Here is a 222,005-nt window from a genome sequence, read left to right on the forward strand (position 1 = left end):
GACCCCACGTTTGCGCAATCCCCATCTGCTCGCTCCCGAAGCAGTGCAGGCCATGATGGCGCTGGAGGCGAGCTTCGACTCCTCGACGCTCGAATTGGTGCTGCGGAACCTGGTGAAGCTGCGTGCGTCGCAGATGAACGGCTGCGCTTTCTGCATCCACATGCATTCGACTCACCTGCGCGAAGAGGGCGTGAGCGAGATGAAGCTGTACATGCTGCCTGCATGGCGTGAATCGACCCTGTACAGCGATCGCGAGCGGGCGGCGCTGGGCTGGACCGAGTCACTGACCCGTCTGAGCGAGACAGGTGCCCCCGATGCCGATTACGCGCCGGTCAAGGCTGCCTTCACCGAGGCCGAGCAGGTCCAGCTCACCCTGCTGATCGGCGCGATCAATGTGTGGAACCGGTTGCAGGTCGGTTTCCGCGCACCGCATCCAGTGGAGCGCTCCAGTGTCGCCGCCTGACGCGGCCGCTTCGCTATTCGAGGCGCAGCGGCCGCGGCTGCAGCGCCTCGCCTATCGCATGCTCGGCTCGGTCTCCGAGGCCGAGGATGTGGTGCAGGACGCCTGGCTGCGCTGGTCGAAGGTCGAGGAATCGGTCGATGTGCCGGCGGCCTATCTCACCCGCATCGTCACCCGGCTGTGCCTCGACCAGATGCGATCGGCCCGCGCCCGGCGCGAGACCTATTACGGCGCCTGGCTGCCCGAGCCGCTGGTCGGCTCGACCGAGGACGAGCAGGCCGACGACCTGACTCTTACCCTGATGCTTGCGCTCGAACGGCTCTCGCCGTTGGAGCGTGCGGCCTTTCTGCTGCACGACGTGTTCGGCGTCGCGCTGAGCGAAGTCGCCGGCACGCTCGACCGCGATGCGGCGGCGGTGCGCCAGATGGCGGTGCGCGCCCGCAAGCATGTCCAGACCGCGCGGCCACGCTATCCGGTCGAGCAGGCCGAGGCGGACCGCATTGCGCGGGCCTTCTTCGCCGCGGCGCGCGACGGCGATGTCGCGGCGTTGCAGTCGATGCTGGCGGAGGACGTGGCGGTCTATTCCGACGGCGGCGGGCGCGTGCTCGCTTTCCGCAACCCGATTATCGGCGTGGCCAAGGTGCTGCGCATGTTTGCCGGGCTGGCGCGCAAACATGCCTGGCGGCCGGTCATGCTGAAGCCGGTCTCGATCGACGGGCTGCCCGGCTATGTCAGTATCGACCGCGGACAGTTGCTGCAGACCACGGCGCTGGAGATCCGCGATGGGCGGATCGCGGCGATCTACATCATGCGCAACCCCGACAAGCTGGCCCATGTCGCTGTCGCCTTCAGCCAGGGGCAGGCCGCTATTCCAGGAGGACAATGATGCGGGGCACGGTTCCCATTCTCGCCGCTATTCTCGGCCTCGGCGCGGTCGCCAACGGCCTGATCATGCTCGCCGTGCCGGCCGACTGGTATGTCGCGGTGCCGGGCGTCACCACGACCGGTCCGTTCAACCAGCATTTCATCCGCGATATCGGGCTGATCTTCGTATTGATCGGTGCGGCCTATATCTGGGGCGCCGTACGGCCGGTGATGCGGGTTCCGTTATGGGCCGCGGCGAGCTTCTGGCTCGCCGGGCATGCGCTGTTTCATTGGTGGGAAGTGGCGGTCGGCATCTGCGGAACCTCCGCCCTCGCGCGGGATTTCCCGGCGGTGACCGTGCCGGCGATCCTTGGGATCGGGTTTACGGTGTGGGCGATGCGGGCGCGCAGCCAATCGGCGTAAGCTGCACTTTACTCCCTCTCCCAGCGGGAGAGGGAAGGGCCCATCGCTCTTGCGATGGGAAGGGTGAGGCCGACCGGCAGTTTATTGGTCACCCTCATCCGGCGCTACGCGCCACCTTCTCCCGATGGGAGAAGGGAGAAGAGAAGGGTTTTAGTACTTCGAAATCTCCACCGGCAGCTTGCGATAGCCATGGACGAAGCAGGCAGCGACGCGTTCCGGCTCGCCGAGCACGTTCACCCGCATGCGGCGCTTCGCCATCTCCTCGAACAGCGTCGCGATCTGCAACTCGGCCAGCCGCGCGCCGACGCAGCGGTGGATGCCGTGGCCGAACGCCAGGTGGCGCCGCGCATTGGGGCGGTCGACGATGATCTTGTCGGCATTCTCGAACACGCTCTCGTCGCGATTGGCCGAGAGATACCAGAGCGCGAGCTTGTCGCCGGCCTTGATCTGCTGCCCTTCCAACTCGGTGTCCTCGGTCGCGGTGCGGCGCATATGGGCGAGCGGGGTCTGCCAGCGGATGATCTCCTGCACGGCATTGTGGATCAGCGTCGGATCGCCTTCCAGCTTCGCGCGCTCGTCAGGGAACAGGTCGAGGCCGTAGGCCGCGGCAGTCATCGAATTGCGCGTCGTGTCGTTGCCGCCGACGATCAGCAGGATCAGGTTCCCGAGGAACTCCATCTGGTCCATCTCGGCCATCGCATCCGAATGCATCATCATCGAGATGAGATCGGGCGTGGGTTCCTTGCCGAGCTTCTGGTTCCAGAGGTTCTGGAAATAGCCGCCACACTCATACATGTGCTTGAGGCGTTCGAGGCGAAGCTCCTCGGTCTTCACCAGCTCGATATCGCCGGCCCAGTCGGACCAGAAGGTCAGCTTGCGCCGATCCTCCCAGGGGAAGTCGAACAGGATCGCGAGCATCTGCGTGGTCAGTTCGATCGAGACCGTGTCGACCCAGTCGAATTCCTTGTTCCACTCCAGGCTGTCGAGCACCTCGGCCGTGCGCATGCGGATATTGTCGGAGAGGCGGACCATCTCGCTCGGCGTGAAGGCCGGGGCGACGGTGCGGCGCTGGCCGGTATGCTTGGGCCGGTCCATCGCGATGAACATCGGCATGCGCACATCGGTCGGCGAATGTTCGATGAAGTCGGCCAGCGTGATGCCGCCGGCCTGGGACGAATAAATGTCCGGCAACGATTCGACCTGGACGATCGGCTTGTAGGTCGAGACCGACCAATAGGGGCCGAAGCCGGACCGCTCGACATAATGGACCGGCGATTCGGCGCGGAGCTGCCGAAAGGGTTCCTGCCAGATATCGTCGCGGTAAAGCTCCGGCCGGCTTACGTCGAGCGGGTCGACCCTCGTTTCCACCGCGTGCAGCGCCTGTGTCGCCATTTTCGCCTCTCCTTTGGGTGCAGAAAAGCCTTAGCTGACACTCATGTCAATTGCGATGTGCAACGGGATCGGCGAGATGGTGGTTAGCGGCGATGGCCGGGTGACAGCGACGGAGGGGCGCTGACCGCCCCCCGGAGTGTCAGGTCGTCTGTCCGCCGTCCACGGTCAGGATCGCGCCGGTGATGTGCCGTGCCGAAGGGCTGGCCAAAAAGGCGACGGCGGCGGCGACATCGTCCGGCGTGCCGTAGCGGCCGAGCGGGCTGAGGCTCCGCTGGAAGTCGGAGAACTCGCCATTGGCCGGGTTCATCTCGGTGTCGGTCGATCCCGGCTGGACGAGGTTGACCGTCACGTCGCGCGGGCCAAGCTCGCGTGCCAGGCCGCGCGTGAAGGAATGCAGCGCGGATTTGGTCATGAAATAGATCGTGCCGGTATCGCCGACGATGCGTTCGGCACCCGCGGAACCGATCGTGACGATGCGCCCGCCCGCGGAAAGATGGGGGATGGCGGCCTGAGCCGCGAGGATCGGGCCGCGTATGTTGACCTTGAGCAGAGCGTCGATCGCCTCGACACTGACGTCCGCGATGGATGCATAGAGCGCGATCGCCGCATTGTTGACGAGGATGTCGACGCCCCCAAGTGCCGCCGCCGCCTCGTCGACCGAGCGCTTCACCGCTGACGGATCGGCGCTGTCGGCTCGGATCGCTACTGCCTTGCGGCCTTTCTCCTCGATCGCATGGACCACGTCGGCCGCACGCTCGACCGAGCGCTCATAGGTGATGGCGACATCGGCGCCCTTCTCCGCGAGCGCGACTGCGATCGCCGCGCCGATCCCGCGTGATCCACCCGTCACGAGCGCGCGTTTTCCATCCAGTTCCGTCATCATGGTTACCTTATGTAATGATCGATATATAATTAATATGATCGTTGCCGCGTCACGTCAACGGGATTATATAACGATCGATGCAAAATTCTGACGCTCCGCTCCATACCGCTTCGGCCGCTGCCCGCGGCCGGGGACGGCCGCGCGCCTTCGATCGCGATGCCGCGCTGGAGCGGGCGACCTGGCTTTTCTGGTCGAAGGGATTCGAGGCGACCTCGATCGCCGATCTGACTCAAGCGATGGGCATCGGTGCCCCCAGTCTCTACGCCGCCTTCCGATCCAAGGAGGCGCTCTACGCGGAAGCACTGCGGCATTATGCTGAGACCAACGAGGGCTATGTATGGGCAGGCTTCCGCGTGGCCGAAACCGCGCGCGAGGCCGTCCGGGCCTTGCTCATGGATTCGGCGGCCGCGTTGACGGGTTGCGTCGTGGACATTCCCCGCGGCTGCATGGTCACGCTTTCCTCGGTTGGTAGCGAAGGCCATGCCGAGCTCGGCCAACTCGTCCGGTCGGCCCGTGCGGTCACGCTCGAACGTCTTTTGGCACGTCTCGGTCAGGCCGTGGCCGATGGCGAGATTCCGGCCTCGACGGATATCCACGGGCTCGCCCGCTTTGTGCAGACGCTCCAGAACGGCATGTCGATCCTCGCCCGGGATGGCGCCACGCGCGCGGAGCTGGAAGCGGTCACGGATGTCGCGATGGCCGGCTGGGATGCCAGAACCACTGGCGGCGACGGCGAGGAGCGGGGCTTACTGCGCCGGCCGTTCTCACAATAGGCCTGTTTCGCGCGAGGCGAGTTCCCTGACTTGCTGGTCATCCCGTTCGCACGACGGATGCCAGAGTCGCATCAGGCAGACGCGTCAGCGCCCGATCAGGCCCTTCCAGTTGATCTTGCCGCTGCCTGACTGGAGCACGCCGCGGCGGAAGGCACGGGCGGCGATGGTGATGACGATCGCGACCCACAGCAATTGCCAGGCCAGCGCCGCAAGATGTGGCCAGAGATCGGGCAGGTTCGCTGCGCGCCCGGCCATCGCATAAGGCGAGCTGAACGGGAAAACCTCCACCGCGATCGCCATCCAGCTATTGGGTTTGGATACCGCCTGCACCGACAGGCCGAAGATGATGATCTGCAGGATGGTGATCGGCAACGACAGGAGCTGCAGCTCGCGCGGGGTGCTGGCCTGGGCGCCGACGCCCATGAATACGGCGCCGAGCAGCATATAGGCCATGGCGAAATAGGCGACGAACAGCAGCGAGAAGACCGGCATGCCGATCGCCGGGCCGATGTCGCGGAACGCCGCGCCGAGCCCCCCCGGCACCAGGACGTCGAGCTGGCTGGCCAGCGTGCCCCAGAACCCGATGAACAACAGCGCCGACCCGAACATGCCGATCAGCTTGCCGAAGAACACCGCCTCGAGCGGGACGGCGGCGGCGAGGATCTCGACCACCTTGTTGCTGCGTTCCTCCGCCATGGTGCCGACTGCCTGGCCCGCGAGGAACAGGGTGAGGAAGAAGATGCCGAACACGGCGAAAAAGGCCGATCGCTTGTTGCCGGTCGGGCTGGGTTCGGCGCGGGCGATCGAAGTCAGGGTCGGTGTGCTGAGCGCGGCGGTGCCGCTCTTCTCCATGCGCAGGGTTTCCTCGGCGAGCTGGGCGAGGAAGTTCGCGTCGCGCCGGCCAAAGCCGCCATAAAGGATCGTCGGGCGGCTTAGGTCGCCGAACATCGCCGCTGAGGCATCGCTGCCCTTGTCGCTGAACGCGATATGCGCCTGGCCGGCGGGATTGTCGGTGGGGGTCTGTACCACCAGCGCCGGTGGCCGGTCGTCGCGCGCATAGAGCTGGCGCAGGCGCGTGTCGGCGGCGCGCATCGCCTCGTGCCGGGCCGGATCGACGATCGCGACGATGCTCGCCTTTTCGACCGAGGCGCTGGTGACGGAGGAGGCGCCCATGCCGCCGATCAGCCCGAAGGACAGCATCAGCACTGGCGTGAACAGGAACACCAGGAACATCGGCGTGAACACGGTCGCGACGAAATCGCGGCGCGCGATGGTCAGGGTCTGGCGGACGAGGCGGCGGAGATTGCCGGGAGGGGAAGCGCTCATGCCGCGACCTCCGTGTCTTCCGTCCGGTCCTTGAGGGCCTCGGGGCCGACGATGCGGACAAACGCGTCGTGCAGGCCGGGCCGCTCCATCGCGAGGCCGGAGATGCCGAATCCTCCGTCGATCAATCGTTTCAGGATATCCTCCACCCCGCTGTCGGGCACGATGAAGCGCCAGCCATCGCCGTCGCGTTCTGCATCGGGCGGGAGCAGGGCGGCGATGCCCTCTCCATCGAAATGCGGCACATAATGGGCGCGCATCGGCAGCTTGCCGCGCGCATCCGCGACCGTGCCCTCGAACCGCGCCTTGCCGCCGGCGATGATGGTCAGCCGGTCGCACAGCCGCTCGGCATGCGCCATGACATGAGTCGAGAAGAGAATGGTCGCGCCGCGATCGCGCTGGGCGACGATCAGCGCCTCGAGCCGATCCTGGTTGACCGGATCGAGGCCGGAAAAGGGTTCGTCGAGCACGAGCAGATCGGGTTCGTGCACGACGGACCCGAGCAGCTGGACGAGCTGCGCCATGCCCTTCGAGAGTTTGCGGATCTTGCTGTCGACGGCGTGGCCAAGGCCGGCGCCCTCCATCAGCATGACGGCACGCCTGCGTCCGGTCTTGAGGTCGAGGCCGCGGAGTGCCCCCATGAAGGCGATCGCGTCCTTCGCCCGCATGGCCGGATAGAGGCCACGTTCCTCGGGCAGATAGCCCACCCGGTCGCTCACTGCGCGCGGATATTCATGGCCGAGCAGGGTGCGGGTGCCGCCATCGGGCTCGATGATGCCGAGCAGCATGCGCAAGGTGGTGGTCTTGCCGGCGCCATTGGGGCCGAGCACGCCGTAGATCAGGCCCTTGGGCACCGCGATGTCGATGCCGTCCACGACGCGGCGGCCACCGAATTTCTTGACCAGCCCGGTAGCGCTGATCGCCAGATTGTCGGTTATCAAGTCTCACCTTCCGTTCGTCCCGAACGGGACGTCACAGGCCAGATACCAGCGCTTCGTTAATGTGTCTCGACCTCTCGACACTTATGGCAGGTGGGTCGCATTTTACGGCCGCTATGGTAGCGGGTGCGCGTGCGCGACGAGATCGCCCTGAATGAAACACTGAAGGCGAAGGCGGCCGAGCTGGGCTTCGTGGCGTGCGGGATTGCGCGTGCCGATGCGGCGCCGCTGACCGCGCAGCGGCTTCGCCAATGGCTGGGCGAGGGCATGCACGGCGACATGATCTGGATGGAAGCCCGCGCGCATCACCGCGAGAGCCCCGCCGGGCTGTGGCCGGAGGTGAAGAGCGTGATCTCGCTGGGCATGAGCTACGCGCCCGCCACTGACCCCCTCGCGCTGGCAAGTGAGGCGGAGAAGGCGCGCATCTCGGTCTATGCACAGGGCGCGGATTATCACGACGTGATGAAGCGCGCGCTGAAGGCCTTGGCGCGGTGGCTCGTCGCCGAGGTGAAGGACGTGGACCTGAAGGTGTTCGTCGACACCGCGCCGGTGATGGAGAAGCCGCTGGCCGAGGCGGCCGGGCTTGGCTGGCAGGGCAAGCACACCAACCTGGTCAGCCGGGACCATGGCAGTTGGCTGTTCCTCGGCGCGATCTACACGACGCTCGACCTGGTGCCGGACAGACCGGGCCGCCAGACCTGCGGGTCGTGCGACGCCTGCCAGACGGCATGCCCCACGGACGCGTTTCCGGCGCCGTACCGGCTCGATGCGCGGCGGTGCATTTCCTATCTGACGATCGAGCATGCCGGTCCGATCCCGCACGAATTCCGCGCGGCGATGGGCAACCGTATCTATGGCTGCGACGATTGCCTGGCGGTGTGTCCGTGGAACAAGTTCGCGGCGGCGGCTAGCGCGAACAAGGCCTTTGCGCCGCGCGCGGAACTGGCGGCACCGGCGCTGGCGGATTTGCTGGCCTTGGACGATGCTGGCTTTCGCGAGGTGTTCGCCGGATCGCCGATCAAGCGGATCGGGCGGGACCGGATGGTGCGCAACTGCCTGATCGCCGCGGGCAACAGCGGGGCGGCGGGATTGGCCGAGCCGGCGGCAGGATTGCTCGACGACGCGGCACCGGTGGTGCGCGGCGCGGCGATCTGGGCGCTTGGCCGGCTCGATCCGGAGCGCTGGGAAAACGAACGCGCGCTACGGCGCCCGGGCGAGCCGGACGAGACGGTTCTGGCGGAATGGAGCGCCCGTCCGCCCCTGTAAGACGGGCGCTCCGACTCATGCCGACATCCGGATCACGCCGATATGTTGCGCCACGCGGCGTCAGCCGCTTTCGCCAGATGCCAGCCATCCTCTCTACGGATCATCTGCCTTCTGCACCCGGTGCAGACGCTGCGGAAATCCTCGCCGTCATGCTTCACCAATCGTCGATCGCGTTTGTGACGCCCCAAGGCACATCGCCAAAGCTGCAAAATGTTCATGTCCAACCCCCCGCCAGGCGGATTGCCTACGGTCCCTCCGCTTCTAACTTTCCGCTGGCGCGATTCGGACTATCACAGCCTGGCTGCGATTTTTAGTGAAAAGCCCGACATGATGGCGACTATCTTGCGGGGTTTCGTCCCACGCTCAACGCCCCGACACAGCTGGCGCGGTCGATCGGGCTGCCGTTGGTCTGCCGCGCGTCGACATAGGTGACGACGGCCTCGCCGCGGCCTTTTGGGTAGAGATAGGCATCCAGCACGCAGGTCGCATTGCCGAACTGGAGCTTGCGCGCATTGCCCTCGCGCACATCGGCTGCCGGTTTGCCGAACAGGCCGATCAGCGCGTTACCGGTCTGGCCGATCACCCGGTCCAGGCCGGTAGTGCCGCCAGGGATCGGAATCGGTACCGGCGCCGCGCGCGCCGGACGGGGGGCCACGCCCGTGTCGCCGCACCCGGCGAGGATCAGTGCCGGCAGGATCGCGAGGGCCAGTTTCTTCATGACGCAAACACCTTCATATCCGCCGTTTTCCATGGAACAGATGCGTTGCCATCGCGGCGCCAAGCACCGGGGCGACGAGGTTGAGGATCGGGATCAGGAACAGACCGGTCCCGGCAAGCCCGAGCGTGAAACGCTGAAAGCTGGTCGAGCCGCGCCAGCTCTTCATGTCCTTGCGCGGCATATGGCGCGCCGCGACCATGTCGCCCAGATCCTGGCCGAGCAGCCAGCCGTTCACGACAAAGAACAGCAATGCCGTGCCCACCCCGGTGATCAGCAGCAGCAGATAGAGCGGCGCTACGGCGAGGTTGATCAGGATCAGCCGCCCGGCCGAGCCAAGCCCCATCGCCACCGATCGTTCCAACGGTACATCGCGCGCCTCGGCGAGCGCCTCGGGATAATGTTTCGCCTCGACGGCGGCGACCACCTCGTCGGCGAAAATGCCGATCACCGCGACGGCGATCACGCGGAACAGGAAGAAGCCGGCGAACAGCCATAGCAGCACCGCTGCGGCGCCGGCCCAGCTACCCGCCTCTGGCGTGGCGCCCATCCAGGCGACCAGCCGCACCACTCCGTACCACAGGGCGGCACCGACCAGGAGGAGCAGTATCAGCGTCACCCCGAGCGATTTCAGCAAGACCCTGATGATCTTCGGATCGCCGAGCTGGCCGACAGACAGGAAGAAGGCGCTGAGCATTGGGCCGGTGTAGCCGGGCCTTCTCTCAAGTCCAGACGGTTGCGCTCGTCTGCGTGCCCCTTTACGGCCAGCCGGTATTTCCATTCAGGAGACTGACTTGACCAGCCCAACCTATGACGTGGTTGCGATCGGCAACGCGATCGTCGACGTGCTCTCCCAGGCCGAAGATGCGTTCATCACCGAACAGGGCATGGCCAAGGGCTCGATGCAGCTGATGTTCTCGCCCGAGGACGCCGATGCGCTCTACGCCAAGATGGGTCCGGGGATCGAAGCGAGCGGCGGTTCGGCGGCGAACACCGTCGCGGCGATCGCGGCGCTCGGCGGTCGCGCCGGCTTCATCGGCCAGGTGGCGAACGACCAGCTCGGCGAAGTGTTCGCGCATGATATCCGCGCGACCGGCGTCGCCTTCACCACCGCGGCGCGCGACGGCGAGCCGACCACGGCACGCTGCCTGATCTTCGTCACGCCCGACGGGCAGCGGACGATGAACACCTTTCTCGGCGCGTCGCAGTTCCTGCCCGAGAGTGCGCTCGATCGCGAGCTGATCGCCTCGGGTGCGATCCTGTATCTCGAGGGCTATCTCTGGGATCCCGAGGAACCGCGCAAGGCAATGCGCGCCGCGATCGAGGTTGCGCGCAAGGCCGGCCGCAAGGTCGCCTTCACGCTCAGCGACGTGTTCTGCATCTCGCGCCATGGCGGCGATTTCCGCGACCTGATGGCCAAGGGGCTGGTCGACATCATGTTCGCCAACGAGGCCGAGCTGCTTGCGTTGATGGAGACCGAGGATTTCGAGGCGGCGGTCGAGGCCGCGGCGGCGCAGGTGCCGACCCTGGTGGTGACGCGCAGCGAGAAGGGCGCGATCGCCATCTCCAGCGGCCAGCGCGCGTCGGTGGTGGCGGAGCCGATCGAGAAGGTCGTCGACACCACTGGCGCGGGCGATCTGTTCGCGGCCGGCTTCCTGTCGGGCCAGGCGCAGGGCAAGAGCCTGGAGCAGTCGCTCCGCCTCGGCGCGATCTGCGCGGCGGAGATCATCTCGCACTACGGCGCACGGCCGATGTGCGACATGAAGGCGCTGGTGGCGGAGAAGCTGGGCTAAGCGCTCGCCTTCTTTCGAAACCCACGAAAAAGGGGCCGGGGAGTTGATCCCCGGCCCCTTTTCTTTTTGCCGTGCGGGCCGGTTATTCCGTGATCGGCGGAACCGGCTGCGGCGGCGCATCGGCGTCGGTCTCATGGACCTCGACATGCCCGCGGCCCACATGGCTGCGGCTGTAGCTATAGGAGAAATACACCACCAGCCCGACCGCGGCCCAGCCGAGGAACATCAGCTTGGTCTCCATGCCAAGGCTGAAGAACAGATAGACACAGCCAAGGATGGCGACCGGTGCCGTGAACATGACGCCCGGCGTCCGGAACGGGCGGCGGCGATCCGGGTCGGTCTTGCGCAGCACCATCACCGCGATCGACACCGCCGCAAAGGCGAACAGGGTGCCCGAGTTGGAGATGTCAGCGAGGATGCCGACCGGGAAGAAGGCGGCGAATAGCGCCACGAAGACGCCGGTCAGGATGGTGATGACGTGCGGCGTGTGGAACTTCGGGTGGATCTTCGAGAACATCGCCGGCAGCAGGCCGTCGCGGCTCATCACGAAGAAGATGCGGGTCTGGCCGAACATCATCATCAGGATGACGGACGGCAAGGCGAGACCGGCGGCGAGGCCGATCAAATTGCCGATCTGCGGCCAGCCGATTTCGCGCATCGTCCAGGCCAGGGCTTCCTTGGAACAGACGACGGCGGCATCCTTGATCGCCGCGCACTGGCTGGCAAGTTCGGCGCTGCCTGGTGCCAGCGGCAGCCCGGTCGTGCCCGCAACCGGCTGGGCACCGACACTGCCGATGACGCCGGCGGCGACCAGCAGGTAGAAGACAGTGCAGATCGCAAGCGAGCCGATCAGGCCGATCGGCATGTTGCGTTGCGGGTTCTTGGTTTCCTCGGCTGCGGTCGAGACCGCGTCGAAGCCGACATAGGCGAAGAAGATCGAAGCGGCAGCCGCCGATATGCCGGCAAAGCCGAGCGGCGCAAAGGGCGTGAACTGGTCCATGTTGATGACGGGTACGGCTAGGATGATGAACAAGGTCAGCGCCGACACCTTGATCGCGACGAGCACGGCGTTGACCATGGCGCTTTCCTTGGTGCCGATCACCAGCAGCCAGGTAACCAGCCCCGCGATCAGCATCGCGGGCAGATTGACCAGGCCCCCGTCATAAGGTCCGCGTACCAGCATATTGGGGATATCGATGCCGAACGCATGTTCGATCAGCCCGACGACATAGCCCGACCAGCCGACTGAGACCGCGCCGGCCGCGATGGCATATTCGAGGATCAGCGCCCAGCCGACCATCCACGCGACCAGTTCGCCCATCACCGCATAGCTATAGGTGTAGGCGGAGCCGGAAACCGGCACCATCGCCGCCATTTCCGCGTAGCAGAGCGCAGCGAAGGCGCAGACGAAGCCGGCGATGACGAAGGAGGCCATCATGCCGGGGCCGGCCTTTTGCGCCGCTTCCGCCGTCAGCACGAAGATGCCGGTGCCGATGACCGCGCCGATGCCGAGCATCGTCAGCTGGAAGGCACCTAGCGATCGTGTGAGCGATTTTTTCTCGGCCGTCGCCAATATGGCGTCGAGCGACTTGATGCGTCCGAATATCATGAACGAGGAACCCCCCAGGAGCGACACCGCGGTGCCGCCGGATTTCGCCAATAGCAGCGCTACGGCGCCGCCAAGTTTTTCGATCGCGGGAGCCTAGCCTGAAATCAAGGGGGCGCAATCCCCAAACGCGCGGCGCTCCGGCGGCGCGCCGAAAAGCATCAGCGCGCGAGCATCGGCCCCAGCGGCGCGCCGGCGAAGACATGGACATGGAGGTGCGGCACCTCCTGCCCGGAATGCTGGCCGGTATTGGCGAGCAGCCGGTACCCCGGCGCCACCCCGCCGGCCGCGCGCGCCACCGCACCGACCGCGCGAACGAAGCCGGCGATCTCCGCATCGGACGCCCTGGCGCTGAAATCGTCCCAGGAAACGTAAGGGCCGCGCGGGATCACCAGGATATGCGTCGGCGCCTGCGGATTGATGTCGTGAAAGGCGATGGCGAAATCGTCCTCATAGACGCGCTTCGACGGGATCTCGTCGCGGAGGATCTTCGCGAAGATATTCTGGTCGTCATAGGGCTTGGTGGCGTCGATCGGCATGGCTATTCCCCTCCCGCTTGCGGGAGAGGTCAGGGGAGGGCCTGTCCCCATAGACTCCCGGCGGCATCGATCCTGGACATGCCCTCCCCCGACCCCTCCCGCAAGCGGGAGGGGAGAATTAAGAGGTCCGCCCCGCCTTTTCGTCGATGCCCGACACGCTCTCGCGGCGGCGCAGTTCGGCACGGACATCGTCGAGCGAGACACCGGCATCGGCCAGCAGCACGAGCAGATGGAAGACCAGGTCGGCCGCCTCGCTGGTGATCTCGGTCCGGTGGTCGCGGATCGCGGCGATCACTGTCTCGGTCGCTTCCTCGCCGAGCTTCTGCGCGATCTTGGCGCGCCCGCGCGCGAACAGCTTCGCGACATAGGAGGTGTCGGGATCGCCGCCCTTGCGGGCGCGGATCACGGTTTCGAGCGTGTCGAGGAAATCGTCTGCCATCCACGCGGGCTGCCCCGGACGGGCGCGAAGGTCAATCCCGTTGGGGGTTCAGGCGAAGAGGGGCGTCCGCACCGGCACGCCCGCGGCCGCCAGCGCGGCATGCGCGTCGGCGATGCTTGCCTCGCCGAAATGGAAGATCGACGCCGCCAGCACGGCGCTCGCATGCCCATCCAGCACGCCCGCCACCAGGTCCTGCAGCCCGCCGACTCCGCCCGAGGCGACCACCGGCACCGCGACTTGATCTGCGATGGTGCGGATCAGCGCCAGGTCGTAGCCGTCGCGCGTGCCGTCCCGGTCCATCGAGGTGACGAGCAGCTCGCCCGCGCCGAGCGCGACCAGCTTCAGCGCATGCTCGACCGCGTCGATGCCGGTCTCGCGCCGGCCGCCATGGGTGAACACCTCCCAATGGTCGCCCACCCGCCGCGCGTCGATCGAGGCGACGCAGCACTGGCTGCCGAAGCGGTCAGCGATGTCCGACACCACTTCGGGGCGGGACACGGCGGCCGAATTGACCGCGACCTTGTCCGCGCCGGCGAGCAGCAGCGCGCGCGCATCCTCGGCGCTGCGCACGCCGCCGCCGACCGTGACCGGCATGAAGCACACCTCGGCGGTGCGGCGCACCACGTCGAGGATGGTGCCGCGCGCTTCATGGCTGGCGGTGATGTCGAGGAAGCAGAGCTCGTCCGCCCCAGCCGCATCATAGGCGCGGGCCTGCTCGACCGGATCGCCCGCATCGCGCAGATCGACGAAGTTGACGCCCTTGACGACGCGGCCATTGGCGACGTCGAGGCAGGGGATGACGCGCGCGCGGACGGTCATTCTTCTTGCCCTCCCCCCTTGCGGGGGAGGGTAGGGGAGAGGGGCCGGCCGCGTCTGCGGCCGAAAAGAATCACCCTCTCCCAGCTACGAATAGGGCCGCGTGAAGAACGCGACCCAAGTCTGCGCAACCCTCTCCCGTCAAGGGAGAGGGAAAGGGAAAGGCGTTCTCCCCTCACGCCGCCGCCGCCACGCTCAGCGCAGCCGCCAGATCGAGCCGGCCGTCATACAGCGCCCGCCCGGTAATGACGCCCTCGATCCCGTCCGCCGCGTGCAAGGCGAGCACATGAATCTCGGCAATGCCCTTCACGCCACCCGATGCGATCACCGGGATCCGCACCGCCCGCGCCAGATCGACGGTAGCCTCGACGTTGCACCCCTTGAGCATCCCGTCGCGCCCGACATCGGTGAACAGCAGCGAGGCCACGCCCGCATCCTCGAAGCGCCGCGCAAGATCGATCACTGCGACCGTCGAGACATCGGCCCAGCCGCGCGTCGCGACCATGCCGTCACGCGCATCGACCGCGACGACGATGCCGCCTGGGAAATCGCGCGCGGCCTCGCGCACCAGCTCCGGATTCTCCAGCGCGGCGGTGCCGATCACCACGCGCGACACGCCCAAATCGAACCAGCGCTCGATCGCGGCGCGGTCGCGGATGCCGCCGCCCAGCTGGACATGGCCGGGGAAGCGCTCGACGATCGCCTTCACCGCCTCGCCATTGACAGAAGCGCCGGCAAAAGCGCCGTCGAGATCGACGACATGGAGGTATTCGGCGCCCTGTCCGGCGAAGATCATCGCCTGGGCGGCGGGATCGTCGCCATACACGGTCGCCCGGTCCATATCGCCCTCGGCGAGGCGCACGACCTGGCCGCCCTTCAGATCGATCGCCGGGAAAACGATGAGGCTCATGGCCGCCACTCCAGAAAACGTGCGAGCAGCTCCAGCCCGTAACGCTGGCTCTTCTCGGGATGGAACTGCACGCCAAGCATATTGTCGCGCCCGATCGCCGCGGCGACGGGGCCGGCATGATCGGTGCTGGCGATCACATCCGCGCCTTCGAACGCATAGCTGTGCAGGAAATAAGCCTCGCCCGGCTCGATCAGCGGATGCTGCACGGAAGGGACGACGTCGTTCCACCCCATATGCGGTACCTTGGCCGTGGGATCGGCGGGGGTGAGCAGGCGAACGCTGCCGCTGATCCAGCCCAGGCCCGGATGAATCCCATTCTCCTCGCCGGCATCGGCCATCAGCTGCATGCCGACGCAGACGCCAAGGAACGGCGCGCCTTCCCGCCGCACGCGGCGGTCGATCGCCTCGACCATGCCCGGCACCGCGCGCAGCGCCGAGGCGCAGGCCCCAAACGCACCCACGCCGGGCAGCACGATCCGGTCGGCCCGCGCGACAACATCAGCGGAATCGGTGATCGCGACATTGCCGGCGCCGGCCGCTTTCAGGGCATTGGCGACTGAATGGAGATTGCCCGCGCCGTAATCGATCAGCGCCAGCGTCTCAGCCACCCAGCATCCCCTTGGTCGAGGGAATCGCGTCCGCCTTGCGCGGGTCGATCTCGACCGCGGTGCGCAGCGCCCGGGCCAGGCCCTTGAACGCGCTCTCGATGATATGGTGGTTGTTCCTGCCGTACAGCGTCTCGACATGGAGCGTCAGGCCCGCCGAACCGGCAAAGCTGTGGAACCAGTGCTCGAACATCTCGGTGTCCATCTCGCCGAGGCGCTTCTGCGAGAACTCGCATTTCCACACGAGATAGGGCCGGCCCGAGATGTCGAGCGCGACGCGGGTCAGCGTCTCGTCCATCGGCGACAGCGCGTCGCCATAACGGCGAATGCCCTTCTTGTCGGCAAGCGCCCTGGCGACCGCCTCGCCGATCGCGATGCCGACATCCTCCACCGTGTGGTGCTGGTCGATATGCAGGTCGCCGACCGCCTTCACGTTCAGGTCGATCAGCGAATGGCGCGAGAGCTGCTCCAGCATATGATCGAAGAAACCGATGCCGGTCTCGATCGTGTAGCTGCCGGTGCCGTCAAGGTTGACGGTCACCTCGATCTTTGTCTCCTGGGTGGAGCGCGAGATGGTGGCGGTGCGCATGCGCATCCCCATAGCGTCCACGTGTCATCATGCAATCTTGCTCGGACAATCTTGACGGGCTTTCAAAGGCCGCTAGTCCATGCGCGATGAGCGATGGCCTGCCCGATAGCCTGATTCCCTATGACGAGATCGTCCAGGAGGCGCTGCGCGCCGTGGTCGGCCGTGTTCTCGGCTCCGTCGCCGAGAATGGCGGACTGCCCGGCGACCATCATTTCTACATCACCTTCAAGACCCAGGCGGCCGGCGTCGACATCCCGCAGCGGCTGATCGAGCGTTTCCCGGACGAGATGACGATCGTGATGCAGAACCGCTATTGGGATCTGGTCGTCGACGATACCGGCTTCTCGATCGGGCTGAGCTTCAACCAGGTGCCGTCGAAGCTGGTCATCCCCTACGCCGCAGTCACGGGCTTCCACGACCCCTCCGTCAATTTCGAGCTGCGTTTCCAGGCGCAGGAAGGCCCCGAGGGCCCCGATCCGCACGACGAAGCGGAGAATGACGGCCCGACCGTCACGCCGGTCGAGGACGGATCGAACGTCGTCTCGGTGGATTTCAAGCGGAAGAAGTGACCTTCCGTTCGCGCTGAGCTTGTCGAAGCGCTGTCCTGCCTCCACTTCTGCGGCAAGAAAAGCAGCCCTTCGACAAGCTCAGGGCGAACGGAGGTTTGCGTGACTCAGGAAACCCGCACCGAGACCGATTCGATCGGCGCCATCGAAGTCCCGGCTGACGCCTATTGGGGCGCCCAGACCCAGCGCTCGATCGAGAATTTCCCGTTCGGCGCGACCGAGCGCATGCCGATCGGCATCGTCCACGCCCTCGCGCTGGTGAAGCAGGCCGCCGCGCGGGTGAACCGGGCGCATGGGCTGGACCCGAAGATCGCCGACGCGATCGAAGCCGCCGCTGCGGAAGTCGCGAGCGGCAAGCTCGACGATCAGTTCCCTTTGGTCATCTGGCAGACCGGCTCCGGCACCCAGAGCAACATGAACGTCAACGAAGTGATCGCCGGCCGCGCCAACGAGATGCTGGCGGGCACGCGCGGCGGCAAGGTGCCGGTCCATCCGAACGATCACGTCAATATGAGCCAGTCGTCCAACGACAGCTTCCCGACCGCGCTGCATATCGCCGCGGCGATGGCGGCGACGCAGCGGCTGCTCCCCGCGCTCGACCGGCTGCACGATGCGCTTGAGGCGAAGGCGACTGCCTGGACCGGCATCGTCAAGATCGGCCGCACGCACCTTCAGGACGCGACGCCCGTCACGCTCGGCCAGGAATTCGGCGGCTATGCCAACCAGCTCTATCGCTGCCGCGCGCGCATCACGCCCGGAGTAGTGCACGGCATGTGCCAGCTCGCCCAGGGGGGGACCGCGGTCGGCACCGGCCTCAACGCGCCGAAGGATTTCGGCGAGGCGATCGCGGCGCAGCTTTCGGACCTGACCGGGCTGCCCTTCTTCACTGCCGAGAACAAGTTCGAGGCGCTCGCCTCGAACGACCCCATCGTCCACCTCTCGGGTACGCTCAACACGCTCGCGGTGGCACTGACCAAGATCGCCAACGATATCCGCCTGCTCGGCTCCGGCCCGCGCTCGGGCATCGGCGAGCTCGATCTGCCGGCGAACGAGCCGGGCAGCTCGATCATGCCGGGCAAGGTCAACCCCACTCAGTGCGAGATGCTGACCATGGTTTCGGCCCAGGTGATGGGCAACAATGCCGCGATCACGATTGGCGGGTTGCAGGGGCATCTCGAGCTCAACGTGTTCAAGCCGCTGATCGGGGCGAACCTGCTGCGCTCGATCCATTTGCTGAGCGTCGGCATGGAGGGCTTCGCGGAGCGCTGCGTCGACGGCCTCGAGCCGAATCGCGGGCGCATCGCCGAGCTGGTCGACCGGTCGCTGATGCTGGTGACGGCGCTGGCACCCGAGATCGGTTACGACAATGCCGCGAAGATCGCCAAGCACGCCCATGCCGAAGGGCTGACGCTAAAGGAGGCGGGGCTCGATCTGGGGCTAGTCGACGCCGCGACCTTCGACCGGCTCGTGCGGCCGGAAACGATGGTGTGAAAATTCCTCCCCGAGCTTGCTCGGGGAGGGGGGCCGCCCGCTTCTTCAGCGGGTGGTGGAGGGGCTTGGAGTGCGTGACTGACCTTCCGCACTCCAAGCCCCTCCACCATTCGCCGGAAGAGGCGAATGGTCCCCCTCCCCGTTCCGGGGAGGAACTAAAGGGAACCACCCGCCGCCTCACGCGCTCTCCACCCCGCAACAAGGGAACATCCAATGAAAGCCAGCACCATCATCGGCGGCCTGATCGGCAGCGCGATCGACAAGCGCAGCGGCGACGACAGCAGTGTGGACGGCGCGCTGATCGGCGCCGGCGTGGTGACTGCGGCGCGGGTAATCGTGCCGATCGCGGTGACCTTCGCGGTCGGCTGGCTGGCGCTTCGCGGCCTGAGCAAGCTGACCGATTCAGTGCTCGGCCAGCGTCCCACCGAAAGCTGATCTGCCGCAAGACGGGTTGACGGGAGGAGGGCGCCCGCGCCACTAGCGCGCATGGACGCCCATGATCCCGATCCGCACGGCTTCAAACGCCGCGGTGTACTCTTTGTTCTTTCCTCGCCGTCAGGCGCCGGCAAGTCGACGATCGCGCGCAAGCTGCGCGAGGACCAGCCCGAGCTGGTCGTCTCGGTTTCCTACACCACCCGGCCGATGCGCCCGGGCGAGGTGGACGGCGTCGACTATCATTTCGTCGACCTCGAAACCTTCCGGACGATGGTCGCGAATCACGAATTTCTCGAATGGGCGCATGTCTTCGGCCATCGCTACGGCACGCCAAAGGCGCAGGTCTGGAACGTGCTCGAACAGGGGCGCGACATCCTGTTCGACATCGACTGGCAGGGCGCGCAGCAGCTCCACCAGCTCGCCGGCGGCGATATCGTCCGCGTCTTCATCCTGCCGCCCTCGATGGCCGAACTGCGCACCCGGCTCGAGCGCCGCGCGACCGATACGCCCGAAGTGATCGACGCGCGCATGGACCGCGCGGCGAACGAGGTCAGCCACTGGGACGGCTATGATTATGTGCTGGTCAACGACAATGTCGACCAGTGCTTCGAGTACGTCACGACGATCCTCGCGGCCGAACGCCTGAAGCGCTCGCGCCAGACCGGGATCATCGGTTTCATCCGCAAGCTGATCCGGACCTCTCCAACGGGCGAGTGAGCCTAGCGAATCAGGGTTAGGAACCGAACCCCCGCATCGAAATCCCGACGGCGCGATTCGAGCGCGCCGAGCGACAGCTCGTCCCGGCCCCATTGCTCGGCCTGCCAGTCCTCGTCGAGCTCGACTGCGCGCCACACTTCCTCCGCCGTCGCCGCGCCTTCGGCCAGCGCCAGCGCCGCGACCAGCGATCCGCCGATGGTGACGATGGGGGACAGGCCCGCCAGCTCCCACGCGTTCCGCGCGGCAATCGCTTCGGCCAGCCGCGCGATCGTCGCGGGCGGCTGGGGCTTGTGCATCACGCCCGCGGCGATCTCGAAATGCACATCGTAGCGCGTCCGCGCCCAGTCGAGGATCGGGTCCCACAAGGCAGCCTGCCGCGCGACCAGATCGTCGGGGCTCTCGGCGCGGTAACAGAGCAGGTCGCTCTCCCCGAACGCAGCGAGCGCGGCGGAAAAGGCGGCGGGGTCGATCCGCTCGATCGCTGCATTGGCGAGCCCGGTCAGCGGCATTGCGCGGGGATCGATCTCGGCGCCTTCTGCCACGGCGCGCCATTCCTCGGCGACGGCTTCGGCCAGCGCGGGGGTGGGGAGGACGAGCGGCTGCTTGCCGGGCGTCCGCACCGGCTTGCCGTCGAGCGCGATGCCGCGATCCTCGCCGATCGCCACGCTTTTCCAGAATCTCTTCACATCAGGCCTCGGGCGGGGTCCGCCAGCGCCGGGCGAGCGAGCGCGGCACGGTCGCGATCATCACCAGCGCCGACAGCACGATCGCGACCCCCAGGATCTTCGGGCCCAGCGTCTGCGCGCGGCCGAGCAGCACGACGCCGAAGATCGCGCCGGCCGATCCAGCAACCCGGGTGAGCGTCATCGCCAGCCAGCGGTTGCGGGCGGTTGTATCGGGGTCGGTCATACCGTCTCCATATGGTCGGGCAGGCTCGCCACCGTCGTGGCCACGACATGCGCCCCCGCGGCGAACAATTCTTCGGGCGGATGATAGCCCCAGGCGACGCCCAATGCCCGCGTGCCCGCCGCGCGCGCCATCATCATGTCATAGCTGGTGTCGCCGATCATCACCGTCGTTGCGGGCGAGGCGCCGGCCTCGGCCATCGCCAGCTCGATCATCGAAGGGTGCGGCTTGGACGGGTGGCGATCGGCAGTCTGCAAGGTGACGAAGCGGCCGGCGATGCCGTGATGCGCCAGGATATGGGCAAGGCCGCGATCCGACTTGCCGGTCGCGACGCCGAACAGCCAGCCGGCCTTTGCCAGCGCGTCGAGCGCGTCGATCATGCCCTCGAACAGCGGTTCCTCGTCCATCGCGCCCGACTGGCGCAAGGCGAAGAAGCTGGATTTGTAATCGTCGGCGAGCACCCGGTGCCGCTCTTCGTCGAGGTCGGGGCTGAGCGCCGCGATCGCGTCGACCAGGCTCAGGCCGATGATGCGGCGGATCGCTTCTCGTTCCGGGGCGACGAGCCCGCCGATCCTGAACGCCTCCTCCATCGACTGGCAGATATTGGCCTGGCTATCGACCAGCGTGCCGTCGCAATCGAACAGGGCAAGGCGGTTGGTCATGCGTTCCTCATCGGGCTTTGCCTCATCAGATCGGCGAGCGCGGCGTTGCCGCTGCGGTCGAGCCCGTCGATCGCGCCAAGGCGATCGGCCTCCGGCTTGTTCTGGCCCAGCTTGTTGGTGCCGCGCACCGCCTCGATCGTCACCTCGAAACCGATGATCGCGCGCAGCATCGCGCGGAAACGCGCATCGTCCATCTTGGCGCGGGTCCAGGGGTTTTCGGGGACCACGCGTGGCTCATGGATCGCGGCGAGCGTATCGAGCTGCTCGATCAGGCCCTGCTCGTCGATCGCCCGGGCAACGCCCTCGATCTCGACCGCGACATAATTCCAGGTCGGCACCTGCTGGACCGGATCGGCATACCAGTTGGGCGTGATGTACCCGTCAGGCCCGGCGATGCTCAGGATCACCCGGGCGCCGTCGAGCAGCGGGGCGAGCCGGTTGCCGCGCGCCAGATGGAAGCGGAGGTGCTGGTCGCCCGCCGGCACGATCGGCGCGTGCGCGACCATCGGCCCGTCGCTGGTCGCGGCGAAGAGGTGCGCAAAGCCCCGCACGAACGCCCAGTCGAGCATCGCGGCATCGCTGTCGAAGCGGAAGGCCTTGTTAGGGTGCATGACATTGGCCGTAGCGTCCCGGTCGCGGGAATCAATTGCCTGCTGCGGCGGCAGGTCGATGCCGAGCTCTAGTACGCCGGTTTGCAATGGCCGATATCGAACCCGATGGCGCAAACATGGCTATCCACGATCTGCCGTTTACGCGCGCGATATAGGTCGGCGCTCACCGGATCATGCTCTCCAAAGCGTGCGCCGAGGGCGCGTCGTGTGTTGGCCACCGCCGCCGCGCGCGCATAACCATCACAGTTTCGAGCGAAGCGCGAGGCCTGTGGATAGCTGACCGGACGTAGCGCGGCAGCCGAGTGAGCCCGTTCCACCATGCAACGACGAAAGGCTGTCTCGGGGTTTTCCTCGCCTCCACTACAGCCGGCAAGAGCGGCGAGACACGTTACGGCCGTGAAGAAATGCGTCAGCATATGGCAAGGGTACGGCGCGATTTTGATTTGGACAATGTCGGGCTGACAAGAGTCAGAAGAAGGCCTCAATTAAAGACAATCTCTTGAGTTCTATCAGGTGAATGTCAGCAACCCTGATGATATTTTGAATGTCACGGCTTGGTCCAACCAGATTTCCAAGCGTGGCACACCATCGCCGTGGCATTGCCGTCCCGACCGGCCTTAGGCGCTCCCGCGGCTCCGGCGTTCGCCGCGGCGGGCCTTGCGCACCGTCTTGGCGTGGGCCTTGGCCTGCTGCTTCTTGACCGCCTTGTTCGGCGGGGGCGGGGTGTCGAGCGGCATGTTGTTGCCGAGCATCTCGTCGAAGCCGAGTTGCTTCAGGCTTTCCGCGAAATGCTGGGGCAGCTCAGCCTGGATATCGATCTTGCCGCCATCGGGATGGTCGACCGCGATGCGCCGCGAATGCAGGTGCATCTTGCGGCTGATCCCGCCGGTCAGGAACGCGGCCTGGCCGCCATATTTGCCGTCGCCGACGATCGGATGGCCGATCGCCGCCATGTGCACGCGCAGCTGGTGCGTGCGGCCGGTATGCGGGATCAGCTCGACCCAGGCAGTGGTGTTGCCGGCGCTCTCGATCACGCGGTAGCGCGACCGGGCGAGCTGGCCCTCCTTCTCGTCGACATGCATCTTCTCGCCGCCGCTGCCGGGCTGCTTGGCGATCGGCAGGTCGATCGTGCCGTCCTCGATCGACGGCACCCCGACGATCAGCGCCCAATAGGTCTTCTTGGCGCTGCGCGAGGAAAAGGCCTTGGCGAAGAAGGCGGCCGCGCGGGTGGTCCGCGCGATCAGCAGGGCGCCGCTCGTGTCCTTGTCGAGGCGGTGGACCAGCTTGGGCCGGCTCTCGCCCTCGAACTGCAGGCCGTCGAGCAGGCCGTCGACATGCTCGTGCGTCTTGGTGCCGCCCTGCGTGGCGAGACCCGCTGGCTTGTTGATGACGATCGCCTGCTTGTCGCGGTGGATCACCGTTTCGCGGATGAAGTCGGTTTGCTCCTCGCTGAGCGGCGGGCGCTCGCGTTTCTGTGGCGTATCGGCGCGGACCGGCTCGGCTGGCGGCACGCGGATCGACTGGCCGGCGACGATGCGGTCGCCCGGTGTGGCGCGCGCGCCATCGACGCGGAGCTGTCCGGTCCGCGCCCATTTGGCGACGGTGGTGAAGCTGGTGTCGGGCAGATGCCGCTTGAACCAGCGATCGAGCCGGATGCCGTCATCATCGGCGCCGACGTTGAACTGGCGGACGTTCGTTTCGTCCTTGGTGTTGGGCTTGTCGCTCATGCCGCCACCCGCACCAGCGAGAGGCCGGCGAACAGAGCGACGACCGAGCCGATCACCGAGAGGAGGATGTAGAACAGCGCCATGCCGAGATCGCCGCGCTGGATCATCGTCACCACATCGAGCGAGAAGGCCGAGAAAGTGGTATAGCCACCAAGCACGCCGACGCCGAGCAGCAGGCGCCAGTTTTCGCCTGGAACGGCCATCCGCGCGAGGCTGCCGACCAGCAGGCCCATGGCGAAACCGCCGATCAGGTTCACGGCGAGCGTGCCATAGGGAAAGGCCGGGCCGAACGCGGAGAGCGTCGCCCGCCCGGTAAGATAGCGCGCGCCGGAGCCGACGGCACCGCCGAGCATCACGAGAAGAAGTTGGAACATCGCGCCGCGTTAGCGCGGATTGGAGGAAATGAGAACCTTGCCGGCGAATCGGCGATTTCCGACCCGCCTTTCCCGCATATTTGTTTGCCGCGACATACTTGCGCCGGCGGCCAGGGCCCGCCATCATCGAACCATGGGAATCATCGTCAACATCATCTCGTTCCTGATCGGGCTGGTCGCGTTGCCGATCGCGCTGGTCGGGCTGGTGCCGTTCCTGGGCATCGCGAATTATTTCGCGATCCCCATCGCGGCGTTCGGCACGCTCGTCGGCATATTGTCGGGCTACAAATCGGGCCGGAACTTCAACATCATCGTCATCATCATCGCGATGATCCGCCTGTTCCTGGGTGGCGGCCTCATCTGAAACGCGGGCCCATGGCTCAAACGAAAGGGCCCGGCGATCGCTCGCCGGGCCCTTCGTCGTTTCGGGCCGATCGTCGAGAATCAGGCGTTGAGGCGATGGGTCAGGGTGATTTCCGCGTTCAGCACCTTGGACACCGGGCAATTCGCCTTGGCGTCCGCCGCGATCTCGGCGAACTGGTCAGCGTCGATCCCGTCGATCGTTGCGCTGAGGTCCAGGTCGGAACGGGTGATGGTGAAGCCGTCACCCTGCTTTTCGAGCGTCACCTTCGCGCTCGTCTCCAGCGTGCCGCCCGAGAAGCCGGCGCGGGCGAGGGCGAAGCTCAGTGCCATGGTGAAGCAGCTGGCATGCGCTGCCGCGATCAGCTCCTCGGGGTTGGTGCCCGGGCCTTCCTCGAACCGGCTGCTGAACCCATAGGGCGTGTCGGCAAGCGCGCCTGATTGAGTCGAGACGTGGCCGACGCCGTCCTTGCCGAAGCCCTGGTACCGGGCCGATCCGCTGCGAGTCGTCATATTGGGTCTCCTGCGATGGGGAGGCCCGAATACACGAAGGGCGCGACTTGCGCCGCGCCCTTCACCGTTATTTCCGTAAAAGAAATCGTTTAGCGGCAGCGACGCTTGCTGCCGCCGCGATCGATCTCGCGACCGGCGAGTCCGCCCAGGACCGCGCCGCCAAGCGTGCCGACCGTGCGGTCGCCGCTGGTGTCGATCGTGCGGCCGAGCAGGGCGCCGCCCACCGCGCCGACGAGCAGACCGGTCGTGCCGTCCGACTTGCGGCAATAGGTGCGGCCGTCACGACCGCGCCATTCCTTGTACCTGTACTGCTTGCGGGCTTCGGCGCTGCTGACCGGAACGGCCATGGTTGCCGGGATCACCAGCGAGGCGGCAACAGCCGCCATGATCATCTTACGCATCTTCTACTCCCTTGCCTTGAATCAATATCAGGGGCGTAACGCTTCCGGTTTGGCCGAAGTTGCATGAACCTAAAACAACGTGCCGTTCATCGCCGCGCGGGATCGGAGAGGGAGCGGATTCTTCTCCACGATATCCACGTTATCCACAGCCGCGGCGAATCGTTTGGCTCTTTGCACGACTCGGATTCGATGACAGCATCATGACTGTAAGCGGACGATGAGGAAGCGAGAAATCGCAGAGACATCAGTCACTTGCACCAAGGTTGTGGAAAGGTGCCGCAAGGAAACCGTTCATGATGTTGGGGGAGTGTCGGACCACGCAGGAAGGCCCGCCATCGCGCAAGCGAAGGCCTGGCGGACAGGCGAGGAAAGATGTTCCAAGCGTCCTTTTCGATCCCAGCGATGGGGAAGGGCGTGGCCGTGAAGACCGGATACGCGCCGCCTCGCAACGGGTGGAAGGTGGTTCGGAGATAGTGGCCAAAGCGCGATTGTCGGGTTTCGGCCTGATGATCGAGCTGGCCGCCGGAGGTCGCGGCGCTGAGGCCCGCAAGGGTATCGCGCCCGACCCCGGTGACCAAAATGCGAAGCCTGATGCCGTTCGCGGCATGGGTGGAGCATGCCGCCGAAACCAGAGGGCGCGGGCGTCTCTTCGGAGGAGCCAAGCGGATCGAAGTCCGGCGACAGGGGGTCGGCAGCGATGCCGGCCCCCATTTTGCGTTCGCGCGCTTCCCGGCAGTGCGGATGCGCGAGCCCTGCGCGGGCCAAACTTGCTTCTCCCAGGAACGACGTCGCCCGCGCAGGCTCGCTAGCCGGCCAGCAATTCCTTCGCCCGGGCGCAATCCTTTTCCATCTGGGCAGTCAGGGCTTCGAGGGTGTCGAATTTCGCCTCGGGGCGGAGGAAATCGACCAGCGCGATCTCGATCGTCTGGTTGTACAGGTCGCCGGAGAAATCGAAGAAATAGGGTTCGAGCAGCTCGCGCGGGGGATCGAAGCTGGGGCGGACGCCGAGATTGGCCGCGCCGTCGAGCACGCGTCCGTCGGGCAGCCGCCCGCGCACCGCGTAGATGCCGTAAGCGGGGCGCAGATAATTGCCCATCTCGATATTGGCGGTGGGGTAGCCGATCTGTCGGCCGCGCTTGTCGCCATGCTGGACCACGCCCTCGATCGCGAACGGCCGGGTGAGCAGCCGCGCCGCCCCGCGCGGATCGCCGGCGATGAGCAGGTCGCGGATCCGGCTCGACGATACTTCCTCGCCGTCCAGTTCGACCGGGGCGACGGTATCGACCGAAAAGCCGTTCTTCGCGCCGAGATCGGCGAGGACGTCGACATTGCCGCCGCGCGCCTTGCCGAAGGTGAAATCCTCACCCGTCACCACGCCGCCCACGCCAATCTTGTCGAGCAGGCGATCAGCGACGAACTCCATCGCGGTCAGGCCAGCGAGCGCCGCGTCGAAGCGGAACACGATCATCGCGTCGGCGCCGGCGCCGGCGAACAGCTCTTCGCGCTGGTCGAGCGTGGTCAGGCGAAAGGGCGCGGCATCGGGCTTGAAATGCCGCACGGGATGCGGATCGAAGGTGGCGACCAGCACGGGACGGCCTTCCGCACGGGCGCGCTCGACCGCGCGGCCGACCACTGCCTGATGCCCCATGTGGAACCCGTCGAAATTCCCCAGCGCGACGATCCCGCCCCGAAGTTCGGGAGGCACCACCGAGCCGCCGTCAAGCCGCTCCATGAGTTCGGGCATAGGGATGGGAAGCGAGAGACACAATCCTTCCCGTGCCTGGGCTGGTCAGGAAGGCGCGATCCCCGCTTTCAGTACCCGCAACACATTGCCGCCCATCACCTTGGCGATATCCGCGTCCGAGAAACCCCGGTCGATCAGCGCCTGAGTCACCGCCACGACCTGGCTCGCGTCGAAGCCGGTGGTCACCGCGCCGTCGAAATCGGAGCCAAGACCGACATGGTCGATCCCGACCACATCCCGCACATGCGCGACCGCCGCCGCGACCGCCTCTGGCCTGGTGGAGCAGATCGCCGCGTCCCAATAACCGATGCCGATTACCCCGCCGGTCTTCGCGATGCCGCGGATCTCGTCGTCGGTGAGGTTGCGGTTGACCTTGCAGGTTGCCTGCACGCCGGTGTGGCTGGCGACGATCGGACGCCTGGCCATGGCGATCACCTGCGCCGTCGTCGCATGGCTCGAATGCGCGACGTCGACGACCATGCCGAGCTTCTCCATTCGCCGCACGACCTGCACGCCCAGCGGCGAGAGGCCGCCCTTGGCGACGCCGTGCATCGATCCGGCCACGTCATTGTCGAAGAAGTGCGCCAGCCCCGCCATGCGGAACCCCGCCGCATGGAGCCGGTCGAGATTGGCGAGCTTGCCTTCCAGATCCTGCAGCCCCTCGATCGAGAGCATGCCGCCCACCACCTTGTTCCCCGCGGCACGATCCGCCAGCAGCGTGTCGAGCTGCGCCGGGGTGCGGATCACGCGGAACTGGCCGTTCGACGCGGCGGCATAACGGTCGAGCTTGGTCGCGTGCCACAAGGAGCGTTCGAGCAGCGAAACCCAGGTCCGCGGCGGCTGGAGATCAGCGATGACGAGCGAGGTGATATTGTCACTGTCGGCGGTGTTGGCGTCGTAATTCTGGCCCTTGGGCGTCTTGGTCACCGAGGAGAAGACCTGCAGCGCGTAATTGCCCTGGATCAGCCGGGGCAGATCGACCTGGCTGCGATCGACCCGGTCGAGCAGGCTGCGTTTCCACAACAGCGTGTCGGCATGCATGTCGGCCACTTGCAAGGTCGCGTGGAGCGCGCGGGCGCGCGGCGTGATCTTCAGCGCGACCGGCTCGACCTTGTTCATCGAGCGTTCGATCATCGCCGGGGCCAGGGTGAAGAAGGCGATCGCGGCGATCAGAATCAGGGCGAGGATGCCCCAGAGCCATTTGCGCATGTCACCCCTCCGCGATGTCGGCATCACAGGTGCCGATCTGTCCGATGGGTATGCGGGACGACGGGCCCTGGAACAAGACGGCGATCGCGATGCCCGCTCTGACCAACTGCTCCGGCCTTTGCCGGGGAAAGAGATACCGGCCTATCGTTCCAGCGTCACGAAACCATAGGCCGGTCGCTCACCCTCTGCAGGATGCTCCTCGCGCCCGACCTCGCGCCAGCCGGTGAAGGCAGGGACGGTCGCATCGCCCTCAGGCGCGGCATGGACCTCGGTCAGCTCGACGCGGTCGGCGCGGCCGAGGAACAGCGCGAAGATCTCCGCACCGCCGATCACGGCGATGTCAGGGGCGTCGGCCAGCGCGATGGCGGCTTCGACTGAATGCGCCACTTCGGCGCCCGGCGCCGACCAGCGGCCATCGCGGGTCAGGACGATGTGGCGGCGGCCGGGCAGGGGGGCCGGAAAGCTCTCGAAGGTCTTGCGGCCCATGATCATCGGCTTGCCCATGGTCTGGGCCTTGAAGCGCCTGAGATCGGCGGGCAGGCGCCAGGGCAGCCCTCCATCGCGCCCGATCACGCCATTGTCGGCGCGGGCGAGGTGGAGGGTGATGCGGGGTGGAATCGACATGAGCCGCTTATGCGACGGGCGCGGCGAGGGTGCCACCGCCTTGTGCCGTTCATGACGGGATCGCCCTCGGCGCGCACGTACAGGCAAGTTTCTTCACGGGCTCGGCAGCGGTCTGGCTCGCCAGCAATTGCAGCAGCGCGGCGGCGAGGGTGGCCGTGATGATGGTGTAATGGATTTCCCGCACGCTTTATCTCCCTTTTTCCCTGTCCGACTACACATGTAATCGTTCGACTGAACGGCGGCTGAATCACCGCGGGAGATGGAGCCGGTCGCGGCGATATTGGCCGTTGCGCGAGGCAGGCCGCCTGTTAGGCTCGCCATTCAGGCATCGGGGGGTGGACATGAACGAACTGAAGACGCCGGGCGTCTATGTCGAGGAGCTGCCCGGCTTTCCGCCCTCGATTGCCGGGGTGCCGACCGCCATTCCCGCCTTTATCGGCTATAGCGAGAAGGCGATCGAGCCGGACAGTGGCGCATCGCTCGAGAACCGGCCGACGCAGATCGCCTCGCTGATCGACTATCAGACCTTTTTCGGCATGGGCTGGAGCGGCGACGCGACTGGAATCGCCCCGATTCTCTGGGAGAGCCTCGCCCTGTTCTTCGGCAATGGCGGCGGCAATTGTTATGTGGTGTCGGTCGGCAGCTTCGCCGATTTCACCGCCGATCTGGGCGAGGGCGGGCTGGCGCCGCAGCGTCTCGGCACCGGCCTCGATGTCGTCGCGCGGCAGAATGGGCCCACCCTGCTCGTCGCGCCGGATGCGCTGGCGATGGCCGAGGCGGACTATCATTCCTTTGCCTGCGCGATGGTGAATCAGGGCGCTGCATTGCGGGACCGATTCGCGATCCTCGACGTGCCGGGTGGCCGCGATCCGGCCAACGACACGCCCGCGCTGATCGATGACGCCATCTCCCGCTTCCGCGCCGGCATGGCGCTGGAGGGTGACGCGCACAGCTATGGCGCGAGCTATTTCCCGTTCCTCGACGCGGTGATCGGCGGCAATCGGCGGATCATGCCGGCCTCTCCTGCGATGGCCGGCCTCTATGCGGATACCGATAGCAGCCGCGGCGTGTGGAATGCGCCGGCGAATCTCTCGGTCGCGATGGTCGACGGCGTGACGATCCCGATCAACGATGCCGAGCAGGGCGACATGAATGTGCCGGTGGACGGGCTGGCGGTAAACGCGACCCGGCTGTTCCCCGGCCGGGGCGTCGTGATCTGGGGCGCCCGCACGCTCGACGGCAACAGCAACGATTATCGCTACATCCAGGTGCGGCGGACGCTGATCTATATCGAACAGTCGATCAAGGCGGCGCTCCAGCCCTTCGTCTTCGCGCCCAATACGCAACGGACCTGGGCGAGCGTGACCGCGATGATCTCGAATTTCCTGACCGGGCTCTGGGCGCAGGGCGGCCTGATGGGCGACAAGGCGTCGGACGCGTTTCAGGTCCGGGTGGGACTGGGATCGACGATGACCGGACAGGATATATTGGACGGCATGATGCGCGTCTCCGTCGCCTTGCAGATGATCCATCCGGCCGAGTTCATCGTGCTCGACTTCACGCAGCAGATGGCGGGCTCCGACTAGACCGCGACGGGCGCCTTGATGTGCGCCTGCGCCTCATATCCGACGAGGCGGAAATCCTCATACTCATATTGGTCGATCCCGCCCGGTTTGCGCAGGATCTCGAGCCGCGGCAGCGGACCCGGCTCGCGCGAGAGCTGCTCGCGCGCCTGATCGAGATGGTTGGAATAGAGATGGCAGTCGCCGCCGGTCCAGATGAACTCGCCCGGCTCGAGTCCGCATTGCTGCGCGAGCATATGGGTGAGCAGCGCATAGCTGGCGATGTTGAACGGCACGCCGAGGAAGATGTCGGCCGAGCGCTGGTAGAGCTGCAGCGACAGCCGGCCGTTCGCGACATGAGTCTGGAACAGGCAGTGGCAGGGCGCGAGCGCCATGGCGTGAAGGTCGCCGGGGTTCCAGGCGGTGACGATCTGGCGGCGCGAGGCGGGGCTGGTCTTTATCTGCCCGATCAGGTCCTTGATCTGGTCGATATGGCCGCCATCGGTTGCGTCCCAGTCGCGCCATTGCTTGCCATAGACCGGCCCGAGCTCGCCTTCCTCATCCGCCCATTCGTTCCAGATGCTCACCTTGCGGTCCTGCAGCCACTGGACGTTGGTGTCGCCGCGCAGGAACCATAGCAGCTCGACGATGATCGAGCGGAGGTGGAGCTTCTTGGTGGTGAGGACGGGGAAGCCCTTCGCCAGGTCGAAGCGCATCTGGTGACCGAACACGGAAAGCGTGCCCGTGCCGGTGCGGTCCATCTGTTCCGCGCCGGTGTCGAGCACGCGCTGCATGAGGTCGAGATACTGACGCATGGCCGACCGATAGCGCGGCGCCGGCCCCGCGCCAAGCGATCAGCGCGCGGGCACCGCCAGACCGGCGGCGCCCGCTGACGCCACGACTATTCGGCTGCGACGGTCTCTTCCGGATCATTGGCTGCGGCCGGGCTACCCAGCATCGCCATGCCCTTTTCGGACAGCATCATGCCGATCAGCGCCTGGATCGAACCGCCGTTTTCGCCGCGTTCGCCGCCGGTGTTGATCTGCACCCGCGGGACGATGTCGACGCCCGACTTCTCCAGCGCCTCGGCGAGCCGCTCGATCACCTGGCGCGTCAGCTGATATTGCGCGCCGCCCGAGGCAGCCGCCTGCTTCTCGATCGTCTCGGCCGTCGCCAGACCGGTCTTGGTGATGCGGTCCGCCTCGGCACCTGCCAGCGCCACGACCTTCGCCGCTTCGCCCTCGCCGATGATCCGGATGCGGTCCGACTCGGCTTTGGCCAAGGTGCGCGTCTGCTCCGCATCCTGAGTCGCGCGCTTCACGGCTGCCTTGCCCTGATTCTCCTGCACGGTGATCGAGAGCTCGGACTCGGTGATCGCGGTCTGCTGATGCGCGCGGGCCTGAGCCTCGCGAAGCTCCTTCTCGCCCTGCGCCGCGACGCGCTGCTTCTGATAGGTCGCGACCTGTTCCTCGGCGACCTGGCGTTCGCGCAACTGCTGCAGCACTTTCTCGATCTGGTCGTTGCCGGCGGCGGCACGGGGCGTGCCGATCAGCACCTCCTGCAATTCCAGATTATAGCCGCTGAACTTGGCGCGCATCTGATCGCCGGCCTGCTCCTGGATGTCGGAGCGTTCCTGCAACAGCTCGATCAGCGTGCGCTTCTGCGCGACGTTCTTGAAATAGGCCGAGACCATCGGGTCGAGCGTCTGTTCGACCAGCTTCCTGATGTCGCCGAAGCGCTGAATCACCAGCGGCGCCTTGCGGTAATCGATATGCACCACGACCGAGAGCGGCAGGGTCGGTTCAAACGCGTCGCGGGTGATCAGCGACACTTCGGACAGATTCTCGTCGAGCTTGTGCTGTCCGGTCGTGTCCGCATCCCATTTCAAGATGAAGTTGGTGGTCGGCACGATGACGATCTTGCCGGCATAGGTGTTGAAGGCATATTTGCCCGGCAGCAGCGGATCGCTCCAGACGCCGCGGGTGCCCCGATCGACCAGCTCGCCGTGCCGGTAATCGTCGCCCGAGGTGTCGGCGCCGCTGTCGCCGGTATAGCTGATCACCACGCCGACATGGCCGACCTCGATCACGGTCTTTGCGACCATCTCGACCGTCGCGAACAGGCGGTTGATGAAATAGCTGCCCTCGACCAGCACCTGGAGCTGACGCCCGCGACGTCCGCCCGCAGCGATGAACTTCTCGGGATCCTGAAAGCTGTTGTGGAAGGTGGCGGTGTCCGCCTGATCGACGCCGACCTCGGGCGCGATGATCTGGTCGGCGGTGAGCGCCGGACCGTCATGCACCGTCACCACGCCGATCTGGTCGGACGCGTCCTTGATCACCACCGCGCCGAAGCCGGTGCGGTCCTCGATGACGCTCTGCATCTCCGCGAACAGATCGCGGTCGGCGGCCTCGAGCATCAGGCCATAGATATGCTCGCGCGTGATGATGACGAACTGGGCGAGGTTGATGGCATAGGTGCCTTCACGCAGGATCGTGCGCTGCGGACCCTTTTGCCCGCCCTCGCTCAGGAAGGTGCGGACATCGAGGAAATCGGCGGTGCGCAGGTTGCTCGCCAGCGTCTGGGTCGGGCCGAGCGGTGCGCCATCTCGCGCGAAGACGTAACCGACCTGGCCTTGCGGGATAGTAACCAGCGGCTGCGCGTGAATCCGGTACTGAAACGGGATGAAGAAGTGATAGCCGCCACGCAACACCTCGGGCTGATATCCTGCCTCTCGATTGAGCGCGATCAGCCCGCCGGGCACGGAACCGCGACGACTCCATAGTTTCTCTACGATGGCGACGCGATTGTTCCCGACATATCGCACGCAGCGAGAGATGGTGAAAAGTAAAACGACGACGAGCACCACGACGGCCGATGCGCCGAGCATGTACATATTTGTCATTTTGTGGGGGTGTCCTTGGGACCTTTAGACGAGCGCAAGAGCCGCGCTCCTAGTCTATTTACGCCTGTTCAGGGCTGGTCTCCAGTGAAATCGGAAGGCCCGTATCGAGATTCGACATAGCGTGCGACGGTCAAGGCATCGCCTTCGTCGAGGCGTCCGCGCTCGGCGCGCAGGGCGGCGACTGCGCGGTCGATCCGATCAAGCGCGACGGCCGCCCTCTCCAGGATCGCGTCGCGGCGCTCGGCCGGCGCGGTGGCCAGGGCCGCTGCGGAGGTGCGCACGATCTCGGCGAGGTCCGCCGACAGCGCCTGGCAACGCGGATCGGCATGGTCGCACGGCGTCGCGGCAAGCCTGTCGAGCGCAGGGGGTGCCCGGTCGCCGTACAGGCGCCGGCCTCCGGCAATGGCCCGGGACAGGCGCTCCGCCGATCGCAGCGCCGCGCGTCGAGGGTCGCGCGCGTCGCGCCGGCGCCGCGATCGGCGAAGCGCCGGGTCGAGCAGCGCGGCGCCGAGCGAGAAGAGCGTGCCGAAGGCGGCATAGAGCGCAAGGAACCAGCCGCTGAACGGCAGGGCCAGTTTCAGGACATCCTCGACCGTCGCGGCGGGCGGGGCGGCGAACAGGCAGGCGAGCGGTACCGTGAGGGTATAGGCGGGCACGGCAAAGTGAAGAAAGGCGCCGGCCACGAGGCGCCATGGCAGGATTGCGTGGTCATCGCCGTCAGGGCCTGGGTCGCCGTTGGCCATGATCGCCTGAGTGGTCAGTCCAGAGCGTTTTCGAGCTGGCTGGAACAGTCAGCGGCTCGGAAAACGCGACAACAAAATCTGGAGCGATTCGACCTTGGTCGAACGCGCTCTAGTGGGGAAGCTTGCACGGCTTGATCGCCCTGGGCTCCGGCCTCGGCCCGACCGCGCGGAAGGTGGCGAGATACCCGCCGGCCGAGGGCATGTCGTACATCCCGACCTGGCTATAGCCGACCGCCGCCATCTCGCAGCGCAGCAGGCCCGGCGGGGTCCCGTGATCCTGAGTCGCGCGGTTGGCGTCGACCACCACGACCAGGCCGTCGGGTTTCAGCGAGGGCCGCATGCGCCAGAGGAATTCATAGGGCTGCTCGATCTCATGGTACATGTGCACCATCAGCACCCGGTCGAAGCTCGCATCGGGCAGGCGTGGATTGGCGGGCAGGCCGAGGCGCACGCTGACATTGTCGAGCCGCTCGCGCGCGACGCGCTCGGCCAGCGCGTCGCGGACGCCGGCGACGATATCCTCGGCGAGCACGCGGCCATCCTTGCCGACACGGGCGGCGGCGCGGATCGTGTAATAGCCCTCGCCGGCGCCGATATCGGCGACGGTCATGCCGGCCTTGAGCCCGGCCTTGTCCATCACCTCGGACGCCTCGTTCAGCCGGTCACGGGCTTCCTCGGTCGACCAGCGCGACGAGATGATATGGGCGACCGGGCGATCCGCGGCGGGGAAGGGGCCGGCCTTGTCCTGTTCCTCGGCGACGCGCGCAGGCCCCGGCTCGCAGGCGGCCAGTGCGAGGAGCAGGCCCATCCCCAGGACCGTTCGTTTCGAGCGCAGTCGAGAAACCGCGGCAGGCGCCACGGTCATGTTGCTCGACTGCGCTCGAAACGAACGGCGGGTGAACAGCCTCAATCGACGTCCTCCACCTCGACCGTCTCGCCGGTCACCCGCTGCGACAGGGCAGCCGCCATGAAGGAATCGAGATCGCCGTCCAGCACGTCGGAGGGGCTGGTCGAGGTCACGCCGGTGCGCAGGTCCTTCACCAGCTGATAGGGCTGGAGCACATAGGAGCGGATCTGGTGGCCCCAGCCGATATCGGTCTTGGTCGCGTTCTCCGCATTGGCGGCGGCTTCGCGGATCTGCAGTTCGCGCTCATAGAGCTTGGCGCGGAGCTGGTTGTACGCCTCGGCCTTGTTCTTGTGCTGGCTGCGCTGGTTCTGGCACTGCACCACGATGCCGGTCGGGATGTGGGTGATGCGCACCGCCGAATCGGTCGTGTTGATGTGCTGCCCGCCCGCGCCCGACGCACGATAGGTGTCGATGCGCAGCTCGCTCTCGTTGATCTCGACCTCGATATTCTCGTCGATGACCGGATAGACCCAGACGCTGGCAAAGCTGGTGTGGCGCCGCGCCGCGCTGTCATAGGGGCTGATGCGGACGAGGCGGTGCACGCCGCTTTCGGTCTTGGCATAGCCATAGGCGTTCTCGCCCTTGACCAGCATCGTCGCCGACTTGATGCCGGCCTGCTCGCCCGAATGCTGGTCGACCAGCTCGACCTTCATGCCATGGCGTTCGGCCCAGCGGGTGTACATGCGCTGCAGCATGCCGGCCCAGTCCTGACTCTCGGTGCCGCCGGCGCCCGAATTGACTTCGATATAGGTGTCGTTGCCGTCGGCCTCGCCGGCGAGCAGCGCCTGGATCTTGTCATGCTCCGCGCGCGACGCGAGATCGGCCAGGCTCCTGGTGCCGTCGGCCGCCATTTCCTCGTCGCCCTCGGCCTCGGCCATCTCGATCAGCTCGGCGGTGTCGTCGAGCTCGGTCTGGATGGCGCGCGTGGCGTTGATCGCCTCTTCGAGACGGCGGCGTTCGCGCATCACCGACTGGGCGAGCTTGGGATCGTTCCAGAGCGCCTGGTCCTCGACGCGCGCGTTCAGCTCGTCGAGCCGCCGGAGCGCGCGATCCCAGTCGAGAAAGCGGCGGAGCAGCGCGAGCGCGTCATTGATGGTGTCGACATGAGCCTGCGCTTCGGCGCGCATGGTGGAAACTCCGGAAAATACTCGTCATGCCGGCAGGAGCCGGCTCACAGGGATAGATAGGGCGGGCTAGTAGATTCCGCCCGTCCTTGGCAAGAAGCGGCTGCTACGGGATGCGATTTGGCGCCCGACCGGCGCGGCTGAAGGCGGTTGCCCGATCAATAGATACCGCCTTCGCGCTGGAGGAAGTCGGAATCGCGCGGTGCCGTTTCCTGGCGCTCGACGGGCTTGGCTTCCTTGGGTTTGTCGGCGGCGGCGTCCGTCTCGAGGTCGCGGCGCGCGCGGCGCGGTTCGCTTTCCGGCTTGAACGCTTCCCAGATCACCGCGGCTTTCGGGTCGCTGGTCGGCCAGGCGCCGAATACCGGCTTGCCCGAGGCGCGATCGATCCTGACCATGCGGATGCCGGCGGGCGCGCGGAACGGGATCTTCTCCATGCCTTCATAGGCCTTGAGCGCGAATTCCTTGAAGATCGGGGCCGCGATGGTGCCGCCCTGGGCATAGCCGCCGAGCCCTGTCGGGGAATCATAGCCGATATAGACGCCGCCGATCATCTGCGGGGTGCCGCCGATGAACCACACATCGGTCGGGCCGGAATTGGTGCCGGTCTTGCCGAACATCGGGCGGTCGAGATCGCGCAGCACGGTCGCGGTGCCGCGCTGGATCACGCCTTCGGCGATATGCACCATCTGATAGGCGCTCTGCGCGTCGACGATCTGGCGGCCGCGCGTCACCGGGCGGGGCATCGGCTTGCCGTTCCAGTCGGGCGCGTTGCAGCGATCGCACGCGCGCCAGTTCTCCGGCCAGATCACCTTGCCGTGACGGTCCTGCACGAAATCGATCAGCGTGGCGGGATGGCCGCGGCCCTGGTTGGCGAGGATCGCATAGGCGTTGACCATGCGCATCACCGTCGTCTCGCCGGCGCCGAGCGCGAAGGAGAGATAGGGCGGATATTTGCCGACGCCGATCTGGTCCATCAGCGACACGACATGCTCCATGCCGGTCTGCGAGGCGGCACGCACCGTCATCAGGTTGCGCGACTGCTCGACACCCCAGCGCATGGTGTGCGGGCCGGAGCCGCCGCCGCCGAAGTTGCGGAAGCATTTCTGGCCGAGCCTCGCGCCCTGATAGACGCAGAACGGCCCGTCGACGATGATCGAGGCGGGCGTCATCCCGCCCTGCAACGCCGCGGCATAGACGATCGGCTTGATCGTGGAGCCGGGCTGGCGCATCGCCTGGGTGGCGCGGTTGAACGACTGGAGGCTCGAATCGAAGCCGCCCTGCATCGCCAGCACGCGGCCGGTCGCGGGTTCCTCGACGACGAAGCCGCCCGAGATCTTCGGCACCGAGCGCAACGCGAAGACGCCGCCCTCCGGCGCGACCGCCAGGATGTCGCCGACCTTCAGCGCGGCGAAGGCCGTGCCGCCCTGGCCGCGCACCGGCATCTGCGCGCCCGAGGCGGGCAGGGTGCCGGTCTGGCCGTTGCCGAAGCCGAGCGTGGCGGAACCGCCGCCGATCGCGGTGACGATCGCGGCGCGCCAGTCGAGATAGTCGAGGCGGAGATTGGTGTTGAGCAGCGCGGACTGCCAGTTGTCGCCCGAAATCTCGACATGGCGCAACGGGCCGCTCCAGCCGCGCCCGCGATCGAACCGGACCAGGCCGTTGCGCAGCGCCGTCTGGGCATCGAGCTGAATCTTCGTGTCGAGCGAGGTGCGTACCCACAGGCCGCCCGAATAGACGCTGTACGGCCCGGCCTTCTCGTCCTCGCCATATTTGTCGATCAGCTGGCGGCGGACTTCCTCGACGAAATAGCCGGCACCGGCGACCTCGGTCTTGGGCGTCTGGCGCGGCACCGCGCCAAGCGGCTCGGCCACGGCCTGATCGTGCTGCGCCTGGGTGATGAAGTCGTTCTTCAGCATTTCGCCCAGCACGTAATTGCGCCGGTCGAGCGCGCGCTGGGTGCTGCGGAACGGATCGTAATTGGATGGGCCCTTGGGCAGGATGGCGAGATAGGCCATCTGCGCGAGGTCGAGCTGGCTCAGTTCCTTGTTGAAATAGGCATAGCTCGCCGCCTCGACGCCGAACGCATTCCGGCCGAGCGCGATCTGGTTGAGATACAGTTCGAGGATCTGCTGCTTGGTCAGCGTATCCTCGATCCGGTAGGCGAGGATCGCTTCCTTGATCTTGCGCGTCGGTGAGTAGGTGTTGCCGATCAGCAGATTCTTGGCGACCTGCTGCGTGATGGTCGATCCGCCCTTGGCGCGGCGGCCGGTGCCCATCTTGGTCGCATAGTCGATCACCGCACCGGCCATGCCGGGATAGTCGACGCCGTGATGCTCGAAAAACGTCTTGTCCTCCGCGGCGAGGAAGGCGCGGACGAGCAGCGGCGGATATTCGGCATAGCTCAGCTCGACGCGGCGCTCGCGGGCATAGCTCTGGACCGGCATGCCGTCGACGCCGCGCACATTGGTCGGCAGGGGCGGCTCATAGGCGCGCAGCTTGTCGACCGAGGGCAGGTCGCTGGCGAAGACATACCAGAAGATCGCATAGACGATGGCGATCAGCACCGCGAGAATGGCGAGCGCCTTGACCCACCAGCGCCCCCAGGCCCGCTCGACGAGACCACGAATTCCCTCCACGTCGCGGCGGAGGCGGAACTTCACGCTGGATTCGGTACTGGTCATACAGGGCCGACGCTCTAGCAAGTTTCTCGGGGCTTGCCAGCCTCAGTCCTTCCATCATGCCGCGCGAGAGGCCGGATCGGGCGGGTAGCGGGCGGCGGGCGGGCTAACCAAAGCCCCCGCGCTGAAAGCGGGGCAGGGGCATGAAGACCGGTTTCGGGGCGGCGGCCGCTTGCGGTGGCGACGGGAAGATGGGTGGCGGAGGCGGCTTCGGGCGAGACGTCGGCTTCGGGCCCGGGGGAGACTGAACGGGCGGCCGAGCCGGGTCCAGATAGGAGGCCGGGTCTTCGTCAGGCCGCCATGCGGGCTCCGCGACCGGATCGTCGTCCGGCCAGTCGTCGAGGTCAGCGTCGGGCTCCAGATCGGGATCGGTATCGGGGGCTTCAGGCATCGGCGCCGGCCGTGGTGCCCACTGCTCCCGCTGCGCGGCGGCTTTTGCGGCCTCATATTGTTCGGAGCGGCGGATGGCCTCCGCCAGCGCTTTCCGGCCGGTGTACGGGTCGTCCTCCGGCGCGCCGATGCCCCATTTGTTCGGCTGGCGCACCCGCAGCCAGTGCAGCGCGGCGCTGGTATCGGGCGGGAAGTGATGCCGATAGGTCGCGTAGACGGGTTTGGCATCGCCCGCGCCCATGAAGACCCTGGTGCGCTCGACCGAGCAGCCGACGGCGCGGGAATAGAGCGCGCGTTCGACCCGGGCATCGGCATGCTCCTTGCCGACGACCACGGCCTCGGCGAATTCCTCATGCGTGTTGCGCCAGCGATAGATGGTGCGCACGCACACCCCGAAATGCTCGGCGAGCTCCTCGTCGGTCGCGCCGAGACGGCACATGGCGTCGGCCTCGTCAGCGAATTTCGGCTCGTAGATCATGGCGCCGGGATAGCGGAGTGTGGGGGAGGTTTGAATCGATGGGTGATGGGAGAAATGTCATGCGGGTTGCTGACATTTTCGGGTGGCGGCGATATCCCTTAATATCTGTTGTAAATCAATATGTTATTGGATAAGTCAGAGCCTGACAGCGTCGGAGGTGGGCAAATTGTGTCCGGTAGCGAAGATTGCGGTCTTTGCGCATGGCAGGAAGGCGCCCCAATTGCGGTCGTTTCCACCGTCGATATTTGTCCCTCAAAGCTGCCGTTCTCACGAGCCCTCCGTCGCGCGCCCACGAAGGTCCGCACCTGGGGACAAAGCCGTCGTTCCCGGTTCGCCACTCAAAGGGCCGCTTTTGGCAAGAGCGGACTCTGCATCTTTACGCGGATGCGATAGTCGATTGATTTAATCCGGGCCGGTAGCGGGCGGTCTGCTTTCGCCAGCTGCTGGCGGAATAAGGACGCGCAGTCGGGTCTCTGCCGCGAGGCAAATCCGGCGTCAGATGCCGAAGTCACGCCACCCCATTGCGGCCCTCGCCGATATTGTGTCCTGTGTTGGGATGAACGCCATCATCAACTCCATAAGCGACCGCGAGATAGCATCGGCAATCTGGTTCGCGGTCTTTGTGGCTTTCGTGCTGATCGACAAATCTACGCGCGATAGCTTGGGCGCTGTGATAAGGGCGCTGTTCCAGCCTGCGCTTATCACACCACTTGGGATCGCCGCACTTTACGCTACCGGCGAGATTTTCCTGGTCAGCTATATGGGTTGGTGGTCAGTCGCAAATTTGAAAACCACTATTCTTTGGCTCGTGACGTTCGCTTTCGTCACCATGTTCGAGGTGGCGACGGCCAAGAACCGCAAGGCGGGGCTCGGCAAGATCACAGCGGAAATCCTCAGCGTGGCGGTGTTGGTCACCTTCATCGCGGAACTCTACAGCTTCCCGCTGATCGTGGAGCTGATCGCCCTGCCGTTGGTCACCATCGTCGTCCTGATGGCGGAGATGGCCAAGCATAAACCAGAGCACGCGCCCGTCGCCAAACTTATGGGCTGTCTCTCCGGCCTGATCGGATTTTCCTATATCGGGTTCAGCCTGTGGAAGTCGGTCGAATTGTGGCGCGACACGTTCACATGGACGAACTGGCTTGAACTGGTCATCCCGATCATCTTGTCGGTCGCCTTCCTGCCGTTCCTGTACGCGTGGCGGACCTATGTCGCTTATAATGAGATGTTTACGACCATCTCGATCTTCGGGATCGACAAGGCGCTGGTTCCCTATGCACGGTGGCTGGCGATCACGCGCATTCGAACCGATCTCGATCTGCTGGAACGCTGGCGAAAATCGATCCAATCGGCACGCCCGGCGAACAAGGTTGAGCTGAAGCACACGCTGACGGCGCTGCTGGCATTAAAGGAACGGGAAGCGAGCCCTCCCGCCGTGCCGCCAAAAGAAGGATGGTCGCCCTATCTGGCGACGCAGTTCCTAGCGGACGTGGGCGTGGACACGGGCCATTATAATCACCGGTACGAGGATGAATGGGGCGCTTCGAGCCCGATGCGCGAGCTCGGAAAGGGTGACGGCATCTGGCGCAACAACATCGCCTATTACATTGACGGCACGCAACACGCGGCGACGGTTCTGAAGGTGAAGCTTAACGTCAACGTGACTGCCGACCGCGCCGAGGCCGAAGATGTGTTTATCCTCCACGCCATGCACCTGCTCGAGCAGGCAGTGAGTTTCGACGCCGTGGAACGGCTCAAGATGCAGATCGCGTCGCTGAAGGATTTTCAGGCCGACATCCCGTTCGGATCGGTGTCGCTAGCGCGTGAAAATTTCGACGGCGGCGCCATTAAGAACGGATATTCGTGGATGTTCACAGTGAGACGGGGCATGGCTGCTACGCGGTTGAACGGATGACCGCTATCAGCTGGCTGGGAACTGCTTCGGAACGGCAGCTTTGGGCCATCTATGCCAGGCCGCATTGCGCCGTGCCAATGGCTGGTTCTGGCGGAAGCTGCCGTTCGAAGGCCGATAGGCGAACGACGCATTTTGGTCGTAAGCTGCCGCAGCGAGCCGAAACCGCGAAGAAGGACTTGAACGCGAGAATCTCTGTGGCCAATGACGGCCGTGGAGAAGAACGATGGGACATTCACACTACGACCCCGCCATGCAGAACCGGCCTGCATGGAATGCTGGGAAGATGGTCGGCACTAAGCGGCCACTCACACAGAAACAGATCTGGCGGTGCGATTTTTTCTCGATCGTGAACGGCGGCTCCGTGATCGGGCGCTTTTCGACCTCGCGCTAGACAGCAAGCTGCGTGGCTGCGACCTGGTCAAGATCAAGATCGGCGATGTCGTCTCCGGTGCCGAGATCAGAACCAGGTCGATTATCATCCAGCAGAAGACCGGCCGACCCGTCCAGTTCGAGCTGACGGCCGACGTCCGCGCGAGCCTGCTTGCGTGGTTAGAGCGGCGTGGCGGCACTGTCGACGATTATGCTTTTCCAAGCCGCGTCGATCGCACGGGCCATTTAAGAACCCGACAATATGCCCGCCTTATCGATGAGTGGGTCACCGCGGCCGGCCTGCGACTCGCTGAATATGGGACTCACTCACTTCGGCGCACAAAGGCGGCAATGATCTATCGGGCAACCGGCAACATCAGGGCCATCCAAATCCTGCTCGGACACACCAAGATCGAAAACACCGTCAGGTACCTCGGCGTGGACGTCGAAGACGCGCTCTTACTCGCGGAAAGGACAGAAATCTGATCCCGGCGGCCCGTCGTCGACTCGACGGGCCGTTATAACAGTCGGTCAGAGATGCGCCCCAATGTCGGGCGTTCGAGGGTTCTCGGCCCGGCTTGCAGAGCGGCCGTTCATTGCGCGATGTGCGAAGGACGATAAGGGCGGAGCGCCGACTTTCGCTGCGCACAGAATGAATGACTGCGACACAGGGCAGAGCTGCCAGTCGTCGTTCCCCAGATTATTTTCGATGTTTGCGGAAATTCTCAAAGTGGAAACTGAGGCTCTTCGCGGACACTTCATCAGTGAGCGTCTTACCGCGAAGGCTTTGGTAATCCGACGATGCAATCCGCTCTGAAACCTCGATAATCTTCGTCTCGGGGTCGATCGAAATCAGGTGCGCATCAAAGAGCTTGTGAATGTCGCTCCGCAACAGAAGCCCGTTCTCGGGCTTGTCCCGATCGGCAAACCGTTCGGCGTACGGTATGATATGGGCAGCTTCCAAAACCGAAAGTTCGCTTGTCCCAGTGATCGCGCAGCGGTTCGGGCGTTTGCTCAAGAGGGCCTGCCGGAACGCGCTCTGGTATCGCCGCAGAACCACTTGGCGCAGGGCCGTAGTGTCTTCGATCTTCTCAAGGTTCACGGACTCGTGCGGGTCCGGGTTCTGGTTCTCATACTGCGCGATCTTGTGAACCTTCTCCCGAACGGCGGACAGAAGCGAGTCCACATCGCTATCGGAGATCGGCCAAATCCGGCTGTGGCGGCTCGCTCCCATACTGGCAATGAACGTCCCGTCATCCTTGTGGGCTTCTAAGAGTTCCTTCCCAACGGGGCGCTCGAATAACACCGCATCCAGCACCCGCGCGTGGCGATCCGGCTGCATGGGACCGAACTCTACCAAGGCCGTCAAACCCCGCCCGCGCTCGCCGTCCTTCTCCTGCTCATGCAGCCACACGAAGCCCCGGAAGCCCGTGGTCAAAATCTCGTCTGCATAGCTGTTCTCATTGTGAAGATCGGGCAAGGTTGCATCCCGATCGACCCAGCTTTCGGCCGAGGGGCGAACTCCCGGCTCTCTGAATAGCTCGATTGAGCTGGATTTGACGAAGAACTGAATGTCCTGCCGCCGGAACTCCTGCACCTTGCTCGCCCCGAGCTTTAACCGCTCCTGTGCGGCCGCAATCACGTCCAGGGGGAACCGCTCCGGGTATTTGATGACCAAGGCTTCATAGCTCTGATCCGGGTCAACCTCCTCGAACCCGGCGGAGGCGTTCAAGACCCGGGAGGAAATCACCGAGACCGCGCCCATTAACTTGATGTCCCGGGGTTCATACCCGAGCCCCGCCCGCTGGCCTTGGTTGCGCTTGACCTCCTGCCAATGATCGTAAACCCGGGCGAGATCGTTTTCCAACGGATCGGCGCTGCCTCTCAAGGCTTTCATTACTTCGGACATGCGGTCTCTTGCGCTCGGCTTTTCAAGGGATGATTCTTAGAACTCCGGAGAATAGTCGCAACTCAAATGGTAGTCTCGCTCCCAACGTTGGGTTGCTTGAAATCGCAATTCTTCTTCGAGGAATAACTGCCGCTTCGGGCTGACATCAGTCGTGTCCCGCGCCTCGTTCGAAGGTCCCCAGAGGGCCGAAGCGACTATGCGCCGACTAAGTGCGAATGTCTGCTTCGCCAATCGCCTAGCTCAAAACCTGCGAGTCTTCTGACGGCCCAATACGCGCCCGTCCGCTAATTGCCGCAACCCCGGCAAACGGACCGAGCCAGCGATCAGTTGAGACCCACATGGCAGCACGATCGTGCGCCGGTTCGTTCATGAACGCGCCCAGCGCTGCCAAGCGGCGATCCATCTCCGGTCATTGCCAGTGATGGCGAGCACGCATCCTTGCGCATCGACATTCAGTACAGTGTCCACGAAATTCCCAACCTCGCAGGCATCCAGCCGCTAGCCGAAAACCAAGAGTTTCCCGTCATATTGGGGGCAACGGGATTTGTAGCGATCAACCCGAAAAGATACGTATCGGGCTGACTCGTGCGGATTTTTCGATTCGGGGGGAAGATCATGGGTAGCGCCAAGATATATCTGCAAAACAATACTGATTCCTATGCCGTGCTTTCGCTCTACCATTATAGTACGAACTATGGCTCGACGGGGATCACCCAGGGCAACGTGCCGCCCAAGGGCAAGATCGGACCCGTCACGGTCGACTGGGATACCGCGACGCCGGGCGATTTCTGGTATGCGTCGGTCGCTCCCTCGGGCGGCAGCCGTCCCGGTGTCTATGTCAGCAGCGTGCCCGACGATCCGTTGCTGCCCTATTGGAAGGAATGCATGCTGATCGGCGAGTGGGGGTTCAAGGATGACGGATCGTCACCGACCTTCACCGTCGACTGGGACAATTTCGCGATCAACCTCAATTCGGGAAATTGCGGCGCGAGCATGATTCGCACCGGCAATTACTCGACCATCCAGCATGTCTTCGTGCTGATGCTGGAGAACCATTCCTTCGACAACATGTTCGCCGCGCTCAACGGGACACCGGCGGCGAACAGCAACAGCTACATGGGGCAGACCTACACCGTCAGCGACACCTCGACCCCGACCGGCATGCCGACCGATCCCGGCCACGAGTTCAGCGACGTCCTCGAACAGCTCGGCGGTGAAAAGGCGACCTACACCCCACCCAATTATCCGACACCGCAGATGTCGGGATTTGCGGCGAATTACGCGACCAGCAATTCGGAGAAGACGGGCACGCCGACCGCCGACGAGATCGGTGACATCATGAAGTGCCTTGCCCCGGCGCAGGTTCCCGTCATCGCGCAGCTGGCCAATCGCTATGCGCTGTGCACCAACTGGTACTCGTCGCTGCCCGGTCCGACCTGGCCCAACCGCTTCTACGTCCACGGCGCCTCGTCGGCGTATCAGGACGGCGGCGGCTATACGAGCCTCGACGACAGCCCGTCAGGCACGCAGATTACCGCATGGGAGACGGTCAGCGGCTTCACCTATCGCAGCGGATCGATCTTCGACGCGCTCAACGCCCATGGCATCCCCTGGCGAATCTATCATGACGACACCCTCAACGTCGGGGGCTCGATTCCGCAGGTGACCGCGCTCAAGGGCATCTCGCTTGCTGATCCGCTGGCGGTGAAGAGCATCACCGCGTTCGCCAGCGACGTCGCCAGCGGCTATCCCTATCGTTACACCTTCATCGAGCCCAATTACGGCGACATCACCGGCAACACCTACAAGGGCGGCTCCTCACAGCATCCCGAGGACGACGTGTCGGGCGGCGAGAACCTGATCGCCGAGGTCGTCAATGCGATCGCCTCGTCGCCGCTCTGGCCCTACAGCATGCTGGTCATCACCTATGACGAGCATGGCGGCTTCTATGATTCGGTCGCACCCGGCGGCACTGTCCCACCCGACACGCAGGACAGCCCGGGGACCAACGGCTTCATCTTCAACCAGCTGGGCGTGCGCGTGCCGGCGGTGATCGTGTCGCCGATGGTGACGCGCGGAACAGACCCGACGCCGTACGACCACAGCTCGGTTCCGGCGACGCTCGAGCGATTGCTGGGATTCGGCCCGTTGACCGCGCGCGACGCGGCGGCGAACGATTTCCTGCACCTGCTGGGCGCCGACAGTGCCGAGGCGCGTCCGGCGCCGACGCTTGCCGCCGGACGCACCCCCATGCCGGTGTCGCCATCGGCCGTCGCCGAGCGCGCCGCGCTGATGACGGTGCCGATCCAGGAACAGGGCAATCTGCCCGGATTCCTGCACTGCGCGCGCAAGACCGACAAAGAGTTGTCCGCCGCGGCGCCGGTCACGACGATCGCGCCCGAGGAGCTCATCGCGCCGCTCCCCGCGCCTTCGGTAAGGTCGCCGATGCCTTCCTATGGCGAGGTGGACAGCTATTTCCGCAACGTCATGGCCCGGGTTCAGCAGCGGCGTGCCGGGCATGAGGCGGCTCTTCGCGCGCGTCTGGCGACGCCGGGCGGAAAGAGCCGCGACGCCTAGACTATTCGGGGCCGCGGCGGGCATGAAGCTCGCGGCCCCGCCATCTTGCTATGCGCCTGCGGCGCTACCCGATGGCTAGTTGAGACGAACGGATGAAGCAGGATCGACCTGAAGTCATCTTGCTCTACCGATCAGTTGAGGCCCCACATCGTAGCGCGATTGCGCGCCAGGTCCTTCATGAACGCGTCCAGCGCGGCCAGGCGGCGATCCATCTCCGATGCCGGAACGCCGTTCCACACCGCGTGGTCATAATTCCGGCGCGCCAGTTTCAGGTCGTCGCCCGCCTGAAAGCGCTCGGACATGTACAGGGTTTCGAGCAGCTCGGTGGGGCGTTCGCCCGCGCGCGATTTCACCAGAGCGTATTTGATGAGATATTCGGACATGATGCCGTCGTTGGATGTGCTGACCATGGTCGTCTCCCTCGCGTGAGAGATGGGGAACGGGGTGCGCCCGATCCAGAGGGCGGCAGCTGACAGGAGATGGGTATCGGGGAGGCAGGGGCCTGGCCGGAACGGCGCCTCGCGTCGCGGACGCGCCGGCCAGTGCGGTCGCCGAAGAAAACGGGGCCTGGCTGCAGTAGGAGATTGTACGTCAGGCGGCGTTGTGACAAGCCGGTACCGAAACCGCTGGCAATAGCTGCACAACCTGGAGATCCACATGGAACAGATGCCGGCAAATAGCGAGAAGTCCGCCAAGCGGAAATGGGTGGCGCCGGTATTGATCCGGTCCGAGGAAATTCAGAATGCGACCGCCAAGGACGCTGCGCTTTCTTTCGAGATCACTCTTAACAGCATCCCCTACAGCGCCGGCCCCAGCTAGAGCCAGCCCGTACGGTGCTCAACGCGCGCATCATCCGGTCGAGGTCCGCCGGGGACGCCGGGGCGCCGTCAAAGCGGACGATGCCGCACATTCCGCTCATGATGCTCGGTTCCCCAGGGGTTTGGCGCGTCCGGTCGTTAGCCGATAAATGCCGTATCGGGGACGATCATCGTTGAGCAACGAGTCAATGACACGCCAGCCGTCACAAGCCGCGCCGATGAGCCGGCGCCCCGGGGCCTGCATCATTCTTTCGCCACGAGCCGCCTTGCGAAATGGATCTCGACGGCGCGGCGGACGCTTTCGGCGATGCGGTCGCGGCCTTCGGGCGAATCGATGAAGGCGGCGTCCTTGGGGTTGGAGATATAGCCGGTCTCGAACAGGATCGACGGCATGTCGGGCGCCTTCAGCACCATCAGCGACGCCATGCGGTGGAAGTTGGGCTTCATCGGGATCAAGGGCTGGGCCTCTCGCCCGAGCAGCCGGGCGAAGCTGGCCGAGCTGTTCATCGTCTCGCGCTGGGTGAGGTCGATGAGGATCGAGGAGATATCGGCCGAGGTGGAGGCGAGGTTGACGCCCGCGATGATGTCCGCCTTGTTCTCGCGCGCTGCCAGCCTGGCGGATTCCTTGTCGGACGCGACCTCGGACAAGGTGTAGATGGTCGCGCCGGACGCGTCGCTGCTGTCCACGCTGTCGCAATGGATCGAGATGAACAGGCTCGCCTTCAGCTTGCGGGCGATGCCATAGCGTTCCTTCAGTACGAGGTACCGGTCGTCCTCGCGGGTCAGCGCGACGCGGACCCGGCCCGAGTGGAGCAGTTCGTCGCGGATCGCCCGGGCGATCCTCAGGGTCACGTCCTTTTCGCGGCGGCCGTCGACCGGCGAGATCGCGCCTGGATCGACGCCGCCATGGCCGGCATCGATCACCACCAGCGGGCGGCTGTCGTCATCGCCATAGACGCGCGGCAGCGCCAGGCTGCGGCGGGCCCTGGGGATGGGCACCGATACCTCATATTTGCGCGCCGGCGCGGCCCTCCCCATATCGAAGCTTGGCAGGAAGCGCAGGCGCCGGTCCGCCGTGGCGCGGGCGAAGCGGGCATCGTCGACGGTGCGCAGCGCGAGGGTCAGCTCGCGGCCATCAGCGCCGAAGCTCCCCTCCGTGACGATCGCCGGATGGTTGAGGTCGAACACGATGCGGAGTCCGTCCGCGCCGCGCGGCGACTGGCGCACCGCCGAGACCACGCCCTTTGCCCCGCTTGCCCGGACCGGCGAACCCGGCGTGGCGCCGGTGACGTCGACCGCGATCCGCTGGGGCCGGTTGAGCGTGAAGCTGGAGGCGTCGGCGACGCGCTGGTCAAAACGGATGACGATGCGGTCCCGCCGGATCTCGACCCGCTCGATCGTCGCGGCCCAGGCGGGGGCGCCGCCGAACCAGCAGGCCAGGAAAGCGAGAAGGAACGACACCGGTCGGTAATGCAGTTCCGGCAGGGCAATGGTCCAGCGAAAAGGCACGGGGCGGGATCCCATCGGGTACAAAACAACAACCCGCGGTGCAGGCGGGCACTCCTCCCATCATGGGTAGCAGAAAATGGCGGGTAACGAAATTTGACATGAAATTGCGGCGTACCCGGGGAGAAACGTCCCGGTTGCTGCGCGAGCACAGCGGTGCTAGGCATGAAATTGCACCGGCAAGCGCCTCTTCTGGCGTCTGTTCGGTCCCATGGCCGCACCGGATTTCTCGGTGGCGGCTCTTCAGGTTGACGTTCGCATGATGCATTTTTCCCGCCCCTCGCACCGCCCGGTTCATGCCGGCGGGATCGCGAGCGCGCGGGATGCCCAGGGCCAGATGCCGGGGCGTGGATCGCGAACAGAGGCATTTTTCGAAACCACACGCGGCACGGACAAGGGCGGCAATTCCGCCACCACGTCGCCGCATCACAATCGCGCGCGGCGGATGCCGCCAGGCCCCGGACCGCGCGCCCGGAGAACAATAAATGACCATGCGTATGCTGATCGACGCGCGGCACCGGGAAGAGACCCGGGTTGCCGTCGTCAAGGGGAACCGGATCGAGGAGTTTGATTTCGAGTCCGCCGAGCGCAAGCAGCTCAAGGGCAATATCTATCTAGCCAAGGTTACCCGTGTCGAACCGTCGCTCCAGGCGGCCTTCATCGATTACGGCGGCAACCGCCACGGCTTCCTCGCCTTTTCGGAAATCCACCCCGATTATTATCAGATCCCCAAGGAGGATCGCGACGCGCTGCTGCGCGAAGAGGCCGAGCATGCCGCCGAAGAGGCAGCATTGCGCGCCCAGATGGATGCCGAGGACGATCTTCACGAAGGTGAGGGTGAAGGCGAGGGCGATGACGGCTTCGAGCCCGATCCCGAATCGGTCGAGCGGTTCGAGGACGATGGCGGCGCCGACCCCGAGGTAAGCGCCGAGACCGAGAGCAGGGGCCGCGGCCGCCGCAAGCGCACCGCATCGGACGACGCGGTCGACGATCTGCGCGAGCGCCGCACCAACCTGCGCCATCGCTACAAGATCCAGGACGTGATCCGCCGCCGCCAGGTGCTGCTGGTCCAGGTCGTCAAGGAAGAGCGCGGCAACAAGGGCGCGGCGCTGACCACCTATCTGTCGCTCGCCGGCCGCTATTGCGTGCTGATGCCCAACACGTCGCATGGCGGCGGCATCAGCCGGAAGATCTCTAATGCGGGCGACCGCAAGCGCCTGAAGTCGATCATGGCGGACATGAAGCTGCCTCCGTCGATGGGCTGCATCGTGCGCACCGCGGGCCTCCAGCGCACCAAGGTCGAGATCAAGCGCGACTTCGACTATCTCGCCCGGCTGTGGGACGGCATTCGCGAGACCACATTGTCTTCGTCGGCACCCGCCCTGGTCTATGGCGACAGCGACCTGCTCAAGCGCGCGATCCGCGACATCTACAACCGCGACATCGACGAGGTGATCGTCGAGGGCGAGCAGGGCTATCGGCAGGCCAAGGAGTTCATGAAGCTCCTGATGCCGAGCCATGCCCGCAAGGTGAAGCATTATTCCGACCCGGTGCCGCTGTTCCAGCGCAGCCATGTCGAGGAACAGCTCGCCGCGATGTATCATCCGGTCGTCCAGCTGAAATCGGGCGGCTATCTGGTGATCAACCCGACCGAGGCTTTGGTCTCGATCGACATCAACTCCGGCCGTTCGACCCGCGAGCACAGCATCGAGCAGACTGCGACCGCGACCAACCTCGAGGCCGCGCACGAGATCGCCCGCCAGCTGCGTTTGCGCGACATGGCCGGCCTCGTCGTCATCGACTTCATCGACATGGACAATGGGTCCAACGTCCGGAAGGTCGAGAAGGCGATGAAGGAAGCGCTGAAGAACGATCGCGCCCGCATCCAGGTCGGCCGCATCTCCAGCTTCGGCCTGATGGAAATGAGCCGCCAGCGGCTGCGCACGGGCGTGCTCGAGGCTTCGACCCGCCAGTGCCCGCATTGCGAGGGCACCGGCCTGGTCCGCACCGCCTCGTCGGCCGGCCTGTCCGCGCTGCGCCTGATCGAGGACGAAGCCGCCCAGGGCCGCGGATCGCAGCTGCTGCTGCGCGCCAGCCAGGAAGCGGCCTTCTACCTGCTCAACCGCAAGCGCGCGGAACTGGCCGAGATCGAGGATCGCTATGGCGTGATGATCGAGGTCGCGCCGGACGGCGAGCAGGAGGGCGCGCGCATGTCGGTCGAGGTCTCCGGACCGCCGCCGGCACATGCGCCGCGCTTCGAAGCGCCGATCGAAGAGATCGAGGACGATATCGAAGAGGATATCGAGGACGAGATCGACGAGGTCGAGGACGAGGAAGAAGAGGAAGCGCCCCGCGAGGCACGCGCTCCCCGCGAGCCGCGCGAGCGTGGCGAGCGGTCGGAAAGCGACGAAGGCGGTTCGCGCCGTCGTCGCCGCCGTCGCGGTCGTCGCGGCCGCAATCGTCCCGAGGGCGAGGAGGGCGCTCCGCGCGCCGAAGGCGAACAGGGCGAGCCCGACGGCGATGCCGAGGCAGCCGATGAGGGCGCCGAGGAGAGTGGGGCCGAGGTCGCGGGCGAGCAGCCGGTAGCGGGCGAAGGTGATGGCGGGGCCGAAGGTCGTCGTCGTCGCGGACGCCGGGGCCGTCGCGGCGGTCGTCGCGGCGAGGGCGATCGGGCCGAGGGCGGCGAGTCCGCGCCGGTCGAGGCTGAAGCTGGTGAGGCTGAAGCCGTCGCCGAAGCACCGATAGCCGAAGAGGCACCGGCCGAGGTCGAGGCGCCCAAGAAGGGCCGCCGTCGTCCCAAGGCACGGGAAGCCGTTGAGCCGGTAGCGTCCGAGCCCGTCGTCGAGGCGGCGCCGGTCGTCGAAGCTCCCGCCGCCGAGGCGGAGGCCGCGCCGGCCAAGCCGAAGCGCGCACGCCGCAAGAAGGCGGACGCCGCTGAAGCCGAGGCGGTGGTTGCCGCGCCGGAGCCGGAGCCCGTCGTCGAGGCGGTCGAAGCGCCCGCCGAGGAAGCACCGGCCAAGCCGAAGCGCGCCCGCCGCGCCAAGGCGGCTGCGTCCGAAGCGGCGGCGCCCGAGTCGATCACCGAGGAGGCGCCTGCCGTTGCGCTCGTCGAGGACGGCGCGGCGCCGGCCGATGACGCCGCCGGTGGGATCGATCCCGATCCGGGCGAGGCGGGCTCGCCCCGTCGCGGCTGGTGGCAGCGGACGTTTGGGCAGTAACGACCCGCGCCTCTGACGAGGTATGGAGTGGATCAGCGCCGGCCGGGACTCGATGTCCCGGCCGGCGTTTCCTTTTGGGGAGAGCGTTGTGGAAGCGTGACTTCCCAAACTCCACCCGTCACCCCGGACTTGTTCCGGGGGCCATGGTTCCGCGAACGCAGCATCTGCGGCGCTTGCGGGACGATGGATGCCGGAACAAGTCCGGCATGACGAAGAGGGTCGATGGCGCCTCTGATCGTCGGAGTGCTTCCGTGGCAAGAAACACCACCTTCACCCGCCATTCACCCCTTCCCCCGCAGGGATCGCCCTAGTTCAATTGCCTGTGAGGGATTTCTCGGCGATATGTCGTGCATGAAGCGGCTCATCGCGCTGTTCGCGGTTTCCATCCTCCTCTGGGCGCAACCGGCCTTCGCGCAGTCGATCCTGCGCGATGCCGAGACCGAGGCCATGTTCAACGACATGTCGCGCGGGCTGATCCTCGCCGCGGGGCTGTCGCCCAACAATGTCCGCGTCGTCCTGATCAACGACGATTCGATCAACGCCTTCGTCGTCGGCGGGCAGACCGTCTATGTCCATTCGGGCCTGATCCAGGCGGCCGACAACGCCAATGAAGTGCAGGGCGTGATCGCGCACGAGCTGGGCCATATCGCCGACGGCCATGTCATCCTGCAGGGCGCCGGGACCAAGCCCGCGATCGGCATCACCATTCTCAGCATGGTCATCGGCATCGCGGCGATGGCGGCGGGCGCGGGCGATGCGGGCGCGGGCATCCTCGCCGCCGGGCAGACCGCGGCGATGGGCAAGTTCCTGGCCTTCACCCGGGTGCAGGAGGCGACGGCGGACGCCACCGGGGCGAAGTTCCTGCGCGAGGCCGGGGTCAGCGGGCGCGGCATGCTGAGCTTCTTCAAGAAGCTGCAGAACGAGGAATATTCCTATGGCCTCGCCAATATCGATCCCTTCGCGCAGAGCCACCCGCTGAGCGGCGCGCGCATCGCCAACCTGACCGGCGACGTCATGGCGTCACCCGCCTGGAACAAGCCGAACGACCCGGCGCTGGAAGACCGGTTCCGGCGGGTGAAGGCGAAGCTGCGCGGCTATGTCGCGACCTATCAGCAGACGCTGACTGAATTCCCCGAGAGCGACCAGTCCGCCTATGCGCATTATGCCCGGGCCTATGCGTGGCACAAGGCGGGCTATCCGGACAAGGCCGATGCCGAGGCGGAGGCGCTGGTGAAGGCGGCGCCGCACGACCCCTATTTCCTGGAGATCAAGGGACAGATCCTGCTCGAGGCGGGCAAGCCGACCGAGGCGCTGGCACCGCTGCGCGAGGCGACCGAGCGATCGGACAATTCCCCGCTGATCGCCACGACCTTCGGCCATGCGCTGATCGCCACCGAGAACAAGGCGAACTATCCCGAGGCGATCCGTGTGCTGCGCCAGGCGGTGGCGCGCGACGACGACAATCCCTTTGCCTGGTATCAGCTCGGCACTGCCTATTCCCGGACGGGTGACGAGCCGCGCGCGCTGCTGGCGACCGCCGAACAGGCGAGCCTGACCGGCGATGTCCGCACCGCCGCCTATGCCGCGCGGGGCGCGATGCAGGGCATCCCCCCCAACAGCAGCGACTGGATCCGCGCGCAGGACATCGCGATGACGTCGCAGAACGAAATGGACGACAACCCGAAAAAGTATAAGCGCCGATGATCGAACGCCTGTCGAAGAATCCGCTGGTGCTCGCCGGGCTGGCGCTGGTCGCGGCGTTGGTCGGCGCGGGCGCGTTCTGGCTGTTCCAGCTGGCCGCGCCGTCGTCGCTCGGCAGCGCGGACCAGGCGCGGGTCGAGCGCGTCGTGCGCGACTATGTGCGCGCCCATCCCGAGATCGTCTCCGAGGCGATTCAGCGGCTGCGCGACCGGGCGACGGGCAAGATCATCGACGCCAATGCGGACGCGATCCTGAAGCCGTTCGGCAGCGCCTGGGCCGGCAACCCCGATGGCGACGTCACCATCGTCGAATATTTCGATTATAATTGCGGCTATTGCCGCGCCAGCCTGCCCCATGTCGCGCAGCTCATCGCGTCGGACCCCAAGGTGAAAGTGGTTTATCGCGAGCTGCCGATCCTGGCCGAGACCAGCGCCGACGCCGCCAGGCTGAGCCTTGCCGCGGCCGACCAGGGCAAGTTCACCGCCTTTCACGACGCGCTCTACGCCGCCGGACAGGTGACGCCCGAGAGCATGACGGCGGCGGCGCGCAAGGCTGGCGTCGACCTGAAGCGCGCCGCCGCGTTCGCGCCGCGCGCCGATGCGGAGATCACCACCAACATCCAGGTGATGCGGCAGCTCGGCATGACCGGCACGCCGAGCTTCGTGATCGGCAACCGGGTGGTGTCCTCGGTCCTGTCGTTCGAGGACCTGAAAGAGGCCGTGGCCGCGGTCCGCGCCGACAGCTGAGTTTTCGCGGGCCGGTTGTCCCGCCCGGGGCGCGACCTTATTTGTCGCCCAACGAAAAGGGGCTTCATGGAAACCATCCTGTCCGTAAAGGGCGTCTCCAAGACCTATGCTTCAGGCCAGCGCGCCCTGGAACCGGTCGATCTCGATATCAACAAGGGCGAAATCTTCGCGCTGCTCGGGCCGAACGGCGCGGGCAAGACGACGCTCATCAGCATCATCTGCGGCATCGTCACGCCGTCCTCCGGCACCGTCACGGTGATGGGGCATGACGCGCTGACCGATTACCGCTCGGCACGCCGGCTGATCGGGCTGGTGCCGCAGGAATTGTCGGTCGACATGTTCGAGACGGTGCTGGCGACGGTGCGCTTCAGCCGCCGGTTGTTCGGCCGGCCGGGGCATGACGCCTATGTCGAGCAGGTGCTGCGCGACCTGTCGCTGTGGGACAAGCGCAAGGCCAAGATCATGGAGCTGTCGGGCGGCATGAAGCGCCGCGTGCTGATCGCCAAGGCATTGAGCCACGAGCCCGACATATTGTTCCTCGACGAGCCGACCGCGGGCGTCGACGTGTCGCTGCGCCGCGACATGTGGAAACTGATCCACCGGCTGCGCGAGAAGGGCACCACCATCATCCTCACCACCCACTATATCGACGAGGCGGAGGAGATGGCCGACCGGGTCGGCGTGATCGACAAGGGCAGGATCATCCTGGTCGAGCAGAAGGCCGAGCTGATGAAGCGACTGGGCAAGCGCCAGATGCTGATCTCGCTGCAGGAGAAGCTGGAGGCCGTTCCGCCGGCGCTGGGCGAATGGCAGGTCGAACTGGCCGACGAAGGCTGCAAGCTGCTCTACAATTTCAACGCCGAGGACGAGCATATCCCCGCGCTGCTGGCGAAGCTCGGCGAGCTCGGCATCGGCTACAAGGATCTGGAGACGCACAAGAGCTCGCTCGAGGACATCTTCGTCGACCTTGTCGAACACAAGCCGGTGGAGCAGGCGGCATGAGCGCGGCTGGAATCAACACGCACGGCATCTGGGCGATCTACCGCTTCGAGATGGCCCGGGCGCTGCGCACCCTGTGGCAGAGCCTGGTCACGCCGGTGATCACCACCTCGCTCTATTTCGTCGTGTTCGGCGGCGCGATCGGGTCGCGCATGCAGGAAGTGGGCGGGGTCGGTTATGGCAGCTTCATCGTGCCGGGGCTGATCATGCTGTCGCTGCTGACGCAGAGCATCTCCAATGCGTCGATCGGCATCTATTTCCCAAAATTCACCGGCACGATGTTCGAGCTGCTCTCGGCACCGGTCACCCCGATGGAGATGGTGGTGGGCTATGTCGGCGCGGCGGCGACCAAGTCGATCGTGCTGGGGCTGATCATCCTCGCGACGGCAGCGTTGTTCGTGCCGCTGCACATCGCGCACCCGCTGGCGATGCTGAGCTTCCTGGTGCTGACCAGCGTGACGTTCAGCCTGTTCGGCTTCATCATCGGCATCTGGGCCAAGGGCTTCGAGCAGTTGAGCTTCGTGCCAGCGCTGCTGATCACGCCGCTGACCTTTCTCGGCGGTGCCTTCTACTCGATCGACATGCTGCCCGAGCCGTGGCGGACGGTCAGCCTGTTCAACCCGGTCGTCTATCTGGTCAGCGGCTTCCGCTGGGCCTTTTTCGACAAGGGCGATGTGAGCGTGCTGGTCAGCCTGGGCGTGACGGCGTTGTTCCTGGTGGCGTGCCTCGTGCTGGTCGGGTGGATCTTCAGGACCGGGTGGCGGCTGAAGAACTGACCTTCTTGTTCCTCCCCGAGCTTGCTCGGGGAGGGGGACCGCGCGCTTCTTCAGCGCGTGGTGGAGGGGCTTGGAGCGCGGAAGCTCTGTCCCGCGCTCCAAGCCCCTCCACCATTTGCAGAAGGTGCAAATGGTCCCCCTCCCCGTTCCGGGGAGGAATCAGTCCGGGGAGGAACAAAAATCACATCACCGGCAGGGTCACCTTCGATCCGGCACAGACCTTCTGCGTCGCCTTCACGAAGTCCCCCGCTTTCGCGCGCATGATGTTCGGCACGAACTTTTGCGGGTTGCGGTCGAGCATCGGGAACCAGCTCGACTGGACCTGCACCATGATGCGGTGGCCCTTGAGGAAGACATGGTCGCGCTCGTGCAGCGGCACCTCCCACGCGACCACCTTGCCCGGCACCAGCGCTTCGGGCGCGGTGTCGCTGGTCAGGAAACGCCCGCGGCGGACGTCCATCGCGATCGGCAGCTGATAGCCGTTGAGCGACTTGGCATAGTCGCCCGACTGGAGCTGCTCGGGATTCTTGACATAAGTGTCGGGGAAGACGTCGATCAGCTTGACCACGAAATCGCTGTCGGTGCCGCTGGTCGACGCCATCAGCCTGGCCGCGACGGTGCCCGTGACGGTCAGGTCCTCGGTCAGGGGCGCGGTCATGTAGTTCAGCACGTCGGGCCGGCCGCCCAGGAAACGCTGATCGGCGGCTTCCCACCAGCGCCAGTCGGGGCTGAGATAGGTGCCCGACATCGGCCGCTGGCGGAACGGCACGGGGTTCGCGGGATCGGAGACATAATCGCGGCATGCCTCGTCGGCGGCGGGCGCGGTGAAGGAGAGCGAGCCGTCGGTGTGGAGGAACAGGTCCTTCGCCTTCGCGCCGGCGGCGGGCCACCCCTTGTAATCCTTCCATTTCCAGCTGCCGCTCTGGAAGCTCTTCACCCCGGCCTCGGGGCGCTTGCCCTTGCCATGGAGCCAATAGGCGAAGAACGGCGCCTCGATCTGTTCGAGGAACTGCTGGCCGCTCGGCACGCCGTAGGGGATCGGGCCGAGGGCGTCGTTGGGCGTGCGCCAGGTGCCGTGCGCCCAGGGCCCCGAGACCATCGAGACGAGGCCGTCCGGGTCGTTCTGCTTCTGCTTGAAATAGATCTGCCAGGAGCCCCAGGGATCCTCCTGATCCCAATAGCCCGCGACGTTGAGCGTCGGCACCGTCGCCTTGCCGAGCGAGTCGGTCCAGCGCTGATCGGTGTAGAAACTGTCGTGATTGGGATGGTCGAGCAGCGCGGTGAACATCGGCACCCGGCCCTTAAAATGGAGCTTGTCGATATTCTCGACCGGGCCGATCTTCAGAAACCAGTCGTACGTATCGTACATATCGTACTCGAACGCCTTGTTGTCGTTCTTGTCGATCTGCAGGCCGGACACCCAGTCAGTCGCATAGCTCAGGCGCAGCGCACCGTTGCGGTGGAGATCGTCGCTCATCCAGTAATCGATCCACGCCGCCTGCGGGCTGACCGCCTTCAGCGCCGGATGCGGATGCGCCAGCGCGACGGCGGCGGCGAAGCCGGGATAGGACACGCCGAACATGCCGACCTTGCCGTTATTGTCCGGCACGTTCTTCACCAGCCAGTCGATCGAATCCCAGGCGTCGGTCGCTTCGTCGATCGCCTTGGGATCGTTCGGGTGGACCGCGGTCGACAGAGTGAAGACGCCGTCCGACTTGAAGCGGCCGCGCATCGACTGCGAGACGAAGATATAGCCGTCCTTGTCGAGCGCCGCCCAGTTCTTCGGCACCGAGGCGGGCGCCGAGAGGTTCAGGCCGTACGGGGTGCGCGAGAACAGGATCGGCAGGGGACCGGTCTGGTTGCGCGGGCGCAGGATGACGGTCTGCATCTTCGCGCCGTCGCGCATCGGCACCATCACTTCCTCAAAGAGATAGGGTGATTGCGCGGCGGGGGCGGGGGCCGCCTGGGGGCGGGCGAACAGGGGTGTCGTCGCGCCGAGCAGCAGCGCAGCGCCGAAGGCGAGGGGCGCGCAGGTGGATTTCAAATGATGCACGAAAATCTCCGTCGCTGGATGGCCCGCAATCTGCGGCGAAGGGAAGGGAAGTCAATCACCGCGTGGGGATCGAACCGTCATGCCTGTTTGGCGGCTCGCTTCGCCAGGATGGCGGCGAGCGGGTTGGGTTTCGGCTCCCCGATCCTTTTGAGCGTGTTCTGGTCGCGGTGCGCGAAGGGCTCGGCGCGGCCGTGGACGGTGAGCACGGTATCGGTGACATAGCTGAAGCTGCCGTCCGGGTTGAAGGTGATCTCGATCCGGTAGCTGTCGGTGCGGAAGGCATATTCGAGAAAGGCGGTGGAGCAGATGCCGTTCTCGGTCTGGCCGCGCACCGAGGAGACGACAATGCTGTCCGCGTCCGCGGTCGACTGGCCCGAGGCGAGCGCGACCTGGCCGCGCGGGATCGCGACGGTCTGCAACACCATGCCGGTCGTCGGCTCCCACAGCCAGTAACCGACCTGGTCGTGGAAGGTGATGTCCTCCTCCTCGGTGGTGATGTGGATGTGATAGCGCAGGCCGTAGAGCAGCTGCGGCCCGTTCGCCTGCGGATCGATCGGATCGAAGCTGATCCGCTCGATGAACACGCGACGCTCGGGGCCGTCGGCCTTGGGGTTCAGATCGACGCCCTTGCGCGCCTGCCACCGCCCCGCCAGCCGCCGCAGCGGCCCGAGATTGGCGAGCGTATCGGGATCGACGTCGCTCGGTTCGGTGAAGACGTCTTCGGGGAAGATCATCGGCGTCCTTTCGGGAGCGAGGGCGAGAGAAAGACGTTTCTTCGCGCCGCGGCGACGGCGGCGCAAGGGGCCAGACAGCACGAATATTGAGACCGGAATGGCACTTATTGCCGACTGGGGGGTTTCAGTTCGCAATCGTATCAAACGATTAGAGTCTCAGGAGCGAATTATGAAGATCATCACCCTATGCAGCGCCGCGGCGCTCGCAGCCATTGGTTGCGCCCCGCTCGCGGTACAGGCGCAGGATTGGCGCGGCAGCAGCAACAGCGCATCGAACTGGGACCGCGACAGTTTCTGGCGCGGCGCGCCGGACAGCCCGCGCGAGCGTATCTCCTTCCTGCAGCGCCGGATCGATCGTGGCGTGGCCGATCGCAGCCTCGACCGTCGTGAGGCACGTCGCGCGCAATATCAGCTCAACACGATCCGAGCCGACCTGAACCGTGGCCGTCTGACACCGCAGCGTCGCGAGATGATCCTGACCCGGCTCGACGACCTCAGCCGCTCGCTGCGCTGGGCGCGCAACAACGACTATAACGGCTATGGCGGCGCGGTCGCGGTGCGTGACGACGATCGCCGCTTCGCGACCGATTATGACGCCTCGCGCTATTATCGCGACGATCCCCGTTATACCGAGCGCCGCCTGTCGTCGAACGACGAGGTCTATCGCGGTTCGGACGGTCGCTATTATTGCAAGCGCAACGACGGCACGACCGGCCTGATCGTCGGTGCGATCGGCGGCGGCATCCTGGGCAACGTCATCGATGGCGGACGCAACCGGGCAGCGGGCACGCTGATCGGCGGCGCGCTGGGCGCGCTTGCCGGCAAGTCGATCGACCAGAACAGCAGCGACGTGCGCTGCCGCTAAGGGCGACCGCCGCGACGTGATCGAGAAGGCTCCGCCGGTGTTCCGGCGGGGCCTTTTTCGCGACCTGCTTCAGGCCCGGCAAAAAAAGCCCGTCATGCCGCGCAGGACCGGCATGACGGGGAAGGGGCCGGGGGGACTTAGTTGCGGGCGACCGGGGCCTTGGCCGGCTGCTCGTTGCGCGCGATCTCGGGTGCCTTTGCTTCGCATTTGACGATCGGCGTGACGACGCCCTTGCCATGGGGCGCGCCCTGTTGCGCGAGCACGCACTGCTTCGCTGATTCGGCGCGGGGCGCGTCCGATACGGCGAGGGCGGGGACGGCGGCGCTCAGCAGCGCGGCGCCGAGAAGGGTACGGACAAGCATGGGCTATTCCTCGTAAATGAATGCGAGTATGCCCAATAGCCGGCTGGTCTTTTCTCGCCCGGCACCGGTCCGTGACAAATTGTTTCTGGCCGAGCTACGATCGTCGAAGCGATTGACCCTTACGGAACGGGTACTTACCTCGCACTGCAACATGACAATAATGCACCCCCGCCCAAGCCCCGAAGTCGCCCCCACCATCTTGCTGGTCGAAGACGATCCGGCGCTCCGCACGCTCTCGACCCGGGCGCTGCAGGAACATGGCTATATCGTCCGCCCGGCCTCGGCCGCGCCCGAGATGTGGCTGGCGCTGAAGGCGGGGCCGGTCGATCTGGTGCTGCTCGACATCATGCTGCCCGGCACCAGCGGCATCGATCTGTGCCGCCAACTGCGCAAGACCAGCGACGTGCCGATCATCTTCGTCAGCGCCAAGGGCAGCGAGACCGACCGCGTGATCGGGCTCGAGCTCGGCGCCGACGATTATCTCGCCAAGCCGTTCGGCACGCGCGAGCTCGCCGCCCGAGTCCGCGCCGTGCTGCGTCGTGGCGCGCTCGACCGGCGCAGCGGCGAACGCGAGCAGGGCATGCTCAGCTTCGACGGCTGGACGGTCAACCTGCCGCGCCGCGAATTGCTGTCGCCGGCGGGCTCGGTGGTCGAGCTGACCGGCGCCGAATTCGACCTGCTGACCAGTCTGCTCGACCATGCCGGCCGGGTCATCGCGCGCGAGCGGCTGATCGAATTGTCGCGCACCCGGCTGACCGACAGCTCGGACCGCAGCGTCGACGTGCTGGTCAGCCGGTTGCGGCGCAAGCTGACCCAGGGTGACAAGCCCGCCCCGATCGTGACGGTGCGCGGCGTCGGCTATATGTTGAATACGGGTGTCACGCGCAGTTGAGGCATTTCGTGCGCCCGTCGATCGGCCTGCTCGGGCGGATCGTCGCGATCCTGCTGCTGGTCGTCATCGTCGAGTTCACCGCCAGCACGATCCTTTATGAGCGCGCGAGCCATTTTTCGCTGAGCGGCGACCGGGCGCGGCGGCTGGCAGAGCATCTGGTGATCGCGCGTCGCCTCGTCGCCGAGCTGCCTGCCGTGGAACGTCCGGCGATGGCGGCCGAACTGTCGACCGATCATTACATGATGGCGTGGGAACGCAGCCGCCCGCCGCCCCCGCCGCTCGCCCCGTCGCTGGACAGCATGCGCAAGGAAGTGGTGGCCTGGGAGCCGACGCTCGGCCCGACCGACCTGCGGTTTCGCGTCGTCTCGCTCGGCAGCAGCTCGGTGGTGGTGGGCGGCGTGACTCTGCCCGACGGCAGCTGGCTGCATTTCCAGACGCTCAAACCGGTGCCCAATATCGATTTTGCGCCGAGCCGAATCCTCGTTGCCTCGTTGCTGGCGATCGCCGCGATGTTGCTGGGCGGCCTGCTGATCCGCCGCACCCTGCAGCCAATGCGCCAGCTGGCCGACGCGGCCGACCGGTTCGGCAGCCCCGATCAGGCGCAGGTGCCCGAAGCCGGCCCGGGCGAGGTGCGCCGCGTGATCGGCGCATTCAACCGCATGCAGGCCAGAATTCACCGCCTGATCGTCGATCGCACCCAGGCGCTGGCCGCCGTTGGACATGATCTGCGCACGCCGCTCGCCCGGCTGCGGCTGCGCGCCGACCGAGTCGTCGAGCCGGACCTGCGCGACACGATCCATGCCGACATCGCGGAGATGGAGGCGATGGTCTCCTCGCTGCTCGCTTTTCTCGGCGGCGATCAGGATGCCGAGAAGCCGGCGCTGATCGACCTGGCCGTGCTGTGCGCGACAATCGCCGACAATGCCGGAGATGTCGGCCAGGACGTGCGCTATGTCGGCCCCGATCACCTGGATGCGGTGATCCGGCCGTCGGCGATGCGCCGCGCGATCGGCAACCTCGTCGAGAACGGCCTGCATCACGGCCAGGCGGTGACGATCACGCTTGCCGGGCGGCGCGAGCACATCACGATCTGGGTCGACGACAATGGGCCGGGCATTCCGCAGGAATCGCTCGAGACTGTGCTCGAACCCTTTGTCCGGCTGGACAATGCGCGCCGCCGCGACACGGTCGGCTTCGGGCTGGGCCTGTCGATCGTGGTGAAGGCGATCGAGAATGAAGGCGGGACGCTCCGCCTGTCGAACCGGCGGGAAGGCGGCCTGCGCGCCGAAATCATTCTGCCGCTCGGGAGACATGATTCCTTACAGTGATGCGGCATCGCAGCAAAACTGCCCTCCTAGATACCCTGCCTAAGCCGCGCCCGACCTGTTGGGCCCGGCAGCAGGAGCCAAGCAGTGAACGACCTTATCGGCCGCGTCCTCAGTTTCGAGAAGCAGGTTTTCCCCAACCAGAGCGCCCTGTTCGCCAAGCTGGTCAATGACGGGCAGAGCCCCAAGGCCCTGATGATTTCCTGCGCGGATTCGCGCGTGGTGCCCGAGCAGATCATGCAGGCTGGCCCGGGCGACCTGTTCGTATGCCGCAACGCCGGCAATATCGTCCCGCCCTTTTCCAATCACACCGGCGGCGTCTCCTCGACCGTCGAATATGCCGTGATGGCGCTCGGCGTGCGCGACATCATCGTGTGCGGCCATTCGGACTGCGGCGCGATGAAGGCGCTGATGAACCCCGAAGGGCTCGAGCGCATGCCCAATGTCGCGGCGTGGCTGCGCCACAGCAATGCAGCGGCCAGCGTGGTCAATGAATGCTACCCACATATGGAGGATGCCGAGCGGGTCCGCACGGCCGCGCTGGAAAATGTCGTCGCGCAGATCGCGCATCTGCGCACGCACCCCTCGGTCGCCTCCGCGATCGCCCGGGGCGAAATGACCCTGCACGGCTGGTTCGTCGATATCCGCGAAGGCGCGATCCTGGCGCTTGACGGCACGACCGGCCGCTTCGCCACGGTGCGGGACGATCGTCCGTTGCCGGTCGCGCTGCCGGCGGCGCAGCGCCTCGCCAACGGCATCGAATATCTGGAGGCGGCGGAATGAAGATCGCCGGTTTCGACCTGCCCTCGTTCAGCACCGTCTCGCGTGATTTCACTGCTTCGATCGTCGTTTTCCTGGTCGCGATGCCGCTTTGCATGGGCATCGCGGTCGCCTCCGGCGTGCCGCCCGAAAGAGGCCTGATCACCGGCATCATCGGCGGTGTCGTGGTCGGCTTCCTGGCGGGCTCGCCGCTGCAGGTCAGCGGCCCCGCCGCCGGCCTTGCCGTCATCGTGTTCGAGCTGGTGCGCGACAAGGGATTGTCCGCGCTGGGCCCGATCCTGATCCTCGCCGGCATCATCCAGGTGATCGCCGGCATCGCGAAGCTGGGCGGCTGGTTCCGCGCCATCTCGCCCGCCGTGGTGCATGGCATGCTGGCGGGCATCGGCGTGCTGATCGTGGTCGGCCAGTTCCATGTGCTGTTCGACGCGACCCCGCTGTCGAGCGGCCTCGCCAATATCGCCGCGATGCCGGGACGGGTGCTCGGCCTGTCGATGGACGTGTCGGGCGTCGAGCGCGCCTTTGCGATCGGCCTGCTGACGATCGGTACCATGCTGGGGTGGGAACGCTTCCGTCCCGCCGCGCTGAAGCAGGTGCCGGGCGCGCTGGTCGGCGTCGTGGCCGGCACCCTGGCCGCGTTCACGCTTGGCCTCGACGTGACTCGCGTCAACGTGCCGCAATCGATCGCCTCGGCGATCGCGCTGCCGGGCCCGGATCTGCTGCAGAAGTGGATGGACCCGTCGGTCTTGGTCGCGGCGCTCGCCATCGCCTTTATCGCCAGCGCAGAAACATTGCTGTCGGCCGCCGCGGTCGACAAGATGCATGACGGCGTTCGCACCAACTATAACAAGGAACTGCGTGCCCAAGGCATCGGCAACCTGTTGTGCGGTTTCGCCGGCGCCTTGCCGATGACCGGCGTGATCGTGCGCAGCTCCGCCAACGTCCAGGCAGGCGCCACGACGCGCCTGTCGACGATCCTGCACGGCGCGTGGATCCTCGGCTTCGTAGCGCTGTTGCCCTGGCTGCTGCGCGAGATCCCGATGGCAGCGCTCGGCGCCGTTCTGGTGGTGACCGGCTGGCGCCTGGTCAGCATCGCGCATGTCCGTCATTTGTTCGGCAATTACGGCGTGCTGCCGGCCGCGATCTGGGCGATCACGCTGATCCTGGTCGTGGTCGAGGATCTGCTGACCGGCGTGCTGGTCGGCATCGGGCTCTCGCTGCTCGAGCTGATCCCGCATGTCCGGCGCCTGCGCCTGAAGGTCGCGTCGCACGACGACGATCAGGGCAGGGCGGTCCAGCTTTCGGGCAGCGCGACCTTCGTTACCCTGCCCAAGCTCTCCGATGCGCTGGAGGAGCTGCCGCAGGGCCAGAAGGTACGGCTCGACATGTCGCGGCTGGCGACGATCGACCATACGTGCGCCGAACTGCTCAAGGATTGGCTCAGCCGTCGTCGCGCGTCCGGGCACCCCGTCGAGCTTATCGGCGCGCCGTCCAAGCTGGCGGCTGCCGCGCACTAGAGGCCGACTCTCCCCACCGTCGGCCTTTGGCGGCCCTCTTCCTCCCCTCGGGCGAGGAAGGGGGCCGTTCGCTCGTTGGGGACGGGCGTCGCAAGCAACACTTCGTTACGAAGCGGCAACCTAGGCAAACAAGCGCCTCGCTAGAAACATTCCTGCCCGGGCCGACCCTTTCCTACCCCGTTCCGCCGGGGGGCGAGAGAAGCGGCGGTCCCGGCCGCAGGAGGGACCCTATCCTAACAAAGGGGTGTCCCATGAAAACTCTCTATGTCCTTGGCGCGGCCATGATGACCATCGCCGCACTGCCTGCCGCCGCGCAGGACACCGCGCCGCCACCACCCGTCACGGTTTCCGGCAGCGTCGCGCTCGTTTCCGATTATCGCTTCCGCGGCGTATCCCAGTCCGACAAGGAAATGGCGATCCAGGGCGGCATCACCGTCTCGCACGAGAGCGGCTTCTATGCGGGCGTCTGGGGATCGAACCTGGCCGGCTGGGGCACGTTCGGCGGCTCCAACATGGAGCTCGACCTGATCGGCGGTTACAAGCGCTCGTTCGGCGGCGCGACGGTCGATGTCGGCCTGACCTGGTACATGTATCCGGGCGGCGCCGACCTGACCGATTTCGCCGAGCCTTATGTGAAGGTCAGCGGCACGGCCGGTCCGGTCACCCTGCTGGCGGGCGTGGCCTATGCCCCCAAGCAGAAGGCACTGGGCAACTTTTCCAACACGCCGCAAAGCGCCGGGCAGAGCGAGGACAATTTCTACATCTGGGGCGACGCGAGTGCGGGCATCCCGAGCACGCCGATCACCGTGAAGGCGCATGTCGGCTATTCCGACGGCAATCCCGGCCTGGGCCCAAACGGCACCAGCGTGGCGCCGACCGGCAAATATGTCGACTGGCTGCTGGGCGTCGATTACGTGCTCGGCCCGGTCACGCTCGGCGCGGCCTATGTCGATACCGATATCAGCACTGCCGAGGCGGCTTATCTTCAGCCGAACTTCTCGAGCACGAAGGACGGCTCGTCGATCGCGAGCAGCCGGCTCGTGGTGTCGGTAACGGCGGCGTTCTGAGCAATCAGGTCGGCCCCTTCCCCGAAGGGAAGGGGCCGACCAATTCGACTAATCCCGCAGCTTGCCGAACAGCGGCTTGGGTTGCGCCCCGGCACCCGCATAGCTCGCCTTCTGCTGGAGCAGCCAGGAGAAGTCCGCGGTCAGCTGACCGGATTTCGTGCCGGTGCCGCTCGTGGGATCCCAGCTGGTCCAGATGCCCGCCGAGCTGTGGCAGCCAGTGCAGCTTTCGGTGATGAAGGACAGGGTGTTGACCCCCGGCGTGACGGGCTTGCCGAGATTGTTCAGCGCCGAGTTCCACACCGGCGGTTCCACCGCGCTACCATCCGGGCAGTTGACGCCGTTCGGCAGCTCTTCGCTGTTGCACGCCGCCTGATTGCCCTTCTGGAAATAGGTTTCCATCGTGATGTTGGTGAGGAAGGTCGGGGTCGGATGACCGCCGGGCTTGTTGGTCACCGCGCCGGGCAGGCCGGCGTCCCACGCGGTCGGCGGCGCACTCGGGTCGGTCGGCCACTGCGTGTCGATCAGCTGATAATATTGCCAGACGCTGCCCAGTTTCTTCAGCGCCGCCTGCGCCTGGGCATTCAGTGCCACCTTGTCCCCTGGGATGGGGATGGCGCGCCATGCCTGAGTCGGGATGCGCGGGTAGACGCCGTTCACCTTGACCGGCAGCTGGTTGACCGCGCAGCCGGGGCAGTTGGTGTCGACGAAGGACGGCTTCAGCGTCGGATGCGCGACCGGATCGACATCGAGATTGTCGATCTGCTCGAAGGTCGACCAGATCCATTGCGGCGAGGTCGAGCTCTTGTGGCCGATATGCATGCCGACCAGGCCGACCGTCACCTTGCGCTCGACCTGGGCACCGTCAGGCCCCTGGTCGATCACCACGGCGGGTTGGGTGTGGAAGCGGCTGAAATCGTCGCTGCCCTTTTTCAGGATGCGCCAGGCGAATTTCAGCTCGGTCGATCCGGTCCAGTCCTTGTCGGGGGTGCCGAACGGCATCTGCACCTTGCCGCCGGCCTGGCTGAAGGCGACCTGGCCGTTGATGTTGTAGAGGCTGTTGGCGCAGAGATAGTCGACCTCGTTCGGGTCGATCATGATCTCGTAATAGACGAATTCGCCATTCTGATCGATCAGCGGGCCGGAAAAGGCCTGGTCGATCTCGCTGAGGTTGGACGCGTTGAGTTCGCCCACCGCGGACACCACGCCGAGGAAGCGGGTAAGGCGGGGATCGGCGCCGGAGGTCGCCTGAGCCGAAAAGGCCTTCAGCCCGCGGCTCACCGGCTTGCTCAGGTCGCGGCGCAGCACCAGCGTGCGCGCGGCGGCCTTGGAGGCGCAGGCGGCCGGCTTCGCGCCGTCAGGCTGGAAGATCGCATTGGAAGTCTGCCACAAGGTCCAGTGCGGCGCGCCGAAACTGGTGTCGGTCAGCTTGGGCGCTGCCTTGCCCTCGTTATCGGTGGGCCAGTTCAGCGCCAGGAACATCTGCCAGGAATAAAGGTCGAACTCGCGCTGGACCTGGGCGAACTTCTTCTCGCCTTCGAGTTTCTTCTTGAGTGCGATATCCACGTCGCCCGGGAATTGCGCGGTCACGTCCGGCGCGAAATCCGGGAAAGCGGCAAGATAGGACGGCCCGGCCGGCTTGTCCGGCTTCGTCGTGCAGGCGGCCAGCAGCCCGATGCCCGCGATCGTGGCCACCACGACGGCGGCACCGCGCCGGCCGATACGGCGCCCCTTGATCAAGTCTCTCATCATCGTCCCCTATGCGATTTCTGGTTCGAAATTGGGCGACGATTACGCGGTCGCCGGCGTCGCGCGGCCTGCAGCACAAGGCAGGGGCGCGGTGCCGGGACGATATGCCCGGGGGACGTTTATGCAATCGGAGACGAAATCGTTTCGGTGGCAACCCGAATCGGGGAGGCGGTCAGAGCGCGCCCGGCCGGACGATGCTCATCATCCCGCCGGACCCGAGCACGACCACCCAGTCGAGCGCGCGCAGGTCCTTGCCCGCGGTGCAATGCACGATCCAGGCATGATGCCCCTCGACCGGCGCCTGCACGGCCGACCCGGTCACCGCCGGGCATTCGCCGCCCGCATCCTTGATCGCCTTGAGCAGCACGGCATCGCGCTGCTTGTCGGTCAGCGCGTTGATGCGATCGGCATAATAATCCTTCTCGGCCGCCTTCACCGGTGCGGCCGGGGCGGCGGCGCCATTGTCCGGCGCCGGGGCGGAGGCCTGATCGCACCCGCCGAGCACGAGCAGGGTGAGCGCTGAGGCAAGTGCTGCGGTCTTCATCGATGCGAACTCCGATTGGCGTGACCCGGTTTGCCACAGGCGCTCCACCCGATCCAGAGTGCGGCGCCGGTCAGAAGGTCACCCGCCCTCCCAGCGAGAACACCAGGGCATGCGCATTGCGCAACTCGCCCGAAGTGAGCACCGGAGTCTGCGCCGCCGTGCCGACATAGGCCGCGGTGACGCGATCGATGCTCTGATCCTCGAAGTCGACATAATTGGCGCCGGCATCGATGGTGAAACGCGAGGTGAGCTTGTAGCTGCCGCCCGCGCCGAAGTTCCAGCGGTTCGAATCCGGCACGCGCGCATCGCGCTGGCCATTCTGGGTCGGGGTCTGGCCGCGCTGGACGCCTGCGCGCAGGGTGAGGCGGGAGGTCGCGTCATAATCGACGCCGCCCGCAACGCTCAGGCTGTTGCGATACAGCTCGGGGATCACGGCGTTGACCGGCGCCCCGAGGCGAATCGCGTCGAAATCGGCCCAGGTGAAGCGCGTCGCCTGGGCGTTGAGAGTCAGCTTCGGAGCGACCTTCACCCGGGCGCCGACGATGATCTGCGCAGGGGTGTCGAAGCGCGCTTCGATGCCGGAGAGCGACATGTTCGATCCCGCCAGCGGGCCGACCAGCCCGTCGATCGTCAGATCGCCTTTCAGTCTGTGCTTGATGCCCGACTTGTAGGCGATGCCGACCGTGATGACATCATTGTGGAGCTGTACGCCGGCGCTCCACCCCAGGTCCCAGCCATGGCCCTTGAGTTGCTGGTGCCCGTCCGGCAGCGAGGCGAGCACATTGGGCAGGGCGTTGCTGAGAAAGGCATCGGTATATTCGACGTTGAGCCCGGCACCGACGCGGAGCCAGTCGGTCACCGCCACCGCGACGGACGGCTGGATGTCGATGGTCAGCAGCTTCGTGCGGTCCGCCGAATAGCGCGCCCAGCTGTCGGCATCGTAATCGGTGGTGAAGCTGTAGGGTGACGTGACCGCCAGGCCGAACGCGACGCGGTCGTTGAGTGGAATCGCGATGGCACCCGAGGGCAGGATCCCGTTGGTGATCGGGTTGCGCGAGCGCTGCTGGCCGCCGACCGGCGCGAAGGGCTGGCCGGGGCGCCCGATCAGCGTGCCGGTGTCGACGACCTCGCCGCGCGGCAGGATCGCGGCGACGGCAAGCGCCGCCTCGGCATCGGTCGAGCCGGCAATCGCGGCGGGGTTCCACCATAGCGACTGGGCGCCGGTATCGGCGACTTCGCCCGAGAAGGCGCGGCCCGCGCCGCGCGCCGATTGCTCCTGCAGGTAGAAAGCCTGGGCATGCGCCGTGCCGGCAAAGGCGAAAAGCGAGGCGGCAGTGGAGGCGGCGGCGAGGGAAGTCTTGAGGTACGACATGGCATCAATCCTGTAAGCAATACGCGCCTTGCGGCAGGGTTCGGAAATGGGTGTCAGCGCACCCTGGTCCAGGTCTGGGTCTTGCAGAACGGCTTGAACACGCAGCCGCGCAGCTTGAGCTGGTTCGCGCCGGCCAGGGTGATCTCGGCATTATAGGTCTTGCCGTCCTCGGCATTGTAGATCTTGCCGCCGACCCAGCCGGCGTCCTGCCGCGTGAAGCCGCCGAGGATCTGCAGGCCGCGCAACGGGCGGTTGCGCAGGGCGGGGTTGCCGTTCTTCTCGTCCCTGAAATTGGGATCGGTGCGCAGTTTGTCCGACGTGACCAGGCGGCCGCAGATCGACGCGCCGCAGCGCACGATCTCGACCACGCCGCCGCGGGTCTCGGTCTTCCAGCTGCCGATGACGGAATCGGCGGGCTGCGGCGCGCCCGCAAGGGTGAGGGCGGCCAATAGCAGAGTCATGGGACGATCTTTCCTGTTGCCGGGCCCTCGGGTTGGGGGCGCCTCATCGCGCGGTGCCGGGCTATGCTGCAAAGCGCGCCACGACGCTTGCGGGTCCACCGGAATCCCGATTTCTTTTTCCGAGCAAAGCGCGATCCGGAAGCCATGGCGGTTTATAACGCGCGGGGAGCGCGGCTTGCCCTATACCTTTGGTTTAGGTGGTACCCGGCGCGCTTCGACACCATATTAGGGGCCCATCACCTTCGGACAGGCGGATGACCATGCGCATATTGCCCACTCTGCTTCTCGGCGCGGCCCTGATCGGATCGGCCGCCCCAGCCGTCGCGGCGCAGCGCGACAATGCCAAGGGCGAAGCGAAACTCGCCAGGGCGCTGGCCGGGCGGGTCGCCGGACAGCCGGTGAACTGCATCGCCCAGTACAGCATCACCTCGAGCGAGACGATCGACGGCGTCGCGATCCTCTACCGAGTCGGCAGCACGATCTACGTCAATCGCCCGCGGATCGGGGCCGACTCGCTCGACAGCGACGATATCCTGGTGAGCAAGACCCAGGGCAGCCAGCTTTGCTCGCTCGACTCGATCGACCTGGTCGACCGCAGCTCACGCATCCAGCGCAGCTTCGTCACCCTTGGCGATTTCGTGCCCTATCCCAGGCCGCGGAAATGAGGCTGTGCGGCTGGAGCGCAATCGCTCCAGCTTGTTGAGTGTCGCGTTTTCCGAAGGACGCATCCGCGCCATGACTCGCGCATAGAGCGCGTCGCCCGTGACCCGGTGCTCGTAAAACGGCTCGTTCGGGTCGGGGTCGACACCGTCCCCGGGGAAATAGCCGATGCGATCGGTGACCACGCGGGCGCCGAGCGCGCGATAGCGCGCGGCGAGATGCTCGACCGCCAGCTTGGCCCGGCCATAGGGGCTGTCGGCGCCGATCCAGAGCGAGGAGGGGACAAAGATCGCCTCATAGCGACGCCAGTTCTCGAGATGCCCGACCACGCGGTCGACATGGCCGTCCGGATCGCCATGTTGATAGGCCAGATCGAACAGATACAGCCGCTCGCCGGGCGTCGATGCGCGGTCCTGCGTCTCGCCCACCTCCACGCCGTGGACGTCGAAGCCGTCGGACGAAAGGCGAGAGGCGAACGCCCGGCCGAGGCGCCCCCGGGAGCCGGTAACGATCGCGGATTGTTTCATTCCTCCATCGTATCGATCGACCCGCCCCGGCGATAGCGAAAGCTGCGGCCGGGCTTTGAAAAGCGGCTGCCATGGGAAATGTTGACCGAGCGCGGGGCGGAACTAGGATCGACGGCGTGCCAAACGGCGGGGAGCAGCGGTTGATGGCAGAAACGTTGCAGGAAGCGGGGGATTGCCCTGCCTTCGTCCTCGACACCAGCTTCGTCCACCTCGACGACAAGGGCGGCGCATTCCTGTTGCCGGTCGATGCCGGATTCTGGGAAACACCGGACCCGCGGCTCGACGAGGGGCGCATGGTGTCGATCTTCACCAGCGAGAGCGACTGGCCGAACTGGGAGATGCATCCGGAAGGCGACGAACTCGTCTATCTGCTTTCGGGCCGGATGACGCTGATACTGGAAGGGAAGGATACGCCGCATCGCCGCGTCGACCTGGTCGTCGGCCAGGGGGTGCTGGTGCCATGCGGCACCTGGCATACCGCGGACGTCGCCGAGCCGGGCAAGGCGCTTTTCATCACGCCGGGCAGGGGGACGCAGGGGCGGCCAAGAACATGCTAGGGCATGCTCATTTGCGCCGCTGGGGGTAGATCGTCTCGCCGCGCTCGAGCATCTCGACAAAGGTCTCGATCTTCTTCTTCCGGCCGGCTTCGGTCTTCATATTGTGCATGCGGAAGGCGAGGGCGAAGCGGTTCTGCGCGGTCAGCGTCGCCAGCATCGCCCTGGCCTTGGGCTCGGCATCGATCGCGGCCTGCAGGTCGTCGGGGATCTTCATGTCCTTGCCGCTGCCATAGGCGCGGTCCCAGCGGCCATCGGCCTTGGCCGCCTCGACCTGGTTCAGGCCGTGTCCGGTCATGCGGCCCTCGTCGACCAGCCGGGCGACATTGTCGATGTTGATCTTGCTCCAGATGCTCTTTGCGGTGCGCGGCGTGTAGCGCTGGAGGTAGCTCCGTTCGTCGAAGCTCTTGCGCACGGCATCGATCCATCCCCAGCACAGCACGACGTCGATCGCCTCCTTCGGTGTGATGGACGGGAGGCCGGAGCCGACCTTGTGCAGCTTGATCCACACCTCGTCGGCGCTGTCGTGATGCTTGCCCAGCCAGGCGTGGAAGGCGGCGCTGTCCTTGAACTCGTGGACTTTCGCCGGGTCGACTTTCACCGCTGCCATGATTGCTCCTGATCGCCCTCGGCCGGAGGAGCTGAATAGCAGAGCCGGCGGCCGCGTGGGGCGCGATAGAGCCCGGCTCGTTATTTTTCTTCGGGCTTTTTCCGCTGCGCTGCGTTGGTACAGCGCGCGTCCCTGCGAGGCGCGACCGGATCAACGGCAAAGGAATATGGATGTACACCGACAGGATGATCGCCATGGCCGCTGCGGCAAGCCTTCTCGCGCTTGGCGCCTGCTCCGGCAAAAGCGACAAGGCGGCAGGCGGGGCCACCGACGCCGGTGGCGCGTTAGCGGATGCCCCGAAGATGCCAAAGGCCGGATTGTGGAAGATGACCGTCACTGCGGCCGGCATGCCGCAGCCAGTCAAGATGGAGGTTTGCATGGGCGCGCCAGCCGCCGGCAGCAATCCGTTCGCCCCGCCCGCACAGCCCGGTCAGAGCTGCTCGAAGAATCTGGTGAGCCCCACGGCATCGGGTTATGCAGTCGACATGGAATGCGCCGCGAACGGGATGACGATGGCGATCGCCGGCACCGTCAGCGGCGATTTCTCGTCACACTATCGCACCGAACTGGTCACCAAGATGAGCGGCCCGAACCTGCCGCCCGCGGCCCAGGCGCCGATAAAATCGTCGGTTGAATCGACCTATGCCGGGGCATGCCCGGCCGGCATGAAACCTGGCGAATCGCGGCAGGGTGTCTGATCGGCCACCGCCCGGCCCAGACAATGTGGCCGGGCGGTACCCCATAGAGTTGGATGCGCTGACGCGTCGAGGAATTGCATGAAAAAGAACCCGTTGATCCTGATCATGCTGGGAGTGCTGATGCTTGTCGGCGGCGCCGTCATGAAATTTACCGGCGGCCCGCCGGGTGCCGATGCGGCCACTATCGCGCGTTGCGAGGAACGGCTGAAGGACCAGGGCGCCGAGATGCTGCGACGGTGCGAGGAAAGAGCGTTCGCTACGGCGATGACCGCCACGGATGCCAATGCGGCAGCCCGGGCGATCAGCGGCGCCAACAGCGACGAAATCGGGAGCAGCGCCCTGGCGATGTTCCTGATCGGCCTGGGCATCGTCGCGACGGCGGCCGGCGTGCTCGCAGCGCGACGCCGTACCATATGACGGATGTTGGCAGTGAAAGGATGGGCGCATGGGGTTGATCACTCAGGGTGCGGTACTGGCCGCCTTGCTGTTCGGCGCGTCGGCCGTGGCAGCGCCGGGGGATCCGACCGCGGCAGCGCTCGCCAGATGTCTGGACGATGCCGCCAACGCCTCCACGGCAGGCCAGACCGACTGCGAGGTGAGCGCATTGCGTGCCTATGACCAGCGGATGAACCTGGCCTATGCCGCGTTGCTCCGCAGCCTGCCTGCCGGAGCCGGGCAGCAGCTCAGACGGTCGCAGCGCCTGTGGCTTGCCTTTCGCGACTCGGAGCGGGGCACCATCGGCGCGATCCACGCCACGCGGCAGGGGACGATGTATGTTCCGATGCAGGCAGCCGAAGTCACCAGCCTGACGCGCGACCGCGCGCTTCAGCTGGAGACCTATCGCCGGATCATGACAATCGAGCCCTGACGGCGCGGGCGCCGCCCGGTGACCGCGCGGTCAGATGCGGTGCTCGCCCTTGACCCAGCGCACCGTGCCGGAGCTGGCGCGCATCACCACGCTCTCGGTGGTCATCACGCCGGCCTTGCGCTTCACGCCTGCCAGAAGCGAGCCGTCGGTCACGCCGGTCGCGGCGAAGATGCAATCCCCCTTGGCCAGTTCGGTCAGGTCATACTGCTTGTCGAGATCGGTCACGCCCCATTTATGGGCGCGGGCGCGCTCGTCGTCGTTGCGGAACAGCAGCCGGCCCTTGAACTGGCCCCCGACGCAGCGCAGCGCCGCGGCGGCGAGCACCCCTTCGGGCGCGCCGCCCGAGCCGAGATAGATGTCGATCGTCGTGTCGGGATTGGTCGTCGCGATCACCCCGGCGACATCGCCGTCGCCGATCAGCATGATGCCGCACCCCAGCGCGCGCAGCTCGGCGATCAGCGCCTGGTGGCGCGGACGATCGAGCACGCAGGCGATGATGTCACCGGGCTCGACGCCCTTGGCCGCGGCAACCGCCTTCACGTTTTCGGTCGGGCTCTTGTCGAGATCGATGATGCCGTCGGGATAGCCCGGGCCGACCGCGATCTTGTCCATATAGACGTCGGGCGCGTTGAGCAGGCCGCCCTGTTCGGCGATGGCCAGCACAGCGAGCGAGTTGGGGCCGGCGGTGGCGCAGATCGTGGTGCCTTCCAGCGGATCGAGGGCGATGTCGATCTTCGGGCCCTTGCCGATGGCGGAGCCGACCTTTTCGCCGATGAACAGCATCGGGGCCTCGTCGCGCTCACCCTCGCCGATCACCACGGTGCCGTCCATGTACAGCTCGTTCAGCGCCTCGCGCATCGCCTCGACGGCGGCGGCGTCGGCTGCCTTCTCGTCGCCGCGACCGACGAGTTTGGAGGCGGCGATCGCCGCTGCTTCGGTCACGCGGACCATTTCGAGCACGAGAACGCGGTCAAGGACCTTGCTGGCGGTGGTCATATGGCGTGGATTCCCCTCAGGTGTCGGGCGGGGGGATAGGAGGGGCTCGTGACGTTGTCGAGACGCAAGCTGCCGCTTTATTTCACTTCTCCGTGCGGCAGGGCGCACGGATTATCCTTTTGGGGGCCTGATCTCGAACAGGACGGGCCATTGCTTGCCCGTGACGTACAAATGCCGCCCCTTTTCGTCCCAGGCGATGCCATTGGGTACCGCGTCGGGATCGGTCGCCCCAACCGTGTCGATCAGTGCCTGCAGGTCGATCCAGCCGACGACGTGCCCGTCAGCCGGATCGATCCGCGCGATATATTGCGTGCGCCATATATTGGCGAGAATCTCGCCATCGACATATTCCAGCTCGTTGAGCTGATCGATCGGCCGGCCGTTCGCGGTGACGGTCACGCGGCGGCGCTCCTTCATCGTGGCGGGATCGAGGAAGCGCAGCTGCGCGGTGCCGTCCGACATGATGACGGCCTCGCCGTCTCTGGTCAGCGCCCATCCTTCGCCGCGATAGCTGAACTGGCCCTTTTTGCGGAAGCCGTCGAGCGTCCAGCGAAAGCCGAGATGATGCTGCCAGGTCAGGCTGACGATCTGGTCGCCCACCGCGGTGATGCCCTCGCCGAAATAGGGCGGCGGCACCGAAACGCTGTTCAGAACCTTGCCGGTGACGAGATCGACCTTGCGGATCGACGACTGGCCGACCTGCCCCGTGCTTTCGTACAGATGGCCGCGCATATAGAAGAGGCCCTCGGTAAAGGCGGCCGGATCATGCGGCAATGTGCGGACCACCTGCGCCGGATCGATCGGCACCGGCCGCACGGCCGCTTGCGGCGCAGGAGCGGCCGCCAGCAACAGCAACAGACAGGCGAGCTTGCGGATCAATCCCGCAACAGCTCGTTGATGCTGGTCTTGGAGCGCGTCTGCTCGTCGACCCGCTTGACGATCACGGCGCAGTAGAGCGCGGGCTTGCCGTCTCCGCCGCCGATGCTGCCGGGCACGACCACCGCATAGGGCGGCACTTCGCCGCGGAAGATTTCGCCGGTCGCCCGGTCGACGATCTTGGTCGAGGCGCCGAGATAGACGCCCATCGACAACACCGCGCCCTCGCCGACACGCACGCCCTCGGCGACTTCCGCGCGCGCGCCGATAAAGGCGCCGTCGCCGATGATCACCGGATCGGCCTGGAGCGGTTCGAGCACGCCGCCGATGCCGGCACCGCCCGAGAGATGGACGTTCTTGCCGATCTGCGCGCAGCTGCCGACGGTGGCCCAGGCATCGACCATCGTGCCTTCGCCGACATGGGCGCCGATATTGACGAAGCTCGGCATCAGGATCGCCCCCCTGGCGATGAAGGAACCGCGGCGGGCAACGGCGCCGGGAACCACGCGGATGCCGGCGGCGCGGAATTCGGCCTCGCCCCAGCCGGCGAATTTGGAGGGGACCTTGTCGAATGCCGGCGCGCCGGCCGCGCCGCCATCGATCAGCGCATTGTCGTTGAGGCGAAAGGACAGGAGCACGGCCTTTTTCAGCCACTGGTTGACGCGCCATCCGCCCGTGCCATCGGGTTCCGCGACCCGCGCCGCGCCCGAATCGAGCATGCCGAGTGCGGTCTCGACCGCGTCACGCACCGCGCCGGTGGTGCCGGTGCCGATCCCGTCGCGCGCGTCCCATGCCGCTTCGATCGTGCCCTGCAAGTCGCTCATCATGCCCCCAATATGTCTTCCAGCCAGTGCCGGATATCGTGTGTGGTGAAATCGATATAGCTGCGGTCCATGTCGACCGTCTGCTCGGAGCCGTTGTCGACCCACACCGTCGTCATGCCGATCGCCTTGGCCGGCTTCAGGTTGCGCGCCATGTCCTCCACGAACAGGCTTTCGGCAGGGTCGATCCCGAATGCCGCGCACAGGCCGGCATAGGCCGATTCCTGCGGCTTGGGCTTCAGGTCCATCGCATGGATGTCATGCACCGCCTCGAAGCTCGCGCCGAGGCCGAGCCGGTCGAGCACGCGGCCGGCATAGGGCGTATCGGCATTGGTGAAGACGATCTTGCGCCCCGGCAGCCTGGCGATCGCGGCGGCGAGCGGCAGATTCTCCTCCAGCACGTCCATCTCGATATCATGGACGAAATCGAGGAACTGGTGCGGATCGACGCCATGATCGGCCATCAGCCCGGCCAGTGTGGTGCCATGGCCGTGAAAATAGCCTTTCTGGATGCGGCGGGCCTCGGCCAGGTCGCAGCCGAAACGATCCGCGATATAGGCGCCCATCTTGCGGTCGATCTGGTCGAACAACCGCGCGCTCGCTGGATAGAGCGTGTTGTCGAGATCGAAAATCCAGTTGCGGATGGGGTCGAGACGCGCAAGCATGGTGCCGGGCTCTAGGCGTGCACCGCGCCATGGGCAAGGTGGGTGCGAGGGACGGTCGCATTCACCCCCAGGGCAAGGAATCCTTGCACCGCTGAAATCTTTGGATGCCGCGGCGCGCCGATCGGGGCTTCCTCCGGCCGCATTCCGTCCCCATCTTCTGCCCATGACAGCTTATTCCCTGCTCGATCTCGTTCCCGTCACTGAAGGCGGCAGCGTTTCCCGATCCCTCGCCAATGCTGCCGATCTCGCCCGGCACGCCGAAGGCCTTGGCTTCAGCCGTTATTGGGTTGCCGAGCATCACGGCATGACCGGCATTGCCAGCGCGGCGACCGCCGTGGTGATCGCGCATGTCGCGGCGGCGACCGAGAGCATCCGGGTCGGCGCCGGGGGCATCATGCTGCCCAATCATGCACCGTTGGTGATCGCCGAGCAGTTCGGCACGCTCGACGCGCTGTTCCCCGGCCGGATCGACCTCGGGCTCGGCCGCGCGCCGGGATCGGACCAGATCGTCGCGCGCGCGCTGCGGCGCACGCTCGACAGCGATCCGAATGCGTTTCCGCGCGATGTGGTCGAGCTGCAGAGCTATTTCGCCGATGACGGCCAGACCGGCATCCGCGCGACGCCAGGCGCGGGCGCTGATGTCGCCTTGTGGATATTGGGATCGAGCACCTTCGGCGCGCAACTTGCGGCGATGCTGGGCCTGCCCTATGCCTTCGCCTCGCATTTCGCGCCGGATGCGCTGGATCAGGCGATCGCCATCTATCGCCGGGATTTCCGCCCCTCGAAGGTGCTGGCGAAGCCGCATCTGATGGCGGGGTTCAACGTGTTCGCCGCCGATACCGACGAAGAGGCCGAGCTGCTGTCGAGCTCGCAGCAACAGGCGTTCGTCGCGCTGCGCACCGGCAACCCCGGCAAGCTGAAGCCGCCGGTCCCGGGATATCGCGCGACGCTCGGGCCGCAGGGCGAGCGGATCCTCGATCATGTGCTGCAATGTTCCGCGGTGGGGAGCCCGACGACCGTCACGCGCGGGATCGCCGCGTTCGTGGAGCGCACCGGCGTGGACGAGCTGATGATCGCGAGCTCGATCTACGATCATGAGGCGCGCAAGCGCAGCCTGACGATCACCGCCGAGGTGATGCGGGAGCTGAAGGTGGCGGCGTAAGGCTCCTCCCCGGAACGGGGAGGAATCTAGTTGGCCGCCGGCAGTCTCAGCCTGACCAGCAGGCCGCCCAGATCCTCGCTCTCCTCGAGGCTGACCGTGCCTTCGTAAATCTCCGCCACGTCGCGCACGATCGCGAGGCCCAGGCCGGTCCCCGGCTTGCCGGTATCGAGCCGCACGCCGCGATCGAAGATGCGGATGCGCTCTTCCTCGGGAATGCCGACGCCGTCGTCCTCGATCAGGAATTCGACGAAGCCCGCCTGGGCGCCGACGGTGACGAACACGCTGCCGCCGCCATATTTGGCGGCATTCTCGATCAGATTGCCGAGCATCTCGTCGAGATCCTGGCGCTCGACATGGACTTGCAGGGTCTTCGGCCCGGTCACGTCGATCCGGACATGGCGGTAGAGCCGGGCGACCGCGCGCTCGACCGATTCGAGGCTTGGCCACACGTCCGCACGGCTGTGCGCCGAGCCGCGACGGCCGACGGCGCGGGCACGGGCGAGGTGATGGTCGACCTGGCGCCGCATCGTCCGCGCCTCGCGCACCACCGTCTCGCCGAGATCGTCGGCCTGCGCGGTCGCGGCATTCATGATGACGGTCAGCGGGGTCTTGAGCGCATGGGCGAGGTTGCCGGCGTGGCGCCGCGCTTCCTCGGCCTGTTTCTCGTTATGCTCGATCAGCGCGTTCAGTTCCTCGACCAGGGGCGCGACCTCGTTGGGCATGGCGCGTTCGACCTGGCGCGACTTGCCGGCGCGCATCCGGGCGATCTCCTCGCGCACCCGGCGTAGCGGCCACAGGCCGTAAAAGGTCTGCAGCGCGGCCATCACGATCAGGCCGAGCGCCAGCAGCAGGAAGCTGCGGATCAGGGTCCTGCGCAGCACGCTGATCTGCGCGTCGAGCCCGTCGCGGCTCTGCGCCACCTGGAATCGCCAGCGGATTGGCGATCCCGGCAGCTTCACGTCGCGTTCGAGGATGCGCAGCTTCTCGTCGCCGAATTGCGGGCTGTCATAGGCGTGGACCGCCATGTCGCTGTGATTGCTGCCGAACGCCATCCGCCGATCCCACAGCGAGCGCGAGGAGAAGGGTTCGCGGCCCTTGGCGCTGACCTGCCAGTACAGGCCCGAATAGGGTTCGAGGAATCGCTGGTCGGCGGGTTCGCGGTTGAACACCACCTCGCCATCCGGCCCGATCTCCGACGAGACGATCAGCGCGGTCAGCACATATTCGAGCTGGTCGTCGAAATTGCGCGTGACCGCCGTGGCCAGCACCCGGTCGAGCGCAAAGCCGCCGCCGGTGAGTAGCAGGACGATCCAGCCCGCTGCGATGAAGATCATCCGGCGGCTGAGCGAGCCGGTGGTCTTCTGCTTCGGGTAGACGGTCGGGGCCGGACGCTGTTCCTCGACCGGTTTCGCCGTCGTGACCGGGGTGTCGGCCGCCAGCGCAGCCTCGCCGTCAGCCACCGGACGTCACGGGCGTTCGATCAGGCATCCGGGTCCTCGAGGCTGTAGCCCAGCCCCCGGATGGTGGTGATCACGTCCTGGCCCAGCTTCTTGCGGATGCGCGTGACGAACACTTCGATGGTGTTCGAATCGCGATCGAAATCCTGGTCGTAGATATGCTCGATCAGCTCGGTACGGCTGACCACCTTGCCCTTGTGGTGGAGCAGATAGCTGAGCAGCTTATACTCCTGCGCGGTCAGCTTCACCGGCTCGCCGGCCAAGGTGACCTTGCCCGACCGGGTGTCGAGCCGGACGTCGCCCGCCATCAGCTCCGACGAGGCATTGCCCGAGGCGCGGCGGATCAGCGCGCGCAGGCGGGCGATCAGCTCCTCGGACTGGAAGGGCTTGGCGACATAGTCGTCGGCACCGGCATCGAGCCCGGCGACCTTGTCCGACCAGCTGTCGCGCGCCGTCAGCACCAGCACGGGCGCGGTGCGGCCTTCCTTGCGCCAGCGGTCGAGCACGGTCAGGCCGTCGATCTCGGGCAGGCCGAGGTCGAGCACGATCGCGTCGTAATTCTCGGTGGAGCCGAGGAAATGGCCTTCCTCGCCGTCGGTGGCGAGATCGATGGCATAGCCCGCGCCTTCCAGCGTGTTCTTCAACTGCTGGCCCAGGCTGGGCTCATCCTCGACGATCAGAACGCGCATAGGTTTATCCCTTCAGACGACGCCTTGGTGGCGTTCAATTACCGTCCTGGCCGATGACTTTGCCCGAACGGGCATCGACATACACCCAGATGACCGTTCCCTTACGCACGAACTTCAGCGTGTAAATACTGGTGCTGCTGTCCAGCTCGACACCAAGATATTGCGAGCCGGCCATGCGCGGCAGCACACGCGCCTCGATCTCGCGCAGCGGCATGATGCGGCCCTGGCGCAGCTGATCGAACGCTTCCTGCTGGTCGCGCCGCTGGACGGGTTCCGCAGGGGCGGAAACCGGGCCAAGCGCAGCAAAGGCGGATAACGCAAGCGGTACGAGCATCTTCATTGCGTCTCGCATAGGGAGCCGGGCTTGAACAGCCTGTGAATGCAAGCGTCAGCTACCGGTCATGCGAGTGCAGCGCTCGGGGCAACTTGCGCAGAGACCGAAGGCTGAGTAGCGCTGCCTTCAAATCCCAACCGTTCGTGTCGAGTAGAGACCGAGCTTGTCGAGGGCTCGTATCGAGGCACTTGTCCCTCGATATGCCTTCTCGACAGGCTCGAAGGCTACTCGGGACGAACGGCAGTTTGAGTCAAAGCCATGGCAGCCCCAATCCTCGCATATGAAAATCTCGGCATCATCCAGGGATCGGGGTGGCTGTTCCGCGGCCTCGACATCCACGTCCAGCCGCGCGACCGGCTCGCGCTGATCGGGCGCAACGGCGCGGGCAAGACGACCCTGCTCAAGCTGATCGCAGGCAAGATCGAAGCGGACGAGGGCCGGCGGACGATCGTGCCGGGTACGCGCGTGATCCTGCTCGAGCAGGAGCCGGACCTGCGCAATTTCGCCACGCTCAGCGATTATGTGCTGTCGGGCGATGACGCCCCGGAGCGGCACGAAGCGGAGGCGATCGCCGACCAGCTCGGCATCGACCTGACACGCGAAGCCGCCAGCGCCTCGGGCGGCGAGCGGCGCCGGGCGGCGATCGTGCGCGCGCTGGCGCAGGACCCCGATGTGCTGCTGCTCGACGAACCGACCAACCATCTCGACATCGTCGCGATCGACTGGCTCGAGGACTGGCTGTCGCGCTTCCGCGGCGCCTTCATCGTGATCAGCCATGACCGCACCTTCCTGACCCGGCTGACCAAACAGACCCTGTGGCTCGACCGCGGCACGGTGCGACGCGCCGAGATCGGCTTTGGCGGGTTCGAGGCGTGGACCGAGACCGTCTTTGCCGAAGAGCAGCGCAATGCCGAGCGGCTCGACGCCAAGCTGAAGATAGAGGAGCACTGGCTGCTGCGCGGGGTTACGGGCCGGCGCAAGCGCAACCAGGGGCGGCTCGCCAAGCTGAAGGACATGCGCGCCGAGCGTGCGTCGATGATGGGGCCACCGGGCACCGCGAACCTGACGATCGGCACGGATGATGCGCGGTCCAAGGTCGTGATCGACGTGAAGGGCGTGTCCAAGAGCTTCGGCGACCGCACGATCATCCGGGACCTGACCCTGCGCGTCACGCGTGGCGACCGGATCGGTATCGTCGGCGCGAACGGCGCGGGCAAATCGACCCTGCTCAAGCTGCTGACGGGTGAGATCGCGCCGGACGAGGGGCATATCCGCTTCGCCAAGACGCTCGACGCGATCGTCATCGACCAGCAGCGCAGCCTGATGGCGCCCGACAAGACGGTGCGCGAAGTGCTGGCCGACGGCGGCGACTGGATCGAGGTCCAGGGCGTGAAGAAGCACATCATCGGCTATCTCAAGGAGTTCCTGTTCGAGCCCGGGCTGGTCGATGCGATGATCGGCACGCTCTCGGGCGGCGAGCGCTCGCGCCTGTTGCTGGCGCGCGAGTTCGCACGGCCGTCGAACCTGCTCGTGCTTGACGAGCCGACCAACGATCTCGACCTGGAGACGCTCGACCTGCTGCAGGAAGTGATCGGCGATTATGACGGCACCGTCCTGATCGTCAGCCATGACCGCGACTTTCTCGATCGCACCGTGACGATCACGCTCGGGCTCGACGGGTCGGGTACGGTCGATGTCGTCGCCGGCGGTTATGAGGATTGGGAAAAGCGCCGCAAGCTGCGCGCCTCGGGCGGCAAGCGCCCCAATCCGCGCAAGGCCGAGCCGACCGCGCCGCCGGCGCCCAAGGTGAAGCTGACCTACAAGGACCAGCGCGATTACGATTTGCTGCCCAAGCGGATTGAGGAATTGGACAAGGCCATCGCGCGCGATGTGGAAGCACTGGCCGATCCCGATCTCTACACAAGGGATCCGAGCGCGTTCGACCGGCTGATGAAGGCGATCGACAAGGCGCGGGAGGAAAAGGACGCGGCCGAGATGCGCTGGCTCGAGCTGGCGGAAATGGCCGAGGGGCTGGGCTGAGCGTCGGTTGCTTCCCGCGCTTCGGCGCTCAGGCTTCCAGCTCCATCACTACCCGCGTCCCGCTATCGTCGCTCTCGGTGCGCAATGTGCCGCCGGCCTGGCGGGCGAAGGCGGCGACCAGGCGGGCGCCCAGGCCGCCGCCCTTTTCGGACCGGGCGGCATGTTTCGGCATGCCGACGCCATCGTCGGTGACGGTGAGGCACCAGCCGCCTTCGGGGCGGTTGCGCAGGCCGACGGTGATCGTGCCGAGATCGCGCCCGGGAAAGGCATGCTTGGCCGCGTTGGTGACGAGTTCGTTGACGACCAGCCCGATCGAGACGGCGCGGTCGCGCGGCACGGCGGCCTGGTCGCTGTCGCACGCCAGGGTGATGCCGCCCTGGAGGAACAGTGATTCCGAGAGCGCGCCGCAGAGATCGGTCAGGTAATCGCTGATCTCGACGGTGCCCGGCTGGCCGGTGCCGCGATACAGGTGGCGGTGGGCGCGGGCGATGCTGTCGACGCGCATCTGCGCGGTTTCCAGCGCCGCCGCGGTCGCGGGCTCTGCCGCCCGGCGCTTCTGCAGGTCGAGCAAGCCGGCGACGATCGCGAAATTATTCTTCATCCGATGGTCGACCTCGGCGAGGAACAGGTCGCGATCGGCGATCTCGCGGTCGCGGTCCTGCGTCGCGTGACGGGCGGTACGGCGGAACAGCTCGGCGATGACGATGGTCATGATCGCGGTGACGATCACGATGCCGACCGAGAAAGCGCCCGCGCTGTTGACGAATCTGAACGAGCGCTCGATCGGGTAGAGGAAATACCAGATATAGACGATCATGATCGTCGCGGTCAGCGCGCCGGCAAAGGCGCGGGCGAACAGGGTGGCGAGCATGATTGCCGGATAGATCAGCGCGAAGGGCGCCGCACCGCCCGCGACCATGTCGAACATCAGCCGGACGATCCGGGCAGCGAGCACGATCAGCAAGGTGACGCCGACCTGCGTGACCCAGACGGGTATCGCCGGCGACAATCGTTCACATAGATCAACGGCGCCGATGCGGGACATGGGTTCAGTCAGCCCGCAGGGGGTGCCGAGTCAAGGCGGGTTCCGACAAAGTTGAACCAAATCAATGACTATCTGAGAGATCTTCCATTTCGTCCGGCCAGATCAGTGATGTAGTGCCAGGCCACCCGCCCGGAGCGGCTGCCGCGCCGCGTTGCCCAGCCGACCGCCTCGACCGGATCGAACGGCAGGCCATAGGCATCGGCATAGCCCCGGACGATCGCGAGATAACCGTCCTGATCGATCGCATGGAAGCCCAGGCTGAGCCCGAACCGGTCGGCCAGGGCGAGCTGATCGTCGACCGAGTCGCGCGGGTTGATCGCGCTTTCCTGCTCGGCGATGTCGCGCGGGATGAGGTGGCGGCGGTTCGAGGTGACGATCAGCCGCGCATTGGCGGGCCGGGCCTCTGCGCCGCCCTGAAGCATCGAGCGCAGCGCACGGGCATCGCCGGCCGCATCGAAGCCGAGATCGTCGATGAACAGGACGAAGGAGCGCGGAAGCGGCGCAATCGCGGCAAAGAGCGCGGGAAGGGTATCGAGCCGGGTCGTCACCACCTCGATCAGCGCGAGATTGCCGCCCGTCGCCTGGACATGGGCGACCACGCTCTTGACCAGCGCCGACTTGCCGGTGCCGCGCGCGCCCCACAACAGCGCGTCGTGCGCCGCGGCGCCCTTTGCCAGGCGATCGAGATTGTCGACCAGCGCGGTCTTCTGGAGATCGATGTTCTGGAGCTGGTCGAGCGGCAGGCCGGCAAAGTCGCGCGCCGCGGTCAGCGTGTCGCCGCGCCAGATATAGGCCGGGTGGGTGAGCGGATCGGCCGCCGGCGGTGCGGGTGGCGACAGCCGATCGAGCGCGTCGGCGATGCGGAGGAGCGGATCGGTCATTCCCGGCCTGTTACAACCACGCGCTTTCCAGGCAACAGCTTTTGCCGGGGCGGCGGCTCAGGCGTGGAGGTCATAGCTTTTCAGCAGGTCGTACAATGTCGGACGGCTCACCCCGAGCAGCTTGGCGGTATTCGAGATATTGCCCTCGGCACGCGTCAGGGCGTGGCGGATCGCCTTGCGATCGGCGGTTTCACGCGCGGCCCTGAGGTTGAGCGGCATGTCGTCCGCGCCCTCGGCAAGGTCGAGATCGGCGGCGGTGATCAGCTTGCCCTCAGCCATGATCACCGCGCGCTTCATGCGGTTCTCCAGTTCGCGGACATTGCCGGGCCAGCCCCAGGCGTCGATCGCCGAGCGCGCGTCCGGTGCAAGCCCGGTGACCGCGCTGTTCATTGCCTTGGCGTATTTCTTGAGGAAATGCCGCGCGAGCAACCCGGCATCGCCGGTGCGCTCGGCGAGCGACGGGATGCGCACCACGATCTCGGCGAGGCGGTAATAGAGGTCCTCGCGGAAACGGCCCTCGGCGACCATCGTGTCGATATCCTGATGCGTCGCGCAGACGATGCGGGTGTCGACCGGGATCGCCTTGCGTCCGCCGATCCGCTCGATCACGCGCTCCTGCAGGAAGCGCAGCAGCTTGACCTGAAGCGGCAGCGGCACGTCGCCGATCTCGTCGAGGAACAGCGTGCCGCCATTGGCCTGCTCGATCTTGCCCTCGGTCGTCTTCACCGCGCCGGTGAAAGCGCCCTTTTCATGCCCGAACAACTCGCTTTCCAGCAACGTCTCGGGGATCGCCGCGCAATTGATCGCGACGAAAGCGCCCTTCGCGCGGTGGCTGGAATCGTGCAGACCGCGCGCCAGCAGCTCCTTGCCGGTACCGCTGGCGCCGAGCAGCATCACCGAGACATCGGCGCGGGCGACCCGTTCGATGGTGCGCGTCACTTTCAGCATCTCGGGCGCGGCGGAGATCATGCCGCCCAGGGTCGTCTCGCCTTCCTGACGCTCGGCGAGGCGGCGGTTCTCCGCTTCCAGCGCATGGACATGGAAGGCGCGCGTGACGATCAGCCCGAGCGCGTCGATATCGATCGGCTTGGCGTAGAAATCCCAGGCGCCGTCGCCGATGGCCTTGAGCGCGCTGTCACGGGCGCCGTGCCCGGAGGCGACGATCACCTTGGTATCGGGCTTGAGCGCGAGGATCGCCTCCAGCGTGGCGAAGCCTTCGGTCACGCCGTCGGGGTCGGGCGGCAGGCCGAGATCGAGCGTGACGACCACCGGTTCCTCGGCGCGCATCGCGTCGAGCGCTGAGGCACGGTCGCTTGCGACGATCACCTCATAATCCTCATAAGCCCAGCGCAGCTGGCGCTGCAGGCCGAGATCGTCCTCGACGATCAGCAGCTTCGGTTTGGGCGCGCCGTTGCCGTTCATGCCGCTTTCCCGATCATCATCTCGCGCGCGGCGGGCAGGGTGACGCGGAAACGCGATCCTTCGCCCGTGCGGCTCGTCACGTCGATCGTGCCGCCCATCGCCTCGACGAGCTGGCGCGCCTCATAGGCGCCAATGCCGAAGCCGCCCGGCTTCGACGAGACGAAGGGTTTGAACAGCTTTTCGCGCAGGAAGGCAGGCGACATGCCGCAGCCCTTGTCGATCACGTCGATCTCCACTCTTGAATCCTTTGCCGTGACCGCGATCGTCACGGGTTCCGTCGGGTCGCTCGCTTCGATCGCGTTCTGGACGAGATGGCCGAGCAATTGCTCGAGCCGGGCCGGGTCGGCGCGTGCCACCGCCGGGCCGCGCGATATGGTGGCGATGGGGTGCTGGCTGCGCCGCCGGGTCGCGACCCGCTCGACCAGCGGCATCACTTCGACCGCGCGCGGTTCCTCGGCACGGCCGGCATGATGCTGCGACAGACGGGCGAGCAGATCGTTCATGCGGCCGGCGGATTCCTGCAGCGTCGCGACCATGTCGGCGCGGAACGCGGGGTTGTCGGCATGGCGCTCCGCATTGCGCGCGGTCAGGGTCAGCTGGCTCACCAGATTCTTGATGTCGTGCATGATGAAGGCGAAGCGGCGGTTGAACTCGTCGAAGCGTTGCGCGTCGGACAATGCTTCCTGCGCCCGCGCCTCGGCGAGGTAGCTCGCCACCTGGCGGCCGGCGATGCGCAGCAGATCGAAATCCTCCCAGTCGAGCGAGCGGTCGACCGGCGGCCGCGCGAGCAGGATCGCGCCCTGCAGCCGGTCCAGATGGACCAGCGGCACCAGCGCCCAGGCGGCGCTCGCGTCCATCATCCACAGGGGCACGCTGGCGAGTTCGCCCGGCTCGCCGGCATCGGCGCGCACCATGTCGAGCTCGATGATCCGCCCGGTCGTGGCGAGATAGGTCGCGAGCGCTTCGTCGCCGCCCGCTGGTGGCAGGTCGTCGCGTGCCCAGTTCCAGTCCATGCCGATGCCGAGGCCCGGCCCTTCGGGGACGAGCAGCACCCCGGCGGGCGAATCGGTGAGGTCCGCCACTGCCTTGACGATTCGCTCGTCGAGCGGCGCTGCGCCTTCGCCGGGCTTGCCCAGCGTATCGGTGAAGCGGATCCATTCGGCGCGATAATCATAGCGGTGCCGGAACAGGTGCTTCGCGACCTTCACCTTGGTCCAGGCACGGACCCAGGGCGTGGACAGGATGGTGAGCACCGCGGCGGTCGACCCGAAGACGAAGGCGGTCTGGAGCATCCGCGCATTGTCGCCGCCAAGGGCCGCGATCGCGCTGGTCGCAGCAAGCATGGCCAGCGCGTAGAACAGGGTGATGGCGAAGGTCAGCGTCTGCCAAGCGACCGTCCGCGACAGGTGCAACGTCCAGTCGCCATTGCGGTGCACGGCGATCGCGAAGGCCGGCGCGGCCAGCACCATGACCACCCCGCGGCCGACGATCAGCGCGCTCGGCGTCTGGCCGGTGAGATAGACGGTCGCATGGAGCAGCAGGTCCATGCTCCACATGCCCGCCAGCGCGATCACCACGAGCGAGATGCCGCCGCGCGCTCGCGGCGCGACGGCCGAATAGAGGTGATTGACCAGCACCAGCGCGCTGATCGCGGCCATGGTGCCGAACAGCGTGCGCACCGTGGCGAGCGCCAGCACCGAGCCCCGCCCGATCGTCTCGTCGGCGACCGCGAGGCCGGTCCCCACGACCAGCAATATCGCCACCACGCCGTAGATGGTCGCGACCGCGCGTTCGGCGGGACCCGTGCCGTTCCGGCGGACCAGCGCGAACATGAAGCCGAGCCAGGCGATATCGCGCGCGCCTTCGGCGATGCGCGTCACCAGATCGAACGGTCCGATCCCGGCCACGGCCAGCGCCCAGAGCGCGGTGACCCCGAGCGCGACCACGAAGGTCAGGCGGGGCAGGGCCGTTCCGGCATCGCGCAGGCGCGTGAGCGCCACGCCCGCGAACAGCAGGGCGGCGAGCGCGTGGCTCCACAGGATGGCCGTCACCGGCATCGAATCAGCCCGATCATCATCGTCGAGCCTTGTGCGCATGAAAGTGTAAACAAATCCGACACGCGACGCGCAGCGTCGCCGAAATTGACAAACACCGGCCGGTCGCGCGGTTTTATTCGCTGATCGTAACGAAGTTGCCATGGCTTGGACCCGGATTGATCCAGGGCAGTTTCTATGCGGCGCCTCCGGCTCTAGAGGGGGGTGTCTACAGGAGATTCGCGAATGCCGCTTTCCAAGCCGATCATCCCTGTCATCCTGTCGGGCGGGTCGGGCACGCGCTTATGGCCGATGTCGACACCCGAACGGCCCAAGCAGATGCTGTCGCTGACAGCGGAAGACACGATGCTCCAGCTGACCGCGCGTCGCGCCTGCGGGGAGCGGTTCGCGGCACCGATCGTGGTCGCCAATGCACGGCATGCCGACATGGTCGAGGAACAGCTCGCCGCGGTCGAGGCGGCGGCGCAGGCCCTGATCCTCGAGCCGATGGGGCGCAACACCGCGCCGGCGATTGCGCTCGCGGCGTTGGCGGCCGGCGGGGGTGCGGACCCGTTGCTGGTGATGCCGTCCGACCATGTCATCACTGACGTGCCGGCGTTCCATGCCGCGATCCACGCCGCGATGCCGCTGGTGGCGGAAGGATGGCTGGTTACCTTCGGGATCGATCCGCACACCCCCGAGACCGGCTATGGCTGGATCCATGTCGGCGAGGAGATTTCCGGCGGCGTCCACCGCGTCGCGACCTTCGTCGAGAAGCCGCCGCGCGACAAGGCCGAGGCGATGCTGGCGGCGGGCGACCATGCCTGGAATGGCGGCATCTTCCTGTTCCGCGCCGACATTTATCTGGGGGCGCTGGCGGCCTATGCGCCCGACATGCTGCTCGCCTGCCAGCGGGCCATGGCGGATGCGCGCACCGAGGACCGCCGCATCTATCCCGACGCAGATGCCTTTGCCGCGTCGCCGGCGGATTCGATCGACTATGCGGTGATGGAAAAGGCGGAGCGGGTCGCCGTGGTGCCGGTCAGCATGGGCTGGAGCGATGTCGGCAGCTGGGATGCGCTGCACGAGATCAGCCAGGGTGACGATTCGGGCAATGTGCATCATGGCGAGGTGATCGCGATCGACACCGCCAATTGCCTGGTGCGCAGCGACGGCGTGCGCATCGCGATCGTCGGGGTGGAGGATCTCATCGTCGTCGCCAGCGGCAACGATGTGCTGATCCTCCCGCGCGGACGCAGCCAGGAAGTGAAGAAGCTGATCGAGGCGATGAAAGGATAAGCGGGCGCACGGCCTGTTGGAGACTTTTGTCACACCCCCATGAGGGCTTCTGTCAGAAATCCTCAGACATTGTCGATGTATATCAGTTGTTTGTTGGGGGAGGTCATATTGGCCGTGTGACAAAAATCGTCTGTTCGCGTGCCACTTGCATATCAATACCGTGTTATATAATGCGTTATGTGATGTGTAGGGAGTAGCCCATGGCTGGCGATATCGTTGCTGAACTCGGGCATCTTTTCCTCGGAACCCGGCTGAAGCGGCTGGCGGAACGGATGCAGGCAGATGTGCAGAAAGTCGCGGCTGAGGCCGGTCTGCCGATCCAGCCCAGCCAATATCCGTTGCTCGCCCTTATCGAACGCGAAGGCAGCGTGACGGTCGGCCAGATCGCCGAGACGCTCGGCATCAGCCAGCCCGGGGTGACGCGCAACATGGCCCGGCTGATCGAGCTCGGCCTGGTCGAGGTGACGCGGGATGGGCGGGACCAGCGGCAGAAATCATTGTCCCTGAGCGATGCGGGCAAAGCGGCGATGGAAGTGTCGAAGCGCGAAGTCTGGCCACGGATCGACATGGCGGTCGCCGCGATGTGCGAGCCCTTGTCCGGACCGTTGCTCGGTCAGATCTCGGCGATCGAGCGCGCGCTCGACGAGAAGCCGCTCGATCGGCGCGCCGCCGATCTCGGGCTGACGATCCTGCGCTATGACGATGCGCTGGCGCGCCATTTCCATGACATCAACGCCGAGTGGATCGAGACGATGTACCGGCTCGAGCAGACCGACCGCGACGTGCTGGAGAATCCGCGCGCGCGGATCATCGATCCGGGCGGCGACATCCTGTTCGTCGCGGCGGAGGGGCTGGGCATTGTCGGCACCTGCGCGCTGCAAAAGACCGGGCCGGGGCGGTTCGAGCTGACCAAGATGGGCGTGCTGGCCTCGGCGCGCGGGCGCAAGGCCGGGGAATTCCTGCTCCGTGCCGTCATCGCGCGCGCCGCGGACATGGGTGCGGAGACGCTCTACCTGCTCAGCAACCGCAAGAGCGAGGCGGCGATCCATCTCTACGAGAAGCTGGGCTTCGTGCACGATCCCGACATCATGCGCGATTTCGGCGCGCGCTATGCGCGGTGCGACGTGGCCATGCGCTACCGGCCGGCCGACACCGGCCGGTAGCCGCAGGCTCACCCCATCAGGGCTTCGGCCTGGTCGAGCGTGTCCCTGAACGTCGCGACCACTGCCTGGTACGGCGCGGGGCTCGCCATATCGAGGCCGGCGCGCTTCAGGATGTCGACCGGATAGTCCGATCCGCCGGCCTTCAGCACGCTCAGATAATTGTCCCGCTCCTTCGCGCCGCCCTTCAGGATCGAGCGAGCGAAATAGGACGCGGCCGAGATGCAGGTCGCATATTGGTACACGTAGAAGCTGGTGTAGAAATGGGGGATATAGGCCCATTCCGACGCGTAAGCCGGGTCGATCGCGACCTTGGGGCCATGATAGCGCTTCAGCAGGTCGAGATAGATCGCGGTGAACTTCTCGCCCGACAGGCCTTCGCCCGCCTCGGCCTTGTCGTGCACCGCCAGCTCGAACTCGGCGAACATCGCCTGGCGGTAAAAAGTGCCGCGCATCGCCTCGAGCTGCTGGCCGAGATAGAAGAGCTTCTCTTCCTTCGTTTTGGCCTGCTTGACCATATAGGCGGCGAGCAGCTGCTCGTTGCAGGTCGACGCGATCTCGGCGAGGAAGATCGGATAATCCGTCTTTTCGTAGACCTGGTTCCTGTTGGACAGCAGCGAGTGCATCGCATGCCCCCATTCATGGGCATAGGTCGTCATCCCGTCGTAATTCTCGCCGAGATTGAGCAGCAGATAGGGGTGCACGTCGTAGGATGCGCCGGGGTTCATATAGGCGCCGGCTTTCTTGCCGGGACGAGGGAGCGGATCCATCCACTTCGCCGCGGTCGCCTTCGCGAACAGCGCGCCATATTCCGGACCGAGCGGCTTGACCGCCTCGATCGTGGTGGCGCGCATCTCCGCCAGGGTCACCTTCTTGTCGAGCTGAACCAGCGGCGGATAGATGTCGTAATAGGCCATGTCGGGCAGCTTGAGCATCCGGCGGCGCAGCTCGAAATAGCGGTGGAGCTGGGGCAGGCCGTTGTTCGTCTCGGCGACGAGCGAGCGGTACACTGCTTCGGGCACGTTGTTGCCGGACAGGTACATTGCCAGCGACGTCGGGTATTTGCGCGCTTTCTTGCGGAAGATGTCGGCCTTGACGTGGCTGAGATAGGCGGTGCCGAGCGAGCTCTGAAATCTACCATATTCGGCCCAGAACGTGTCGAATACCAGCTTGCGGTCGGCGCGGTTGGGCGCGTCGCGGGTGAGCGTATAATTCTGGTCGTCGAGCCGCACCTGCTTGCCGGTCGACAGGGTGACGGTCGGCCAGGGGATGTCCGACGCGACCAGCTGCTCGCGCGTGTCGCGCGCGCCGGAGAAGGGCGAGGAGGTGCCGGCAAGCAGATTCTCGCCTTCGGGCGACAGGGTATGTTCTTCCTGGCGCAGGATATCGGCGAGGTAGAAGTCGAAGCGTTTCTTCAGCACGTCATTGGCGGCGACGAAACCGTCGATCTTCGCCTTCCCGACCGCGAGCAGCTCGGGCGCGATCCAGGACGTCGCCTCGCCGAACGCCGTGAACATGTCGTTCGCCTGGGCCTGCTTTTCCTGGGCGGGGGCAAGGCGAAGATCTTCGTCGGCCTTCAGGCTGATATAGGTATAGACCCGGCTGGCGACACGACCGAGATCCGACTGGGCGACCAGCGCCGCGGCGAGCGCGTCGGCGCTGGTGCCGAGCGTGCCCTTGAACGTGAGCAGGCCGGGAATCTTCGCCAGCACGTCTTTGCGCGCGGCGTCCCAGGCGGCGTCATTGGGATAGAGCTCGCTCAGGTCCCAGGCGGCGACGGCGCCGGCGGTGCTGGCGTCCTGCGCCCAGGCGGGCATGGCAACGGCGAGCGTGGTCAGGGCGGCGGCGGCGAGGGCCTCGCGGCGCGAAAGACTGGTCATGTGACGGGGATCCCCAAAGTATCGATCGCAACGACTTTGTCCCCCTTATCGGCTGTTGGAAAGGGGGTGGGTCGATAAACCAGGGCAGGTCTGCTGCGAACGACCTGCTCAACCGGCTCAACGGCACAGGGTGGGCGGCGGTGCGCGCCGTGCCGGCGGAATGAAGGCGATCCCGTCCAGCACCCGCACGCGCGCCGCGAGCGCCGCGGGGGCATTTTCGCCTTGATAGAGAATGTAGAGGCGCGTCGGATCCAGCCTGCCGGCAAGGAAGGCGCGGCGGTCGGCGTCGATCCGCTGTTGTGCAGACCTGGGCACGCGCGACACATACATGTGGCGCATCGGGCGGCAGGCGCGCATCGCCCGCCAGCCGATCTCTTCGATCAGCTTGAGGTTGCGGAACGGATCGGGCGGCTGCATCTCGATCGCCGAGGCGCTAGCGATCACCGCATCCCAGCGCGGATCACGCGTGAGTTCATAGGTACCGGGCTGGCCTGCCCGGGCGGTGAGGCCGCGCAACGCGGCGAGCATCGGCGTCATGTCGGCGACCTGCAGCACGAGCGCCGCCGCCAGCACCAGGGTCCGTCGTTCGAGCCGGTAGACGATCAGGATCGCGACGTAGATCAGCGTATAGGCGACCGGCCAGAACAACCGCCCCGAGGCGCGGACGATGTCGAGCACGTCGACCACCGTCTGGGGCAGGGGCACGAACAGGATGCGCTCGCCGCGAAACAGCACGACATTGCCGATCGCGAGCAGGGTCAGCACGACATAGGCGGGCGCGAGCCAGCGCAGATCGTCCATCGGAACGCGCGTCGCAGAAGTGGGAGACTGCGCCGGCCCTCGCACCGCACCGACCAGCGCGACCGCGACCAGCAGGATCAGCCCGGCCCCGAGATACTGATAGCCTTCGAAGCCGCGGCCCTCGTCATTCGCGGTCGACGGCCAGAACAGGCTGTAGCCTGGATTGGCCGGATTGATCAGCGCATCCAGCGCCATCGGGAAGGCGCCGAAGGTGCCGGTGGACAGCGGCGGATCGGCCAGGCCGTGGAGTAGTGCGAGCCCGGCCACGCCGAGCCCGACAACGCCGACCAGCCCCGCCGCGCGACGGCGATCACGCGCGGTGCCGCTCCCGATCTCGCGCAGCATGGCGCTACCCCAGATCGTACCGACCAGCAGCAACAGATAGCTGTGCACCAGCCCGGCCACGCCGATCACCGCAAGCCAGTGTCCCCAGCGCCGCGACCGGTCGCGGTCGAGGAAAATCCATAGCGCCCACAGGATCAGCCAGTGGGAACACAGGTTCGAATGGACCGAGCGATTGTAGAGCGTTGGCAGCAGGGTCATCAGCGCCGTGCCCATCCAGGCACTCCCGAAATCGGGCGCCCGGTCGCGCAGCAATAGCCAGGCGAAGCGTACATGCAGCGCCAGGCTGATCAGCAGCCACCAGCCGATGAATTGCACGCTTGCCGGCAGGAAAGGCGCCAGCGGTTTCAGCAACAGTCCGAGCAGGGGATTGCTGTCCATCATCAGCAGATGGATTCCCTCGGGCGACAGCACCAATGGCGTGCCGGTGCCGGGCCAGTCGCCCGCCCGAAGATAGGCCGCCAGGCCCAGCGCATTGGGCCCCCAATCCTGTCCGCCGAGCACCCAGCCGACATTGGTGATGTCGAGCGTCGCCGGGTTGATCCACGCCAGGAAGGCGCAGGCGACGATGGCCGAAAGAGCCAGGAAGCGGGGAAGCGCGGCGGTCATGACCCGCTTCTGCCGAATTTGCGCGACCATAGGGTTAACGCGGGCGTGTCGCCGCTGGAATGATCGAGACGCCGTCGAGCTTTCGCACCCGGCCGGCGAGGATCGGCGGGGCCTTGCCGTCGAGCAGCACATAGAGCCGGCGCGGGTCGGTCTGGCCGATGACGAAGGCCGCGCTGTCGGCGTTCAGCCGGCGCCGCACGGCAACCGTCTCGCGCGAGGCATAGAAGAACCGCACCGGCTTGCCGGCGAGGATCGCCCGCCAGGTGACTTCCTCCATCAGCGCCAGGTCGCGGTACATTTCGGGCGGCTCGAACTGGATCATGTCGGCGTCGGCGATCACCTTGTCCCAGCGCGGATCGAGCGTGCGGTGATACGGGCTGGCCAGTTCCGCCCAACCGCCGCTCTCCCGCGCGGACCGGAGCAAGGGCTGCAGGTCGACGATCTGGAGCAACAGCGCCGCCGCCAGCAGCCAGGTGCCGAAGCGCATCCGCCCCACCACCACGATCGCCGCGAAGGCAAGCGTATAGAGCACCGGCCAGAACATCCGGCCCGACGCGCGGATCGGATCGAGCATCTTGCCGACCCAGTCGGGCATCGGCAGGCTGGCGATCACCGCGCCGCGCCAGATGAGATGCGGCGCGATGGCGACGAGGGTCAGCACGGCAAAGGCGGGCAGCAGCCAGGCGAGGCGGCGGAAAAGCATGTCGTCGCGGATGTCGGCGCGGTGGCGCAACCCCTGGAAGATCGCCATGACGATCAGCGCGAGCAGGCCGAGACCGGGATAGTTCATGCCCTCGAGCGCCTGGCCCGGATCGAGCGCGCGGGCGGGGAGCAGCGCGGAATATGCCCGGTCGTTCGGATTCCACAGCGCATCCAGCGCCATCGAGAAACCGCCATAGCCGCCGACCGTCAGGGTCGGCTCGCTCACCGTGCCGAGCAGGATGGGAATGATCAGCAGCGGCGCGACGACGATCGCGACATCCCCGATCATCGCGACCCGCGCCTTGCCGTCGCGCGCGGCGAGGAACTGGCGGAGCATCGCGCTGGCCCAGATCGCCGCGACCATCACCAGGATATAGGGGTGGATCAGGATCGCGGCGGTGATGACCGCCACCCACCAGACCGGGCGCTCCGATCGCGCGGCATCGACATAGATCCACAGCGCCCACAGGATCAGCCACTGCGCGCACAGATTCACATGCCCGAAGCGCGCGAGGAGCACCGGCATCAGGGTCAGCAGCGCCGCGCCGATCCATGTCGCTAGCGGGCTCGGCATAAAACGGCGGACCAGCGCCGCGGCGAAGGCGGTGTGGAGCAGGATGCAGACGAACAGCCACCAGCCGACATATTGGATGCCGGCCGGCAGCATCGATGCGAAGGGCCGCAGCACCAGGCCGAGCAGGGGGTTGCCGTCGGTCAGCGAGAGCGGAATGCCGTCGGGCGCCATCAGCAGGTTGGAATGGAGCGACGGCCATGGCGGCGGCGCGCGCAGATAGGCGGCCATGCCGATCGCGGCCTGTCCGTGATCATTGCCGTCGAGCAGCCAGGCGATGCGCGTCGGGTTGAGGACGGCCGGATTCTGCCAGCTGAAGAACGCGGCGATGCTCAGGGTGAGCCAGGGCAGGATCCAGGTGAACAGGCGGCGCATCGGCGAGGGTCATGGCGGAGTAGAGGCTGAAAATCCATGGCCCCTGTTCCTCCCCTCCGTTCCTCCCCGAGCTTGCTCGGGGAGGGGGACCGCGCGCTTCTTCAGCGCGTGGTGGAGGGGCTTGGAGCGCGGGAACCTCTGTCCCGCGCTCCAAGCCCCTCCACCATTTGCAGAAGGTGCAAATGGTCCCCCTCCCCTGGTTCCCAGGGGAGGAATGAAAAAGAAAAGGGCCGGAGGTTTCCCTCCGGCCCTTTGCTTATTTCCAGCCAGTCGGCCGGGCAGTTCTGGAATTCCGGCGCGGGCCCTTCGACTGCCTGCCAAGGCAGGCGCTCAGGGCCGGCGCTGTCGTCGGCCGGGTTCGGCGGCTTGCCGCCGACCCGCCGTCCGTCCTCGGGCGAGTCCTGCGCCAGCTTGCGCTGGCGCAGGCCGCCCTTCGGATCAGAAGTCCATGCCGCCCATGCCGCCCATGCCGCCGCCGCCCATGGGCATGGCGGGCTTGTCTTCCGGCAGCTCGGACACGGCGGCTTCCGTCGTGATGAGCAGGCCCGAAACCGAGGCCGCGTCCTGGAGTGCGGTGCGGACGACCTTGGTCGGGTCGATCACGCCGCTCTCGACGAGGTTCTCATACTGGTCGGTCTGCGCATTGAAGCCGAGCGTCGGGTCGTTGCCGTCGAGCAGCTTGCCCGAGATCACCGCACCGTCATGGCCCGCATTCGCCGCAATCTGGCGAACCGGCGCGTAAAGCGCCTTGCGGACGATATCGATGCCGCGGGTCTGGTCGTCGTTCGCGCCCTTCATGCCCTCGAGTGCCTTGGTGGCATAGAGGAGCGCCGTGCCGCCGCCGGGGACGATGCCCTCTTCGACCGCTGCGCGGGTTGCGTGGAGAGCGTCGTCGACGCGATCCTTGCGCTCCTTCACTTCCACTTCAGTCGAACCGCCGACCTTGATCACGGCAACGCCGCCGGCGAGCTTGGCAAGACGCTCCTGGAGCTTCTCCTTGTCGTAGTCGCTGGTGGTGTTCTCGATCTGCTGGCGGATCGCGTCGGTGCGGCCCTTGATCGCGTCATGGTCGCCAGCACCATCGACGATGGTGGTGTTGTCCTTGTCGATCGTGACGCGCTTGGCGGTGCCCAGCATGCCGATCGTGACGCTCTCGAGCTTGATGCCGAGATCCTCGGAGATCATCTCGCCCTTGGTCAGGATCGCGATGTCCTCGAGCATCGCCTTGCGGCGATCGCCGAAGCCCGGTGCCTTGACCGCTGCGACCTTGAGGCCGCCGCGCAGCTTGTTGACGACGAGCGTGGCCAGAGCCTCGCCCTCGATGTCCTCGGCGATGATCAGCAGCGGACGGCCCGACTGAACGACGGCTTCCAGGATCGGGAGCATCGCCTGCAGGTTCGACAGCTTCTTCTCGTGGATCAGGATGTACGGATCGTTGAGCTCGACCGACATCTTCTCCGGGTTGGTGATGAAGTAGGGCGAGAGATAGCCGCGGTCGAACTGCATGCCCTCGACGACGTCGAGCTCGAATTCGAGACCCTTGGCTTCCTCGACGGTGATCACGCCTTCCTTGCCGACCTTCTCCATCGCCTCGGCGATCTTCTCGCCGACGACGGTGTCGCCGTTAGCCGAGATGATGCCGACCTGGGCGATTTCCTTGGTGCCCGAAACGGGCTTGGAACGTGCCTTGAGGTCCTTGACGACTTCGACGACCGCGAGGTCGATGCCGCGCTTCAGGTCCATCGGGTTCATGCCGGCGGCCACCGACTTCATGCCCTCGCGCACGATCGCCTGGGCGAGCACGGTCGCGGTGGTGGTGCCGTCGCCGGCGACGTCGTTGGTCTTCGAGGCCACTTCGCGCAGCATCTGCGCGCCCATGTTCTCGAACTTGTCCTTCAGCTCGATCTCCTTGGCGACGGTGACGCCGTCCTTGGTGATGCGCGGCGCGCCGAACGACTTGTCGATCACGACGTTGCGGCCCTTCGGCCCAAGCGTGACCTTCACTGCGTCGGCGAGGATGTCGACACCGCGCAGAATGCGTTCACGCGCGTCACGCGAAAATTTTACGTCCTTGGCTGCCATGTGAGGCTACCCTTTCAAATTGGAAAGTTGAGGAAAATTGGAAAGGTCGTGGCTTAGCCGACGATCCCCAAAATATCGGATTCCTTCATGATCAGCAGGTCTTCACCGTCGATCTTGACCTCGGTGCCGGACCATTTGCCGAACAGGATCTTGTCGCCGGCCTTGACGTCCAGCGGGGTGATCGTGCCGTCCTCGGCGCGAACGCCGGTGCCGACGGAGACGACTTCGCCTTCCTGCGGCTTTTCCTTGGCGGTCTCGGGGATGATGATCCCGCCCGCGGTCTTCTCTTCAGCCTCTACGCGGCGGACGAGGACGCGGTCGTGCAACGGACGAAAGGTCATATGCGCTAGTCCCTTTTCAATGGGGTCGATGAATCGTTGTTAGCACTCGCCTCAGGTGAGTGCCAGCACGGCGCATATGTGCCCGGCCTTGTCGCGCGTCAACCGCCGCTGGCTGAAAAATGCCACCAATCGTCGTTCCGTCGAGACGGCGCACAGGGGACCGGCCAGGGGCCAGGCTGGGGCTTCCGGGGCTGGCACGGAAGTTTACTCGCGTTCGCGCTTGCTCTAGCGGTTGGGGCGTAACCGCATGTGCAGGGGTACCGCTTAGTGAAACTCGTTCGGGGCGCCTGGAAGATCCTGGTCGGCATCAAGGACGCGCTCGTCCTGATCGCCATGCTCATCTTTTTCGGCCTTATCTTCGGCGCGCTTTCCGCAAGGCCGGGGCCCACCGTGATCCGCGACGGCGCGCTGGTGCTGCGGCTCGACGGGCGGATCGTAGAGCAGCCGGCCGAGGCCGATCCCTTCGCGGCGCTGGGCGGTTCGGCCCCGGTGCGCGAATATCGGCTGCGCGACCTGGTCCGCGCGCTCGACAAGGCGAAGGACGATGATCGGGTCAAGGCGGTGGTGCTCGATCTCGACTCGTTCGCCGGCGGCTACCCCGCTGCGGTCGACGAGGTCGCCAATGCGGTGCGGCGGGTGCGGGACGCGAAGAAGCCGGTGCTCGCTTACGCCACCGCCTATACCGATTCCGCCTATCGCCTGGCCGCCAATGCCGGCGAGATCTGGATGAGCCCGATGGGCGGCACCCTGTTCATGGGCCCCGGCGGATCGCAGCTTTACTATAAGGGGCTGATCGACAAGCTCGGGGTCAACGCGCATGTCTACCGCGTCGGCAAGTATAAATCCTTTGTCGAGCCCTATACCCGCGCCGACGCCTCGCCCGAGGCGAAGGAAGAGAATCTGAAGCTCTACGGCGTGCTGTTCAGCCAGTGGCAGGAAGCGATCGCCAGGGCGCGCCCCAAGGCGAAGTTCGCCGATTTCCTGACCAGGCCGGGTGAAGTGGTCACCGCCGTCCAGGGCGATATCGCCAAGGCGAACCTGCAGGCCGGGCTGGTCGACAAGCTCGGCACCCGCTTCGATTTCGGCAAGCGCGTGGCGGAAATCGTCGGGTCCGACGGCAGCAAGCCGGCCGGCACTTTCAACAGCATCAAATATGCCGCTTATGTCGATGCCAATCCCCTGCCGACCGGCGGCGCCGCGATCGGCGTGCTGACCATTGCCGGCGACATCGTCGACGGAAAGTCCGGCAGCGGCACTGCCGGCGCCGACACGGTGAGCAAGGCGCTGCTCGACGGGCTGGCGAAGAAAGACCTCAAGGCGCTGGTCGTGCGGATCGATTCGCCCGGCGGCTCGGCGCTCGCCTCCGAGGACATGCGCCGCGCGATCATGGAGGCGAAGGCGCAGAAGCTGCCGATCGTCGTGTCGATGGGCAGCCTAGCCGCGTCGGGCGGCTATTGGGTGTCGACCGCGGGCGACGTGATCTTCGCGCAGCCCAACACCATCACCGGATCGATCGGCATCTTCGGTATCATCCCCTCGTTCGAGAACACGCTGAAGAAGATCGGCGTCACCACGGACGGGGTGAAGACGACGCCGCTGTCGGGCCAGCCCGATGTGATGGGCGGCTTCACCGCGGAGACCGATACGATCTTCCAGGCGGGCATCGAGAATGGCTATCGCCAGTTCATCACCCGCGTGTCCGAGGCCCGCAAGCTCAGCCCGGCGCGTGTCGACGAGATCGGCCAGGGCCGGGTGTGGGACGGCGGCACCGCGCGTCAGATCGGCCTGGTCGATCGTTTCGGCGGATTGCAGGACGCGATCGACGAAGCGGCGAAGCGCGCCGGCCTGAAGCCGGCAGACGTCCATGCCGAATATCTCGAAAAGAAGCCGGCCTGGTTCGGACAACTCGTCCAGAAGTTTCTCGGCGACAATGACAATGACGACACCAGCGACGGCACCGACGCCTTCACCCGGATTTCGGCCGAGCGCCGGGCGATCTTCGCGCGCGCGCTGGGCGATGTGAAGCGCATCGGCACCGGCGCCGCGATCCAGGCGCGCTGCCTCGAATGCGAAGGGCTGGGCGGCGGCTTCGGCACCGCCAGCGCTTCCGCTTCCGACATCAAGCTGCTCGATTTCGTACTCGCAAAGGTGACTCAATGATCGCAATCCGCGCCGCCCGATCCGACGACGCCGCCGCCATTGCCGGAATCTACGCACCCTATGTCGAGACCGGCACGGTCTCGTTCGAGCTCGAGCCGCCGGACGCGCGGGCGATGCGCACGCGCATGACTGCGTCCGACGGGCTCTATCCCTGGCTGGTCGTCACCAATGGCGACGAGGAGGGCGGAGTGCTCGGCTATGCCTATGCGACCAGGTTCCGCGACCGGCCGGCCTACAAGTACATCGTCGAGACCTCGGTCTATCTCGCCAGCGGCACCCAGGGTCAGGGCAATGGGCGCCAGCTCTACGAGGCGCTGGTCTCGACCTTGCGCGCGCAGGGTTTCACGCATGCGGTCGGCGCGATCGCGCTGCCCAACGACCATTCGATCCGCCTGCACGAATCGGTCGGCTTCCGCCGCACCGGCGTCCTGCGCGAAGTCGGCTACAAGCAGGGCCGCTGGATCGATGTCGGCTTCTGGCAGCGCGAGCTGAACCCGGCGACGATCCCGCCGCTCGAGCCGAAGCCGTTCAGCGAAGTGGGGCTGGTACGGAGCTGACGTCGCTCTTTCGGGCGGCTGGCCTGGCGATGAGGCCAAACAGGCGTACCGGAACAGGTCGTTGCTTGTTGGAGTAGATGGCCTTCGCGGGGACACAAGGAAGCAGACGTCGCGCCCGGTACCGGGAAGGCGGTCGATTCAAGCCGCTTTGGTTTGTTGATATGGCCATCGCGCCATCTCGCACGAGGCGCGAAGTACAGCATGAAGATAAACCGATACCCCTCGCGTAATTGTTACTTGCCGGCAGTAATGATGCGCGACTCGTCCGGCAGTCCCCCGAAGCTGCGCGCGTTACTTGCAAGATCGCGCTCTGCCGGTGCCGCGAAAAGATTCTGCAGGCCCGAAATAGCGTTCGATTCCGGCCCCTTCGCAGGTGGGTCGCAAAATTCGTTCGTTGTTTGGTCTGGTTCGCGGGCCCATCTTGCGCGTTCCCGAACAGCCTCGAGAAATAGTATCTCTCCAACACCGCGTCTTGATCCGCTCTCGCACGGCACGGGTCTTTCAACCCATCATCCTCTCGTCTAAAGCCCGCCCACTCATGACCGACGCATCCGACACCCAGCGCGATTATCGCGACACCGTCTTCCTCCCGAAGACCGATTTCCCCATGAAGGCAGGCCTCGCCCAGAAGGAGCCCGCCATTCTGGAGCGCTGGGCGTCGATTGGCCTGTACGATCGCCTGCGCGAGCAGCGCAAAGGACGCGAGCGCTTCATCCTGCATGACGGCCCGCCCTACGCCAATGGCGACATCCATATGGGCCATGCGATGAACAAGGTGCTGAAGGACATCATCGTCCGCAGCCAGTCCCTGCTCGGCAAGGATGCGCCCTACGTTCCCGGCTGGGACTGCCACGGCCTGCCGATCGAATGGAAGGTCGAGGAAGCGTATCGCGCGAAGAAGCTCGACAAGGATCAGGTACCCGTCGCCCAGTTCCGTGCCGAATGCCGCGCCTATGCCGAGAAATGGGTCGCGGTGCAGCGCGAGCAGTTCAAGCGCCTCGGCGTGATGGGCGACTGGGAGGACCCGTACCTCACCATGAAGTTCGAGGCCGAGGCCGCGATCGTGAACGAGCTGCTCAAGTTCGCCGAAAGCGGCCAGCTCTATCGCGGCGCCAAGCCGGTGATGTGGTCGCCGGTCGAAAAGACCGCGCTGGCCGAGGCCGAGGTGGAATATGAGGACGTGGTGTCGACCCAGATCGACGTCGCGTTTCCAATTTCGGATTGGCCATCGCAGCCGCAGTTTGGCAGCACTGCGCATGCGGTGATCTGGACGACGACGCCTTGGACCATTCCCGTAAATCAAGCGATCTCCTATGGTCGTGACATCGACTATGTCGGCGTCATGTTCGAGCCGTCCCTCGAGTTGGAGGTTGGGCACGACACTGGTCATCCCGATCTGACCGGAGCAAATCCCGTTTATGAGGCGCTAAGGGGCCAGGTATTTATTGTCGCAGAAGCGCTGCAGGCGAGCTTTGTCGCTCGCGTCTTGCGTCAACTTCAAAGCGGCATGGCTGATGTCAAAGCGCGCTTCGTACTTGGGGAGGCGAGCATTGTTTGGCGCGGCAAAGGCTCCGACCTCGCCGGAGCCACGGCCCGCCACCCGATGCATAAGCTCGGCGGCTTCTTCGCCAAGCCGCGCCCGTTCCTGCCCGGCGACTTCGTCACCACCGACGCCGGTACCGGCCTGGTCCATATGGCCCCCGATCACGGTGAGGACGATTTCCTCCTCTGCAAGGCGCACGGCATCGATCCGGTCTTCGCCGTCGATGGCGCGGGCATGTACCGTCCCGACTGGTTGTGGCTGGGCGGGCAGGGCAGCGTCATCAACAAGAAGTTCGTCGCCTCGGACGGGCCGATCTGCACTGATCTGCGCGAAGCGGGCGCGTTGCTCGCCGCGTCGGACGATTTCGCGCACAGCTATCCGCATAGCTGGCGCTCCAAGGCCAAGGTGATCTTCCGCGCCACGCCGCAATGGTTCATCCCGATGGACGAGATCAAACAGGATCTCGCGGTCGCCGAGCCGATCGAGCTGGGTGCCGATGCCGGCTTCGCGCCGATGCTCGGTCACGCCATCGGCAATGGGCCGACCCTGCGCGAGATCGCGCTCGATGCGATCGAGCGGACGCGCTGGGTGCCCGAGCGTAGCCGGAACCGCATTCGCGCGATGGTCGAGGGCCGGCCCGACTGGGTCATTTCGCGCCAGCGCGCCTGGGGCGTGCCGATCGCGCTCTATATCGAGAAGAAGACGCTGTTCGATCCCAATCCGAGATATCTCAACGACCCAGCTGTCAACGCGCGCATCGTCGACGCGTTCAAGGCGGGCGGCGCGGACGCGTGGTTCATCGCGGATCACCAGGCGTTGCTTGGCCCCGGCTATGATCTCGCGGACTGGCAGCCGCAGAACGACATCCTCGACGTGTGGTTCGATTCCGGCTCGACTCACGCCTTCGTGATCGAGCAGCGCTACGGCGAGGGTGTCCGCGCCAATCTCTATCTCGAAGGCTCGGACCAGCATCGCGGCTGGTTCCAGTCGTCGCTGCTGGAAAGCGCCGGCACGCGCGGCCGCGCGCCGTACGACGCGGTGCTGACGCACGGCTTCGCGCTGGACGGGCAGGGGCGCAAGATGTCGAAGAGCCTCGGCAATGTCGTCGATCCGCTCAAGATCATCCAGGAATCGGGTGCCGACATCCTGCGCATGTGGGTCGCCTCGACCGACTATTTCGACGATGTGAAGATCGGCAAGGAAGTGCTCGCCACCGCCTCCGACGCCTATCGCAAGCTGCGCAACACCTTCCGCTATCTGCTCGGCGCGCTCGACGGGTTCAGCGATGCGGAGAAGGCCGACACCCGGCACATGCCCGAGCTGGAGCTGTACGTGCTTCACCTGCTCGGCCGGCTCGATGTCGAGCTGAAGGCGGCGGCCGAGAATTTCGAGTTCAACCGCTATCTGCGGCTGCTCACGGATTTCGCGCAGGACGATCTGTCGGCCTTTTTCTTCGATATCCGCAAGGACAGCCTCTATTGCGACGCGCCGGACGATGCGAAGCGCCGCGCCTATCGCACGGTGCTCGACATATTGTTCGATGCGCTGGTGCGCTATGCCGCGCCGATCCTCTGCTTCACCGCGGAGGAAGTGTGGCAGGCGCGCTATCCCGATGACCAGGGCTCGGTCCATTTCCTCGAATGGCCGGTCCTGCCGCCATTGCCGGGCGACGATGCCGTTGCGACCGTCTGGGCCGATGTCCGCGCGCTGCGCGTTCAGGTGACCGAGGCGATCGAGCCCCTGCGCCGCGAGAAGATCGTGCGCTCCAGCCTCGAGGCCGAAGTGGTGGTGCCGAAATCGCCACTGTCGAACGAGGCGCTGGCCGAACTGTTCATCGTGGCGAAAGTGACGACGGGCGATGCCGTGTCGGTCACCCGCACCGCTTTCCACAAATGCGGCCGTTGCTGGCGCCATCTGCCCGACGTCGCGGAAGATGGCGCGCTCGACGATCGCTGCGCAAAGGTCGTCTCGCGATGAGCAAGCTTCCCGTCACCGGCCTCGCCACCGGCGCCGCCCTGTTCGTCGTCGATCAGGCGGCGAAATATGGCATCACCGACATACTGGGTCTCAATGAATCCAGCCTGGGGCGGGAGATCACCTCCTTCTTCACCCTGCGCTTCGTTGCCAATCACGGCGTGTCGCTCGGCCTGCTGCATGCCGATACCGAGGCGATGCGCTGGGGCCTGGTCGCGCTGACCGCGGCGATCGCGGTCGGCGTGCTGGTGTGGATGCTGCGCGAGCCGAACCGGAACGACCAGATCGCGCTCGGCCTGGTGCTGGGCGGCGCGATCGGCAATATCCTCGATCGGGTGCGTTTCGGCTATGTCGTGGACTTCGCGGATTTCCATATCGGGGCATGGCGCCCCTTTTTGGTCTTCAATGTCGCTGATGCGGCGATTACGATAGGGGTGCTCATCCTGCTTGTGCGAGCGCTCCTGGTGCGCGACAAGCCGCGTGCAGGGCGTGCTTCAGTGGAGAATATGAATGCGTAAGTTGGTGTCGATCGCAACCGGGCTCGGCCTGTCCGTCCTGCTCGCCGGTTGCGGCCATGGCGGCATGGACCGTACCCGCCCCGACGAGTTCGCCGTCGCCCGGCAGGCGCCGCTGGTGATTCCGCCCGATTTCTCGCTGACCCCGCCCCAGCCCGGCGCCGCGCGCGCCAATGACGTGAGCCCCAACGCCCAGGCGCTCGACGCACTGTTCGGCGGCAAGTCCGCCCGCTCCGCGTCGGAAAGCGCGACGATCGACGCGGCCGGTTCCGACGTCGCCGATCCGGGCATCCGCTCGGCCGTGGGCGACCCCGGCACGACCGTAGTGGACAAGGGCTCGACCACCCGCGACATCGTCGCCGCCCCCGAAGGCGACGGCCAGGACGCCCGCGCCGCAACGCCGAATCCTTGAGCCAAAACTCCCCTCCCGCTCGCGGGAGGGGGCGGGGGAGGGCCTGTTGGACAAAGCCTATGGCAGACCAACACTCCGCGCCCGCGAATTGCGCGCCAACGCGACGGATGCGGAGCGCTTGTTATGGGCTCACCTCAGCGCCCGCAAGGTGGCCGGGGTGCGCTTCAATCGGCAGGTACCGATAGGCCCGTTCATCTGCGACTTTGTATCGCGTGCGGCCAAGCTGATCGTCGAGGTGGACGGTGGCCAGCATGATTCAAATGCGTCGGCGGATGCGGCACGAACACGATACCTTGAAGCGCAGGGCTTTCGAGTCATCCGCTTCTGGAACAATCAGGTTCTGGAGCAGGCGGAGGGTGTAGTGGCGGAAATCGAGCGCGCCCTTACTGACATGCCCTCCCCCAACCCCTCCCGCAAGCGGGAGGGGAGTAGAGTTAGATGCGCGCGATCCTGATCCGCAGGCTCGCGACCGCGGTTCCGACGCTGCTGGCGGTCATCCTGCTGTCGTTCGTGCTGATGCGCACCGCCCCGGGCAGTCCGTTCGATGGCGAACGGCCGCTCGATCCCGCCACCCGCGCCGCCTTCGCGGCTGCCTATGGCCTCGACAAGCCCCTGCCCGAACAGGCCGCGCGCTACCTGGGCGGCGTGCTGACCGGCGATTTCGGACCGTCTCTGGTCTATAAGGACTTCACCGTCGGTGCGCTGATCGGGCAGGGCCTGCCGGTGTCGCTCACCCTCGGCGGCCTCGCGCTGCTGCTGGCGCTGGCACTCGGCATTGGCGCAGCGACCCTTGCCGGGACTCATGCGGGCGGCCGGATCGACCGGGCGATCATGAGCGCCGCGACTCTGCTGACGGCGATCCCGACCTTCGTGACCGGCCCGGCGCTGGTCCTGGTCTTCGCGCTTTGGTTTCAGGTGTTGCCGGTTTCCGGCCTGGACGGCGCCGGGTCGCTGGTGCTCCCGGTGGTCGCGCTGGCGTTGCCGGTCGCCGGCGCGATCGCGCGGCTGGCCCGCGCGGGGCTGGCGGTGGCGCTGGCGCAGGACCATGTGCTGACTGCCCGGGCGCGCGGCCTCGCGCCGCGCACGATCCTGTGGCGCCACGCGCTCAGGCCGGCGCTGGTGCCGGTGGTGAGCTATCTCGGCCCAGCCGCCGCCGGACTGCTGACGGGCGCGGTAGTGATCGAGACGGTGTTCGGCCTGCCCGGCCTCGGCCGCTATTTCGTGCAGGGTGCGCTCAACCGCGACTACCCGCTCGTGCTCGGGGTGGTGATCCTCTATGCGGGCCTGATCCTGCTGTTCAACCTGATCGCCGACCTTGCCTATGGCTGGCTCGACCCACGGGTGCGCGGATGAAGGTCGCGGTGTGGACCATCGCTGCATTGGTGCTGGCGGCGTTGCTGCTGCCCCTTGCGCTGCCCTGGGGCTATGACCAGATCGACTGGCAGGGCGTGCGCGCCGCGCCCTTCACGCATGGCCATCTGCTCGGCACCGACAGCGTCGGGCGCGATCTGCTGGCCCGGACCCTAATCGGCACCCGGATCACGCTGACGGTTGCGGCGGCGGCGGCGCTGGTCGCATTGCTGATCGGCACGGCCTGGGGCGCGGTCGCCGGTTGGGTCGGCGGGCGGGTCGACGAGGCGATGATGCGCGTGGTCGACGCGCTCTATGCACTGCCCTTCATGTTCGTCGTCATCCTGCTGATGGTGGTGTTCGGCCGGTCGATCGTGCTGGTCTTTCTCGGCATCGGCGCGGTCGAGTGGCTGACCATGGCGCGGGTCGTGCGCGGGCAGGTGATGGTGCTGCGCCATCGGCCCTTCGTCCTCGCGGCGGAAGCGGCAGGCGCGCCGCCCGGCGCGATCCTGCTGCGCCATGTCCTGCCCAACGTCGCCGGCGTCGCGCTGGCCTATCTGTTGCTGACGGTGCCGCAGGTGGTGATGGTCGAAAGCTTCCTGTCCTTTCTCGGGCTCGGCGTGCAGGAACCGCTGACCTCGCTCGGCATCCTCGTCCATGACGGCGCGGAGGACATGGACGTCGCGCCGCTCGCGCTGCTGGTGCCGGGCGGGGTGCTCGTCGGTCTGATCCTTGCCCTGACCGCGCTGGGCGAGCGCCTGCGCGATCGGCTCGCGCGGTGACGCTCTACGCGGTCGAGCGGCTGGGCGTGGCGATCGGCGAGGTGCCGCTGGTCCATGACATGAGCTTCGTGGTCGCGCCCGGCAGATGCACCGCGCTGGTCGGGGCGTCAGGCTCTGGCAAAAGCCTGTCCTGCCTTGCGCCGTTCGGCCTCAGCCCGGGCGTCGCGGGCGGATCGGCGCGGTTCGAGGGGCGCGAGCTGATTGGCCTTGGCGAGGCGGATCTCCGCCCGATCCGGGCGCGGGCCGGCTTCGTGTTCCAGCATCCGTTGACCGCGCTGACACCGCATCTGACGATCGGCGCGCAGCTGACCGAAGCCGCGACGGCGCTGGGCGGGGCGCGGCCCGATCGGACAAGGCTTGCGGCGATGCTCGACCGGGTCGGGCTCGCCACGCCCGACGCGAAGCTCGACGCCTATCCGCATCGCCTGTCGGGCGGTGAGCGCCAGCGCGTGCTGATCGCCGCGGCCATCGCGCACGGGCCGTCGCTGCTTGTCGCGGACGAGCCGACCAGCGCGCTCGACGCGCATCTGCGCCACGCGATCATGGCGGTATTGGCGCGGCTGCGCGATGACGGGCTTGGCCTGTTGCTGGTGAGCCATGATCTCGGACTGGTCGCACACCATGCCGACACGATCTTGGTGATCGAGGCAGGGGCGGTCGCTGAAGCAGGCGTCACCGATGACGTCATGACGCACCCCAATAGCGCCGCGGCCCGCGCGCTGATTGCCGCCAGCCCCAGGCTGGACGATCCGGCGCCGGATCCGCCGGCGACGGGCGGGACTCTGGTCGAGGCCCAAGGGATTCGTGTCGGCTTTCGCGCGCCGGGCTGGCGCGGCGGGCGGATCATGGCGGTCGACGGCGCGTCGTTCGCGCTCGCCGAGGGCGAGGCGCTGGCGATCGTCGGCGCCTCGGGATCGGGCAAGTCGACCCTTGCCCGGGCGGTCGGACGGATCGGGCCGTGCGATAGCGGTCAGGTGCGGTGGCGCGGCGAGGCACTGCCTCCACGTCAGGCAATGCGGCGCGAGCACCGCGCGCGGATGCAGGCGGTGTTCCAGGATCCGGCGGCGAGCCTCGATCCGCAATGGACAGTGGCACAAAGCGTCGCCGAACCGCTGCGCCATCTCCTGCCCGGACTGACCGCCGCCGAGCGCCGGGCATGCGCGATCGAGGCCCTCGAGACGGTCGATCTGGGCGCGGCTTTCGCCGACCGGCGCCCGGCCGGGCTGTCCGGCGGGCAGGCGCAGCGTGTCGCGATCGCGCGGGCGCTGATCGCGTCGCCCGACCTGCTGATTCTCGACGAGGCGACCTCGGCGCTCGATGTGCTGGTGGCCGGACGCATCCTCGAGCTGCTGGAGCGGCTGCAACGGACGCGCGGGCTCGCGATCCTGATGATCACGCATGATATCGCGGTCGCGCGCCGCCTGTGTCACCGCATTGCAGTGATGGAGGCGGGACGGATCGTCGAGGACGGGCCGGCCGATGCAATCGTCGCGGCGCCGCGATCGCCGGCGGCGAAGGCGCTGATCGCGGCAAGCGGGCAAGGAAAAGGGGACGGCGCAGGCCATCCCCTTCCGCCCGTGACGATTGCTTAGAAGGCGGCGCCGACCGAGAACACCACGCCCGATCCGCTCAGGTTGCGGTTGCCGAGATAGACGTCCTTGTTGGTGTCGACATAGCTCGCACCAAAGGTCAGGTGGTTCCAGGTGACGGTCGCGCCAAGGCCCCAATCGGTATATTCGTCGCCGATTGAGATATAGCTCGGCCCGAAGGTGTGGCCGAGATGCGCGGTGAGGCCGATCGGCGTGTTGGGAATGCCGGCCGACAGATCGCCGGCGAGATAGAGATTGTCCTCCTTGCCGTTGCCGACACTGAGCGCATCCGCCTTGGGCGCATAGTTCGCGGTCACCTTGCCGGTGACCGGTCCCGACGTTGCGGAGACCGAGATATAAGGCTCGACGAAGTCGGTCGGCGCATGGCCACCGCCCGGATAATAATAATAGAGAACGCCGCCATCGAGCTTCACGCCATTACCGAAGGTGTGCGAATAGCCCATGATCAGGTCGAGCTCCTGGTCGCTGCCGGCAGCGACATAGTCGTCGATCGAGGAGCCCCAGACGGTCGCGTAGAGGCCCGACTCGTGGCTCACGGTGAAGGTGCCCTGCAGCGCCACCTTCTTGTCGGTCTGCGAGATGCCGCGGAAACGGTAGTCCGACACGACGGTCGCGCCGCCGGAGACGGTGAAGGCCGGCGGCGGCGCGGTTTCTTCCTGCGCGAAGGCCGGCGTGGCGGAGGCGAGCATCAGCGCGCAGAGGCTGATCGTGGAAAAGCGCATGGGTGTCCCTTTCGATTGAAAACGGGTCCCCACCTGCAGCCGACCAGACCAGGCATCTATGGAAGGCCGTGCAACGACCCGTGCCAATGTTTCCGTTCGGTAAGGAAAGATTGCCGAAACACGCTGCAGCGCACAACATAATTCTGTCACACGCCCGCCGGTTTGCGGAGCATGTTGCACCAGCGCAACAGTGGTGAGGCGTCAGATCAACGGATTTACGGACAGCGAATCGTTGCTGACATGTATCTGGCGATGCGCGAACGGGATCTGGATTCCATGTTCCTTGAACAGCACCAGAACCGGTCGAGCACGTCGGAGCGGACATTGCCGACCCCGCTTTCGGGATCGCTGACCCAGGGGGGACGATGCGCGCAACCTGTCGTCCACGCCCGGAGCTCATTTGCGGGATCGTCGCCAGCCCTGCGCATGCGGTCAGGCGGCCGGATTTATGCCAGCGCGGCCCGGAAGCGTTCGAGCCCGGCGGCGAGATCATGGATCAGGTCGTCGGGATCCTCGATGCCGATCTGCAGCCGCACCAGCAGCCCCGGATCGCGGCGCCTAGTCGCGGTCCGGTAGCGCGCCGGATCGACCGGCAGCGCCAGGCTTTCGAACCCGCCCCAGCTATAGCCGATGCCGAAATGCTCGAGTCCGTCGATCAGCGCGGCACGGGCCTCGTCGGTCGCGTTCCTGAGGGTGAAGGAGAACAGCCCGGTCGACCCCTTGAAGTCGCGCAGGAACAACTCGTGGCCCGGACAGTCGGGCAGGGCCGGATGGAAGACGGCGGCGACCTCGGGTTGCTCCTTCAGCCAATGGGCGATCTTCAGCGCGCTCGACTGGTGCTGGGCAAGACGGATGGCGAGCGTGCGCAGGCCGCGCGAGCCGAGCCAGCAATCGTCCGGGCTGGCGATCTGGCCGAGCTGGAAGCTCGTATCGCGCAGTTTAGTGAAATGGCCGAGTGCGGCGGTGACCGATCCGAGCATCACGTCCGAATGGCCGACGATATATTTGGTGCAGGCGAGGATCGACAGGTCGATGCCGCGTTCGATTGCCTGGAAATAGAGCGGCGTTGCCCAGGTATTGTCGAGCAACGTCACGATGCCGCGCGCCTTGGCCGCGGCGACGATGGCGGGGATATCCTGCACCTCGAAGGTCAGGCTGCCCGGGCTCTCCATGAGGATCGCACGCGTCTTGTCGCCGATCAGCTCGGCGATGCCGGCACCGACCATCGGATCGTAGAAGCGTGTCGCGATGCCCAGGCGCTTGAGCAAGCCGGTGCCCATCGACCGGGTCGGATCATAGGCGCTGTCGGGCAGGAGCAGCTCGTCGCCCGGCGACAGCACCGAGAGCAATGCGGCGGCGATCGCCGCGACCCCCGAGGGATAGAGGAAGGTCGCTTCGGCGCCAGGCTCCAAGTCCGTCAGCGCGTCGGCGAGCGACCATTGGGTGGGGGTGCCGCGCCGGCCGTAGAACAGGCGGTGGTGCGTATCGCGCCCGCCCGCCGCGCGGAGCTCCGCGACCGAGCCGTAGAGGATCGTCGATGCGCGCCACACCGGCGCATTGACGATCCCCTGGGTCCATTCAGGCCGACGGCCAGCGGAGACGACGCGGGTCGCGTCGCCCTTGGTGTGGCCGTCCTTCTCACTCATTCGATACGCTCACGCTGTTCCCATTGCCTTGGGGGTTGATCGGTCGGCGCCCCATTCGGACCAGCTGCCGTCATAGATGGCGGCCTCGTTGCCGAGCAGGTGGGCGCCGAAGGCGAGGACCGCGGCGGTGATGCCCGATCCGCATGTCGTGACGAGGGGCTTGGCCAGATCGATACCCGCCGCGTCGAATTCCGCCTTCAGTGCTTCGCCTTGTTTCCAGGTACCGTCAGCATTGAACAGCTTGCCATAAGGCAGGTTCTTCGACCCCGGGATGTGCCCGGCATGGGTGGCGGCGCGTGGATCGGGCTCCTCGCCGGTGAAGCGCGGGGCGGAGCGGGCGTCGAGCACCTGCTCTGCACCGCTGACGAGATTGGCCTTCATCTGGTCGAGGTTGCGCACGCTCTTGTCGTCGGCCCAGACGGTGAAGTGACGGTGGCGCAGGCTTTCCTTGCCGGTGGCGACTTCACGCCCCTCGGCTTGCCATTTGGCGAGGCCGCCATCGAGGATCGCGACGTCGTGCGCGCCGAACAGGCGAAGCATCCACCAGGCACGCGCGGCGGTGTGGTGCGGGGAATTGTCGTAGAGCACGACGCGGCTGCCGTCGCCCAGACCGAGCGACTGCATGCGGCTGGCGAATTTCTCGGGCGGGGGCAGCATCGAGGGCAGGGGGTTCGACGTGTCGGACAGATCGGCCAGGTCCATGAACACCGCGCCGGGGATGTGCGCCGCCTCATATTCCGCCGCCGCATCGCGCGGCGCTTCGCCGGGCAGGGTGGTGAAATAGGTGGCGTCGACGATCCTGAGGTCGTTCGCGCCCATCTCGTTCGCGAGCCATTCCGTCGTAACCAGCGAGTCCATGTGTTCCTCCTAAATAGTCCGCTCGGGGCGAGCATCCGGTGACTCCCCTCCCTCCACCGTCCCGGGGAGGAAGAACGACCCAAGGCCGGAGCGCTGGGCGGAAGGAAAGGAATCTCCTGATCTTGTGTCTAGCCAGTGGCAGAGGCGGCGTCGAGCCGGAGCGCGCGATTCCGCCGTTTTCCCGCAATCGTTCCATTTTACGCGCCGGCACCCTAGATAGTCGTCATGACTCCCAAGCATCTCGGCCAGTCCAGCGCGCTGCCCGCTTCTCCCGCAGAGGCAGTGCTCGATTATGTTCCCAATCCGCGTCCGGGGCGGCCGTATCTGGTGCGCTTCACCGTGCCCGAGTTCACCTCGCTCTGCCCAGTAACGGCACAGCCGGATTTCGCGCATCTGGTGATCGATTACGCGCCGGGCGAGACGATCGTCGAGTCCAAGTCGCTCAAGCTGTTCCTGGGCGCGTTCCGCAACCATCAGGCGTTCCACGAGGATTGCACCGTCGGCATCGGCGAGCGGCTGACCGCGGAGATGAAGCCGATCTGGCTGCGAATCGGTGGCTATTGGTACCCGCGCGGGGGCATTCCGATTGACGTGTTCTGGCAATCCGGCCCGCCGCCGGAGGGCCTCTGGCTACCCGTGCAGGACGTCCCGGGATATCGCGGCAGGGGGTGAGCCGTTCATTTCGGCTTAATCTTGACGTAAGTTATCGCGAATCTCTTGTTGCGTTGCAGCAATGGTGCAACCATATTGAAACTTGGCCGTTCGTGGGAGGCAATTTCGGGGCTCCCAGCCCCGTTTCACAAGAGGTTTCAATCGATGGCTCCTTCGGAAAAGGTCGTGACCCCGATCGATCACCTGGCATTGATCGGCAATTTCCTTCCCCGGAAATGCGGCCTTGCAACATATACGACTGACACGTTCACCGCGCTGAAGGGCCGATTCCCCGACCTGAAGATCGACGTCTATGCGATGGACGACCATCCCGGGCGCTATCACTACCCCGCCGAAGTGACCGCGAGCATCCCCGACCAGGACCGGTTTGCCTATATCGATGCTGCCCGCGCGATCGAGCGCAGCGGAGCGCAGGCGCTGTGGGTCCAGCACGAATATGGCATCTATGGCGGGCCGGCGGGCGAGCATCTGCTCGCCCTGCTCGACCGGGTGTCGATCCCCGTCATCGTCACGCTTCACACCATTCTCGAAAAACCCAGCGCCGATGAACGTCGGGTGATGGAAGGGCTCCTGCGCCGGGCCGCCAAAGTCATCGTGATGGCCGAGCGCGGCCGCGAGATCCTGGAGCGCGTCTACAGCGCCAATCCCCGGTCAATCGTGATGATCCCGCACGGCGTGCCGGATCGCGCGTTCGTCGATCCCGCAACGTTGAAGGAGCAGTTCGGCTGGCAGGGGCGCAAGACGCTGCTGACCTTCGGCCTGCTCGCGCCCAACAAGGGCATCGAGACGATGATCGATGCACTGCCGGCGATCGTCGCGGAGCATCCAGACGTGCTGTACGCGGTGCTTGGCGCGACTCACCCCAATCTGGTCGCCCATGAGGGCGAGGCGTATCGCGACCGGCTGAAAGCGCTAGCCGCCGAGCATGGTGTCGGCGCGCATGTCGAGTTCATCGACGCGTTCCTCGAGCATGACGACCTGATCGACTATCTCCAGGCGGCCGATATCTATGTAACGCCCTACAACAACCCGGCGCAGATCACCTCGGGTACGCTGTCCTATGCCGTCGGCGTGGGCAAGGCGGTCGTCTCGACGCCCTATGTGCACGCGACCGAAATCCTCGCGGACGGACACGGCGTGCTGGTCGATTTCGGTGACAGCGCTGCCTTTGCGCGAGAGATCAACGCGCTGCTGGGCAGCGAGGGCGACCGCACCGCCTTGTCGCAGCGCGCTTATGCGCGGGGGCAGACGATGATCTGGCCGCGCCTCGCCGAGGTGGCGATGGGCGAGATCGTCGAGATGGTCGCGACCAAGCCGCGCCGGATCGCATCCAGGGTGCGCCTGACGGTGCTCAAACCGGATATCGCCGCGGTCGAGCGGATGAGCGATTCCACCGGCATGCTCCAGCATTCCATCTATTCGGTGCCGGACCGCCGCCACGGCTATTGCATCGACGACAATGTTCGCGCGCTGATGCTGATGACGGCGATCGACACGCTCGACGAGGGCGTGCGCGACAAATGGATGACGATCTATGCGTCCTTCATCCAATATGCCTGGAATCCGGACAAGCGCCGTTTCCGCAACTTCATGAACTTCGATCGAACCTGGTGCGAGGAATATGGGTCGGAGGATTCCAACGGCCGTACGATCTGGGCGCTGGGCGTGACCGCGCGGCGCGCGACGCTGGTGAAGCATCGCGACTGGGCGGTGCGGCTGTTCGACGAGACGGCGTCGCTTGCCTTCGAGCTGCAAAGCCCGCGCGCTCAGGCCTTCGCCATGCTCGGTGCCGCCGCGATGCTCGGCGCGCATCCTGGGCATGAACTGGCGCTCAACATCCTGGAACGCTTCTCCAACGACCTGCTCGCGCTGGTCGAGGAAGCGCGGCGGCCGGAATGGGAATGGTTCGAGATCGTGCTCGCCTATGACAATGCGCGGCTGCCGGAGGCGCTCATTCGCGCCGGCATGATGCTCGGCCGCGAGGATCTGCTGAAATGCGGTCTTTCGACGCTGAGCTGGATCGTGGCGCAGCAGACGTCACCCGAAGGCCGTTTCCGGGCGATCGGCACGGAGAGCTTCGGCCGCGCCTATGAAGAGCCGCTGCCGTTCGACCAGCAGCCGCTCGAAGCGCAGGCGACGATCGATGCCTGCTCTGCCGCGTTCAAGGCGACTGGTGATGCGCGCTGGGTCGAAGAGGCGATGCGTGCCTATCGCTGGTATCTCGGCCAGAACGACCTCGATCTGCCGCTCGCGTCGGCTCAGGATGGCGGCTGTTTCGATGGCCTCATGCCGACCGGTTTGAACCGCAACCAGGGCGCCGAGTCGATTCTGGCGCTTCAATTGGCATCTTGCGCCATTTCGGGGCTTTCAAAGCGGGCCGAAAGCATGGCAGGACCTGACGGACGCGCCGCCGCATAGCCTCGCTAGCGACGTCGCCAGGACGTCATTACGCGAGGCCATACGTGATAGAACTGTTTCACCACGCACTGCGGCTGCATGCCGATCCTTCTCGTGTCGTGGTGCGTCCCTTTCATCTGGCCTGGGCCGGCAACGGCGGGAGCCGTACCGAGCGACTGGTGAAAGAGGTGATGGAACTCGACACCGCGGCGACGCGGGCCGAGCTTGAGCTGGTGCTCAAGGATTTCGAGGCGCGCCACTGGCAGACCCGGCGTGTGTTCATGACCCGCTATGACGAGATCGAGGAAATGCTCGGTCTCGACGGGACCGAGATCGGGGACGAGAAGCGCCAGCTGATCGGCGCGTATTTCTGCCACGAATACAGCTATGCCGCCGCCGCGCTGATGAACCCGAGCGCCGTGCCGCATTTCGACCAGACCGGCATGCCGGAAGGATCGCTGCGTATCCTGATGTCGCTGCGCGCGGTGGGGGAGGGCCACATCTCGTCGGTCGCCTTCCGCGAAGGCATCATCACCAGTCGGAACGAGCTGAAACTGGCGCCCGAGCCCCCCTTCGCCACCGCGACCGATGCGGTCGGCCAGGACGAGGAGGAGCTGCCCGAGGGCGAGATCACGGTCTTTCGCCATCGCGATTCCACCCTGTCGGGCACGGTGATCTTCCCGATCACGGCGGCGCAGTCGAAGGGGCTGGAGGATCTGCGCCTCGTCAAGTTCACGCATGACGACGGCTCGGCCGAATGGCTGGGCACCTATACCGCCTATAACGGCTCGTCGATTCAGTCCGAGCTGCTGCGCACCCGCGACTTCCGCGCGTTCGATCTGGTGCCGATGACCGGGCCCGCGTCGCGCAACAAGGGCATGGCGCTGTTCCCGCGCAAGATCGGCGGACAATATATGATGATGGGGCGGCAGGACGGGGAGAATCTGTTCCTGCTCAAGTCCGATACCCTCACCCATTGGGAAGAGGGCGAGAAGCTGCTGACGCCGCATTATCCGTGGGAGCTGGTGCAGATCGGCAATTGCGGGCCGCCGATCGAGCTCGACGAGGGCTGGCTGATGCTGACTCACGGCGTCGGCGCGATGCGCAAATATTCGATCGGCGCGGTCTTGCTCGACAAGGACGATCCGTCGAAGGTGCTCGGCCGCACGCGCGAGCCGATCCTGGCGGCGGCACATGAAGACCGCGAGGGTTATGTGCCGAACGTGGTCTATAGCTGCGGCGCGATCCGCCACGGCGACAAGCTGTTCGTGCCGTACGGCGTGGCGGACAGCTCCGTGGCGTTCGCGTTCATCGACATCAAGGTGCTGCTCGCGGCGATGTGAGCCCCTCCCGCGAAGGAGGGGCTTGAAGGGTCAACGCGCCATCGATTTGGTGCGGTTGTAGAGCAGCCAGATCAGACCGGCGAACACGACCGGCGCCGCGAACAGCGCTATCGTCGCGAAGCTCGCGCCGACCACCGCCAATGGCGCGTCCTTGCCCGTGGCGCCGACGATGCCGGCAAAGGCTACGCCGAACAGGCTTTCGCCGACGATCAGGCCGGTTGCCGCGAGCGTGCCCATGCGCTCGGCAAAATCGGGGTTGCTCTGGCGCCTGGCCCATTTGTCGTAGAAATGGCCGATCAGCGCGCCGACCGGGATGAGCAGGGTCAGCGCCATCGGCAGATAGATGCCCATGCCGACGCCGAGCGGGGGCAGGCGCATCTTGCCGGCGCGGCCGAGCATCTCATCGAGGAAGATCACCACCACGCCGATGCCGGCGCCGACGCCGATCAGCCGCCAGTCGAGATCGCCGCCGAGCACGCCCTTGGCGAGGGACGAGATCAGCGCCGCCTGAGGCGCGGCGAGCGCAGTCTCCTTGGCATTGGGTGCGCCCTGGAAGGTGAAGGCGGTGTTGAGCAGGTCGAGCACCGGCGGGATCACGAGCGAGCCGAAGATCACGCCGAGCACCAGCGCGAACTGCTGCTTCCACGGCGTCGCGCCGACCAGCTGGCCGGTCTTGAGATCCTGCAGATTGTCGTTGGAGATGGTCGCGACCGAGAAGACGATCGCGGTGGTGAACAGGGCATAGGCGATCAGCGCGTTGGTGCGGGCGACGTCCGTGCTGTGGCCGTAGATCGCGACCAGCAGCAGCGAGGCGCCGAGCACGGCGAGGATGCCGACGCCCGAGACCGGACTGTTCGACGCGCCGATCAGCCCGGCCATATACCCGCAGACCGCGGCGATCACGATCCCGATGACGAGGATGTAGAGGATCGTGCCGAGGATCACCGCAAAGCCGTGATCGTGGATCGGGCCGCCCGCCGAGAAGCTCCACAACAGCCAGGCGATCGGGGGCAGGGTGCCGAGGATCGACAGGCCGACAATGCCGATCGGCAGGTCGCGCTCGGTCAGTTCGAGGATCGAGCCCGCCTGCCGGGCGCGCGACGCCGCCATGGCGGAGCGGATGCCGCCGATGATCGGGCCGAGGATCTTGAGCAGGGTCCAGATCGCCGCGACGCCGATCGTGCCGGCGCCGATGAAGCGCACTTCGGAGCGGAACACGGTGCTGACCACCGTGTCGAGCTCGCCCGGTACGCCGCTGGTGAGATAGGGCATCAGCACGCCCCAGGCGATCACCATGCCGAGGAACATCGCCGCGCCGACCGACAGGCCGACGAGATGGCCGACGCCGATCAGCGCCATCGAGAAGCTGGTCGACGCGCCGGTCGCGCTGCCGCCGATGCGGAAGTTCTTCACCGCTTCGCCCGCGACGAGCTTCATCGCGGCGAGCAGGGCGAAGCCGGACGAGACGAGCGAGCCGAGGATGATGACCTTCAGTCCCTTGGCATTCTCCTCGTCGCCATCTTCCGCGGCACCGACCTTGAGCACTTCGGCGGCGGCGACGCCTTCGGGATAGGGCAGGTCCGATCCGGTGACGAGCGCACGGCGCAGCGGCACCGAGAACATCACGCCGAGAATACCGCCGACCGCGCAGACCGCCGCGGTGGTCCAATAGGGGAAGCCGGTCCACCAGCCGACCAGGATCAGGCCGGGCAGCACGAAGATGATCGCGGCCAGCGTGCCCGCGGCGCTCGCGATCGTCTGGACGATGTTGTTCTCCAGGATATTGGCATCCTTGAAGAAGCGCAGGATCGCCATGGAGATGACCGCCGCCGGGATCGAGGTGGCGAAGGTCAGGCCGACCTTCAGGCCAAGATAGACATTGGCGGCGGTGAACAGGACGGTGATGAGCCCGCCCAGGATGATGCCGCGAACGGTAAGCTCGGCGAGCGGGCGGGCGGTTGGGGTCGTGGATGCTTGCATGGCATATCGTGGCATAATCGGGCGGGTTTGGGACAGTGGTTTCTGTCGAAACCTGTCTGCCGCGCAGGATGACCTGCCCGTAAGCGCGGCAGAGGCCGCGTCCGATTCTGGCGCTGCGCATCGCTGTTATCGACCCCGTAACAGCGAAGAACAGGGAAGAATTTTATTTTTTCGGCCTTTTCGTCCGTTTTGTTGGAAATATTAGCTTTATTTTATAATAGTTTAATGGCCATTATCGCTGTAATTCCATAACAGGGAAACGGGTGCGCGGAACAGCGAAAGGCCGCGACCAGAACAGGGACCGGCGAGTCCGACGGGGTGACGACCAGGCTGACTCAGTGTTCATGCGGCGGATCGTGATCCACCGCGGCATAAAGTTGAATCGAGGTCGCCAGGGCCAAAGCGCGCTGTGCCGCCAGATCAGGCCCGCGCGTATTGCCGCAGATACAGCCGGCCGCCCAGCCATACCGACGGGAATGCCGTCACTGCCAGCGCAATCGGGTACCAGCGCGGGGCGAGGTTCAGGTTCCAGCTCGCCAGCACGCCGACGATCCCCCCCAGCGTGCCGATCACTGCCAGGATGATCACGTGACGCATCCGCGCGCGCGGGGCGAGCCAGGCGGTGACGAATCCGCCGGCGACGGAGAAGAGGCAGCGATAGGCAAGGGCTAGGAGATTGTGCCACGGGTTCCACATCGCGCCGCGCGGAATGATGCCGGTGCTATGCATGATCTCGTCGGTGCCGATGTGAGTCATCACGATGAGGATGAAGCCGGCCAGCACGGCGGCAACGCTGCGGAGATAGAGCCATGGCATGCTGGCTGGTCGATCGGTCATGCGCGCTCCCCCGGTAGTCCGTCGATGATGCCATAGCTCGCGGAAGCTGGACAGGTCGCCCGCCCGTTCATTCGCTTCATTGACCGGCTACCATGATGCATATACATCATGCGTGTGACCGCTCTCCCTTCCGATTCTCCCTGCGCGTGCACATCGTTGCGCAAGGCCGCGCGCGCCGTGTCGCGCGTCTATGACGAGGCGCTGAGCGGGACGGGGATGACGATCGCGCAATTCTCGGTGTTGCGGCACATCGCGCGCGGCGGGGAGGCTCCGCTGAGCCGGCTGGCCGAGGCGCTGGTGATGGACCGGACCTCGCTGTACCGCGCGCTCGCGCCGCTCGAGCGGCAGGGCTGGATCGAGGTCGCGCGGGCCGCGCGCGGGCGCACGCGGATCGCCTCGCTCACCGACGCGGGGCGCGCCGCGATGGAGGGCGCGACCGGCCCATGGCGCGCGGCGCAGGAGCGGCTGATCGGCGCGTTCGGCGCGGACGACTGGACCCGGCTCGAAACCCTGTTGCGCGGCGTGGTCGATGTGGCCGGCCCGGCGCATGACTGACCCGCGAGGAACCCGCATGCCCCTGACCCGACTGGCCGGCCGAGCGCCCTATATCGTCGTCGGCGTGACCTTCCTCGCGCTGCTCATCTCCGCCGGGCTGCGATCTGCGCCCGGCGTGATGATGGTGCCGCTCGAACTGCATTTCGGCTGGGACCGCGCGACCATTTCCTTTTCGGCAGCGGTCGGGATCTTCCTCTATGGGCTGGTCGGTCCGTTCGCCGCGGCGCTGATGATGTCGCTGGGGATCAAGCGGACCATGCTCGGCGGGCTGTTGCTGATGTCGGCCGCGACCCTTGCCAGTCTGTGGATGACCGCGCCGTGGCATTATGTGCTGACCTGGGGCGTGCTCTCGGGCGTGGGCAGCGGCGCGGTCGCCTCCGTGCTCGGCGCGGCGGTGGTCAATCGCTGGTTCGCGACGCGGCAGGGACTGGTGATGGGCATGCTGAGCGCGAGCACGGCGACGGGCGCGCTGGTGTTCCTGCCGCTGCTGGCCTGGCTGTCGAGCGCCGGCGCGTGGCAGCCGGTGGCCATCGCGGTCAGTATCGCCTGTATCGCGCTGGTTCCGCTCGTCCTGTTCTTCGTGCCCGAGCGGCCCGGCGATGTCGGCATTCGTCGCTTCGGCGAAACCGATGCGAGCGCGCCGCCGCCGCCGCTGAAACAGGCCGCGACGCCGATGCTTGCCTTTGACGCGCTGTTCCGTGCCGCGCGCACCCCGATCTTCTGGCTGTTGTTCGGCACCTTCTTCGTCTGCGGCCTGACCACCAACGGGCTGGTCGGCACGCATATGATCGCCTTTTGCGGCGATCACGGTATCGCGCCGGTCGCGGCGGCGGGGCTGTTGTCGATGATGGGGCTGTTCGACCTGGTCGGCACCACCGCCTCGGGCTGGCTGACCGACCGCTACGATCCGCGCAAGCTGCTCTGCGTCTATTACGGCCTGCGCGGCCTCTCGCTGATCGCTCTGCCCTTCATCGATTTCGGCGCCGTGAGCCTGACGGTGTTCGCGATCTTCTACGGCCTCGACTGGATCGCGACGGTGCCGCCGACGGTGAAGCTGGCCAATATGTCGTTCGGCGAGCGCGATGCGCCGATCGTCTTCGGCTGGATCATGGTCGGGCACCAGATCGGCGCCGCCACCGCCGCATTCGGCGCGGGCGTGATCCGGGAGCAGACGGGCACCTATCTGCCGGCCTTCCTGATCGCGGGCGGGTTCGGCGTGGCAGCATCGGTGCTGATCGTCGCGACTGGGCTGGCGGGGCGCCGAGTCGCGCGGGCGATCTGAGGGCACATTGTTGACAGGAGGCCTTGTGTCTCCTTGTGCTCCCGCGAAGGCGGCAGCCCAGCCTGGGCTCCCGCCTTCGCGGGAGCACAAGGAGGCTGGACGGCATGGCTTATTTGGCCAGCGCCGCCGCGATCTCCGCGCCCTTTGCCGCCTTCAGGTCGCCGCAGTGGCGGATCGATTCCACGGTGCGCTCGAAGTCGAGCACGCCGGCGCCGGCTGCCTTCACCTTCGGGCCCAATATCGTCTCGATCCGGTCGGCGCGATCGGCGCCGCATTGGAAGATCAGTGCCTGGGGCAGGCGGCTGGTGATGAACACGCCGTTGCCGCTGGCGAGCAGCGAGTCGTAATGGGCGAGGATCCATTCGCCGGCATGCTCGACCGTTCCCTCGGTCGTGGCGAGGGTCTGGATCAGCATGAGCTTGTCATAGGCGCGCAGCCGCGCGTCGGTCAGGCCGAGCAGATAATCGGCGACGTCGGTGCGGCCGCTCGCGGCCGCGGCGCCCAGCGCCGCGCTGCGCAGGACCGGATCTTCGCTCGCCAGACCGGTCTCGATCAGTTTCCGCGCGGCGGGAACGCCGCCCTTCGCCACCGTCACGGACAGCGCCGTGGCGAGATAGGCCTGGTCGAGCGCCTGCTTGTCGCCCGCCAGATATTTCTCCGCGGCCGCCTGTAGCGTCGCGGTCAGCGCCGCATCATGGCCTTCGCGCACGACATAACCGACCAGGCCCTGGCGCAATTGCTGCTTGCCGGGACTGTCACCCTTGTGGGCGCCCGCTGACGGATCGAAGCCGATCGCGGCGAGATGCGGGGCGTAGGTCGTGGCCATCAGCCGGCGATAGGCAGCGTCGGATTCCGGCGCGATCAGACCGCGCAGCTTGAGCCCGGCGAGGCGCGCGGCACCGTCGACGCTGAGACCGGCATCCGGATTGGCGGCGAGGTTTTTCGCGGCAGTGATCAGCCAGGCGGCAGGGGCCTTGCCGGCGCGGAACGCGGCCCAGAGGCTGTCGTCGGCGGCCAGGCCCTCGGCCGGATCGATCGCGGCGAAGGTGCCGATCAGCGCCTGCCAGTCCTTTGGCTCCAGGTTGAAGCGATAATAGCCGGTGCCGCCGACATTGGGCATGATCACGCCCTTACTGGCCGTGGCGAGCGTGGTGACCGGCTTGTCGAGCAGGGTACAGCTCTTCGTCGTATCGACGCGCAGGCAGAACGGGATGGTCCATTGCTCGGGCTTGGGCGTGCTGCCGAGGAACGCGTAGCGCGACTGAGTCGCGACCAGCTGGCCGCCCTTGTGTGCGATGTCCACGACCGGCACGCCCTGCTGATCGACGAAGCTCTTCATCGCGGTCAGCACGCGCGGGTCCTTCGCGCCGTCGGCGAGCGACTGGAAGAACTGTTCCGAGGTCGCATTGCCATAGGCGTGGCGCTTCAGGTGGAGCCGCACGCCGGCCTTGAACTTCTCGTCGCCGAGATAGGCGGCGATCATCGAGATGACGTGCCCGCCCTTGCCATAGGTGATGTTGTCGAACGCGCCGTCGATCTGGCTGTTGTCAGTGATCGCCTGGTGAATAGGACGGCCGACCTCCAGCGCGTCGGTGTTCATTGCGCGGAAGCCCTCGTCCAGCGCGCCGACACCGATATTGAGCTCGGGCCGCCATTCGTTGCCGATGCGATAGCCCATCCAGTTGGCGAAGCTCTCGTTCAGCCAGATATCGTCCCACCAGGCCGGTGTGACGAGATCGCCGAACCATTGGTGCGACAGCTCGTGCGCGACGATCATGCCGAAATCCTGTTTCTGGCCGGTGGTCGCGCCCGCATCGAGCAGGATGATGCCGTCGCCATAGATGTCGGCCCCGGCATTCTCCATCGCGCCCGGCATCACCGGCGACGCGATCTGGTCGAGCTTGGGGAAGGGAAAGGGCTCGCCGAAATATTTCTCGAGCAGGCTGACGATGCGCGGCGTCTCCGCCATGACATAGCCGAGCTTGCCGGCATGCGCGCGGGTCGCGACGGCGCCGAGCGGCAGTGGAGCGGCACGCTCCGGGGTCGGCGGGACCATGCCCTTTTCGTGCAGGAACGGACCAGTCACCACCGCGACGAGATAGGTCGGCAGCGGCCTGGTCGGCTCGAATTCATGCCGTGCCATGGCGGCGGGCGAGGTCGTGCCGGTCGCGCGGGCGTGCTTCGCCGCCGCGGAGTCCGGGTCGATCGCGATCGGCGTGACCCTGGTCTCGCGCGTGTTGGTGACGACCTCGTTGCCGGCGGCCGTCAGCACCGAGACGGTGAAGGGCGTCTTGAAGCCGGGCTCGTCGAACGACGGGAAGGCGGCGCGGGCATCGATCGATTCGAACTGGGTCCAGCTATACCATTGGTCGGCGACCTTGATGCGATACAGGCCCGAGGCGCCGTCGCCGAAGCTGCCGTCATAGTCGAAGCTGAGGGTCGCCTTGCCGGCGGGCAGGTCGCTGGCGAAATCGAGCCGGGCGACGCCCGTGGCATCGACCTGAGTCCAGCGCGCCGGGATCTGCTTGCCGCCGACGGTCGCATAGGCGCCCTGCACGCGGAGATCGCGGCCGTGCAGGTAGAGGGTCCTGGTCGCCGCCTTCACCGTGACGTCGATCTCGTCATGGCCGGAGAAAGTCGGCTGATCGGGCAGGATGGTGAAGGTCAGGCGGTACGCGCTCGGTATCGCGGCATCGGACAGCTTGCCCCTGGGCGCGGCGGCGTCCGCGACGATCTGCGTCGCGGCGGGCGGGGCGGCGGGCGTCGCAGCGGTCTGGGCGAGCGCGCTGGTGGACAGGAGCGACAGGCAGGTCGCGGCAAAGACGGCACGCATCGGAAAATCCCCCAAAAGGTGAGGCTTGGCTAATAGAAGGTCAGCTCGGCGGCAAGCGGCCCGGCGAGTCAATCGAGCCCATTGTCGAGGAATCGTTCGGCGACGGCGCAGTGCATCGCCACACCGCGCGCCATGACCTCTTCCTCGATCGTCATGCGCGTATTGTGCAGCGGCGGGTTGGTCGGGGCATCGCTGCCTTTGGGCGCTACGCCGAGAAAGGCCATGGAGCCGGGAATTTCGCGCAGGACATAGGAGAAGTCCTCGCCGCCCATGATCGGCGCCTGCATCGTGCGCCAGGCGTCGGACCCGCCCAGCTCCTCGGCGACGCTGCGCATCAGGCCCAATGCGCGCGGATCGTTCATGGTGACGGGATAGCCGTCGTCGATCACCACCTCGGCGGTGCAGCCATGCGCGAGCGCGATATGCTCGGCGATGCGGGTGAGGCCCTCGCGCGCCTTGGCGCGGGTGGCGTTGGACAGGGTGCGCAAGGTGCCCTTCATCTTCACCTCGTCGGGCACGATATTATAGGCGGAGCCGGCGTTGATCTGCGTGATCGACAGCACCGCCGGATCGCTGACCGGAATGTGGCGGGCGACAAAGGCGCTGAGCGCGGTGACGATCTCGCAGGCGACGGGGATCGGATCGATCCCCTCATGCGGCATGGCGGCATGGCCGCCCTTGCCGCGAACGGTGATGTTGAGCGCATCGGTCGAGGCGAGCAGCGCGCCCGGGCGGCTCCAGAACATACCGGCCGGCGCGTTGGGCATGATGTGGAGGGCGAAGGCCGCTTCCGGCCGGGGCTCGTCGAGCAGCCCGTCCTCCATCATGTAACGGGCGCCGTGATAGCCCTCCTCGCCGGGCTGGAACATGAAGACCACCGAGCCCGACAGCCGGTCGCGTCGGGCGCAAAGCGCACGGGCGGCGCCGACCAGCATGGCGCTGTGCGCGTCATGGCCGCAGGCGTGCATCGCATTGGGCACCTGCGAGGCGAAGGGCAGGCCGGTTTCCTCCTGCATCGGCAGCGCGTCCATGTCGCCGCGCAACAGCACGGTGCGGCCATTGTCGCGGCCGCCGCGCAGGATGGCGACGAAGCCGGAGGTGCTCGTGCTGTCGCGCAGTTCGAGCGGTAGGCCGGCGAGAGCGGCCTTCAGCTTCTCGGTGGTGCGGTCGCAATGCAGCCCGATCTCCGGGTCGGCATGGATCGCGCGTCGGAGCTCGACGACATCGGCCAGCTCGGCCTCGGCCGCGGCGCCCCAATCCTGATGAAGATCGAGAGTGGCGTCCATCGTTCGAGTCCCTTGCTGCATTGCCGAAGGGCGAGCCTACGCCTCGGGCAGCGCCGCTTACAAGCCCAGCCCTACAAGCCCAGGGCCGCCTTGATCTGCCCCCAACGCACCAGCTTGAAGTTCTGCGCCCGGGGCGGGTTCACGCCGTCCTGCGCGATCATGATGCCGTCGGGAAAAGCGGGGCCGAAATCGCCGGTCGCGATCTCGATGCCGTCAGTCTCCTCGGTCGCGCCGAAAATGCCCGGCGCGATGCGATAGCGGCCAACATAGCGATCGTCGGCGAGGCGATAGACGGCATAGGCATTGTCGCCCTGGCTGGAGACGACGAGATAGCCGCCATCGCCTTCCTGGGCGATCGCCACGCCTTCGGCATCCGCCACGATCTGCCTGCCGTCGGCGGCGGCGATCTTCACTGGCTCGACCGGGCCATCGGCGCGCGCGTCGAATCGCCAGAGACCGACATCTTCCTCGGCGACATAGAGTCGCGCGGTACGCGGGTCGGCGACACAGCCTTCGGACTGAGTGGCGAGCTTCATGGTGCGGACGATCTCTGCCTTTGGCATCGCACCGGTCACATCGAGCGCGAGCTGGCGGATCGTGCCGTCCTTCGCGACCATGAAGGCGTAGAGCGCGGTCGGTGCGCGGTATAGGCACATGCCGTACGCCTCGCCCGCGCCCGCTGCCACCTTGCCCAGCGCGGTCAGCTTCGCGGACACAGGATCGAGCGTGAACAGCGCGACCTGCGCGTTGAGCGGATCGTTGCGGTCGCTGGCCGCGACGATGATCCGGCCATCATGCTCGGCGAGCGCGACATTGTTGACCCGGCCGGCGTCGTGGAAGTCCCTGACCTTGCCGTCCAGGCCGTAGACATAGAGCCCTGCCTTCTTGTCGGTGCCGACGATCAGGCTTGCCGCCGGGTTGGCCGCATTGCGCCAGATCGCGGGGTCGTCGGCCGCGTCGGCGTTCGCCGTGGCGACCGCTTCGGTTTCTCCCGATGCCTGGACGGTAACCGCCGGCAGGGCGTGCGCAATGCGCGCGGCCAGGGGAGTCTCCGTTGCAGTGCAACCAGATAGCAACAAAAGAGTCATTGAAATGTAACGGATATCGCACTTCCAGGTCATGTTCGACTCCTACCGGCGGCTTCGAGGCGCCCGTTCGCACGCGCCGCATAACCGGTCAATTCAGCACAAAGGGGGTCCGTCATGGTTCGCAGGGGAACATTTCTAGGGGGCTGCGCGCTTGCCGCGCTCCTGACACCGATTAATGTCGCGGCAGCGCAGGATGTGCCGGGCGCAGCACCGGCGCGCGGCGAACCGGCATCCGACGACACGAACGATATCGTCGTCACCGGCTCCCGCCCGATCGCGGAATCGGAAGCGTCCGCGCTCGCGGTGCAGAAGAATTCCGTATCGCTCGTCACGGTCGCCGCGGCCGACAGCGTCGGTCGCCTGCCCGACCAGAACATCGCCCAGGCGACCGGACGCCTGCCCGGCGTGGCGGTCGAGCGCGACCAAGGCCAGGCGCGTTACATCTCGCTGCGCGGCGCCCCCAATTACTGGACCACGCTCTCGTTCGACGGGATCAACATCGTCAGCCCCGAAGGCCGCGATGCGCGGTTCGATTCCATCCCCTCCGCGATCGCGTCGCAGATCGTGGTATCGAAGGCGGTGACCCCGGAAATGCCGGGCGAGACGGTGGCGGGCAACGTCAACGTCATCACCCGCTCCGCCTTCGACTATTCGGGCGCGCACTTCGCGGGCAAGGCCGGGTTCGGCATCGCCGAGCTCGGCAACCGCAAGCAATATGAAGGCTCGGCCGTCGTGTCCGACCGCTTCAACCTGGGCGGCGGCGAAGTCGGGGTGCTGCTCTCGGGCAGCTATTACCAGCGCGAAATGGTCACCGACAATTTCGAGAATGATTACGAGCGTCTCGCGCAGGATACGCGGCCCGGCAATGCGACGCGTTTCTGGGCGCATGAGACGGAGAACAAGCTGTACCGCCTCACCCGCCGCAACTGGTCGGTGTCCGGCCGCGTCGACTACAAGCCCGATTCCGACAACACCATCTCGCTGCGGTCGATCTACACGATCTTCACCGACGATGAGGCGCGCGACAATTACCGTTTCGATCTCGACGACCGCCAGGGCGACCTCGTCGCCAACAGCGCCGCCTGCCCGACGACGGTCAACACGACCCCGACGACCAGCGGTTACGCCGATATCTGTATCGGCAACACGCCGCAAAAGGGCACGGTCTACGGCATCGATATCCGCCAGCGCTCGACCCTGCGCGCCTTCCGCCAGTCGATCTTCACCAACACCATCGCCGGGGATCATGATTTCGGCGACAGCTGGCACCTCGCCTGGGTGGGCAACTATACCCAGTCGAAGGACGATCGCTCGGTCGTCGGCGAAATCGCCTGGGACAGCCCCAGCACCCGCACCCTGCGCCCCACGGTCAGCTATGATTTCAGCGACCCGAATTTCTCGCGTCTGACGCTGTTCACCACCACGCAGCTGAGCGGCCCGACGCGCTATCAGGCCGGCACGCAAGTGACCGCGATCGACAGCTTCACCAAGCCGCCATCGTCCTTCACCGTGCTCGATGCGGTCGACACGACCGATGCCTATACCGGCAAGCTGGTCCTCTCGCGCGAAACCGCGCTGTTCGGCGGCGACGCCGTGTTCAAGGCAGGGTTCCAGTTCGATCAGCGCACCAAGACCGCCGACGAAGAGCAGATCCTGCTCAGCACGGCGGCGCAGTTCGCCACGGTCGGGCTGCCCAACGACTTCAACCAGTTCGCGCTGAACGATCCCTTCGCGGGCAAGATTCCGCTGGGCTACAGCTTCCATTATTTCGACACGGACAAGATGCGCGCCGTGTCGGATGCCGCCCGCGCCAACTTCACTTTCGCGCCCAACACGGCCAACAACTACAAGGTCCGCGAGCAGGTCTATGCCGGCTTCGTGATGGGCACGGTGAAATATGACTGGGGTTCGGTCCTCGGCGGCGTTCGCGTCGAGCATCTGAAGAACCGCGGCGAAGCGATCGCCACGGTGGGCGCCGTCACGGGTCCGGTGGTAGCGGAATCGAGCCAGACTCTGGTTTTCCCGAGCCTCCACCTCAATTTCGACGTCGATGACAGCAAGAAGCTGCGGCTGTCGTTCAATTCGGGTGCTGCCCGCGCCGATTATGATCAGCTGCGCCCCAATGTCGTGGTCAACGATACCAACCAGTCGATTTCGGGCGGCAATCCGGCGGTGAAGCCCGAGCGCGCCTATGGTGTCGATGCCTATTTCGAATGGTATGTGCGGCCGCAGGGATATCTGATGGCGGGCCTGTTCTACAAGAAGGTCAAGGACGTGCTGTATCGCCAGACGCGGACCTTCGGCTCGAATGCGCTGGACACCGCCGGGTTCGACCGGTCGTCCTACACCTTTACCGGCATCACCAATGGCGGCGACGGGCGCGTGTTCGGCGCGGAAGTGGCGGCCCAGCTCCAGATCGAGCCCTGGACCAGCGATCTCGGCCTGCCCGGCTGGATGGGTGGCTTCGGCATCTCCGCCAATCTCACGGCCAATGACAGCGAAGTGACCAAGCCGGTGATCGGCGCCGTCCCGGCGCGCAAGGTGCGGCTGCCCGGTACGTCCGACCTGATCTACAATGTCGGCGCCTATTACGAGAAATACGGCCTGTCGCTGCGCGTGCAATATCAGCGCCGCAGCACCTGGCTCGACGGCATCGCCGACGACCTGACCGATGCCGGCGACACCTATTGGGCGGCGGACGACGAAATGGACATCTCGGCGCGCTACGCGATCACGAAGAATTTCGAGATCTATGCGGACGTCTCGAACGTGCTCAACCAGCCGGGCCGCCGCTATTCGGAGCCGGGCAATCTGCTGACCGCCACCGGCACGCCGAGCCCCACCAGCACGATCCAGACGATCGAATGGGAGCGGTTCGGCCGGCGCTATTCCGGCGGGGTGCGAGTCAACTTCTGAAGCCTGGCCATCGCAGGGTGGCCCTGATGCGGGAGAGGGGCGGTGACCGCGCGGTTACCGCCCCTTGAACAGCCCGCCCAGAATGCCGCGCACCAGGCCGCCGACGATGCCGGCACCCGCGCCGCGTGATGAGCCGAACACGGCCTTCGACACTTCGGTCGCGACCGAGCGGCCGACCGCCGAGGAGGCGGAGCGGGTGGCGGAGGTGATGGCGCGGTTCCAGGGCGAGTTGGCGGCGGTGCGTTCGGCCTCTTTCTGCTGCTGGGCGGCGAGCTTCGCCTGGCGGTCCGCCTCGCGCTGGTCGGCGATGCGCTGGCGCTCTGCTTCCTTGGCGGCGCGGGCGTCTTCCTTGGCCTGGAGCGCGGCGGCCTTGTCCGCTTCCGTTTTCGCGGCGGCCTCGGCGGCGGCGGCGCTGGCTTCCTGCGACTTGGCGGACAGGATTTCCTCGGCGGATTCGCGATCGATCAGCGTGTCGTATTTCGACCCGATCGGATCGGTCTGAATCATCACGCCGCGCTCGACCGGGGTGACCGGGCCGACGCGCGAGGCCGGCGGCTTGATCAGGGTACGCTCGACCGGCGCGGGGGCGCCGTCGGGCAGGAGCAGCGAGACCAGGGCTTCGCCGACCTTCAGTTCGGTGATCGCCTTTTCGACATCGACGCCGGGATTGGCGCGGAAAGTGGTGGCGGCCGACTTCACCGCTGCCTGGTCGCGCGGGGTGAAGGCGCGCAGCGCGTGCTGGACGCGGTTGCCGAGCTGGCCGGCGACGGTATCGGGGATGTCGATCGGGTTCTGCGTGATGAAATAGACGCCGACGCCTTTCGAGCGGATCAGGCGCACGACCTGCTCGATCTTCTCGAGCAGCGCCTTGGGCGCATCGGCGAAGAGCAAATGCGCTTCGTCGAAGAAGAAGGCGAGCACCGGCTTGTCGGGGTCGCCGACCTCGGGGAGATGCTCGAACAGCTCGCTCATCAGCCAGAGCAGGAAGGTGGCGTAGAGCTTGGGGCTCGCCATCAGCTTGTCGGCGGCGAGGATGTTGACGATGCCGCGGCCCTTGTCGTCCACGCCGATGAAGTCGCTCATCGTCAGCGCGGGTTCGCCGAAGAATTTGTCGCCGCCCTGGCTGCGCAGCTGGAGCAGCGAGCGCTGGATCGTCCCGATGCTCTGCTTGGAGACATTGCCGAGCGTGGTGGTGAGCTCGTCGGCGCGCTCGCCGCAATTGACCAGCATCGCCTGGAGATCGTCCAGGTCGAGCAGCAGCATGGCCTCCTTGTCGGCGACATGGAAGGCGATGGTCAGCACGCCTTCCTGCACTTCGTTCAGGTCCATCAGGCGCGACAGGAGGAGCGGGCCCATCTCGCTGACGGTGGTGCGGATCGGGTGGCCCTGCTCGCCATACAGGTCCCAGAACTGCACGGGATTGTCGGCGTAATGCCAGTCGTCATAGCCGATCTCCTTCGCGCGGGCGGCGAAGATCTCGTGCATCTTGGAGGTAGGGGAGCCGGCCATGGCGAGGCCGGACAGGTCGCCCTTCACATCGGCGACGAAGCACGGGACGCCGGCGGCGGACAGGCCGTCGATGATGCCCTGGATGGTGACGGTCTTGCCGGTGCCGGTGGCGCCCGCGATCAGGCCGTGGCGGTTGGCGCGCTTTAGCTCGAGCTGCTGGCGCTGCCCGTTCGCATTGCTGCCGATGAAGATGCTGGTGCCGTCCGCCATAAGGTCCTCCGGAGTTGGGCCGGCGGTATTGCGCGATTCAGCGCGGGACGGAAGGTGCGGCCGTTAAATTCCTCCCCATCGCCGATGGGGAGGAAAAGAGGCTTACTTGATCTTGACCGCCAGGAAGCGGCCGGGATTCTTGCCGCGCTGGACCAGCAGCGCGATCGAGGTGCGGCCGGCCGCCTTCGCCTGAGTGATGACCCCGGCGAGATCGGCGGCGGTGCGGGTGGGCACGCGGTTCGCCGAGATGATCACGTCGCCGCGCTGCAGGCCCTTGGTCGCCGAGTCGCTCGACTGGTCGACATCGACGATCACCAGGCCCTGCACCGTCGGATCGAGGCTGAGGCTGCGCGCGATGTTCGGGGTCAGCGGCTGGACCGACAGGCCGATTGCATTCGCGCTGGCCTGCTGGCTTTGCGTGCCGCTCTCGGGCAGGCCGTCATCGTCGTCGCCGCCGTTCAGGCTGGCAAGCGTCTCTTCCGATGGACGCGTGCCGACCAGCGCGGTGAGCGTCTGGCGCTTGCCGTCGCGGATGATCTCGAGCGGGACGCGCGTGCCTGGCGCCGTGTTGGCGACGAGATAGCTGAGCGTCTGATCGGGAGTGACATCCTTTCCGCCGACGCGGACGACGACGTCGCCCTGCTTCAGCCCGGCCTTGTCGGCGCCTTCGCCCGGCTCGACCCGCGCGATGATCTCGCCCTGGTTGGCGGGGAGGCCGAACGCACCGGCGATATCCTCGGTGATCGGCTGGATGCCGACGCCGAGATAGCCGCGCTTGACCGCGGTGCCCTTCATCAGCGTGTCGATGATCGGCTTGGCTTCCTCCGCCGGAATGGCGAAGCCGATGCCGACATTGCCGCCGGTCGGCGACAGGATCTGCGAGTTGATGCCGATGACGTTGCCGCCGAGATCGAACATCGGGCCACCGGAATTGCCCTGGTTGATCGACGCGTCGGTCTGGATGAAGCGGTCATAGGCGCCGCCCTGGCCGGTCACGCGGTGCAGCGCCGAGACGATGCCGGCGGTGACGGTCGAGCCCAGGCCGAACGGATTGCCGATCGCGACGACCCAGTCGCCGACACGGGCGCGGGCCGAATCGCCGAACTTCACGAAGGGCAGGCCCTTGGCCTCGATCTTGAGCAACGCAAGATCCGACGCGGGATCTCGGCCGATCAGCTTGGCGGTATATTCCTTGCGGTCAGTCAGGGTGACCTTGATCGATTCGACCGTGGCGCCCTTGGCGCCGGCCGCGATCACATGGTTGTTGGTCACGACATAGCCGTCGGGCGAAATGATGAAGCCCGAGCCGAGCGACTGCGCCTCGCGCGTGATCGGCTGGCCGTTATTGCCCTGGCCCTGACCCTGACCCTGGTTGAACTGGCCGAACAGGTCGCCGAACGGGGTGCCGGCAAACGGATTGGTCTGCTGCACGGTCACGCGCTGCGTGGTCGAGATGTTGACGACGGCCGGCTGGAGCGTGGCGACCATGTCGGCAAAGCTCATAGGCGCGCCGGCCTTGGGGGCGGTGGCGGCGATGGTGCCGGGTTCGTTCTGCGCGACCTGACCTGCTGGCGGTTCCAATGTCATGGCGGCGGCGGCGCCGCTCAGCAGCAGGGCACCGGTAATGGCGTAAGCATAGCGCACTTGGGTCGTTTCCTCTCGTCTGCCGTATCGCGACAACCGCCCGTTTTGCGGATGGTTGCTGAACGGCGATTGAATATGAACCGTCTGAAAGCTTCCGGGGAAGATTCAGACTCAGCGGCTCCCCTTGAATTCCTTCAGATAGGCATTGTCGGTCGACAGGACCATCGACGTCGTGCCCTTGGTCGTCGGATCGCCGTCCGCGCCGAACGTGTGCCGATAGGACTGCATCGCCCGGTAGAAGTCGTAGAAGCCCGGGTCCTTGCTGAAGCTCTCGGCATAGATGCGCGCGGCGTTGGCGTCGGCTTCGGCGCGGATGATCTGCGCCGCCTTCTGGCCCTGTGCGATGGTCGAGGCGCGTTCCTGCTGGCGCGCGGTGCGCATCCGGGCGAGCGCGCTTTCGAGCGGGCTGCCGTCGGGCAGGTCGGCATGCTTGATGCGGACGTCGACGATCTGAACGCCATACTGGCCGGCGAGGCGCTGCAGGCCGGCCTGGATATTGTCCATCACCTGGCCGCGTTCCGGGCTGAGCAACGCCGCGAACGGACGCTTGCCGAGCTCGTTGCGCAGCGCCGAGCCGAACAGCGGCTGCAGCGCGTCGATCACGCGCTGTTCGGTGTTGGACGAACTGCCGGTCGAAACCACTGCCTTGAGCGGATCGACGATCCGGAAACGGGCATAAGCGTCCACCTCGAGCCGGAGCTGGTCAGTGGAGATGACCGGGGTATTCTCCAGATCGACGTCGAGCACACGCTTGTCGACCCACACGAGCCGGTCGATAAAGGGCACGCGCGCGATCAGGCCGGCGCCGGTGCTGCCGAACTTCTCGTTCGGGCGCCAGCGGTTGATCGCGTCGCCGACCGGCTGCTCGAAGCGCAGGATCACTGCCTGCTTGGTCTCGGGCACGATCGCGAACGTGCTCGCGGCGAGGATCACCAGCAGCATCAGCGAAATGCCGATGGCGACCGGGTTGCGGAAAAGGGCGTTCATTGGCCGCCTCCCTGCACGGGCGCGGGGGTTGTCGCGGTCGCCGCGGGAGCATCCGGCAAACGGCGGGCGGTGCCCGACAGCGGCAGATAGGGAACGACGCCCGAGGCTTCGACGATCGTCTTGTCGGTCTTGGCCAGAACCTGCTCCATCGTCTCGTAATACATGCGCCGGCGAGTCACCTCGGGCGCCAGCTTGTACTGTTCGTACACCTTGTCGAACGCGGCGGCTTCGCCCTGGGCGTGGGCGAGCACCTGCTGCGCATAGCCGCGCGCCTGGTTGGTCATGCCCTGCGCTTCCTGCTGGGCGGCCGACACCGATTTGAAATCGTCCATCACCTGCGACGGCGGGGCGGCCTGCTTGATCGCGACGCCCTGGATGCGGATGCCGGCATTATAGCTGTCGAGGATCTGCTGCATCGTGTCCTGCACGCGCAGCTCGATCGCGTTGCGGCCCTGGCCGATCGCGTCGTCGAGCTCGGTCGTGGCGATCACGGCGCGCATCGCGCTCTCCGCCGTCGCGCGCACCGTCTCGACCGGATTGGCGATCTGGAAGGCGTAATCCTGCGGATTGCTGATGTCCCAGCGCACCGAATAATTGAGGTCGACGATGTTCTGGTCGCCGGTCAACATCAGATTCTCGCCCGCGCCGCCTTCGGCCGGGAAGGTTTCCGTGTTGATCTTGCGCACGTCGACCTTGGTCACGCTGGCGAAAGGCGCCGGCGGGGTGAGGCGGATGCCCGGCTCGATCGTGCCGGCATAACGGCCGAGATAGGTGACGACGCCGCGCTGCTGCGGGCCGATCGCGTGGAAGCTGGTGAAGACCAGCCAAGCGAGCACGACCAGGCCGATGCCGATCGTCCACAGGGTCCTGCCGTTCGGCGTGCCCGGGATGCGCGGGCGGCCGCCGCCCGATCCATTGCCGCCACCGCCGCCGCGGGCACGGCGCAGAAACTCGTCGAGCGCGCTGGGAGCGGCGCCGCGCGGCCGGCCCTGCGGCGGCACCGACCAGGGGTTGCGCGGGCCGCCGTCATTGCCGTCGCCCGAACCAGCCTTGTCCGGACCACCGCCGCCCCAGGGGCCTTTCGGATTATCGGACTGAAGGATGGTGAAGCGCTGTAGCCAGCGGGGAAGGGTCGTCATGACTCCTTTATAGGACCGTAGCGGCGGAAAAACAGTGGCAAGCGCCGTTAACGCCCCTATCTGCGCAACGATGACCGATATCGCCGCCCTGAACGCCGCCCTCGACCCCATTGCCGGAAAGCGCGTGACCGCGCGGATCGAAGGCGACAAGGCGAGTATCTTCCTCGACGTGACCGGGCTGGACGAGGCGGGCCGCGAGGCGATGGAGGCCGATGTGCGCGCCGCGGCCGAGGGCGTTCCGGGGGTCGCGACCGTCCGGATCGCGCTGACCAGCCAGCGCACGCGTAGGCTGCTGATCGCGGTGGCGAGCGGCAAGGGCGGGGTAGGCAAGTCGACCGTCTCCGCCAATCTCGCCATCGGCCTGCAAGCGCTGGGGCGGCGCGTCGGGCTGGTCGATGCCGATATCTACGGGCCGTCGCAGCCGACCCTGATGGGCGTGCAGGGATCGCGGCCGACCGCCAAGGACAAATTGCTCGAGCCGGTGGCGACACCCTATGGCGTGCCGCTGCTGTCGATGGGGCAGCTCGTCGCGCCCGACCAGGCGATCGCGTGGCGCGGGCCGATGGCGGCGAACGCGCTCGGCCAGCTGATCGATGCCGACTGGGCGGCGCAGGACACGCTGGTGATCGATCTGCCGCCCGGCACCGGCGACGTGCAGCTGTCGATGATCCAGAAGCACAAGCCGGCCGGCGCGGTGATCGTCTCCACGCCGCAGGACCTGGCGCTGATCGACGCGCGCCGCGCGATCGACCTGTTCGCCAAGGCGGGCGTGCCGGTGATCGGCATCATCGAGAATATGGCGGGCTATATCTGCCCGCATTGCGGCGAGGTGTCGGATCCGTTCGGCCGGGGCGGCGCGGAAGCCGCGGCGGAAGAGCTGGGGATCGAGTTCCTCGGCCGGATCCCGCTCGACATGGCGATTCGCTCGGCCTCCGACGCGGGCGTGCCGCCGGCCAGCGGGAACGGTGTCGAGTCCCTGGCGTTCTCGGGCATTGCCCAGCGCGTGTTCCACTGGATCGAACAAGGACGATAGCATGCCATTGACCAGCGATGCAGAGATCAAGGCGCTGCTCGAGAGCGTGCGCACCATTGCCCTGGTCGGCGCCTCGGACCGGCCCGACCGGCCATCCTACCGGGTGATGCAGTCGCTGCAGGTGCATGGATACCGCGTGATCCCGGTCAATCCGCAGATCACCGGCGAGCATGTGCATGGCGAGTTCGTGTTTCGCGAGCTGGCGCAGCTCGGCGATCCGATCGACATGGTCGATATCTTCCGCAATGCCGCCGCCGCCGGCGACGCGGTCGACCAGGCGATCGCCGCGGGGGCGAAATCGGTGTGGATGCAGCTCGGCGTGGTCAACGAGGAAGCGGCGGCCCGCGCCGAGGCGGCGGGGCTGAAGGTCGTGATGGACCGCTGCCCCGCGATCGAGATTCCCCGGTTGGGCGTGGCGCCGATCGCCGATTGAACGGCGCTGGTCGCGCTTGCGCGCGGGAGGGCCGCACTGCATGATGACCGCGACTTCGGGAGTCGCGGATCATGCTGGCATTGCTCACGATTCTGGCGCTCCAGGCGGCGCCGGCCACCAGGGCCGAGCCGGAGCGATGGTCGATCCTGGTGCCCGTGGCGGACGAACCGTGCCGGCCTTCCCGCAAGACCGATAGCGAAGACGGGAACGGCGCGGCCCAGACAAACAGCAACGGCGATGTGGTGGTATGTGGCGACGCGCTGCCGAGCCAGCGCCTGCCGCTTCCCGGAGAAGCCGTTTCCGACGGCCCGGTGCCGGTCAATCGCGACCTGACCGGTCGTGGCGCGCTGGCCGCGGAAGGGACACCCTGCGCGGTGCGGCAGGGCGGATGCCAGTCGAGCTTCGGGCCGCCGATCATCCCGATGATCGTCGGCGCGGCCGGGCTGTTGAAGGACGCGCTGAGGAAGCGCCCCGACAAGACGGGCCGGATTCCGATCCCGCTCGACGATCCCCAGCCACCGGCAACCGCCGCGCCCGCGAAATGATCGGCACCGCGCTGCTGATGCTGCTTCAGGCCGCCCCGGACGAGGCGCTGGTGCGCTACCGCGCGAAGACCGCGGCCGGGCCGCGCTGCGCCACCGCGGCTGACCCGGCCGAGGTGACGGTGTGCGGGCGGCGCGACGCCGATCGCTACCGGGTACCGCTGATCGAGCGCGACCCGGCCGACCCGAAGAATGAAGGCGTGCCGATGGAGCGCGAGCGCCTGTTCGCCCGCACCTCCAATTGCGAGGAAAAGTCGGTCTTTCTGGTCGGCTGCGGGAAAGTGGGCGTTTCGGTCGGCACCAATGGCTTCCACCTGGCCGGGGAGCGTCCGCTCGCGCCCTGACAATGCGCGCAACCTATTGATGGTCCGGCAGTTGTGTTTCCCGCAGGCGAACAGGGAACCCGACCATGATTGTGCTCACCATGTTGTTGATGGCGGCTCCACCGGTTGCGGATCACGTGCGGGTGAAACGTCCGGCGGTGGTGCGCACGGTGAAGGCCAGGCGCAAGGGGCGGCGCCCGCGCAGGCCGATCTCGATGTCGGTGATCAAGCCTCGGACGCTCGGCTGTGCGGGCGACCCGATCTGCGTCACGGGGAATTCCCAGTCGCGCTATCGCCTGCCCCTGCCGCAGACGCCCGAACCGACGACCAAAGATATGGCGCTGGCCGAGGACGGCACGCGGTGCGCGCTGATCGGCCAGACGATCTGTCCGCGCCGAACCCGCACCATCATCCATATGGGCGAAGCAGCGCCCGGGGTGCCGGCCTCCGCCGTGATTAAATGACCGCGTCTCAGCCGAGGATGTGCATCCACATCGGCTGACCGGCGAGGCTCTGCGACCCGCGCAGCTTCTCCAGCGCCTGGGCTACCGCGCGCTCCGGCCCTTCATGGGTGACGATCGCGACGAGCACGGTGCCGTCTGGCATCGCGCCGCGCTGCATCAGGCTTTCGATCGAAACCCCCGCGTCGCGCATCGCCGCGGCGATCTCGGCGAGCACGCCGACCTTGTCGGCGACGGTGAAGCGGACATAGGCGCGGCCGCGGCGTTCGCCGGTATCGGCGGGCGTGTGCACCGCTAGCGCCCTGGCGGGCATGGCATAGGCCGGGCCGAACTCGCCGCGCGCGATGTCGATCAGGTCGGCGACCACGGCCGAAGCCGTCGGGCCGTCGCCCGCGCCGGCGCCCTGGAACAGCAGGCGGCCGACGAAATTGCCCTCGGCCACGACCGCGTTGGTCGCCCCGGTGACGTGCGACAGCGGGTGGCTGGTCGGCACGAGATGCGGATGGACGCGCTGGAACAGCCCGCCCGGACCGTCCTCGGCGATGCCGATCAGGCGCACGCGGTAGCCAAGCGCCGCGGCCTCGGCGATATCCGCGCCGAGCAGGTGGCGGATGCCGCTGGTCGCGACATCGGTAAAGGCCGGGCGCGTGCCGAAGGCGAGGCTGGCGAGGATCGACAGCTTGTGCGCGGCGTCGACGCCGTCGATGTCGAAGCTGGGATCGGCCTCGGCAAAGCCGAGCGCCTGCGCTTCGGCCAGCACTTCGGCAAAGTCGCGGCCCTCGGCCTCCATCTTGGACAGGATGAAATTGCAGGTGCCGTTGAGGATGCCATAGACGCGCGCGATCTCGTTCGCGGCGGCGCCTTCGCGCAGGCCCTTGATCACCGGGATGCCGCCCGCGACGGCCGCCTCGAACTTCAGCGCGACCTTGGCGGCTTCGGCGGCTTCAGCCAGCTCCAGCCCGTGATGGGCGAGCATCGCTTTGTTCGCGGTGACCAGGCTCTTGCCGCCGGCGAGCGTCGCGCGGGCAAGGGCGAGCGCAGGGCCATCCGACCCGCCGACCAGTTCGACCACGACGTCGGCGCCCTCGTAACGCGCGAGCGCGCTGGTGTCGTCGACCCATTCGAACCGGCCGATATCGACGCCGCGATCCTTGGCGCGGTCGCGCGCGGAGACCGCGACGATCTCGATCGGCCGGCCGGCGCGGCGCGCAATCAGCGCGCCGTTCGCGTCGATCAGCCGGATCACGCCGCCGCCAACGGTTCCAAGCCCGGCAAGTGCGACGCGTAGCGGTTTGGTCATGTCAGCCCCAATTCGTCATGCTGAACTCGTTTCAGCATCCATGCGCGATCATTCGTCGCGCGCGTGCGGCCTATGACCGCGCTTGGACCCTGAAACAAGTTCAGGGTGACGTTGATTTTCTTGAGGCCGCCCCGGTTACTTCTTCACCAGGCCGATCTCGACCAGGCGCTCGTGCAGATAGTCGTGCGCGGTGATCGGCGTCGGATAGCGGTTGGGATTTTCCGGCGTGATGCAGCCGGGCAGCGTCTCGATCAGGAAATCGGGCGCAGGGTGCAGGAAGAAGGGCATGGAATAGCGCGAATGACCGCGGCGCTCGGGCGGCGGGTTGACGACGCGGTGCGTGGTCGAGGGCAGGACATGATTGGTCAGGCGCTGCAGCATGTCGCCGACATTGACCACCATCGCGCCCTCGGGCGGGCGGATCGCCAGCCAGCGACCGTCGCGGTCGAGCAGTTCGAGTCCGGCCTCCTCGGCGCCGAGCAGCAGGGTGATGAGGTTGATGTCCTCATGCGCGCCGGCGCGGACACCCTCGGCATCGGCCGGAATCGGCGGATAATGCAGCAGGCGGAGGATCGAATTGCCGTCCTCGACCGCATGATCGAACCAGTTGGGCGCGAGCCGCAGGTGGCGCGCGATCGCCGACAACAACCGGTCGCCGGCACGGTCGAACGCGGTGAACAGCTCGAGAAAGGTCGCGGTAAAGCCCTCGGGCCGGGTGGGCCAGATATTGGCGGGCATGTCCGCGGCGAAACGGTGGCCGGTGGGGAGCTCGCGGCCGACATGCCAGAATTCCTTCAGGTCGACATGCTTCGCGTCCTTGGCGATCTCGGTCTTGAACGGCGTGTAACCGCGCTGGCCGCCACCGGCGGGCGTGAAATAGCCGCGCTTTTCCTCCTCGGGCAGCGCGAACAGTTCGGCGGTCTCTTTCCAGGCGCGCGCGATCAGTTCCTGCGAAATGCCGTGATCGGCGATGACCGCGAAACCGAAGCGTTCGAACGACCCGCCGAGCGCGGCGGCAAAGGCATCGGGATCGGCCGCTTCATCCTTGAGCGACAGCGCGGGGACCTGGGCGGAAGGGGTATCGAGCATGACTGGTGTCCGTGATGGGGGATGAGCCATGATAGCGCCATCCCCCGGACACGAACAGTGCGCGGAACCGGAGGTTCCCCGACGCGCCGATCCGTCAGGCGGCCGCGCGCTCGGCGACAGGCCGGCGGCGCAGGGCCGCCTGCACGATCGACGGCGGCGAATAGGCCGCGCTTTCCAGCGGCGCCACGTCGATTCCCGGCGGCACGATCGCGTCGATGCGATCGAGCAGCTCGTCGCTCAGCACGACCCCCGCGCCCTCGAGCAGGCCGTCGAGCTGCTCCATGGTGCGCGGGCCGATGATCGCCGCGGTGAGCGCCGGGTGCGCCACGACAAAGGCCAGCGCCATGTGCATCAGCGAGATGCCGGCGCTCTCCGCCAGCGGGATGAGTTCCTCGACCGCATCGAGGCTGCCCTCGTCCGACATCGCCTTGGGAAAATAGCGCGTGCGGATCGAATCGGGCATCGGCGCGCCCTTGCGATATTTGCCGGTGAGCATGCCCTTTGCCAGCGGGCTCCACGCCATCACGCCCATCCCGTAGCGCTGGCAGGTGGGCAACACCTCGCGCTCGATCGAGCGGTTGAGGATCGAATAGGGCGGCTGTTCGGTGCGGAACCGCGCCAGCCCGCGCCGCTCGGCGATCCACTGCGCCTCGACGATATCGGATGCCGGGAAGGTCGACGCGCCGATCGCGCACACCTTACCCTCCCGCATCAGATCAGTGAGCACCGACAGCGTCTCTTCCACGTCCGTGTCCGGCGCGGGGCGGTGGATCTGATAAAGGTCGATATAGTCGGTTTGCAGCCGGCGCAGCGAATCCTCGACCGCCCGGGTGATCCAGCGCCGCGAATTGCCCTGCATGTTCGGATCGTCGCCCATCGGCCCATGAACCTTGGTCGCGAGCACGATATGCTCGCGCCGACCTTTCAGCGCCTTGCCGACGATCTCCTCGGATTCCCCGGCGCTGTAGCGATCGGCGGTGTCAATGAAGTTGATGCCGAAATCCACGGCCTTGTGGATCATGCGGACGCACTCGTCGTGATCGGGATTGGCCAGTTGCCCGAACATCATCGCGCCCAGACAATAAGGGCTGACCTTGATCCCGGTCCGGCCGAGGGGGCGGTATTGCATTTGTCTTCTCCTTCATCACGCGCTGGCGGATTGCCGGTCGGCGCCCTATAAGCATCAATCGGAACCTGTTTCCGTTTATACGGAACGTTGTTCCGTTTATCAAGGGCGGATGGAGAAGCGTGAGCAAGGACAGTTTCGACATGGTGCAAGCGACCGCTGAGCAGGGCCGGCCGGTCAGGGCCGATGCGCGCCGCAATCTCGATGCGCTGCTCCGAGCGGCCATGGCCGCGTTCACGGAATTGGGCGTGGACGCGCCGATGCGGGAGATCGCGGCGCGCGCGGGTGTCGGGGTCGGAACGCTGTACCGCCACTTTCCCCAGCGATCGGACCTGATCAAGGCGATCATCCGGCAGGAAGTCGATGCCTGTGTCGAGGCCGGCGCGGTCTTCGCGGCAACGCAGGCGCCGGGCGAGGCGCTGACCTCCTGGATGCTGCGCCTGATCGATTTCGTCGCGACGAAACGGGGCCTGGGGCCTGCGCTTCATTCGGGCGACCCGGCCCTTCAATCGCTTCCCGACTATGTGTTCGGTCGACTGACGCCGACGCTGCGCGGCTTGCTCGATGCCGCGGCGGCGGCCGGCCTGATCCGTGCCGATGTGGACGCCGGCGAGCTTCTGCTTGCCGGCCTCCAGCTGGCAACGCCGATCGCCGGCGGCGACACCGCGCAGGCGCGGCGCATGATCGCCCTGCTGGTCGACGGCTTGCGTTACGGCGCGAGTGGGCCCGCGCAAAGCAAAGGCTAGTGTCCCGAGTCGGAAGGTCGTTGCATTAGAAATCCGCCGTCAGCATGATGGAAGTAAAATATTTACCAGCGACCTTCCGATTCAGGGCATTAGTTGACCGTGATGACGCCCTTCGACTTGTCGCTGCCGTCGCTGGTCAAGTCGAGCTTGAACGGCTTCTTCTCGTCGGTGGTGCCGGTCAGGCCGTTGCCGTCCGGCACGACGGTGAAGCCCGCGCCGTTGAGCTTCTGCTGGAACCAGTCGCGCACCGTCGCCGGGGCGGCCGGGCTCTGGAAGGAGACACGCACGCGGCCATTGTCGTCCTCGCGGGACTTGCCCCCGTCATGCGCCTCCACATTCATCCCGGAAATGGTCGAGCCCGGATAAAGATGGACGCCGTTCATCTCGAAATCGTCCGCATCGAGATGAATCTTGGGCAGGTTGAGCTTGCCCGAGAAGCCCGGCACGTTGATCGCCACCGCACCGGTATTGCCGTCCATGCTCGCCACGACATTGCCGTCGGAATCGGTGCTGTTGATCGAGATCGAGGTGCCGGTCTTCGAATCGTCGCAGGCGGAAAGCGTGGCGGCCAGAGCGATCGCTGCCAGCGGCGCGGCCAGGGAACGAAGCATGGGGCAGTCTCCAAGGGTGAATTAGTTAAGTAACACACTAATTCCTGACAGGAGCGGCGTCAAGCATTTCCGGCGAAACTTGGGGGTGACCTGCGTCGGCGCATCTGCGACAGGCCTCCGCATGACTGCCGCTTCGTCCCCCGACTCCCGCAACATGGCGCCGTTCGGCTTTCGCGAATTCGTCGTGATGGTCGCCTCGCTGATGGCGCTGGGCGCGATCGGGGTCGACACGATGCTGCCCGCGCTGCCGGCGATCGGCGAGCGGCTGGGCGTCACGACCGAGAATGAGCGGCAATATGTCATCGCGATCTATCTGATCGGGCTTGGCGCCGGGCAGCTGATCCATGGTCCGCTGGCCGACCGGTTCGGCCGGCGGCCGGTGATGATGTGGGCGCTGTTCCTCTACGGGGTCGGCAACGCGGTGGCGGCGGTATCGGGCAGCTTCCAGCTGCTGCTGCTCGCCCGGCTGCTCGGTGGCGTCGCGGTCGCGGCGACCCGGGTGGTGACGATCGCGATCGTGCGCGACTGCTATTCGGGCCGGCCGATGGCGCGGGTGATGAGCCTCGCGATCATCGTCTTCATGATCGCGCCGGTGTTGGCGCCGACCCTGGGGCAGTTCATCCTGTTCTTCGGATCGTGGCGGCTGATCTTCAGCGTGATCGCGGTGCTGACCGCGATCGTGCTGGTCTGGTTCGCATTGCGCATGCCCGAAACGCTGGCCGGCGAGCGCGTGCCCTTTTCGGTCGGGCGGCTCGCCGAGGGCTACCGCACGACGCTCACGGATCGCTGGTCGCTCGGCTATACGCTGGCGGGTACCGCGCTGCAGGGCGCGCTGTTCGGCTATATCACCTCATTGCAGCAGATCGTGACGACGGTGTTCGATGCGGAGAAGCATCTGAATCTCGTCTTTGCCGGCACCGCGGGCATGATGGCGGCGGCGAACCTGCTCAACTCGCGCCTGGTGATGCGGCTCGGCTCGCGCTTCCTGTCGCACAGTGCCGTGGTCTTTCTGATCCTGATCTCATCGGTGAACGTCGCCAACTGGTTCCTCGGCGGCGAGAGCCTGATCCTGTTCGTGATCCTCCAGGCGCTGACCATGGGCTGTTTCGGCCTGGCCAATGCGAATTTCAACGCCATGGCGATGCAGGATATGGGCGATATCGCGGGCACGGCCTCCAGCATTCAGGGTTTCATCAGCGTGACCTTCGGCGCGGTGATCGGCATGTCGATCGGCCAGTCCTTCGCGGGTACGACCCTGCCGTTGCATATCGGTACCTTGTGCTGCGCGCTGATCACCCTCGTCATCATCGCGGTCACCGAGCGCGGCAGGCTGTTCCGGCCGCATTGACTTGCGCTTCGTCGCAGACGGCGGAACCGCTTTGATGTAATCTCGTTCGCCTGATGATCCGCGATTCCGCGGCTGGGAGACGGACGATGAGCATGGGTGGCTATCAGGTACCTGGCGAAGGCACCGGCGACGACGGGTTCGACGAGGAAGGCTATGACGAGAGCCAGCGCGCCGAGATCCTGGAGGTCACGCGCGACGGACCGACCGACGGCACCATCCTGACGGATCTCAATCCGGACATCGGCGACGAAGACGATGACGACGACGATGTCGAGATGGAGAGCGACGAGATCGGCGACGAAGACCCGGATGCGGATGAAGACGAAGACGACCTTGTCGAGGACGAGCTCCAGGAGGATTTCGAGGACGACGATGTCGACGAGGACGATCTGGGGGATGCGGACGACGCGACGCTCCGCCCATGAGGTGGCGCGGGAGGGCCGGATTGACGGCCCCTCCCGCCGCTGAATAGGATCGTCGGCGCAAGGAGTTCCGCCATGCCGACCGATCCCCGTATCGACGCCTATATCGAGAAGCAGGCCGAGTTCGCGAAGCCGATCCTGCGCCACATCCGGACGCGGATGCATGCCGCCTGCCCGGACGTGGTCGAGACGGTGAAATGGAGCCGCCCCTTTTTCGATTACAAGGGCAGCCCGCTCGCCATCATGTCCGGGTTCAAGGCGCATGCGAGCTTCGGCTTCTGGCGCCGCGATGCGCTGGCGACTGGCCAGGAAGGCGAGGCGATGGGGCAGTTCGGACGGCTGACCTCGATCGGTGATCTGCCCGGCGACGCCGAACTCGACGCGCTGATCCGCGAAGCGGCGGCGCTGGTCGATGCGGGCGATGGGGCGATCAAACGCAAGGCAAGGCCCGCCAAGCCTGAACTGGAGGTGCCACCGGAACTGGCCGACGCGCTCGCGGGCGACGCCGTCGCGAGCGCCACGTTCGATGGTTTCCCGCCAAGCTGCCGCCGCGAATATGCCGAATGGATCGCGGACGCCAAGCGCCCGGAGACGAAGGCCAAGCGCGTTGCCGAAGCAATCGGGATGCTGCGCGAGGGCAAAAGGCGGAACTGGAAATATGAGCAGTGATGCGTGGGCGCAGCCAGGCGGCGGCCTCCGGCTGACCTTGCACTATCTCCCGTAATATTTCGCGACCGGTCGCTTGCCGTGTGTGTCTTCCATGTTATGGTATAACGTCACCATTGCGAAGGAGGACATGATGAGCGCACGAGCCCTGGCCTATCGGCAACCCCGCATCGACCATTCCGAGCCGCTGTCGGCGTTGAACATCACGCCGCTGATCGACGTGTTGCTGGTGTTGATCGTGACCCTGATCCTCACCATCCCGATGATGACGCACAAGGTGCCGATCGACCTGCCGACCGGTGTTCCCGGACCGACCCAAACCAATGTGATCCACCGGATCGACCTGAACGCCGCGGGCCAGATCGCGCTCGACGGTACTCCGGTCGACCTGGTCGAGTTGCGGACGCGGCTCGATGCGATCCGCGCCGATCCCGATGCGCAGCTGCAATTCAGCACGGACGGCGCGGCGCGCTACGAGCGGTTCGACCAGATTCTCGCGGTGATCAAGCGCGCCGGCATCACCAGGCTCGGCTTTGTCGGGAACGAGAAGTTCCGGAACTTCGACGCGGTCGAATAGCGACCAGCGACGGGATGCCGGGGAACGTTGCCGCGTGGCGCGGCGTTGGGGCGTTCCCCTGCAACCGACAAGGTCTTCATCCCATGCGCTATTTCATCGCGCTTCCGCTGCTGCTCGCGGCGGGCTGCTCGCCCGACAAGTCGGGTAGCAACTCGGTCGACATCAATACGGCCGCCGAGCAGGCGCAAGGCAGCGTCGATGCGTATGCCAACAGCCAGGGGGCCGATAGCCAGGGGAACGAGACCGCGCCGGTGGCGGAGGTGGCGCCCGGCGCGGCGGCGACACCCGCGCCGCTGACCCCGCCCGAGCCCGGAACGCCCGGCGGCCTGCCCGACGATCGCACCCCGATCTCCGAGGCGCCGTTCACGCCCGACAGCGCGCAGGGCGCGTCGAACGTGGTGCAGACCTATTATGCGCTGCTCGGCGAGGGCAAATACCGCCAGGCCTGGGCACTGTGGGACGATGGCGGCAAGGCATCGGGGATGAGCGCCGAGGCGTTCGCCGCGAGCTTCGCCAAATATACCGAATATCACGCCAATATCGGCGCGCCGGGCGAGATCGACGCAGGCGCGGGGCAGCGCTACGTCACCGTGCCGGTGCAGGTCTATGGCCGGCTGAAACAGGGTGCGGCGCCGGTCTATATGCTGGGCAGCGTCACCCTGCACCGCGTCGGCGACATCGACGGTGCCACCGCGGCGCAGAAGAGCTGGCATATCCGCAGCGCCGACATCAAGCCGCGCCCGGGCGGCAAGCCGACGCCGGTCGCGAGTGTCCCCGCGACGGGCATCGTCACCGCCACCTATCGCTGCGTCGACGGCAGCCGGATCAATGTCCGCTTCGACAAGGGCGCCGATACCGCCACCTTGCGGTCGGGCGGCAAGCTGGTCGCGGTGCTCAAGGGACAGCGGCCGGCCTCGGGCATCTGGTATGCCGCGCGCGGATACGAGCTGCGCGGCAAGGGGCAGGACGCTACCTTCACGCAGCCGGAGATGCCGCCACTGGCATGCCGCGCGAACTAGGCTAGTCGTACCGGGACTTTTGACGGATCCCGCTCATGCCGACTCTGCTGCTTCTCGTTGCCTCCAACTGCTTCATGACGATCGCCTGGTACTGGCATCTCAAGGGCGGGATGACGAAACCGCTGATCTGGGTGATCCTGATCAGCTGGGGCATCGCGTTGTTCGAATATTGCCTGGCGGTGCCGGCCAACCGGCTCGGCTATGCCTCGGGCTGGAGCGGCGGTCAGCTGAAGGTCGCGCAGGAAGTCATCACCCTGCTGGTGTTCGGCGTCTTCATGGTCGCGGTGCTTGGCGAGCCGCTGAGCTGGCGGCATGCCGGCGCGTTTCTTTGCCTGATCGGTGCCGCGGCATTCCTGTTCGCCGGCCGCTAGAGGAGCGACGGCGTTGACGTTCCATATCTCCGGTGCCTCGTGCAGTCAGATGTCCGATATTTATATCTATTTGATATATAAGGATATTATATGAGATTCGCACTGGCCAGGCCAGACAAGATATGAGACAGGCTGGTGTCCCATATCTCCCGTTGGCGCGCACGGCACGGTCGCTGCCGGCGATTCAACCATGAGGCCGGATCTGGCATTGCAGCCATGCCGAACCCTTGCCGGCCCGCTCTTTCTTATCGTCGGAACAGATTTGCCAGGCGCTAACGCCCATTCAGCGCGGCGGCGAGGGCAATGAGGTCGCTGTTCTGAATGGCCTCCCCGGTCGCATCGGTCGGCACGGCAGCGGCGGTTTGATGGCCCTGCCGTGGGGCAGGCGCGTAGCCGGCGACGTCAATGGCGGTCCACAGGATGCCGCCCGCCCAGATCAATGCCGCCCATCGGCTTCTGAACAGTTTGGCGAAGGGCATTGTCCGTTGATGGATCGAGAGTAGTTAAGACCGTCCTCGACGTCATGGTAAATACGGCAGCTATTTCGGCCGCTTCTCCATCGACTGAAGCTGCGCGAGCCTTGCCGCCTCGGCGATCGCGCTCGCCGATTTCGATGCCGCGTCCGGCGTGAAGGAAACGGCGAGGCCATCCGGCCCGTCGAGCATCACTTCCCCTTCTTCCGCCGTCACCGTGGTGGGAATGTCATGGACTTTTATCGACATGGCGAAATAACCTTTCCCGGATTAACAAAAACGCAGGCGCGACCGCGTCGGTTCCGATAAGGTTTGGGGATGTACACACGAAATTTCCTGAAAACCCACCCAACACCGAAACTTAGCGACGCCGAAGCGGCATCGCTCGAGGCGGCGGTGGGCCGCACCGCGGAGTTTCGCGCGAAGCAGATCATCGTGCGTCAGCAGGTTCCGCTGAGCCAGTGCACCCTGCTGCTGGAGGGATTCGTCGAACGCTACAAGGATACGCCGGAGGGGCGGCGCCAGATCCTGGCGATCCATGTGCCGGGCGATTTCGTCGATCTGCACAGCTATCCGCTGAAGCGGTTGGAACATTCGGTCGCCGCGCTGACCGCGGTGAAGGTGGCGCTGTTCCCGCATCCGGCGATCCGCGCGCTGACCGAGCAATCAGCGACGCTGACGGAATTGCTGTGGCGATCCACCCTGATCGATGCGGCGATCAACCGCGAATGGATCGTGTCGGTCGGGGCGCGTTCGGCGGCGGTGCGGCTCGCGCACCTGTTCTGCGAGATGTACATGCGGCTCGACCGGGTCGGCCTGACCGACGGCCTGCGTTTCACCTTCCCGCTGACCCAGATCGACCTTGCCGATGCCACCGGGCTGACGCCGGTCCATGCCAACCGCATGCTGCGGCAATTGCGCGAGCAGGGGCTGGTCGAATTCCGCGCGGGCATTGCGACGATCCTCGACTGGGATGGCCTGCGCAGTTTCGCGGAGTTCGATCCGGGATATCTGTTTCTGGAATGATCTTCGCGCCCCTCCCCCGAAAGGGAGGGGCCTGGGATCAGCGGGCGTCGCCGCCGAGATAATGCGCCTGCGCCGCATCCGTCGCGTTGACCGCGAGGATCGAGCGGGCATCGCCCGGCGCACGGGGACGGCCCTTGCGGTCGCCGGCGGCGTGGATGACGCGGTCGAGCAGTTCCTGCCCCTCGCTCCACCAGCCGATCCCGCTGGCGGCGTTGATATGCCCCTGTTCGCCCGCATCGACGAAATGGCTGCCCCAGGTCGCCGCGAGGCTGTGCGCGCGCTCGATGGTGATCCACGGATCGTCGCGGCTGGCGACGAGGATCGAGGGGAAGGGCAGCGGCGCGACCGGCGTCGGCGCGAAGGCATGCAGATCAACCTGGGCATCCGGGCGATCGACATCGGCCGGCGCGACCAGCAGGGCGCCGGCGACCGGCCAGCCATAGGGCTGGCGCGTCAGCTCGGCCCACCAGGCGACGGCAAGGCAGCCAAGGCTGTGCGCGGCCAGGATCACCGGCGCCTGGGCCGAGCGAATCGCCTGGTCGAGCTTGGTCACCCAGGCATTGCGATGCGGGGTGTTCCACATGCCGAGCTCAACGCGGACAGTGTCGGGCCGGGCGCTTTCCCACAGGCTCTGCCAGTGCGAAGGCCCCGATCCCCCCAGACCGGGAACGGTCAGGATGGTCGGTTGGGCCGGGTCGTGGGGCGAAAAGCTTCCCATGATACGCACTCCTTGAAGAGGGGAGAGACGTGGCCGCGCGAAGCTCTAGGGGACGCCGAGCGACCACGCCTCCCGAGGTGAAAAGCTATTCCTACTATTCCGATAGGCAATAGGCCCTGCGACCAACCGCGCAGGCGCTGCGACAGTCCGAAAGGGCGGCATGATCCGGTCGCAAAAGGGGCCGGATTCGTCGTGTCCAACCGGACCGGGAATGGGCTATCGCGGCGCGACTCGGCTTGGTAGGGCTGGGCATGGCCAAGCTTCGCGCCGATCAGATGCTCGTCGATCGCGGCCTCGCCGAGAGCCGGACGCGCGCACAGGCGCTGATCATGGCGGGGCTGGTATTCGCGGGCGACCGCAAGATCGACAAACCCGGGCAACAATTTCCGGACGACGCGGTGCTCGACGTGCGGGGGCGCGATCATCCCTGGGTATCGCGCGGCGGGATCAAGCTGGCGCATGGGCTCGATCATTTCGGCTGGGACGTGACCGGCGCAGTGGCGATCGACGTCGGCTCCTCGACCGGGGGGTTCACCGATGTGCTGCTCACCCGCGGTGCCGCACGAGTCTATGCGGTCGACAGCGGCACCAACCAGCTCGCCTGGAAGCTGCGTCAGGACGCGCGCGTGATCGTCCATGAACAGACCAGCGCGCGCATCCTGACCGCGGCGCATATTCCCGAGCCGGTCGACCTGATCGTGTGCGATGCGAGCTTTATCGGACTCGCCAAGGTGCTCGACGTGCCGATGGGCTTCGCCAGGGACGATGCGCGCCTGCTCGCATTGGTCAAGCCGCAGTTCGAGGCGGGGCGCGAAGAGGTCGGCAAGGGCGGGGTAGTGCGCGATCCCGCCATCCATGCGCGGGTATGCGCCGAGGTTTCGGCCTGGGTCGATTCGCGCGGCTGGCATGTCGAGGGGGTCGTGGAAAGTCCGATCACCGGGCCCGAAGGCAATGTCGAATTCCTTCTGGCCGCGACGCGTTCGGTGGCGGGACGGAAGCTGAAAGGGCTGGAAGCGTGAGGGACATCGCATCGAAGCAGCCGCGCGGGCTGGCATTCCTGCGCACGGCGATGGTGACCGTTCCAGCCATCCTGCTGCTCGGGTTCGTCTCGGCGCGGCTGGCGCCCGGCGGATCCGGCAACAGCTGGTATGCCGCGCTCGCCAAGCCGCCCGAAAACCCGCCGGACTGGGTGTTCCCGGTGGCCTGGAGCACACTTTACGTCCTGCTCGGCCTGGCGCTGGCGATGGTCATCCAGGCGCGCGGATCGCGGTGGCGTGGCGCGGCGATCGCCCTGTTCTCGGTCCAGATTGCGGTGAACCTGATCTGGTCGCCGCTGTTCTTCGGCCTGCATCAGGTGCGCTGGGCGCTGGTCGCCATCGTCGTGATGCTGGTTCTCGCCGGCGCGACGACGCTGGCGTTCGGACGCGTCAGAGCCGCTGCGGCGTGGCTTTTGGTGCCGTATCTGCTATGGCTGGCCTTTGCCGGTTTGCTGACCTATCGCATCGCGCAACTCAACCCCGGGGCAGAAACCCTTGTGCCGTCGTCCTCGACGCCCCAGATCACCCCTATCTGACACGAATTTACGGGATCATCCGATGCAGTCCGACAACAAGATTTTCGACGATTTCGCGAAGTTCGTGAACGGCGCCGCGGGCACGCTGGCCGGCATGGGCCGCGAGGCCGAACAGGGCGCCAGGTCCAAGGCTAAGGAATGGATCGGCGGTCTCGACTTCGTCAGCCGCGACGAATTCGAAGCGGTCAAGGCGATGGCCGCGGCGGCCCGCGACGATGCCGATGCGCTGCGCGCCCGGATCGATGCGCTCGAAGCAGCAGCGGCTCCTGTCGCCCCCAAGAAACCCAAGGCAGGAGCCTGACGATCTTTTCCACAGCTTTTTCTACAGGCCTATCCACGCTTGACTTGTGCGTCCCACCGTATCGGGGCACCACATCTGGTGTCACGACGGCGGCACGGGAAGGGATGGCGTGATGCTTGACGAAGCCGATTACGAACGCGACGACGCGGCCCCCATCGACATGCTCGAAAGCTATTTCGCGGCACATGGGTGGGAGCATGAGCGCCAGGACGACGAAGTCATCGCCAAGGTGAAGGGCAGCTGGACTCAATATGAGCTCCGGGCGCTGTGGCGTGACGAGGACAGCGTCATCCAGTTCCTCGCCTTTCCCGACATTCGCGTCACCGATGAGCGCCGCAGCGCGATCTACGAGGCGATCGGGCTGATCAACGAGCAGCTCTGGGTCGGCCATTTCGAGCTATGGTCGTCGAGCGGGATCCTCCTCTATCGCCACGCCGCGATGATCGAGGGCGAGAACGGCACCATGTCGCTCGGCGCGGCGGAGTTGCTGGTGGAATCGGCGATCGACGAGTGCGAGCGTTTCTACCCGGTGTTCCAGTTCGTGCTGTGGGGCGGCAAGACGCCGAAGGAAGCGCTCGCCGCGGCGATGACCGAGACCCAGGGCGAAGCCTGACCCGGTGACGATCGAGACGATCTGGCTGATCGGCTGCGGCAATATGGGCGGCGCGATGCTGCGTCGCTGGATCGCCAGCGGCGTGATCGCGGCGGACCGGGTCGATGTGGTCAACCGGACCGATCGCGCGCTTCCCGAAGGCGTACGCCAGGCGCGCGACCTGCCCGAGGGGCCGCTGCCCGACATGGTGATGCTCGGCATGAAGCCCCAGCAGATCGACGAGATCACGGACCGCTTTGGTGCCCGACTGGCAGGGGTGCCGGTGCTGGTGTCGATCCTGGCCGGCGTGGAGAGCGCGACCCTGGCCCGGCGTTTCGGCGCAGGCTCGATCGTGCGGGCCATGCCGAATCTGCCCGTCGGTATCGGCAAGGGAGTGGTCGGGCTTTACTCCGACGACGCAGATGCGGACACGCACGATGCCGTCTCGGCGCTGATGGCGCCGCTCGGGCTGGTCGAATGGATGTCGGACGAGACGTTGTTCGACGTCGTGACCGCGCTGGCCGGAAGTGGCCCCGGTTTCCTCTACCGGGTCATCGATGCGCTGGCCGCAGGAGGCGAAGCGCTCGGCCTGCCCGTGGATCAGGCGCAGCGCATGGCGATTGCGACGGTCGAGGGGTCGGCGATGCTGGCGTCGGCGGCTGACGTATCGCCCGCGATACTGGCGGATCGTGTCGCCAGCCCGGGCGGATCGACGCGCGAAGGGCTCAACGTCCTGGATCGCGACGACGCCCTGAAGACGCTGATGCGCGACACGCTGGCCGCAGCCACCCGGCGCAATGCGGAAATGGCGGCTGCAGCGCGCCAGGCTTAGGCCAGTCGGGGGCGCATCCTCCCGAAATGGTTTCAACTCCGATTGCCCAAATCCGCCGGACATGATGGTGTCCAGGCCGGAAGCGCGTGACTTGTCCGCCTTCCTGGACTTGCCGAAATCTCGTTCGGCCAGCCGCGTATTGCGTAGGCACTTTCGTCCGGGGATTGGTGATGCGCAAACTCTTCCTGAAAAGCTGTATTTCGGCGTCGCTGATCGCGGTGAGCTTTGGCCTGCCGGTCATGGCGGGCGGCCAGGTGACCTATGTCGACCAGGGCAGTTCCTGGACCGACTCGACGCGCAGCGACTTCTATTCGCGCGACCAGGGATCGCAGATGATCCCGCTCGCCTGGCTGAACGCGCTTACCACCGCCGACGGCCAGCCTTTCCTGGGCGATCAGCTCGCGCGCTATGGCTATCTGCCCAATCCCGGCTCCGACCTGCCGATCGGCTTCACCAAGGCAGGCGCACCGGGGCAGGAAGTGGCGGGCATGACCTGCGCTGCCTGTCACACCAGGCAGATCGTCGTCGGGACTCAGCAATATCGCATCGATGGCGGCCCGGCGCTGGTCGATTTCCAGGCGTTGCTGACCGATCTGGTCGATGCGGTCGGCCGGGTGCGCGCGACCAATGCCTCGTTCGCGACCTTTGCGACGGCGGTGCTCGGCCCCAATCCTTCGGCGAAGCAGGTCAAGCAGCTCCGCTCGGACCTCGATCTGTGGTATCATCGCGAGAATGCCCTGCGGAACAACGCCTATCCGACCCCTTTGTGGGGGCTCGGTCGGCTCGACGCAGTCAGCATGATCTTCGACCGCCTGACCGGCCTCGATCTGGGCAAGCCGCCCAGCTATCTGATCGAATCGAACATCAAGATCGCCGACGCGCCGGTGCGCTATCCGTTCCTGTGGAACGCGCCGAAGCAGGATTACACGCAGTGGCCGGGCTTTTCCGCCAATGGCAGCGACATTTACGGCCTGGCGCGCAACACCGGCGAAGTGATGGGGGTGTTCGGTACCTTCCGGCCGAAGAAGTCCTTCTTCCACCTGTTCGGCATCGACTTCATCGGCAAGGGCACCTCGCATCAGCAATCGACCGATTTCGATGGGCTGTTGAAGCTGGAGGACCTGGTGCAGCTGATCGGCGCGCCGAAATGGCAATGGCCGGTCGACCCCGCGCTCGTCTCGCGCGGCCAGGAAATCTACAACTGGTCGCAGGCGCAGGGCGGCTGCGTCTCCTGTCACGGCCAGACGCCGGGCAAGAAGCGTCTGCCCAACCAGGCGACCTGGGCGACCCCGCTGCTGGATGTCGGCACCGACTCGCACGAGTATGACATCCTCGCGCGCGAATCCGATCCGGGCGTGCTGAAGGGCGCGCATATCCCGTTCCTGATGCCGCCGATCAAGAATCCGGCGACCTCGTTCAGCCTGCTCGGCGTGTCGGTCGGCGGGTCGATCCTGCAAAGCGGATCATGGGTGCCGGCGATCTGGGGCAATCTGATCGCGAAGCAGCAGAGCTCGAAGGGGCCGATGCCGTCGGACCAGGTGAAGCAGGCGCTGAACGATGCGTTCGACGACGACGCGGCCGCGCCGACCGACGGCAAATACCGTTACGAGTCGCGTGTGCTCTACGGCATCTGGGCAGCCGCGCCCTATCTGCACAACGGATCGGTCGCGACTCTGGCGGACCTGCTCAAGCCGGCGGACCAGCGTGCCGCGTCCTTCCTGGTCGGCCCCTATTACGACACGCAGGCGATTGGCCTTGCTGCTGCCCAGCCCGGGCTGAACGGCGTGCGCGTCACCACGGGATGCGACCAGCGCAATTCGGGCAACAGCCGATGCGGGCATGAATTCGGCACGACCTTGCCCGACGCGGACAAGCTGGCCTTGCTGGAATATCTGAAGACGCTTTGAAGGGGAGAGGGGCGGCTAGTCCCGCAGGCTCTCGACGCGGGGGCGCTCATGCTCCGGGATGAGGCCCTCGAGCACTGCCCAGAAGCCGCTCACCGCTGATTGCCCGGCGCTGGCATACGCAGCGGAGAGCCGCTCGCGCAGGGCCTCGAACAGCTCGTTCTCGAGGCCCCTTCCAGCGTCGGTCAGGCGGAGCAGGCGCTGCCGCCGGTCGCGCTCGCCGGGGCGGGTCTCGACCAGCCCACGATCGCCCAGCTCGGTCAGTACCCGGCCGAGCGACTGCTTGGTGATCGCGAGCAGCGCAAGCAGTTCGCTCACGGTCATGTCGGGCTGGCGGGCGATGAAATAGAGCGCGCGGTGGTGCGCACGGCCAAGGCCCTGCGCCGCGAGCCCGCGATCGATCGCGCGCGTGAGGTGGCTGTTGCCGAAATAGAGCAATTCCATTCCGCGGCGAAGCTCGGGCTCCCGCAGGAAAAGCGGTGAAGCGGTCGTTGACGGGGCTGCCATGTTGACCGGATTTGGCGCCTTCCCTACTAGGCTTCAACCCTAGAAATTGTATCAAATTGTAAGAATGGAACCATGCTCGATATAACGACCGACGGGAGCAAGGGCAGCGGCCTGACCTTCACCCAGGAGCCGCATCCCGGTCTGGTCGACGCGAACGAGCGCGCGCGCCTGTTGGAAGACCCTGGATTCGGGCGGGTTTTCACTGATCATATGGTCACCATCCGCTTCAATGAAGCGCAAGGATGGCATGACGCCCGCGTCCAGCCGCGCGCGCCGTTCCAGATGGATGCGTCCTCCGCCGTGCTGCATTACGCGCAGGAAATTTTCGAAGGCATGAAGGCATATCGCCTCGCCGATGGCGGAACGGCCCTGTTCCGGCCCGATGCGAATGCGGCGCGGTTCCGCAGTTCGGCCCAGCGGATGGCGATGGCTGAATTGCCGGAAGAGCTGTTCCTCGAGTCGATTCGCCAGCTGGTGCGGATCGATCACGACTGGATTCCGACCTCCGACGGCGGCTCGCTGTATCTGCGGCCGTTCATGATCGCGAGCGAGGCGTTCCTGGGTGTGAAGCCCTCGGCGGAATATCTCTATGCGGTGATCGCCTCCTCGGTCGGCGCCTATTTCAAGGGCGGCGCATCGGCTGTCACCTTGTGGGTGTCGGAGGATTATACCCGCGCCGCGCCCGGCGGCACCGGCGCTGCGAAGTGCGGCGGCAATTACGCCACCAGCCTGGTCGCCCAGAAGGAAGCGATCCGTCAGGGTTGCGACCAGGTGCTGTTCCTCGATGCGGCCGAGCGTCGCTGGATCGAGGAGCTGGGCGGCATGAACATCTTCTTCGTGTTCGACGACGGTTCGATCTCGACGCCGCCCCTGACGGGCACGATCCTGCCCGGCATCACGCGCGACTCGATCCTGAAGCTGGCGAAGGACATGGGCCTCACGGCGCGGGAAGAACCCTATGCGATCGACCAGTGTCGCGCCGATGCGGAAAGCGGCCGGCTGCGCGAGGCGTTCGCCTGCGGCACCGCCGCGGTGGTCGCGCCGATCGCGCAGATGAAGATGCGGGGCGGCGATTTCACCATCGGCAGCGGCGGCCCCGGCCAGACCACGCTGCGCATGCTGAACGCGCTGACCGACATCCAGCGCGGCAAGGCGCCCGATCCGCATGGCTGGGTGGAGCGGCTCGACCAGGCCTGACGATCACGCCCGTTGCGGGAATCGGTTGGGGTGCCTAAAGGCCTCCGCTCACCGGTTCCCGTCAGGTCGTTCCGACAGGGTCTCACTGGGGCGTCGCCAAGTGGTAAGGCAGCGGCTTTTGATGCCGCCATTCGCAGGTTCGAACCCTGCCGCCCCAGCCAGACCTTTTCCTGAACATGCAGCCTAGATCAGGCTGATTCCGCCAGCCAGGTCACGACCAGCGCGTCCCGCCATGCCGGCTCATCCGGATCGATTGGCCGGATCGGCGTGACGCCGTGACGGATGCGGCGGTCGTCGAGCAGAACCCCGTCGCCGGGCGTCGCCAGAGTGAACTGGCCGATCCGCCGGCCGGCCTCGTCGCCGATCTCGGTCACGCCGTCCGAGACGTTCCTGCGATCGACCAGCATCACGAACACCCAGTCGACGCCGTCCCGGTGAAGGCCCTCGGGCGTCGGCCTTCCCGTCTCGGCCGCTGATGTCTCGATGCGAAACTGGTGAAGCTCGACATGCCAGGCCTGGTCGGCCGGATATTCCCCCACCGCGCAAAGGAGGGGCGTCCAGACCGCCAGGATCGCCTGCAGGACGGGATTGGCCAGCGTCTCGGGCAGGACAGGCTCGAACCATCGCTGCACGTCCCCGTTCAGCGGGTTATAGTCGCGGCTCTGGAAATGGGGCTGACGCGGCTTGGGCTCGATCGCGCCGCCGGACATCCTGAGCGCGGCGTGCCGGCGTCGCCGGTACCGGCCGCCATCGGCCATATAGAGATCGGGTCCCAGTGCGTCCCAGGAGCGGGCGAACCCTTCCCACGCCCGACGAGCCTCAGGGCCGAGCCGCGCCAATACCGTGTCCGCGGAGAGGCAGACATAGCCCTGTTCGCCAAGCGCTGCCGCCAATGGGTCCGTCAGTCCGGTCCGGTCCGTCGCCTCAGTCAATCATCGCCTCTTTCCCCTGGCCTCAAAGCCCTTGGGGAAATCGCTCTATACGCGCGCCGTTGGAACAGAAAGGGGAAGGCCCTTGTCCGCTCTTCGACGCCGCCGGTGCAGGGAGGGAGCTGCCCGCACCGGCGGCGCCGCGCGCCGCGCCCCTTCGCGGGCTTACGGTCGCACGCCGGTTACCGAAGTCGTGCCGCTGCACCGGGTGTTGCCGGGACCGGCATAGCTGAAAGATCCGCTGCCGGTGAGCTGGGAGCTGTTCGGGATACTGGCATTAAGCGTTTCAGTCGTCTTGCCGGGACCATCGTCATAGGTGACGGTGGTCGAACCGCTGAGCCCCGCCGGATCATCCTTGCTCGACATGGTCAGGGTGATCGGGAAGCCGCCATAGGAAGTGGTGTACTGCGTATCCGAAACCTTGCTGACCATGATGGTGAAGCTGTTGGTCTCGTTCGGGCAGAGTCCCGCCTGGGACTGGCTGGTCGTGGTGGAGCGGCTGGTGACGCTCCAGGCGCCGTCAAACTTGCGCTCGATCGTCACCAGCACCGTGGCCGCCTTGGAATAACCATTGGCGTTCTTGCCACGATAGGTGAACTTGTCGTCGCCGAAATTCTGGCCGGTCGGCGTGTAGATGAAGCTGCCATTGTTTTGCAGCGCGACATTGCCCTTGGTCGGCCGGTCGACCAGCTCCAGCGTATCCGCGCCGCTTACCTGCAGGCTCGACGAGGTCGGCTGGCCCTGCGTCACCTTGATCGCCGCGTCGTTCACCTTGGGCAGCGCCAGCGTCAGCGTCGCGTCCACCGGCAGCGCCTTGCTGTCCGCCGGGGTGAGGGTGAAGCTGAAGTCGATATTCTCCTTGTCCGGGTTAACGGCCTTGAAGCGGAGCGTCAGCACGTCGCCGCTGCCCGACGCCGAGCCCGTCACGCCGGAGGTTATACCGCTGAGCGCCACGGTCGAGGCGGGCAGGTTCTCGTCATAGCCGCCGACCCTGCTGACCATCTTCGCTAGCGATTCCGGCACATAATTGTTGGCGACGGCGAGTGCGTACAGCTTGTCGGTCGACGACTTGATGGCACCCGCGACGCTCGCGAACAGCGATTTGTGCTGCTGGACCTGGAAGGTGCGGGGCACGTCGTTCGAGAAGCCAAGGCGCGTGGCCGCCGTGGTCGCGGTTACGTAGCGCACCTTCTGTCCGGCGATCATCGCGCCGCTGGGCTGGTAATTATAGTTGGAGAGGCCAAGCTTCTCGATGTCGAAACAATAATCGGCGATCGCATCGAGCGACTTCAGCACGCCCTTGTCGAAGGCGAGATAGGTCAGCAGCGCGCCACCGGCGAAGACGATCGCACCGAGCCCGGTGCCGATGCCCGCGGCGGCGAGGGTGGTGACCTTCGCCGCCGCAATGGTGGTGACGACGCTGTAGATGAAGATGTCGGCGGCGGCGTTGCACTTCCGGTCGTCGGCCGCGCTCGGGACGAGCGACCGTGCCGCCAGCGTCGACGCGGCCAGGAATTGATTGGCCTGGATGTAGATCGCCGCGTTGCGCAGATCCTCCGCGGAGAAGCTGTCGATCGTGCTGATGCCAGTCTGGAGCTGAGCGATCTTCGCGTTGATGTCTGCCTTCGCCGTCGCGTTCAGGCTCGCACCCGCCGATGCGAGAAACGCCTGGGCCTCGTTCTTCCGCGTCGTCAGGAAATCGAGCACGACGTTGCGGGCGTTGGCCACTTCGGCCGGCGCCGAGACCTGGACGGTGAAACTGTAGCTGCGGCTGCCGATCGTGACTGTCATCGTCTGTGCGCCGGCCGAAAGGCCGGTCGGCGTGACGAAGACCAACGTCCTGGCGTCGTCGCTGCGATAGAGGGTGACGTCCTTGCCGCCGAGCTTGCCGGTGTAGCTGGCCTGTTCGAGGGGCAGGTTCTCGGCGAAAAGCGCACCATATTTGCCTTGGGAGAGAGTGCTCGTCCCGGGCGCCTGCTTGAGCGAGACGGTGGTGGGCTGGACGCTGATCGAGGCGGTCGCACGACCGGTATTGCCCGCCGCATCGGTCGCGCTGGCGGTGCAGGTAATGGTGGTGGCCGCCGTCACCACGGGCGTGACCAGCATCGTACCGGTCAGCGTGCCACCGTCGCAGGCGATGGTCGGCGTCAACCCCGTCGTCACATTGTCCGTTGCCGTCGCGGTCAGCGCGAGGGTGAGCCCGCCTTCGACGGTGGCCGGCGCGGCGAGGCTGACAATCGGCGCCTGCGTATCGGCGGTGCTGCCGCCACCGCCACCTCCTCCGCCGCCCGATCCGCCGGAGTCGCCCCCGCTGCATCCGGAAATCGCCCCGAGGATCATCAGGCTGGCTAAGGTACGGCGCATGGGAATTCCTCTAATTCAATGATTGTCGAGGCCGTTCGCAGGCCCGGGCGGTTCAGGAGGTGACGCGGGGGCCGGCACTGCCGCTGTTGGTGCGGATGGCGCCGACATCGGCGCGGGACACGGCAAGGCTCTTGCTCCGGTCCGCTCCGCCCCGGGCACGGGCCGCCATCGCGGAATCGGTGTCGACCGGCAGGCCGGCCAGGGTGGTCAAGATACGCATATTTTCCCCCCCGATAGGATGGTCGTGCGGCTGGCGCCGTTGCGATCCGGTACGACACGGTTTCCCCGGGCTTTCAGTGAAGAAAGTCGTTGAAACCGGCCGTGAGTTATTGATTAGACGGGGGACTTGGACGAGCGTATCGGCCGCGTGGCCGAACCGAATGGCCGAGGCGCGAAGGGGGACGACGACCGGATGGCACTGCGCATCATGCCCGAACCCGGTGTGAAGCTGCGCCTCGAAGAGGTCGAGGAGATGCGGAGCAAGAGCCGCACGACGATCGTCGGCATCGTCGTGATGGCGACGGTGCTCATCTTCATCCATGCCCAGTTCTCCGCGATCGTCGATGCCATGCTGCTGCGGGGCTGGCTCGCCTTCATGGGTGGCAGTGTCCTGTTTCTGTGCCTGTTGCTGGCCGCCTTTGCCGTTCCGCGCTGGCGTGCGGCGCGATCGGCGCGCTTCTGGGTCCGCGCGTCGCAGGTCGTGACGGTGAGCTTCTGCGCCGGGATCGCGGCCAGCGTGTGGATCCTCCTGCCGCCCGCCGACGACGATCTGCGCATGTTCGCGATCTTCCTCTATGTCTGGTTCGTCGCGATGGTGATGATGACCGGGGGCGATGGGCTGTCGGTACTGGGCTGCCTCGCGCTCATCGCGTCGCTGTCCGCATTCGTGCTGACTCACGACGTGCCGTTCGCCACGCCGCTGGCACTCTTCCTGATCATGGCCGGTGCCGCGATCATCGGCATTCGCGGCCTCATCTGGCGCGCGGCCAACGACGCGTCCGACGCGCGGGCCATGACTCAGCGCGCTGCGGAATCGCTCGAGCGCGCGCTCGCCATCGTGCGAGCCGAACGCGACGCCAAGACGCGGTTCATCGCCTCGGCTTCGCACGATCTTCAGCAGCCGATCCAGGCGGCGCATTTGTTCATGGATCAGGCGCTGGAAAGCGAGGACCCGGTATCGCGCGCCCGCGCGGCGCGCGGCGCGAAGAGCGCGTTCCAGTCAGTCCAGGCGCTGCTTGAAACGATGCTCGATCATTTGCGGCTCGACGCGGGTGCCGTCATCGCCCGGGTCGGCGACGTGCCGATCGACCACATTGTCGGCGCGGTGGTGATGGAACATGGCCCGGCCGCCCAATCGGCGGGCGTGCGTCTGATCCTGGTAAAGAGCCGCATCGTCGCGCGCGCCGACGCGCGCCTGTTGCAGCGGGCGCTGGCCAATCTGGTCGGCAATGCCATCCACCATGCCCACGGCACGCGCGTCCTGGTCGGGGCTCGTGTGCGGCAAGATGCGGTCGAGCTCAGCGTGATCGACGACGGACGCGGCATCGCACCGGGCGATGTGGAGCGGTTGTTCGACGATTTCGCCCAAGGGTCGGACCATGGGCTCGAGAATCGCGGTGGCTTCGGTCTCGGGCTGTCTTCGGCGCGGCGCCTGATCGAATTGCAGCGCGGCACGCTCGTGCTGGATCGGCGATGGCGCCGCGGCGCCGCTTTCCGTATCCGCCTGCCCCTCGGTCAGCGTCTTGCGCCCGAGCCGGCCGTCCTTCGGGAGCCGACATGCGAAGCTGCCTGATCTGCGACGACCATCAATTGGTGCGCGAGGCGTTGGCGGGTGCGGTCGCTCGACGCTGGCCCGACGCGACGATCGCGCAGGCGGGCAGTTTTCCCGAGGCTTGGCATCAGGCGGCGGCGACGCCAGACCTTTGCCTGGCTGATCTTACCATGCCGGGCGCCGCCGAACGCGAGGGCATCGCGCACCTGGCGCGCGTGGCACCGGGCACACCCATTCTCGTGATCACCGGTTCGCATGACGACCAGCTGTTGCTTGATCTGATCGCGGACGGTGTCGCCGGATTCGTGCCCAAGACGTCCGGCACTGACATCATCCTGGCGGCGATCGAGCTCGTGCTTGCCGGTGGCCGCTATCTGCCGCCGCGCCTCGCCGAACTGGCAGCTGGCGCGCAAGGCGATGGCGAGACGCCATCTACCCGTACCGCCAGGCCAGTCGTGACGGCACGCCAGGCCGATGTCCTCAGGCTGGTGGCCCAGGGCTATTCCAACAAGGAGATCGCGCGCGACCTCGATCTGTCGCCGGCGACGGTGAAGACTCATGTCGCTCAGGCCCTGTCAGCCATCGGCGCCGCGAACCGCACCGACGCCGCGATGCGCGCACGGGCGTTGGGCCTGATCTAGCGCGGCAGCTTGGTGAACCGGCATGGCGGTATCAAGCAGCGCCGGTTGCACTGTTCGATCGAACGAACTAAAAGCTGAGTCGTGAAAAGCGAACCTCTTCTCGACACTGCCATCGAGCAGTTCGGCCGGCTCGGCTTCGAAGGTGCCAGTACCCGCCAGATCGCCAAGGCGTCGGGCGCTGCGATGTCCTCGATCACCTATCATTTCGGCGGCAAGGAAGGGCTGTACCTCGCCGCGGCCGAGCGGATCGCGTCGGGCATTTCGGAAATGCAGGCACCGTTGTTCGCGGCGGCGCGCGCGGCGGCGATCGAGTCGCGCGAGCAGGCGGTCGACTGGCTGCTGCGGCTGATCGACGGCTTTGCCCAGATGATGCTGCGCCCGGAAACGGAACTCTGGGCGCGCTTCATCATCCGCGAGCAGCTCGACCCGACCGAGGCGTTCGACCGCCTCTATCGCGGCGCGATGGAGCCACTGGCCGAGACGTTCGTCGCCTTGCTCGGCCGTATCCGCACCGATCTGGACCAGAAGGACGTGCGTGCGCTGGCGCTCTTGTTCTTCGGCCAGGCGCTGGTGCTGCGCGCCGGCCGCGCCTCGGTCTGCCGGGTCATGGGTATCGACCGGATCGACGAGGCAACCGCCACCCTGTTGCGCGCGCGCTTGCGCGCGAATGTGCACTGCATCCTGATGGAGACGCTGGCATGAACCGCCGCATCATCGTGTTGATCGTCGTGGCCCTGGGCCTGATTGTCGCGGCCGTCGCCACCCGTGGCTTCGGCCTGTTTCCGCGCGCGGGCGACGGCGAGCTCACCCTGCACGGCAATGTCGATATCCGCGAGGTCGACATGGCGTTCCGCGTCGGCGGACGGATCAGCGGCATCGCGGTCGAGGAAGGCGCCAAGGTCAAGGAGGGCCAGGCGCTTGCCACGCTCGACACCGCGACGCTCGATAGCCGGATCGGCCAGGCCGATGCGCAACTCGCCCAGGCGCAGGCGCAACTGGCCAAGCTGCGCAACGGCAATCGCAGCCAGGACATCGCCCAGGCCCGCGCGCGGGTCGCCGCGGCGCAGGCAGTAGTGGAGAATAGCGAGCGCGACTATCGCCGCCGCGAGCCGCTGGTCGGCCCCGGTGCGATCAGCCGCGATGTCTGGGACCAGACGGTGGCGGATCGCGACCGGGCCCGCGCCCAGCTGGCCGAAGCGCAGCAGGGCCTGTCGCTGCTGAATGCCGGTACCCGGCCCGAGGACATCCAGGCGGCGAGGGCGCAAGTCCAGGCGGCGGCCGAGGCGCGGCGCAATGCCGCGACCGACCTGTCCGACACGCGGCTCATCGCGGCATCGCCCGGCACGGTCGTCACGCGCGCCCGCGAGCCCGGCGCGATCGTCCAGCCGGGCGAGACGGTGCTGACGCTGTCGATCGACCGGCCGCTGCGCGTGCGCGCCTATGTCGACGAATCCGCGCTCAGCCGGATCAGCCCCGGCATGGCGGTGCAGGTGACGGCGGACGGCAACCCCAAAACCTATCGCGGCACGATCGGCTATATCTCGCCACGCTCCGAATTCACGCCGAAGTCAGTCGAGACCGAGAGCCTTCGGACCGACCTGGTCTATCGCCTGCGCGTCATCGTGACCGATCCCGACGATGCGTTGCGGCAGGGCCAGCCGGTGACCGTGCGCGTGCCCGGCGCCCGCCCGGCGCACCGGAACTAGGCGGGTGGCCGATGCCGTCGCCAGCGTCGAGGGCCTGGTCAAACGCTTCGGCGCCGGCCAGCCCGCGCTCGACGGCGTCGGGCTGTCGATCGTGCCGGGGCGGCTGACCGGGCTGGTCGGACCGGACGGCGCGGGCAAGACCACGCTGATCCGCATCCTCGCCGGGCTGATGGCGCCGACCGAAGGCAAGGTGGAGCTGCTCGGCAAAAAGCCGGCCGACGCGCTCGACGATCTCGGTTACATGCCGCAACGCTTCGGCCTGTATGAAGACCTGACGGTGATCGAGAACCTGACGCTCTATGCGCGGGTCCGCGGGCTTCCCGAGGAAGAGCACCGCGCGACGTTCGACCGGCTGCTCGATTTCACCGACCTCAGGCGATTCCAGGACAGGCTCGCCGGCAAGCTGTCGGGCGGCATGAAGCAGAAGCTGGGCCTTGCCTGCGCGCTGGTGCGCACGCCCAAGGTACTGCTGCTCGACGAGCCGAGCGTCGGGGTCGATCCGGTGTCGCGGCGCGAGCTCTGGTCGATGGTCGGCGACCTGACCGGCGAGGGCATCGGCGTGCTCTGGTCGACCGCCTATCTCGACGAGGCGGAGAAATGCGACTGGGTCTATCTGCTCAGCGAAGGCAAGTTGCTGTTCGAGGGCCCGCCCGCCGAGCTGACCGGCAAGGTGAAGGACCGCGTGATCCGCGTGACCGGGTTCGAGGAACGGCGGCGGCAGTTCCTCACGCACGCGCTCGACCGCGACGACGTGATCGACGGATCGATCCAGGGGCGGTCGGTGCGGCTATTGCTCGCTAAAGATGTGCCGGCGCCTGATGCGGCGGCGTTCGAGGCCGGGCCGAAGGTCGGGGTCGACAAGGCCGAGCCGCGCTTCGAGGACGGGTTCATTGAAATCCTGGGCGGCGGGCCGCCCGGCACGAGCGCGCTCGCCCATGCCTATCGCACGATCGAGCAGACCGAGACGCCGGCGATCGAGGCGAAGGGGCTGACCAAACGCTTCGGCGACTTCACCGCGGCGCGCGACATCAGCTTCGAGATTCCACGGGGGCAGATCTTCGGGCTGCTCGGGCCGAACGGCGCGGGCAAATCCACCACGTTCAAGATGCTGTGCGGGCTGCTGACCCCGAGCAGCGGGACCGGATCGGTAGCGGGCAACGACCTGCGCTCGGCCCGGGCGGATGCGCGTGCCTCGCTTGGCTATATGGCGCAGAAATTCTCGCTCTATGGCGATCTCAGCGTCCGGCAGAATCTCGATTTCTTCTCGGGTGCCTATGATCTCGACCGGGCCCGGGCGAAGCGTGCGATCGACGAGATGATCCATATCTTCGCGCTGAGCGAGCATATCGACGAGAATGCGGCGCTGCTGCCACTGGGCATCAAGCAGCGCCTCGCGCTCGCGTGCGCGGTGATGCACGAGCCGCCGGTGCTGTTCCTCGACGAGCCGACCTCGGGCGTGGATCCGGTGGCGCGGCGCGAATTCTGGACTCACATCAACGGGCTGGTCGAGAAGGGCGTGACCGTGCTCGTCACCACGCACTTCATGGACGAAGCCGAATATTGCGACCGGGTGACCCTGATCTACCGGTCGGAGCAGATCGCGACTGGCACGCCCGATGCGCTGAAGGCCGATGCGGCGAAGATCGCGGGTGTCGACGATCCGACGATGGAGGACGCTTTCATCGCGCTGATCGAGCAGTCGGATCGCGACCGCGACACGGCGGAAGCGGCATGAGCGGCATTCGTTTCGACCGTCGTCGCCTGGCGGCCTTGGTACGCAAGGAAGGCGCGCAGATCCTGCGCGATCCCTCGACCTTCCTGATCGCCTTCGTCCTGCCGCTGATCCTGCTGTTCCTGTTCGGCTATGCGGTGTCGCTCGACACGCCGCGCACGCGGATCGCGCTCGTGCTGGAGGACAGCAGTGCGCCGGCGCTCGGGCTCGCCCAGGCATATCAGAACTCGCCCTATTTCGACGTGACCACGGCGCGGTCGGTGGCGGCGGTGCGCGGCATGATGGTGGGCGGCGAGGTCCGCGCGATCATCGTCATCCCGCAGGATTTCGGCAAAGGCGCGACTCGCGGCAAGGCGCCGCCGATCCAGATCATCACCGACGGATCGCAGCCCAACACCGCCAATTTCTCGGCCGCTTATGGCGAAGGCGTGCGCGCGAGCTGGGCTGCGGCCGAGGGGCTGGACGACGGAGGACAACAGGCGACCCCGCCGATCAGCGTCAATCCGCGCTACTGGTACAATCCCGGCCTGCGCAGCCGGTTCTTCCTCGTGCCCGGGTCGATCGCGATCGTCATGACGATGATCGGCACGCTGCTGACCGCTTTGGTCGTCGCGCGCGAATGGGAGCGCGGCACGATGGAGGCGATGATGGCCACGCCGATCAGCATGGTCGAATTCATCGCGAGCAAGGTCATCCCCTATTTCCTGCTTGGCCTCGCCTCGATGGCGTTGTGCAGCGTGATCGCGGTAGTCGCCTTCGGGGTGCCGTTCCGTGGATCGGTGTTCGCGCTGTTCGCGATCGCCGCTGCCTTCCTGATGCCGGCATTGGGGCTCGGCCTGTTCATCTCGTCCGCGACCAAGAACCAGTTCGTCGCGAGCCAGGTCGCGTTGCTCACCGCGTTCCTGCCGACTTTCCTGCTGTCGGGTTTCCTGTTCGAGATCGGCTCGATGCCGTGGCCGATCCGCATGATCACTTACGCGGTGCCGGCGCGTTATCTGATCCCGTCGCTCCAGACGGTGTTCCTGGCCGGCGACCTATGGGCGCTGATCCTGCCCAATATCGCGATCATGCTCGGTTTCGGCGCGTTCTTCTTCTTCCTCAGCTTCCGGGCCACCCGCAGGAGTCTCGACTGATGCGGCGGCTTCGCGCGATGATCGTCAAGGAAATCTGGGCAGTGCTGCGCGACCCCAAGTCGCGGGTCGTGCTGGTGGTGCCGCCGCTGCTCCAGCTCTTCATCTTCACCTTCGCGACCACGCTCGAGGTGCGCAACGTCGATATCGGCATTCTCGATCGGAGCAGCGGCGCGCACAGCGCGGAGATCGTGTCGCGTATCGCGGGCAGCCCGAACTTCCAGGAGATCCGGCGGCTGGAATCGCCCGAAGCGCTGGAAAAGGCGATCGACCGGCAGGACGTGATCGCCGCGGTGGTGATCGACGAGGATTTCGACCGCGCGGTGACGGCGCATCGTCCGGCGACGATCGGCGTGGTGCTGGACGGGCGTCGATCCAATGCGGCGCAGATCGTGTCGGGCTATCTCTCGCAGATCGCCGGGAGCGTGGGTGCCGACCTTTCGCCGAACGTCCGTGGCGATGCCACCGGCGGCAGCGTCGTCACCAACTGGTACAATCCGTCGCTCGATTATATCTGGTTCACCCTGCCGTCGCTGATCGCGATCATCACCTCGGTGGCCGGGCTCGCCGTCACCTCGCAGACCGTGGCGCGCGAACGCGAGCTGGGCACGTTCGACCAGCTGATGGTCTCGCCGCTGCGCGTGCACGAGGTGCTGATCGGCAAGATGGTCCCGCCGATCCTGGTCGGGCTGTTCAACGGCACGCTGTATCTGATCGTCGCGCCCTTGGTGTTCGGCGTGCCCTTCACTGGATCGCTGATCCTCTTCTACCTCTCGCTGGTCGCGTACATGCTGGCGCTGATCGGGATCGGCATGCTGGTCTCGGCAGCCTCGGCGACTCAGCAACAGGCGTTCCTCGGATCCTTTCTGGTGACGACGCCGCTGATCCTGTTGTCGGGCTATGCCAGCCCGATCGACAACATGCCGGGCTGGCTGCAGGTCGTGACCTACGCCAACCCCGCGCGTTATTTCCTGGTCATCGTCCAGGGGCTGTTCCTCAAGGCGATGCCCGCGGCCGCGGTGTTCCATCAGCTCTGGCCGCTGATCCTCATCGCCTGCCTGACCCTGAGCGCGGCCGCCTGGCTGTTCCGCGCGCGCATGGAGTGATCCCGATGCCTCGTTTCCTTGCCGTACTGCTCGCAAGCGCGGCGCTGGCCGGCTGCACCGTCGGGCCGGATTACAAGCGGCCCTCGACGCCGGGCGTCACCGCGAACTGGGTCGAGGCCGGCACGCCCGGCGCGGTCGATCTGGCGTGGTGGAATCGCTTCGGCGATGCGCAGCTTTCGGCGCTGGTCGCGCGCGCGGTCGAGAGCAGCCCGGATCTGGCGGAGGCCGAAGCCCGGCTGGCCGAGGCGCGCGCCAACCGCGATGCGGTGGCGGGCACGCGCCTGCCGTCCGTGACGGCCAAGGGATCGGCGACCGAGAATGTGCTGAGCCGGAACGGGCAATTGCCGATCGGGCAGATCCCGGGATTCCAGCGCGAGTTCCGGCTGTTCGACGGTGGCTTCGATGCGAGCTGGGAGATCGACCTGTGGGGCCGCCAGGTCCGGCAGGGCGAAGCGGCGGCGGCGCGCGAGGATGCCGCGCTGTTCGCGCGGCGTGACGTGATGCTGTCGCTGGTCGCCGAGGTGGCGCGCAATTATCTCGATCTCCGCAATGCGCAGGCCGTGGTCGCCACGACCAAGGCGACGGCGGAGGCGGATGCCGATCTCGCGCGGCTGACCCGGCTGCGGTTCGCGGCGGGCGAGGCCTCGCGGCTCGATGCCGAGACCGCCGAGGGCGCTGCCCGGGCCAGCGCCGCTGCGGTGCCCGATGCCGAGGCAAGCGCGACCGCGGCGGCCTATCGAATCGCTGTGCTGGTCGGGTCGACGCCCGAAGATGTCGGCAAGATGCTGCGCGCGCCCGCGCCGCTGCCGGCCAGCCCTGACGAGATACTGGTCGGGCTTCGTTCGGAATTGCTCGAACGCCGCCCGGACGTGCGCCGTGCCGAGCGCGAGCTCGTCGCCGCCACCGCTGACATCGGCGTCGCCACCGCTGACCTGTTCCCGCGCTTCAGTCTGTTCGGCAGCCTCGGCCAGCAGGCGCGCAATCCCGGCGACCTTTTTTCCGGCGACAGCACGCGGCTTCAGATCGGCCCGAGCATCTCCTGGCCGATCTTCTCCGGCGGCATGATCCGCGCGCAGATCCGCGCCGCCGATGCGCGCGGGCAGGGCGCCGCCGCGCGTTATGAGAAGGCCGTGCTGGGGGCGCTGTCGGACAGCGAGACCGCGATCAACCGTTTCCTGAATGCGCGGATCGCGGCGCAGGAAGCGGGCGCGGCGCTGGACCGCGAACGGGCGGCCTTCTCGCTCTCCGAGCGGCGCGTGGCCAGCGGCGAGGACGACCGGCTGGCGCTGGCGCGCGGGCGCAAGGCAGTGCTGGTAGCGGAACGGCGCGAGAGCGACGCCGCGGCACGCAAGGCGCAGGCAGCGGTGGCGCTGTTCAAGGCGCTTGGAGGCGGGTGGAGCTAGTGCGCGTCGACCGGTGCCGGGCTCGCCTGTTTCGGCGGACGGCAGAACGGCACCATCACCAGCGCGGCGATGAACAGCCAGGCCATGATGCGGAACACGTCGTTGAACGCCAAGGTCAGCGCCTCGCGGCCGACGACGCGGCCCATCACGGCCTCCGCCATCAGCAGCGCACGAGCGGGATCGGGTGTCATCTGCTGCATCATCCGCGCGAGGTTGCCGAGCGTATCGGTCGCGATCCGTGACGAGGCGCCGAGCGACTCGCTGATGCGCAGCGCGTGGAGGCGCGTCATGTCCTGCAGCCAGGTGGTGACCAGCGCGATGCCGATCGCACGACCCAGGTTGCGCATCAGGTTGAACAGGCCCGAGGCGTAGCGCAGTTCCGGCCCGGCAAAGCCGTTGAGCGCGAGGCCGACGCTGGGGACAATACACAGCATGATCGCGAAGCTGCGCACTGCCTGGGGCACGAGCAGGGCGGCGAAGCCCCAGTCGGGCGTCATATAGGAGAAGAGCCACAGCCCCGCGGCGAACAGGCCGAGGCCGAAAGTGATGACGATGCGCTGGTCGATGCGCTGCGAGAGGGCCGCGGCGATCGGCACGCCGCAGAGTTGGACGAGGCCGGCGACGAACACTGTGGTGCCGATCTCATTGGCATTGTAGCCGCGCACCCGGCCGAGGAAGAGCGGCACCAGATAGGTGCCGGCATAGAGGCCGAAACCGATCACCAGGTTGAACACGCAGGCGAAGACGAAGGTCGGCTTGCGGAACGGGGAAAGCTTCACGATCGGGCTGCTCGAGCGGAAGGAGCGTTCGAGGAACAGCAGGAAGGCAATGAACGCCACCCAGGCGGCGGCGGCGATGCTGGTGTCGCCGAACCAGTCGTTCTTCGGGCCTTCCTCCAGCACATATTCGAGGCCAGCGAGGAACACCGCCATCGACGCGAGATGGACCCAGTCGATCCGCTTGAGCATCGACAGGTCGGCGCGGTCGACCCTGATGACCGAAAGGGCGAGGATGGTGACCAGCGTGCCGGGCAGCACGTTGACGTAGAACACCCAGCGCCATCCAGCCGCGTCGGTGATCCAGCCGCCGAGCGTCGGCCCGAGCGTCGGCGCAAGCACGGAGACCATGCCGAGGATCGCGGGGATCATCGCGCGCTGCTTGCCGGAGAACATCGCGAAACCGGTGGCGAACACCGTCGGGATCATCGCGCCGCCGACGAACCCCTGCAGCGCGCGAAAGGCGATCATCGATTCGATGCTCCAGGCGAGGCCGCATAGCGCGCTGGCCACGGTGAATAGGCCGGCGGAGAGCGCGAACAGCCAGCGGGTCGACAGCGACTGGGCGAGGAAGGCAGCGAAGGGGATCATCACCAGCTCCGCCATCAGATAGGCGGTCTGGACCCAGCTGATCTCGTCGGGTCCGGCAGACAGGCCGGCCTGCACTTCGTTCAGCGAGGCGGCGACGATCTGGATGTCGATCAGCGCCATGAACTGGCCGAACGCCATTACCCCGAAGATCAGGAATTTCCGCGCGTCGGGCAGCGCCATGGGATCGATCGGCGCACCGACGGCAGAGGTGGATGACATCGGTACTTGTCCTTGGGCTTGCCCCTGGCGGCCTTTATATTATATGCGTCATATAAAGGAGATCGACAAGGCCATGCGCTACGACAGCGATCACAAGAGCGAGACCAGGCGCCGTGTGCTCAAGGAAGCGGCCCGTGAAATCCGCGCCAAGGGCCCGGGCGGCGTCGCCGTTGCCGGCATCATGGCGCGGGCGGGGCTCACCCATGGCGGTTTCTACGCGCACTTCGAATCGAAGGACGCGCTGATCGCGGCGGCGATCGAGGCGATGTTCGAAAGCGCCGGGCGCCGGTTCGATGTGACCAAGGCCGCGAGTGACCCGCAGGGTGCGCTGATGGCCTATGTCGATTTTTATCTGTCGACCGGGCATCGCGATTCGCGCGAATATGGCTGCCCGCTGCCAGCCTTGTCCGGCGATCTCGCGCGGCTCGACCCGGAAGCACGGGTGCGCTTCGGGCAGGGCGTGGCCGGCCTGACCGGACGACTCGCGGCGTTGCTGGGCGGGCACGGTATCGCCGACCCGGAGAGTGCGGCCGCATCGATGCTGGCCGAGATGGTCGGCGCGGTGACGCTGTCGCGCGCGGTCGCCGACGCCGCGCAGTCCGATGCGATCCTCGCCCGGGCACGGCGATCGGTGATCGAGCGCTTCGGGCTGGAGAAGGCGCAATGACCGACATTGGCGATCGTGCCGCGATGAGCGGCATCGAACAGTTGCGCGCGATACTCGACACGAGCCGCCAGCCGCCGATCGGCGAGACGCTGGGGTTCTCGCTGGTCGAGATCGAGGAAGGTCGCGCGGTGTTCGAGGGCAATCCCGATCACCGGGTCTACAACCCGATCGGCAGCGTCCATGGCGGCTATGCCGCGACCCTGCTCGATTCCGCCTGCGGCATCGCGGTGCATTCGAAGCTGGCGCCGGGGCAGGGCTATACGACGCTCGAGCTGAAGATCTCCTATGTGCGCGGCATGACGGTCGATACGGGCGTGGTGCGTGCCGAAGGGACGGTGATCAGCATGGGGCGCCGGGTGGCTTTTGCCGAGGCGAAGCTTACCGATGCGGCGGGCCGGATTCTTGCGACCGCCACCTCCACCCTGCTGGTGATCTCGTCATGAACATGGCCGCGACGATCGATGTGCCGGTCGAGGCGACGCAGCGCCGCAGGATCAGCCGCAACCCGCTGATCGCCGCGGCGATCGCCATCCTGATCGCGGTGGCCGGTGTGGCCTGGCTGCTTTCGCCGCGCACGGTGGAGAGCACCGACAATGCCTATCTCAAGGCCGACAGCAGTTCGGTCGCGCCCAAGGTCGGCGGCCTCGTGTCGGCGGTGCTGGTGCGTGACAACCAGGCCGTGAAGGCCGGCGATCCGCTGGTGCAGATCGACGCACAGGAATTCGACGCGAAGCTGGCGGCGGCGCAGGCGGCGGTGGCGGATGCCGATGCGGGTGTCGCCACCGCGCGGGCTGCGCTGGCGGGGCTTGGCGCTGATGAAGGCCTTGCTGCCGCGCAGGTCCGTGCGGCGCAGACCTCGATCCAGTCGGCCGATGCCGAATATAGCCGTGCCGCCGCCGATCGAGTCCGCTTCGAAGCATTGGTGGCGCAGGGTTTCGCCACGCGGCGCGATATGGAACGGGTCCGCGCCACCGCGATCGGCGCCCAGTCGGCGCGCGAGCGCGTACTGGCCGATCGCGACGTGACGAGCGAACAGGCCGCGGTGACTCATGCCCGCCGCCCGGTGCTGCTGGCGCAACTCGCGCAGGCCGAGGCCGCCGCCCTGCGCGCGCGAGCCGCGCTCGAGCTGGCGCGGCAGGATCAGGGTCATACCGTCATCCGCGCGCCGGTCGATGGCGTGGTGGGCAATCGGCAGGTCCACACCGGCGATTTCGTTCAGCCTGGCTCGCGGATGCTGACCTTGGTGCCCTCTCAGGCGCTCTATGTGGTCGCGAACTTCAAGGAGACTCAGACCCGGGCGATGCTTCCCGGCCAGGCGGCGACGATCAGGGTCGACGCGCTGGACGGGGATCGCCTGACCGGCAAGGTCGAGAGCTTTGCGCCGGGCTCGGGGTCGGAATTCACCCTGCTGCCGTTCGAGCCGGGATCGGGCAATTTCACCAAGATCGTCCAGCGCGTGCCGGTGCGGATCAGGCTCGATCCGGGTCAGCCGGCGGTGGCGCGCTTGCGGCCGGGGCTGTCGGTGACCGCGAAGGTGAGCTTGCGGTAACTTCCGCGACCCATTCCAACTCCATCGTCACCCCGGACTCGTTCCGGGGTCCATCTCTCCTCTCGCGACGGCAGTGCTTGTTGCACGATGGATGCCGGAACAAGTCCGGCATGACGGAGGAAGTGGTCAAGCCCCGATCAATTCCCGCCCGATCAGCATGCGCCGGATCTCGTTCGTCCCGGCACCGATATCGAGCAGCTTCGCATCGCGCAGGAAGCGTTCGACCGGCCAGTCCTTGGTATAGCCGGCGCCGCCCAGCGCCTGGACTGCCTCGCCAGCGACGCGGAAGGCGTTCTCGCTCGCCAGCAGGATCGCGCCGGCCGCGTCGAAGCGGGTGGTCCTGCCGCTGTCGCACGCCCGGGCCACTGCATAGACATAGGCGCGGGCCGAGTTGAGCGCGACATACATGTCGGCGACCTTGGCCTGCATCAGCTGGAACGCGCCGATCGGCTTGCCGAACTGTTTCCGCTCGCGCAGGTAGGGAATCACTACATCGAGGCATGCCTGCATGATGCCAAGCTGGATGCCCGCGAGCACGGTGCGCTCGTAGTCGAGGCCCGACATCAGCACGCCGACACCGCCGTTGAGCGGGCCCATGATATTCTCTTCGGGCACTTCGCAATCGTTGAAGACGAGCTCGGCAGTGGGGGAGCCGCGCATGCCCATCTTGTCGATCTTCTGGCCGATCGAGAAACCGGGCATGTCCTTTTCGATCAGGAACGTGGTGATGCCGCGGCTGCCGTCACCGGTCTTGGCATAGACGACCAGCGTGTCGGCATAGGCCGCATTGGTGATCCAGAACTTCGTGCCGTTGAGCACATAGCCGCCCTGCACCTCGTCGGCGCGCAGCTTCATCGAGACGACGTCGGAGCCGGCCCCCGCCTCGGACATGGCGAGGCTGCCGACATGCTCGCCCGAAACCAGCTTGGGCAGGTATTTCGCCTTCTGCTCGGGATTGCCCCAGCGGCGGATCTGGTTGACGCAGAGGTTGGAATGGGCGCCGTAGGAAAGGCCGATCGAGGCCGAGGCACGGCTGACTTCCTCGCAGGCGATGACATGCTCGAGATAACCGAGCCCGAGACCGCCATATTCCTCCTCGACGGTGATGCCGTGCAGGCCGAGCTCGCCCATGGCGGGCCACAGCTCCCTGGGGAACCAGTCCTCGGCATCGATCTTCGCGGCCAGCGGCGCGATCTTCTCGCTGGCGAAGCGCTGCGTCACGTCGCGGATCATGTCCGCATTCTCGCCAAGGGCGAAGTCCAGCGTCATGTCCATACTCGTCTCTCCTGAAACCTGTTGGCTGGCGCTGTAGCGCCCCGCAATCGCCCGCGCCAGCATTGCACCGGTGCGGCGAACACGCCTAGGCTTGCGAAAAATGCGGGGAACGAGATGCGCAGCCTGTTCAGATTGAAGACGATCGTCGCGGCGGAGGACCAGCCGGAACCGCATCGCATGGCGCGGACACTTTCCTGGCCGCATCTGGTCGCGATGGGCGTCGGCGCGATCGTCGGCACCGGCATCCTCACCCTGATCGGCGTCGGCGCGGATCGCGCCGGTCCCGCGGTATTGCTCAGCTTCGCCGTTGCCGGCGCGATCTGCGCCTGCGCCGCGCTCTGCTATGCCGAGATGGCGACGATGATCCCGGCCTCGGGCAGCGCGTACACTTATAGCTATGCGGTGCTGGGCGAGATCCTCGCCTGGTTCGTGGGGTGGAGCCTGATCCTGGAATATTCGCTGGTCGTATCGACCGTCGCCGTCGGCTGGTCGGGTTATGCGGTCGGGTTCCTGAAGGGGCTGGGCATCATCCTGCCCGACTGGATGACGCACGGGCCGACTCTGATGACGGAAGGCGGCATGCATCTCACCAATACGGGCATCAACGTGCCGGCGATCCTGATCATCGCGGTGGTCGCGGGGCTGCTGATGCTCGGCACGCGGGAGAGCGCGCGGATCAACAGCGCGCTGGTGATCCTGAAGATCGCGACGCTGACCCTGTTCGTCGCGGTGGCGCTGCCGCATTTCGATCCGGCCAATCTCCACCCGTTCGCGCCGAGCGGCTTCGGCAGCGTGCCGGACGATCACGGCGTGAAATATGGCGTGATGGGCGCCGCGGCGATCATCTTCTTCGCTTTTTACGGCTTCGACGCGATCTCGACCGCGGCGGAGGAAGCGAAGAATCCCGAGCGCGACCTGGCGATCGGCATCGTCGGGTCGATGCTGGCCTGCACGCTGATCTATATCGTCGTCGCGGCGGCGGCGGTCGGGGCGGTGCACTATACGGTCTTCTCGAAAAGCGCCGAGCCGCTGGCGCTGATCCTGCGCGAGCTGGGCAGCGGCGGCGTGGCGACGGTGGTCGCGGCTGCGGCGGCGATCGCCCTGCCGACGGTGCTGCTGGCGTTCCTGTACGGGCAGAGCCGCATCTTCCTGGTGATGGCGCGCGACGGCTTCCTGCCGCCCTCGCTGGCCGCGATTTCGAAGCGTGGGACGCCGGCGCGGATCACGGCGGTGACGGCGGTGTTCGTGGCGATCCTGGCGGGGCTGCTGCCGCTCGACGTGATCGCGTCGCTCGCCAATGCCGGGACGCTGGTGGCCTTTGTCGCGGTGGCGGCGTGCGTGCTGGTGTTGCGGCGGCGCAGCCCCGATGCGCGGCGGCCGTTCCGGACGCCGTTCGCCTGGGTGGTGGCGCCGGGCGCGATCCTCGGATGCTGCTATCTGTTCATGAGCCTGCAGCATGTGACTCAGATGTCGTTCCTGGTGTGGAACGGGGTCGGGCTGCTGGTGTATTTCCTCTACGCGCGGGCTCGGGCGGTGGAGGGGCTGCGTTAACGACCATCGTCATGCCGGACTTGTTCCGGCATCCATTCATCCGCGAGCGCTGTCGCTACTGATACGCGAGCCATCGCCAAGAGGAGGGATGGACCCCGGAACACGTCCGGGGTGACGGTGTGGTTGGGGATCGCGATGGGGAAGAGCGGCCATGCGAATGCCGCTCTTCCACGGCCGGAACCTCGCCTCTTGACTCAACCCGTACAGACCAATGCCGCGATCTCGTCGCCCGAGGGCTGGTCGCTCATCGGTTCGATGAACGGCTTGGCCGGGTCGGCTTCTCGCGTACCCGTCTGGACCCCGTTATTGTAGAGCGCGACGCGGCCGAGCATCAGCATCTTGCTTGGGCAATCGAGCACGGCGTCGGCGACCGCCATATGGGTGTCGCCGACCTTGCCCAGGCGCAGGCGGAAGGCGCGCTGTGCGCCCGCCGTCTTGATCGACCCGGTCTCGATGGCGCTCGAATAGCCGTCGGCCGTCACGAACTGCTTCCAGTCCTCCGCCGCCGCGACGGGCGCGGCGGCGATGGAGAGGGCGAGCGACCAGACAATCGCCTTACGCATATGTCACTTCCTCAGGCAGCCAGCTTGCGCAGCACATATTGCAGGATGCCGCCGTTGAGGAAATATTCTAGCTCGTTGATCGTGTCGATACGGCAGCGCGTCAGGAAGGTTTCGGTCGTGCCGTCGGCGCGGGTGAGGATCACTTCGACATCCTGGCGCGGGCGGATGTCCGCGACGTGCTGGATGGTGAAGCTCTCCGAACCGTCCAGAGCCAGGGTCTGGCGCGTGATGCCTTCAGCGAACTGCAGCGGGAGCACGCCCATGCCGACCAGGTTCGAGCGGTGGATACGCTCGAAGCTTTCGGTGATGACCGCGCGGACCCCGAGCAAGTTGGTGCCCTTGGCCGCCCAGTCGCGCGACGATCCGGTGCCATATTCCTTGCCGGCGATGACGACGAGCGGCGTGCCGTCTGCCTTGAAGCGCATCGCGGCGTCGTAGATCGGCATGATCTCGCCTTCATACTTCGACATGCCGCCTTCGACGCCGGGGACCATCTCGTTCTTGATGCGGATATTGGCGAAGGTGCCGCGCATCATCACGTCATGGTTGCCGCGACGTGCGCCATAGCTGTTGAAGTCGGCGCGGCTGACCTGATGCTCCTGCAGATAGGTGCCGGCCGGGCTGTCCGCCTTGATCGAGCCCGCAGGGCTGATGTGGTCGGTGGTGATGGAATCGCCGAGGATCGCGAGCGGGCGCGCCTCGATGATGTCGGTCACCGGCGCCGGGGTCATGGTCATGCCCTCGAAATAGGGCGGGTTGGCGACATAGGTGGAGCCTGCGCGCCAGGTATAGGTGTCGGAGCCTTCGACCTCGATGCCGCGCCATTTCTCGTCGCCGGCATAGACATTGCCGTAGCGCGAGCGGAACATGGTGTCGTCGATGTTCGCCGCCATCACTTCGGCGATCTCGGCGTTCGAGGGCCACACGTCCTTGAGGAACACGTCATTGCCGTCCGAGCCCTTGCCGAGCGGCGTCTCGACCATGTCCTCGGTCACCGTGCCCTTGATCGCATAGGCGACGACCAAAGGCGGCGAGGCGAGGAAATTGGCGCGCACGTCAGGCGAGACGCGGCCCTCGAAGTTGCGGTTGCCCGACAGCACCGAGGCGGCGACGATGTCGTTCTCGTTGATCGCGGTCGACAGCTCGCTCGCGAGCGGACCCGAATTGCCGATGCAGGTGGTGCAGCCATAGCCGACCAAGTTGAAGCCGAGCGCGTTCAGGTCCTCGGTCAGGCCGGCCTTGTTGAGATAGTCGGTGACGACCTGCGAGCCGGGGGCCAGCGACGTCTTGACCCAGGGCTTGGAGGTCAGGCCGAGCGCGCGCGCCTTGCGGGCGACGAGGCCGGCGGCGACCAGCACCGAAGGGTTGGACGTGTTGGTGCAACTGGTGATCGCGGCGATGACAACGTCGCCGTCGCCGATATCGTCCGGACGGCCCTCGACAGCGGCGCGGACCGGCTGTTCCTTGTGATAGACCTTGAACAGGTCGCCGTTGAACACTTCGTCGACCTTGTTGAGCGAGACGCGGTCCTGCGGGCGCTTCGGCCCGGCCAGGCTGGCCTGGACGCTGCTCATGTCGAGCTCGAGCGTATCGGTGAAGACCGGATCGACGCTGTCGGCATCGTGCCACAGGCCTTGCGCCTTGCAATAGGCCTCGACCAGCTCGACGGTTTCGTCGGGGCGGGCGGTGAGCTTGAGATACTCGATCGTCTTGGCGTCGATCGGGAAGAAGCCGCAGGTCGCGCCATATTCCGGCGCCATGTTGGCGATGGTCGCGCGGTCGGCGAGCGTCATCGAGTCGAGGCCAGGGCCGTAGAACTCAACGAAGCGGCCGACCACACCCTTGGCGCGGAGCATCTGGGTCACGGTGAGCACGAGATCGGTGGCGGTGATGCCCTCGTTCATCGCGCCGGTCAGCTTGAAGCCGACGACCTCGGGGATCAGCATCGAGACGGGCTGGCCGAGCATAGCGGCCTCGGCCTCGATCCCGCCGACGCCCCAGCCGAGCACGCCCATGCCGTTGACCATGGTGGTGTGGCTGTCCGTGCCGACCAGCGTATCGGGGTAGGCGACCGTCGTGCCGTCGCCATGCTCGCCCCAGCTCGCCGAGGACCATACGCCCTGGCCGATATATTCGAGGTTCACCTGATGGCAGATGCCGGTACCCGGGGGGACGACCTGGAAATTGTCGAGCGCCTTGGAGCCCCATTTCAGGAATTCATAGCGTTCGAAGTTGCGGCTATATTCGAGATCGACATTGTCCTCGAACGCCTTGGGCGTGCCGAACTCGTCGACCATCACCGAATGGTCGATGACGAGATGGACAGGGACCAGCGGATTGATCTTCGCCGCGTCGCCGCCGAGCTTGGTGATGGCATCGCGCATCGCGGCGAGATCGACCACGCACGGCACGCCGGTGAAGTCCTGCATCAGCACGCGCGCGGGGCGATACTGGATCTCGCGGTCCGAGCGGCGCTCCTGCTGCCAGTCGATGATCGCCTTCACATCGTCAGTCGTGACGGTCTTGCCGTCCTCGAAACGGAGCATGTTCTCGAGTAGCACTTTCATCGAGAAAGGCAGGCGGCTGATGTCGCCATATTTCTCGGCCGCGTCGGCCAGCGAATAATAGTCGTACGACTTCGAGCCGACCTTGAGCGTCTTGCGGGCGCCGAGCGTATCCTGGCCAATGGCGGTCATCTGGAGCGGGTTCCTTCCCTGTCTGGCCGGGCGCGGCGGGGAGGCGGAAGGTTCCGCGCGGGCGCGCTCCGGGATGTGCGAATGCGAAGAGTCGCGCGGGCCTTAGCAAGAGGGGTTCGGTTGGGGAAGGGTGGCGATGACGATCGGATCAGCCATTGCGCCCGGATGGCGGCGACGCCGTCAGGGTTGAATCGACGCGGTGCGTGTCGGGAATGTCAGTAAGGTCGCTGACATTTTTGTTGCCCCTGACCGTCGGCTGAACTAAGTTCACTTGGTTTAGTCTGGAGGCTTTATGCTCACCGTCAATATCCACGAAGCCAAGACGCACCTGTCGCGCCTGATCGAACGCGCGTTGCGCGGCGAGCCGTTCGTGATCGCCAAGGCGGGCAAGCCGCTGGTGAAAGTGACCGCGCTCGATGTCGTCGAGCCGGCGGAGAAGCGCCGGACCGGGTTTCTAACGGGCATGATCGAGGTACCGGACGATTTCGACACGATGGGCCGGGACGAGATCGAGTCGCTGTTCGAGGGTGGCGCCAGGTGAGGCTGCTCCTCGACACCCATCTGCTGCTCTGGGCGGCGGGCGACCCCGCGCGGCTCTCCGCCGAAGCACGCGGGTTGATCGAGGACTCGCAGAATGTGCCGCTCTTCAGCGTCGCCAGCCTGTGGGAGATCACGATCAAACGTGGGCTCGGGCGTGAGGATTTCCAGGTCGATCCCCGGCTGCTGCGCCGCGGGCTGATCGACAATGGTTATGAGGAGCTGGCGATCACCGCCGAGCACGTGCTGGCGGTCGACGCGCTACCGCCGATTCACCGCGATCCGTTCGATCGCGTGCTGGTCGCGCAGGCGACGGCCGAGGGTGTGACATTGCTGACGGGTGATGCGTTGGTGAAGGAATATGGCGGGGTCGTTGTTGGGGTGTGAGCCTCGCCCTTGTCAAAAATCACTCTGACCCCTTTTTCTCGTTACGGCAGCGTCACCCAGATATCGACGGGCGCGATGAACTTGCCCGGCGCGGGCTTGCCGATATCGACGCGCTGCGCGGTCACGCGCTCGCCCGAGGCGAGGACGAAACCGGCACCGGGGCGCGGCATGCGGCCGAAGGTCATTTTCTGGATGGGGGCGCCGGTGGCGGCGTTCATGATGGTCGCGATGATGCTCATCGCCGGGCGATAGACGCAGGCCGGGGACACTGTCGATGGGGTGAAAACAGGCACCTCACCCGTTCGCCCTGAGCTTGTCGAAGGGCTGTTCTGCCTTTGCCGGAAGAAAAGGGCAGTGCTCCGACAAGCTCAATACGAACGGGGATAACGGCGTCCGGGGCCTCCGGTGCTTACTGAATCGTCTCGTTCGCCGACGCCTCGTCGCGGCGGACGCGGGCGGTCATGCCGGTCGCGTCGGCATCTTCCTGCGTCTGGGCATCCGGATCCGGTGGGGTCTCGCGCGGTGCCTCCACCGTGGCGGAGTTGAGCGTCTCCGGCACGGGCACCTCCTCGGGCACCACGACGTTCACGGTTTCGGCGTTGTCGGCGATATTCTCTGCCGGCGCGGCGGATTCCGGCGTCGACGAGTCGCAGCCGGCCAGCGCCGCGAGCGCTATCAATCCAGCCGCCAAACCTGCGATCTTGCCCCGGTTCATGCTCATGATCGTGTCATCTCCTCGAGTTCAGGCAGAACCAGCCGGCCGGACGACCGCGCCTCGATCTTCGCGGCGAGGGACTTGTCCCAGCCATAAGGGTCGGCACGGAAATTCATCTGGCCGCTCGCGCTGGCGAACGCCGTCCAGTACAGCAAATAGACCTCGACCGGCCGGGTCAAGGTCACGCGCAGCGTCTTGCCCTTCGCCACCTGCGCCGCGATCGCCTCGGGCGGCCAGGCCGGGTCGCCCTTCAACAGCAGTTCGGCGAGCTCGGCGGGCTTTTCCAGTCGCACGCAGCCATGGCTGGCGAGGCGGCTGAAGCTGGCGAACTTGGCACGCGACGGTGTGTCGTGGAGATAGACGGCATAGCGGTTGTTGAAATCGAACTTGAACCGGCCGAGCGCGCTCTGGTCGCCGGCTGCCTGTTGCAGTCGGGTGCCATCGATCACGGTGAACCCGTTGCGCTTGAAATAGCCGGGGCTCTTCTTCTCCTTCGGCCACAATTCCTTCGTCGCGATCGAGGTCGGCACGTTCCAGGGCGGGTTGATCACGATGCTGTTGATGGTCGAGGACAGCATCGGCGTCTCGTCGCCGGGCCGGCCGGTGACCGCCCGCATCGACATGACGGGCGTGTCGCCGTCGAACACGGTCAGCACCGCGGCGGCGATGTTGACCTGAATGCGGTCGCGCGGAAGCTCCTGCGGCAGCCAGCGCCAGCGCTCCAGATTGGCCATGATCTGGTGGACGCGGTCGATCGCCGGCACGTTGAGCGCGGCCAGGGTCTGGGTGGAGACGACGCCCGCCGGGTTCAAACCGTAGCGGCGCTGCGCGCGCTGCACCCCGGCGGCGAGTTCGGCGTCGAAAACGTCGCCGGTGGCCACGACCTGCGAATCCTCCACCGCCAGCCGCTGGCGCAACGCGAGCACGCGCGGCCCCTTGGCGCCGAGGGCGAGATCGGGGCCTGCAGGTACCGGTTGCCAGCCGCCCGCGGCCTCGATCGCGCGGTAATTGGCGAGGCCCTTCAGCAGCCCGTCATAGCCGGCATAAGGTGGTGGGAGGTTGGCGATCCATGAAGCGACCCGGTCGCGCCGGAGCGCGTCCACAAAGCCTGGCAGGGGATCGTAAGGTGGCGGGCGCAGGCCCCAGTCGCTGTTGAAATCGGCGGTGTCGAGCCGGCCGGCATGCACGGCGCGCGCATGATCGAGCACGGCGTGGACAAGAGCATCGCCATCGAGCCTGCCCGGCGCGGCAGCGGGGACGGCGCGAAGACCCTGCGCCATCGCATTGGCATCGAGCATCGCGCGAAGTTGGTCCGCCTGGGCCGGGCTGGGGACCGGCAGCGGCATCGGTGCGGCGGGCGGCAGCAGTTGCTGCGGCGGGGGGACGGTCCGGACGATGGGCGGGGGAGCGACGGTCTGCCCGGCCTGGGCCGGCGCGGCCAGCAGCGCGGGCGCGACCGCCAGGCTGGTGAACCACCGCGCAAACACGCGTCCTTGCCTGTCACCCTTGTCGAAGTCGCGTGCCATCATCTTCCTGTCGTTTCGTGGCGTCGGGGCCATGTGGCACGCCGCTGATCGCCCTAATATGAATGGAATAGGGATTTCCAGTGCAGGCCGCCACCCGTGGCCAACAATGTTTGCGGGCATTGGAGTTTCAAGGCTTGGGAGTCGCAGTTGGTTCCGGGCGGTCGTCGATCAGCCAGCTATGATTCTCGACGATGACCGATTCGACCGGCGTGCCGTCCTCGTCCTTCGACGGCTTGAAGCGGAAGCGTTCCTTGATGAGGCGGCAGGTCGTCGCGTCGAGTTCGGCGTTGCCGCTCGATCCGGTGACGCTGCATTCGGTCACCCGGCCGCTCACCGCGACGACATAGCGCACCGCGACGGTGCCGGAAATCAGCGCTTCCTTCGCGGCGGGTGGATAGTCCGAATCCTTGAGACGGCCGCGGATCCAGCGCGGGGGTGTCCCGCCGCCATCGCCGTCGCCGTCACCCGCGCGGCCGCTGCCGGTGCCGTTTCCTTCGCCGCCCGCGCCCGTGCCGGGACCGGGCACGTCGGACGCGCCGCTCGAGGCCTGGGTGCCGATGCCGGGTTTCAGCGCCGCGACCACCGGCGGCGGCACGGTGACCTGCACGATGGGAACCGGCGCGACGATCTCGGTCGCTTTCGAGCGCAGATTGGCGGGCGACGCGGCGCCTTCGGGTTTTGTGCTCCGGATCGGGTGGGGCGTGATCTTCTCGGGCGGTGGCGGGACGGGCGGCGGCAGCACGCCGAACAAGGTGAGCGGGCTCTCGGCCGATCCGGGCATGCGTACCGCGAGCCCGGCGATCAGGGCGTAGACCAGCAGCCCCATCAGGGCGGCGGCGGCAAGCGCGGCCCTGATCCGGTCATTGGGGCTGGATTGCCGGTAGCTCATGATCATTTGCGGGCTTCCACGGGGAAACAACGATCCTGAACGCAAAAGGGATGAACCCGTGCTTGCCAGTCCTCTGTTCGATCCGCGTCGTTTCTTTTTGCGCTGCAACATAACGGTCACGGCACTGCAACACAGGCGACGCGGTCGGCACCTAGGCGCCCCTGCAACAATAAAGGGGCCTATCATGACGATCCGTTCGACGATTCTCGCGCTCACCTGCCTGCCCGCGCTGGTGATCGCTCAATCCGCCCATGCCCAATCGGCCCAGACACAGTCCGCGCCCGCGATCGATCAGGCCGCGCCCGAGCCAGGCGCGACGGATGACGGGGGCGACATCGTCGTGACGGCGCAGCTGCGCAGCCAGAATGCGCGCGAGGTGCCGATCGCGCTGACCGCCTATTCGGGCCGCTTCCTCGACGAGCTGGGCATCACCGATTTCGAGAAGCTGTCGCGCTACGTCCCCGGCTTCGTCGTGCAGAATCAGTCGCCCAACAATCCCGGCTTCGTCATTCGCGGCATCACCTCGGACAGCGGCAGCGCGTTCAACGAGCCGCGCGTCTCGGTCTTCCAGGACGGCGTCTCGATCTCGAAGTCGCGCGGATCCTATGTCGAGCTGTTCGATCTGGAGCGCGTCGAAGTGGCCAAGGGCCCGCAGTCGACGCTTTATGGTCGCGGCGCGCTGATCGGCGCGGTCAACATCGTCCAGGCCAAGGCCGATCCGAACGAGCAATACGGCTATTTCCGCGCCAGCTACGGCAATTTCAACGCCTATCAGGTCGATCTCACCGCCAACGCGCCGATCACCGATACGCTGGCGATCCGCATTGCCGGCCGGTCGAAGAAGCGCGACGGTTTCTTCGACAATCTGCTGGTCAAGGGCAATGACCGGGATTTCAACTCGGTCGACACCCAGGCGATCCGTGGCTCGCTGCGCTGGGCGCCGGGCAAGCTGACCGTCGACCTGATCGCCAATTATCAGGAAGACCATGCGAACGGCACGCCGTTCAAATCGATCGCCTATAATCCGACCGATCCGGTGACGGGCGCGGTGATCGGCGATCGCGGGCGCAATTCGGGCGCGGCGCTGGCGCCGCAGCCGGGCTTCGAGAACAGCGCGCCGCTGGGTCTCAACCGCACCGTCTGGGGCGCGACCGGCATCGCGAATTACGCGATCGACGATCACTGGTCGCTCAACGCGATGGGGTCCTATCGCCGCTTCGACGCGCTGGAGATATTCGATGCGGACGGCATTTCGCTGCCCGCGCTGACCGCGGCGGAGGACGCCCGCGGCAACCAGACCATGGGCACGCTGCGCCTGAGCTATGACAGCGAGCGGCTGACCGCTTTCGTCGGCGGCACCTATTTCCATGAGGACGGCCTGCAGCGCACGCCGGCCTCGTTCGACGAACGCGTCGCGCTGGCGCGGGTGGCGAACGCGCTCAACGGCGGCGGGCTGATCCCCGGCCGTCCGGCGACCGACCCCGCGCCGATGAGCGTGCTCGGCAATCCGGCCTTCACGTCGCAACTGCTGCGCGGCATCGCCGGCGCGAGCGGCTTCGTGCTCGACGCGGCGACCGCGACGGGCATCGCCAACAATCTCAAGGCGAACCACCTCGAAAGCTCGACCAACTTCGCCCGTACCAACAGCATCGACCTCTTCGCCGATGCGACCATCCACGTCACTGACCGCTTCGATATCGGCGGCGGCATCCGCTACAGCCATGACGACAAGTCGACCGGCATCACCGCGGCGGTGCTGAACGGCCGGTCGATCCTGGGCGGCTTCATCGGCGCGCTGGGCCTGCCCGCGGCGCAGCGCACGCCGCTGCTCCAGGCGCTGGCGCTGCCGGGCGCGGTCCTGAACACGCTGCCGGCCAGCGTCGTGCCCTTTTTCGGCATCGGCCTTCAGCCGACCGCGGCCAATGGCACCCGGACCGACCGGGGCCTGAAGGACGAAGGCCTGACCTGGCGCGCCACCGCGCACTACGAGGCGAGCGCCGACGCGAGCATCTACGCGACCTATGCAAGGGGCCGTCGCCCCGAAGTGCTGAGTGTGTCGGCGCCGGGCGTTCCGTACGGCGCCCCGAATTTCAAGGTCCTGCCGTCCGAAACGGTCGACAGCTATGAGATCGGCGCGAAGACCGCTCTGCTCGATCGCCGGCTGTTCGCCGACGGATCGGTCTATCTGTACAATTACACCAACTTCCAGACGACCGAGCAGATCGGCACCCAGTTCATCCTCACCAATGCCGGCAAGGCGCGGACCTATGGGTTCGAGGGCCAGCTCCGCTATGTACCGTCCGAGGCGCTGACCGTGTTCGCCACCTATGCCTATACGCATGGCCGCTTCACCGAGGGCGCCCGCGACGGCAATCATTTCCGCCTGTCGCCCGACAATGCCGCCTCGGCCGGCTTCGTGCTGAAACAGCCGGTCGGTCCGGTGAAGATCGATTTCACCCCGAGCGTGACCTGGCAGTCGAGCGTGTTCTTCGACGACGACAACGACAAGCCCTCGCTCCAGACCGGCAACCTGATCCCCGATCTGGTGCAGGATGAATTCCAGAAGGGCTATGCGCTGGTCGATGCGCGGCTCGGCGTGGAATCGGCCAACGGCATCTGGCGGGTCGAGGGTTTCGTGACCAACCTGTTCAACCGCAAATATATCAAGGATGCCGGCAATACCGGCGACTCCCTGGGCCTGCCGACCTTCATCGGCGGCGAGCCGCGCTTCTATGGCCTGTCGCTCACGGTGCGCAGCCGCTGAGCGGTTGCGCGGAACCGTGCCGGCCCGTAGCGGTTGGAAATGGCGGGACGCCAACGGGAGACATCAGATGCGGATCGTGACGATCGGAACTGCGGCAATCATGGCGCTCGGACTGTCGGCTTGCGACAAGCATGGCACGGAGGTCGGGGCACCGATCGCCAATGGCGCCGGCGCGACCGCGACCCTGCGCACGGGCACCGGTGCCGATGCCGGCCGGGCCACCGCGCATGAAGTCGCGGGCGGCCTGCGCTTCACCATCGACGCGAAGGGCCTGCCGCCGGGCACGCATGGCGCGCATGTCCATATGACGGGCGCGTGCACGCCGCCCGACTTCGCGAGCGCGGGTGGTCACTGGAACCCGACCGCGATGAAGCATGGATCGATGAACCCGGCAGGACCACATGAGGGCGACCTGCCCAACCTGATCATCGGCACTGACGGGCGCGGCACGATCGGCATCACCATTCCCGGCGCGACCATGGCCGGGCTGCTCGATGCGGACGGCTCGGCGATCGTGGTGCATGCCGCGCCGGACGATCTGATGACCGACCCGTCGGGCAACAGCGGCGCGCGGATCGCGTGCGGCGTGTTCGCGGCGGGATAATTTTTCCTTCTCCCCCTGTGGGAGAAGGTGGCCCGAAGGGCCGGATGAGGGGGAGTAAGGTTCGCGACACGAGCGAGTGTCCCCCTCACCCTTCCGTCGCTTCGCTCCTCCCTCCCTCTCCCACAAGGGAGAGGGACTTTAGATCGCCTCTCCCGCTTCCCGCGCCCAATTCTCGCGATTGGCCTCTGCCTTGGGCACGAGCCGATAGGCCGCGATCGCTGCCGCCAGGGTGATCGGCACCGTCAGCAACAGGGAGAGCACGCCGACCGACAGGCTGCCGCTCAGGGTCGAGACCCGGCCGGCAAGATACGGCCCCATCGCCAGCCCAAGCAGCGTGGTGCCGATGAAGAAGGTCCCCGTCGCCGTTCCGCGCATCCTGGGCAGCACCAGATCCTGCATGGTCGCCGCCGAGGCGCCGAGCGCTGACGCCGCGAGGATCTGTGCGATCGGCAGCATCGTATAATAGAGCCACAGGTCGTGCGTGGTGAAGGCGACCCACACGGCCGGCACCGGGGCGACCGCGCCGAAGATGATCACCATCACGCGGCCATTGGCGAAGCTCCGCCGCAGCCGGTCGGCGACGATGCCGCCGATCGTCACGCCGATGAACCCGCCCGCCGCGCCGCCGCCGCCGATCAGGAGACCGGCAGTGGCGGGGGAGGCGGCGAGATCGCGCAGCGCATGAGGTGCTGCCCAGAAGCTCACGGCATAAGCGATGAAGGCGTTGAGGCCATAGGCCACGACCACGCAGAGAAAGGCGGGATTGCCGATGATCAGGCGGAAGGTCGGCGGATCGCGCCGCTTGAGCGCCGAGGCCCAGGAGAAGACGGCATAGACGCCGATTCCGATCGCCACCCATTGCGGCCAGGGCTCGCCGATCGAGATCAGGCCGAACACGCAGGCGATAATGATCGCCAGGCCGGTCAGGTTGATCAGCAGGGCGCGGGTGCCGCCCCGTGCTGCCCCGATCAGCGTGAGTGGCGGCAAGATGGTGAGCAGTTCTTCGAGGAACTCACGGAACGGGGCGGGGTGGGGCGCCGGTTCCGGCAGCCCTTCCGACGCGCCGCGCTTCGGCTCGCGCAGGGTTGCGATCCACAGCGCGACGAGCAGGCCGGGAATGCCGACGATCAGGAACGCCGCCTGCCAGCCATGCAGGCCGAGCGGCCCGCCCTCGGGCCAGGCCTTGTTCCAGCGCTGCACGATCAGCCCGCCGATGCCGAGCGACAGCCCGCCGCCGACGTACAGGCCAGAGGAATAGATGGCGAGCGCGGTGGCGCGCAGCCGCTTGGGGAAATAGTCCGAGATCAGCGAATAGGCGGAGGGGCTGGCAGTCGCCTCGCCCACGCCGACACCAATCCGCGCCGCCGTCAGCATCGCACCGTTGCGGGCGAACCCCGAAAAGGCGGTCATCGCCGACCAGAGCGCCAGGCCGACCGTCATCAGCCGCACCCGGTTCCAGTTGTCGGCGAGGCGGCCGAGCGGAATGCCGAACAGCGAATAGAACACGCCGAACGCGGTGCCATAGAGAAAGCCGAGATCCTCGTCCTTCAGCCCCAGGTCGCGCTTGATGTCCTCGGCCAGGATCGAGATGATCTGCCGGTCGACGAAATTGAGGATGTAGACGAGGAAGAGGATGCCGAGGACGTACCAGGCATAGGCTGGCGTGCGCGCGGGCGCGCCGGTGGGCGTGGTGGCCATGATCCTCCCCAATTGTTCTTGGGGGCAAGGCTAGCAGAGCGGCGGGGATACGGAAGCCGGATTCGGCTCAGTCGAGCCGCCAGCGCTCCACCACCTCGTATCGCGCGGCTTCGCCGCCGAGATGGCTTTCGAACAGGGTCATGTGCCCGATCGTGAAGCTTGGGCTGGCGAGGCCCGCATGCGTCGCCAGCCAGCGCTCGACTTCGGGGCCGAAGCCCGCGCCACGGCTGATCCGCGCGACCGTGATGTGCGGCAGATAGGCGCGGCCTTCCGGCGGCAGGCCCAGGCGGACCAGTGCGTGATCGACCTTGCGATGGAGCGCGGCGAACGCGTCGTGCGGCGCGACGCCGGCCCAGAGCGCATCGACCCGGCCCTTTTTGTCGAACGCGCCGACGCCCGACAGCGCGACCTCGATCGGCGGCGCATGAACCTGGCCCAGCGCGAGCACGACATCCTCCGCCATACGCCCATCGACCTCGCCAATATAGCGGACGGTCAGGTGAAGTTGATCATCGTCCTGCCAGCGTGCCTGGGGCACGCCGTCCATCGTCGCGGAAACGGCGGCGCGGACCGCGGGAGGCGGGCGCAAGGCGACAAACAGGCGGTGCATGAAGCTGATTTTACCGCACTTCCCGGTATTGTCATCCGCAAGCTGGTCAATTGTAATAAAGTGTTGCTGGCCTCTGCTGGGAGCCCACCGGATTATCTTGAAAACCCCCCTGATAAGGGCGATATTCCCGTTATCCGGTATGATGCCGGGTCAAAGGAGCTTATTCGAAATGGCTAACTGGTCCGACCCCCAATCTGGCGCGACTTCCTTCGCGACGGCAACGGGCGCACGCACCGAGGCGTTTGACGCGGGTCTGCGCCGCTACATGCTGTCGGTCTATAACTACATGTTCTCGGGCATCCTGCTGACGGGTATCGTCGCCATGGGCTTTGCCGCCAGCGGCATCGCCGCGCAGGTGTTCGGCGGCCCGGGTATCCTGAAATGGATCATCACGCTCGCGCCGCTCGGCTTCGTGTTCGGCATGAGCTTCGGCGGCGGGCGGATGTCGTCCGGCGCGCTGCAGGCGATGTTCTGGGGCTTCGCGGTGGCGATGGGCCTGTCGCTCTCGACCATCTTCCTCGCCTATACCGGCACCTCGATCGCGCAGTCCTTCTTCGCGACGGCGGCGGCGTTCGGCGGTCTCAGCCTCTATGGCTACACCACCAAGCGTGATCTGTCGGCGTTCGGCACCTTCCTGATCATGGGCCTGGTCGGCCTGATCGTGGCGAGCCTGCTCAACCTGTTCTTCCAGTCGGGCCCGTTCGCGCTGGTGATCAGCATCGTCGGCGTGCTGCTGTTCGCGGGCCTCACCGCCTATGACACGCAGCGCACCAAGAGCATGTACGCTCAGGTTGCCGGCACCGGTGCCGAGCAGCATGTGGTGATCATGTCGGCGCTGAACCTGTACCTCGACTTCATCAACATGTTCCTGTTCATCCTGCGCCTGTTCGGCAACCGGAACTAGAACGGGGCTTGAACGCTCAGGCGAGAGGCCCGGCGGGGAAACCTGCCGGGCCTTTTGTTTTACCTCCCGCAAAGGACCGCCATGCGCCTCGCGATCGACGTGATGCTCGATTACTGGATCGAAGACGCCGCCGATGTGCTGTTGCTGGTCGAGGCGGCGGCGATGGCGGACCAGCGGCTCGAGCAGCAGGACCTGCGCGTCTATTGCCCCGAGCCGCTGCGCGCGGTGCCGGGCGAGGAAGGGATCGGCCAGCGGACCTGGGCGCGCGGCCAGGGCAATTTCCGCGTGGAATATAAGGCGGTGGTCGCGATCGAGCGATCGGCGATCGATCTCGCATCGCTGGCGCCGACGGCGGCCAGGATGCTGCCGGCCGAGACCGTCGCCTATCTGCTGCCCAGCCGCTATTGCGAATCCGACTCGTTCGAGGGCTTTGTCGAGCAGCAGTTCGGCGGGCTCGAGGGCGGGAAACTCGCCGCCGCGATGCGCGACTGGGTGCGCACCAACCTGACCTATGCCTCGGGCGCGAGCAGTGGCGTGACCACCGCGCTGATGACCTTTGCCGATCGCCGCGGCGTATGCCGGGACTATGCGCATCTCCTCGTGACGCTCGCCCGCGCCGGCGGCATTCCGGCGCGCTGCGTCTCGGCCTATGCGCCCGGGGTCGATCCGCCCGATTTCCATGCGGTTGCGGAACTGTGGCTGGACGGGGCGTGGCATCTGGTCGACGCGACCGGCATGGCCTCCTGCGGCGATCTCGCCCGGGTGGCGGTGGGGCGCGATGCGACCGATATCGCCTTCATGACGGTGTTCGGCCGGACCACGATGAACGAACAGCGCGTCACAGTCCGCCGGATCGACGGCTGAACCGATTCCGGCGTCTTTGGGTCTCATGCGCAGGAACGCATCTGCGGAGTCGTTCGTTCTCCCCTCGTAACAGCCCAGGAGAGTGGCGATGACCGAGGACCAGAAGATAATCGATCAGAAGACGCCTGACAGCCAGGACGTGGCGCCGGGCCATCCCGAGGAGAATCAGGCGATTCATCATCCGCGCCAGGAAGCGGGCCAGGATGCGTCGATCGCCGCGCGCCTCGAGCGCAATCCCGAGAGCAAGGAAGCGCGGCTCGACGCAGCGCTGGACGAATCGATGGACGCGTCCGACCCGCCATCCTCGACTCAGCCCGTGCACAGCCATGAGCCGCCGGCATCCTCCGGCTATGACGCGGCCGAAGAGGCGCGGCTGAAGGAAGAAAAGGCGGGCTGATCCGCACGGATTGCCGGAATGGAATCTTGCCGCCCCCGTCCGCCCCGCGGGCTGGGGTGGCGTTGTTTATGTTGCTTAACTAGCGCACTCCACAGCCGTTTTCGTCGTGCGACGCACCGTTCGTCGCAACCTTTGTTGCATCGCAGCAGAAACTATGATTCGATGCTTAATGCCGGACGACGGCGCGTTAAGGGAGCTGCCAACTAACCTGGCGCATCATCGGCACCGGTTCCACATTTGCGGGGTGGGGTGACGATATGAGTGCAAAGATGAAACCGGCGAATGGCGCGATGACGCTGGCCGAAATGAAGGAATTTGCGAGCTTCAGTTCCTCGACGCAGCGCTATATCCGGCGCTCGCTCGACATTGGCCTCGACCGCGACGATGCGATGAGCCGCTGGTCGCGCGATGTCGTGGAAGCCGCCAGCATCCGCGCCCAGGCGCGCCTTTATGCCCGTCTCCCCGACATTCGGGTGATGATCCCCGATGACAGCGGCCTGGATGCGGTCGAGCCGTTCCTGGCGCCGCTGATGACGGTGACGGCATTCGATCTGGGGCAGGGGCGCCTCACGACCTTTTCCGCCTATCGTTTCCTCTATGAGCGGCTGATCGGCGCCGAGGTGCGGCCCTGGCTGCCCGCGGCCTTCTGCTCGGCGGCGGCATTGCCGCATCTGCATCCCGATCTGCGGCGCAAATTGCTCCAGTCGATCAGCGAAGCGGCCGCGACCGCATCGGGCTGGTCGAACCGCCAGCCTGCCTTCTTCCCCAAATGGGTGGAGAAGGTCGAGGCAGCCGCGCTGCCACACTGAGATCCGCCAAAAAGCCCCTCCCTCGGGGGAGGGGTTCTTTCCTATCTGCACGCCCGCCAGCCGAACTCCCCCCGCTCGGCCTGGTCGAGATGAAGATGGTCACGGTGTGCCGCATTATAGTCCGGCGACAGGGTGGTCGAGAACAGCCGGCAGGCACCGTTGCGCACTTCGTGCAGGAAGGTCGCTTCGGGCCCGTCGCCCTTCCAGTCCGCCGCCACCGTGACGCGCTTGCCGCTCGCCAGGCGGAAGCCGGCGATGTCGATCGCGTCGGCGGTGGCGTGCTCGCTCCAGCTGTTGCTGCCGCCGATGCGGCGGCAATTATAGCTGCCGAAATGCTCGATCGAGGCGACCGGGCTTCCCAGCAGCCGCCGCGCCGCGGGTTGCACGACATTCCATTCCCATACCGACAGCGCCGCCGCGACCGGGCAGGACGTGCCGAGATCGGCGGGCGCATAAAGCGTCCGGCGCGATCCGCCGGGCGCGAAACGCACGCCATCGGCATAGCTGCAGGTGCCGTATTTCACCGGCGCGAGCACTGTGTAACGCACCCCCGCCTTGTCGAGCAGCGCCCGGCAATGCGGAAAATCGTCCGTCAGCCCGGCGAGCTTGCGCCCGGTCATCATCCCGACCGGCTGGCCGAGATCGAGCGGCGTCCAGGGCAGGTCCTGCGGCCGGCCGCGCACCGCCGCGAACAGCAACAGCCCGACTGTCAGCACGATCGCGGCGATCGTCATGCCGGCGACCAACCTTCGCACTGCCAGCATCAGCCGCGCTCCCTCAGCCTCGCATCGCGCTCGTGATCGGCTCGAAGGTGACGGGATAGCCCAGATCGTCGGGAATGCGCAGGTGCGGCACGCCGTCGATATCGTCGGTCCAGGGCGTGACCGGGCGGATCGGATAGCGCGCCGCATCGGCGGCCGCCTCCTCGAAGCTGGCGAAGCGCGCGAGCCGTTCGAGGTTGCGGCGCGTGGGGAAGATGATCCGCACGCGCCCGGCATCGGCATCGTCGAGCACGCGCTGCGCGGTCGCCCAGAAGACGCGGACATTCTCGGTGTCGTCGACCACCGGCTCGGACACGCCCTCGGGCATGCGCGCGAGATAGAAGCGCGTGTCGAAGATCCGCATATGCGCATGCGCCGGCAGCCAGCGCGCGAAGGGGATCAGCGCCGGATCGAGCGCGAGGCCGGCGTCACGCAGCGCCTCGCCAAGCGAGATGCCGGAGTGCAGCGCGGCGCGCAGGGCCGACAGTGTCGCGCCGTCCGGCACCGGGTTCAGCCCGATCGGCACGCCGACTTCCTCGATGGTCTCGCGGATCGCGGCGATGCGGGCCGCGATATCCTCGGGCTCGCCGAGAAAGGTCAGGGCGAGGGCATGGTCGCCCGGATCGACCCGGCCACCCGGGAACACCAGCGCGCCGCCGGCGAACACCATCGCCTTGGATCGCTCGACCATCAGCAGCTCGGGCGCGCCGGGCCCTTCGCGGAACAGGACGAGCGTGGCGGCGGGAATGGGCTGCGGCGTTTCGGACATCGTCCGGGTGTAGGCCGAGGGACTTCTATTGTCATTCCCGGGCTCAACCTGCTGTCGATATCATATACAATATGATTGGCACCCCACTCGTCTCGTTCTAGGAAGGCGTTGCGACGACTCCGCGGGAAGGGGCGCGCGAAACGAAAAGGGGAGAGAGAGATGCGATCGCGCCTGTTGTTCGCCGCCCGTAGCGGCATCCTTGCCAGCTGCCTGATTGTCGCCGCGGCCACGCCCGCTTTCGCCCGGGATGGCTTCTTCTCCCGCGAGCAGGTGATCTCCTACACCCCCGAATGGACCGGCGAGCGCTTCCCCGACGGGCGGCCCAGGGTGTCGGACGACATCATCGAGCGGATGAAGTCGGTGACCCTGGAAGAGGCCTGGGCGACGTTGCGCGGCGCCGGCTATAATTACGAATATGAGGATGGCTGGCTGTCGATCTTCCCGGACAAGGTGCTGGTCGGCCGCGCGCTCACTGCACAGTGGATGCCCGGCCGCCCCGACATCCAGAAAGTGATCGAAGCACAGGGCAAGCAGGATGCGCGCAAGGGCGCGATGAACGCCTGGCCGGTCGACATGCTGCAAAAGGGCGACGTCTATGTCGCGGATCATTTCGGCCTGAAGAAGGACGGTCCGTCGATCGGCGACAATGTTGGCAACGCGATCTACGCGCGCAGCGGCAACGGCATCGTTTATGACGGCGCGGTGCGCGATATCGAAGGGCTGAAGGAACTGCCCAACTTCACGTCGTTCGTGCGCTCCTATGATCCGTCGCACCATTTCGGCGCGATGGCGACGGGGGCGCGGCTCAACTCGACCATGGTCGGCATCAACGGTCCGACCCGGATCGGCATGGCGACGGTGATGCCGGGCGATGTGGTGCTCGGCCGGGACGGCGGCGTGGTGTTCATCCCGCCCCAGCTCGCCGAGCGGGTGGTCAAGCAATCCGAGATCACGCGCCTGCGCGACGAGTTCGGCCACAAGCGCCTGGCCGAGGGAAAATATACCGCGGGCCAGATCGACGCGAAGTGGAGCGAGCCGATCGAGGCGGATTTCACCGCCTGGCTCAAGGCCAATCAGGACAATCTCCCGGTCAAGAAGGAAGTCATCCAGGAGATGCTGAACAACAAGGCCAAGGGCATCCCTTACGAAGGCTGAGCCTTTCCTCCCGCGCGGATAAAGCCATGATCAATCGACGGACGATGCTCGGCCAGGCGGCCGCGCTTTACGGGACCTTCCTGCTCGCGGCGAATGCCGGGGCGGCGACGCGCCCACCCAGGCTGAAGATCAGGGAGATCCGCGCGGTGCGGCTCAAGAACGGGTTCAACAGCCGGTTTGTCCGCATCTATACCGAGGAAGGGCTGACCGGCACCGGCGAATTCCTCGACACGGTCGGCGCCGAATATATCATCAATAACAACTTCAACCCGCTGCTCACCGGCCGCGATCCGCTGGCGATCGAAGCGATCATGAACGATCTGTGGGGCTGGCGGCGCGGCAATTTCGCCGGCGCGCCGTCGCCTCTGTTCATCCGCGGCACCGGTGGGCCCTATTATGCGGCGATGAGCGGCGTCGAGATGGCGCTGTGGGATCTGGCGGGCAAGGCGCTGGGCGTGCCGATCAGCCAGCTGATGGGCGGGCGCCTGCGCGAACGCATTCCGGTCTATCTCCATGCCAACGACCCGGCCGATGCGAAGCGTATCGTTGCCGCGACCAGGGTGCGGGCGCTGAAGATCGGCACTGACTACACGCCCGATGCTTGGCTGGTCGGCAAGGGGCTGAACCCGGACCGGCTCTGGGGCCAGCATCTCACCACCGCGCAGCTCAGCGATGTCGAGAAGTTCGTCGGCGGTTTCCGCGACGCGCTTGGGCCCGATTACGATATCGGGGTGGAACTGCACGCGCGCTACGACGTCGAGACCGGCATCCAGATCTGCAATTTGCTCGAGAAATTCCGGCCCTTCTTCGTCGAGGAGCCGGTGCCGAGCGACAATGTCGATGCGATGGTTCGTATCCGCGACAATGTCCGCGTACCGCTCGCGGCGGGCGAGAATGTCTATGGGCGCTACGGCTTCCGGCCCTATCTGGAAAAGCAGGCGCTCAGCATCATCCAGCCGGACATGGCCAAGGCCGGCGGCCTCGCGGAAACGCGCAAGATCGCGGCGATGGCGGAGACGTACAACATCCCCGTGGCGCCGCACGGCGTGGCCTCGCCCTTCGCGACCATGGCGTTCGCGCAGGTGTGCACTACCATCCCGAACTTCCTGATCCAGGAATTCACCTATTACGAGAACAAGGCCTATACCGAGCTGTGTGACCCGGTCGCGCTGGTCGACGGCTATCTGCCGGTATCGACCGAGCCGGGGATCGGGATTTCGGTCAACGACGAGGTGCTGCGCGCCCGGACGGATCCGGAGTTCAAACCGCTGTGAAGATTTCCCCTCCCTGAAAGGGAGGGGGCAGGGGTGGGTCAGCGGCGAGCGGGGCTCGATGCCCCGATCGGCGCTTCGGAGCTTGGCGACCTGATTCTTTTGGCGCGCAGACGCGCGCACCCACCCCCAACCCCTCCCTTCCAGGGAGGGGCGTAAGAAGGCACTCGCCGCCGCGCCTTAAAAAGCATCGAACCGCCCACTGCGCCCGATTGCGCTCCCGCCCGCGAGTGGCGCATGCTGCACCCACACAGGTCGCAGGGGGATTCACGGACATGGCGAAGCTCGGATTTCTGATGGCGGGCGCGTGCGCCCTGGTGCTGGCGCAGGCCGGCCTCGCCGCGCCGCTCGACCAGAAGGCGAATGAGGCGGCGTTCGATGCCGGCGTCAGCTCGCAGGACCAGCTCGACTGGCTGAAGACCATGTCCTCCGCGCCCAACCATGTCGGCTCCCCGCACGACAAGGCCAATGCCGAGTTCATCCTGGCGAAGTTCAGGGAATGGGGCTGGGACGCGAAGATCGAGACCTTCCAGGTGCTCTACCCGACGCCGATCTCGACCACCGTGGAAATGGTCGCGCCGGAGAAGATCATACTCGGCGGCCAGGAACCGGCGGTTCCGGGCGACGACACCTCGGCCAACCTCGCCGGGGCGCTGCCGCCCTATGTCGCGTTCCAGGGCGATGGCGATGTCACGGGCGACCTGGTCTATGTGAATTACGGCCTGCCCGACGATTACAAGGCGCTGGAACGGCGCGGCGTGGACGTGAAGGGCAAGATCGTCATCGCGCGCTACGGCGCCGGCTGGCGCGGGCTGAAGCCCAAGCTGGCGCAGGAACATGGCGCGATCGGCTGCATCATCTATTCCGACCCGCAGCAGGATGGCTATGGGGATGGCGACACCTACCCCAAGGGCGGCGCCCGGCCCGATTTCGGCGTGCAGCGTGGGTCGGTGGCCGACATGACCGTCTATCCCGGCGATCCCCTCACGCCGGGAGTGGGCGCCACGGCGGATGCCAAGCGGCTCGACCGCAAGGATGCGGCGACGATCCTCAAGATCCCGGTCCTGCCCATGTCGTATGGCGATGCGGGCAAGCTGCTGTCGCGCCTGGGCGGTCCCAATGCGCCGAACGGCTGGCAGGGCGGCCTGCCGCTCGCCTATCACACCGGCGGCGACGGCGCGGTGAAGGTGCATCTCGCGGTCAAGTCGGAATGGTCGCTCAAGACCGTCTATGACGTGATCGCGAAGCTGAAAGGGTCCGACTATCCCGATCAATGGGTGATCCGCGGCAATCATCATGACGGCTGGGTGTTCGGCGCCTCCGATCCGCTGTCGGGCAACGTCGCCATGCTGTCCGAGGCCAAGGCGCTGGGCGGGCTGTGGAAGCAGGGCTGGCGGCCAAAACGCACGATCGTCTATGCCAGCTGGGATGCCGAGGAGCCGATGCTGCTCGGCTCGACCGAATGGGCCGAGACTCATGCCGCCGAGCTCAAGGCCAAGGCGGTCATCTATATCAACACCGACGGCAACGGACGCGGCTTCCTCGGCGCCGAAGGCAGCCATGATTTCCAGCACCTGGTCAGCTCGGTCGCGGCCGACGTGACCGATCCGCAGACCGGCGTCAGCGTCGCGGAACGCGCGCGGGCCGCGGTGCGGGTGCGCGCCTATGACAAGACCGGCCAGGTCAGCGAAGCCGCGCTGGCGGCGGCGGAGAAGGGCGGGGACCTGCCGATCGGCGCGCTGGGATCGGGGTCGGACTATTCCGCCTATCTGCAGCATCTCGGCCTGCCGGCGCTGAACATCGGGTTCGGCGGCGAGGACGAGAGCGGCGGCGTCTACCATTCGGTCTATGACAGCTATCATCACTTCACGACCTTCGACGATCCCGGCCTGAAATATGGCGCGGCACTGTCGAAGACGGTCGGGCGGCTGGTCCTGCGCGTCGCCGATGCCGACACGCCGCCGCAGCGCTTCGGCGATTTTGCGGATACGGTCTCGACCTATCTCGGCGAAGTGAAGAAGCTCGCCGAGGACCGCCGCACCGAGGATCGCAAGCGCGAGAAGCTGCTGACCGACAAGGCTTTCCTCCTGGCGAGCGACCCGACCAGGCCGGTGGCCCCGGTGCCCGTGGAGGCGAGCACGCCGCACATCGAACTCGCGGCGCTCGAGGATGCGGTCGACCATCTCAAGGCGGCGGCCGCTGCCTATGACAGCGCCTATGCCGACAAGGGCGCGAAGCTCGATCCAGCCCGGCGCGTGAAACTCAATGCGCAGCTTCGCGACATCGATCAGCTGCTGCTCGACGACCGCGGCCTGCCGGGACGGAGCTGGTACAAGCACCTGATCTATGCGCCCGGCCGCTTCACCGGCTATGGCGCGAAGACGCTGCCCGGCGTGCGCGAAGCGATCGAGGAGCGCCGCTTCGACGACGCGAATGTCTATGCCGGGCGCACCGCCAGGGTGCTCGAGGCCTATGCCGCACGGCTCGAGGCGGCGAAGGCGACGATCGAGGGGAAGTAGAAGTAACGGAGAGGGATTTCACCCGGGTGAGATACCCTCTCCGTTCGTGTCGAGCGAAGTCGAGACACCTTGAGCCTGGCGGGCGGATGGTTTCTCGACTGCGCTCGAAATGAACGGAAAGAAGAAGTCCGCGATCGGATCAACCATCATGCCGGAACACGTCCGGAATTATGGTTCGGCTTGATCAGGTCCGACCCGCCACCGTCAGCACGTCCCGCACCCGCGCCAGCGCGGCGCCTTGCGGATCGGTCTCGCCGAGGAGCGCGAAGGTGCCATTGAGCGCGAACTCGCAATGCCCATGGACCAGGGCGACCAGCGAGCGGGCGAGGGCGGCGGCCCTGTCGCGCCGCTCTTCGGGCAGTAGCAGCGCGATCTCGGTCTCGACGATGCCGGTCAGGCCGCTGCGCAGCCGGCGGTAGCTTTCGGGCATCTCGGTACCCGGCGGCCGGCGATGAGCGTAGATCGCGACCCACAGGTTGGGATTGCGCTCGGCGAAGTCGAAATAGCCCGCGACCAGCGCCGCGATCCGGTCGTCGCCCGCCGCCGCCAGCTTTTCGCGAAGCCAGGCGGCCCACAGGGTGAAGGTCCGGCTGTTGATCGCCAGCAGCAACGCATCGAGGCTGCCGAACACATTGTAGATCGTGCCGATCGAATAGCCGATCCGCTTCGCCACCTCGCGTGCCGAGAAATCGGCATAGCCCCTTTCGGCCATCAGCGCATGGCCCTCGGCGAGGATCAATGCCTCGAGCTGTTCGCGCGAATGATCCGATCTCCGTCCCATGAGGAGGGAAATAGGGTTAAAACTGAACACTGTCTAATTTATTTATTGAACAGTGATCAATTTTGTCGCATTGGAGCGTCGTCCGGCGAATCGCCGGGATGTTGTCGGGTTCGGACGCGGTGAAGGTACGCCTTGGTGATGAGGCCCCGGTCCGCCATGATGCCCGCCCGCTGGGAGAGGCACAGCATATGTCGGCACCCGATTTCTCGTTGCTCGCGAAACGTCGCTTCGCGCCGATGTTCGTCGTCCAGTTCCTCGGGGCGTTCAACGACAATGTCCTGAAGTTCGCGATGCTCAGCCTCGCGACCTACACGCTGTTCCCGCAGGACCCGAACCATGTCGCCCTGCTCGGCAACATTGCGACCGGCCTGTTCATCCTGCCCTATTTCCTCTTCTCGGCGATGGCCGGGCAGATCGCCGACGCCTGGGACAAGGCCCGGCTGGTCCGCATCATCAAGGGGGCGGAGGTGCTCATCATGGGGCTGGGGCTGGCCGGCTTCTGGTTCCAGTCGGTGCCGGCGCTGATGGCCGCGCTGTTCATGATGGGCATGCACTCGACCTTTTTCGGGCCGGTCAAATATTCGGTCCTGCCCCAGCATTTGCAGCATAACGAGATCGTCGGCGGCACCGGGCTGATCGAGGGTGGCACCTTCCTCGCCATTCTGGGCGGTCAGCTGCTCGCGGTGACCGGCGTGCTGCCCGCCTGGGAATGCGGCGTGGCGGCGACGGCGCTTGCCGGCGTTGGTTTCGCGGCGAGCTGGGCGATTCCGCCCGCGCCGCCGGCCGCACCGAACCTGAGGATCGACCGCAACCCGTTCCGCAGCACCTGGCAGATCCTGAAATCGGCGCACCAGGGCGAAGGGGTGTGGCTCTGCATTCTCGGGATCAGCTGGTTCTTCGCGGTCGGGGCGATCCTCGTCACCAATTTCCTGCCGCTCGTCTCCGGCGCGCTGGGCGGCACTCAGGGCGTGGTGACGCTGTTCCTCATCATCTTCTCGGTCTCGATCGCGCTCGGCTCGACTCTGGTCAACCGGCTGCTCAAGGGCGTGGTGTCGGCGAAGTTCGTTCCGGCTTCGGCGCTGGCGATGGCCGCGTTCATGATCGACCTGTGGCTGGCGACGCGTCATTATCCGATCCCGGGTACGCCGGTGACGTCCTGGGAATTCGCGCGGAACCCGGGCAACTGGCGCGTGCTGGTCGATCTGGTCGGCATCTCGGCGGCGGGCGGCATGTTCGTCGTGCCGCTCTACGCGATCCTGCAGACGGCGACGGCGCCCGAGGAGCGGTCGCGCATCATCGCCGCCAACAATATCGTCAACGCGGCGATCATGGTCGCGGTGGTCGCGGTCGTCCTGTTCATCCAGGCACAGGGCGCGAGCATTCCCGGCGTGATCGGCGCGCTCGGCTTTTCCACCCTGGCGATCGCGCTCATCTCCTGCTGGCTGCTGCCGGAAACGGTAATCAAGGCGGTGCTGCGCACGATCCTCCGGCTGATCTACCGCATCGAAGTGCACGGCGCCGAGAACATGCCGCAGCCGGGCGAGCGCGCGGTGGTGGTGGTCAATCACGTGTCCTGGCTGGACGGGCTGCTGCTCGCGGTGTTCCTGCCCGGCAAGCCGGTGTTCGCGGTCAACAGCCAGGTGGTGAAGCTGTGGTGGATCCAGCCCGCGCTCAAGCTGTTCCGCGCCTTTCCGGTCGATCCGACCAACCCGATGTCGGCCAAGTCGATGGTCAAGGCGGTGCGGGGCGGCAACACGCTGGTGATCTTCCCGGAAGGGCGCATCACCGTCACCGGCGCGCTGATGAAGATCTTCGACGGCCCCGGCATGGTCGCCGACAAGGCCGACGCGCCGATCGTGCCGGTGCGCATCGACGGTGCGCAGTTCACCCCTTTCTCCTATCTCAAGGGCAAGGTGCGCCAGCGGACCTTTCCGCAGATCAGCCTGACCATCCTGCCGCCGCGCCGCTTCGTCATCGAGGGCCAGATGAGCGCCCGCGCCCGCCGCGCCATCGCGGGGCGGCAGCTCTACGACGTGATGAGCGAGATGATCTTCGCCACCTCCGACATCGACCGGACCCTGTTCCAGGCGCTGCTCGACGCGAAGGACATTCACGGCGGCAGGACCGCGGTGGTCGAGGACATCAAGCGCGATCCGCTGACCTACAAGCGCCTGATCACCGGGAGCCTGGCGCTGGGCCGCGCGTTCGAGCGCGGCACGAAACAAGGCGAGGCGGTCGGCGTGCTGCTGCCCAATGTGTCAAGTGTGGTCGCGACCTTCTTCGCGCTCCAGGCGATCGGGCGCGTCCCGGCGATGCTCAACTACACGGCGGGCCTGGCCAACCTCAAAGCAGCGTGCGTCGCGGCGGAGATCCGCACCATCGTCACGGCCCGCGCCTTCGTCGCCCAGGCCAAGCTCGAGGCAGTGGCCGAAGGGCTGGCGGCGGACGGCATCAGGGTCGCCTATCTCGAGGATATCGCCGCCGGGATCGGCGGCGGCGCGAAGCTGCGCGCGCTGCTCGCCACGCGCTTTGCCGGGCGGCTGCATCGCCGCCGCGGCGTTTCGCCCGGCAGCGGCGCGGTGATCCTGTTCACCAGCGGATCGGAGGGGCTGCCCAAGGGCGTGGTGCTGACTCACCGCAACCTGCTCGCCAACTGCCTGCAGCTGTCGGCGCGGATCGACTTCAACCAGAGCGACCTGGTGCTGAACGCCCTGCCGGTGTTCCACAGCTTCGGCCTGACCGGCGGCACGCTGCTGCCGATCCTCAGCGGCATCAAGACCTTGCTCTATCCGAGCCCGCTGCATTACCGGATCGTGCCCGCGCTGGCCTATGATGCCAATGCGACGATCCTGTTCGGCACCGACACCTTCCTCGCCGGCTATGCGCGCATGGCGCACAGCTATGATTTCTATTCGCTGCGCTACATCTTCGCCGGGGCCGAACGCGTGCGCGACGAGACGCGGCGTGCCTATGCCGACAAGTTCGGCCTGCGCATCCTCGAAGGCTATGGCGCGACCGAGGCCGGGCCAGTGATCGCGGTCAACACGCCGATGTATTTCCGCAGCGGCAGCGTCGGCCGGCTGCTGCCCGGCATAGAAGCAAAACTGGAGGATGTGCCCGGCATCGCGGAAGGCGGCCGGTTGTCGATCCGCGGTCCGAACATCATGGCGGGCTATCTCAAGGTCGACGCGCCCGGCCAGCTCCAGCCCCCGGCGGGCGGCTGGCACGACACCGGCGACATCGTCACCATCGACGCCAATGATGGAATTGGGGGCGGTTTCGTCACCATCCGCGGCCGCGCCAGGCGTTTCGCCAAGATCGGCGGCGAAATGGTCTCGCTGCCCGCGGTCGAGGGTTATGCCGCGGCAACCTGGCCCGACGCCGAGCACGCCGTGGTCACCCGGCCGGACCCGAAGAAGGGCGAGCAACTCGTGCTGTTCACCACCCACGCCGGCGCGAAGCCCGCCGATCTGCTCGCCTGGGGCAAGGCGAACGGCGTGGCCGAGCTCGCTCTCCCGCGCGAGATACGGGTGGTGGAGGCGCTGCCCGTGCTCGGCACCGGCAAGCTCGATTATGTGACGATGGAGGAGATGGCGGCGGGTTGATCGCTGGCATCACATGGGCGGGCGCTGAGGAGAATCGAACTGCCCTGCTGCAACCATTGGAACAAAAAGACTTATTCTAGCCCCTGTTACGATTAGCATGCCCGAATGTAATAGTTTTGGCATTGCTAGCAACCACTATATCATCAGTCGATGATCTTCACCCGACGATATATTCAGGACTGCATTAATGGGCTCAGCCGCCATCTCTCCCATAAGGCGCTCGTTACCCTCGTCGCTAAACTGAACACTCCGAATGAGGCGCGCCTGCCCGCTATGTGGGAGGTGGTGATCCTCCACGCTCTCTCATCGCTGGGGCGCTTGAACTATGAGAAGGAACTTCCATCCGGGCGCACTCCCGACATTGCGTTCGCGAAGCGCAACTCTGTGGCCTTCACCGCCGACATCACCACGATTTCAGATAGCGGGCTCGCTAAGGCTAATCCCGTGGACCGCCTCAAGGACGAAATTGAAGCCTGCAAACTTCGGCTCGGTCTGCCTATCGGCGGGCTCAATCTAGAGGTTGGATCGGAGCTAACTAAAACCAACAAGGGGCCGCGCACTACTCTGTTGCTACCTCCTCAGAAGGACATCCATCGATTTGTCAGGGAGAGGATCGAACCGGCGCTCAAGGCAAAGATAAAATCCGGTGAGCCCCTGTCGGTAGCGATTGACGAACCGGGCGTGAGCGTGAGGATCAAGATAACAAGCAGTAAGTACACCTCGGTTTCTCACGCCTCATACGACATGGCGGAAACGTTAACTCGAAATCCTCTGTACAACGCTCTGGAAAGAAAGAAGAGACAGCTCCGCACCAGTTCTAGCCTTACTGGGGTAATCGTATGTGATGGCGCGAGCCGCTCGGTATCGCGCGGCGTACACGACCATCATGCATTCACATCTCGTCAGATTGCTACCGAGTTTCTGCGCCAGAACTCATCCATCGATTTCGTTCTCATTGTTGGGGTCGATGAGAAGCACTCTAGCTGGCCGCATAACGCCACCGAAAGGAAGATGGCCTACATGCTTCAAACTCAGTTGAACTTGGCCGCAGCGGCAGACGTAGAGGCCATTTTCCAAGCCATGGCGGAAGGGATCGGACAACCGAAACGCTCAGCCACAAACGCCGCGCATCGCGCGCGAGAGCCGGGCTATGGATGGGGTCATCATGGGGGGGGGGGCGGATGAGTGGATCGAAGGTTCGGCTAAGCAGTCGGTTGGTGATGGAAGTGCTGAGCGGACGACGCTCGGTACAGGAAATGAACAAGCTTCAAGGTTGGCGATCATCGAGCGATCCACCAGACAGCCATACCATGTTCAACCCGTTTGAAAGATGGCTGGACGACGGGCGGCTGCCTGTGAACGCAGAGATTGAACTGGACGCCGAACACGATGACGACTGGATTGAGTTCGAAGCGGGCGGAAGAGATGCCGCAGTGTCCGATTTTGTAGTCCCCGCTAAACACAAGTGGGTTAGATCGATCGTATGGAGAGTTTCCCGCTTATTCGGTGGTCTCTGATGTTGGTCCGCTACAATATACGCACTGACAATATCCTTGTATCGGGGAATCTCGTCCATGAATCGATCGGGCCACGCCCTTAGCTTCCCGGCAGTCGGAGCTAGGACAGGCCAATAGCGCGGAGAGGCCGAGGTGCACCCCAGCCTCCCACGCAAGTCTACGCCCAAGTACGAGCGTCATCGTTCAGCCAGTTTTGCGGTTTGCCCTGGGATAAGGCGCTTGGCCTGCTCGCGGTCCTGGTTTGTAGTGACCACATGAACTCAGTCCGGCCTTTCAAGGCCCTCTGAGATCGGCGGGAATCACGCGCCTGAAATAGTAGGTAGAACCGCGCTTCGCGAGATAGGTACACATGGCTTTCGTTCCTGTTACAAATGTAACAGCCGCCTGTAAAAAGCCTAGGTTTTCCAGCTATCTAGCGCGTTTTCAACGACGTGCGGGCGCTGGTGGAGCTGAGGGGAATCGAACCCCTGACCTCTGCAGTGCGATTGCAGCGCTCTCCCATCTGAGCTACAGCCCCGCACCCGCTCCGCGCCCATCTTTCGGGCCGGAAGCGCGCGTTTAGCGAGCCTTTTCGGGCGATGCAACCGGGTCGCCCCGGCCTCTCCAACTTTCGCTTTGTCCAACCGTCCCCGAGGCGCGGCGGGATATCGCTACGGCGGCGTAACTATCGGAACAAACACGGCTTTCGATCCTTTCCTGAGTGGTCGAGCGGGCGCGCCAATGCGCTCGCCGCCACCGCAGAGTCGAAGGAAGGACGCCGTCATGGATAATGGACGCTATCTCCGTAACACCAACCCGCAGGCCGATTATTCGGATCGCGGCGAGGGTGACTATACCCGCGACTATGGGTCCGGGCAGGATTATACCTATTCCAGTGCCCGCGAATATCAGGCGGCCGGAGAGTTCGGTCGCGGCCGGGGTCGGGAATATGGCCAGCGCGGCTATGGGCAGCCGGATTATGGCCAGCAGAACTACGGATCGCGCGATTACGGGCCCCGCGAATATGGCAATTCGGCCTATGGCCAGCGCGACCAGCGCAGTGTGAACCAGCGGCGTCGCGACGCCGGGTTCCAGGGCGAGTATCGCGGCAGCCATGGCTCTGACGGCCGCCGTTTCACGGAAAGCGGCGACCGCGACGACGGGCGAGCCTCCTATGGTGCGCATCGCGATCGCGGCCGGCCCGAGGGGTATGACTATCAGGACCGCGACTTCTTCAGCCGCGCCGGGGACGAGGTCCGTTCCTGGTTCGGCGACGAGGAAGCCGAGCGTCGCCGCGAGATGGATTCGCGCTATGACGGCCGCCAGGGCGGCGGACGCTGGGACAGTCCCTATGCGCGCGACAGCCACCATCAAGACGGGGACTATCACAGCTGGCGCCGCTCGCAGATCGATGCGCTCGACCGCGACTATGACGAATATCGCCGCGAGAACCGCTCGAAGTTCGAGAACGAGTTCGGCAGCTGGCGGACCGAGCGCCAGACCCAGCGCGGGTCGTTGGCCAAGGTCACCGAGCATATGGAAGTGCTCGGATCGGATGGCGAGCATGTCGGCACGGTCGACAAGGTGCGGGGCGACCGCATCCTGCTCACCAAGGGCGATACCGACGCCGGCGGCCGGCACCATTCGATCCCGTCGCGCTGGATCGAGTCGGTCGACGACAAGGTGACGATCCGCAAGACCGCCGAGGACGCCAAGGCGCATTGGCGCGACGAGGAACGCAGCGGCGCGTTCTTCGGGGACGAGCAAGCCGGGGATCGCAACGAGGATAGCGACAAGGGTCCGCACATCCTCAACCGGAGCTTCTCGGGCACGTACTGAGTCGCGGCCGATGTCACTCCTGGCCCCTCTCCCCGCAAGGGGGGAGGGGTTTGGTTTGCGTGATGTTGTCGCCACCCTTCGGCCGTTTCCGAAGCATGTCAGCGGACCCGGTGGCAAAGCGGACGCATGACGCATCTAACCTATGTCGAGCGCTGGTTCATGACGCCCGCGCTATTCCATCGCCGGATCGGCGCCACGCCCGGACGGGTCGAGCGGCTCATCGAGGCCCGTGCGATGCCGGGCGCGATCTATGCGGAGCATGACGGCGTCTGGTGGAGCGCGCTTGGCGCGACGGAGCCTCCTGCCGGCACGACCTGGTATGCTCCGGCCGCCTTGTGGTGGGGTCGACGGGCGATGCTTGGCCTGAAGCAGGGACTGTCCGTGGAGGACGCGGCGGCGCGGAACCGGGCCTGTTTCATCGAGGCTTTTGTCCGTGCCCTGGCCGATGAACCCCTTGCGCTCGTCGCCTTTCCCGCGGCCTTCCCGAATGAACGCCTCGACTCTGGTGCCGCGGTGCGCTGCGCCGCGGCTGAATGGGAAAACTGGATTGACGGCGGCTATGCCGTCTGCCTGCGCCGCTTCTCCGGTGAAAGCTGCGTGCGCAAGGAGTCGCTGGCGAAGCGCATCCGCCTGCATCTGGATCAGGCGCCGGGATACCATCTCGACGCCGCGGCGCTGTTCGACCTGGTCGAACGGCTGGAGAGCCTGGTGCTGCCCTTTGCCCCTTGGCAGCGCGACGGGGGAACGCCCGGCAGGGCCATCGACGCGCCGCTCGCGCAGCTGGGGCTGGGCGTCGAGCTTCCCTACGAAGCTGAGGGGGAGTCGCGCGGCGCTTGATTGATTGTTATATAAGTATTTGATTTATATGGATATTATGTGAAAAATGCCGTGAAGGGACGGATGAAGATATGGGACATGCTGGTGTCCCATATCTCCACCGATCCTCGCCTCAGATCGCCCCGCTGAACGTGTCGCACTGGTTCGGGTCGCCGCTGTCGAGCCCGCGCCGCAGCCAGGCCATGCGCTGCGCCGAGGTGCCATGGGTGAAGCTGTCGGGCACGACGCGGCCCTGTGCCTCTTTCTGCAGCGTGTCGTCGCCGATCGCCTGCGCGGCGGTCATGCCTTCCTCCAGATCGCCCGGTTCCATCCGGTCGCGATTCTGCGCGGCCCAGACGCCCGCGAAACAGTCCGCCTGAAGCTCGAGCCTGACCGACAGTGCATTGCCCTCGGTGCGGCTGGCGCGGGCCATCTGTTGCTGGACCTGGTCCGACGTGCCGAGCAGGTTCTGGATGTGGTGGCCGAATTCATGCGCGATCACATAATCCTGCGCGAAATCGCCCTTGGCGCCGAAGCGGGTGCCGAGTTCGTCGAAGAAGCTGGTGTCGAGATAGATGCCCTGGTCGGTCGGGCAATAGAAGGGGCCCATCGCGCTCTGCGCGGCGCCGCAGCCCGACTGGCCCTGGCCGCCGTAGAAGACCAGCTTGGGCTGGGCGAAGCGCTCGCCGCCCTTGCTGAAGAGCGCCGCCCAGGTCTTGTCGGCCGAGCTGAACGCGTTGCAGGCGGCCTTGCTGGCGGCGTTGAGCGTGCAGCTCGATGCCGTGTCGCTTCCCGCGACCGGGCCGTTTCCGGCGCGTTCGGTCGGCGCGGATACTGAACTGCCCCCTCCGCCGCCGGTGAGCGAACCGAGCCCGCCGAACAGCGCGAAGGCGATCAGCAGCACGACCACGCCGCCGCAGCCGAAGCGGCTGAACACCAAAGGCAACAGGCCGAACAGCATGCCGCCGCCCCCGCCGCCACCGCCCAGTCCGAATCCGCCGCCCTGACCGCGCTGATCCTCCACATTGATATTGGGATCGAAATCGTCGAGGCGCATTGCTGGTATCCCGGGATCGTTGCCGATGCGGCATGAATGCGCGGGAGCGCCAGTTGTTGCAAGGACCGCGCATTTCGTCACCGTGCGGCGGTGAAGCGCTTTTCATCAAACTGCCCGTTGATCCGGCCGCGCGGGCGGCGCATGGGCGCAGAGATGGCCGATGCCGAACCCACCAGAACGCGCCGCCGCGTCGAGGCCCTGCCGCTGCCCGACTGCGTGGCGCTGGTGCTGCAGGGCGGCGGCGCGCTGGGCAGTTATCAGGCGGGCGTGATCGAGGGATTGCAGACCCGCGGGATCGAGATCGACTGGGTCGCCGGCATCTCGATCGGTGCGGTCAACGCCGCGATCTTCGCCGGCAACCCGCCGGAAAAGCGCGTCGAGATGCTCACCGCCTTCTGGGACATGGTGACGTCCTCGCTGCCGAGCTTCCCGATCTATCCCGACGATCATGTGCGCGAATGGCTGCACGAATGGTCGGCCGGCTATGTCATGGCGGCGGGCGTGCCGGGCTTCTTTGCGCCGCGCATGGTCTCGCCCGTCTTCGCCGCACCGGGCACGCCCGAGGCGCTGAGCTTCTATGATTCGGCGCCGCTGAAGGACACGCTGGAGTCGCTGGTCGACTGGGATCTGCTGAACAGCGGCGCGGTGCGCCTGTCGGTCGGCGCGGTCGATGTCGAGAGCGGCAATTTCAACTATTTCGACACGACCGATACGCGCATCGACGCCCGGCACATCATGGCGTCGGGCGCGCTGCCGCCGGGACTGCCGCCGATCGAGATCGACGGGCGGCTGTGGTGGGATGGCGGGCTCGTCTCGAACACGCCGCTGACTCACATACTCGACCATCAGACCGGGCCATTGCTCGCCTTTCAGGTCGACCTGTTCGCCGCCGCCGCCGAGCGGCCGAGGACGATCATGGACGTCGCCGCGCGCGAGAAGGAAATCCGCTTCTCCAGCCGGACGCGGCAGGTGTCGGACCAGGTGATCCGCATCCGCAAGGATCGCGAGATCGCGCGCAAGGTGCTCGCCAAGCTGCCCGAGGCACTGCGCGACGATCCCGACGTGCTGGCGCTTGCCGGCCGCTCGGCGGAGCATCCGGTCAGCCTCGTCCAGCTGATCTATCGCACCAATGCCTGGGAAGGCGGCTCGCGCGATTTCGAGTTTTCCGCGCGCACGATGCGCGAGCATTGGCATGCCGGGCAGGAGGCGGTGGCCGAGACGATGGTCAATGCGCGCCTCGTCGCCGCCAATATCGAGACGGGCAAGAGCGCGGCGTTCGACCTGACGGCGCGTCCGCCGACCATCTGAGACTTTCAACCACGGAGAACCCCCATGTTCCTCAAGGGCAAGAGCGCGATCATCACTGGTTCCACCTCGGGCATCGGCCTGGCCTATGCCAAGGTCCTGGCCGGCGAAGGCGCCAGCGTGATGATCAACGGCTTCGGCGATGCCGCCGCGATCGAAACCGAGCGCGCCGCGCTGGAAGCGACGAGCGGCGCCAGGGCGCTGTACGATGCGGCCGACATGACCGATCCGGCGGCGATCGCAGCGATGGTCAGGCGCTGCCATGACGAGCTGGGCGGGCCGGACATCATCATCAACAATGCCGGCATTCAGCATGTCGCGCCGATCGAGGATTTCCCGGCCGACAAGTTCGAGGCGATCATAAAGATCAACCTCACCTCGGCCTGGTACATGATGCAGGCGGCGGTGCCGTACATGAAGGCAGCGAAATGGGGCCGGATCATCTCGACCGCCTCCGCCCATTCGCTTGTCGCGAGCCCGAACAAGAGCGCTTATGTGATGGCCAAGTTCGGCATCGCCGGCCTGACCAAGACGATCGCGCTCGAGACGGCCACGCACGGCATCACCGTCAACTGCATCTCGCCCGGCTATGTCTGGACGCCGCTGGTCGAGAACCAGATTCCCGACACGATGAAGGCGCGCGGGCTGACCCGCGAGCAGGTGCTCAACGACGTGCTGCTCTCCGCCCAGCCGACGCGCGAATTCGTGACGCCGGAACAGGTTGCGGCGCTCGGCCTGTTCCTGTGCCGGGACGAGGCGAAGTCGATCACCGGCGCCAATCTGTCGGTCGATGGCGGCTGGACCGCGGCCTGACGGAACGGACCCCGTTCTCCCGGGTTGGCAAGTGGGGCAGGGCGTGGTTAGCTGCGCCCTCGCTGATGAAAGAACCGGTCGCTTGAAAAGATTTTCCCTCGGTCTGTGCGGCTGCGCGCTTCTTGCCGGATGTGGCGGCAAGGCGGAGAAGCCGGTCGAGGTCGCCGCGGCACCGCCGCCCCCGGTGGCGATCGTCCCGGTGACGACACCGCCGCCCGTACCGGTGACCGTGACCCTGAAGGTCGCGAGCATGGACTGGCACCAGGTGGCGACCGACAAGGATCGCGAGCGGCTGCGGACCTGGCGCAATGCCTGGGTTGCCGCGCTCGGCAAGATCCGCGCGGCGGGCCGGGCCGCCGACCTGACCGGGCAGGGCGCGCTGTTCGATCCCGATCGCGCGCTGACCAACGCCGCGCCGCCGCCGGGGCGCTATCGCTGCCGCGTGTTCAAGCTCGGTGCCAACGGCACGGCGATGCGCGACTTCACGGCCTATCCGCCCTATGAATGCCGCATCAATGACGAGGGCGAGGTGTCGAGCCTGTACAAGGTCGGCGGATCCCAGCGACCGATCGGCCTGCTCTTCTCCGACAGCGCCTCGCGCCAGATCTTCCTCGGTACGATGATGTTCGGCGACGAGAAGAAACCGATGGATTACGGCCGCGATGACGGCCGCGACATGGCCGGCTATATCGAACGCGTCGGCGACAAGCGCTGGCGGCTGGTGCTGCCCTGGCCCAGGTTCGAATCGATCGTCGACGTGGTCGAACTGGTGCCGGCGGAGTAAGGTCGCAGTCCGAATTCCCTGACGATCCACTGGTAGAGCTTTGGCGACTTTTCCCGAACCTCTGCCCGCGAGAAGGGTGGTCGTGCCAGCTTGCCATACAGTACCGCGCTCGCCGTCATCGCGAAGAACTCGATCGGATGGCTGAGCATATAGGCGCCCGGTGGATAGAGCCCCGAAGCACGCGCCGCCCCATAGAAGCGCAGCACGTCCCGGTTCTCATAGCCATCGCTCAGCCGCAGCAAATGATAGCGATGCAGCATCTCGTGCAGCAGCACCGGATTGTCGGGCGGCACCGCGCGCCGCTCGAAATGCACGCCGTCCGGCGCGACGCGCGACATGCTGCCGGGCATCGGGTCGACCGCGATGCGCTGCCCCGCGAAGAAGGCGATGATGGCCGGGTCGATCGGCAGGGCTTCGATCAACGCGATCTGCGCGGAAAGCGCCGCGGCGATCTCCGGCGTTTCGGGGGCGCCTTGCCAGTCGATCGGGAAATGCGGGTCGAGCGCCAGCGCCCGGGTAGAGGGCAGCACCATCATGCAGAAGCCAGCCGCCAGCAGATCGCGGCGGCCGACCTGTATCAGCAACCCCCCACTGCCTCATCCGGATGAAGCGCGGTCGCGTCCTCCCGCCGCTCGGGGCGGATATAGATGGACGACAGCTGCGGCAGCGCTGCCTTGAGGTCGGTCTCGATCGCCTCGATCAGCAACTCCGCCTCGCCCATGCTGAGCGAATCGCGGAAATCGGCGCTGATCGCGACGAAGATCCGGTCGGGCGCGGTGTGCAACGTGCGGACGTGATTGACCCAGGTGATCTCCTTGCGCGCGTCGACGATCTTGCGCACCTGGGTGACGACGGCGGGATCGGCGCCTTCCCCGATCAGCAGGCCCTTCGCCTCGCGCGCCAGCAGCGCCGCCACGACGCCGAGCAATATGCCGATCGCGATCGAGGCGAGGCCGTCGATGCGGGGATCGCCCCAGGCATGGCTCGCCCAGACGCCGACGGCCGCGATCAGCAGCCCCGCGAGCGCCGCCGAATCCTCGAACAGCACGATGAAGCCGGCCGGGTCCTTCGAGGCGCGCACGGCCTGCCACCAGTTCGTGCCGCGCACCGATCCGGCGAATTCGCGCATGGCAAAGATCCAGGACGCGCCCTCCATCGCGAAGGCGACCGCGAGCACGACATAGTTGATCGTCGGATCGCGCAGCGGCTCGGGTTCGGCGATATGGACCCACCCTTCATAGATCGACACGCCCGCGCCGACCGCGAAGATCAGGATCGCGACGACGAAGCTCCAGAAATACAGCTCGCGCCCATAGCCGAAGGGATGGTCCACATCCGGCGGGCGCTGCCCGCGCTTCTGACCATAAAGGAGGAGCACCTGGTTGAGGCTGTCGACGACCGAGTGGAACCCCTCGGTCAGCATCGAGGAGGAGCCGGAAATCGCAGCCGCGACGAACTTCGCGACCGCGATGCCGAGATTGGCGGCGAGGGCCGCGTAGATGACGAGATTGGAGCCGTGCTTCGTCGCCGCCAACGTGGAACTCCTTTTGTGCAAGCTACCCTAAGCGCAGATGACAGGAGCGCACCAGCGATTGAAACGATCCGGATGCGTGTGTTATAACCGGCGTATGAACAAGCCGATCTCCGATAGCGACCTGCGCGCCAAAAAGCTCAAGCTCATCAAGGTCGGCAATTCGACCGGGGTGATCTTGCCGCGTGCCGTGCTGGATCGCCTGCGCGTGTCCCAAGGGGACGCGTTATTTCTGAACGAATCGCCTCAAGGATACAGCCTGTCGGCCCACGATCCTGACTTTGCTGAAGCGATGGGCGCGGCGGAGGAAATCATGCGTGAGGATCGCGACGTCCTGGCGGTGCTTGCTCGCTAGACGATGACGGATTTCCGATTTTTGAGTGCCGAGCTGGCCTTCGCCGTGCACGAGCGCCAACTTGCCGAACATGGCGGGCTGGATGGCACCAAGGATTCGGGCTTGCTTGAATCCGCAGTGAGTCGGCCATTGAACAAGCACGCTTACGGAGAGAATGATCCCTGCGCGCTGGCAGCCGCTTACGCTTTCGGCATCGCTCGCAACCATCCCTTCAACGACGGCAACAAGCGCACCGCTTGGGTGATGGCGCGCTTGTTTCTGCGCCTGAATGATGTGGCCATCGCCTTCGATAAGGCCGATGCCATCAGGATGGTACTGGCTCTTGCCTCAGGCGAACTCGAAGAGAGCGCCGTCGCCGACTGGTTCCGCGCCAGGCTGGTGCGCTAACGGAAATGGCCGCCGGCGTCTCCGCCGGCGGCCATCCTTTCCTCCCCAGGAAACTTTCAAGGCGCCGCTTTAAGCGGCTGCCAATGGTCGAATAATTCGCAACGGGCCGCCTAGAGGAGCCGCCTTGAAGTGCGCACTATCGCGCGGCATCGACGAAGTCAGGCGCGGCGGCGGCCTTTGTGGTGTCGCGTTGTCGCGCCCGCACGCAGGCTTCCTGAAATTCTGTAAACTATTGACTCCGGCCGCCCCGCTGGTGAAGGCGGCAGACGAAGGGACGTGCATATGGCGGACAGAAAACTCTTTGCCGGGCACGCCGTGCGGCGGTTGCGACGCCAGGCGGGCCTGACCCAGGCCGCCATGTCCGACGTACTGACGATATCGCCCAGCTATCTCAATCTGGTCGAACGCAACCAGCGGCCTTTGTCCGCGTCGCTCCTCGTCAAGCTGGCCGAGAGCTTCGATTTCGATCCGCGCGCCTTGGCGGCTGGGGAGCCCGGCGGCGGCGAGTCGGGTATCCGGCGGCGTCTGGCCGATCCGATGTTCGCTGATCTGGAGATCGATCGGAACGAGGTGGAGGAATGGCTGGCCGGCGCGCCCGGCGGGGCGGAAGCTTTTGCCCGCGCCTATGACCGGATCGGATCGGGCGCCGTGGCGGGCGAGGCGAGCGTCAGCGATCCGATTGCTGAAGTACGGCGCGAGATCGAGCGCTGGCGCGGACATTTCGCCGATCTGGACGCGGCGGCCGAGAAGCTGGCGGATGAGCTGCGCCTCGGCGCCGGCGACCTTTATGGCGCCATTGCCGAACGGTTGCGGGTCAAGCATCAGCTCACCATTCGCATCCTTCCCGTCGACGTCATGCCGGATCTGTTGCGCCGGCTCGATCTTCATGCCCGGCAATTGCAGTTGAGCGAGATGCTCGATCCCGCATCGCGTACCTTCGCCGCCGCCTTCCAGCTCGCCCAGATCGAGGCGCGCGGGGAAATCGATGCCCTTGCGAAAGGCGCGGTGTTCACTGACCGGGCAGCGGAGCGGCTCTATCGCCGCCATCTCGGCAGCTATTTCGCCGCTGCGGTCATGATGCCCTATGCGCGCTTCCTGCGGGCCTGCGAGTCGACGGGCTATGATCTGGAACTGCTTCAGCGTCGTTTCGGCGCAGGATTCGAGCAGGTCGCGCACCGGTTGTCGACGTTGCAGCGCGTCGGTGCGCGGGGATTGCCCTTCTTCATGGTGCGGATCGACCGCGCGGGCCAGGCATCGAAACGCTTCTCTGGCGCGAGCGGGTCGCCCCTGGCCGAAGCCGAGGGGCGCTGCCCGCTATGGCGCCTGCATCACGCTTTCGACCGCCCCGGCAGCCTCGCCGTGCAACTGGTCGAGCTCGAGGGCGGGGCACGCTGGCTCACCATCGCGAGGACGGTCGCGCCGCAGGGGCGCCGTTATGGCGCAGTGCCGGCCGAGTTCGCCATCGGATTGGGTGTCGCGGCCGAGTTCGCCGGCGGTCTGGCGGTGGCGCGGGGCATCGACCTGAAAGGCGAGGCGACTCCGATCGGCCTTGGCTGCCGCGCCTGCCTGCGCGAGCGTTGCCCCCAGCGGTCGGCACCGCCCATCGGGCGCGCGTTGCTGATCAACGAGCGCGAGCGAGGCGTGTCGCCCTTTACCTTCGGTGGCGATTAAGCGTCGATAATTTACAAATTTACTCCAGTATCGGGCAAAGTGTGACAGCTTAACGCGGTTCTGTCTCCTGTCTGGGGTTTGATTGTTGTCAATTTGTGTACTTGTCCTCGCATCACAACCGAGGGACGTACCGTGACCTACCAAAGCGACATCGCACAGATCGGCCAGCTCATCGGCGGCAAGAACGGCACCTGGGACGGGATCGATGCCGAGTCGGTCGCACGCATGCGACTTCAGAACCGCTTCCGCACCGGGCTCGACATTGCGCGCTACACCGCCGCGATCATGCGCAAGGACATGGCCGCCTATGACGCGGATCCGGCCAATTACACCCAGTCGCTGGGGTGCTGGCACGGCTTTATCGGCCAGCAGAAGATGATCGCCATCAAGAAGCATTTCGGTTCGACCGAGCGGCGCTATCTCTACCTCTCCGGCTGGATGATCGCGGCGCTGCGCTCCGAATTCGGGCCGCTGCCCGATCAGTCGATGCACGAGAAGACATCGGTCCCGGCGCTGATCGAGGAACTCTACACTTTCCTCCGTCAGGCCGATGCCCGCGAACTCGGCATGATGTTCCGCGAGATCGATGCCGCGCGCGAGGCCGGCGACCAGCTCAAGGAGAAGCAACTGCTCGCCGCGGTCGAGAACCACCAGACTCACGTCGTGCCGATCATCGCCGATATCGATGCCGGCTTCGGCAATGCCGAGGCGACCTATCTGCTCGCGCGCAAGATGATCGAGGCGGGCGCCTGCGCGTTGCAGATCGAGAACCAGGTCTCCGACGAGAAGCAGTGCGGCCACCAGGACGGCAAGGTCACCGTGCCGCACGAGGACTTCCTCGCCAAGGTCCGCGCCTGCCGCTACGCCTTTCTGGAGCTGGGCGTCGAAGACGGCATCATCGTCACCCGCACGGATTCGCTCGGTGCTGGCCTCACCAAGCAGATCGCCTTCAGCAAGGAACCCGGTGACCTGGGCGACCAGTATAACGCCTTCCTCGATTGCGAGGAGATCACGCCCGAGAACGCCCGCAGCGGCGATGTCGTGATCAATCGTGACGGCAAGCTGATGCGGCCGAAGCGGCTGGCGTCGAACCTCTATCAGTTCCGCGCCGGCTCGGGCGAGGATCGCTGCGTGCTCGACAGCATCACCTCGCTGCAGAACGGCGCCGACCTGTTGTGGATCGAGACCGAGAAACCGCATATCGAGCAGATCGCCGGCATGGTCGACCGCATCCGCGAGGTCATCCCGAACGCGAAGCTGGTCTACAACAACTCGCCCTCGTTCAACTGGACCTTGAACTTCCGCCAGCAGGTGTTCGACGCCTGGGCCGCGGAGGGCAGGGACGTCTCGGCCTATGACCGGGCACGCCTGATGAGCGTCGATTATGACGGCACCGATCTGGGCGACGAGGCCGATGAGCGCATCCGCACCTTCCAGGCGGACAGCGCGCGCCGGGCGGGCATCTTCCACCACCTGATCACCCTGCCGACCTATCACACCGCCGCGCTGTCGACCGACAATCTCGCCAGGGAATATTTCGGCGAGGCCGGCATGCTCGGTTATGTCCTCGGCGTGCAGCGCCAGGAAATCCGCCAGGGCATTGCCTGCGTGAAGCACCAGAACATGTCGGGCTCCGACATCGGCGACGATCACAAGGAATATTTCGCCGGAGAGGCCGCGCTGAAGGCCGGTGGCGCGCACAACACGATGAATCAGTTCGCCGCGTAAAGCGGACGGGTAGTAGCGAAGGCGGCTCAGACGAAGTCCCGGGCCGCTTTCCTTCGACCGTCATGCTGAACTTGTTTCAGCATCCATGCGCGGTCGCTTTGAGCTAAGAACGGCGCTCCTCAGGCCGCTGCCCGCGCATGGACCCTGAAACGAGTTCAGGGTGACGACGGTAAAAAGCGACGCCTAAATCTTCAGCAACAGGATCGGCACGATCACGCCCGCTACCAGCATGATCGTCGACACCCGTCGCGTCGCGCGGTTGTTCAGCGCGATGACGATGCCCAGCACTGCCGACAGGATCAGCCCGACCGACATCAGCACCGCGAAGATCTTGAATGGCAGCGCGGATGGCTTGGGTTTTTGCGGTGCCTTGGGAGCAGGCTTCGCCGCCGGCTTGGCATGCTCGTCGGCACCCTCCGCTTTCGCCTGAGGCAGGCGGTCGTCCTTGTGGACGCTGGCCAGCCACACGATCCAGGTCGGCGGCGTGCCGCCCCATCCCTTTTCCTCCTGCAGGCGGAAGGTCTGCAACGCGCCGCTGAGCGAGAAGAAGATGATCGCCGGCGCCAGGAACATCCCGATATAGAGATGATAGCGGCGCAGGGATTGCTGGGTCTTGGCTTTCATGAGAATCGCCCTAGCAGGCGGCAAGCCTGGGGCAAGTGCGTAGATTCACTGATGGTCGCGCGCCCCGCTTGCGGAACTCTCCACGATGATTTTCGCCTGAAGCTGCGCGAGCCAGCGACCGCGCAACTGTCCGGGCCGCAGCGGATAGCGTGCGTCGAGCACGTCCGCGGCGACGATTCGGTCGAGCCGGAAACTGCGGAAATCCTCGCGCAGTTCGCACCACGCGATCAGCGCCCGCGCGCTGTCGTGATAGCCGATCAGCGCGGGCCAGACGATGCGCTCGGTCGGCGCCCCGTCCTGCGCGCGGTAGGCGAGGGCGATCTTGCGCCCCGCGCGGATCGCCCGGCGCAGCATCGTGGCGTCGACCGCGTCCTCGGGCATCTTCCACGCTGGCGGAGTCCGCGCGGCGGGGTCGTCGACCAGCGCGCGCATCTCGGCCGGCACCACCGCGGCGATCTTGGCGATCAGGTTGCGCGCGGCATTGGCCAGCGCCGCATCGCCATGCCCGGCCACCCATTGCGCGCCGAGCACCGCCGCCTCGACTTCTTCCGGATTGAGCATCAGTGGCGGCAGGTCGAAGCCGCTTTCCAGGACATAGCCGATCCCGGCCTCGCCCCGGATTGGCACGCGCTGCGCCATCAGCGCGGCGATATCCCGATAAACTGACCGTTTCGACGTCTCGAGTTCGATCGCGATCGCATCGGCGGTGATCGGCCGGCGCTCGCGGCGCAGGATCTGGACGATCTCGAACAGGCGGTCGGCGCGGCGCATGATGGGGTCCTAGTGCCAGGCTGCTGCCACCATGCTGGCAGCAGGGTGGCAGTATGTCGACTCCCGCAACCAAGGGAGACCATCATGCTCAAGACCTATCATGGCAGCTGCCACTGCGGCGCGGTCGCGTTCGAAGCCGATCTCGATCTCGAGGCCGGCACCGGCCGCTGCAATTGCTCGATCTGCACCAAGCGCCGCGCCTGGGGCATCAACATCAAACCCGATGCCTTCCGCCTGCTGCAGGGCAGGGACGCGCTGTCCGACTATCAGTTCGGTACGCTGTCCGGTCATCACCGCTTCTGCAGGACCTGCGGCTGCGCGCCGTTCGGCGACGGCCATGTCGAGGCGATTGGCGGCGATTTCGTCAGCATCGCCATCAACTGCCTCGACGATGCGACGCCGCAGGAACTGGCCGAGGCCCCGGTCAACTATGCCAATGGCCGCGACAATCTCTGGTGGGAAAAGCCGGCGGTTACGTCCTATTTGTAGGGGAAACGACGCGTCCTTTCCCGCCGTCACCCTGAACTTGTTTCAGGGTCCATGCGCGACCAGCGGTTCCGTGAGCGACGCTCTTGGTTCAGGTGGCCGCGCATGGATGCTGAAGCAAGTTTAGCATGACGGGTTTGCGGGAGAGGCATCAGGCTGTTTTGCGGGCAAGTCCATCAAGGCTGAGCCGGCTCCGCCGGCCGTCACAGCTTGACGAATGCCAGTGAATTATTGGCATTCATCGGAATGACGAGCTGATTGGCCCCCGTATCGAGGCACATCGACGCCGCGCTCGGGATGCCCGTCGCGATCAGTTGCGCCGGCTGGCCCGGGCGGATGCGCGAGACGCCGCCATTCACCACGCTGCTCACATATTTGGTGCCGTCGGGCATGATGACCAGCCCGTCATTGCCCGGCTGCGCCGCCTTCTCGGTCCTGATCAGCGTCGCGGCGGGCGAGAAGGTCAGCACTGAATCGTCGCCGATGTTCACCACGACGATATTGCCGTCCTTGTCGATCGCGACGCCGTTCGGGCGCGACAATGGGGCGCCCTCGATGAAGATGGAGGTCTTGCCGTCGGGCGTGATCCTGTAGATCCGCCACGGCGTCTGCGCATCGGCGCTGCCGGTCTGCGACCCGTAGATGGTGCCGTCCTTCGCGACCGCGATATCGTTGAGCCAGGCGACATCCGGGCTGGCGATCTCCCCCGCCGGCGCGCCGGTCTTCAGGTCGAACATGCGGACGACGGAGACGCGCTTCGCCCCGTCCGCCGTGTCGCCGTCGCTGTCGGCGAGGTAGAGCTTGCCGTCATGCACGACACTGCCAAATGGCTGGTTGAGCACCAGCCCGTTGCGGGTCGCGCCGATCCAGCGCGAGGTGTGGACCGATCCGTCATGGTTGATCAGCGAGACGAAGCCGTCGTTCGGCGCCTCTTTCTGCGTGCCGCCGCGATTGACGGCCATGATCAGGTTGCGCGCCGGGTCGTAGCTGCAGCTCTCCGCGCTGACGATCGCGCCATAGACCTTCACGTTGGACGACATGGGATTGAACTTGCCCTCGGCCGTCACGCCGAGCGGCGAGCCGGCGACAAAGGGCTGCGGTGCGGCTGGAGCGGCGGCCTGTTGCGCCAGGGCCGATGCCCCGCCGAGCAACAGGCTCGCGAGTGCGGCTGCGAACACAGTCTTCATATCCTCGTCCTCCCCCTAGGCTATGTGAAGTCAGGCGCCGGCGTTGGTCAGCCGATCGAGTTGCCCCTCGGTCAGGCTCAGGTCCATCGACCCGGCAAGCTCGTCCATTTGCGCGACGCTGGTCGCGCTCGCGATCGGCGCGGTGACGCCGGGCTGCGCCGCCAGCCAGGCCAGCGCGATCTGCGCGAGCGTCGCGCCGGTCTCGGCGGCGACAGCGTCCATCGCGGCCAGCACGGCCTTGCCCCTGCCTTCGAGCAGGTCAGTCATCCGACCCCCGCGCACGCTCTTGCCCAGGTCATCGGCCGAGCGGTACTTGCCCGTCAGGAAGCCCGAGGCGAGCCCGTAATAGGGCACCACGCCGATATCGTGGACGACGCAATAATCCTGCAATTCGCCCTCGAACTTGTGACGGCTCACCAGATTATATTCGGGCTGCAGCACCTGGTAATGCGGCAGGCCGTGCGCTTTGGCTGCGTCGTTCGCCGATTTGAGCCGCCCGGCATGGAAATTGGACGCGCCCAGCGCGCGAATCTTGCCCGCGTCGATCAGCTTGGCGAAGGCAGCGAGCGCATCTTCCTGCGCGACCGCGTCGTCGTCCTGATGCGCGAAATAGAGATCGATCTGCTCGACGCCCAGCCGTTTGAGCGATGCCTCGGCCGCGGCGGCGATGCGCGCGGGCGCCAGCTTCTCGCCACCCTCGCCGGGCAGCATGCCGACCTTGGTCGCGATCAGCACCTTGTCGCGCTTGCCGCCGCTGCGCAGCCATTCGCCGATCACGCTCTCGGATTCGCCGCCCTGATGGCCGGGCGCCCAGGCCGAATAGACATCCGCGGTGTCGATCATCGTGCCGCCTGCGGCGACGAACGCATCGAGGATGGCGAAGCTGGCGGCCTTGTCCGCGGTCCAGCCGAAGACGTTCCCGCCGAGTACCAGCGGGGCGATGTGCAGGTCGGTCGCGCCCAGGCGGCGTAGGGTCGTCATGGCGGCTATTCCCTTTCGATCTCGTTCGCCGAAACGGCGTTCATATCGACGCTGTTGGCGTCGAGCATTGCGGCGGCGTCGTTCAGCGCCCGTGCCTCGGCCGGCGTCGTGGCACCGGGGGTATCGTTGCCGCCGCTGCAGGAGGCGAGCAGCAATGCGCCGGCCAGCATGCCGGACCTGAACCAGGCCATCCGTGTCTCCGTTCTTGCCGAGCTTGTCGGAGGACGGCCCGGCGAGGCAATATCAAACTTGTCCGGGCACTATGTCGAAACAGTCGCCGCGGCCGCCGGGAGATCAGTCCTCGATCACGTTGCCGGCTGCCTTCATCGCATTGCCGGTCCTGTCGAGCGCCGAATCCGTCGCGTTGCCGATCGCCGCGCCGCTATTGTCGATCGAGGCCTCGGCGGCGCCCAGCGCTCGATCGGTCGCCGCGCTCGTGTCGGCGGCGGCCTCGCTCATCGTCGCATTCGCGTCGGCGGCGATCGTGTCGGCGGCCTGGGCGGTTTCGTTCTGCGCCTTGGGGCTGCAGGCGGCGAGGCCCAGCGCGGCGGTCATTGCAAGCGGCAGGATCAGGGTTTTCGTCATCTGTCGGCTCCTCTTGTGGGATGCATATCGGCGTCGACGCATCACGGCGACGCTATCGAACGGGCTGGACGCGCGCAATCGGCTTCAGTTCCCTGGCTTGGGTCGTTGACCTCATATAAAGATATCTTTATATCTAATTCGACCATGACCCTCGCTCTCGACATATTCCGCGCGCTCGCAGACGGCACCCGCCTGCGTATCCTTGCGCTGCTGCGGTCGATGGAGCTGTCGGTCGGCGAGCTGGCGCAGGTGCTCGGTCAAAGCCAGCCGCGCGTCAGCCGCCATGTGAAGATCCTGTGCGACGCCGGCCTTGCGGAACGCCGCAAGGAAGGCAGCTGGGTGTTCGTGGCGCTCGGTTCGGCGTCGAAGGTCGATCCGGTGCTCGCCTCGCTCGACCAATGGGGCAAGCTCGAGCCCGATCATTGGGCGGTGGCGGATGCCGCGCGGCTGGCGGCGGTGCGGGCCGACCGCGCTTCCTCGGCGGCGGGCTGGTTCGAGGCCAATGCGGGGCAATGGGATGCGATCCGTTCGCTCCACATCGCCGAGAGCGAGGTCGAGGCGGCCATGTCCGCCGTGCTCGGCGATACGCCGATCGGCCAGCTCATCGATATCGGCACCGGCACCGGCCGGATGCTGGAATTGTTTGCCGGGCGGGCGAAGCAGGCGCTCGGCATCGATCGCAGTTCGGAAATGCTGCGCCTTGCGCGGGCCAAGCTGTCCGAACGCGGATTTGCCAATACCGAGTTGCGCCAGGCCGATCTCTACGCGCTGCCGCTCGGCGACGGTGAGGCGGATGCGGCGATTCTCCACCACGTCCTCCATTTCGCACAGCAGCCCGGCGCCGCGATCGCCGAGGCGGCGCGTGTCCTGTCCGACGGCGGACGGTTGCTGATCGCCGATTTCGCGCCGCACGACCGCGAGGAACTCCGCACGCGCGACGCGCATACCCGGCTCGGCTTTTCCGACGATCAGATCGCCGCCTGGTTCGAGGCCGCCGGGCTGGTTCCGGCCCGCACCGAGACGCTCGAGGGCGGCGAACTGACGGTGAAGCTCTGGCTGGCGCGCAAGGCGACCGCGCAAACACAAATACCGGTACGAGAGGTTAAGGCAGCATGACGACCCGGAATCCGCAAAGCGAAGCGCGTCGC

The 222,005-nt window shown here is 66.2% G+C and carries 216 protein-coding genes, 2 tRNA genes and 1 pseudogene (2 of these 219 only partly in view); 111 read left to right on the plus strand and 108 right to left on the minus strand.

The features are described 5' to 3' along the window. The 3 genes in view from ACZ1I2_RS08470 to ACZ1I2_RS08480 are tightly spaced (each overlapping or abutting the next) and all read left to right on the plus strand, a layout consistent with a single transcriptional unit that may run on beyond the window. On the plus strand, positions 1 to 463 hold the 3' portion of the coding sequence (locus ACZ1I2_RS08470; RefSeq protein ID WP_465170118.1) for a carboxymuconolactone decarboxylase family protein. 2 nt of this gene lie to the left of the window's left edge; only the last 463 of its 465 coding nucleotides appear in the window; its start codon straddles the left edge of the window (only 1 of its three bases is visible, at position 1); it ends in the stop codon at positions 461 to 463. Beyond that, on the plus strand, positions 450 to 1,346 hold the full coding sequence (locus ACZ1I2_RS08475; RefSeq protein ID WP_465174416.1) for a sigma-70 family RNA polymerase sigma factor: 897 nt from the start codon (positions 450 to 452) through the stop codon (positions 1,344 to 1,346). Before ACZ1I2_RS08470 ends, ACZ1I2_RS08475 begins: the two co-directional genes overlap by 14 nt. Beyond that, positions 1,346 to 1,747 carry a hypothetical protein gene (locus ACZ1I2_RS08480; RefSeq protein WP_465174415.1) on the plus strand — a complete coding sequence of 134 codons (402 nt, stop codon included), beginning with the start codon at positions 1,346 to 1,348 and terminating at the stop codon, positions 1,745 to 1,747. Before ACZ1I2_RS08475 ends, ACZ1I2_RS08480 begins: the two co-directional genes overlap by 1 nt. A 150-nt stretch (positions 1,748 to 1,897) precedes the next feature. Here ACZ1I2_RS08480 and ACZ1I2_RS08485 read toward each other — a convergent pair whose 3' ends face one another. Both ACZ1I2_RS08485 and ACZ1I2_RS08490 read right to left on the minus strand, forming a co-directional pair. Further along, positions 1,898 to 3,139, minus strand: coding sequence for a cytochrome P450 (locus ACZ1I2_RS08485; protein WP_465174414.1), 1,242 nt, complete (start codon positions 3,137 to 3,139; stop codon positions 1,898 to 1,900). 139 nt (positions 3,140 to 3,278) lie between these two features. Then, positions 3,279 to 4,022 carry an SDR family NAD(P)-dependent oxidoreductase gene (locus tag ACZ1I2_RS08490; RefSeq protein ID WP_465174413.1) on the minus strand — a complete coding sequence of 248 codons (744 nt, stop codon included), beginning with the start codon at positions 4,020 to 4,022 and terminating at the stop codon, positions 3,279 to 3,281. A gap of 77 nt (positions 4,023 to 4,099) precedes the next feature. Here ACZ1I2_RS08490 and ACZ1I2_RS08495 point away from each other — a divergent pair, with 77 nt between their 5' ends. After that, a complete protein-coding gene (locus tag ACZ1I2_RS08495) occupies positions 4,100 to 4,795 on the plus strand; it encodes a TetR/AcrR family transcriptional regulator (RefSeq protein ID WP_465174412.1) in 696 nt (231 codons plus the stop codon). An 84-nt stretch (positions 4,796 to 4,879) separates the two neighbouring features. Here ACZ1I2_RS08495 and ACZ1I2_RS08500 read toward each other — a convergent pair whose 3' ends face one another. Both ACZ1I2_RS08500 and ACZ1I2_RS08505 read right to left on the minus strand, forming a co-directional pair. Continuing rightward, entirely contained in the window at positions 4,880 to 6,121 is a 1,242-nt protein-coding gene (locus tag ACZ1I2_RS08500; protein ID WP_465170112.1) for an ABC transporter permease, read from the minus strand. Next, positions 6,118 to 7,056, minus strand: coding sequence for an ABC transporter ATP-binding protein (locus tag ACZ1I2_RS08505; RefSeq protein WP_465173982.1), 939 nt, complete (start codon positions 7,054 to 7,056; stop codon positions 6,118 to 6,120). Before ACZ1I2_RS08505 ends, ACZ1I2_RS08500 begins: the two co-directional genes overlap by 4 nt. A gap of 132 nt (positions 7,057 to 7,188) precedes the next feature. Between ACZ1I2_RS08505 and queG the strand changes: the two genes are divergently transcribed. After that, positions 7,189 to 8,322 carry a tRNA epoxyqueuosine(34) reductase QueG gene (gene queG / locus ACZ1I2_RS08510; RefSeq protein WP_465174411.1) on the plus strand — a complete coding sequence of 378 codons (1,134 nt, stop codon included), beginning with the start codon at positions 7,189 to 7,191 and terminating at the stop codon, positions 8,320 to 8,322. Between the two features lie 337 nt (positions 8,323 to 8,659). On the opposite strand, the gene ACZ1I2_RS08515 is transcribed toward queG, so the two are convergent. Then, positions 8,660 to 9,040, minus strand: coding sequence for a hypothetical protein (locus ACZ1I2_RS08515; RefSeq protein ID WP_465174410.1), 381 nt, complete (start codon positions 9,038 to 9,040; stop codon positions 8,660 to 8,662). Positions 9,041 to 9,053: 13 nt separating this feature from the next. After that, positions 9,054 to 9,734: an EI24 domain-containing protein gene (locus ACZ1I2_RS08520; RefSeq protein ID WP_465174409.1), complete on the minus strand. Its 681-nt coding sequence runs from the start codon at positions 9,732 to 9,734 to the stop codon at positions 9,054 to 9,056. A gap of 97 nt (positions 9,735 to 9,831) precedes the next feature. Here ACZ1I2_RS08520 and ACZ1I2_RS08525 point away from each other — a divergent pair, with 97 nt between their 5' ends. After that, positions 9,832 to 10,830, plus strand: a complete 999-nt coding sequence (locus ACZ1I2_RS08525) for an adenosine kinase (protein WP_465170108.1) — start codon at positions 9,832 to 9,834, stop codon at positions 10,828 to 10,830. Positions 10,831 to 10,912: 82 nt separating this feature from the next. Here the strand turns inward: ACZ1I2_RS08525 and ACZ1I2_RS08530 are convergent, their stop codons facing one another. The 7 genes from ACZ1I2_RS08530 to hisB all read right to left on the minus strand — a co-directional run bounded on the left by ACZ1I2_RS08530 (position 10,913) and on the right by hisB (position 16,334). Then, positions 10,913 to 12,439 carry an amino acid permease gene (locus tag ACZ1I2_RS08530; protein ID WP_465170107.1) on the minus strand — a complete coding sequence of 509 codons (1,527 nt, stop codon included), beginning with the start codon at positions 12,437 to 12,439 and terminating at the stop codon, positions 10,913 to 10,915. 158 nt (positions 12,440 to 12,597) lie between these two features. Next, positions 12,598 to 12,975 carry an HIT domain-containing protein gene (locus tag ACZ1I2_RS08535; RefSeq protein ID WP_465170106.1) on the minus strand — a complete coding sequence of 126 codons (378 nt, stop codon included), beginning with the start codon at positions 12,973 to 12,975 and terminating at the stop codon, positions 12,598 to 12,600. Between the two features lie 118 nt (positions 12,976 to 13,093). Next, the gene (locus ACZ1I2_RS08540) at positions 13,094 to 13,414 is read right to left on the minus strand and encodes a phosphoribosyl-ATP diphosphatase (RefSeq protein ID WP_465174408.1); all 321 of its coding nucleotides are present in this window, start codon (positions 13,412 to 13,414) and stop codon (positions 13,094 to 13,096) included. 48 nt (positions 13,415 to 13,462) lie between these two features. After that, complete coding sequence (hisF, locus tag ACZ1I2_RS08545; protein WP_465170104.1) at positions 13,463 to 14,233, minus strand: imidazole glycerol phosphate synthase subunit HisF; 771 nt, start codon at positions 14,231 to 14,233, stop codon at positions 13,463 to 13,465. Between the two features lie 172 nt (positions 14,234 to 14,405). After that, complete coding sequence (hisA, locus tag ACZ1I2_RS08550) at positions 14,406 to 15,140, minus strand: 1-(5-phosphoribosyl)-5-[(5-phosphoribosylamino)methylideneamino]imidazole-4-carboxamide isomerase (RefSeq protein ID WP_465174407.1); 735 nt, start codon at positions 15,138 to 15,140, stop codon at positions 14,406 to 14,408. Continuing rightward, positions 15,137 to 15,748: an imidazole glycerol phosphate synthase subunit HisH gene (hisH, locus tag ACZ1I2_RS08555; RefSeq protein WP_465170102.1), complete on the minus strand. Its 612-nt coding sequence runs from the start codon at positions 15,746 to 15,748 to the stop codon at positions 15,137 to 15,139. The genes hisA and hisH overlap by 4 nt, the downstream gene beginning before the upstream one ends. Continuing rightward, positions 15,741 to 16,334 (minus strand): imidazoleglycerol-phosphate dehydratase HisB, encoded by a 594-nt coding sequence (hisB, locus tag ACZ1I2_RS08560; protein ID WP_465174406.1) that lies wholly within the window; start codon positions 16,332 to 16,334, stop codon positions 15,741 to 15,743. The genes hisH and hisB overlap by 8 nt, the downstream gene beginning before the upstream one ends. 86 nt (positions 16,335 to 16,420) lie before the next feature. Between hisB and ACZ1I2_RS08565 the strand changes: the two genes are divergently transcribed. The 4 genes from ACZ1I2_RS08565 to gmk all read left to right on the plus strand — a co-directional run bounded on the left by ACZ1I2_RS08565 (position 16,421) and on the right by gmk (position 19,543). Beyond that, positions 16,421 to 16,903 carry an SspB family protein gene (locus ACZ1I2_RS08565; protein ID WP_272625331.1) on the plus strand — a complete coding sequence of 161 codons (483 nt, stop codon included), beginning with the start codon at positions 16,421 to 16,423 and terminating at the stop codon, positions 16,901 to 16,903. Positions 16,904 to 17,002: 99 nt separating this feature from the next. Beyond that, entirely contained in the window at positions 17,003 to 18,391 is a 1,389-nt protein-coding gene (gene fumC, locus ACZ1I2_RS08570) for a class II fumarate hydratase (RefSeq protein ID WP_465174405.1), read from the plus strand. A 213-nt stretch (positions 18,392 to 18,604) separates the two neighbouring features. Next, a complete protein-coding gene (locus ACZ1I2_RS08575) occupies positions 18,605 to 18,826 on the plus strand; it encodes a hypothetical protein (protein ID WP_465170099.1) in 222 nt (73 codons plus the stop codon). Between the two features lie 51 nt (positions 18,827 to 18,877). Continuing rightward, positions 18,878 to 19,543 carry a guanylate kinase gene (gene gmk / locus ACZ1I2_RS08580; RefSeq protein ID WP_465174404.1) on the plus strand — a complete coding sequence of 222 codons (666 nt, stop codon included), beginning with the start codon at positions 18,878 to 18,880 and terminating at the stop codon, positions 19,541 to 19,543. A 2-nt stretch (positions 19,544 to 19,545) separates the two neighbouring features. Here the strand turns inward: gmk and ACZ1I2_RS08585 are convergent, their stop codons facing one another. The 7 genes from ACZ1I2_RS08585 to crcB all read right to left on the minus strand — a co-directional run bounded on the left by ACZ1I2_RS08585 (position 19,546) and on the right by crcB (position 23,823). Next, on the minus strand, positions 19,546 to 20,229 hold the full coding sequence (locus tag ACZ1I2_RS08585; protein ID WP_465170097.1) for an ATP12 family chaperone protein: 684 nt from the start codon (positions 20,227 to 20,229) through the stop codon (positions 19,546 to 19,548). 1 nt (position 20,230) lies between these two features. Beyond that, positions 20,231 to 20,452 carry a hypothetical protein gene (locus tag ACZ1I2_RS08590; RefSeq protein ID WP_465170096.1) on the minus strand — a complete coding sequence of 74 codons (222 nt, stop codon included), beginning with the start codon at positions 20,450 to 20,452 and terminating at the stop codon, positions 20,231 to 20,233. Then, the gene (locus ACZ1I2_RS08595) at positions 20,449 to 21,111 is read right to left on the minus strand and encodes an HAD-IA family hydrolase (RefSeq protein ID WP_465170095.1); all 663 of its coding nucleotides are present in this window, start codon (positions 21,109 to 21,111) and stop codon (positions 20,449 to 20,451) included. Before ACZ1I2_RS08595 ends, ACZ1I2_RS08590 begins: the two co-directional genes overlap by 4 nt. Then, positions 21,108 to 21,722 (minus strand): FMN-binding negative transcriptional regulator, encoded by a 615-nt coding sequence (locus tag ACZ1I2_RS08600; protein WP_465181619.1) that lies wholly within the window; start codon positions 21,720 to 21,722, stop codon positions 21,108 to 21,110. The genes ACZ1I2_RS08595 and ACZ1I2_RS08600 overlap by 4 nt, the downstream gene beginning before the upstream one ends. A 68-nt stretch (positions 21,723 to 21,790) precedes the next feature. Further along, positions 21,791 to 22,138: a hypothetical protein gene (locus tag ACZ1I2_RS08605; protein WP_465170093.1), complete on the minus strand. Its 348-nt coding sequence runs from the start codon at positions 22,136 to 22,138 to the stop codon at positions 21,791 to 21,793. A gap of 201 nt (positions 22,139 to 22,339) precedes the next feature. Then, positions 22,340 to 23,449: an RluA family pseudouridine synthase gene (locus ACZ1I2_RS08610; RefSeq protein WP_465174403.1), complete on the minus strand. Its 1,110-nt coding sequence runs from the start codon at positions 23,447 to 23,449 to the stop codon at positions 22,340 to 22,342. Further along, positions 23,446 to 23,823: a fluoride efflux transporter CrcB gene (gene crcB, locus ACZ1I2_RS08615; RefSeq protein WP_465174402.1), complete on the minus strand. Its 378-nt coding sequence runs from the start codon at positions 23,821 to 23,823 to the stop codon at positions 23,446 to 23,448. Before crcB ends, ACZ1I2_RS08610 begins: the two co-directional genes overlap by 4 nt. Positions 23,824 to 23,956: 133 nt before the next feature. Between crcB and ACZ1I2_RS08620 the strand changes: the two genes are divergently transcribed. Beyond that, positions 23,957 to 24,187 carry a hypothetical protein gene (locus tag ACZ1I2_RS08620; protein WP_465170090.1) on the plus strand — a complete coding sequence of 77 codons (231 nt, stop codon included), beginning with the start codon at positions 23,957 to 23,959 and terminating at the stop codon, positions 24,185 to 24,187. An 80-nt stretch (positions 24,188 to 24,267) separates the two neighbouring features. Here ACZ1I2_RS08620 and ACZ1I2_RS08625 read toward each other — a convergent pair whose 3' ends face one another. From ACZ1I2_RS08625 to ACZ1I2_RS08650, 6 genes are all read right to left on the minus strand, one after another. Then, complete coding sequence (locus ACZ1I2_RS08625; protein WP_465170089.1) at positions 24,268 to 24,696, minus strand: OsmC family protein; 429 nt, start codon at positions 24,694 to 24,696, stop codon at positions 24,268 to 24,270. An 89-nt stretch (positions 24,697 to 24,785) separates the two neighbouring features. Next, entirely contained in the window at positions 24,786 to 25,097 is a 312-nt protein-coding gene (locus tag ACZ1I2_RS08630) for a glycine zipper 2TM domain-containing protein (RefSeq protein ID WP_465170088.1), read from the minus strand. A gap of 805 nt (positions 25,098 to 25,902) precedes the next feature. After that, positions 25,903 to 26,829, minus strand: a complete 927-nt coding sequence (locus ACZ1I2_RS08635) for a bifunctional riboflavin kinase/FAD synthetase (protein WP_465173981.1) — start codon at positions 26,827 to 26,829, stop codon at positions 25,903 to 25,905. A gap of 57 nt (positions 26,830 to 26,886) precedes the next feature. Further along, positions 26,887 to 28,050 carry a dipeptidase gene (locus ACZ1I2_RS08640; RefSeq protein ID WP_465174401.1) on the minus strand — a complete coding sequence of 388 codons (1,164 nt, stop codon included), beginning with the start codon at positions 28,048 to 28,050 and terminating at the stop codon, positions 26,887 to 26,889. A gap of 141 nt (positions 28,051 to 28,191) precedes the next feature. Continuing rightward, positions 28,192 to 28,674, minus strand: a complete 483-nt coding sequence (locus ACZ1I2_RS08645) for a dihydrofolate reductase (protein ID WP_465174400.1) — start codon at positions 28,672 to 28,674, stop codon at positions 28,192 to 28,194. 49 nt (positions 28,675 to 28,723) lie between these two features. Then, the gene (locus ACZ1I2_RS08650) at positions 28,724 to 28,858 is read right to left on the minus strand and encodes a hypothetical protein (RefSeq protein WP_465174399.1); all 135 of its coding nucleotides are present in this window, start codon (positions 28,856 to 28,858) and stop codon (positions 28,724 to 28,726) included. Positions 28,859 to 29,015: 157 nt separating this feature from the next. Between ACZ1I2_RS08650 and ACZ1I2_RS08655 the strand changes: the two genes are divergently transcribed. Beyond that, positions 29,016 to 30,260: a phage tail sheath family protein gene (locus ACZ1I2_RS08655; protein WP_465174398.1), complete on the plus strand. Its 1,245-nt coding sequence runs from the start codon at positions 29,016 to 29,018 to the stop codon at positions 30,258 to 30,260. On the opposite strand, the gene ACZ1I2_RS08660 is transcribed toward ACZ1I2_RS08655, so the two are convergent. The 7 genes from ACZ1I2_RS08660 to ACZ1I2_RS08690 all read right to left on the minus strand — a co-directional run bounded on the left by ACZ1I2_RS08660 (position 30,257) and on the right by ACZ1I2_RS08690 (position 39,461). Next, positions 30,257 to 31,051, minus strand: coding sequence for a thymidylate synthase (locus tag ACZ1I2_RS08660; RefSeq protein ID WP_465174397.1), 795 nt, complete (start codon positions 31,049 to 31,051; stop codon positions 30,257 to 30,259). The two genes, ACZ1I2_RS08655 and ACZ1I2_RS08660, sit on opposite strands and share 4 nt — an antisense overlap. Positions 31,052 to 31,137: 86 nt before the next feature. Continuing rightward, positions 31,138 to 33,141 carry an SPFH domain-containing protein gene (locus tag ACZ1I2_RS08665; protein WP_465174396.1) on the minus strand — a complete coding sequence of 668 codons (2,004 nt, stop codon included), beginning with the start codon at positions 33,139 to 33,141 and terminating at the stop codon, positions 31,138 to 31,140. Positions 33,142 to 33,209: 68 nt separating this feature from the next. Next, entirely contained in the window at positions 33,210 to 33,884 is a 675-nt protein-coding gene (locus ACZ1I2_RS08670) for a hypothetical protein (protein ID WP_465174395.1), read from the minus strand. Positions 33,885 to 33,993: 109 nt separating this feature from the next. Further along, entirely contained in the window at positions 33,994 to 34,692 is a 699-nt protein-coding gene (locus tag ACZ1I2_RS08675) for a class I SAM-dependent methyltransferase (RefSeq protein ID WP_465170080.1), read from the minus strand. A 98-nt stretch (positions 34,693 to 34,790) separates the two neighbouring features. Then, a complete protein-coding gene (gene prfB, locus ACZ1I2_RS08680) occupies positions 34,791 to 35,918 on the minus strand; it encodes a peptide chain release factor 2 (RefSeq protein ID WP_465170079.1) in 1,128 nt (375 codons plus the stop codon). 155 nt (positions 35,919 to 36,073) lie between these two features. Continuing rightward, positions 36,074 to 38,596: a penicillin-binding protein 1A gene (locus ACZ1I2_RS08685; protein WP_465174394.1), complete on the minus strand. Its 2,523-nt coding sequence runs from the start codon at positions 38,594 to 38,596 to the stop codon at positions 36,074 to 36,076. A gap of 103 nt (positions 38,597 to 38,699) precedes the next feature. Then, a complete protein-coding gene (locus ACZ1I2_RS08690) occupies positions 38,700 to 39,461 on the minus strand; it encodes a helix-turn-helix domain-containing protein (protein ID WP_465174393.1) in 762 nt (253 codons plus the stop codon). A 556-nt stretch (positions 39,462 to 40,017) separates the two neighbouring features. On the opposite strand from ACZ1I2_RS08690, the gene ACZ1I2_RS08695 reads away from it, so the two are divergent. Next, complete coding sequence (locus tag ACZ1I2_RS08695; protein ID WP_465174392.1) at positions 40,018 to 41,376, plus strand: hypothetical protein; 1,359 nt, start codon at positions 40,018 to 40,020, stop codon at positions 41,374 to 41,376. A gap of 223 nt (positions 41,377 to 41,599) precedes the next feature. Further along, positions 41,600 to 42,231: pseudogene (locus tag ACZ1I2_RS08700) on the plus strand (tyrosine-type recombinase/integrase). A 214-nt stretch (positions 42,232 to 42,445) separates the two neighbouring features. On the opposite strand, the gene ACZ1I2_RS08705 reads toward ACZ1I2_RS08700, so the two are convergent. Then, complete coding sequence (locus ACZ1I2_RS08705; protein WP_465174391.1) at positions 42,446 to 43,654, minus strand: HNH endonuclease; 1,209 nt, start codon at positions 43,652 to 43,654, stop codon at positions 42,446 to 42,448. Positions 43,655 to 44,269: 615 nt separating this feature from the next. Between ACZ1I2_RS08705 and ACZ1I2_RS08710 the strand changes: the two genes are divergently transcribed. After that, positions 44,270 to 46,231: an alkaline phosphatase family protein gene (locus ACZ1I2_RS08710; protein WP_465174390.1), complete on the plus strand. Its 1,962-nt coding sequence runs from the start codon at positions 44,270 to 44,272 to the stop codon at positions 46,229 to 46,231. Positions 46,232 to 46,362: 131 nt separating this feature from the next. On the opposite strand, the gene ACZ1I2_RS08715 is transcribed toward ACZ1I2_RS08710, so the two are convergent. Beyond that, entirely contained in the window at positions 46,363 to 46,641 is a 279-nt protein-coding gene (locus tag ACZ1I2_RS08715) for a hypothetical protein (protein WP_465174389.1), read from the minus strand. 247 nt (positions 46,642 to 46,888) lie between these two features. On the opposite strand from ACZ1I2_RS08715, the gene ACZ1I2_RS08720 reads away from it, so the two are divergent. Further along, positions 46,889 to 47,050, plus strand: a complete 162-nt coding sequence (locus tag ACZ1I2_RS08720; protein WP_465174388.1) for a hypothetical protein — start codon at positions 46,889 to 46,891, stop codon at positions 47,048 to 47,050. A gap of 242 nt (positions 47,051 to 47,292) precedes the next feature. Here ACZ1I2_RS08720 and ACZ1I2_RS08725 read toward each other — a convergent pair whose 3' ends face one another. After that, positions 47,293 to 48,510, minus strand: a complete 1,218-nt coding sequence (locus ACZ1I2_RS08725) for an N-acetylmuramoyl-L-alanine amidase (RefSeq protein WP_465177166.1) — start codon at positions 48,508 to 48,510, stop codon at positions 47,293 to 47,295. A 530-nt stretch (positions 48,511 to 49,040) separates the two neighbouring features. Here ACZ1I2_RS08725 and ACZ1I2_RS08730 point away from each other — a divergent pair. The 5 genes from ACZ1I2_RS08730 to ACZ1I2_RS08750 all read left to right on the plus strand — a co-directional run bounded on the left by ACZ1I2_RS08730 (position 49,041) and on the right by ACZ1I2_RS08750 (position 55,995). Then, positions 49,041 to 51,773 (plus strand): Rne/Rng family ribonuclease, encoded by a 2,733-nt coding sequence (locus ACZ1I2_RS08730; protein ID WP_465174387.1) that lies wholly within the window; start codon positions 49,041 to 49,043, stop codon positions 51,771 to 51,773. Positions 51,774 to 52,124: 351 nt separating this feature from the next. Next, the gene (locus tag ACZ1I2_RS08735; RefSeq protein ID WP_465170074.1) at positions 52,125 to 53,477 is read left to right on the plus strand and encodes a M48 family metalloprotease; all 1,353 of its coding nucleotides are present in this window, start codon (positions 52,125 to 52,127) and stop codon (positions 53,475 to 53,477) included. Then, on the plus strand, positions 53,474 to 54,220 hold the full coding sequence (locus tag ACZ1I2_RS08740) for a DsbA family protein (RefSeq protein WP_465174386.1): 747 nt from the start codon (positions 53,474 to 53,476) through the stop codon (positions 54,218 to 54,220). Before ACZ1I2_RS08735 ends, ACZ1I2_RS08740 begins: the two co-directional genes overlap by 4 nt. A 66-nt stretch (positions 54,221 to 54,286) precedes the next feature. After that, positions 54,287 to 55,222: an ABC transporter ATP-binding protein gene (locus tag ACZ1I2_RS08745; protein WP_465174385.1), complete on the plus strand. Its 936-nt coding sequence runs from the start codon at positions 54,287 to 54,289 to the stop codon at positions 55,220 to 55,222. Continuing rightward, positions 55,219 to 55,995 (plus strand): ABC transporter permease, encoded by a 777-nt coding sequence (locus ACZ1I2_RS08750; RefSeq protein WP_465170071.1) that lies wholly within the window; start codon positions 55,219 to 55,221, stop codon positions 55,993 to 55,995. The genes ACZ1I2_RS08745 and ACZ1I2_RS08750 overlap by 4 nt, the downstream gene beginning before the upstream one ends. Positions 55,996 to 56,176: 181 nt before the next feature. On the opposite strand, the gene ACZ1I2_RS08755 is transcribed toward ACZ1I2_RS08750, so the two are convergent. Together ACZ1I2_RS08755 and ACZ1I2_RS08760 are read right to left on the minus strand one after the other, a co-directional pair. Further along, positions 56,177 to 58,048 (minus strand): CocE/NonD family hydrolase, encoded by a 1,872-nt coding sequence (locus ACZ1I2_RS08755; protein WP_465174384.1) that lies wholly within the window; start codon positions 58,046 to 58,048, stop codon positions 56,177 to 56,179. A gap of 77 nt (positions 58,049 to 58,125) precedes the next feature. Beyond that, complete coding sequence (locus ACZ1I2_RS08760) at positions 58,126 to 58,782, minus strand: FABP family protein (protein ID WP_465174383.1); 657 nt, start codon at positions 58,780 to 58,782, stop codon at positions 58,126 to 58,128. A gap of 469 nt (positions 58,783 to 59,251) precedes the next feature. Between ACZ1I2_RS08760 and ACZ1I2_RS08765 the strand changes: the two genes are divergently transcribed. After that, on the plus strand, positions 59,252 to 59,647 hold the full coding sequence (locus ACZ1I2_RS08765) for a glycine zipper 2TM domain-containing protein (RefSeq protein ID WP_465173980.1): 396 nt from the start codon (positions 59,252 to 59,254) through the stop codon (positions 59,645 to 59,647). Positions 59,648 to 59,784: 137 nt separating this feature from the next. Here the strand turns inward: ACZ1I2_RS08765 and ACZ1I2_RS08770 are convergent, their stop codons facing one another. After that, positions 59,785 to 60,009, minus strand: coding sequence for a hypothetical protein (locus ACZ1I2_RS08770; RefSeq protein WP_465174382.1), 225 nt, complete (start codon positions 60,007 to 60,009; stop codon positions 59,785 to 59,787). A gap of 160 nt (positions 60,010 to 60,169) precedes the next feature. Between ACZ1I2_RS08770 and ACZ1I2_RS08775 the strand changes: the two genes are divergently transcribed. From ACZ1I2_RS08775 to ACZ1I2_RS08795, 5 genes are all read left to right on the plus strand, one after another. Then, positions 60,170 to 60,901, plus strand: coding sequence for a response regulator transcription factor (locus ACZ1I2_RS08775; protein ID WP_465170067.1), 732 nt, complete (start codon positions 60,170 to 60,172; stop codon positions 60,899 to 60,901). Continuing rightward, positions 60,898 to 62,229 carry an ATP-binding protein gene (locus ACZ1I2_RS08780; protein ID WP_465174381.1) on the plus strand — a complete coding sequence of 444 codons (1,332 nt, stop codon included), beginning with the start codon at positions 60,898 to 60,900 and terminating at the stop codon, positions 62,227 to 62,229. Before ACZ1I2_RS08775 ends, ACZ1I2_RS08780 begins: the two co-directional genes overlap by 4 nt. An 84-nt stretch (positions 62,230 to 62,313) precedes the next feature. Beyond that, the gene (locus tag ACZ1I2_RS08785) at positions 62,314 to 63,009 is read left to right on the plus strand and encodes a carbonic anhydrase (RefSeq protein ID WP_465174380.1); all 696 of its coding nucleotides are present in this window, start codon (positions 62,314 to 62,316) and stop codon (positions 63,007 to 63,009) included. Further along, positions 63,006 to 64,520, plus strand: coding sequence for a SulP family inorganic anion transporter (locus ACZ1I2_RS08790; protein WP_465174379.1), 1,515 nt, complete (start codon positions 63,006 to 63,008; stop codon positions 64,518 to 64,520). The genes ACZ1I2_RS08785 and ACZ1I2_RS08790 overlap by 4 nt, the downstream gene beginning before the upstream one ends. A gap of 251 nt (positions 64,521 to 64,771) precedes the next feature. Then, the gene (locus ACZ1I2_RS08795) at positions 64,772 to 65,587 is read left to right on the plus strand and encodes a TorF family putative porin (protein ID WP_465170063.1); all 816 of its coding nucleotides are present in this window, start codon (positions 64,772 to 64,774) and stop codon (positions 65,585 to 65,587) included. Between the two features lie 48 nt (positions 65,588 to 65,635). Here the strand turns inward: ACZ1I2_RS08795 and ACZ1I2_RS08800 are convergent, their stop codons facing one another. From ACZ1I2_RS08800 to ACZ1I2_RS08815, 4 genes are all read right to left on the minus strand, one after another. Beyond that, positions 65,636 to 67,333 carry a hypothetical protein gene (locus tag ACZ1I2_RS08800; RefSeq protein WP_465174378.1) on the minus strand — a complete coding sequence of 566 codons (1,698 nt, stop codon included), beginning with the start codon at positions 67,331 to 67,333 and terminating at the stop codon, positions 65,636 to 65,638. Between the two features lie 172 nt (positions 67,334 to 67,505). After that, complete coding sequence (locus tag ACZ1I2_RS08805; RefSeq protein ID WP_465170061.1) at positions 67,506 to 67,877, minus strand: hypothetical protein; 372 nt, start codon at positions 67,875 to 67,877, stop codon at positions 67,506 to 67,508. Positions 67,878 to 67,947: 70 nt separating this feature from the next. Then, positions 67,948 to 69,249, minus strand: coding sequence for an OmpP1/FadL family transporter (locus tag ACZ1I2_RS08810; RefSeq protein WP_465174377.1), 1,302 nt, complete (start codon positions 69,247 to 69,249; stop codon positions 67,948 to 67,950). 53 nt (positions 69,250 to 69,302) lie between these two features. Further along, positions 69,303 to 69,710 (minus strand): DUF2147 domain-containing protein, encoded by a 408-nt coding sequence (locus tag ACZ1I2_RS08815; RefSeq protein ID WP_465174376.1) that lies wholly within the window; start codon positions 69,708 to 69,710, stop codon positions 69,303 to 69,305. 260 nt (positions 69,711 to 69,970) lie between these two features. Here ACZ1I2_RS08815 and ACZ1I2_RS08820 point away from each other — a divergent pair, with 260 nt between their 5' ends. Beyond that, complete coding sequence (locus ACZ1I2_RS08820; RefSeq protein ID WP_465174375.1) at positions 69,971 to 70,375, plus strand: hypothetical protein; 405 nt, start codon at positions 69,971 to 69,973, stop codon at positions 70,373 to 70,375. On the opposite strand, the gene ACZ1I2_RS08825 is transcribed toward ACZ1I2_RS08820, so the two are convergent. Then, complete coding sequence (locus ACZ1I2_RS08825; protein WP_465170057.1) at positions 70,310 to 70,897, minus strand: NAD-dependent epimerase/dehydratase family protein; 588 nt, start codon at positions 70,895 to 70,897, stop codon at positions 70,310 to 70,312. The two genes, ACZ1I2_RS08820 and ACZ1I2_RS08825, sit on opposite strands and share 66 nt — an antisense overlap. Positions 70,898 to 71,040: 143 nt before the next feature. On the opposite strand from ACZ1I2_RS08825, the gene ACZ1I2_RS08830 reads away from it, so the two are divergent. Next, a complete protein-coding gene (locus tag ACZ1I2_RS08830; RefSeq protein ID WP_465170056.1) occupies positions 71,041 to 71,454 on the plus strand; it encodes a cupin domain-containing protein in 414 nt (137 codons plus the stop codon). 7 nt (positions 71,455 to 71,461) lie between these two features. Here ACZ1I2_RS08830 and ACZ1I2_RS08835 read toward each other — a convergent pair whose 3' ends face one another. Further along, positions 71,462 to 72,061: a YdeI/OmpD-associated family protein gene (locus tag ACZ1I2_RS08835; RefSeq protein ID WP_465174374.1), complete on the minus strand. Its 600-nt coding sequence runs from the start codon at positions 72,059 to 72,061 to the stop codon at positions 71,462 to 71,464. 185 nt (positions 72,062 to 72,246) lie between these two features. Here ACZ1I2_RS08835 and ACZ1I2_RS08840 point away from each other — a divergent pair, with 185 nt between their 5' ends. The 3 genes from ACZ1I2_RS08840 to ACZ1I2_RS08850 all read left to right on the plus strand — a co-directional run bounded on the left by ACZ1I2_RS08840 (position 72,247) and on the right by ACZ1I2_RS08850 (position 73,627). After that, on the plus strand, positions 72,247 to 72,759 hold the full coding sequence (locus ACZ1I2_RS08840; RefSeq protein WP_465174373.1) for a DUF3617 domain-containing protein: 513 nt from the start codon (positions 72,247 to 72,249) through the stop codon (positions 72,757 to 72,759). Positions 72,760 to 72,837: 78 nt separating this feature from the next. Continuing rightward, the gene (locus ACZ1I2_RS08845; protein WP_465174372.1) at positions 72,838 to 73,176 is read left to right on the plus strand and encodes a hypothetical protein; all 339 of its coding nucleotides are present in this window, start codon (positions 72,838 to 72,840) and stop codon (positions 73,174 to 73,176) included. A gap of 28 nt (positions 73,177 to 73,204) precedes the next feature. Further along, a complete protein-coding gene (locus ACZ1I2_RS08850) occupies positions 73,205 to 73,627 on the plus strand; it encodes a lysozyme inhibitor LprI family protein (RefSeq protein WP_465170052.1) in 423 nt (140 codons plus the stop codon). Between the two features lie 30 nt (positions 73,628 to 73,657). Here ACZ1I2_RS08850 and glpX read toward each other — a convergent pair whose 3' ends face one another. The 4 genes from glpX to ACZ1I2_RS08870 all read right to left on the minus strand — a co-directional run bounded on the left by glpX (position 73,658) and on the right by ACZ1I2_RS08870 (position 76,985). After that, a complete protein-coding gene (glpX, locus tag ACZ1I2_RS08855; RefSeq protein WP_465170051.1) occupies positions 73,658 to 74,623 on the minus strand; it encodes a class II fructose-bisphosphatase in 966 nt (321 codons plus the stop codon). A gap of 111 nt (positions 74,624 to 74,734) precedes the next feature. Continuing rightward, positions 74,735 to 75,502, minus strand: a complete 768-nt coding sequence (locus tag ACZ1I2_RS08860) for a glutaminyl-peptide cyclotransferase (RefSeq protein WP_465174371.1) — start codon at positions 75,500 to 75,502, stop codon at positions 74,735 to 74,737. Further along, a complete protein-coding gene (dapD, locus tag ACZ1I2_RS08865) occupies positions 75,499 to 76,323 on the minus strand; it encodes a 2,3,4,5-tetrahydropyridine-2,6-dicarboxylate N-succinyltransferase (RefSeq protein WP_465170049.1) in 825 nt (274 codons plus the stop codon). The genes ACZ1I2_RS08860 and dapD overlap by 4 nt, the downstream gene beginning before the upstream one ends. Next, the gene (locus tag ACZ1I2_RS08870) at positions 76,323 to 76,985 is read right to left on the minus strand and encodes a pyrimidine 5'-nucleotidase (protein WP_465170048.1); all 663 of its coding nucleotides are present in this window, start codon (positions 76,983 to 76,985) and stop codon (positions 76,323 to 76,325) included. Before ACZ1I2_RS08870 ends, dapD begins: the two co-directional genes overlap by 1 nt. Before the next feature lie 163 nt (positions 76,986 to 77,148). On the opposite strand from ACZ1I2_RS08870, the gene ACZ1I2_RS08875 reads away from it, so the two are divergent. Further along, on the plus strand, positions 77,149 to 78,147 hold the full coding sequence (locus tag ACZ1I2_RS08875; RefSeq protein ID WP_465174370.1) for an LLM class flavin-dependent oxidoreductase: 999 nt from the start codon (positions 77,149 to 77,151) through the stop codon (positions 78,145 to 78,147). A 26-nt stretch (positions 78,148 to 78,173) separates the two neighbouring features. Here ACZ1I2_RS08875 and ACZ1I2_RS08880 read toward each other — a convergent pair whose 3' ends face one another. From ACZ1I2_RS08880 to ACZ1I2_RS08890, 3 genes are all read right to left on the minus strand, one after another. After that, positions 78,174 to 79,481, minus strand: a complete 1,308-nt coding sequence (locus ACZ1I2_RS08880) for a sensor histidine kinase (RefSeq protein ID WP_465177165.1) — start codon at positions 79,479 to 79,481, stop codon at positions 78,174 to 78,176. A gap of 146 nt (positions 79,482 to 79,627) precedes the next feature. Next, positions 79,628 to 80,293, minus strand: a complete 666-nt coding sequence (locus ACZ1I2_RS08885; RefSeq protein ID WP_332720422.1) for a response regulator transcription factor — start codon at positions 80,291 to 80,293, stop codon at positions 79,628 to 79,630. A 34-nt stretch (positions 80,294 to 80,327) separates the two neighbouring features. Continuing rightward, positions 80,328 to 80,633, minus strand: a complete 306-nt coding sequence (locus ACZ1I2_RS08890; protein WP_465170046.1) for a PepSY domain-containing protein — start codon at positions 80,631 to 80,633, stop codon at positions 80,328 to 80,330. Positions 80,634 to 80,885: 252 nt separating this feature from the next. Here ACZ1I2_RS08890 and ACZ1I2_RS08895 point away from each other — a divergent pair, with 252 nt between their 5' ends. Then, complete coding sequence (locus ACZ1I2_RS08895) at positions 80,886 to 82,667, plus strand: ABC-F family ATP-binding cassette domain-containing protein (protein WP_465170045.1); 1,782 nt, start codon at positions 80,886 to 80,888, stop codon at positions 82,665 to 82,667. Positions 82,668 to 82,695: 28 nt separating this feature from the next. Here the strand turns inward: ACZ1I2_RS08895 and ACZ1I2_RS08900 are convergent, their stop codons facing one another. From ACZ1I2_RS08900 to prsK, 4 genes are all read right to left on the minus strand, one after another. After that, the gene (locus ACZ1I2_RS08900) at positions 82,696 to 83,676 is read right to left on the minus strand and encodes a sensor histidine kinase (protein ID WP_465174369.1); all 981 of its coding nucleotides are present in this window, start codon (positions 83,674 to 83,676) and stop codon (positions 82,696 to 82,698) included. A gap of 104 nt (positions 83,677 to 83,780) precedes the next feature. After that, positions 83,781 to 84,593, minus strand: coding sequence for an ATP-binding protein (locus ACZ1I2_RS08905; RefSeq protein WP_465170043.1), 813 nt, complete (start codon positions 84,591 to 84,593; stop codon positions 83,781 to 83,783). Between the two features lie 57 nt (positions 84,594 to 84,650). Next, on the minus strand, positions 84,651 to 86,015 hold the full coding sequence (gene prsR / locus ACZ1I2_RS08910; protein WP_465174368.1) for a PEP-CTERM-box response regulator transcription factor: 1,365 nt from the start codon (positions 86,013 to 86,015) through the stop codon (positions 84,651 to 84,653). Further along, on the minus strand, positions 86,012 to 88,072 hold the full coding sequence (prsK, locus tag ACZ1I2_RS08915; RefSeq protein ID WP_465170041.1) for an XrtA/PEP-CTERM system histidine kinase PrsK: 2,061 nt from the start codon (positions 88,070 to 88,072) through the stop codon (positions 86,012 to 86,014). The genes prsR and prsK overlap by 4 nt, the downstream gene beginning before the upstream one ends. A 288-nt stretch (positions 88,073 to 88,360) precedes the next feature. On the opposite strand from prsK, the gene ACZ1I2_RS08920 reads away from it, so the two are divergent. Next, positions 88,361 to 89,347 carry a mannose-1-phosphate guanylyltransferase gene (locus ACZ1I2_RS08920; RefSeq protein ID WP_465181655.1) on the plus strand — a complete coding sequence of 329 codons (987 nt, stop codon included), beginning with the start codon at positions 88,361 to 88,363 and terminating at the stop codon, positions 89,345 to 89,347. Positions 89,348 to 89,547: 200 nt separating this feature from the next. Continuing rightward, on the plus strand, positions 89,548 to 90,510 hold the full coding sequence (locus ACZ1I2_RS08925; RefSeq protein WP_465174367.1) for a bifunctional helix-turn-helix transcriptional regulator/GNAT family N-acetyltransferase: 963 nt from the start codon (positions 89,548 to 89,550) through the stop codon (positions 90,508 to 90,510). Between the two features lie 8 nt (positions 90,511 to 90,518). Here the strand turns inward: ACZ1I2_RS08925 and pepF are convergent, their stop codons facing one another. The 5 genes from pepF to groES all read right to left on the minus strand — a co-directional run bounded on the left by pepF (position 90,519) and on the right by groES (position 98,210). Then, the gene (pepF, locus tag ACZ1I2_RS08930) at positions 90,519 to 92,387 is read right to left on the minus strand and encodes an oligoendopeptidase F (protein ID WP_465170038.1); all 1,869 of its coding nucleotides are present in this window, start codon (positions 92,385 to 92,387) and stop codon (positions 90,519 to 90,521) included. A gap of 117 nt (positions 92,388 to 92,504) precedes the next feature. Then, entirely contained in the window at positions 92,505 to 94,139 is a 1,635-nt protein-coding gene (locus ACZ1I2_RS08935) for a DUF6311 domain-containing protein (RefSeq protein ID WP_465174366.1), read from the minus strand. A 34-nt stretch (positions 94,140 to 94,173) separates the two neighbouring features. Further along, positions 94,174 to 95,787, minus strand: coding sequence for a DUF6311 domain-containing protein (locus tag ACZ1I2_RS08940; RefSeq protein ID WP_465174365.1), 1,614 nt, complete (start codon positions 95,785 to 95,787; stop codon positions 94,174 to 94,176). A gap of 438 nt (positions 95,788 to 96,225) precedes the next feature. Further along, the gene (groL, locus tag ACZ1I2_RS08945; RefSeq protein WP_465174364.1) at positions 96,226 to 97,869 is read right to left on the minus strand and encodes a chaperonin GroEL; all 1,644 of its coding nucleotides are present in this window, start codon (positions 97,867 to 97,869) and stop codon (positions 96,226 to 96,228) included. A gap of 53 nt (positions 97,870 to 97,922) precedes the next feature. Beyond that, positions 97,923 to 98,210: a co-chaperone GroES gene (gene groES, locus ACZ1I2_RS08950; protein ID WP_372849354.1), complete on the minus strand. Its 288-nt coding sequence runs from the start codon at positions 98,208 to 98,210 to the stop codon at positions 97,923 to 97,925. A gap of 267 nt (positions 98,211 to 98,477) precedes the next feature. On the opposite strand from groES, the gene sppA reads away from it, so the two are divergent. The 9 genes from sppA to ACZ1I2_RS08995 all read left to right on the plus strand — a co-directional run bounded on the left by sppA (position 98,478) and on the right by ACZ1I2_RS08995 (position 109,095). After that, positions 98,478 to 100,370, plus strand: coding sequence for a signal peptide peptidase SppA (gene sppA / locus ACZ1I2_RS08955; protein WP_465174363.1), 1,893 nt, complete (start codon positions 98,478 to 98,480; stop codon positions 100,368 to 100,370). Then, entirely contained in the window at positions 100,367 to 100,927 is a 561-nt protein-coding gene (locus ACZ1I2_RS08960; RefSeq protein WP_465174362.1) for an N-acetyltransferase family protein, read from the plus strand. The genes sppA and ACZ1I2_RS08960 overlap by 4 nt, the downstream gene beginning before the upstream one ends. Positions 100,928 to 101,465: 538 nt before the next feature. Then, on the plus strand, positions 101,466 to 104,447 hold the full coding sequence (locus ACZ1I2_RS08965) for an isoleucine--tRNA ligase (RefSeq protein WP_465174361.1): 2,982 nt from the start codon (positions 101,466 to 101,468) through the stop codon (positions 104,445 to 104,447). After that, the gene (lspA, locus tag ACZ1I2_RS08970) at positions 104,444 to 104,962 is read left to right on the plus strand and encodes a signal peptidase II (RefSeq protein WP_465174360.1); all 519 of its coding nucleotides are present in this window, start codon (positions 104,444 to 104,446) and stop codon (positions 104,960 to 104,962) included. Before ACZ1I2_RS08965 ends, lspA begins: the two co-directional genes overlap by 4 nt. Beyond that, complete coding sequence (locus ACZ1I2_RS08975) at positions 104,955 to 105,371, plus strand: DUF3035 domain-containing protein (RefSeq protein WP_465170031.1); 417 nt, start codon at positions 104,955 to 104,957, stop codon at positions 105,369 to 105,371. Before lspA ends, ACZ1I2_RS08975 begins: the two co-directional genes overlap by 8 nt. A gap of 46 nt (positions 105,372 to 105,417) precedes the next feature. Then, positions 105,418 to 105,825: an endonuclease domain-containing protein gene (locus ACZ1I2_RS08980; RefSeq protein ID WP_465174359.1), complete on the plus strand. Its 408-nt coding sequence runs from the start codon at positions 105,418 to 105,420 to the stop codon at positions 105,823 to 105,825. Continuing rightward, positions 105,810 to 106,724, plus strand: a complete 915-nt coding sequence (locus ACZ1I2_RS08985) for an ABC transporter permease (protein ID WP_465174358.1) — start codon at positions 105,810 to 105,812, stop codon at positions 106,722 to 106,724. Before ACZ1I2_RS08980 ends, ACZ1I2_RS08985 begins: the two co-directional genes overlap by 16 nt. Beyond that, positions 106,721 to 107,503 carry an ABC transporter permease gene (locus ACZ1I2_RS08990; protein WP_465174357.1) on the plus strand — a complete coding sequence of 261 codons (783 nt, stop codon included), beginning with the start codon at positions 106,721 to 106,723 and terminating at the stop codon, positions 107,501 to 107,503. Before ACZ1I2_RS08985 ends, ACZ1I2_RS08990 begins: the two co-directional genes overlap by 4 nt. After that, complete coding sequence (locus ACZ1I2_RS08995) at positions 107,500 to 109,095, plus strand: ATP-binding cassette domain-containing protein (protein ID WP_465174356.1); 1,596 nt, start codon at positions 107,500 to 107,502, stop codon at positions 109,093 to 109,095. The genes ACZ1I2_RS08990 and ACZ1I2_RS08995 overlap by 4 nt, the downstream gene beginning before the upstream one ends. Here the strand turns inward: ACZ1I2_RS08995 and ACZ1I2_RS09000 are convergent. From ACZ1I2_RS09000 to sseA, 3 genes are all read right to left on the minus strand, one after another. Then, positions 109,092 to 109,835, minus strand: coding sequence for a TorF family putative porin (locus tag ACZ1I2_RS09000; RefSeq protein ID WP_465170026.1), 744 nt, complete (start codon positions 109,833 to 109,835; stop codon positions 109,092 to 109,094). The genes ACZ1I2_RS08995 and ACZ1I2_RS09000 overlap by 4 nt on opposite strands. A 446-nt stretch (positions 109,836 to 110,281) precedes the next feature. Then, on the minus strand, positions 110,282 to 111,481 hold the full coding sequence (gene metC, locus ACZ1I2_RS09005) for a cystathionine beta-lyase (protein WP_465174355.1): 1,200 nt from the start codon (positions 111,479 to 111,481) through the stop codon (positions 110,282 to 110,284). Positions 111,482 to 111,490: 9 nt separating this feature from the next. Then, on the minus strand, positions 111,491 to 112,339 hold the full coding sequence (gene sseA / locus ACZ1I2_RS09010; protein WP_465174354.1) for a 3-mercaptopyruvate sulfurtransferase: 849 nt from the start codon (positions 112,337 to 112,339) through the stop codon (positions 111,491 to 111,493). A gap of 225 nt (positions 112,340 to 112,564) precedes the next feature. Between sseA and queF the strand changes: the two genes are divergently transcribed. The 3 genes from queF (at position 112,565) to ACZ1I2_RS09025 (ending at position 116,751) form a co-directional block, all read left to right on the plus strand. Then, on the plus strand, positions 112,565 to 113,011 hold the full coding sequence (gene queF, locus ACZ1I2_RS09015) for a preQ(1) synthase (protein ID WP_465174353.1): 447 nt from the start codon (positions 112,565 to 112,567) through the stop codon (positions 113,009 to 113,011). Positions 113,012 to 113,155: 144 nt separating this feature from the next. Further along, positions 113,156 to 115,429: a glycosyltransferase family 4 protein gene (locus ACZ1I2_RS09020; RefSeq protein ID WP_465181620.1), complete on the plus strand. Its 2,274-nt coding sequence runs from the start codon at positions 113,156 to 113,158 to the stop codon at positions 115,427 to 115,429. A gap of 44 nt (positions 115,430 to 115,473) precedes the next feature. Continuing rightward, positions 115,474 to 116,751 (plus strand): glycoside hydrolase family 130 protein, encoded by a 1,278-nt coding sequence (locus ACZ1I2_RS09025; RefSeq protein WP_465170021.1) that lies wholly within the window; start codon positions 115,474 to 115,476, stop codon positions 116,749 to 116,751. A 30-nt stretch (positions 116,752 to 116,781) separates the two neighbouring features. On the opposite strand, the gene ACZ1I2_RS09030 is transcribed toward ACZ1I2_RS09025, so the two are convergent. Both ACZ1I2_RS09030 and ACZ1I2_RS09035 read right to left on the minus strand, forming a co-directional pair. After that, the gene (locus tag ACZ1I2_RS09030; protein WP_465174352.1) at positions 116,782 to 118,731 is read right to left on the minus strand and encodes an OPT family oligopeptide transporter; all 1,950 of its coding nucleotides are present in this window, start codon (positions 118,729 to 118,731) and stop codon (positions 116,782 to 116,784) included. A gap of 420 nt (positions 118,732 to 119,151) precedes the next feature. Further along, entirely contained in the window at positions 119,152 to 119,568 is a 417-nt protein-coding gene (locus tag ACZ1I2_RS09035; protein WP_465174351.1) for a hypothetical protein, read from the minus strand. 156 nt (positions 119,569 to 119,724) lie between these two features. On the opposite strand from ACZ1I2_RS09035, the gene ACZ1I2_RS09040 reads away from it, so the two are divergent. After that, entirely contained in the window at positions 119,725 to 120,123 is a 399-nt protein-coding gene (locus ACZ1I2_RS09040) for a MarR family winged helix-turn-helix transcriptional regulator (protein ID WP_465174350.1), read from the plus strand. Positions 120,124 to 120,139: 16 nt separating this feature from the next. Beyond that, a complete protein-coding gene (locus ACZ1I2_RS09045; protein WP_465174349.1) occupies positions 120,140 to 121,405 on the plus strand; it encodes an MFS transporter in 1,266 nt (421 codons plus the stop codon). A 109-nt stretch (positions 121,406 to 121,514) separates the two neighbouring features. Here ACZ1I2_RS09045 and ACZ1I2_RS09050 read toward each other — a convergent pair whose 3' ends face one another. The 3 genes from ACZ1I2_RS09050 to ACZ1I2_RS09060 form a co-directional block, all read right to left on the minus strand. Continuing rightward, positions 121,515 to 124,238, minus strand: coding sequence for a M1 family metallopeptidase (locus ACZ1I2_RS09050; protein WP_465174348.1), 2,724 nt, complete (start codon positions 124,236 to 124,238; stop codon positions 121,515 to 121,517). A gap of 68 nt (positions 124,239 to 124,306) precedes the next feature. After that, a complete protein-coding gene (locus ACZ1I2_RS09055) occupies positions 124,307 to 125,524 on the minus strand; it encodes a M20 metallopeptidase family protein (RefSeq protein WP_465174347.1) in 1,218 nt (405 codons plus the stop codon). A 71-nt stretch (positions 125,525 to 125,595) separates the two neighbouring features. After that, positions 125,596 to 126,612: a phytase gene (locus ACZ1I2_RS09060; RefSeq protein ID WP_465174346.1), complete on the minus strand. Its 1,017-nt coding sequence runs from the start codon at positions 126,610 to 126,612 to the stop codon at positions 125,596 to 125,598. 114 nt (positions 126,613 to 126,726) lie between these two features. Here ACZ1I2_RS09060 and ACZ1I2_RS09065 point away from each other — a divergent pair, with 114 nt between their 5' ends. Then, a complete protein-coding gene (locus ACZ1I2_RS09065) occupies positions 126,727 to 129,528 on the plus strand; it encodes a TonB-dependent receptor (protein WP_465174345.1) in 2,802 nt (933 codons plus the stop codon). Positions 129,529 to 129,582: 54 nt separating this feature from the next. Here ACZ1I2_RS09065 and ACZ1I2_RS09070 read toward each other — a convergent pair whose 3' ends face one another. The 4 genes from ACZ1I2_RS09070 to hflK form a co-directional block, all read right to left on the minus strand. After that, entirely contained in the window at positions 129,583 to 131,247 is a 1,665-nt protein-coding gene (locus tag ACZ1I2_RS09070) for a helicase HerA-like domain-containing protein (protein WP_465174344.1), read from the minus strand. A 102-nt stretch (positions 131,248 to 131,349) separates the two neighbouring features. Further along, positions 131,350 to 132,891: a Do family serine endopeptidase gene (locus ACZ1I2_RS09075; protein ID WP_465170011.1), complete on the minus strand. Its 1,542-nt coding sequence runs from the start codon at positions 132,889 to 132,891 to the stop codon at positions 131,350 to 131,352. Positions 132,892 to 133,002: 111 nt separating this feature from the next. Next, positions 133,003 to 133,878 (minus strand): protease modulator HflC, encoded by an 876-nt coding sequence (hflC, locus tag ACZ1I2_RS09080; protein WP_465170010.1) that lies wholly within the window; start codon positions 133,876 to 133,878, stop codon positions 133,003 to 133,005. Next, positions 133,875 to 135,017, minus strand: coding sequence for a protease modulator HflK (hflK, locus tag ACZ1I2_RS09085; RefSeq protein ID WP_465170009.1), 1,143 nt, complete (start codon positions 135,015 to 135,017; stop codon positions 133,875 to 133,877). Before hflK ends, hflC begins: the two co-directional genes overlap by 4 nt. A gap of 70 nt (positions 135,018 to 135,087) precedes the next feature. Between hflK and ACZ1I2_RS09090 the strand changes: the two genes are divergently transcribed. The 5 genes from ACZ1I2_RS09090 to ACZ1I2_RS09110 all read left to right on the plus strand — a co-directional run bounded on the left by ACZ1I2_RS09090 (position 135,088) and on the right by ACZ1I2_RS09110 (position 137,812). Further along, complete coding sequence (locus tag ACZ1I2_RS09090) at positions 135,088 to 136,050, plus strand: Mrp/NBP35 family ATP-binding protein (RefSeq protein ID WP_465174343.1); 963 nt, start codon at positions 135,088 to 135,090, stop codon at positions 136,048 to 136,050. A gap of 1 nt (position 136,051) precedes the next feature. Next, entirely contained in the window at positions 136,052 to 136,483 is a 432-nt protein-coding gene (locus ACZ1I2_RS09095; RefSeq protein WP_465170007.1) for a CoA-binding protein, read from the plus strand. A gap of 71 nt (positions 136,484 to 136,554) precedes the next feature. Continuing rightward, entirely contained in the window at positions 136,555 to 137,028 is a 474-nt protein-coding gene (locus ACZ1I2_RS09100; RefSeq protein WP_465170006.1) for a hypothetical protein, read from the plus strand. Further along, positions 137,025 to 137,369 (plus strand): hypothetical protein, encoded by a 345-nt coding sequence (locus tag ACZ1I2_RS09105; RefSeq protein ID WP_465170005.1) that lies wholly within the window; start codon positions 137,025 to 137,027, stop codon positions 137,367 to 137,369. The genes ACZ1I2_RS09100 and ACZ1I2_RS09105 overlap by 4 nt, the downstream gene beginning before the upstream one ends. A gap of 65 nt (positions 137,370 to 137,434) precedes the next feature. After that, positions 137,435 to 137,812 carry a hypothetical protein gene (locus tag ACZ1I2_RS09110; protein WP_465181621.1) on the plus strand — a complete coding sequence of 126 codons (378 nt, stop codon included), beginning with the start codon at positions 137,435 to 137,437 and terminating at the stop codon, positions 137,810 to 137,812. 7 nt (positions 137,813 to 137,819) lie between these two features. Here the strand turns inward: ACZ1I2_RS09110 and ACZ1I2_RS09115 are convergent, their stop codons facing one another. The 3 genes from ACZ1I2_RS09115 to ACZ1I2_RS09125 form a co-directional block, all read right to left on the minus strand. Beyond that, entirely contained in the window at positions 137,820 to 139,109 is a 1,290-nt protein-coding gene (locus tag ACZ1I2_RS09115; protein ID WP_465174341.1) for a homoserine dehydrogenase, read from the minus strand. Positions 139,110 to 139,244: 135 nt separating this feature from the next. Next, positions 139,245 to 140,198, minus strand: coding sequence for an isopenicillin N synthase family dioxygenase (locus tag ACZ1I2_RS09120; protein ID WP_465174340.1), 954 nt, complete (start codon positions 140,196 to 140,198; stop codon positions 139,245 to 139,247). Between the two features lie 94 nt (positions 140,199 to 140,292). Next, positions 140,293 to 141,327, minus strand: coding sequence for an aldo/keto reductase (locus tag ACZ1I2_RS09125; RefSeq protein ID WP_465174339.1), 1,035 nt, complete (start codon positions 141,325 to 141,327; stop codon positions 140,293 to 140,295). A gap of 119 nt (positions 141,328 to 141,446) precedes the next feature. On the opposite strand from ACZ1I2_RS09125, the gene ACZ1I2_RS09130 reads away from it, so the two are divergent. Further along, positions 141,447 to 142,070 (plus strand): TetR/AcrR family transcriptional regulator, encoded by a 624-nt coding sequence (locus ACZ1I2_RS09130; protein WP_465170000.1) that lies wholly within the window; start codon positions 141,447 to 141,449, stop codon positions 142,068 to 142,070. Positions 142,071 to 142,159: 89 nt separating this feature from the next. Here ACZ1I2_RS09130 and ACZ1I2_RS09135 read toward each other — a convergent pair whose 3' ends face one another. Beyond that, positions 142,160 to 142,681, minus strand: a complete 522-nt coding sequence (locus ACZ1I2_RS09135; RefSeq protein WP_465174338.1) for a hypothetical protein — start codon at positions 142,679 to 142,681, stop codon at positions 142,160 to 142,162. 121 nt (positions 142,682 to 142,802) lie between these two features. On the opposite strand from ACZ1I2_RS09135, the gene ACZ1I2_RS09140 reads away from it, so the two are divergent. From ACZ1I2_RS09140 to ACZ1I2_RS09165, 6 genes are all read left to right on the plus strand, one after another. Continuing rightward, positions 142,803 to 144,029: a multidrug effflux MFS transporter gene (locus ACZ1I2_RS09140; RefSeq protein ID WP_465174337.1), complete on the plus strand. Its 1,227-nt coding sequence runs from the start codon at positions 142,803 to 142,805 to the stop codon at positions 144,027 to 144,029. A 92-nt stretch (positions 144,030 to 144,121) separates the two neighbouring features. Then, positions 144,122 to 144,454, plus strand: coding sequence for a DNA primase (locus tag ACZ1I2_RS09145; RefSeq protein WP_465173978.1), 333 nt, complete (start codon positions 144,122 to 144,124; stop codon positions 144,452 to 144,454). A gap of 72 nt (positions 144,455 to 144,526) precedes the next feature. Beyond that, complete coding sequence (locus tag ACZ1I2_RS09150; protein ID WP_465174336.1) at positions 144,527 to 145,120, plus strand: YdeI/OmpD-associated family protein; 594 nt, start codon at positions 144,527 to 144,529, stop codon at positions 145,118 to 145,120. Positions 145,121 to 145,250: 130 nt separating this feature from the next. Next, on the plus strand, positions 145,251 to 145,694 hold the full coding sequence (locus ACZ1I2_RS09155) for an ExbD/TolR family protein (RefSeq protein ID WP_465169996.1): 444 nt from the start codon (positions 145,251 to 145,253) through the stop codon (positions 145,692 to 145,694). Positions 145,695 to 145,777: 83 nt separating this feature from the next. After that, positions 145,778 to 146,713: an MliC family protein gene (locus tag ACZ1I2_RS09160; protein WP_465174335.1), complete on the plus strand. Its 936-nt coding sequence runs from the start codon at positions 145,778 to 145,780 to the stop codon at positions 146,711 to 146,713. A gap of 35 nt (positions 146,714 to 146,748) precedes the next feature. Then, positions 146,749 to 147,084 (plus strand): DMT family protein, encoded by a 336-nt coding sequence (locus tag ACZ1I2_RS09165; RefSeq protein ID WP_372849261.1) that lies wholly within the window; start codon positions 146,749 to 146,751, stop codon positions 147,082 to 147,084. 272 nt (positions 147,085 to 147,356) lie between these two features. Here the strand turns inward: ACZ1I2_RS09165 and ACZ1I2_RS09170 are convergent, their stop codons facing one another. After that, complete coding sequence (locus ACZ1I2_RS09170; protein WP_465169994.1) at positions 147,357 to 147,563, minus strand: hypothetical protein; 207 nt, start codon at positions 147,561 to 147,563, stop codon at positions 147,357 to 147,359. A 60-nt stretch (positions 147,564 to 147,623) separates the two neighbouring features. Continuing rightward, on the minus strand, positions 147,624 to 147,806 hold the full coding sequence (locus ACZ1I2_RS09175) for a hypothetical protein (protein ID WP_465169993.1): 183 nt from the start codon (positions 147,804 to 147,806) through the stop codon (positions 147,624 to 147,626). A 69-nt stretch (positions 147,807 to 147,875) separates the two neighbouring features. On the opposite strand from ACZ1I2_RS09175, the gene ACZ1I2_RS09180 reads away from it, so the two are divergent. After that, a complete protein-coding gene (locus ACZ1I2_RS09180; protein ID WP_465169992.1) occupies positions 147,876 to 148,583 on the plus strand; it encodes a Crp/Fnr family transcriptional regulator in 708 nt (235 codons plus the stop codon). Between the two features lie 37 nt (positions 148,584 to 148,620). Here ACZ1I2_RS09180 and ACZ1I2_RS09185 read toward each other — a convergent pair whose 3' ends face one another. Continuing rightward, positions 148,621 to 149,301, minus strand: coding sequence for an RBBP9/YdeN family alpha/beta hydrolase (locus ACZ1I2_RS09185; protein WP_465174334.1), 681 nt, complete (start codon positions 149,299 to 149,301; stop codon positions 148,621 to 148,623). A gap of 251 nt (positions 149,302 to 149,552) precedes the next feature. On the opposite strand from ACZ1I2_RS09185, the gene ACZ1I2_RS09190 reads away from it, so the two are divergent. The 6 genes from ACZ1I2_RS09190 to ACZ1I2_RS09215 all read left to right on the plus strand — a co-directional run bounded on the left by ACZ1I2_RS09190 (position 149,553) and on the right by ACZ1I2_RS09215 (position 154,506). Then, the gene (locus tag ACZ1I2_RS09190; RefSeq protein ID WP_465174333.1) at positions 149,553 to 150,320 is read left to right on the plus strand and encodes a TlyA family RNA methyltransferase; all 768 of its coding nucleotides are present in this window, start codon (positions 149,553 to 149,555) and stop codon (positions 150,318 to 150,320) included. After that, positions 150,317 to 150,874: a TspO/MBR family protein gene (locus ACZ1I2_RS09195; RefSeq protein ID WP_465174332.1), complete on the plus strand. Its 558-nt coding sequence runs from the start codon at positions 150,317 to 150,319 to the stop codon at positions 150,872 to 150,874. The genes ACZ1I2_RS09190 and ACZ1I2_RS09195 overlap by 4 nt, the downstream gene beginning before the upstream one ends. A 22-nt stretch (positions 150,875 to 150,896) precedes the next feature. Beyond that, a complete protein-coding gene (locus ACZ1I2_RS09200) occupies positions 150,897 to 151,175 on the plus strand; it encodes an accessory factor UbiK family protein (RefSeq protein WP_465174331.1) in 279 nt (92 codons plus the stop codon). A 112-nt stretch (positions 151,176 to 151,287) separates the two neighbouring features. Further along, complete coding sequence (locus tag ACZ1I2_RS09205) at positions 151,288 to 151,788, plus strand: type III secretion system chaperone family protein (protein WP_301087995.1); 501 nt, start codon at positions 151,288 to 151,290, stop codon at positions 151,786 to 151,788. A gap of 43 nt (positions 151,789 to 151,831) precedes the next feature. Then, on the plus strand, positions 151,832 to 152,599 hold the full coding sequence (locus tag ACZ1I2_RS09210) for a pyrroline-5-carboxylate reductase family protein (protein WP_465181656.1): 768 nt from the start codon (positions 151,832 to 151,834) through the stop codon (positions 152,597 to 152,599). Between the two features lie 170 nt (positions 152,600 to 152,769). Next, positions 152,770 to 154,506 carry a di-heme-cytochrome C peroxidase gene (locus ACZ1I2_RS09215; protein ID WP_465174329.1) on the plus strand — a complete coding sequence of 579 codons (1,737 nt, stop codon included), beginning with the start codon at positions 152,770 to 152,772 and terminating at the stop codon, positions 154,504 to 154,506. Between the two features lie 15 nt (positions 154,507 to 154,521). Here ACZ1I2_RS09215 and ACZ1I2_RS09220 read toward each other — a convergent pair whose 3' ends face one another. Further along, positions 154,522 to 155,010, minus strand: a complete 489-nt coding sequence (locus ACZ1I2_RS09220) for a MarR family winged helix-turn-helix transcriptional regulator (protein WP_465169985.1) — start codon at positions 155,008 to 155,010, stop codon at positions 154,522 to 154,524. A gap of 72 nt (positions 155,011 to 155,082) precedes the next feature. Between ACZ1I2_RS09220 and ACZ1I2_RS09225 the strand changes: the two genes are divergently transcribed. Both ACZ1I2_RS09225 and ACZ1I2_RS09230 read left to right on the plus strand, forming a co-directional pair. Continuing rightward, positions 155,083 to 156,207, plus strand: a complete 1,125-nt coding sequence (locus ACZ1I2_RS09225; RefSeq protein ID WP_465174328.1) for a branched-chain amino acid aminotransferase — start codon at positions 155,083 to 155,085, stop codon at positions 156,205 to 156,207. Between the two features lie 86 nt (positions 156,208 to 156,293). Beyond that, positions 156,294 to 156,368, plus strand: a tRNA-Gln gene (locus ACZ1I2_RS09230). Positions 156,369 to 156,395: 27 nt separating this feature from the next. On the opposite strand, the gene ACZ1I2_RS09235 is transcribed toward ACZ1I2_RS09230, so the two are convergent. The 3 genes from ACZ1I2_RS09235 to ACZ1I2_RS09245 form a co-directional block, all read right to left on the minus strand. Then, a complete protein-coding gene (locus tag ACZ1I2_RS09235) occupies positions 156,396 to 157,139 on the minus strand; it encodes a 2OG-Fe dioxygenase family protein (RefSeq protein WP_465174327.1) in 744 nt (247 codons plus the stop codon). 162 nt (positions 157,140 to 157,301) lie between these two features. After that, positions 157,302 to 159,500: an Ig-like domain-containing protein gene (locus ACZ1I2_RS09240; RefSeq protein WP_465174326.1), complete on the minus strand. Its 2,199-nt coding sequence runs from the start codon at positions 159,498 to 159,500 to the stop codon at positions 157,302 to 157,304. Positions 159,501 to 159,552: 52 nt separating this feature from the next. Further along, on the minus strand, positions 159,553 to 159,720 hold the full coding sequence (locus ACZ1I2_RS09245; protein WP_465174325.1) for a hypothetical protein: 168 nt from the start codon (positions 159,718 to 159,720) through the stop codon (positions 159,553 to 159,555). A 126-nt stretch (positions 159,721 to 159,846) separates the two neighbouring features. On the opposite strand from ACZ1I2_RS09245, the gene ACZ1I2_RS09250 reads away from it, so the two are divergent. The 8 genes from ACZ1I2_RS09250 to ACZ1I2_RS09285 all read left to right on the plus strand — a co-directional run bounded on the left by ACZ1I2_RS09250 (position 159,847) and on the right by ACZ1I2_RS09285 (position 168,989). Continuing rightward, positions 159,847 to 161,292 (plus strand): sensor histidine kinase, encoded by a 1,446-nt coding sequence (locus ACZ1I2_RS09250; RefSeq protein WP_465181622.1) that lies wholly within the window; start codon positions 159,847 to 159,849, stop codon positions 161,290 to 161,292. Next, complete coding sequence (locus ACZ1I2_RS09255; RefSeq protein ID WP_465174323.1) at positions 161,277 to 161,912, plus strand: LuxR C-terminal-related transcriptional regulator; 636 nt, start codon at positions 161,277 to 161,279, stop codon at positions 161,910 to 161,912. The genes ACZ1I2_RS09250 and ACZ1I2_RS09255 overlap by 16 nt, the downstream gene beginning before the upstream one ends. An 81-nt stretch (positions 161,913 to 161,993) precedes the next feature. After that, complete coding sequence (locus tag ACZ1I2_RS09260) at positions 161,994 to 162,614, plus strand: CerR family C-terminal domain-containing protein (RefSeq protein ID WP_465174322.1); 621 nt, start codon at positions 161,994 to 161,996, stop codon at positions 162,612 to 162,614. Further along, complete coding sequence (locus tag ACZ1I2_RS09265) at positions 162,611 to 163,618, plus strand: HlyD family secretion protein (RefSeq protein WP_465174321.1); 1,008 nt, start codon at positions 162,611 to 162,613, stop codon at positions 163,616 to 163,618. The genes ACZ1I2_RS09260 and ACZ1I2_RS09265 overlap by 4 nt, the downstream gene beginning before the upstream one ends. 4 nt (positions 163,619 to 163,622) lie before the next feature. Beyond that, positions 163,623 to 165,353: an ATP-binding cassette domain-containing protein gene (locus ACZ1I2_RS09270; protein ID WP_465174320.1), complete on the plus strand. Its 1,731-nt coding sequence runs from the start codon at positions 163,623 to 163,625 to the stop codon at positions 165,351 to 165,353. Continuing rightward, complete coding sequence (locus tag ACZ1I2_RS09275; protein ID WP_465174319.1) at positions 165,350 to 166,483, plus strand: ABC transporter permease; 1,134 nt, start codon at positions 165,350 to 165,352, stop codon at positions 166,481 to 166,483. The genes ACZ1I2_RS09270 and ACZ1I2_RS09275 overlap by 4 nt, the downstream gene beginning before the upstream one ends. Next, a complete protein-coding gene (locus tag ACZ1I2_RS09280; protein ID WP_465174318.1) occupies positions 166,483 to 167,586 on the plus strand; it encodes an ABC transporter permease in 1,104 nt (367 codons plus the stop codon). Before ACZ1I2_RS09275 ends, ACZ1I2_RS09280 begins: the two co-directional genes overlap by 1 nt. 5 nt (positions 167,587 to 167,591) lie before the next feature. Beyond that, entirely contained in the window at positions 167,592 to 168,989 is a 1,398-nt protein-coding gene (locus ACZ1I2_RS09285; RefSeq protein ID WP_465174317.1) for an efflux transporter outer membrane subunit, read from the plus strand. Here ACZ1I2_RS09285 and ACZ1I2_RS09290 read toward each other — a convergent pair. Further along, entirely contained in the window at positions 168,986 to 170,575 is a 1,590-nt protein-coding gene (locus ACZ1I2_RS09290) for a DHA2 family efflux MFS transporter permease subunit (RefSeq protein ID WP_465174316.1), read from the minus strand. The genes ACZ1I2_RS09285 and ACZ1I2_RS09290 overlap by 4 nt on opposite strands. A gap of 43 nt (positions 170,576 to 170,618) precedes the next feature. Between ACZ1I2_RS09290 and ACZ1I2_RS09295 the strand changes: the two genes are divergently transcribed. The 3 genes from ACZ1I2_RS09295 to ACZ1I2_RS09305 are packed head-to-tail and all read left to right on the plus strand — an operon-like array spanning position 170,619 to position 172,791. Next, positions 170,619 to 171,242 (plus strand): TetR/AcrR family transcriptional regulator, encoded by a 624-nt coding sequence (locus ACZ1I2_RS09295; protein WP_465169971.1) that lies wholly within the window; start codon positions 170,619 to 170,621, stop codon positions 171,240 to 171,242. Next, the gene (locus ACZ1I2_RS09300; RefSeq protein WP_465174315.1) at positions 171,239 to 171,685 is read left to right on the plus strand and encodes a PaaI family thioesterase; all 447 of its coding nucleotides are present in this window, start codon (positions 171,239 to 171,241) and stop codon (positions 171,683 to 171,685) included. The genes ACZ1I2_RS09295 and ACZ1I2_RS09300 overlap by 4 nt, the downstream gene beginning before the upstream one ends. Further along, the gene (locus ACZ1I2_RS09305; protein WP_465181623.1) at positions 171,682 to 172,791 is read left to right on the plus strand and encodes an HlyD family secretion protein; all 1,110 of its coding nucleotides are present in this window, start codon (positions 171,682 to 171,684) and stop codon (positions 172,789 to 172,791) included. The genes ACZ1I2_RS09300 and ACZ1I2_RS09305 overlap by 4 nt, the downstream gene beginning before the upstream one ends. Positions 172,792 to 172,917: 126 nt before the next feature. Here ACZ1I2_RS09305 and ACZ1I2_RS09310 read toward each other — a convergent pair whose 3' ends face one another. Continuing rightward, on the minus strand, positions 172,918 to 174,066 hold the full coding sequence (locus tag ACZ1I2_RS09310; protein ID WP_465174313.1) for an isovaleryl-CoA dehydrogenase: 1,149 nt from the start codon (positions 174,064 to 174,066) through the stop codon (positions 172,918 to 172,920). A 114-nt stretch (positions 174,067 to 174,180) separates the two neighbouring features. Between ACZ1I2_RS09310 and ACZ1I2_RS09315 the strand changes: the two genes are divergently transcribed. Next, entirely contained in the window at positions 174,181 to 175,617 is a 1,437-nt protein-coding gene (locus tag ACZ1I2_RS09315) for an amino acid permease (protein WP_465174312.1), read from the plus strand. A gap of 194 nt (positions 175,618 to 175,811) precedes the next feature. On the opposite strand, the gene ACZ1I2_RS09320 is transcribed toward ACZ1I2_RS09315, so the two are convergent. Continuing rightward, entirely contained in the window at positions 175,812 to 176,180 is a 369-nt protein-coding gene (locus tag ACZ1I2_RS09320; RefSeq protein ID WP_465174311.1) for a hypothetical protein, read from the minus strand. Between the two features lie 11 nt (positions 176,181 to 176,191). Next, complete coding sequence (gene acnA / locus ACZ1I2_RS09325) at positions 176,192 to 178,876, minus strand: aconitate hydratase AcnA (RefSeq protein ID WP_465174310.1); 2,685 nt, start codon at positions 178,874 to 178,876, stop codon at positions 176,192 to 176,194. Between the two features lie 292 nt (positions 178,877 to 179,168). Between acnA and ACZ1I2_RS09330 the strand changes: the two genes are divergently transcribed. Then, positions 179,169 to 179,417: a type II toxin-antitoxin system Phd/YefM family antitoxin gene (locus tag ACZ1I2_RS09330; RefSeq protein ID WP_465169964.1), complete on the plus strand. Its 249-nt coding sequence runs from the start codon at positions 179,169 to 179,171 to the stop codon at positions 179,415 to 179,417. Continuing rightward, a complete protein-coding gene (locus ACZ1I2_RS09335) occupies positions 179,414 to 179,800 on the plus strand; it encodes a type II toxin-antitoxin system VapC family toxin (RefSeq protein WP_465169963.1) in 387 nt (128 codons plus the stop codon). The genes ACZ1I2_RS09330 and ACZ1I2_RS09335 overlap by 4 nt, the downstream gene beginning before the upstream one ends. Before the next feature lie 41 nt (positions 179,801 to 179,841). Here ACZ1I2_RS09335 and ACZ1I2_RS09340 read toward each other — a convergent pair whose 3' ends face one another. The 4 genes from ACZ1I2_RS09340 to ACZ1I2_RS09355 form a co-directional block, all read right to left on the minus strand. After that, positions 179,842 to 180,039 carry a hypothetical protein gene (locus tag ACZ1I2_RS09340; protein WP_465169962.1) on the minus strand — a complete coding sequence of 66 codons (198 nt, stop codon included), beginning with the start codon at positions 180,037 to 180,039 and terminating at the stop codon, positions 179,842 to 179,844. A 170-nt stretch (positions 180,040 to 180,209) separates the two neighbouring features. After that, a complete protein-coding gene (locus ACZ1I2_RS09345; RefSeq protein ID WP_465174309.1) occupies positions 180,210 to 180,521 on the minus strand; it encodes a hypothetical protein in 312 nt (103 codons plus the stop codon). Then, the gene (locus tag ACZ1I2_RS09350) at positions 180,518 to 182,041 is read right to left on the minus strand and encodes a L,D-transpeptidase family protein (protein WP_465177164.1); all 1,524 of its coding nucleotides are present in this window, start codon (positions 182,039 to 182,041) and stop codon (positions 180,518 to 180,520) included. The genes ACZ1I2_RS09345 and ACZ1I2_RS09350 overlap by 4 nt, the downstream gene beginning before the upstream one ends. 127 nt (positions 182,042 to 182,168) lie before the next feature. Further along, positions 182,169 to 182,936: an energy transducer TonB gene (locus ACZ1I2_RS09355; protein ID WP_465169960.1), complete on the minus strand. Its 768-nt coding sequence runs from the start codon at positions 182,934 to 182,936 to the stop codon at positions 182,169 to 182,171. A gap of 178 nt (positions 182,937 to 183,114) precedes the next feature. Here ACZ1I2_RS09355 and ACZ1I2_RS09360 point away from each other — a divergent pair, with 178 nt between their 5' ends. Next, positions 183,115 to 185,694 carry a TonB-dependent receptor gene (locus ACZ1I2_RS09360; protein WP_465174308.1) on the plus strand — a complete coding sequence of 860 codons (2,580 nt, stop codon included), beginning with the start codon at positions 183,115 to 183,117 and terminating at the stop codon, positions 185,692 to 185,694. A 67-nt stretch (positions 185,695 to 185,761) separates the two neighbouring features. Then, entirely contained in the window at positions 185,762 to 186,298 is a 537-nt protein-coding gene (locus ACZ1I2_RS09365; protein WP_465174307.1) for a superoxide dismutase family protein, read from the plus strand. A 138-nt stretch (positions 186,299 to 186,436) separates the two neighbouring features. Here ACZ1I2_RS09365 and ACZ1I2_RS09370 read toward each other — a convergent pair whose 3' ends face one another. Together ACZ1I2_RS09370 and thpR are read right to left on the minus strand one after the other, a co-directional pair. After that, positions 186,437 to 187,996: an MFS transporter gene (locus ACZ1I2_RS09370; RefSeq protein WP_465174306.1), complete on the minus strand. Its 1,560-nt coding sequence runs from the start codon at positions 187,994 to 187,996 to the stop codon at positions 186,437 to 186,439. A gap of 67 nt (positions 187,997 to 188,063) precedes the next feature. Further along, entirely contained in the window at positions 188,064 to 188,606 is a 543-nt protein-coding gene (gene thpR / locus ACZ1I2_RS09375; RefSeq protein ID WP_465174305.1) for an RNA 2',3'-cyclic phosphodiesterase, read from the minus strand. On the opposite strand from thpR, the gene ACZ1I2_RS09380 reads away from it, so the two are divergent. From ACZ1I2_RS09380 to ACZ1I2_RS09400, 5 genes are all read left to right on the plus strand, one after another. Then, complete coding sequence (locus ACZ1I2_RS09380) at positions 188,601 to 188,783, plus strand: hypothetical protein (RefSeq protein ID WP_465181624.1); 183 nt, start codon at positions 188,601 to 188,603, stop codon at positions 188,781 to 188,783. The two genes, thpR and ACZ1I2_RS09380, sit on opposite strands and share 6 nt — an antisense overlap. Beyond that, complete coding sequence (locus ACZ1I2_RS09385) at positions 188,776 to 189,510, plus strand: Bax inhibitor-1/YccA family protein (protein ID WP_465174304.1); 735 nt, start codon at positions 188,776 to 188,778, stop codon at positions 189,508 to 189,510. The genes ACZ1I2_RS09380 and ACZ1I2_RS09385 overlap by 8 nt, the downstream gene beginning before the upstream one ends. An 81-nt stretch (positions 189,511 to 189,591) precedes the next feature. After that, positions 189,592 to 190,374 (plus strand): transglutaminase-like domain-containing protein, encoded by a 783-nt coding sequence (locus ACZ1I2_RS09390; protein WP_465169953.1) that lies wholly within the window; start codon positions 189,592 to 189,594, stop codon positions 190,372 to 190,374. Between the two features lie 88 nt (positions 190,375 to 190,462). After that, a complete protein-coding gene (locus tag ACZ1I2_RS09395) occupies positions 190,463 to 190,771 on the plus strand; it encodes a hypothetical protein (protein WP_465169952.1) in 309 nt (102 codons plus the stop codon). Positions 190,772 to 191,040: 269 nt separating this feature from the next. After that, on the plus strand, positions 191,041 to 191,580 hold the full coding sequence (locus tag ACZ1I2_RS09400; RefSeq protein ID WP_465169951.1) for a hypothetical protein: 540 nt from the start codon (positions 191,041 to 191,043) through the stop codon (positions 191,578 to 191,580). 41 nt (positions 191,581 to 191,621) lie between these two features. Here the strand turns inward: ACZ1I2_RS09400 and ACZ1I2_RS09405 are convergent, their stop codons facing one another. Both ACZ1I2_RS09405 and ACZ1I2_RS09410 read right to left on the minus strand, forming a co-directional pair. Further along, the gene (locus tag ACZ1I2_RS09405; RefSeq protein WP_465174303.1) at positions 191,622 to 192,344 is read right to left on the minus strand and encodes an extensin-like domain-containing protein; all 723 of its coding nucleotides are present in this window, start codon (positions 192,342 to 192,344) and stop codon (positions 191,622 to 191,624) included. A gap of 13 nt (positions 192,345 to 192,357) precedes the next feature. Next, on the minus strand, positions 192,358 to 193,110 hold the full coding sequence (locus tag ACZ1I2_RS09410; RefSeq protein WP_465174302.1) for an NUDIX hydrolase: 753 nt from the start codon (positions 193,108 to 193,110) through the stop codon (positions 192,358 to 192,360). Positions 193,111 to 193,269: 159 nt separating this feature from the next. On the opposite strand from ACZ1I2_RS09410, the gene ACZ1I2_RS09415 reads away from it, so the two are divergent. The 3 genes from ACZ1I2_RS09415 to ACZ1I2_RS09425 all read left to right on the plus strand — a co-directional run bounded on the left by ACZ1I2_RS09415 (position 193,270) and on the right by ACZ1I2_RS09425 (position 198,055). After that, positions 193,270 to 194,265, plus strand: a complete 996-nt coding sequence (locus ACZ1I2_RS09415) for an RraA family protein (RefSeq protein ID WP_465174301.1) — start codon at positions 193,270 to 193,272, stop codon at positions 194,263 to 194,265. A 26-nt stretch (positions 194,266 to 194,291) separates the two neighbouring features. Continuing rightward, positions 194,292 to 195,539, plus strand: coding sequence for a mandelate racemase/muconate lactonizing enzyme family protein (locus ACZ1I2_RS09420; protein ID WP_465174300.1), 1,248 nt, complete (start codon positions 194,292 to 194,294; stop codon positions 195,537 to 195,539). Between the two features lie 272 nt (positions 195,540 to 195,811). Next, positions 195,812 to 198,055 (plus strand): transferrin receptor-like dimerization domain-containing protein, encoded by a 2,244-nt coding sequence (locus ACZ1I2_RS09425; RefSeq protein ID WP_465174299.1) that lies wholly within the window; start codon positions 195,812 to 195,814, stop codon positions 198,053 to 198,055. Positions 198,056 to 198,239: 184 nt separating this feature from the next. Here ACZ1I2_RS09425 and ACZ1I2_RS09430 read toward each other — a convergent pair whose 3' ends face one another. Further along, a complete protein-coding gene (locus ACZ1I2_RS09430; protein WP_465174298.1) occupies positions 198,240 to 198,836 on the minus strand; it encodes a TetR/AcrR family transcriptional regulator in 597 nt (198 codons plus the stop codon). 188 nt (positions 198,837 to 199,024) lie between these two features. Between ACZ1I2_RS09430 and ACZ1I2_RS09435 the strand changes: the two genes are divergently transcribed. The 3 genes from ACZ1I2_RS09435 to ACZ1I2_RS09445 all read left to right on the plus strand — a co-directional run bounded on the left by ACZ1I2_RS09435 (position 199,025) and on the right by ACZ1I2_RS09445 (position 203,958). Next, a complete protein-coding gene (locus ACZ1I2_RS09435) occupies positions 199,025 to 202,441 on the plus strand; it encodes an acyl-[ACP]--phospholipid O-acyltransferase (protein WP_465174297.1) in 3,417 nt (1,138 codons plus the stop codon). Positions 202,442 to 202,591: 150 nt separating this feature from the next. Further along, positions 202,592 to 203,626, plus strand: coding sequence for a hypothetical protein (locus ACZ1I2_RS09440; protein ID WP_465174296.1), 1,035 nt, complete (start codon positions 202,592 to 202,594; stop codon positions 203,624 to 203,626). Between the two features lie 35 nt (positions 203,627 to 203,661). Next, positions 203,662 to 203,958: a hypothetical protein gene (locus ACZ1I2_RS09445; RefSeq protein WP_465181625.1), complete on the plus strand. Its 297-nt coding sequence runs from the start codon at positions 203,662 to 203,664 to the stop codon at positions 203,956 to 203,958. Positions 203,959 to 204,231: 273 nt separating this feature from the next. Here the strand turns inward: ACZ1I2_RS09445 and ACZ1I2_RS09450 are convergent, their stop codons facing one another. Further along, positions 204,232 to 204,309, minus strand: coding sequence for a DUF6538 domain-containing protein (locus tag ACZ1I2_RS09450; protein WP_465177163.1), 78 nt, complete (start codon positions 204,307 to 204,309; stop codon positions 204,232 to 204,234). Between the two features lie 90 nt (positions 204,310 to 204,399). Beyond that, positions 204,400 to 204,475, minus strand: a tRNA-Ala gene (locus ACZ1I2_RS09455). A 245-nt stretch (positions 204,476 to 204,720) separates the two neighbouring features. Here ACZ1I2_RS09455 and ACZ1I2_RS09460 point away from each other — a divergent pair. Both ACZ1I2_RS09460 and ACZ1I2_RS09465 read left to right on the plus strand, forming a co-directional pair. Then, complete coding sequence (locus tag ACZ1I2_RS09460; protein ID WP_465174294.1) at positions 204,721 to 205,776, plus strand: DUF2171 domain-containing protein; 1,056 nt, start codon at positions 204,721 to 204,723, stop codon at positions 205,774 to 205,776. A 126-nt stretch (positions 205,777 to 205,902) separates the two neighbouring features. Continuing rightward, positions 205,903 to 206,613 carry a DUF6058 family natural product biosynthesis protein gene (locus tag ACZ1I2_RS09465; protein ID WP_465174293.1) on the plus strand — a complete coding sequence of 237 codons (711 nt, stop codon included), beginning with the start codon at positions 205,903 to 205,905 and terminating at the stop codon, positions 206,611 to 206,613. A 112-nt stretch (positions 206,614 to 206,725) separates the two neighbouring features. On the opposite strand, the gene ypfJ is transcribed toward ACZ1I2_RS09465, so the two are convergent. Continuing rightward, positions 206,726 to 207,649 carry a KPN_02809 family neutral zinc metallopeptidase gene (gene ypfJ / locus ACZ1I2_RS09470; protein ID WP_465174292.1) on the minus strand — a complete coding sequence of 308 codons (924 nt, stop codon included), beginning with the start codon at positions 207,647 to 207,649 and terminating at the stop codon, positions 206,726 to 206,728. 153 nt (positions 207,650 to 207,802) lie between these two features. Between ypfJ and ACZ1I2_RS09475 the strand changes: the two genes are divergently transcribed. From ACZ1I2_RS09475 to ACZ1I2_RS09485, 3 genes are all read left to right on the plus strand, one after another. Further along, positions 207,803 to 208,957, plus strand: a complete 1,155-nt coding sequence (locus ACZ1I2_RS09475) for a patatin-like phospholipase family protein (RefSeq protein WP_465174291.1) — start codon at positions 207,803 to 207,805, stop codon at positions 208,955 to 208,957. 24 nt (positions 208,958 to 208,981) lie between these two features. Continuing rightward, positions 208,982 to 209,767 carry a 3-hydroxybutyrate dehydrogenase gene (locus ACZ1I2_RS09480; RefSeq protein ID WP_465174290.1) on the plus strand — a complete coding sequence of 262 codons (786 nt, stop codon included), beginning with the start codon at positions 208,982 to 208,984 and terminating at the stop codon, positions 209,765 to 209,767. 82 nt (positions 209,768 to 209,849) lie between these two features. Then, a complete protein-coding gene (locus tag ACZ1I2_RS09485; RefSeq protein WP_465169938.1) occupies positions 209,850 to 210,551 on the plus strand; it encodes a DUF4893 domain-containing protein in 702 nt (233 codons plus the stop codon). Here ACZ1I2_RS09485 and ACZ1I2_RS09490 read toward each other — a convergent pair. Further along, positions 210,452 to 211,135 carry a hypothetical protein gene (locus ACZ1I2_RS09490; protein ID WP_465174289.1) on the minus strand — a complete coding sequence of 228 codons (684 nt, stop codon included), beginning with the start codon at positions 211,133 to 211,135 and terminating at the stop codon, positions 210,452 to 210,454. The genes ACZ1I2_RS09485 and ACZ1I2_RS09490 overlap by 100 nt on opposite strands. Further along, positions 211,129 to 212,085: a cation diffusion facilitator family transporter gene (locus ACZ1I2_RS09495; RefSeq protein ID WP_465169936.1), complete on the minus strand. Its 957-nt coding sequence runs from the start codon at positions 212,083 to 212,085 to the stop codon at positions 211,129 to 211,131. Before ACZ1I2_RS09495 ends, ACZ1I2_RS09490 begins: the two co-directional genes overlap by 7 nt. A 94-nt stretch (positions 212,086 to 212,179) precedes the next feature. Between ACZ1I2_RS09495 and ACZ1I2_RS09500 the strand changes: the two genes are divergently transcribed. The 4 genes from ACZ1I2_RS09500 to ACZ1I2_RS09515 all read left to right on the plus strand — a co-directional run bounded on the left by ACZ1I2_RS09500 (position 212,180) and on the right by ACZ1I2_RS09515 (position 216,223). Beyond that, positions 212,180 to 212,437, plus strand: coding sequence for an AbrB/MazE/SpoVT family DNA-binding domain-containing protein (locus ACZ1I2_RS09500; RefSeq protein ID WP_465169935.1), 258 nt, complete (start codon positions 212,180 to 212,182; stop codon positions 212,435 to 212,437). A gap of 3 nt (positions 212,438 to 212,440) precedes the next feature. Further along, a complete protein-coding gene (locus tag ACZ1I2_RS09505) occupies positions 212,441 to 212,824 on the plus strand; it encodes a type II toxin-antitoxin system death-on-curing family toxin (RefSeq protein WP_465174288.1) in 384 nt (127 codons plus the stop codon). Between the two features lie 282 nt (positions 212,825 to 213,106). Further along, positions 213,107 to 214,495: a helix-turn-helix domain-containing protein gene (locus ACZ1I2_RS09510; RefSeq protein WP_465169933.1), complete on the plus strand. Its 1,389-nt coding sequence runs from the start codon at positions 213,107 to 213,109 to the stop codon at positions 214,493 to 214,495. A 132-nt stretch (positions 214,496 to 214,627) separates the two neighbouring features. Then, a complete protein-coding gene (locus ACZ1I2_RS09515) occupies positions 214,628 to 216,223 on the plus strand; it encodes an isocitrate lyase (RefSeq protein WP_465174287.1) in 1,596 nt (531 codons plus the stop codon). A 183-nt stretch (positions 216,224 to 216,406) separates the two neighbouring features. Here the strand turns inward: ACZ1I2_RS09515 and ACZ1I2_RS09520 are convergent, their stop codons facing one another. After that, complete coding sequence (locus ACZ1I2_RS09520) at positions 216,407 to 216,847, minus strand: hypothetical protein (protein WP_465174286.1); 441 nt, start codon at positions 216,845 to 216,847, stop codon at positions 216,407 to 216,409. 45 nt (positions 216,848 to 216,892) lie between these two features. Then, a complete protein-coding gene (locus ACZ1I2_RS09525; protein WP_465169930.1) occupies positions 216,893 to 217,618 on the minus strand; it encodes a helix-turn-helix transcriptional regulator in 726 nt (241 codons plus the stop codon). A gap of 84 nt (positions 217,619 to 217,702) precedes the next feature. Between ACZ1I2_RS09525 and ACZ1I2_RS09530 the strand changes: the two genes are divergently transcribed. Beyond that, positions 217,703 to 218,107, plus strand: coding sequence for a GFA family protein (locus ACZ1I2_RS09530; protein WP_465174285.1), 405 nt, complete (start codon positions 217,703 to 217,705; stop codon positions 218,105 to 218,107). A gap of 200 nt (positions 218,108 to 218,307) precedes the next feature. Here the strand turns inward: ACZ1I2_RS09530 and ACZ1I2_RS09535 are convergent, their stop codons facing one another. The 4 genes from ACZ1I2_RS09535 to ACZ1I2_RS09550 all read right to left on the minus strand — a co-directional run bounded on the left by ACZ1I2_RS09535 (position 218,308) and on the right by ACZ1I2_RS09550 (position 220,857). Continuing rightward, positions 218,308 to 219,291: an SMP-30/gluconolactonase/LRE family protein gene (locus tag ACZ1I2_RS09535; protein WP_465174284.1), complete on the minus strand. Its 984-nt coding sequence runs from the start codon at positions 219,289 to 219,291 to the stop codon at positions 218,308 to 218,310. A 30-nt stretch (positions 219,292 to 219,321) separates the two neighbouring features. Next, positions 219,322 to 220,272, minus strand: a complete 951-nt coding sequence (locus ACZ1I2_RS09540) for an aldo/keto reductase (protein ID WP_465174283.1) — start codon at positions 220,270 to 220,272, stop codon at positions 219,322 to 219,324. A gap of 5 nt (positions 220,273 to 220,277) precedes the next feature. Continuing rightward, positions 220,278 to 220,463 (minus strand): hypothetical protein, encoded by a 186-nt coding sequence (locus ACZ1I2_RS09545; protein ID WP_465174282.1) that lies wholly within the window; start codon positions 220,461 to 220,463, stop codon positions 220,278 to 220,280. Between the two features lie 103 nt (positions 220,464 to 220,566). Then, a complete protein-coding gene (locus ACZ1I2_RS09550) occupies positions 220,567 to 220,857 on the minus strand; it encodes a hypothetical protein (protein WP_465169925.1) in 291 nt (96 codons plus the stop codon). A gap of 144 nt (positions 220,858 to 221,001) precedes the next feature. On the opposite strand from ACZ1I2_RS09550, the gene ACZ1I2_RS09555 reads away from it, so the two are divergent. Both ACZ1I2_RS09555 and metF read left to right on the plus strand, forming a co-directional pair. Then, positions 221,002 to 221,973 carry an ArsR/SmtB family transcription factor gene (locus ACZ1I2_RS09555; RefSeq protein ID WP_465169924.1) on the plus strand — a complete coding sequence of 324 codons (972 nt, stop codon included), beginning with the start codon at positions 221,002 to 221,004 and terminating at the stop codon, positions 221,971 to 221,973. After that, positions 221,970 to 222,005, plus strand: the beginning of a protein-coding gene (gene metF, locus ACZ1I2_RS09560) for a methylenetetrahydrofolate reductase (protein WP_465169923.1). 903 nt of this gene lie beyond the right edge of the window; 36 of the gene's 939 nt are visible here — the first part of the coding sequence; the start codon lies at positions 221,970 to 221,972; the stop codon falls past the right edge of the window. The genes ACZ1I2_RS09555 and metF overlap by 4 nt, the downstream gene beginning before the upstream one ends.

The sequence above is a fragment of the Sphingomonas sp. BL-S-29 genome (genome assembly GCF_055521495.1).

Excerpts from the sequence above, each read along its gene's own strand:
- ACZ1I2_RS09050 (WP_465174348.1), bottom strand. The coding sequence starts at position 124,238 with ATGCGTGCCGTCTTTGCCGCGACCTGCCTGTCGCTCCTGTCCACCAGC.
- ACZ1I2_RS08925 (WP_465174367.1), top strand. The coding sequence starts at position 89,548 with ATGGCTGGCGATATCGTTGCTGAACTCGGGCATCTTTTCCTCGGAACC.
- ACZ1I2_RS08695 (WP_465174392.1), top strand. The coding sequence starts at position 40,018 with ATGAACGCCATCATCAACTCCATAAGCGACCGCGAGATAGCATCGGCA.
- ACZ1I2_RS09475 (WP_465174291.1), top strand. The coding sequence starts at position 207,803 with ATGGCCGATGCCGAACCCACCAGAACGCGCCGCCGCGTCGAGGCCCTG.
- ACZ1I2_RS08890 (WP_465170046.1), bottom strand. The coding sequence starts at position 80,633 with ATGAAGATGCTCGTACCGCTTGCGTTATCCGCCTTTGCTGCGCTTGGC.
- dapD (WP_465170049.1), bottom strand. The coding sequence starts at position 76,323 with ATGAGCGACTTGCAGGGCACGATCGAAGCGGCATGGGACGCGCGCGAC.
- ACZ1I2_RS09405 (WP_465174303.1), bottom strand. The coding sequence starts at position 192,344 with ATGCTGGCAGTGCGAAGGTTGGTCGCCGGCATGACGATCGCCGCGATC.
- hisF (WP_465170104.1), bottom strand. The coding sequence starts at position 14,233 with ATGACCGTCCGCGCGCGCGTCATCCCCTGCCTCGACGTCGCCAATGGC.
- ACZ1I2_RS09140 (WP_465174337.1), top strand. The coding sequence starts at position 142,803 with ATGACTGCCGCTTCGTCCCCCGACTCCCGCAACATGGCGCCGTTCGGC.
- ACZ1I2_RS09070 (WP_465174344.1), bottom strand. The coding sequence starts at position 131,247 with ATGGCGGACGGCACCAGCATCTTCATCGGCAGCAATGCGAACGGGCAG.
- ACZ1I2_RS09190 (WP_465174333.1), top strand. The coding sequence starts at position 149,553 with ATGGCCAAGCTTCGCGCCGATCAGATGCTCGTCGATCGCGGCCTCGCC.
- ACZ1I2_RS08805 (WP_465170061.1), bottom strand. The coding sequence starts at position 67,877 with ATGAAGACCGCAGCACTTGCCTCAGCGCTCACCCTGCTCGTGCTCGGC.
- ACZ1I2_RS09435 (WP_465174297.1), top strand. The coding sequence starts at position 199,025 with ATGTCGGCACCCGATTTCTCGTTGCTCGCGAAACGTCGCTTCGCGCCG.
- ACZ1I2_RS09520 (WP_465174286.1), bottom strand. The coding sequence starts at position 216,847 with ATGAAAGCCAAGACCCAGCAATCCCTGCGCCGCTATCATCTCTATATC.
- ACZ1I2_RS09220 (WP_465169985.1), bottom strand. The coding sequence starts at position 155,010 with ATGGCAGCCCCGTCAACGACCGCTTCACCGCTTTTCCTGCGGGAGCCC.
- gmk (WP_465174404.1), top strand. The coding sequence starts at position 18,878 with ATGGACGCCCATGATCCCGATCCGCACGGCTTCAAACGCCGCGGTGTA.
- ACZ1I2_RS08880 (WP_465177165.1), bottom strand. The coding sequence starts at position 79,481 with ATGATCTTCATCGCAGCGGGCTGGATCGTCCTGCTACTCACCGGCGGC.
- ACZ1I2_RS09120 (WP_465174340.1), bottom strand. The coding sequence starts at position 140,198 with ATGCTCGATACCCCTTCCGCCCAGGTCCCCGCGCTGTCGCTCAAGGAT.
- ACZ1I2_RS09535 (WP_465174284.1), bottom strand. The coding sequence starts at position 219,291 with ATGAAGACTGTGTTCGCAGCCGCACTCGCGAGCCTGTTGCTCGGCGGG.
- ACZ1I2_RS08530 (WP_465170107.1), bottom strand. The coding sequence starts at position 12,439 with ATGATATTCGGACGCATCAAGTCGCTCGACGCCATATTGGCGACGGCC.
- ACZ1I2_RS09480 (WP_465174290.1), top strand. The coding sequence starts at position 208,982 with ATGTTCCTCAAGGGCAAGAGCGCGATCATCACTGGTTCCACCTCGGGC.
- ACZ1I2_RS08885 (WP_332720422.1), bottom strand. The coding sequence starts at position 80,293 with ATGCGCGTTCTGATCGTCGAGGATGAGCCCAGCCTGGGCCAGCAGTTG.
- ACZ1I2_RS09390 (WP_465169953.1), top strand. The coding sequence starts at position 189,592 with ATGCGCCTCGCGATCGACGTGATGCTCGATTACTGGATCGAAGACGCC.
- ACZ1I2_RS09000 (WP_465170026.1), bottom strand. The coding sequence starts at position 109,835 with ATGCGCTTTTCCACGATCAGCCTCTGCGCGCTGATGCTCGCCTCCGCC.
- ACZ1I2_RS09065 (WP_465174345.1), top strand. The coding sequence starts at position 126,727 with ATGGTTCGCAGGGGAACATTTCTAGGGGGCTGCGCGCTTGCCGCGCTC.
- ACZ1I2_RS08520 (WP_465174409.1), bottom strand. The coding sequence starts at position 9,734 with ATGCTCAGCGCCTTCTTCCTGTCTGTCGGCCAGCTCGGCGATCCGAAG.
- ACZ1I2_RS09460 (WP_465174294.1), top strand. The coding sequence starts at position 204,721 with ATGGATAATGGACGCTATCTCCGTAACACCAACCCGCAGGCCGATTAT.
- ACZ1I2_RS09310 (WP_465174313.1), bottom strand. The coding sequence starts at position 174,066 with ATGGACATGACGCTGGACTTCGCCCTTGGCGAGAATGCGGACATGATC.
- ACZ1I2_RS09210 (WP_465181656.1), top strand. The coding sequence starts at position 151,832 with ATGGGCGGCGCGATGCTGCGTCGCTGGATCGCCAGCGGCGTGATCGCG.
- prsK (WP_465170041.1), bottom strand. The coding sequence starts at position 88,072 with ATGCCGGTGACGGCCATCCTGTGGAGCCACGCGCTCGCCGCCCTGCTG.
- ACZ1I2_RS09035 (WP_465174351.1), bottom strand. The coding sequence starts at position 119,568 with ATGACCGATCGACCAGCCAGCATGCCATGGCTCTATCTCCGCAGCGTT.
- ACZ1I2_RS09175 (WP_465169993.1), bottom strand. The coding sequence starts at position 147,806 with ATGTCGATAAAAGTCCATGACATTCCCACCACGGTGACGGCGGAAGAA.
- ACZ1I2_RS09150 (WP_465174336.1), top strand. The coding sequence starts at position 144,527 with ATGCCGACCGATCCCCGTATCGACGCCTATATCGAGAAGCAGGCCGAG.
- thpR (WP_465174305.1), bottom strand. The coding sequence starts at position 188,606 with ATGCACCGCCTGTTTGTCGCCTTGCGCCCGCCTCCCGCGGTCCGCGCC.
- ACZ1I2_RS09340 (WP_465169962.1), bottom strand. The coding sequence starts at position 180,039 with ATGAGCATCATCGCGACCATCATGAACGCCGCCACCGGCGCCCCCATC.
- ACZ1I2_RS08820 (WP_465174375.1), top strand. The coding sequence starts at position 69,971 with ATGCGCATATTGCCCACTCTGCTTCTCGGCGCGGCCCTGATCGGATCG.
- ACZ1I2_RS08810 (WP_465174377.1), bottom strand. The coding sequence starts at position 69,249 with ATGTCGTACCTCAAGACTTCCCTCGCCGCCGCCTCCACTGCCGCCTCG.
- ACZ1I2_RS09205 (WP_301087995.1), top strand. The coding sequence starts at position 151,288 with ATGCTTGACGAAGCCGATTACGAACGCGACGACGCGGCCCCCATCGAC.
- ACZ1I2_RS08825 (WP_465170057.1), bottom strand. The coding sequence starts at position 70,897 with ATGAAACAATCCGCGATCGTTACCGGCTCCCGGGGGCGCCTCGGCCGG.
- ACZ1I2_RS09275 (WP_465174319.1), top strand. The coding sequence starts at position 165,350 with ATGAGCGGCATTCGTTTCGACCGTCGTCGCCTGGCGGCCTTGGTACGC.
- ACZ1I2_RS08845 (WP_465174372.1), top strand. The coding sequence starts at position 72,838 with ATGAAAAAGAACCCGTTGATCCTGATCATGCTGGGAGTGCTGATGCTT.
- ACZ1I2_RS09320 (WP_465174311.1), bottom strand. The coding sequence starts at position 176,180 with ATGCGTAAGGCGATTGTCTGGTCGCTCGCCCTCTCCATCGCCGCCGCG.
- ACZ1I2_RS09060 (WP_465174346.1), bottom strand. The coding sequence starts at position 126,612 with ATGACTCTTTTGTTGCTATCTGGTTGCACTGCAACGGAGACTCCCCTG.
- ACZ1I2_RS08685 (WP_465174394.1), bottom strand. The coding sequence starts at position 38,596 with ATGACCAGTACCGAATCCAGCGTGAAGTTCCGCCTCCGCCGCGACGTG.
- ACZ1I2_RS08800 (WP_465174378.1), bottom strand. The coding sequence starts at position 67,333 with ATGAGAGACTTGATCAAGGGGCGCCGTATCGGCCGGCGCGGTGCCGCC.
- ACZ1I2_RS09170 (WP_465169994.1), bottom strand. The coding sequence starts at position 147,563 with ATGCCCTTCGCCAAACTGTTCAGAAGCCGATGGGCGGCATTGATCTGG.
- ACZ1I2_RS08670 (WP_465174395.1), bottom strand. The coding sequence starts at position 33,884 with ATGGCCAACGGCGACCCAGGCCCTGACGGCGATGACCACGCAATCCTG.
- ACZ1I2_RS09255 (WP_465174323.1), top strand. The coding sequence starts at position 161,277 with ATGCGAAGCTGCCTGATCTGCGACGACCATCAATTGGTGCGCGAGGCG.
- ACZ1I2_RS08485 (WP_465174414.1), bottom strand. The coding sequence starts at position 3,139 with ATGGCGACACAGGCGCTGCACGCGGTGGAAACGAGGGTCGACCCGCTC.
- ACZ1I2_RS09180 (WP_465169992.1), top strand. The coding sequence starts at position 147,876 with ATGTACACACGAAATTTCCTGAAAACCCACCCAACACCGAAACTTAGC.
- ACZ1I2_RS09145 (WP_465173978.1), top strand. The coding sequence starts at position 144,122 with ATGGGTGGCTATCAGGTACCTGGCGAAGGCACCGGCGACGACGGGTTC.
- ACZ1I2_RS09410 (WP_465174302.1), bottom strand. The coding sequence starts at position 193,110 with ATGTCCGAAACGCCGCAGCCCATTCCCGCCGCCACGCTCGTCCTGTTC.
- ACZ1I2_RS09295 (WP_465169971.1), top strand. The coding sequence starts at position 170,619 with ATGCGTCATATAAAGGAGATCGACAAGGCCATGCGCTACGACAGCGAT.
- ACZ1I2_RS08690 (WP_465174393.1), bottom strand. The coding sequence starts at position 39,461 with ATGATCTACGAGCCGAAATTCGCTGACGAGGCCGACGCCATGTGCCGT.
- ACZ1I2_RS08730 (WP_465174387.1), top strand. The coding sequence starts at position 49,041 with ATGACCATGCGTATGCTGATCGACGCGCGGCACCGGGAAGAGACCCGG.
- ACZ1I2_RS08975 (WP_465170031.1), top strand. The coding sequence starts at position 104,955 with ATGCGTAAGTTGGTGTCGATCGCAACCGGGCTCGGCCTGTCCGTCCTG.
- prfB (WP_465170079.1), bottom strand. The coding sequence starts at position 35,918 with ATGCGCGCCGAAGCGCAGGCTCATGTCGACACCATCAATGACGCGCTC.
- ypfJ (WP_465174292.1), bottom strand. The coding sequence starts at position 207,649 with ATGCGCCTCGACGATTTCGATCCCAATATCAATGTGGAGGATCAGCGC.
- ACZ1I2_RS08665 (WP_465174396.1), bottom strand. The coding sequence starts at position 33,141 with ATGACAAATATGTACATGCTCGGCGCATCGGCCGTCGTGGTGCTCGTC.
- ACZ1I2_RS09185 (WP_465174334.1), bottom strand. The coding sequence starts at position 149,301 with ATGGGAAGCTTTTCGCCCCACGACCCGGCCCAACCGACCATCCTGACC.
- ACZ1I2_RS09425 (WP_465174299.1), top strand. The coding sequence starts at position 195,812 with ATGGCGAAGCTCGGATTTCTGATGGCGGGCGCGTGCGCCCTGGTGCTG.
- ACZ1I2_RS09020 (WP_465181620.1), top strand. The coding sequence starts at position 113,156 with ATGGCTCCTTCGGAAAAGGTCGTGACCCCGATCGATCACCTGGCATTG.
- ACZ1I2_RS08960 (WP_465174362.1), top strand. The coding sequence starts at position 100,367 with ATGATCGCAATCCGCGCCGCCCGATCCGACGACGCCGCCGCCATTGCC.
- ACZ1I2_RS09505 (WP_465174288.1), top strand. The coding sequence starts at position 212,441 with ATGACGGATTTCCGATTTTTGAGTGCCGAGCTGGCCTTCGCCGTGCAC.
- ACZ1I2_RS09445 (WP_465181625.1), top strand. The coding sequence starts at position 203,662 with ATGGAAGTGCTGAGCGGACGACGCTCGGTACAGGAAATGAACAAGCTT.
- ACZ1I2_RS09400 (WP_465169951.1), top strand. The coding sequence starts at position 191,041 with ATGAAACCGGCGAATGGCGCGATGACGCTGGCCGAAATGAAGGAATTT.
- ACZ1I2_RS08635 (WP_465173981.1), bottom strand. The coding sequence starts at position 26,829 with ATGGAGCGGCTTGACGGCGGCTCGGTGGTGCCTCCCGAACTTCGGGGC.
- ACZ1I2_RS08735 (WP_465170074.1), top strand. The coding sequence starts at position 52,125 with ATGAAGCGGCTCATCGCGCTGTTCGCGGTTTCCATCCTCCTCTGGGCG.
- ACZ1I2_RS08835 (WP_465174374.1), bottom strand. The coding sequence starts at position 72,061 with ATGGCAGCGGTGAAAGTCGACCCGGCGAAAGTCCACGAGTTCAAGGAC.
- ACZ1I2_RS09100 (WP_465170006.1), top strand. The coding sequence starts at position 136,555 with ATGCTGGCATTGCTCACGATTCTGGCGCTCCAGGCGGCGCCGGCCACC.
- ACZ1I2_RS09300 (WP_465174315.1), top strand. The coding sequence starts at position 171,239 with ATGACCGACATTGGCGATCGTGCCGCGATGAGCGGCATCGAACAGTTG.
- hflC (WP_465170010.1), bottom strand. The coding sequence starts at position 133,878 with ATGAACGCCCTTTTCCGCAACCCGGTCGCCATCGGCATTTCGCTGATG.
- queF (WP_465174353.1), top strand. The coding sequence starts at position 112,565 with ATGACTCCCAAGCATCTCGGCCAGTCCAGCGCGCTGCCCGCTTCTCCC.
- groES (WP_372849354.1), bottom strand. The coding sequence starts at position 98,210 with ATGACCTTTCGTCCGTTGCACGACCGCGTCCTCGTCCGCCGCGTAGAG.
- prsR (WP_465174368.1), bottom strand. The coding sequence starts at position 86,015 with ATGAACGGCAACGGCGCGCCCAAACCGAAGCTGCTGATCGTCGAGGAC.
- ACZ1I2_RS08795 (WP_465170063.1), top strand. The coding sequence starts at position 64,772 with ATGAAAACTCTCTATGTCCTTGGCGCGGCCATGATGACCATCGCCGCA.
- ACZ1I2_RS08985 (WP_465174358.1), top strand. The coding sequence starts at position 105,810 with ATGCGCGCGATCCTGATCCGCAGGCTCGCGACCGCGGTTCCGACGCTG.
- ACZ1I2_RS09510 (WP_465169933.1), top strand. The coding sequence starts at position 213,107 with ATGGCGGACAGAAAACTCTTTGCCGGGCACGCCGTGCGGCGGTTGCGA.
- ACZ1I2_RS08600 (WP_465181619.1), bottom strand. The coding sequence starts at position 21,722 with ATGCACCCTAACAAGGCCTTCCGCTTCGACAGCGATGCCGCGATGCTC.
- ACZ1I2_RS09290 (WP_465174316.1), bottom strand. The coding sequence starts at position 170,575 with ATGTCATCCACCTCTGCCGTCGGTGCGCCGATCGATCCCATGGCGCTG.
- ACZ1I2_RS09030 (WP_465174352.1), bottom strand. The coding sequence starts at position 118,731 with ATGCAAGCATCCACGACCCCAACCGCCCGCCCGCTCGCCGAGCTTACC.
- ACZ1I2_RS09545 (WP_465174282.1), bottom strand. The coding sequence starts at position 220,463 with ATGGCCTGGTTCAGGTCCGGCATGCTGGCCGGCGCATTGCTGCTCGCC.
- ACZ1I2_RS08630 (WP_465170088.1), bottom strand. The coding sequence starts at position 25,097 with ATGCGTAAGATGATCATGGCGGCTGTTGCCGCCTCGCTGGTGATCCCG.
- ACZ1I2_RS09225 (WP_465174328.1), top strand. The coding sequence starts at position 155,083 with ATGCTCGATATAACGACCGACGGGAGCAAGGGCAGCGGCCTGACCTTC.
- ACZ1I2_RS09160 (WP_465174335.1), top strand. The coding sequence starts at position 145,778 with ATGCGCTATTTCATCGCGCTTCCGCTGCTGCTCGCGGCGGGCTGCTCG.
- ACZ1I2_RS08610 (WP_465174403.1), bottom strand. The coding sequence starts at position 23,449 with ATGAGCGACAAGCCCAACACCAAGGACGAAACGAACGTCCGCCAGTTC.
- ACZ1I2_RS09110 (WP_465181621.1), top strand. The coding sequence starts at position 137,435 with ATGATTGTGCTCACCATGTTGTTGATGGCGGCTCCACCGGTTGCGGAT.
- ACZ1I2_RS08720 (WP_465174388.1), top strand. The coding sequence starts at position 46,889 with ATGGAACAGATGCCGGCAAATAGCGAGAAGTCCGCCAAGCGGAAATGG.
- pepF (WP_465170038.1), bottom strand. The coding sequence starts at position 92,387 with ATGACCAGTCTTTCGCGCCGCGAGGCCCTCGCCGCCGCCGCCCTGACC.
- ACZ1I2_RS08500 (WP_465170112.1), bottom strand. The coding sequence starts at position 6,121 with ATGAGCGCTTCCCCTCCCGGCAATCTCCGCCGCCTCGTCCGCCAGACC.
- ACZ1I2_RS09165 (WP_372849261.1), top strand. The coding sequence starts at position 146,749 with ATGCCGACTCTGCTGCTTCTCGTTGCCTCCAACTGCTTCATGACGATC.
- ACZ1I2_RS08895 (WP_465170045.1), top strand. The coding sequence starts at position 80,886 with ATGGCAGCCCCAATCCTCGCATATGAAAATCTCGGCATCATCCAGGGA.
- hflK (WP_465170009.1), bottom strand. The coding sequence starts at position 135,017 with ATGACGACCCTTCCCCGCTGGCTACAGCGCTTCACCATCCTTCAGTCC.
- ACZ1I2_RS09135 (WP_465174338.1), bottom strand. The coding sequence starts at position 142,681 with ATGCTTCGTTCCCTGGCCGCGCCGCTGGCAGCGATCGCTCTGGCCGCC.
- ACZ1I2_RS09395 (WP_465169952.1), top strand. The coding sequence starts at position 190,463 with ATGACCGAGGACCAGAAGATAATCGATCAGAAGACGCCTGACAGCCAG.
- ACZ1I2_RS09465 (WP_465174293.1), top strand. The coding sequence starts at position 205,903 with ATGACGCATCTAACCTATGTCGAGCGCTGGTTCATGACGCCCGCGCTA.
- ACZ1I2_RS08790 (WP_465174379.1), top strand. The coding sequence starts at position 63,006 with ATGAAGATCGCCGGTTTCGACCTGCCCTCGTTCAGCACCGTCTCGCGT.
- ACZ1I2_RS08920 (WP_465181655.1), top strand. The coding sequence starts at position 88,361 with ATGTCGACACCCGAACGGCCCAAGCAGATGCTGTCGCTGACAGCGGAA.
- ACZ1I2_RS08875 (WP_465174370.1), top strand. The coding sequence starts at position 77,149 with ATGACAGCTTATTCCCTGCTCGATCTCGTTCCCGTCACTGAAGGCGGC.
- ACZ1I2_RS09115 (WP_465174341.1), bottom strand. The coding sequence starts at position 139,109 with ATGACCAAACCGCTACGCGTCGCACTTGCCGGGCTTGGAACCGTTGGC.
- ACZ1I2_RS08715 (WP_465174389.1), bottom strand. The coding sequence starts at position 46,641 with ATGGTCAGCACATCCAACGACGGCATCATGTCCGAATATCTCATCAAA.
- ACZ1I2_RS08830 (WP_465170056.1), top strand. The coding sequence starts at position 71,041 with ATGGCAGAAACGTTGCAGGAAGCGGGGGATTGCCCTGCCTTCGTCCTC.
- hisB (WP_465174406.1), bottom strand. The coding sequence starts at position 16,334 with ATGCGCACCGCCACCATCTCGCGCTCCACCCAGGAGACAAAGATCGAG.
- ACZ1I2_RS08740 (WP_465174386.1), top strand. The coding sequence starts at position 53,474 with ATGATCGAACGCCTGTCGAAGAATCCGCTGGTGCTCGCCGGGCTGGCG.
- ACZ1I2_RS08770 (WP_465174382.1), bottom strand. The coding sequence starts at position 60,009 with ATGCTTGTCCGTACCCTTCTCGGCGCCGCGCTGCTGAGCGCCGCCGTC.
- ACZ1I2_RS08540 (WP_465174408.1), bottom strand. The coding sequence starts at position 13,414 with ATGGCAGACGATTTCCTCGACACGCTCGAAACCGTGATCCGCGCCCGC.
- ACZ1I2_RS08745 (WP_465174385.1), top strand. The coding sequence starts at position 54,287 with ATGGAAACCATCCTGTCCGTAAAGGGCGTCTCCAAGACCTATGCTTCA.
- ACZ1I2_RS08850 (WP_465170052.1), top strand. The coding sequence starts at position 73,205 with ATGGGGTTGATCACTCAGGGTGCGGTACTGGCCGCCTTGCTGTTCGGC.
- crcB (WP_465174402.1), bottom strand. The coding sequence starts at position 23,823 with ATGTTCCAACTTCTTCTCGTGATGCTCGGCGGTGCCGTCGGCTCCGGC.
- ACZ1I2_RS08490 (WP_465174413.1), bottom strand. The coding sequence starts at position 4,022 with ATGATGACGGAACTGGATGGAAAACGCGCGCTCGTGACGGGTGGATCA.
- ACZ1I2_RS08710 (WP_465174390.1), top strand. The coding sequence starts at position 44,270 with ATGGGTAGCGCCAAGATATATCTGCAAAACAATACTGATTCCTATGCC.
- acnA (WP_465174310.1), bottom strand. The coding sequence starts at position 178,876 with ATGACCGCCATTGGCCAGGATACGCTCGGCGCCCGCAAGACGCTCAAG.
- ACZ1I2_RS09365 (WP_465174307.1), top strand. The coding sequence starts at position 185,762 with ATGCGGATCGTGACGATCGGAACTGCGGCAATCATGGCGCTCGGACTG.
- ACZ1I2_RS08575 (WP_465170099.1), top strand. The coding sequence starts at position 18,605 with ATGAAAGCCAGCACCATCATCGGCGGCCTGATCGGCAGCGCGATCGAC.
- ACZ1I2_RS08935 (WP_465174366.1), bottom strand. The coding sequence starts at position 94,139 with ATGACCGCCGCGCTTCCCCGCTTCCTGGCTCTTTCGGCCATCGTCGCC.
- ACZ1I2_RS08775 (WP_465170067.1), top strand. The coding sequence starts at position 60,170 with ATGCACCCCCGCCCAAGCCCCGAAGTCGCCCCCACCATCTTGCTGGTC.
- ACZ1I2_RS08645 (WP_465174400.1), bottom strand. The coding sequence starts at position 28,674 with ATGTCGATTCCACCCCGCATCACCCTCCACCTCGCCCGCGCCGACAAT.
- ACZ1I2_RS08625 (WP_465170089.1), bottom strand. The coding sequence starts at position 24,696 with ATGACGACTCGCAGCGGATCGGCCCGGTACCAGGGCTTCGGCAAGGAC.
- ACZ1I2_RS08590 (WP_465170096.1), bottom strand. The coding sequence starts at position 20,452 with ATGACCGACCCCGATACAACCGCCCGCAACCGCTGGCTGGCGATGACG.
- ACZ1I2_RS09285 (WP_465174317.1), top strand. The coding sequence starts at position 167,592 with ATGCCTCGTTTCCTTGCCGTACTGCTCGCAAGCGCGGCGCTGGCCGGC.
- ACZ1I2_RS08480 (WP_465174415.1), top strand. The coding sequence starts at position 1,346 with ATGCGGGGCACGGTTCCCATTCTCGCCGCTATTCTCGGCCTCGGCGCG.
- ACZ1I2_RS09215 (WP_465174329.1), top strand. The coding sequence starts at position 152,770 with ATGCGCAAACTCTTCCTGAAAAGCTGTATTTCGGCGTCGCTGATCGCG.
- ACZ1I2_RS08840 (WP_465174373.1), top strand. The coding sequence starts at position 72,247 with ATGATCGCCATGGCCGCTGCGGCAAGCCTTCTCGCGCTTGGCGCCTGC.
- ACZ1I2_RS09240 (WP_465174326.1), bottom strand. The coding sequence starts at position 159,500 with ATGCGCCGTACCTTAGCCAGCCTGATGATCCTCGGGGCGATTTCCGGA.
- ACZ1I2_RS09330 (WP_465169964.1), top strand. The coding sequence starts at position 179,169 with ATGCTCACCGTCAATATCCACGAAGCCAAGACGCACCTGTCGCGCCTG.
- ACZ1I2_RS08620 (WP_465170090.1), top strand. The coding sequence starts at position 23,957 with ATGGGAATCATCGTCAACATCATCTCGTTCCTGATCGGGCTGGTCGCG.
- ACZ1I2_RS09420 (WP_465174300.1), top strand. The coding sequence starts at position 194,292 with ATGATCAATCGACGGACGATGCTCGGCCAGGCGGCCGCGCTTTACGGG.
- ACZ1I2_RS09500 (WP_465169935.1), top strand. The coding sequence starts at position 212,180 with ATGAACAAGCCGATCTCCGATAGCGACCTGCGCGCCAAAAAGCTCAAG.
- ACZ1I2_RS09550 (WP_465169925.1), bottom strand. The coding sequence starts at position 220,857 with ATGACGAAAACCCTGATCCTGCCGCTTGCAATGACCGCCGCGCTGGGC.
- ACZ1I2_RS09305 (WP_465181623.1), top strand. The coding sequence starts at position 171,682 with ATGAACATGGCCGCGACGATCGATGTGCCGGTCGAGGCGACGCAGCGC.
- ACZ1I2_RS08760 (WP_465174383.1), bottom strand. The coding sequence starts at position 58,782 with ATGATCTTCCCCGAAGACGTCTTCACCGAACCGAGCGACGTCGATCCC.
- ACZ1I2_RS09525 (WP_465169930.1), bottom strand. The coding sequence starts at position 217,618 with ATGCGCCGCGCCGACCGCCTGTTCGAGATCGTCCAGATCCTGCGCCGC.
- ACZ1I2_RS08765 (WP_465173980.1), top strand. The coding sequence starts at position 59,252 with ATGATCCTGACCCGGCTCGACGACCTCAGCCGCTCGCTGCGCTGGGCG.
- ACZ1I2_RS08605 (WP_465170093.1), bottom strand. The coding sequence starts at position 22,138 with ATGCTGACGCATTTCTTCACGGCCGTAACGTGTCTCGCCGCTCTTGCC.
- hisA (WP_465174407.1), bottom strand. The coding sequence starts at position 15,140 with ATGAGCCTCATCGTTTTCCCGGCGATCGATCTGAAGGGCGGCCAGGTC.
- ACZ1I2_RS09090 (WP_465174343.1), top strand. The coding sequence starts at position 135,088 with ATGACCGATATCGCCGCCCTGAACGCCGCCCTCGACCCCATTGCCGGA.
- ACZ1I2_RS09350 (WP_465177164.1), bottom strand. The coding sequence starts at position 182,041 with ATGGCACGCGACTTCGACAAGGGTGACAGGCAAGGACGCGTGTTTGCG.
- ACZ1I2_RS09430 (WP_465174298.1), bottom strand. The coding sequence starts at position 198,836 with ATGGGACGGAGATCGGATCATTCGCGCGAACAGCTCGAGGCATTGATC.
- ACZ1I2_RS09245 (WP_465174325.1), bottom strand. The coding sequence starts at position 159,720 with ATGCGTATCTTGACCACCCTGGCCGGCCTGCCGGTCGACACCGATTCC.
- ACZ1I2_RS09370 (WP_465174306.1), bottom strand. The coding sequence starts at position 187,996 with ATGGCCACCACGCCCACCGGCGCGCCCGCGCGCACGCCAGCCTATGCC.
- ACZ1I2_RS08870 (WP_465170048.1), bottom strand. The coding sequence starts at position 76,985 with ATGCTTGCGCGTCTCGACCCCATCCGCAACTGGATTTTCGATCTCGAC.
- ACZ1I2_RS08655 (WP_465174398.1), top strand. The coding sequence starts at position 29,016 with ATGAACGAACTGAAGACGCCGGGCGTCTATGTCGAGGAGCTGCCCGGC.
- ACZ1I2_RS09555 (WP_465169924.1), top strand. The coding sequence starts at position 221,002 with ATGACCCTCGCTCTCGACATATTCCGCGCGCTCGCAGACGGCACCCGC.
- ACZ1I2_RS08535 (WP_465170106.1), bottom strand. The coding sequence starts at position 12,975 with ATGCCGATCGACGCCACCAAGCCCTATGACGACCAGAATATCTTCGCG.
- ACZ1I2_RS08565 (WP_272625331.1), top strand. The coding sequence starts at position 16,421 with ATGAGCGATGGCCTGCCCGATAGCCTGATTCCCTATGACGAGATCGTC.
- lspA (WP_465174360.1), top strand. The coding sequence starts at position 104,444 with ATGAGCAAGCTTCCCGTCACCGGCCTCGCCACCGGCGCCGCCCTGTTC.
- ACZ1I2_RS09540 (WP_465174283.1), bottom strand. The coding sequence starts at position 220,272 with ATGACGACCCTACGCCGCCTGGGCGCGACCGACCTGCACATCGCCCCG.
- glpX (WP_465170051.1), bottom strand. The coding sequence starts at position 74,623 with ATGACCACCGCCAGCAAGGTCCTTGACCGCGTTCTCGTGCTCGAAATG.
- ACZ1I2_RS08965 (WP_465174361.1), top strand. The coding sequence starts at position 101,466 with ATGACCGACGCATCCGACACCCAGCGCGATTATCGCGACACCGTCTTC.
- ACZ1I2_RS09155 (WP_465169996.1), top strand. The coding sequence starts at position 145,251 with ATGAGCGCACGAGCCCTGGCCTATCGGCAACCCCGCATCGACCATTCC.
- ACZ1I2_RS08675 (WP_465170080.1), bottom strand. The coding sequence starts at position 34,692 with ATGGGCCTGCTCCTCGCACTGGCCGCCTGCGAGCCGGGGCCTGCGCGC.
- ACZ1I2_RS09450 (WP_465177163.1), bottom strand. The coding sequence starts at position 204,309 with ATGTGTACCTATCTCGCGAAGCGCGGTTCTACCTACTATTTCAGGCGC.
- ACZ1I2_RS08640 (WP_465174401.1), bottom strand. The coding sequence starts at position 28,050 with ATGCGCAAATGGCTCTGGGGCATCCTCGCCCTGATTCTGATCGCCGCG.
- ACZ1I2_RS08990 (WP_465174357.1), top strand. The coding sequence starts at position 106,721 with ATGAAGGTCGCGGTGTGGACCATCGCTGCATTGGTGCTGGCGGCGTTG.
- ACZ1I2_RS09315 (WP_465174312.1), top strand. The coding sequence starts at position 174,181 with ATGCGCAGCCTGTTCAGATTGAAGACGATCGTCGCGGCGGAGGACCAG.
- ACZ1I2_RS08515 (WP_465174410.1), bottom strand. The coding sequence starts at position 9,040 with ATGAAGAAACTGGCCCTCGCGATCCTGCCGGCACTGATCCTCGCCGGG.
- ACZ1I2_RS09265 (WP_465174321.1), top strand. The coding sequence starts at position 162,611 with ATGAACCGCCGCATCATCGTGTTGATCGTCGTGGCCCTGGGCCTGATT.
- ACZ1I2_RS08905 (WP_465170043.1), bottom strand. The coding sequence starts at position 84,593 with ATGACCGATCCGCTCCTCCGCATCGCCGACGCGCTCGATCGGCTGTCG.
- ACZ1I2_RS09360 (WP_465174308.1), top strand. The coding sequence starts at position 183,115 with ATGACGATCCGTTCGACGATTCTCGCGCTCACCTGCCTGCCCGCGCTG.
- ACZ1I2_RS08495 (WP_465174412.1), top strand. The coding sequence starts at position 4,100 with ATGCAAAATTCTGACGCTCCGCTCCATACCGCTTCGGCCGCTGCCCGC.
- ACZ1I2_RS09105 (WP_465170005.1), top strand. The coding sequence starts at position 137,025 with ATGATCGGCACCGCGCTGCTGATGCTGCTTCAGGCCGCCCCGGACGAG.
- ACZ1I2_RS09045 (WP_465174349.1), top strand. The coding sequence starts at position 120,140 with ATGCCCCTGACCCGACTGGCCGGCCGAGCGCCCTATATCGTCGTCGGC.
- ACZ1I2_RS09440 (WP_465174296.1), top strand. The coding sequence starts at position 202,592 with ATGATCTTCACCCGACGATATATTCAGGACTGCATTAATGGGCTCAGC.
- ACZ1I2_RS08705 (WP_465174391.1), bottom strand. The coding sequence starts at position 43,654 with ATGTCCGAAGTAATGAAAGCCTTGAGAGGCAGCGCCGATCCGTTGGAA.
- ACZ1I2_RS09415 (WP_465174301.1), top strand. The coding sequence starts at position 193,270 with ATGCGATCGCGCCTGTTGTTCGCCGCCCGTAGCGGCATCCTTGCCAGC.
- sseA (WP_465174354.1), bottom strand. The coding sequence starts at position 112,339 with ATGGACTCGCTGGTTACGACGGAATGGCTCGCGAACGAGATGGGCGCG.
- ACZ1I2_RS09345 (WP_465174309.1), bottom strand. The coding sequence starts at position 180,521 with ATGAGCATGAACCGGGGCAAGATCGCAGGTTTGGCGGCTGGATTGATA.
- ACZ1I2_RS09355 (WP_465169960.1), bottom strand. The coding sequence starts at position 182,936 with ATGATCATGAGCTACCGGCAATCCAGCCCCAATGACCGGATCAGGGCC.
- ACZ1I2_RS09530 (WP_465174285.1), top strand. The coding sequence starts at position 217,703 with ATGCTCAAGACCTATCATGGCAGCTGCCACTGCGGCGCGGTCGCGTTC.
- ACZ1I2_RS08750 (WP_465170071.1), top strand. The coding sequence starts at position 55,219 with ATGAGCGCGGCTGGAATCAACACGCACGGCATCTGGGCGATCTACCGC.
- ACZ1I2_RS08595 (WP_465170095.1), bottom strand. The coding sequence starts at position 21,111 with ATGACCAACCGCCTTGCCCTGTTCGATTGCGACGGCACGCTGGTCGAT.
- metC (WP_465174355.1), bottom strand. The coding sequence starts at position 111,481 with ATGAGTGAGAAGGACGGCCACACCAAGGGCGACGCGACCCGCGTCGTC.
- ACZ1I2_RS09200 (WP_465174331.1), top strand. The coding sequence starts at position 150,897 with ATGCAGTCCGACAACAAGATTTTCGACGATTTCGCGAAGTTCGTGAAC.
- groL (WP_465174364.1), bottom strand. The coding sequence starts at position 97,869 with ATGGCAGCCAAGGACGTAAAATTTTCGCGTGACGCGCGTGAACGCATT.
- ACZ1I2_RS09095 (WP_465170007.1), top strand. The coding sequence starts at position 136,052 with ATGCCATTGACCAGCGATGCAGAGATCAAGGCGCTGCTCGAGAGCGTG.
- ACZ1I2_RS08940 (WP_465174365.1), bottom strand. The coding sequence starts at position 95,787 with ATGCGCCGCCTGTTCACCTGGATCCTGCCCTGGCTCACCCTGAGCATC.
- ACZ1I2_RS09385 (WP_465174304.1), top strand. The coding sequence starts at position 188,776 with ATGGCTAACTGGTCCGACCCCCAATCTGGCGCGACTTCCTTCGCGACG.
- ACZ1I2_RS08815 (WP_465174376.1), bottom strand. The coding sequence starts at position 69,710 with ATGACTCTGCTATTGGCCGCCCTCACCCTTGCGGGCGCGCCGCAGCCC.
- ACZ1I2_RS09125 (WP_465174339.1), bottom strand. The coding sequence starts at position 141,327 with ATGCAATACCGCCCCCTCGGCCGGACCGGGATCAAGGTCAGCCCTTAT.
- ACZ1I2_RS08660 (WP_465174397.1), bottom strand. The coding sequence starts at position 31,051 with ATGCGTCAGTATCTCGACCTCATGCAGCGCGTGCTCGACACCGGCGCG.
- ACZ1I2_RS09055 (WP_465174347.1), bottom strand. The coding sequence starts at position 125,524 with ATGGACGCCACTCTCGATCTTCATCAGGATTGGGGCGCCGCGGCCGAG.
- ACZ1I2_RS09280 (WP_465174318.1), top strand. The coding sequence starts at position 166,483 with ATGCGGCGGCTTCGCGCGATGATCGTCAAGGAAATCTGGGCAGTGCTG.